The organism is Rouxiella aceris (assembly GCF_012933545.1).
Lineage (GTDB): Bacteria > Pseudomonadota > Gammaproteobacteria > Enterobacterales > Enterobacteriaceae > Rouxiella > Rouxiella aceris.
Window position 1 is genome coordinate 172,864 of the sequence record NZ_JAADJU010000006.1, and the last position, 181,654, is coordinate 354,517.

General features: G+C 52.3%; 151 protein-coding genes, 4 tRNA genes, 1 rRNA gene, 2 pseudogenes and 1 other annotated feature (1 of these 159 cut by a window edge). Of the genes and pseudogenes, 107 read left to right on the plus strand and 51 right to left on the minus strand.

The window, feature by feature from the left end; all coding sequences use genetic code 11:
• From ftsW to lpxC, 8 genes are all read left to right on the plus strand, one after another.
• A protein-coding gene (ftsW, locus tag GW590_RS12920) for a cell division protein FtsW (protein ID WP_169403460.1) crosses the window boundary here: on the plus strand, nucleotides 1-775 show its 3' portion. It extends 440 nt beyond the left edge of the window; 775 of the gene's 1,215 nt are visible here — the last part of the coding sequence; the start codon falls outside the window, past its left edge; it ends in the stop codon at nucleotides 773-775.
• Nucleotides 772-1,839 (plus strand): undecaprenyldiphospho-muramoylpentapeptide beta-N-acetylglucosaminyltransferase, encoded by a 1,068-nt coding sequence (murG, locus tag GW590_RS12925; RefSeq protein ID WP_169403461.1) that lies wholly within the window; start codon nucleotides 772-774, stop codon nucleotides 1,837-1,839. The genes ftsW and murG overlap by 4 nt, the downstream gene beginning before the upstream one ends.
• Before the next feature lie 70 nt (nucleotides 1,840-1,909).
• Nucleotides 1,910-3,385 (plus strand): UDP-N-acetylmuramate--L-alanine ligase, encoded by a 1,476-nt coding sequence (gene murC, locus GW590_RS12930; protein WP_169403462.1) that lies wholly within the window; start codon nucleotides 1,910-1,912, stop codon nucleotides 3,383-3,385.
• Complete coding sequence (locus tag GW590_RS12935; protein WP_169403463.1) at nucleotides 3,378-4,316, plus strand: D-alanine--D-alanine ligase; 939 nt, start codon at nucleotides 3,378-3,380, stop codon at nucleotides 4,314-4,316. Before murC ends, GW590_RS12935 begins: the two co-directional genes overlap by 8 nt.
• 1 nt (nucleotide 4,317) lies before the next feature.
• Nucleotides 4,318-5,178 (plus strand): cell division protein FtsQ, encoded by an 861-nt coding sequence (gene ftsQ, locus GW590_RS12940; protein WP_169403464.1) that lies wholly within the window; start codon nucleotides 4,318-4,320, stop codon nucleotides 5,176-5,178.
• Nucleotides 5,175-6,431: a cell division protein FtsA gene (gene ftsA, locus GW590_RS12945; protein WP_169403465.1), complete on the plus strand. Its 1,257-nt coding sequence runs from the start codon at nucleotides 5,175-5,177 to the stop codon at nucleotides 6,429-6,431. The genes ftsQ and ftsA overlap by 4 nt, the downstream gene beginning before the upstream one ends.
• Nucleotides 6,432-6,515: 84 nt before the next feature.
• Nucleotides 6,516-7,670, plus strand: a complete 1,155-nt coding sequence (ftsZ, locus tag GW590_RS12950; RefSeq protein ID WP_169403466.1) for a cell division protein FtsZ — start codon at nucleotides 6,516-6,518, stop codon at nucleotides 7,668-7,670.
• Between the two features lie 110 nt (nucleotides 7,671-7,780).
• Nucleotides 7,781-8,698 carry a UDP-3-O-acyl-N-acetylglucosamine deacetylase gene (gene lpxC / locus GW590_RS12955; protein WP_169403467.1) on the plus strand — a complete coding sequence of 306 codons (918 nt, stop codon included), beginning with the start codon at nucleotides 7,781-7,783 and terminating at the stop codon, nucleotides 8,696-8,698.
• Between the two features lie 12 nt (nucleotides 8,699-8,710).
• On the opposite strand, the gene GW590_RS12960 is transcribed toward lpxC, so the two are convergent.
• Nucleotides 8,711-9,235, minus strand: coding sequence for a DUF721 domain-containing protein (locus GW590_RS12960; RefSeq protein ID WP_169403609.1), 525 nt, complete (start codon nucleotides 9,233-9,235; stop codon nucleotides 8,711-8,713).
• Between the two features lie 28 nt (nucleotides 9,236-9,263).
• Here GW590_RS12960 and secM point away from each other — a divergent pair, with 28 nt between their 5' ends.
• From secM to mutT, 3 genes are all read left to right on the plus strand, one after another.
• Nucleotides 9,264-9,791 carry a secA translation cis-regulator SecM gene (secM, locus tag GW590_RS12965; protein ID WP_169403468.1) on the plus strand — a complete coding sequence of 176 codons (528 nt, stop codon included), beginning with the start codon at nucleotides 9,264-9,266 and terminating at the stop codon, nucleotides 9,789-9,791.
• 127 nt (nucleotides 9,792-9,918) lie between these two features.
• Nucleotides 9,919-12,630 carry a preprotein translocase subunit SecA gene (gene secA / locus GW590_RS12970; protein ID WP_169403469.1) on the plus strand — a complete coding sequence of 904 codons (2,712 nt, stop codon included), beginning with the start codon at nucleotides 9,919-9,921 and terminating at the stop codon, nucleotides 12,628-12,630.
• A gap of 109 nt (nucleotides 12,631-12,739) precedes the next feature.
• Complete coding sequence (gene mutT, locus GW590_RS12975) at nucleotides 12,740-13,135, plus strand: 8-oxo-dGTP diphosphatase MutT (RefSeq protein WP_169403610.1); 396 nt, start codon at nucleotides 12,740-12,742, stop codon at nucleotides 13,133-13,135.
• A gap of 150 nt (nucleotides 13,136-13,285) precedes the next feature.
• Here the strand turns inward: mutT and yacG are convergent, their stop codons facing one another.
• Genes yacG through coaE form a run of 3 tightly spaced genes read right to left on the minus strand, consistent with a single transcriptional unit; the run spans nucleotide 13,286 to nucleotide 14,870 of the window.
• Nucleotides 13,286-13,486, minus strand: a complete 201-nt coding sequence (yacG, locus tag GW590_RS12980) for a DNA gyrase inhibitor YacG (protein ID WP_169403470.1) — start codon at nucleotides 13,484-13,486, stop codon at nucleotides 13,286-13,288.
• A 9-nt stretch (nucleotides 13,487-13,495) separates the two neighbouring features.
• Nucleotides 13,496-14,248, minus strand: a complete 753-nt coding sequence (gene zapD / locus GW590_RS12985) for a cell division protein ZapD (protein WP_169403471.1) — start codon at nucleotides 14,246-14,248, stop codon at nucleotides 13,496-13,498.
• Nucleotides 14,241-14,870, minus strand: a complete 630-nt coding sequence (gene coaE / locus GW590_RS12990; RefSeq protein ID WP_169403472.1) for a dephospho-CoA kinase — start codon at nucleotides 14,868-14,870, stop codon at nucleotides 14,241-14,243. Before coaE ends, zapD begins: the two co-directional genes overlap by 8 nt.
• Before the next feature lie 231 nt (nucleotides 14,871-15,101).
• Between coaE and GW590_RS12995 the strand changes: the two genes are divergently transcribed.
• The gene (locus GW590_RS12995; protein WP_169403473.1) at nucleotides 15,102-16,142 is read left to right on the plus strand and encodes a GMP reductase; all 1,041 of its coding nucleotides are present in this window, start codon (nucleotides 15,102-15,104) and stop codon (nucleotides 16,140-16,142) included.
• 183 nt (nucleotides 16,143-16,325) lie between these two features.
• On the opposite strand, the gene hofC is transcribed toward GW590_RS12995, so the two are convergent.
• The 4 genes from hofC to nadC all read right to left on the minus strand — a co-directional run bounded on the left by hofC (nucleotide 16,326) and on the right by nadC (nucleotide 20,612).
• Nucleotides 16,326-17,531: a protein transport protein HofC gene (gene hofC / locus GW590_RS13000; protein ID WP_169403474.1), complete on the minus strand. Its 1,206-nt coding sequence runs from the start codon at nucleotides 17,529-17,531 to the stop codon at nucleotides 16,326-16,328.
• Nucleotides 17,518-19,020 (minus strand): type II secretion system protein GspE, encoded by a 1,503-nt coding sequence (gene gspE, locus GW590_RS13005; RefSeq protein ID WP_169403475.1) that lies wholly within the window; start codon nucleotides 19,018-19,020, stop codon nucleotides 17,518-17,520. The genes hofC and gspE overlap by 14 nt, the downstream gene beginning before the upstream one ends.
• Entirely contained in the window at nucleotides 19,017-19,517 is a 501-nt protein-coding gene (ppdD, locus tag GW590_RS13010) for a prepilin peptidase-dependent pilin (RefSeq protein ID WP_169403476.1), read from the minus strand. The genes gspE and ppdD overlap by 4 nt, the downstream gene beginning before the upstream one ends.
• A gap of 201 nt (nucleotides 19,518-19,718) precedes the next feature.
• Entirely contained in the window at nucleotides 19,719-20,612 is an 894-nt protein-coding gene (gene nadC / locus GW590_RS13015) for a carboxylating nicotinate-nucleotide diphosphorylase (RefSeq protein ID WP_169403477.1), read from the minus strand.
• Nucleotides 20,613-20,818: 206 nt separating this feature from the next.
• On the opposite strand from nadC, the gene ampD reads away from it, so the two are divergent.
• Nucleotides 20,819-21,400, plus strand: a complete 582-nt coding sequence (gene ampD / locus GW590_RS13020; protein WP_169403478.1) for a 1,6-anhydro-N-acetylmuramyl-L-alanine amidase AmpD — start codon at nucleotides 20,819-20,821, stop codon at nucleotides 21,398-21,400.
• Nucleotides 21,397-22,251, plus strand: coding sequence for a beta-lactamase regulator AmpE (ampE, locus tag GW590_RS13025; RefSeq protein ID WP_169403479.1), 855 nt, complete (start codon nucleotides 21,397-21,399; stop codon nucleotides 22,249-22,251). Before ampD ends, ampE begins: the two co-directional genes overlap by 4 nt.
• Here the strand turns inward: ampE and GW590_RS13030 are convergent.
• From GW590_RS13030 to GW590_RS13040, 3 genes are all read right to left on the minus strand, one after another.
• Nucleotides 22,248-23,204 (minus strand): glycoside hydrolase family 43 protein, encoded by a 957-nt coding sequence (locus GW590_RS13030; RefSeq protein WP_169403480.1) that lies wholly within the window; start codon nucleotides 23,202-23,204, stop codon nucleotides 22,248-22,250. The two genes, ampE and GW590_RS13030, sit on opposite strands and share 4 nt — an antisense overlap.
• Nucleotides 23,197-24,630: a glycoside-pentoside-hexuronide (GPH):cation symporter gene (locus tag GW590_RS13035; protein WP_169403481.1), complete on the minus strand. Its 1,434-nt coding sequence runs from the start codon at nucleotides 24,628-24,630 to the stop codon at nucleotides 23,197-23,199. The genes GW590_RS13030 and GW590_RS13035 overlap by 8 nt, the downstream gene beginning before the upstream one ends.
• Nucleotides 24,631-24,825: 195 nt before the next feature.
• Nucleotides 24,826-26,202 (minus strand): amino acid permease, encoded by a 1,377-nt coding sequence (locus tag GW590_RS13040; RefSeq protein WP_169403482.1) that lies wholly within the window; start codon nucleotides 26,200-26,202, stop codon nucleotides 24,826-24,828.
• Between the two features lie 503 nt (nucleotides 26,203-26,705).
• Here GW590_RS13040 and pdhR point away from each other — a divergent pair.
• From pdhR to yacL, 6 genes are all read left to right on the plus strand, one after another.
• Nucleotides 26,706-27,476, plus strand: a complete 771-nt coding sequence (pdhR, locus tag GW590_RS13045) for a pyruvate dehydrogenase complex transcriptional repressor PdhR (RefSeq protein ID WP_169403483.1) — start codon at nucleotides 26,706-26,708, stop codon at nucleotides 27,474-27,476.
• A gap of 201 nt (nucleotides 27,477-27,677) precedes the next feature.
• Entirely contained in the window at nucleotides 27,678-30,341 is a 2,664-nt protein-coding gene (gene aceE, locus GW590_RS13050; protein WP_169403484.1) for a pyruvate dehydrogenase (acetyl-transferring), homodimeric type, read from the plus strand.
• 15 nt (nucleotides 30,342-30,356) lie between these two features.
• On the plus strand, nucleotides 30,357-32,258 hold the full coding sequence (aceF, locus tag GW590_RS13055) for a pyruvate dehydrogenase complex dihydrolipoyllysine-residue acetyltransferase (RefSeq protein ID WP_169403485.1): 1,902 nt from the start codon (nucleotides 30,357-30,359) through the stop codon (nucleotides 32,256-32,258).
• Nucleotides 32,259-32,571: 313 nt separating this feature from the next.
• Complete coding sequence (lpdA, locus tag GW590_RS13060) at nucleotides 32,572-33,996, plus strand: dihydrolipoyl dehydrogenase (protein WP_169403611.1); 1,425 nt, start codon at nucleotides 32,572-32,574, stop codon at nucleotides 33,994-33,996.
• Nucleotides 33,997-34,566: 570 nt separating this feature from the next.
• On the plus strand, nucleotides 34,567-37,164 hold the full coding sequence (gene acnB, locus GW590_RS13065; protein WP_169403486.1) for a bifunctional aconitate hydratase 2/2-methylisocitrate dehydratase: 2,598 nt from the start codon (nucleotides 34,567-34,569) through the stop codon (nucleotides 37,162-37,164).
• Between the two features lie 252 nt (nucleotides 37,165-37,416).
• Nucleotides 37,417-37,782, plus strand: coding sequence for a protein YacL (gene yacL, locus GW590_RS13070; RefSeq protein ID WP_169403487.1), 366 nt, complete (start codon nucleotides 37,417-37,419; stop codon nucleotides 37,780-37,782).
• A 16-nt stretch (nucleotides 37,783-37,798) separates the two neighbouring features.
• On the opposite strand, the gene yddG is transcribed toward yacL, so the two are convergent.
• The 4 genes from yddG to GW590_RS13090 form a co-directional block, all read right to left on the minus strand.
• Nucleotides 37,799-38,674: an aromatic amino acid DMT transporter YddG gene (gene yddG, locus GW590_RS13075; protein ID WP_169403488.1), complete on the minus strand. Its 876-nt coding sequence runs from the start codon at nucleotides 38,672-38,674 to the stop codon at nucleotides 37,799-37,801.
• 243 nt (nucleotides 38,675-38,917) lie between these two features.
• Nucleotides 38,918-39,712: an adenosylmethionine decarboxylase gene (speD, locus tag GW590_RS13080; RefSeq protein ID WP_169403489.1), complete on the minus strand. Its 795-nt coding sequence runs from the start codon at nucleotides 39,710-39,712 to the stop codon at nucleotides 38,918-38,920.
• A gap of 29 nt (nucleotides 39,713-39,741) precedes the next feature.
• A complete protein-coding gene (speE, locus tag GW590_RS13085) occupies nucleotides 39,742-40,617 on the minus strand; it encodes a polyamine aminopropyltransferase (protein ID WP_169403490.1) in 876 nt (291 codons plus the stop codon).
• 188 nt (nucleotides 40,618-40,805) lie between these two features.
• The gene (locus GW590_RS13090) at nucleotides 40,806-41,153 is read right to left on the minus strand and encodes a YacC family pilotin-like protein (protein WP_169403612.1); all 348 of its coding nucleotides are present in this window, start codon (nucleotides 41,151-41,153) and stop codon (nucleotides 40,806-40,808) included.
• Nucleotides 41,154-41,544: 391 nt separating this feature from the next.
• Here GW590_RS13090 and cueO point away from each other — a divergent pair, with 391 nt between their 5' ends.
• A complete protein-coding gene (gene cueO / locus GW590_RS13095) occupies nucleotides 41,545-43,161 on the plus strand; it encodes a multicopper oxidase CueO (RefSeq protein WP_169403491.1) in 1,617 nt (538 codons plus the stop codon).
• Nucleotides 43,162-43,304: 143 nt separating this feature from the next.
• Nucleotides 43,305-43,841, plus strand: a complete 537-nt coding sequence (gene hpt / locus GW590_RS13100) for a hypoxanthine phosphoribosyltransferase (protein WP_169403492.1) — start codon at nucleotides 43,305-43,307, stop codon at nucleotides 43,839-43,841.
• 97 nt (nucleotides 43,842-43,938) lie between these two features.
• On the opposite strand, the gene can is transcribed toward hpt, so the two are convergent.
• Entirely contained in the window at nucleotides 43,939-44,598 is a 660-nt protein-coding gene (gene can, locus GW590_RS13105; protein ID WP_169403493.1) for a carbonate dehydratase, read from the minus strand.
• Between the two features lie 136 nt (nucleotides 44,599-44,734).
• Here can and GW590_RS13110 point away from each other — a divergent pair, with 136 nt between their 5' ends.
• The 6 genes from GW590_RS13110 (at nucleotide 44,735) to GW590_RS13135 (ending at nucleotide 51,468) form a co-directional block, all read left to right on the plus strand.
• Nucleotides 44,735-45,658 (plus strand): ABC transporter ATP-binding protein, encoded by a 924-nt coding sequence (locus GW590_RS13110; RefSeq protein WP_169403494.1) that lies wholly within the window; start codon nucleotides 44,735-44,737, stop codon nucleotides 45,656-45,658.
• On the plus strand, nucleotides 45,658-46,428 hold the full coding sequence (locus tag GW590_RS13115) for an ABC transporter permease (protein ID WP_169403495.1): 771 nt from the start codon (nucleotides 45,658-45,660) through the stop codon (nucleotides 46,426-46,428). The genes GW590_RS13110 and GW590_RS13115 overlap by 1 nt, the downstream gene beginning before the upstream one ends.
• Before the next feature lie 535 nt (nucleotides 46,429-46,963).
• Entirely contained in the window at nucleotides 46,964-47,659 is a 696-nt protein-coding gene (locus GW590_RS13120) for a DUF1120 domain-containing protein (RefSeq protein WP_169403496.1), read from the plus strand.
• A gap of 127 nt (nucleotides 47,660-47,786) precedes the next feature.
• A complete protein-coding gene (locus tag GW590_RS13125) occupies nucleotides 47,787-48,494 on the plus strand; it encodes a fimbria/pilus chaperone family protein (RefSeq protein WP_169403497.1) in 708 nt (235 codons plus the stop codon).
• Between the two features lie 29 nt (nucleotides 48,495-48,523).
• Nucleotides 48,524-50,905 (plus strand): fimbria/pilus outer membrane usher protein, encoded by a 2,382-nt coding sequence (locus GW590_RS13130; RefSeq protein WP_169403498.1) that lies wholly within the window; start codon nucleotides 48,524-48,526, stop codon nucleotides 50,903-50,905.
• Nucleotides 50,896-51,468: a DUF1120 domain-containing protein gene (locus tag GW590_RS13135; protein WP_169403499.1), complete on the plus strand. Its 573-nt coding sequence runs from the start codon at nucleotides 50,896-50,898 to the stop codon at nucleotides 51,466-51,468. The genes GW590_RS13130 and GW590_RS13135 overlap by 10 nt, the downstream gene beginning before the upstream one ends.
• A gap of 38 nt (nucleotides 51,469-51,506) precedes the next feature.
• Here the strand turns inward: GW590_RS13135 and panD are convergent, their stop codons facing one another.
• The 9 genes from panD to thpR form a co-directional block, all read right to left on the minus strand.
• Entirely contained in the window at nucleotides 51,507-51,887 is a 381-nt protein-coding gene (gene panD / locus GW590_RS13140) for an aspartate 1-decarboxylase (protein WP_169403500.1), read from the minus strand.
• Nucleotides 51,888-51,985: 98 nt separating this feature from the next.
• A complete protein-coding gene (gene panC / locus GW590_RS13145; protein ID WP_169403501.1) occupies nucleotides 51,986-52,840 on the minus strand; it encodes a pantoate--beta-alanine ligase in 855 nt (284 codons plus the stop codon).
• A 61-nt stretch (nucleotides 52,841-52,901) separates the two neighbouring features.
• Nucleotides 52,902-53,696 (minus strand): 3-methyl-2-oxobutanoate hydroxymethyltransferase, encoded by a 795-nt coding sequence (gene panB, locus GW590_RS13150; RefSeq protein ID WP_169403502.1) that lies wholly within the window; start codon nucleotides 53,694-53,696, stop codon nucleotides 52,902-52,904.
• A gap of 260 nt (nucleotides 53,697-53,956) precedes the next feature.
• A complete protein-coding gene (gene folK / locus GW590_RS13155) occupies nucleotides 53,957-54,436 on the minus strand; it encodes a 2-amino-4-hydroxy-6-hydroxymethyldihydropteridine diphosphokinase (RefSeq protein WP_169403503.1) in 480 nt (159 codons plus the stop codon).
• Nucleotides 54,433-56,001: a polynucleotide adenylyltransferase PcnB gene (gene pcnB, locus GW590_RS13160; RefSeq protein WP_408014937.1), complete on the minus strand. Its 1,569-nt coding sequence runs from the start codon at nucleotides 55,999-56,001 to the stop codon at nucleotides 54,433-54,435. The genes folK and pcnB overlap by 4 nt, the downstream gene beginning before the upstream one ends.
• 144 nt (nucleotides 56,002-56,145) lie before the next feature.
• On the minus strand, nucleotides 56,146-57,021 hold the full coding sequence (gluQRS, locus tag GW590_RS13165) for a tRNA glutamyl-Q(34) synthetase GluQRS (protein WP_169403505.1): 876 nt from the start codon (nucleotides 57,019-57,021) through the stop codon (nucleotides 56,146-56,148).
• 176 nt (nucleotides 57,022-57,197) lie between these two features.
• Complete coding sequence (dksA, locus tag GW590_RS13170) at nucleotides 57,198-57,653, minus strand: RNA polymerase-binding protein DksA (RefSeq protein WP_169403506.1); 456 nt, start codon at nucleotides 57,651-57,653, stop codon at nucleotides 57,198-57,200.
• A 336-nt stretch (nucleotides 57,654-57,989) separates the two neighbouring features.
• Complete coding sequence (gene sfsA, locus GW590_RS13175) at nucleotides 57,990-58,697, minus strand: DNA/RNA nuclease SfsA (protein ID WP_169403507.1); 708 nt, start codon at nucleotides 58,695-58,697, stop codon at nucleotides 57,990-57,992.
• Nucleotides 58,698-58,713: 16 nt separating this feature from the next.
• A complete protein-coding gene (gene thpR, locus GW590_RS13180) occupies nucleotides 58,714-59,262 on the minus strand; it encodes an RNA 2',3'-cyclic phosphodiesterase (protein WP_169403508.1) in 549 nt (182 codons plus the stop codon).
• A 193-nt stretch (nucleotides 59,263-59,455) separates the two neighbouring features.
• On the opposite strand from thpR, the gene hrpB reads away from it, so the two are divergent.
• The 6 genes from hrpB to fhuB all read left to right on the plus strand — a co-directional run bounded on the left by hrpB (nucleotide 59,456) and on the right by fhuB (nucleotide 71,247).
• Nucleotides 59,456-61,894, plus strand: coding sequence for an ATP-dependent helicase HrpB (hrpB, locus tag GW590_RS13185; RefSeq protein ID WP_169403509.1), 2,439 nt, complete (start codon nucleotides 59,456-59,458; stop codon nucleotides 61,892-61,894).
• Between the two features lie 293 nt (nucleotides 61,895-62,187).
• Nucleotides 62,188-64,815: a bifunctional glycosyl transferase/transpeptidase gene (gene mrcB, locus GW590_RS13190; RefSeq protein ID WP_169403510.1), complete on the plus strand. Its 2,628-nt coding sequence runs from the start codon at nucleotides 62,188-62,190 to the stop codon at nucleotides 64,813-64,815.
• 434 nt (nucleotides 64,816-65,249) lie between these two features.
• Nucleotides 65,250-67,472 (plus strand): ferrichrome porin FhuA, encoded by a 2,223-nt coding sequence (fhuA, locus tag GW590_RS13195; protein WP_169403511.1) that lies wholly within the window; start codon nucleotides 65,250-65,252, stop codon nucleotides 67,470-67,472.
• Between the two features lie 73 nt (nucleotides 67,473-67,545).
• Nucleotides 67,546-68,358, plus strand: a complete 813-nt coding sequence (fhuC, locus tag GW590_RS13200; RefSeq protein WP_169403512.1) for a Fe3+-hydroxamate ABC transporter ATP-binding protein FhuC — start codon at nucleotides 67,546-67,548, stop codon at nucleotides 68,356-68,358.
• Between the two features lies 1 nt (nucleotide 68,359).
• Entirely contained in the window at nucleotides 68,360-69,262 is a 903-nt protein-coding gene (gene fhuD / locus GW590_RS13205; RefSeq protein ID WP_169403613.1) for a Fe(3+)-hydroxamate ABC transporter substrate-binding protein FhuD, read from the plus strand.
• Complete coding sequence (gene fhuB / locus GW590_RS13210; protein WP_169403513.1) at nucleotides 69,259-71,247, plus strand: Fe(3+)-hydroxamate ABC transporter permease FhuB; 1,989 nt, start codon at nucleotides 69,259-69,261, stop codon at nucleotides 71,245-71,247. Before fhuD ends, fhuB begins: the two co-directional genes overlap by 4 nt.
• Nucleotides 71,248-71,323: 76 nt before the next feature.
• Here fhuB and hemL read toward each other — a convergent pair whose 3' ends face one another.
• Entirely contained in the window at nucleotides 71,324-72,604 is a 1,281-nt protein-coding gene (gene hemL / locus GW590_RS13215; RefSeq protein WP_169403514.1) for a glutamate-1-semialdehyde 2,1-aminomutase, read from the minus strand.
• 326 nt (nucleotides 72,605-72,930) lie between these two features.
• Here hemL and clcA point away from each other — a divergent pair, with 326 nt between their 5' ends.
• Together clcA and erpA are read left to right on the plus strand one after the other, a co-directional pair.
• On the plus strand, nucleotides 72,931-74,370 hold the full coding sequence (gene clcA / locus GW590_RS13220; RefSeq protein ID WP_169403515.1) for a H(+)/Cl(-) exchange transporter ClcA: 1,440 nt from the start codon (nucleotides 72,931-72,933) through the stop codon (nucleotides 74,368-74,370).
• Between the two features lie 120 nt (nucleotides 74,371-74,490).
• The gene (gene erpA, locus GW590_RS13225; protein WP_211186759.1) at nucleotides 74,491-74,865 is read left to right on the plus strand and encodes an iron-sulfur cluster insertion protein ErpA; all 375 of its coding nucleotides are present in this window, start codon (nucleotides 74,491-74,493) and stop codon (nucleotides 74,863-74,865) included.
• An 81-nt stretch (nucleotides 74,866-74,946) separates the two neighbouring features.
• Here erpA and GW590_RS13230 read toward each other — a convergent pair whose 3' ends face one another.
• From GW590_RS13230 to mtnN, 3 genes are all read right to left on the minus strand, one after another.
• A complete protein-coding gene (locus GW590_RS13230; protein WP_169403516.1) occupies nucleotides 74,947-75,174 on the minus strand; it encodes a hypothetical protein in 228 nt (75 codons plus the stop codon).
• A 186-nt stretch (nucleotides 75,175-75,360) separates the two neighbouring features.
• Nucleotides 75,361-76,173, minus strand: a complete 813-nt coding sequence (btuF, locus tag GW590_RS13235; protein ID WP_169403517.1) for a vitamin B12 ABC transporter substrate-binding protein BtuF — start codon at nucleotides 76,171-76,173, stop codon at nucleotides 75,361-75,363.
• A gap of 6 nt (nucleotides 76,174-76,179) precedes the next feature.
• Nucleotides 76,180-76,881 carry a 5'-methylthioadenosine/S-adenosylhomocysteine nucleosidase gene (gene mtnN / locus GW590_RS13240; protein ID WP_169403518.1) on the minus strand — a complete coding sequence of 234 codons (702 nt, stop codon included), beginning with the start codon at nucleotides 76,879-76,881 and terminating at the stop codon, nucleotides 76,180-76,182.
• Nucleotides 76,882-77,049: 168 nt separating this feature from the next.
• On the opposite strand from mtnN, the gene dgt reads away from it, so the two are divergent.
• The 6 genes from dgt (at nucleotide 77,050) to gudD (ending at nucleotide 86,286) form a co-directional block, all read left to right on the plus strand.
• The gene (gene dgt, locus GW590_RS13245) at nucleotides 77,050-78,567 is read left to right on the plus strand and encodes a dGTPase (protein WP_169403519.1); all 1,518 of its coding nucleotides are present in this window, start codon (nucleotides 77,050-77,052) and stop codon (nucleotides 78,565-78,567) included.
• A gap of 209 nt (nucleotides 78,568-78,776) precedes the next feature.
• Nucleotides 78,777-80,225 carry a serine endoprotease DegP gene (gene degP / locus GW590_RS13250; RefSeq protein ID WP_169403520.1) on the plus strand — a complete coding sequence of 483 codons (1,449 nt, stop codon included), beginning with the start codon at nucleotides 78,777-78,779 and terminating at the stop codon, nucleotides 80,223-80,225.
• A gap of 303 nt (nucleotides 80,226-80,528) precedes the next feature.
• Nucleotides 80,529-81,686, plus strand: a complete 1,158-nt coding sequence (locus tag GW590_RS13255) for a CdaR family transcriptional regulator (RefSeq protein WP_169403521.1) — start codon at nucleotides 80,529-80,531, stop codon at nucleotides 81,684-81,686.
• A gap of 534 nt (nucleotides 81,687-82,220) precedes the next feature.
• Entirely contained in the window at nucleotides 82,221-83,570 is a 1,350-nt protein-coding gene (locus tag GW590_RS13260; RefSeq protein WP_169403522.1) for an MFS transporter, read from the plus strand.
• Between the two features lie 26 nt (nucleotides 83,571-83,596).
• Complete coding sequence (locus tag GW590_RS13265) at nucleotides 83,597-84,937, plus strand: enolase C-terminal domain-like protein (RefSeq protein WP_169403615.1); 1,341 nt, start codon at nucleotides 83,597-83,599, stop codon at nucleotides 84,935-84,937.
• Between the two features lie 8 nt (nucleotides 84,938-84,945).
• Nucleotides 84,946-86,286 carry a glucarate dehydratase gene (gene gudD / locus GW590_RS13270; RefSeq protein WP_169403523.1) on the plus strand — a complete coding sequence of 447 codons (1,341 nt, stop codon included), beginning with the start codon at nucleotides 84,946-84,948 and terminating at the stop codon, nucleotides 86,284-86,286.
• A gap of 10 nt (nucleotides 86,287-86,296) precedes the next feature.
• On the opposite strand, the gene GW590_RS13275 is transcribed toward gudD, so the two are convergent.
• Nucleotides 86,297-86,449, minus strand: coding sequence for a hypothetical protein (locus GW590_RS13275; protein ID WP_169403524.1), 153 nt, complete (start codon nucleotides 86,447-86,449; stop codon nucleotides 86,297-86,299).
• A gap of 1,461 nt (nucleotides 86,450-87,910) precedes the next feature.
• A complete protein-coding gene (garD, locus tag GW590_RS13280; RefSeq protein ID WP_169403525.1) occupies nucleotides 87,911-89,476 on the minus strand; it encodes a galactarate dehydratase in 1,566 nt (521 codons plus the stop codon).
• A gap of 555 nt (nucleotides 89,477-90,031) precedes the next feature.
• Between garD and GW590_RS13285 the strand changes: the two genes are divergently transcribed.
• The 4 genes from GW590_RS13285 (at nucleotide 90,032) to GW590_RS13300 (ending at nucleotide 94,344) form a co-directional block, all read left to right on the plus strand.
• On the plus strand, nucleotides 90,032-91,366 hold the full coding sequence (locus GW590_RS13285) for an MFS transporter (protein WP_169403526.1): 1,335 nt from the start codon (nucleotides 90,032-90,034) through the stop codon (nucleotides 91,364-91,366).
• A 54-nt stretch (nucleotides 91,367-91,420) separates the two neighbouring features.
• On the plus strand, nucleotides 91,421-92,191 hold the full coding sequence (gene garL, locus GW590_RS13290) for a 2-dehydro-3-deoxyglucarate aldolase (protein ID WP_169403527.1): 771 nt from the start codon (nucleotides 91,421-91,423) through the stop codon (nucleotides 92,189-92,191).
• The gene (garR, locus tag GW590_RS13295; RefSeq protein WP_328803072.1) at nucleotides 92,188-93,093 is read left to right on the plus strand and encodes a 2-hydroxy-3-oxopropionate reductase; all 906 of its coding nucleotides are present in this window, start codon (nucleotides 92,188-92,190) and stop codon (nucleotides 93,091-93,093) included. Before garL ends, garR begins: the two co-directional genes overlap by 4 nt.
• A gap of 111 nt (nucleotides 93,094-93,204) precedes the next feature.
• Nucleotides 93,205-94,344, plus strand: coding sequence for a glycerate kinase (locus GW590_RS13300; protein WP_169403529.1), 1,140 nt, complete (start codon nucleotides 93,205-93,207; stop codon nucleotides 94,342-94,344).
• An 81-nt stretch (nucleotides 94,345-94,425) separates the two neighbouring features.
• Here the strand turns inward: GW590_RS13300 and barA are convergent, their stop codons facing one another.
• Nucleotides 94,426-97,185, minus strand: a complete 2,760-nt coding sequence (gene barA, locus GW590_RS13305; RefSeq protein WP_169403530.1) for a two-component sensor histidine kinase BarA — start codon at nucleotides 97,183-97,185, stop codon at nucleotides 94,426-94,428.
• Nucleotides 97,186-97,431: 246 nt separating this feature from the next.
• Between barA and rlmD the strand changes: the two genes are divergently transcribed.
• From rlmD to eno, 5 genes are all read left to right on the plus strand, one after another.
• The gene (gene rlmD / locus GW590_RS13310) at nucleotides 97,432-98,817 is read left to right on the plus strand and encodes a 23S rRNA (uracil(1939)-C(5))-methyltransferase RlmD (RefSeq protein ID WP_169403531.1); all 1,386 of its coding nucleotides are present in this window, start codon (nucleotides 97,432-97,434) and stop codon (nucleotides 98,815-98,817) included.
• Nucleotides 98,818-98,936: 119 nt separating this feature from the next.
• Complete coding sequence (gene relA, locus GW590_RS13315) at nucleotides 98,937-101,183, plus strand: GTP diphosphokinase (RefSeq protein ID WP_169403532.1); 2,247 nt, start codon at nucleotides 98,937-98,939, stop codon at nucleotides 101,181-101,183.
• Between the two features lie 128 nt (nucleotides 101,184-101,311).
• Complete coding sequence (gene mazG, locus GW590_RS13320; RefSeq protein ID WP_169403533.1) at nucleotides 101,312-102,130, plus strand: nucleoside triphosphate pyrophosphohydrolase; 819 nt, start codon at nucleotides 101,312-101,314, stop codon at nucleotides 102,128-102,130.
• A gap of 339 nt (nucleotides 102,131-102,469) precedes the next feature.
• Complete coding sequence (pyrG, locus tag GW590_RS13325) at nucleotides 102,470-104,107, plus strand: glutamine hydrolyzing CTP synthase (RefSeq protein WP_169403534.1); 1,638 nt, start codon at nucleotides 102,470-102,472, stop codon at nucleotides 104,105-104,107.
• 83 nt (nucleotides 104,108-104,190) lie between these two features.
• Nucleotides 104,191-105,486, plus strand: a complete 1,296-nt coding sequence (eno, locus tag GW590_RS13330; RefSeq protein ID WP_169403535.1) for a phosphopyruvate hydratase — start codon at nucleotides 104,191-104,193, stop codon at nucleotides 105,484-105,486.
• 262 nt (nucleotides 105,487-105,748) lie between these two features.
• Here the strand turns inward: eno and tatA are convergent, their stop codons facing one another.
• Complete coding sequence (gene tatA, locus GW590_RS13335; RefSeq protein ID WP_169403536.1) at nucleotides 105,749-106,000, minus strand: twin-arginine translocase TatA/TatE family subunit; 252 nt, start codon at nucleotides 105,998-106,000, stop codon at nucleotides 105,749-105,751.
• Between the two features lie 196 nt (nucleotides 106,001-106,196).
• A complete protein-coding gene (locus tag GW590_RS13340) occupies nucleotides 106,197-107,819 on the minus strand; it encodes a hypothetical protein (RefSeq protein WP_169403537.1) in 1,623 nt (540 codons plus the stop codon).
• 354 nt (nucleotides 107,820-108,173) lie between these two features.
• Between GW590_RS13340 and queE the strand changes: the two genes are divergently transcribed.
• On the plus strand, nucleotides 108,174-108,845 hold the full coding sequence (gene queE, locus GW590_RS13345; RefSeq protein WP_169403616.1) for a 7-carboxy-7-deazaguanine synthase QueE: 672 nt from the start codon (nucleotides 108,174-108,176) through the stop codon (nucleotides 108,843-108,845).
• A gap of 82 nt (nucleotides 108,846-108,927) precedes the next feature.
• Here the strand turns inward: queE and queD are convergent, their stop codons facing one another.
• A complete protein-coding gene (gene queD / locus GW590_RS13350; protein WP_169403538.1) occupies nucleotides 108,928-109,287 on the minus strand; it encodes a 6-carboxytetrahydropterin synthase QueD in 360 nt (119 codons plus the stop codon).
• A gap of 171 nt (nucleotides 109,288-109,458) precedes the next feature.
• On the opposite strand from queD, the gene GW590_RS13355 reads away from it, so the two are divergent.
• The 4 genes from GW590_RS13355 (at nucleotide 109,459) to GW590_RS13370 (ending at nucleotide 115,113) form a co-directional block, all read left to right on the plus strand.
• Nucleotides 109,459-110,508: a hypothetical protein gene (locus GW590_RS13355; RefSeq protein WP_169403539.1), complete on the plus strand. Its 1,050-nt coding sequence runs from the start codon at nucleotides 109,459-109,461 to the stop codon at nucleotides 110,506-110,508.
• A gap of 326 nt (nucleotides 110,509-110,834) precedes the next feature.
• Entirely contained in the window at nucleotides 110,835-112,637 is a 1,803-nt protein-coding gene (cysJ, locus tag GW590_RS13360) for an NADPH-dependent assimilatory sulfite reductase flavoprotein subunit (protein ID WP_169403540.1), read from the plus strand.
• Between the two features lie 14 nt (nucleotides 112,638-112,651).
• Nucleotides 112,652-114,367 carry an assimilatory sulfite reductase (NADPH) hemoprotein subunit gene (gene cysI / locus GW590_RS13365; protein WP_328803073.1) on the plus strand — a complete coding sequence of 572 codons (1,716 nt, stop codon included), beginning with the start codon at nucleotides 112,652-112,654 and terminating at the stop codon, nucleotides 114,365-114,367.
• Nucleotides 114,368-114,378: 11 nt separating this feature from the next.
• Nucleotides 114,379-115,113 (plus strand): phosphoadenylyl-sulfate reductase, encoded by a 735-nt coding sequence (locus tag GW590_RS13370; protein WP_169403542.1) that lies wholly within the window; start codon nucleotides 114,379-114,381, stop codon nucleotides 115,111-115,113.
• Between the two features lie 204 nt (nucleotides 115,114-115,317).
• Here GW590_RS13370 and GW590_RS13375 read toward each other — a convergent pair whose 3' ends face one another.
• From GW590_RS13375 to GW590_RS13390, 4 genes are all read right to left on the minus strand, one after another.
• Complete coding sequence (locus tag GW590_RS13375; protein ID WP_169403543.1) at nucleotides 115,318-116,358, minus strand: aminopeptidase; 1,041 nt, start codon at nucleotides 116,356-116,358, stop codon at nucleotides 115,318-115,320.
• 641 nt (nucleotides 116,359-116,999) lie between these two features.
• The gene (locus GW590_RS13380; RefSeq protein WP_169403544.1) at nucleotides 117,000-117,212 is read right to left on the minus strand and encodes a Hok/Gef family protein; all 213 of its coding nucleotides are present in this window, start codon (nucleotides 117,210-117,212) and stop codon (nucleotides 117,000-117,002) included.
• Between the two features lie 348 nt (nucleotides 117,213-117,560).
• Nucleotides 117,561-117,713 (minus strand): type I toxin-antitoxin system Hok family toxin, encoded by a 153-nt coding sequence (locus GW590_RS13385; RefSeq protein WP_169403545.1) that lies wholly within the window; start codon nucleotides 117,711-117,713, stop codon nucleotides 117,561-117,563.
• Between the two features lie 409 nt (nucleotides 117,714-118,122).
• A complete protein-coding gene (locus tag GW590_RS13390) occupies nucleotides 118,123-118,275 on the minus strand; it encodes a type I toxin-antitoxin system Hok family toxin (protein ID WP_169403545.1) in 153 nt (50 codons plus the stop codon).
• Nucleotides 118,276-118,858: 583 nt separating this feature from the next.
• On the opposite strand from GW590_RS13390, the gene cysG reads away from it, so the two are divergent.
• The 14 genes from cysG (at nucleotide 118,859) to rpoS (ending at nucleotide 135,477) form a co-directional block, all read left to right on the plus strand.
• On the plus strand, nucleotides 118,859-120,283 hold the full coding sequence (gene cysG / locus GW590_RS13395) for a siroheme synthase CysG (RefSeq protein ID WP_169403547.1): 1,425 nt from the start codon (nucleotides 118,859-118,861) through the stop codon (nucleotides 120,281-120,283).
• A 9-nt stretch (nucleotides 120,284-120,292) separates the two neighbouring features.
• Nucleotides 120,293-121,201, plus strand: coding sequence for a sulfate adenylyltransferase subunit CysD (gene cysD, locus GW590_RS13400; RefSeq protein WP_140472965.1), 909 nt, complete (start codon nucleotides 120,293-120,295; stop codon nucleotides 121,199-121,201).
• Between the two features lie 12 nt (nucleotides 121,202-121,213).
• The gene (gene cysN / locus GW590_RS13405; RefSeq protein ID WP_169403548.1) at nucleotides 121,214-122,641 is read left to right on the plus strand and encodes a sulfate adenylyltransferase subunit CysN; all 1,428 of its coding nucleotides are present in this window, start codon (nucleotides 121,214-121,216) and stop codon (nucleotides 122,639-122,641) included.
• Entirely contained in the window at nucleotides 122,580-123,248 is a 669-nt protein-coding gene (gene cysC, locus GW590_RS13410; protein ID WP_211186761.1) for an adenylyl-sulfate kinase, read from the plus strand. Before cysN ends, cysC begins: the two co-directional genes overlap by 62 nt.
• 61 nt (nucleotides 123,249-123,309) lie before the next feature.
• Nucleotides 123,310-123,654: a DUF3561 family protein gene (locus GW590_RS13415; protein ID WP_169403550.1), complete on the plus strand. Its 345-nt coding sequence runs from the start codon at nucleotides 123,310-123,312 to the stop codon at nucleotides 123,652-123,654.
• A gap of 193 nt (nucleotides 123,655-123,847) precedes the next feature.
• On the plus strand, nucleotides 123,848-124,177 hold the full coding sequence (gene ftsB, locus GW590_RS13420) for a cell division protein FtsB (RefSeq protein ID WP_169403551.1): 330 nt from the start codon (nucleotides 123,848-123,850) through the stop codon (nucleotides 124,175-124,177).
• On the plus strand, nucleotides 124,174-124,893 hold the full coding sequence (gene ispD / locus GW590_RS13425; RefSeq protein WP_169403552.1) for a 2-C-methyl-D-erythritol 4-phosphate cytidylyltransferase: 720 nt from the start codon (nucleotides 124,174-124,176) through the stop codon (nucleotides 124,891-124,893). Before ftsB ends, ispD begins: the two co-directional genes overlap by 4 nt.
• Complete coding sequence (ispF, locus tag GW590_RS13430; RefSeq protein ID WP_169403553.1) at nucleotides 124,893-125,366, plus strand: 2-C-methyl-D-erythritol 2,4-cyclodiphosphate synthase; 474 nt, start codon at nucleotides 124,893-124,895, stop codon at nucleotides 125,364-125,366. Before ispD ends, ispF begins: the two co-directional genes overlap by 1 nt.
• 4 nt (nucleotides 125,367-125,370) lie before the next feature.
• Nucleotides 125,371-126,417: a tRNA pseudouridine(13) synthase TruD gene (gene truD, locus GW590_RS13435; RefSeq protein WP_169403554.1), complete on the plus strand. Its 1,047-nt coding sequence runs from the start codon at nucleotides 125,371-125,373 to the stop codon at nucleotides 126,415-126,417.
• 360 nt (nucleotides 126,418-126,777) lie between these two features.
• Complete coding sequence (locus GW590_RS13440; RefSeq protein ID WP_169403555.1) at nucleotides 126,778-130,761, plus strand: hypothetical protein; 3,984 nt, start codon at nucleotides 126,778-126,780, stop codon at nucleotides 130,759-130,761.
• 833 nt (nucleotides 130,762-131,594) lie between these two features.
• Nucleotides 131,595-132,362, plus strand: a complete 768-nt coding sequence (surE, locus tag GW590_RS13445) for a 5'/3'-nucleotidase SurE (RefSeq protein WP_211186774.1) — start codon at nucleotides 131,595-131,597, stop codon at nucleotides 132,360-132,362.
• Entirely contained in the window at nucleotides 132,352-132,978 is a 627-nt protein-coding gene (locus tag GW590_RS13450; protein ID WP_169403556.1) for a protein-L-isoaspartate(D-aspartate) O-methyltransferase, read from the plus strand. The genes surE and GW590_RS13450 overlap by 11 nt, the downstream gene beginning before the upstream one ends.
• Before the next feature lie 261 nt (nucleotides 132,979-133,239).
• Nucleotides 133,240-134,424, plus strand: a complete 1,185-nt coding sequence (gene nlpD / locus GW590_RS13455) for a murein hydrolase activator NlpD (RefSeq protein WP_169403557.1) — start codon at nucleotides 133,240-133,242, stop codon at nucleotides 134,422-134,424.
• Nucleotides 134,425-134,475: 51 nt separating this feature from the next.
• Complete coding sequence (rpoS, locus tag GW590_RS13460) at nucleotides 134,476-135,477, plus strand: RNA polymerase sigma factor RpoS (RefSeq protein WP_169403558.1); 1,002 nt, start codon at nucleotides 134,476-134,478, stop codon at nucleotides 135,475-135,477.
• Nucleotides 135,478-135,756: 279 nt separating this feature from the next.
• Here the strand turns inward: rpoS and mutS are convergent, their stop codons facing one another.
• Nucleotides 135,757-138,312: a DNA mismatch repair protein MutS gene (gene mutS / locus GW590_RS13465; protein ID WP_169403559.1), complete on the minus strand. Its 2,556-nt coding sequence runs from the start codon at nucleotides 138,310-138,312 to the stop codon at nucleotides 135,757-135,759.
• A gap of 247 nt (nucleotides 138,313-138,559) precedes the next feature.
• Here mutS and GW590_RS13470 point away from each other — a divergent pair.
• Nucleotides 138,560-139,144: pseudogene (locus GW590_RS13470) on the plus strand (type IV toxin-antitoxin system AbiEi family antitoxin domain-containing protein); the annotation flags it as partial.
• A gap of 127 nt (nucleotides 139,145-139,271) precedes the next feature.
• Nucleotides 139,272-139,504, plus strand: a pseudogene (locus GW590_RS24545) (integrase); the annotation flags it as partial.
• A gap of 180 nt (nucleotides 139,505-139,684) precedes the next feature.
• Here the strand turns inward: GW590_RS24545 and GW590_RS13480 are convergent.
• The 5 genes from GW590_RS13480 to GW590_RS13500 form a co-directional block, all read right to left on the minus strand.
• A complete protein-coding gene (locus GW590_RS13480) occupies nucleotides 139,685-140,032 on the minus strand; it encodes a DUF1493 family protein (protein ID WP_169403560.1) in 348 nt (115 codons plus the stop codon).
• Nucleotides 140,017-140,466 (minus strand): STM2901 family protein, encoded by a 450-nt coding sequence (locus GW590_RS13485; protein WP_169403561.1) that lies wholly within the window; start codon nucleotides 140,464-140,466, stop codon nucleotides 140,017-140,019. The genes GW590_RS13480 and GW590_RS13485 overlap by 16 nt, the downstream gene beginning before the upstream one ends.
• Before the next feature lie 11 nt (nucleotides 140,467-140,477).
• Complete coding sequence (locus GW590_RS13490) at nucleotides 140,478-140,960, minus strand: Hcp family type VI secretion system effector (protein ID WP_169403562.1); 483 nt, start codon at nucleotides 140,958-140,960, stop codon at nucleotides 140,478-140,480.
• 276 nt (nucleotides 140,961-141,236) lie between these two features.
• Complete coding sequence (locus GW590_RS13495) at nucleotides 141,237-141,929, minus strand: response regulator (RefSeq protein WP_169403563.1); 693 nt, start codon at nucleotides 141,927-141,929, stop codon at nucleotides 141,237-141,239.
• Complete coding sequence (locus GW590_RS13500) at nucleotides 141,919-143,574, minus strand: ATP-binding protein (protein WP_169403564.1); 1,656 nt, start codon at nucleotides 143,572-143,574, stop codon at nucleotides 141,919-141,921. Before GW590_RS13500 ends, GW590_RS13495 begins: the two co-directional genes overlap by 11 nt.
• A 370-nt stretch (nucleotides 143,575-143,944) precedes the next feature.
• Between GW590_RS13500 and GW590_RS13505 the strand changes: the two genes are divergently transcribed.
• The 24 genes from GW590_RS13505 (at nucleotide 143,945) to luxS (ending at nucleotide 164,708) form a co-directional block, all read left to right on the plus strand.
• Entirely contained in the window at nucleotides 143,945-145,315 is a 1,371-nt protein-coding gene (locus GW590_RS13505) for a 2-hydroxycarboxylate transporter family protein (protein ID WP_169403565.1), read from the plus strand.
• A gap of 38 nt (nucleotides 145,316-145,353) precedes the next feature.
• Complete coding sequence (locus GW590_RS13510) at nucleotides 145,354-146,241, plus strand: fumarylacetoacetate hydrolase family protein (RefSeq protein WP_169403566.1); 888 nt, start codon at nucleotides 145,354-145,356, stop codon at nucleotides 146,239-146,241.
• A 47-nt stretch (nucleotides 146,242-146,288) separates the two neighbouring features.
• Nucleotides 146,289-147,359: a [citrate (pro-3S)-lyase] ligase gene (gene citC / locus GW590_RS13515; protein ID WP_169403567.1), complete on the plus strand. Its 1,071-nt coding sequence runs from the start codon at nucleotides 146,289-146,291 to the stop codon at nucleotides 147,357-147,359.
• Between the two features lie 3 nt (nucleotides 147,360-147,362).
• Complete coding sequence (gene citD, locus GW590_RS13520; protein WP_169403568.1) at nucleotides 147,363-147,656, plus strand: citrate lyase acyl carrier protein; 294 nt, start codon at nucleotides 147,363-147,365, stop codon at nucleotides 147,654-147,656.
• On the plus strand, nucleotides 147,653-148,528 hold the full coding sequence (gene citE, locus GW590_RS13525; RefSeq protein WP_169403569.1) for a citrate (pro-3S)-lyase subunit beta: 876 nt from the start codon (nucleotides 147,653-147,655) through the stop codon (nucleotides 148,526-148,528). Before citD ends, citE begins: the two co-directional genes overlap by 4 nt.
• Before the next feature lie 27 nt (nucleotides 148,529-148,555).
• Complete coding sequence (citF, locus tag GW590_RS13530; RefSeq protein WP_169403570.1) at nucleotides 148,556-150,079, plus strand: citrate lyase subunit alpha; 1,524 nt, start codon at nucleotides 148,556-148,558, stop codon at nucleotides 150,077-150,079.
• Between the two features lie 5 nt (nucleotides 150,080-150,084).
• Entirely contained in the window at nucleotides 150,085-150,624 is a 540-nt protein-coding gene (gene citX / locus GW590_RS13535) for a citrate lyase holo-[acyl-carrier protein] synthase (protein ID WP_169403571.1), read from the plus strand.
• Nucleotides 150,602-151,468: a triphosphoribosyl-dephospho-CoA synthase CitG gene (gene citG / locus GW590_RS13540; protein ID WP_169403572.1), complete on the plus strand. Its 867-nt coding sequence runs from the start codon at nucleotides 150,602-150,604 to the stop codon at nucleotides 151,466-151,468. Before citX ends, citG begins: the two co-directional genes overlap by 23 nt.
• Nucleotides 151,465-152,022 carry an RBBP9/YdeN family alpha/beta hydrolase gene (locus GW590_RS13545; RefSeq protein WP_169403573.1) on the plus strand — a complete coding sequence of 186 codons (558 nt, stop codon included), beginning with the start codon at nucleotides 151,465-151,467 and terminating at the stop codon, nucleotides 152,020-152,022. Before citG ends, GW590_RS13545 begins: the two co-directional genes overlap by 4 nt.
• A gap of 270 nt (nucleotides 152,023-152,292) precedes the next feature.
• Nucleotides 152,293-152,631, plus strand: coding sequence for a zinc ribbon domain-containing protein YjdM (locus GW590_RS13550; RefSeq protein ID WP_169403574.1), 339 nt, complete (start codon nucleotides 152,293-152,295; stop codon nucleotides 152,629-152,631).
• 280 nt (nucleotides 152,632-152,911) lie between these two features.
• Entirely contained in the window at nucleotides 152,912-153,988 is a 1,077-nt protein-coding gene (gene mltB, locus GW590_RS13555; protein ID WP_169403575.1) for a lytic murein transglycosylase B, read from the plus strand.
• A gap of 288 nt (nucleotides 153,989-154,276) precedes the next feature.
• Nucleotides 154,277-154,771, plus strand: a complete 495-nt coding sequence (pncC, locus tag GW590_RS13560) for a nicotinamide-nucleotide amidase (protein ID WP_169403576.1) — start codon at nucleotides 154,277-154,279, stop codon at nucleotides 154,769-154,771.
• A gap of 192 nt (nucleotides 154,772-154,963) precedes the next feature.
• Nucleotides 154,964-156,028, plus strand: a complete 1,065-nt coding sequence (recA, locus tag GW590_RS13565) for a recombinase RecA (protein WP_169403577.1) — start codon at nucleotides 154,964-154,966, stop codon at nucleotides 156,026-156,028.
• A 285-nt stretch (nucleotides 156,029-156,313) separates the two neighbouring features.
• Nucleotides 156,314-156,814, plus strand: a complete 501-nt coding sequence (gene recX / locus GW590_RS13570; RefSeq protein WP_235955949.1) for a recombination regulator RecX — start codon at nucleotides 156,314-156,316, stop codon at nucleotides 156,812-156,814.
• Between the two features lie 139 nt (nucleotides 156,815-156,953).
• The gene (gene alaS, locus GW590_RS13575; protein ID WP_169403579.1) at nucleotides 156,954-159,581 is read left to right on the plus strand and encodes an alanine--tRNA ligase; all 2,628 of its coding nucleotides are present in this window, start codon (nucleotides 156,954-156,956) and stop codon (nucleotides 159,579-159,581) included.
• A gap of 256 nt (nucleotides 159,582-159,837) precedes the next feature.
• Nucleotides 159,838-160,023 carry a carbon storage regulator CsrA gene (gene csrA / locus GW590_RS13580; RefSeq protein ID WP_013574027.1) on the plus strand — a complete coding sequence of 62 codons (186 nt, stop codon included), beginning with the start codon at nucleotides 159,838-159,840 and terminating at the stop codon, nucleotides 160,021-160,023.
• Nucleotides 160,024-160,348: 325 nt separating this feature from the next.
• A tRNA-Ser gene (locus GW590_RS13585) sits at nucleotides 160,349-160,441 on the plus strand.
• 6 nt (nucleotides 160,442-160,447) lie between these two features.
• Nucleotides 160,448-160,524: transfer RNA gene (locus GW590_RS13590), tRNA-Arg, on the plus strand.
• Between the two features lie 116 nt (nucleotides 160,525-160,640).
• Nucleotides 160,641-160,717: transfer RNA gene (locus GW590_RS13595), tRNA-Arg, on the plus strand.
• 39 nt (nucleotides 160,718-160,756) lie between these two features.
• Nucleotides 160,757-160,833: transfer RNA gene (locus GW590_RS13600), tRNA-Arg, on the plus strand.
• A gap of 457 nt (nucleotides 160,834-161,290) precedes the next feature.
• Nucleotides 161,291-161,869: a fructose-1-phosphate/6-phosphogluconate phosphatase gene (gene yqaB, locus GW590_RS13605; RefSeq protein WP_169403580.1), complete on the plus strand. Its 579-nt coding sequence runs from the start codon at nucleotides 161,291-161,293 to the stop codon at nucleotides 161,867-161,869.
• Complete coding sequence (locus GW590_RS13610) at nucleotides 161,866-162,294, plus strand: YqaA family protein (protein ID WP_169403581.1); 429 nt, start codon at nucleotides 161,866-161,868, stop codon at nucleotides 162,292-162,294. The genes yqaB and GW590_RS13610 overlap by 4 nt, the downstream gene beginning before the upstream one ends.
• Nucleotides 162,295-162,379: 85 nt before the next feature.
• Complete coding sequence (gshA, locus tag GW590_RS13615; RefSeq protein WP_169403582.1) at nucleotides 162,380-163,942, plus strand: glutamate--cysteine ligase; 1,563 nt, start codon at nucleotides 162,380-162,382, stop codon at nucleotides 163,940-163,942.
• A gap of 250 nt (nucleotides 163,943-164,192) precedes the next feature.
• Nucleotides 164,193-164,708, plus strand: a complete 516-nt coding sequence (gene luxS / locus GW590_RS13620; RefSeq protein ID WP_169403583.1) for an S-ribosylhomocysteine lyase — start codon at nucleotides 164,193-164,195, stop codon at nucleotides 164,706-164,708.
• Between the two features lie 239 nt (nucleotides 164,709-164,947).
• On the opposite strand, the gene GW590_RS13625 is transcribed toward luxS, so the two are convergent.
• The gene (locus GW590_RS13625) at nucleotides 164,948-166,231 is read right to left on the minus strand and encodes an HlyC/CorC family transporter (protein ID WP_169403584.1); all 1,284 of its coding nucleotides are present in this window, start codon (nucleotides 166,229-166,231) and stop codon (nucleotides 164,948-164,950) included.
• Between the two features lie 18 nt (nucleotides 166,232-166,249).
• Nucleotides 166,250-167,041: a cytochrome C assembly family protein gene (locus GW590_RS13630; RefSeq protein ID WP_169403585.1), complete on the minus strand. Its 792-nt coding sequence runs from the start codon at nucleotides 167,039-167,041 to the stop codon at nucleotides 166,250-166,252.
• Between the two features lie 260 nt (nucleotides 167,042-167,301).
• On the opposite strand from GW590_RS13630, the gene ffh reads away from it, so the two are divergent.
• The 7 genes from ffh to tyrA all read left to right on the plus strand — a co-directional run bounded on the left by ffh (nucleotide 167,302) and on the right by tyrA (nucleotide 173,457).
• The gene (ffh, locus tag GW590_RS13635; RefSeq protein WP_169403586.1) at nucleotides 167,302-168,663 is read left to right on the plus strand and encodes a signal recognition particle protein; all 1,362 of its coding nucleotides are present in this window, start codon (nucleotides 167,302-167,304) and stop codon (nucleotides 168,661-168,663) included.
• Nucleotides 168,664-168,842: 179 nt separating this feature from the next.
• Nucleotides 168,843-169,091, plus strand: a complete 249-nt coding sequence (gene rpsP / locus GW590_RS13640) for a 30S ribosomal protein S16 (RefSeq protein WP_169403587.1) — start codon at nucleotides 168,843-168,845, stop codon at nucleotides 169,089-169,091.
• Nucleotides 169,092-169,109: 18 nt separating this feature from the next.
• Nucleotides 169,110-169,658, plus strand: coding sequence for a ribosome maturation factor RimM (rimM, locus tag GW590_RS13645; RefSeq protein WP_169403588.1), 549 nt, complete (start codon nucleotides 169,110-169,112; stop codon nucleotides 169,656-169,658).
• Nucleotides 169,659-169,724: 66 nt separating this feature from the next.
• Nucleotides 169,725-170,492 carry a tRNA (guanosine(37)-N1)-methyltransferase TrmD gene (gene trmD, locus GW590_RS13650; protein WP_169403589.1) on the plus strand — a complete coding sequence of 256 codons (768 nt, stop codon included), beginning with the start codon at nucleotides 169,725-169,727 and terminating at the stop codon, nucleotides 170,490-170,492.
• Between the two features lie 54 nt (nucleotides 170,493-170,546).
• Complete coding sequence (gene rplS, locus GW590_RS13655) at nucleotides 170,547-170,909, plus strand: 50S ribosomal protein L19 (protein ID WP_169403590.1); 363 nt, start codon at nucleotides 170,547-170,549, stop codon at nucleotides 170,907-170,909.
• 342 nt (nucleotides 170,910-171,251) lie between these two features.
• On the plus strand, nucleotides 171,252-172,328 hold the full coding sequence (locus GW590_RS13660) for a 3-deoxy-7-phosphoheptulonate synthase (RefSeq protein WP_169403591.1): 1,077 nt from the start codon (nucleotides 171,252-171,254) through the stop codon (nucleotides 172,326-172,328).
• Between the two features lie 7 nt (nucleotides 172,329-172,335).
• The gene (gene tyrA, locus GW590_RS13665; RefSeq protein ID WP_169403592.1) at nucleotides 172,336-173,457 is read left to right on the plus strand and encodes a bifunctional chorismate mutase/prephenate dehydrogenase; all 1,122 of its coding nucleotides are present in this window, start codon (nucleotides 172,336-172,338) and stop codon (nucleotides 173,455-173,457) included.
• Between the two features lie 67 nt (nucleotides 173,458-173,524).
• On the opposite strand, the gene pheA is transcribed toward tyrA, so the two are convergent.
• The 4 genes from pheA to bamD all read right to left on the minus strand — a co-directional run bounded on the left by pheA (nucleotide 173,525) and on the right by bamD (nucleotide 176,393).
• Complete coding sequence (gene pheA / locus GW590_RS13670; RefSeq protein WP_169403593.1) at nucleotides 173,525-174,682, minus strand: bifunctional chorismate mutase/prephenate dehydratase; 1,158 nt, start codon at nucleotides 174,680-174,682, stop codon at nucleotides 173,525-173,527.
• Between the two features lie 73 nt (nucleotides 174,683-174,755).
• Nucleotides 174,756-174,881, minus strand: a sequence feature (Phe leader region).
• Nucleotides 174,833-174,880: a pheA operon leader peptide PheL gene (gene pheL / locus GW590_RS24200; RefSeq protein WP_211186776.1), complete on the minus strand. Its 48-nt coding sequence runs from the start codon at nucleotides 174,878-174,880 to the stop codon at nucleotides 174,833-174,835. (Overlaps the previous feature by 48 nt.)
• Nucleotides 174,882-175,040: 159 nt before the next feature.
• Nucleotides 175,041-175,385: a ribosome-associated translation inhibitor RaiA gene (gene raiA / locus GW590_RS13675; protein ID WP_169403594.1), complete on the minus strand. Its 345-nt coding sequence runs from the start codon at nucleotides 175,383-175,385 to the stop codon at nucleotides 175,041-175,043.
• Between the two features lie 276 nt (nucleotides 175,386-175,661).
• Nucleotides 175,662-176,393, minus strand: a complete 732-nt coding sequence (gene bamD, locus GW590_RS13680) for an outer membrane protein assembly factor BamD (protein ID WP_169403595.1) — start codon at nucleotides 176,391-176,393, stop codon at nucleotides 175,662-175,664.
• 129 nt (nucleotides 176,394-176,522) lie between these two features.
• Between bamD and rluD the strand changes: the two genes are divergently transcribed.
• The 4 genes from rluD to GW590_RS13700 form a co-directional block, all read left to right on the plus strand.
• Entirely contained in the window at nucleotides 176,523-177,500 is a 978-nt protein-coding gene (rluD, locus tag GW590_RS13685) for a 23S rRNA pseudouridine(1911/1915/1917) synthase RluD (protein WP_169403596.1), read from the plus strand.
• Entirely contained in the window at nucleotides 177,500-178,237 is a 738-nt protein-coding gene (yfiH, locus tag GW590_RS13690; protein ID WP_169403597.1) for a purine nucleoside phosphorylase YfiH, read from the plus strand. The genes rluD and yfiH overlap by 1 nt, the downstream gene beginning before the upstream one ends.
• 131 nt (nucleotides 178,238-178,368) lie before the next feature.
• Complete coding sequence (clpB, locus tag GW590_RS13695) at nucleotides 178,369-180,942, plus strand: ATP-dependent chaperone ClpB (protein ID WP_169403598.1); 2,574 nt, start codon at nucleotides 178,369-178,371, stop codon at nucleotides 180,940-180,942.
• Nucleotides 180,943-181,455: 513 nt separating this feature from the next.
• Nucleotides 181,456-181,654, plus strand: a 16S ribosomal RNA gene (locus GW590_RS13700); the annotation flags it as partial.

Below are 181,654 nucleotides of genomic sequence, written 5' to 3' on the forward strand. Positions count from 1 at the left end.
CTGTTATCTCGCCAGCTACCTGGTGCGCAAGGTCGATGAAGTACGCAGCAATTTCTGGGGTTTCTGCAAACCCATGGGCGTGATGGTGATCCTTGCCGTGTTGCTGTTGGCACAGCCGGACCTCGGCACCGTGGTGGTGCTGTTTATTACTACGCTGGCGATGCTGTTTTTGGCCGGCGCGAAAATGTGGCAGTTCCTGGCGATTATCGGCTCGGGAGGTTTTGCGGTTTGTCTGCTGATTGTCGCCGAACCTTACCGTATGCGACGGGTAACTTCGTTCTGGAATCCCTGGGCCGATCCGTTCGGCAGTGGCTACCAGTTAACCCAGTCGCTGATGGCCTTTGGCCGCGGTGAGTTTTGGGGGCAAGGCCTCGGCAATTCGGTGCAAAAACTGGAATATTTGCCTGAAGCACATACCGACTTTATCTTCTCGATCCTCGGCGAGGAGCTTGGCTATTTCGGTGTGGTTTTAGCATTGTTAATGGTATTCTTCGTCGCTTTTCGTGCCATGTCGATTGGCCGCCGTGCTCTGGAACTTGACCAGCGGTTCTCGGGTTTTTTGGCCTGCTCAATCGGCGTGTGGATCAGCTTTCAGGCGCTGGTCAACGTCGGCGCTGCGGCGGGGATGTTACCGACCAAAGGTCTGACGCTGCCACTGATCAGTTACGGTGGTTCCAGCTTATTGATTATGTCCACGGCCATTACGCTGCTGCTGCGGATAGATTTTGAAACGCGTCTGGCAAAAGCCCAGGCGTTTGTAAGGAGTGCCCGATGAGTGGCAAGAGCAAGCGTTTAATGGTGATGGCTGGCGGCACCGGAGGCCACGTTTTTCCCGGGCTGGCTGTGGCCCATCACCTGATGGCGCAAGGCTGGGAAGTTCGTTGGCTGGGGACGGCCGATCGTATGGAAGCGGACCTGGTGCCGAAGAATGGCATCGAGATTGATTTTATCCAGATCTCCGGATTACGTGGGAAAGGTCTGAAAGCGCAACTGACTGCCCCGATTCGCATATATCATGCGTGGCGGCAAGCGAAAGCGATTATGCGTCGCTTCCAGCCAGATGTGGTGTTGGGCATGGGCGGTTATGTTTCCGGGCCTGGCGGTTTGGCCGCCTGGTCCTGCGGTATTCCGGTGGTGTTGCATGAACAAAACGGTATTGCCGGGCTGACCAACCGTTGGTTGTCGCGCATTGCCAAAACGGTATTGCAGGCATTTCCCGGCGCTTTTCCTCATGCTGCCGTGGTGGGTAATCCGGTACGTACCGATGTGCTGGCGCTGCCGCTGCCTGATGTGCGTTTTGCCGGACGAGAAGGCCCGATCCGCATTCTGGTGATCGGTGGCAGTCAGGGCGCCAGAGTCTTGAATCAGACCATGCCGGAGGTTGCGGCATTGCTGGGGGATCGTATCACCCTGTGGCATCAGGTGGGCAAAGGTGCACTTGAGACGGTCAATCAGGCTTATCAACAGGTCGGTCAGACGCAACACAAGGTCACCGAGTTTATTGATGATATGGCGCAAGCCTATGCCTGGGCCGACGTCGTGGTTTGCCGCTCCGGCGCGCTGACGGTCAGTGAAATTGCCGCCGCAGGATTACCGGCCATTTTTGTGCCTTTCCAGCACAAGGATCGCCAGCAGTATTGGAATGCGTTGCCGCTGGAAAAAGCCGCTGCCGCGCGAATTATTGAACAAAAGGATTTTAACGCTGGCGCAGTGGCCGACATATTGGCGGGCTGGGATCGGCAGAGTCTGCTGGAGATGGCCCGTAATGCGCGTGCAGCGGCTATCCCTGATGCGACCGAACGCGTTGCTGCCGAAGTCGTGGCGGCAAGCAACAAATGAAAATGAACGGCGGGTGCGCGAGCAAGCGGCATCGGCGCGTAGATAATCAATGAATATAGTGAAGAGAAACGTGAATACACAACAATTGGCGAAACTGCGTACCTTCGTGCCCGAGATGCACCGCGTCCGGCACATACACTTTGTTGGCATTGGTGGTGCCGGCATGGGTGGTATCGCCGAAGTGTTGGCCAATGAAGGCTATCAGATCAGCGGTTCCGACCTGGCTCCGAATGCGGTAACGCAACAGCTGACCGAACTTGGCGCGCAGATTTACTTTAATCATCGCCCCGAGAATGTGCTCGATGCCAGCGTGGTGGTGGTTTCAACGGCGATTTCAGCGGATAACCCGGAGCTGATCGCCGCAAGAGAAGCGCGTATTCCGGTGATCCGCCGTGCCGAAATGCTGGCCGAGCTGATGCGTTTTCGTCACGGTATTGCCGTGGCAGGTACGCACGGTAAAACCACCACGACGGCGATGGTCACCAGTATTTATGCGGAAGCCGGTCTGGATCCGACCTTTGTTAACGGCGGCCTGGTTAAAGCGGCTGGCACCCATGCCCGTTTAGGCTCCAGTCGTTTCCTGATTGCCGAAGCCGACGAAAGTGACGCCTCATTCCTGCATTTGCAGCCGATGGTGGCGATTGTCACCAATATCGAAGAGGATCATATGGACACCTATCATGGTGACTTTGAGATCCTGAAACAGACATTTATCAATTTCTTGCACAACCTGCCGTTCTACGGTCGCGCCGTGATGTGTATTGATGATCCGGTGATCCGCGAGCTGTTACCGCGCGTCGGACGTCATGTGACCACTTACGGCTTTAGCGAAGATGCCGATGTCTTTATCGAAGACTATCGCCAGATTGGCGCGCAGGGGCACTTTACCGTGCGTCGCGAAGACAAAACGCCAATCGAAGTGATGCTTAATGCCCCGGGCCGTCATAACGCGCTTAATGCGGCAGCGGCTATTGCCGTGGCGACCGACGAAGATATCAGTGACGATGCCATTTTGACCGCGCTGGCTGGTTTCCAGGGCACCGGACGTCGTTTCGATTTCCTCGGCGAGTTCCCGCTGCAAAACGTCAATGGCAAAGCCGGCACCGCGATGCTGGTGGACGATTATGGTCACCATCCAACCGAAGTGGATGCCACCATCAAAGCGGCCCGCGCCGGCTGGCAGGACAAGCGTTTGGTGATGGTATTCCAGCCACACCGCTATACCCGTACCCGTGACCTGTACGACGATTTTGCCAATGTATTATCGCAGGTCGACCTGCTGGTGATGCTCGACGTCTATCCGGCGGGAGAAACGGCCATTCCAGGGGCGGACAGCCGCTCGTTGTGTCGCACCATTCGTGCGCGCGGCAAGCTGGATCCGATCCTGATTTCTGATATTGATGCGGTGCCGGAAATTCTGGCACCGATCCTCGAAGCCAATGATCTGATCCTGGTCCAGGGTGCAGGCAATATTGGCAAGGTGGCCCGCAAGCTGGCTGAGCAGAAGTTGCAACCGGTGAAAAAGGGAGAGGAAAACCATGTCTAAACAAGCTATCGGGGCGGAGAAAGTCGCCGTGCTGCTGGGCGGAACCTCTGCCGAGCGTGAAGTGTCTTTGCAGTCGGGTGCCGCAGTGCTCGCCGGGCTGCGTGAGTCTGGTATCGATGCCCATGGGATAGATACCCGCTCATTTGCTGTCACTCGCCTGAAAGAAGAAGGCTATAGCAAAGTTTTTATCGCCCTGCATGGTCGCGGTGGCGAAGACGGCACCCTGCAAGGGGTACTCGAGCATCTCGGTCTGCCTTATACCGGCAGCGGCGTGATGGCCTCGGCGCTGACCATGGACAAGTTCCGCAGCAAGCTGGTGTGGCAAGCGCTGGGACTGCCGGTAGCGCCCTTTGTTGCGCTTAACCGCAAGCAGCTTGCCGAAGCAGGGCAGGGCGCTTTGGCGCAGAAGATCGCCGCGCTGGGCTTGCCGTTAATCGTCAAACCCAGTCGTGAAGGTTCCAGCGTTGGCATGAGCAAGGTGACATCACAGCAAGAGCTGCTGCCTGCGCTGGAAGAAGCATTCCGCCACGATGACGATTTGCTGATTGAAAGCTGGTTAAGCGGGGCAGAGTACACCGTCGCTATCGTTGGCGATCGCGTGATGCCCTCTATCCGCATTCAGCCAGCGGGTATTTTTTACGATTATCAGGCGAAATATCTCTCTGACGAGACCCAGTACTTTTGTCCGAGCGGTCTCGACGCAGAGCAGGAGCAGCAGTTGTCCGATCTGGCGTTACAGGCTTACCGGGCTCTCGATTGCAGCGGTTGGGGACGTGTTGACGTGATGCAAGACAGCGCCGGCAACTTCAATTTGCTTGAGGTGAATACCTCACCGGGCATGACCAGCCACAGTTTGGTGCCAATGGCCGCCAAACAGGCGGGACTCAGTTTCCCACAACTGGTTGCCCGCATTCTGGAGCTGGCGGACTGATATGTCTCAAGCTGCCCTGAATGCACGAGAGCGAGAGACGATAGAGAGCAATGGCCGCCGCAGTAATGGCGGTCAGTTGGCAGGCATGCTGTTTCTGCTGATGGTGTTGGCAACTATTGGCTGGAGTGCCTGGGCGGTACTGAGTTGGATGGACGATGCCCGGCGATTGCCGCTGTCTGAACTGGTGGTGACCGGAGACCGGCATTACACCACCAATGACGATATTCGTCAGGCCATATTGTCGCTGGGTGCGCCTGGTACCTTTATGACGCAGGACGTTAACGTTATTCAGCAGCAGATCGAACGTCTGCCCTGGATAAAACAGGTAAGCGTGCGCAAGCAGTGGCCGAACGAGTTGAAAATACATCTGGTTGAGTATGTGCCGGTCGCACACTGGAATGACCTGCATATGATGGATGCCGATGGCAAGCCGTTTAGTATCCCGGCAGAGCGCGTCGCCAAACAGAAGATGCCGTTGCTTTATGGTCCGGAAGGCAGTGAGCAGGATGTATTACAAGGTTATCAGGCGATGAGCCAACAGCTGGCCTACGGGAAGTTTACGGTCAAGTCGGTATCGATGACCGCGCGTCACTCCTGGCAGTTAACGCTCGATGATGACACGCGCATTGATTTGGGCAGAGACGATCGTACCGGGCGTTTGCAGCGCTTTATCGAATTGCATCCGCGACTGCAGCAGCAGGCGGATGCCGATAAAAGACGTATCAGTTATGTAGATTTACGTTATGAAACCAGTGCGGCGGTCGGTTGGACCCCAGCGTTTATCGACCCAAATAGCAGTGATGGACAGAAAGTCGGTCAGCAAAACAGTAATCAGAATCAGGCACAGGCTAAACAACAATGATCAAGTCGACGGACAGAAAACTGGTAGTAGGGCTGGAGATCGGCACAGCAAAAGTCGCTGCGTTGGTAGGGGAAGTTCTGCCCGATGGCATGGTCAATATTATCGGTGTGGGAAGTTGTCCTTCGCGGGGCATGGACAAGGGCGGCGTCAACGATCTTGAATCAGTAGTGAAATGCGTGCAGCGCGCTATTGATCAGGCAGAATTGATGGCTGACTGCCAAATTTCCTCTGTTTACCTCGCATTGTCTGGTAAACATATCAGTTGTCAGAATGAAATAGGGATGGTTCCTATTTCCGAGGAAGAAGTAACTCAGGAAGATGTAGAGAACGTGGTACATACCGCCAAATCGGTACGTGTCCGCGATGAGCATCGGGTGTTACACGTTATTCCTCAGGAATATGCCATCGATTATCAGGAAGGCATCAAGAATCCGGTCGGGCTGTCCGGCGTGCGTATGCAGGCCAAAGTGCACCTGATCACTTGCCACAATGATATGGCAAAAAACATCGTCAAGGCGGTAGAACGCTGTGGCCTCAAAGTTGACCAGCTGATTTTTGCCGGTCTGGCCTCAAGTTATGCCGTATTGACCGAAGATGAGCGCGAACTGGGCGTTTGTGTGGTAGATATCGGCGGCGGTACAATGGATATAGCCGTTTATACCGGTGGCGCGCTGCGTCATACTAAAGTTATCCCTTATGCGGGTAATGTGGTCACCAGTGATATCGCCTATGCGTTCGGCACGCCGCCTACCGATGCGGAAGCCATCAAGGTCCGCCATGGTTGCGCCTTGGGATCCATTGTTGGCAAAGACGAAAATGTCGAAGTGCCAAGCGTAGGGGGTCGACCGCCGCGCAGCCTGCAGCGTCAGACGCTGGCAGAAGTAATAGAACCACGTTACACCGAATTGCTGAATCTGGTGAACGACGAGATTCTGCAGTTGCAGGAACAGCTGCGCCAACAGGGTGTTAAACACCATCTGGCCGCCGGTATCGTCCTGACCGGCGGTGCAGCACAAATTGATGGTCTGGCAGCTTGTGCACAGCGGGTATTTCATACCCAGGTGCGGATTGGTCAACCGTTGAACATTACCGGGCTGACAGATTATGCGCAGGAACCTTACTACTCAACCGCTGTAGGGCTGCTGCACTATGGTAAAGAGTCCCACCTCAATGGTGAGGCTGATGTGGAAAAACGCGCCTCAGTGGGCAATTGGTTCAAGAAAATCAATAGCTGGCTGAGAAAAGAGTTTTAATGTTTCAACAACGGGATCATGCTGTAGGTCATCCCTAAAGTATTTGATGTTCCCGAAGCGACAGGCACAAAACGGAGAGAAACTATGTTTGAACCTATGGAACTAACCAATGACGCGGTGATTAAAGTCATCGGCGTCGGCGGTGGCGGTGGCAACGCCGTCGAACATATGGTGCGCGAGCGCATCGAAGGTGTTGAATTCTTTGCCGTGAATACCGATGCCCAGGCATTGCGTAAAACGGCGGTAGGCCAGACAATCCAGATTGGTAGCGGTATTACCAAAGGTCTGGGTGCGGGTGCAAACCCTGAAGTAGGACGCAATTCTGCTGAAGAAGACCGTGAAGCCCTACGCGTTGCGCTTGAAGGTGCCGATATGGTGTTTATCGCAGCAGGAATGGGTGGCGGTACCGGTACCGGTGCAGCACCTGTAGTCGCTGAAGTTGCCAAAGATTTAGGTATCCTGACCGTTGCCGTTGTGACCAAGCCTTTCAATTTTGAAGGCAAAAAGCGTATGGCATTCGCGGAGCAGGGTATCGCCGAGTTGTCCAAACACGTAGATTCACTGATCACTATCCCGAACGACAAGCTGCTTAAAGTTCTGGGTCGCGGTATCTCTCTGCTTGACGCCTTTGGTGCGGCTAACGACGTACTGAAAGGCGCTGTTCAGGGTATTGCCGAACTGATCACCCGTCCTGGCCTGATGAACGTCGACTTTGCCGACGTGCGCACCGTGATGTCCGAAATGGGCTACGCGATGATGGGTTCTGGCGTGGCTTCAGGCGAAGATCGTGCCGAAGAAGCCGCAGAAATGGCGATTTCCAGCCCACTGCTGGAAGATATCGACCTTTCTGGCGCGCGTGGTGTGCTGGTTAACATCACCGCTGGCTTTGACCTGCGTCTGGACGAGTTCGAAACCGTGGGTAACACTATCCGTGCTTTCGCCTCTGATAACGCCACCGTGGTTATCGGGACTTCCCTTGACCCGGAAATGAACGACGAACTGCGTGTCACCGTGGTTGCCACCGGTATTGGCATGGACAAACGTCCTGAAATCACCCTGGTGACCAATAAAGCTGCCAGCCAACCCGTAATGGATCACCGTTACCAGCAGCATGGCATGTCGCCATTGCCGCAGGAAAGCAAGCCGGCTGCCAAAGTGGTTAACGATCCCAACACGCAATCAAACAAAGAGCCTGACTATCTCGATATCCCGGCCTTCCTGCGTAAACAGGCAGACTGATTTAGCGAATCGTCCGAATTTTGGGTTCTCCGCTCTTTGTGCTAAACTGTCCCACCGATCTTAGGTTATCCTTAGGTCGGTAGGATGGATAACATTGCGAGATAAAAACGATGATCAAACAACGTACATTAAAACGTATCGTTCAGGCGACGGGTGTCGGTTTACATACCGGTAAAAAAGTCACCTTGACCTTGCGACCTGCACCGGCCAATACCGGGGTCATCTATCGTCGCACTGACTTGAATCCACCGGTTGATTTCCCGGCAGATGCAAAATCCGTGCGTGATACCATGCTCTGTACTTGCCTGGTCAATGAGCATGACGTGCGAATTTCTACGGTTGAACACCTTAATGCCGCGCTGGCAGGTCTGGGCATCGATAACATCGTTATCGAAGTCGATGCGCCTGAAGTGCCCATTATGGACGGCAGTGCTGCGCCTTTCATCTATCTGTTGATGGATGCAGGCATTGAAGAACTGAATTGCGCCAAGAAATTCCTGCGCATCAAACAGACGGTCCGCGTTGAAGACGGCGATAAATGGGCTGAATTGCGACCTTACAACGGTTTCAATTTAGACTTTACCATTGACTTTAACCATCCGGCGATTGATGCAGGTTCTCAGCGTTTCAATTTGGAATTCTCAGCCGAGTCTTTTGTTCGCCAGCTTAGCCGAGCCCGAACTTTCGGATTTATGCGTGATATCGAGTATCTGCAGTCACGCGGATTGTGCCTGGGTGGCAGCTTTGATTGCGCCATTGTTGTAGATGACTACCGAGTGCTTAACGAAGATGGTCTGCGTTTTGAAGACGAATTCGTTCGCCACAAAATGCTTGATGCTATCGGTGACCTGTTTATGTGTGGTCACAATATTATTGGTGCCATGACCGCCTATAAATCGGGTCACGCATTGAATAACAAGTTATTGCAAGCGGTATTGGCTAAGCAGGAAGCCTGGGAATATGTCACCTTCCAGGATGAAGCTGAAGTGCCTCTGGCATTTAAAGCCCCGTCTACAGTATTAGCTTAATCGGTACTGATATTACTTATTACGACTGGTTGTTTTGGCACCCTCTCCGGCCATCTCAGCCAGTCGTTCTAATGCCTTTCTGAGTTTCTCCGGGCTACGGCTCGCCAGCAATCGCAATTCATCCGCACTTTGTTTGCTTATCTGCCTGACCGGCGGTAGCGGACCCTTTGATCCGCCTGTTTTTTCATTATCCTGTGACAAGTTTTCCGTTTTCACCATCAGTGATGGATTAATCCTGATGTCGATTGAAGACAATGATGGTAATATTTGCGCTCGAAGTGCAGAGAGCAGCGCCGGTTGTTCATAGCGTAAGCGCATCATCCAACTGGCATTTGCAATCTCGAGCACCAAAACACCCTGGCGATAATTCCCAACCCGGCACCATGGCTGCATGGGGGGGGGTAACAGACCTTTAACCGCGCGATTAAGCTTGAGTAATGCGGCCGCGCGTTGTTGAACTACCCGCAGCGGGCTTTGCCCGGCGGCTGTAGCGTCATCGAACAGGATATCTAATAATTGTGGGCGGCTGTTACGCATTGACGGGCTCCGGCGGATTGTAAAACTTGTGATTGGCATTCTAAATCGTTGGCGACAATTTGGCAGAAGGTATTTTTGGCCGCATCTCCTTTTGGGGATGGTCGCGGCTGGCCTTGGCGTGTCAACAAGCCTTTCACAAACTGAGCTGGCAAGTGTATCTAATACTTCCTCAAGTCTAAACCGTTTAAATATCGGTCCTCGCGGGCTGACCAACCTTGTCTGGCTGCAGGCCCATCGCCGCGCCTCGGTAAGTGTTGACTACTGGCAGCAGCATGCCCTGCGCACGGTGATCCGTCACCTCTCTTTTGCACTGGCACCCCAGGTTACCACCAATAACGTTATCGCCGATACGCTGTCAGCCGAGGCCGAACCTCTGCATGTGCAGCGTCTTGCGCTGCTGGTAACGTTAAACTCACTGCTTACCCATGAAGCAAAACCGCCGGTTATTATCCGTAATACCCGACAACTGATATTGACCGCTTACGATAATCATCAGCCTGGACTGTGGTTAGCGCAAGTACAGGGTATCCGCGCCGGACCTTCCTCTCTCGCTTGATCGTCATTTCTGATTTGGTGGTGGCCGTTAATCATGGCATAAGCTTTTTTGCCTTGGCTGCACCAAAATATAGTATCAACAAAAAATTGTGGCCGCGTTGCGTGGCCTCCAAGAGATATTAAGAATCATGTTAAGCAAATTATTGACCAAAGTTTTTGGTAGCCGTAACGATCGTACCCTGCGCCGTATGCGCAAAGTGGTGGAACAAGTTAACCAGCTGGAACCCCAGATTCAGGCGCTTTCCGACGATGAACTGAAAGCCAAAACCGAAGAGTTCCGCGCACGTCTGGCCAAAGGTGAAGCGCTGGAAAGCCTGATCCCGGAAGCTTTTGCCGTAGTCCGTGAGTCAAGCCAACGTGTGTTTGGTATGCGTCACTTTGATGTGCAGCTGCTGGGCGGTATGGTTCTGAACGAACGCTGCATCGCAGAAATGCGTACCGGTGAAGGTAAAACCCTGACCGCGACGCTGCCGGCCTACCTCAATGCGCTGTCCGGTAAGGGCGTGCACGTGGTGACCGTCAATGACTACCTGGCCCAGCGTGACGCCGAAAATAACCGTCCGCTGTTTGAATTCCTTGGTTTGAGCGTAGGGATCAACCTGCCCAATATGCCAGCGCCGGCAAAACGTGCGGCCTATGCAGCAGATATCACTTACGGTACCAATAACGAATACGGCTTTGACTACCTGCGTGACAATATGGCGTTCAGCATCGAAGAACGCGTACAGCGTAACCTGCACTACGCGCTGGTGGATGAGGTTGACTCCATCCTGATCGATGAAGCCCGTACGCCGCTGATTATTTCCGGTCCGGCTGAAGACAGCTCCGAGATGTATATTCGCGTTGATAAGCTGATCCCGAAACTGATCCGTCAGGAAAAAGAAGACTCAGAAACTTTCCAGGGCGAAGGTCACTTCTCGGTTGATGAGAAAGCGCGTCAGGTACACCTGACTGAACGCGGTCTGATCCTGATCGAAGAGATGCTGGTTGACGCGAAAATTATGGATGAAGGTGAGTCGCTGTATTCACCGGCCAACATTATGCTGATGCACCACGTCACCGCGGCGCTGCGTGCCCATGTCCTCTTCACCCGCGACGTTGATTACATCGTAAAAGATGGCGAAGTGATCATCGTTGATGAGCATACCGGTCGTACCATGCAGGGTCGTCGCTGGTCAGACGGTTTGCATCAGGCGGTAGAAGCCAAAGAACATGTTGATATTCAAAACGAAAACCAGACGCTGGCCTCCATTACCTTCCAGAACTACTTCCGTTTGTACGAAAAACTGGCGGGGATGACCGGTACCGCAGATACCGAAGCCTTTGAATTCAGCACCATCTACAAACTCGACACTATTGTGGTGCCAACCAACCGTCCAATGCTGCGTAAAGATTTACCGGATCTGGTCTATATGACCGAAATGGAAAAAATTGGCGCCATCATTGAAGATATCAAAGAGCGCAGCGCCAACGGCCAGCCAATTCTGGTGGGTACCGCATCGATTGAAAAATCGGAAGTGGTCTCTAACGAACTGACCAAAGCCGGTATTGCCCACAGCGTACTGAACGCCAAGTTCCACGCCAAAGAAGCGGAAATCGTCGCCCAGGCGGGTCAGCCAAGCCGCGTGACCATTGCAACCAACATGGCCGGTCGCGGTACCGATATCGTGTTGGGCGGCAGCTGGCAGGCAGAGATCGAAAACCTCGGTGAAGAAGTGACCGAAGAACAGATCGCCAGCATTAAAGCTGCGTGGAATGTGCGTCACGAAGCCGTGCTGGCGTCAGGCGGTCTGCATATTATTGGTACCGAACGTCATGAATCGCGTCGTATCGATAACCAGCTGCGTGGCCGTGCCGGTCGCCAGGGTGATGCCGGTTCATCGCGCTTCTACCTGTCAATGGAAGATCCATTGATGCGTATTTTTGCGTCAGACCGTGTATCAGGCATGATGCGTAAACTGGGTATGAAACCGGGCGAGGCCATTGAGCATCCTTGGGTAACCAAAGCCATTGCCAACGCCCAGCGTAAAGTCGAAAGCCGTAACTACGATATTCGTAAGCAACTGCTGGAATATGATGATGTGGCCAACGATCAGCGTCGCGCTATTTACAGCCAGCGTAACGAATTGCTGGATGTTACCGATGTCAGCGAAACCATTGCCAGCATTCGCGAAGACGTATTCAAGAGCACCATCGACAGCTGCATTCCGCCACAGTCTCTGGAAGAAATGTGGGATATCGAGGGTCTGGAACAGCGTCTGAAAAACGACTTCGAGCTGGAAATGCCAATCAAAGAGTGGTTGGATAAAGAGCCAGAGCTGCATGAAGAAACGCTGCGCGAACGTATTCTGCAAATGGCAAAAGACTCTTACGCCCGTAAAGAAGAAGTGGTCGGCGTTGAAATGATGCGCAACTTCGAAAAAGGCGTGATGCTGCAAACGCTGGACTCACTGTGGAAAGAACATCTGGCGGCAATGGACTATCTGCGTCAAGGGATCCATCTGCGCGGTTACGCACAGAAAGATCCTAAGCAAGAATACAAGCGTGAATCCTTTGCCATGTTTGCTTCTATGCTTGAATCACTGAAATATGAAGTGGTTAGCGTATTGAGCAAAGTGCAGGTGCGCATGCCGGAAGAAGTTGAAGCAATGGAAGAACAGCGTCGCGAAGAAGCTGAGCGTCTGGCGCAGCAGCAACGACTGAGCCATGTCTCTTCATTGGAAGAGCAACTGGCACCGTCTGCCGGCGCAGTGGCCGATCGCAAAGTCGGGCGCAACGATCCTTGCCCATGCGGTTCGGGTAAAAAATACAAGCAGTGCCATGGACGACTGCAAAGCTGATCCGCTGGTAGCGGATCAGTTATAGCGTGATATAACCCATTGAGGGGAAAAATGGGTTATAGCAAGGGCGGTGGATCACCGCCCTTATTTTGAGGTGAATATTGTGTCTCTGAACCAACGGCATATTTCGGTCGGTATTATTCGTAACAGCCAACGCGAAATATTTATTACCCAGCGTGATGCGTCGTCGCATATGGCCGGCTTTTGGGAATTTCCGGGAGGAAAGATCGAGGCGGGTGAAACGGCGGTAGATGCATTAATTCGTGAACTACAGGAAGAGGTGGGCATTGAAGCCGACGAGCCTGAGCTGATCCGCACGCTACAGCATCATTTTCCCGATCGCGTTATCCATCTGCATTTCTTTTTAGTGCAGAGCTGGGCAGGCGAGCCTTACGGTAAAGAAGGGCAGCCCAAGCGTTGGGTTGCACAGACTGAATTAAAAGAAGACGATTTCCCGCCGGCAAATGCCGAAATTGTCGCCGCCCTGAAACTGGGGCAGATCTAGCGTTTCAGGTGAAATAGTAAGGGCCTTGCGGCCCTTGAGTTTGATGACAAAGTGGTTTTGAAGATCGAGATACCCGGGCATAGCGCCCCAACGGTGTACTCTCCCTAAAAATGAGCTTTGTCAGCAGTCTGAGGGCCTTGCGGCCCCGTTTTATTTGATATCGTCTTCGCTCCAGGCGTCGAGTTCGTTGATATCGCCTTTGCTGGGGATGCGTTTCTCTTCATCGGCCCATTCCCCCAGGTCAATCAACTGGCAGCGCTTGCAGCAGAAAGGACGATACGGACTGCTTTCACCCCAAATCACTGATTTTCCACAGGTGGGGCAATTTACTCTGGTGATATTGTCTTCCATATTCCGCTCCTAGCAGCAGGCAAGTTCAAAATTCAATCTGGCCGGAACCTGACCTTTCTCACTATCCAAAGGTAAGAAGCGGATAGCATAACGGGTTTTATGACCAGATATCTGCGGATAAAGCTGATTATCCAGACTGATACGTAACCTGAGCAAGTCGGCACCTTCGGCATTATCCTGAAAGAACCCATTAAGGCTGGTCTGATTACGGAAAGTCCCTGACTGGCGAATAAGATCCAGAATGCTGGTCAGTGCGTGGTGCAGTGGCATCAGCGTCTCCAGCCAGGCCTGTACGTCACGGTCACGCTGCGCTTGTGGCAGATGCAGCCAGATATGCAACGTTGGCAAATCAAAGCTACAGCAGCCGCCGGGGATACCCAGACGCTGCTTGACCAGACTGACCAGCCGATCCTCTCTCAGTGCCTGACCGGTGCGCGGTGCGCTCATCAGTAAGGTCACTGTGTGTTTCAGATCGGCACGCACGTCTTGAATTCGCGACATATCCACACCAGGAACGTCGGTCCACAGCAACAACTTCTGCTGCTGGCGCTCCAGTTCTTTCATCAGTTCTGTTTTGACTTCGCCACGCTCCAACACATCGAGCAGGTCGGACGCCGCGCGGAAAAAATTCAGCGCTGAAGAGATCGAACTGATTTCGCTATTCGCGTGTAACTGTTGTAAAAGAAATTCTATACGCAGCCAGCTGCGCATTTTTTCGTTTAAAGGATGTTCAAAGAGAACGGTAGAAACCACATCACTCATTCTTGTCAATATCCTGTCGGGTCGCTGAAGCCGATAATTGCAGATAACGGCTATGTAATGAAGCAACACGCGGCTCGATCGTCTCGGGACCACCGTTGTTATCAATAATATCATCGGCGCAGGCTAGCCTTTGTTGGCGAGAAACCTGTGCGGCGATGATATTTTCCGCTTGCTGACGGCTGACGCCATCACGACTGATCGTCCTTGAAAGCTGTACGTCTTCGCTAACATCAACCACAAGTACCCGATTCGCCCGGGCTTGTAATCCATTTTCAATCAATAAAGGAACGACCCAAAGCACATATGGCGTTGAGGCAGTCTGCATCAAACGTTGTGTTTCAGCCTGTATTAACGGATGGAGAAGCTGGTTAACCCACTGTTTCTCTGTGGTATTGCTAAAAATGATCTCACGTAAATGCCGACGACTCAATGAACCGTCATTCTCAATTATTTGTTTACCAAATCTTTCAACCAGCGCCGCCAGGGCCGGAGTTCCAGGTTCGACAACTTGTCGAGCAATAATATCAGCATCGATAAGGGGTACGCCAAGACGACCAAAGGCGTTAGCGACGGTACTCTTGCCGCTGCCTATTCCTCCGGTGAGGGCAACAATATAACTCATGCTTTTGCTCTGAAATAATCGATAGGTAAATGATAAAGAGATCGTCAATAAGTGCAAGCCAAGTACGTCGCGCTTTTTATCCTAAAGTTAAATTTTAAACTGTGAAGCGCCACGCAAAACCACCTCTTGCTGTTGGGCTATTCCTGCGTATGATAAAACCACTGGAAATGGTGCCAACTGTTCCGCTTGCTGATTGCCTCAGCAGGCTTCTAGCCCAAACCAGGACATATCATGCGTATTGAAGAAGATATAAAGTTAGGTTTCAAAGACGTCCTTATTCGTCCCAAACGTTCTACCCTCAAAAGCCGTTCAGAAGTTGAACTCGAACGCACCCTCACCTTTAAGCACTCAGGCCAATGCTGGTCGGGTACTCCTGTTATTGCCGCCAATATGGATACTGTCGGTACTTTCCGTATGGCTGAAGCTTTGGCGTCATTTGATTTACTTACCGCAGTGCATAAGCACTACACCGTGGAACAGTGGCAGATTTTCGTGACCAACAGTTCTGAGTCGGTCTTGCGCCATGTAATGGTTTCCACCGGGACGTCCGAAGCGGATTTTACCAAGACCCTGAAAATTCTTGCCCTCTCGCCACTATTGAAATTCGTCTGTCTCGACGTGGCGAACGGCTATTCCGAACACTTTGTTTCCTTCCTGCAGCGGGTGCGTGAAGCCTGCCCGGATAAAACCATTTGTGCCGGCAATGTGGTGACCGGTGAAATGGTCGAAGAACTGATCCTGTCAGGGGCCGATATCGTGAAAGTGGGTATCGGACCGGGTTCGGTATGCACCACTCGCGTCAAGACCGGTGTCGGCTATCCACAGCTTTCCGCAGTGATTGAATGCGCCGATGCGGCGCACGGTCTGGGCGGTCAGATTGTCAGTGATGGCGGCTGTGCCGTGCCTGGTGACGTCGCCAAAGCCTTTGGCGGCGGGGCTGACTTTGTGATGCTGGGCGGTATGCTGGCAGCCCATGAAGAGTGCGAAGGAACCATTGTGGAAGAGAACGGCGACAAATTTATGCTGTTCTACGGTATGAGTTCAGAATCGGCCATGAAGCGCCATGTTGGCGGTGTCGCTGACTACCGTGCGGCTGAAGGTAAAACCGTTAAACTGCCGTTGCGTGGGCCGGTTGAACATACGGTACGCGATATACTTGGCGGCCTGCGTTCAGCTTGTACCTACGTTGGTGCCGAACGACTGAAAGAGTTGACTAAACGCACCACCTTTATTCGCGTAGCCGAGCAGGAAAACCGCTTATTTGGCAATTAACCGCTGACGAGATACCCGGGTGATCTTTTATTGTCGGCTTTTTAAAAGCTCATTTTTAGGCAGTGCGCCCCTGGGTGCATTATGCCCGTGTATCTCGATCGTGAAGGCGGCTGGTTATCAAGCACAGAGATCACATCCAGTGGATATCTGGTGGTGAAAATGGGGAGGGCGTCATATCTCCCCTTAATTCATTGCAGCACCCAGATTAAAAATGGGTAGATACATGGCGATCACCAGACCGCCGACGATAACCCCCATAAACAGCATCATTAAGGGTTCGATTTTTTGCGCCAGGCTCTCGGCCAGCTCATGGGCTTGTTCAGAATGCCATTGCGCCAGCTTTTGCAGCAGACTATCCAGTGACCCCGATTCTTCGCCAATACGCACCAGTTGTTGGCATAACGAGGAGAACAGCGGCGACTCATCCAGGGCCTTATGTAATGGCCGCCCCTCGGCAAGACGTAGCGCCAACTGACCAACGGCACGTTTATAGGGCAAATGGCTCATGGCGGCCTCTGCGGCCTGCAGACCGGCACTGAGGGTCATTCCGGCATGCTGGGTCAGCACCAGGGTTTGAAACAGCTGGCACAGGCACCCATAGCGGATCAGCTTGTTAATAATCGGCAGTTTTAACTGGCACTGTTGCTCTCGCCAGCGCCATTTCTCCTGCGGATGCCAATAGTGAATATAGGCTGCGCAGCCACCGGCAGTTAGCAGCATACCGACGATGCCATAGCTCACTACCCATTGCGAAGCGGCGATTAACAGTTGCGTAAACCAGGGGAGCTCAGCGTCAAACGAGGCATAGATTTTGGCGAACTCAGGTAACACCAGCGTCAGCATCAGCAGCGTAATCAGCAAAGCCAGGGTCATAACAATCAGCGGGTAGCGCAGCGCCTTTTTCACCCGTTTTTGCAGCGATTGCACCTGTTCTTGCTGCATGGCCAGCTGTAGACAGCAGTTTTCCAACTGCCCGGTCAGTTCACCAATGGCAATCACCTGCGGGTAGATGGCAGGAAAAACCTGCTGATATTGCAACATCACACCAGACAGCGGTTGCCCCTCGTTGACCTGCTTGACCATATCACCCAACACGCAGCGCCAGGCGGGCAGCGAATGATCGCTGGCCAGCAGTTTCAGGCTGGGCAACAGCGGTAAGCCAGTTTTCAGCAAGGTGGCCAGTTGTCTGATAAACGCGATGCGTTCTCTGTTTTTCCACTGGCCGCTGCGCAGCTTATGTATCTTTTTAATAGTAACTGGTTGCAGGCCCGATTGTATTAGCTCCGTGAGCAACTCTTGCGGCTGTGAACACAGGCTTTCACCGTATTGCAGCGAGCCGGGTGGGTCTACCGCCTGCCAGCGATAAAGCGTCAGGTTATCTTTGCTCACTTTGCTCTCCTTCGCCCAGTACGCGATAAAGTTCAGCCAGTGAGGTAATACCTTCTTCAACTAAACGCATGCCCGCCTGCAACAGCGTTTGCTGGTTTTGCATACTCGCTATATTGCGCAATGCCACCGAGTCGGCATGGGAAACCAGCGCTTGCTGGAGCTGAGGGTTATTTTCCAGCAGTTCGTAGATCCCCACCCGGCCGTAGTAGCCGGAAAAACAGTGCTTACAGCCTTGCGCCTGCCATGTCGCTACCGGCTGCGTATCGGCATCGGATTGTGCGGGTAAAAGCTGCGGGGCGCGGGTTTTACAGTGTGGGCAAAGTTTTCTTACCAGACGTTGGGCTATCACCAGCCGAAGGCTGGCGGCAATCTGATAGCCCTCGACGCCCATCTGCGCCAGCCGGGTCAGGGTTTCGGTTGTTGAGTTGGTATGTAGCGTGGATAACACCAAATGGCCGGTTTGCGAGGCTTTAATCGCAATTTCTGCCGTTTCGGCATCACGAATTTCGCCAATCATGATCACATCCGGATCCTGTCGTAACAGTGCGCGCAGTACCCGGGCAAAACTCAGTGCGGTTTTGGCATTGATCTGTGTTTGATTGATCCCGGTTACCGGTATTTCCACCAGATCTTCCACGCTGCAAATATTGCGCCCGACGGTATTGAGATGACGCAGGCCACTGTAGAGGGTCAGAGTCTTACCGCTGCCGGTGGGACCAGTGACCAGAATCAGGCCTTGCGGTTTGTTTAGCGCCTGCAGGTAGCAGCGTTGTTCCTCTTCGGAAAGTCCCAGTTGCGGCATTGATAGCTGTTGCCGGCCGGTGTCGAGGATGCGCAAAACAATCTTTTCGCCGTATAGCACCGGCAGGGAGGAGATGCGCATTGAGTAGCGTTGATTGTCACAGGTGACCGACATTTGGCCGTCCTGCGGCAAACGATGCTCGGCAACATTCAGTTGTCCGATAATTTTCAGGCGAGCAATTACGCTGGCGGACCAGGAAAAACCTGGACCGGGGACTTCCTGCAACACACCGTCTACGCGCAAACGAACCCGTAGCTGATGTTCAAACGGCTCAAAATGGATATCGGAAGCTCGCCGCTGCAGGGCGAGCTTAAGAGTTTGATTAATAAACTGTACCCCGGGAATTTGGCTCACCTTATCCAGATCGCCATCCTGATTAGTCTGTGCCGGTGCGCTGTCAGCCTGCGCGGCGTGATCCACCAGGCTAAGCGCGCGTTCAATCTGCGTTTTGGGCCAGAACTCAATATTGATCTTTAATGCACAGGTAAAGCGCAGGGCATTAATCAGCGCCGTGGTATCGGTGCTCTGCTGATCGCAGGCAACGCGCAGGTTGCCGTTTTCGATACCGATAAATACCGCCCCAAAATGTTGGCACTGCTGCAAGATGGCGTCTCGCTCGGTGGTTAACTCGCTGGTGGGAGTGACCGCAGGTTCCACATTGGTGGTGTCAGAGGCGGTGGTATTCATGGCTGGGTCTCCGCATCCCTGAAGTGGAAGATCTGCTGGCAGGCCTCCACCAGGCTTTCGTTGCCAGCGTGGGTGCACTGTCTGCTCCAGTCGATACTGCCATCGGTGGTATTGATCGCTGGTGTCATCACCACGGTTAAGCCGTTAAGGGTTTGTTGTCCACTCAGGGTAATAACACCAGCATTGACCGTTACGCCGCTGACGTAGCGCGAGGTTTTACTTTGTGGAATGGTCGACACGCCGTTATTGCAGGGGGTGAGCTCGCCCTGATCGATACTGCAAAGTTCGGTGGCAGTTTTATAGGGCAGCATGGTTTGCAGCATATCGGTGAGCGCCGCTTTTTGCGTATACGCCTGGTAAGCGGGAATACCAATACCGCTAAGAATGCCGATAATGCCAATAACCACCATCAATTCGATCAGCGAAAAGCCTTGCTGCCGGTCTGGTTTGCTGCTGCGTGAGGGGGTCGGGATGGGCAAGATAGTCAGTAATTGCATAAGGTTCTCCGTTCCTTGAAGTTAGTGATGTCGTCATATAACCGGACCAAAGGTAGCGGGCCTGGATCTTTGGCGCTACAGGCAGATCATCACCATGGAAAATGTCGCGCAAAATGAAATGGCAGGGCGGGAGAGAAAGCAAAAGGGTGGAACAGGGATCGCAAAATCCCCCTGCGCTGCGGCAGGGGGAAGGGATAAAACTTATTTAAAGCGCATGGAGAGATCCAGCGCGCGCACGTGTTTGGTCAGTGCGCCAACGGAGATATAATCGACGCCGGTTTCGGCAAAGGCGCGCAGGCTGGTGTCGGTAACATTGCCGGAGACTTCAAGCTGCGCACGTCCGGCGGTCATTGCCACTCCTTCGCGCATCATCTCGACGGTAAAATTATCCAGCATAATGATATCGGCCCCGGCAGCCAGGGCTGACTCCAGCTCGGCGAGGGATTCCACTTCGACTTCAACCGGTACATCGGCGTGGATCCACAGGGCGCGCTCGACGGCGGCTTTAATCGAGCCGCAGGCAATAATATGGTTTTCTTTAATCAGAAAGGCATCTGCCAGCCCCAGGCGATGGTTGCTGCCGCCGCCGCACAGCACGGCATATTTCAGCGCCGTGCGCAGGCCTGGTATCGTTTTGCGGGTATCGAGCAAGCGGGTCTTGGTGCCTTCGAGCAGTTTGACGTAGTGGTTGACGGCGCTGGCGACGCCTGACAGCGTCTGCACAAAGTTTAATGCCGTTCTTTCGCCGGTTAGCAGCAGCCGCGCCGGACCGACGAGGTCAAAGAGGGGTTGATTCTCGACCAGCAGATCACCATCTTTCACCCGCCAGGTGATTTGCACCTGGTCTGCGCCCAGTTGCGCAAAAACTTCGTCGACCCAACCGCTACCGCAAAAAACACCGGCTTCACGGGTGATCACCGTGGCCGTTGCCTGTTTATCGGCGGGCAGAAGTTGGGCAGTCAAATCGCGATTGGCATCCACTTCTCCGCCGAGATCTTCGCGCAGAGCCTGAGCGACACTCAGGGGGATATCATTCTGGATACGGTCGAGTAATTCCGCGCGGCGACTTTCAATACTGTAGCTGCGAGTGGGCATAAAAACTCCGAAATGGCGGGTAGGATAGTCAAAAAAACATGCTACCCTGTTGTGGTGATAAGTACCATGCAAAGTGCGTATCCCGGTGATACCTGATGCCACTTTTCCATGGTCTGCGCTAGCGCAACCCGGTGAACTGGTTGAGTTAGTTGCCGATTATTATCGTGGTGCAACTTGAATTATCCCGGGTATCGACGAGGTTATCAATGCAGTTAAAACAAGGCTGGATCACTGAGGCTCGCCACGTTATTTCTCCTCATTGCGATCTTCGTCCTGAAGATGAAGTCCCCTCGTTATTGGTGATCCACAATATCAGTCTGCCGCCAGGCAAATTTGGTGGACCCTACATTGATCAATTATTTACCGGCACGCTTAACCCTGACGATCATCCTTTTTTTGCCCAGATCCAGGGCCTGCGCGTGGCGGCTCATTGTTTAATTCGCCGTGACGGCGAGATTGTGCAATATGTGCCTTTTGATCGACGCGCCTGGCATGCCGGTGTCTCCAGTTGGCAAGGGCGTGAGCGTTGCAATGACTTCTCTATCGGCATTGAACTGGAAGGCACCGATGACCTGCCCTTTACCGATGAGCAATATCAGCGTTTACTTGAAGTTACGGGTTTATTAATCCAGCACTATCCAATCGATTTGCAACATATCACCGGCCACAGTGATATTGCGCCAGGACGAAAAACCGATCCCGGCCCGCACTTTGACTGGTCGCGTTATCTTGCCGCCATTAGCGAGGACGCGCTGTCGGAAACACCAAAAGAGAGCCATAGTTCATGACGTTAATTACTTTGTTGCTGGTTTTGGCCTGGGAACGTTTATTTAAACTGGGCGAACATTGGCAGCTTGACCATCGTTTCGAGATTGTCTTCCGTCGCGGCCGTGCCGCTTCCCTGCCCAAGACGCTGGCTATTCTGGTGCTGTGGATGGCGGTGATCTGGGGCATTCTGCGCCTGGTGCATGGCGCATTTTTTGGCATTCCGTCACTGCTGCTGTGGGTGGTGATCTGCCTGTTGTGTATTGGTGCGGGTATCACGCGCAAACACTACCGTGCCTACCTGAAATCGGCTCGACAGGGAGATATGCATGCCTGCTCGGCCATGGCGGAAGAGTTGACGCTGATCCATGGCTTGCCGGTGGATTGCTCGGAAGGGATGCGCTTAAGAGAGCTGCAAAATGCGCTGATCTGGATAAATTTTCGTTTCTATCTGGCACCATTATTCTGGTTTGTGGTCTGCGGTCCTTACGGGCCGGTGGCTTTGGCGGGATATGCGGTGATGCGGGGGTATCAGACCTGGCTGGCGCGTCATGCTACGCCGCTTAAACGCAGTCAATCCAATGTCGATGATATTCTGCATCTTCTTGACTGGATCCCGGTACGCCTGGCTGGCGTGGCCTACGCCTTGATAGGCCACGGTGAAAAGGCATTACCAGCGTGGTTTGCTTCACTGGGTGATATCCACACCTCGCAATATCAGGTGCTGACACGTCTGGCACAATTCTCGCTGGCGCGCGATCCGCATCTTGATCAGGTGCAGACACCGCGCGCCGCCGTTACCATGGCGCGTAAAGTCACCATCATTATTTTGATTGTGGTTGCCCTGTTAACGATTTACGGCACCCTGGTTTAAGCATCATCTGCCGGAGGTTCTCCGAACACCGGCATCCCTTCCTTATCCCAGGTGAAGGTTTTCAGGCGCGTATGGCGATTAGGGTCATACAGCGGGTCGCCGTGGATCTCGGTATAATTGCGCGCATGGTAAACCAGAATGTCTTCACCATTTTCATTCTGCGTAAAGCTGCTGTGTCCCGGACCAAACTGCCGGTTATCGGCCTGAGTGGTAAATACCGGTGTCTGGGATTTATGCCACTGTGTCGGGTCGGTAATATCCGCGAAGAGATCGGCCCACAGCAGGCCGATACAGTAGTTTTCATCGGTTGCGCTGGCTGAGTAGGTAATAAAGAGTTTATCGTCGTGGCAGATAAATGCCGGCCCTTCATTAACCGAAAATCCTCGTGTTTCCCACTCCAGTTCTGGCTTGCTCAACATCACCGGGGCGGTTTTCAGCGTCCAGGGATTGCTCATTTCAGCCAGGTAAAGATTGGAATTTCCCTCAATAGCCGGATCTTTTTGCGCCCAGAGATAATAGCTTTTGCCGTCATGGCTGAAATGGGTGGCATCGAGAGAGAAGCTGTCTATCGGCGTTTTGACGCGCCCTTTTTCCTGCCATTTACCGCTCAGCGGATCGGCATCCGAGCATTCCAGCACAAACATACGGTGCTGGAATAACCCTTTGATAATTTTATCTGACGGGGCGGCGGCAAAGTAGATATACCAATTGCCGTTGATAAAATGCAGTTCAGGTGCCCAAATCAGTGCACTCATCGGTCCGCTGGCATGCTTGCGCCAGATAACGCGGGGTCTGGCCGTGGCCAGTCCCTCCAGCGTTGGCGAACGGCGGATTTCCAGACGGTCATATTCTGGTACTGAGGCGATAAAATAGTAGTGGCCGTCAGTATGCTGCCAGATATGCGGATCGGCGCGCTGGGTGATAAAAGGATTAGGGTAGTGGCTATTACTCATGCTTTGGTTCCTTGCTAACAAAGACCGGTGAGTTCATTTCACCCTGTGCTACTTCATGAATTTCATTAAGTTCTCGGTAGTTACGGCGACGGATTTCGAGATCGGTCTGGATCTGTTGCATCAGTTCGCGGTCAACTTTGAGTAACTTGATGACACCGGCGGTGATCAAATATCCAATGCCGGGGATCACGGTAAACAGTAGCAGGATACCGTTAAGTGCGTGAGGAGTCTGTGACGCTGCCCCTGCCTGGTAGCCATAAGCGGAAAGCAGAAAACCGACCATGGCACCGGCAACGGCCAGGCCACACTTCAAAAAGAACAGATTGCCGGAGAAACTGATACCTGTGCTGCGTTTGCCGGTTTTCCATTCGCCGTAGTCATCGACATCGGCCATCAGCGACCAGTGCAGCGGAGAAGGCAACTGGTGCAGGATATTGAGCACGAAGTAGGCCACCAGGATCAGCGGGGTCATATGCGGATCAAGGAAGTAGAAACCGCAGGAGAACAGGGTGAGAACAATATTGGTCCAGAAAAATACCTTCAGTTTGCAGAAACGGTCGGTCAGCGGTTTGGCCAGTGCGCTGCCGATCATCATGCCGATCACCCCCAGGCTGATAAACAGGCTGGCAAAGGTGTTGGATTTTTCCATGACCCAGGTCACGTAGTACATGGTGGCCGCCATGCGGATAAAACCGGGGCAGACGTTGCAGAAGGTCAGCAGCAGAATGCGCACCCATTGGTCATTTTTCCATACGTCTTTTAAATCACTTTTCAGCGCATGCTTGGTTGGCACTGCCGGCTGAATACGTTCTTTGACCGAGCTAAAACAGAACAGAAACATCACCAGGGCAATCACGGCCATCACCGCAATCGACATTTGATAGCCCTTGGCTTTGTTGGCCCCACCGAACCATTCCGCCATAGGCAGCAACGACGATGACAGGATCAGCGTGGCGATACCGACCATAAAAAAGCGATAGGACTGGCAGGAGACACGCTCTTTGGGATCGGCGGTGATCACCCCGCCTAATGAACAGTAGGGAATATTGATCGCGGTGTAGGTTAACGACATCAGGAAATAGGTGACGAAGGCGTAGATCACCTTATTGGAATAACTCCAGTCTGGTGTAGAAAACATCAGGATACTAAACAGCGCAAAAGGCACGGAAATCCATAGCAAATAAGGACGGAAGCGGCCCCAGCGGCTTTGCGTGCGGTCGGCAATTGCGCCCATAATCGGGTCGCTGACGGCATCCACGACGCGGATCGACAGCAGCATAATGCCCACCAGCGCCGGAGCCAGACCAAAAATATCGGTATAAAAGTAACTGAGAAACAGGGTGATGGTGCCCCAAATCATGTTGCAGCCCGCATCTCCCATGCCATATGCCACTTTTTCTTTAAAAGATAGTGCGCCTTGTCTCATGGATTTCCTCTCCAATAGGGGACTAACAGTAAGTGTTGGAAGTATTGACCCGGCAAATGAGATGGGGTCAGGAGATAAGGCGTGTAGAGATGGACAAATTGGTCAAGAAAATAAAAGTGTGAGCCAGTTTGCATTTAGTGATGGCATAAAAAAACCCGGCTGGGTGCCGGGTTTCAGGAGTATCACCAGGATATATTATTTACCGATCGCGTTGGCGACCTCGCCGTTCTTGCCTTTCAGCTTGTAGCCGATAGCCAGCAGGATCAGCCATACCGGGATCAAGATAACTGAAATCTGGATACCCGGCGTCATATACATAATCACCAGAATGCCACACAAAAACAGCAGGCAAATGTAGTTGCCCAGCGGATAAAGCAGGGCCTTGAACTTGGTGGTAACGCCTTCACGCTGTTTTGCCTGACGGAATTTCAAGTGGGCAAGGCTAATCATTGCCCAGTTAATCACCAATGCAGACACCACTAACGCCATCAACAGTTCAAAGGCTTTACCCGGCATCAGATAGTTGATCAGTACGCAAAGTGCTGTTGCCAGCGCAGAAATTCCAATAGCCACTACCGGGACACCGCGACGGTCAACCTTCAGCAGGGCTTTCGGGCCGTTGCCCTGTTTCGCCAGACCGAACAACATACGGCTATTGCAATAGACGCAGCTGTTGTACACCGACAGTGCAGCGGTCAACACCACCACGTTAAGCAGGGTCGCCACCAGATTGCTGTCCAGCGCGTGGAAGATCAACACAAACGGACTGCCGCCCTCAACCACTTTGCCCCACGGGTAAAGTGACAGCAGAATGGCCAGTGAGCCGATATAGAAAATCAGAATACGGTAGATAACCTGATTGGTGGCTTTCGGGATGCTTTTCTCCGGATCATCGGCTTCAGCGGCGGTAATGCCCACCAGCTCGAGGCCACCAAAGGAGAACATAATCACCGCCATCGCCATTACCAGACCGCGAATGCCGTTAGGGAAGAAGCCGCCCTGTGCCCACAGGTTGGTCACGGTTGCTTCCGGACCACCGTGGCCGCTGGCCAGCAGCCAGGCACCAAACACAATCATTCCGACAATGGCCACGACTTTAATGATCGAGAACCAGAACTCCATTTCCCCATAGACTTTTACATTGGTCAGGTTAATGGCGTTAATCAGCACAAAGAACACCAGCGCCGAGACCCAGGTCGGGATTTCAGGCCACCAGTATTGGACATAGATCCCCACCGCCGTCAGTTCAGCCATAGCCACCAGGACGTACAGCACCCAGTAGTTCCAGCCTGAAGCGAAGCCGGCGAAGTTGCCCCAATATTTGTACGCGAAGTGGCTAAAGGAGCCGGCAACAGGCTCTTCAACTACCATTTCACCTAATTGGCGCATGATCAAAAAAGCAATCAATCCACCAATGGCATAGCCGAGCAGAACGGAAGGTCCCGCCATTTTTATGGTTTGTGCAATGCCGAGGAAAAGCCCGGTACCAATTGCGCCACCTAAGGCAATTAACTGAATATGGCGGTTTTTTAAGCCGCGGTGCAGTTCATCGCCGTGCTGCTGATCATCCATTTCCCGATCCTCTGTCGTTGGGGAAAAAAGCTACAAATCTGCTAAAAACGCTTTCTGTAAGGCGAAAGTTACACATTTTGTATCTAATTATTTACGGCTGCAATGCAGAGAAAAATCAGCATGAACTACCGTTTGGCCAAGAATAGTGGTATGCGAAAAAGTTTGCACCTGGTTTGTTGAATAAGCGTCTAACAATTGAGCAAACGATGTCAAAAGTTGTCCCGGCAAGGAAATTTGTGATCAAACGCACATCGAAATCTATAAATGATAAATCTTTGTTAAAAAGTGCGCGGGTTGGGGATTTAACTCCGTACTGATATGGACACCACGTCAATACTTTGTTACTTTACGGCCACGTTTTTTAAATTGGTATTACCAATTTACTCCTAAGTGGTTACATACCTCATTAATTTCAAGATGCGGGAAGGCAGCCCAGGCCGCCATATCATCTGCACCTTGAAGGGCGAGGGGTATTTCCCCCTAAAAGGCAGACAAAAGTTCTCATGGCATATAGCAAAATAAAACAGCCAAAGTTATCTGATGTGATCGAGAAGCAATTAGAGTCTCTGATCCTCGAAGGTACGCTACGCCCGGGTGAAAAACTTTTGCCTGAGCGAGAACTGGCGAAGCAGTTTGATGTTTCGCGGCCTTCCCTGAGGGAAGCAATCCAACGCCTTGAAGGTAAAGGACTGCTGTTACGTCGCCAGGGTGGCGGCACCTTCGTGCAGAGCAATTTATGGCAAAGCTTTAGCGATCCCCTTGCTGAATTACTCTCTGAGCATCCCGAATCACAGTTCGATCTCCTGGAAACCCGTCATGCCCTTGAAGGGATAGGTGCCTATTATGCTGCACTGCGCGGCACCGATGAGGACCTGCAACGCATCCGTGATTGCCATGTGGTGATCCAGACCGCACAAAAAAGCGGCGATCTCGATGCTGAAGCCGATGCCGTTATGCAGTACCAGGTGGCGGTTACTGAAGCCACGCATAATGTGGTGTTGCTGCACTTGTTGCGCTGCATGGGGCCGATGCTCGAGAAGAACGTTCGACAGAATTTTGAATTGCTTTACTCCCGCCGCGAAATGCTGGCGATGGTGAGCAACCACCGCGCCGTGATTTATGAGGCGATTGTTGCACGCGAGCCACAAAAAGCGCGCGAAGCATCACACCGTCACTTGGCGTTTATTGAGGAAGTTTTGCTGGATCTGAGCAGGGAGCACAGTCGTCGTGACCGTTCACTACGTCGACTCCAGCAACGTAAGGAAGAAAATTAAGCTCGGGGGGAATCTGACATTTTTCTACCCAAAGCCTGCAGTTGCAGGGCGCCGAGAATAATTTAAAAAACTTTTATGTCCTCATCTGAGGGCGGAAACTAAACTGACGGGCCTGTCTTCGTGTGTTGTTGTCCAGCAACAGCAGGAGTGAAAACACAGGAAGACAGGCTCCAGATAAACAGACAGATAAGGAAAAGTACCATGTCAGAACGTGTAAATAATGACGTGGATCCGATCGAAACTCGCGACTGGCTCCATGCGATCGAATCGGTCATCCGTGAAGAAGGTGTTGAGCGTGCACAGTTCCTGATTGATCAGGTATTGAATGAAGCACGTAAAGGCGGCGTCAGTGTTGCTGCAGGTGCAGCTAACCGTAACTACGTCAACACCATCGCTGTTGAAGATGAACCTGAGTATCCGGGTAACCTGGAGCTGGAACGCAACATTCGTACGGCAATTCGCTGGAATGCGATTATGACCGTGCTGCGTGCCTCTAAGAAAGACCTGGAACTGGGTGGCCATATGTCATCATTCCAGTCTTCCGCCGCTATTTACGAAGTGTGCTTCAACCACTTCTTCCGTGCTCGCAACGAGAAAGACGGTGGCGATCTGGTTTACTTCCAGGGCCATATCTCTCCAGGCGTGTACGCGCGTGCTTTCCTTGAAGGCCGTCTGACCGAAGACCAGATGAACAATTTCCGTCAGGAAGTTCACGGTAAAGGTCTCTCTTCTTATCCGCACCCTAAACTGATGCCTGAGTTCTGGCAGTTCCCGACCGTATCTATGGGTCTGGGTCCAATTGGCGCCATTTATCAGGCCAAATTCCTGAAATATCTCGACCACCGTGGCCTGAAAGACACCACTGACCAGCGCGTGTATGCGTTCCTGGGCGATGGCGAGATGGATGAACCGGAATCCAAAGGGGCGATCACTATCGCTACCCGCGAGAAACTGGACAACCTGTGCTTTATCATTAACTGTAACCTGCAGCGCCTTGATGGCCCGGTTACCGGTAATGGCAAGATCATCAACGAACTGGAAGGCATTTTCGCCGGTGCCGGCTGGAATGTGATCAAAGTGATCTGGGGTAACCGTTGGGATCAACTGCTGCGTAAAGATACCAGCGGCAAACTGATCCAACTGATGAACGAAACCGTTGACGGTGACTATCAGACCTTTAAATCACGCGATGGCAAATATGTGCGTGAACACTTCTTCGGCCGCTATCCGGAAACCGCTGAGCTGGTTAAAGATATGACCGACGATGAGATCTGGGCACTGAACCGCGGTGGTCACGATCCGAAGAAAGTCTTTGCTGCCCTGAAAAAAGCGCAGGATACCAAAGGCCAGCCAACAGTGATCCTGGCTCATACCATCAAAGGTTATGGCATGGGTGAAACCGCAGAAGGCAAAAACATCGCCCACCAGGTCAAGAAAATGAACATGGATGGCGTCCGTTACATCCGCGATCGTTTCAGCGTACCGGTCAGCGATGAAAACCTGGAAAAACTGCCATTTATCCAACTGGAAAAAGATTCTGCAGAGTACAAATATCTGCACGAACGTCGTCAGGCGCTGAAAGGCTATGTGCCAACGCGTCTGAAGAACTTTACCCAGAAACTGGAAATCCCTGCGCTGGAAGACTTCTCTCAGTTGCTGGAAGAACAGAAGAAAGAGATCTCCACCACTATCGCCTTTGTGCGTGCGCTGAACGTGATGCTGAAAAACGATTCGATCAAAGATCGCCTCGTGCCAATCATTGCCGACGAAGCCCGTACCTTTGGTATGGAAGGTCTGTTCCGTCAGATTGGTATCTACAGCCCTAACGGTCAGCAATATACCCCGCAAGACCGTGAGCAGGTTGCTTACTACAAAGAAGACGAAAAAGGTCAGATCCTGCAGGAAGGGATTAACGAACTGGGTGCCGCCTCTTCCTGGCTGGCCGCGGCAACGTCGTACAGCACCAACGACCTGCCAATGATCCCGTTCTATATCTACTACTCAATGTTTGGTTTCCAACGTATCGGCGATCTCTGCTGGGCAGCGGGCGACCAACAGGCGCGTGGCTTCCTGGTAGGCGGTACTTCAGGCCGTACTACGCTTAACGGCGAAGGCTTGCAGCACGAAGATGGCCACAGCCATATTCAGTCGCTGACTATTCCTAACTGTATCTCTTATGATCCGGCTTATGCCTATGAAGTGGCAGTGATCATGCAGGACGGTCTGCGTCGCATGTACGGCGAAGCGCAGGAAAATATCTATTACTACATCACCACGCTGAACGAAAACTACCATATGCCAGCCATGCCAGAAGGCGCGGAAGAAGGCATTCGCAAAGGGATCTACAAGCTGGAAACCGTTGCCGGTAGCAAAGGTAAAGTGCAGTTGATGAGCTCAGGTTCTATTCTGCGTCACGTACGTGAAGCGGCACAGATCCTGGCAGCAGACTACGGCGTCGGTTCAGACGTTTACAGCGTGACTTCCTTTACCGAACTGGCGCGTGATGGCCAGGACTGTGAACGTTGGAACATGCTGCATCCTTCAGAAACCCCACGCGTTCCTTACGTGGCTCAGGTGATGAATGACGCGCCAGTGGTGGCATCAACCGACTATATGAAATTGTTCGCCGAACAGGTTCGCAACTTTATCCCTGCCAGCGATTTCCGCGTGTTGGGTACCGACGGTTTTGGTCGTTCAGACAGCCGTGAAAACCTGCGTCACCACTTCGAAATCGATGCTTCCTACGTGGTCGTTGCAGCGCTGGGCGAACTGGCCAAGCGTGGCGAGATCGATGTGAAGGTGGTGGCAGAAGCTATTACCAAGTTCGGCATCGACGCTGATAAAGTTAACCCGCGTCTGGCATAAGAGGTAGATAAACAGATGGCTATCGAAATTAACGTACCAGACATTGGTGCAGATGCAGTGGAAGTTACCGAAGTGCTGGTAAAAGTCGGTGATACCGTTTCCGCTGAACAATCGCTGATTGTGGTTGAAGGTGACAAAGCCTCGATGGAAGTCCCTTCGCCGCAGGCCGGTGTGGTTAAAGAGATCAAGGTTGCGGTCGGCGATACCGTCGAAACCGGTAAGCTGATTATGGTATTTGATTCTGCCGAGGGTGCTGCGGCACCGGCTAAAGCAGAAGAGAAACCTGCCGCCAAAGCAGAAGAAAAACCTGCGGCTGCGCCAGCCGCCTCCGGCAGCAAAGAAGTTAATGTGCCGGATATTGGTAGCGATGAAGTTGAAGTGACTGAGATTATGGTCAAAGTCGGCGACACCGTGACCGCTGAGCAGTCGCTGATCACCGTTGAAGGCGATAAAGCCTCAATGGAAGTGCCGGCACCTTTCGCTGGTAAAGTAAAAGAGATCAAGATTGCTGCCGGCGACAAAGTCAGCACCGGTTCTCTGATTATGGTGTTTGAAGTGGCGGGTGCCGCCGATGCTGCGCCAGCCGCAGCGGAAAGCAAGGCAGAAGAAAAACCTGCCGCTGCACCAGCAGCTTCCGGCAGCAAAGAAGTCAACGTACCGGATATCGGCGGTGACGAAGTCGAAGTGACCGAAATCATGGTCAAAGTTGGCGATAAAGTCGCGGCGGAACAATCGCTGATCACCGTTGAGGGCGATAAAGCCTCCATGGAAGTGCCGGCACCTTTCGCCGGTACGGTTAAAGCGATCAAAATTGCCGCTGGCGATAAAGTCAGCACCGGCTCACTGATCATGGTCTTTGAAGTGGAAGGCGCTGCCCCTGCCGCAGCACCGGCCAAACAACAACAGTCAGCCGAGCCGGCCAAGCAGGAGCAAAAAGCAGCAGCACCTGCGGCCAGCGAAAGCAAAGGCGAGTTTGCCGAGAATGATGCCTATGTGCATGCCACGCCGGTAATCCGTCGTCTGGCGCGCGAATTTGGCGTCAATCTGTCGAAAGTGAAAGGTACCGGCCGTAAGGGTCGTATCCTGCGCGAAGACGTTCAGGCTTATGTTAAAGACGCGGTCAAACGTGCCGAAGCAGCACCTGCTGCCGCGGCGGCGACTGGCGGTGGCTTGCCGGGTATGTTGCCATGGCCGAAAGTGGACTTCAGCAAGTTTGGTGAAATCGAAGAAGTTGAACTGGGCCGCATCCAGAAAATCTCTGGTGCCAACCTGAGCCGTAACTGGGTGATGATCCCGCACGTTACCCAGTTCGACGAAACGGATATCACTGAAGTTGAAGCCTTCCGTAAGCAGCAGAACATCGAAGCCGAGAAGAAAAAGCTCGACGTGAAAATCACGCCACTGGTATTCCTGATGAAAGCGGCTGCCAAAGCGCTGGAAGAGTACCCACGCTTTAACAGCTCGATTTCTGCCGACGGCCAAAAACTGACGCTGAAAAAATACATCAACATCGGGGTAGCAGTTGATACACCTAATGGTTTGGTGGTTCCGGTGTTCCGTGACGTCAACAAAAAAGGTATTGTTGAGTTGTCTCGTGAACTGGCGGTGATTTCCAAGAAAGCGCGTGACGGTAAACTGACGGCGTCTGACATGCAGGGCGGCTGTTTCACCATCTCCAGCCTGGGCGGTATCGGCGGTACGGCGTTTACGCCAATCGTCAATGCGCCTGAAGTGGCGATCCTTGGCGTATCCAAATCGTCAATGAAGCCAGTTTGGAACGGTAAAGAGTTTGAAGCGCGTATGATGCTGCCACTGTCTCTGTCCTTCGACCACCGGGTGATTGACGGTGCTGCCGGCGCACGTTTCGCGGCCTACATCGGTACCGTAATGTCAGATATTCGTCGTCTGGTTATGTAATCGTTATAAGGCCGGCCCTGGTTGCCGGCCTTGTTTTTGACACGGATCTTGTGACAAGGCATTGTTCCTGTCGCCGGCAAGTTGCCGTCAGCCAAAGCAGTGGCAGCTTGAGCGATAAGATAATGATTTGTCGGCAAGGTTGTTGAGACACAGGCCATCCGAACTTTGTTTGCAGACTGTTAACAATTCTGTAAACTTCTCGCGGTGTATGCGTCCCGGTGGATGAAGAGCGTTGCGTATGGCATTCGCGACATTGACGAATGCGCTTCATTTAAGACGTCTGACCCGCCGGACAAACAATTAAGAGGTCATGATGAGTACAGAAATTAAAACTCAGGTCGTGGTACTTGGGGCGGGTCCTGCAGGTTATTCTGCCGCTTTCCGTTGCGCTGATTTAGGTCTTGAAACCGTTTTGGTTGAACGCTATTCCACCCTGGGTGGCGTTTGTCTGAACGTAGGTTGTATCCCTTCCAAAGCCCTGCTGCACGTGGCTAAAGTGATTTCTGAAGCTAAAGCCCTGGCAGAACACGGTATTGTTTTTGGTGAACCCAAAACCGATATCGACAAAGTGCGTGTCTGGAAAGAAAAAGTTATCAATCAGCTGACCGGCGGTCTGGCGGGTATGGCGAAAGGCCGTAAAGTCAAAGTCGTTAACGGCTTCGGCAAATTTACCGGTGCCAACACGCTGGTGGTTGAAGGTGAGAATGGTACCACCACCATCAACTTCGACAATGCCATTATTGCTGCGGGTTCTCGTCCTATCACCCTGCCATTTATTCCTCATGATGACTCACGCGTCTGGGACTCAACGGATGCGCTGGCGCTGACCACTGTGCCTGAACGTCTGCTGGTGATGGGCGGCGGTATCATCGGTCTGGAAATGGGCACCGTGTATCATGCGCTGGGTTCAAAAATCGACGTCGTCGAAATGTTTGACCAGGTGATCCCGGCTGCCGATAAAGACGTAGTTAAAGTCTTTACCAAGAAAATCAGCAAGCAGTTCAACCTGATGCTGGAAACCAAAGTCACCGCCGTAGAAGCCAAAGAAGACGGTATCTACGTGTCGATGGAAGGTAAAAAAGCGCCAGCTGAAGCGCAGCGTTATGACGCCGTGCTGGTGGCTATCGGTCGTGTACCTAACGGTAAACTGCTGGATGCGGGCCTGGCTGGGGTTGAAGTTGACGATCGCGGCTTTATCCACGTTGATAAGCAAATGCGTACCAATGTGCCGCATATTTTCGCCATCGGCGATATTGTCGGTCAGCCAATGCTGGCGCACAAAGGCGTGCATGAAGGCCACGTCGCTGCGGAAGTGATCTCCGGTAAGAAACATTACTTCGATCCTAAGGTGATCCCTTCCATTGCCTACACCGAGCCAGAAGTTGCCTGGGTGGGTGTCACCGAGAAAGAAGCCAAAGAGAAAGGCATCAGCTATGAAACGGCGACCTTCCCATGGGCGGCTTCCGGTCGTGCTATTGCTTCCGACTGCGCTGACGGTATGACCAAACTGATTTTCGACAAAGAAACGCACCGGGTGATTGGTGGCGCGATTGTCGGTACCAACGGTGGCGAGCTGCTGGGTGAAATCGGTCTGGCTATCGAAATGGGCTGCGACGCAGAAGATCTGGCGCTGACTATCCATGCGCACCCAACCTTGCATGAGTCCGTCGGCCTGGCTGCCGAGATTTATGAAGGTAGCATCACCGATCTGCCAAATCCAAAAGCCAAGAAGAAGTAATTTTTCTGCTGGTTTGATTTGCTGATATGACGGCTTCCATCTGGAAGCCGTCATTGTTTGTGGCCCTGACAACCCTCTCCCCACCAGGCCTGGTATCGCTATTTTTCATAAAGTTGCCGTCTCTGCTGTGGAGTGCGGGCGGGATAGCAAATATCACGGAAAACAGTGTCGCTAAATCCATTAATAAATTATGGTTAATAGATTGCGGTGGACGAACAGGTAAAAGCAGCGGATCGCACTGTGCCTAACGATTCAGCAAATATTTAATGTTGCTTTTATGTGAACGAATTAACAAGCACGGCAAACCCTGCTATGCTGCCACAGCGCAACCGGGGACTGTCGTCGCTAAGCGTTCAGGATGTTTCGCTTTGCCTCATAAAAAGACGTACCCGCCGTGATCCGGCTATCAACCACATCAATACCGCTTTGCAGGGTGTTTGTGACCTCTGGGCATTATGGCTGATTGATAACGGAAACCAGGCTGTATTCCGCCATTGACTGCAAGTACCACCTCTACACGCGGGATAGGGTCTGGACATAATAAATGACAATGAGAGCGAGGAGAGAGTCGTGCTAGAAGAATACCGTAAGCACGTAGCCGAGCGTGCTGCAGAGGGCATTGTCCCTAAGCCACTCGATGCTTCACAAATGGCCGCACTGGTTGAAAACCTGAAGAACCCGTCTAAAGGTGAAGAAGAAACCCTGCTGGACCTGCTGATTAACCGCGTACCCCCAGGCGTTGACGAAGCCGCTTATGTAAAAGCCGGCTTCCTTGCCGCCGTTGCCAAAGGCGACACCACCTCTCCGTTGGTAACTCCCGAAAAAGCCGTTGAACTGTTGGGCACCATGCAAGGTGGCTACAATATTCATCCGCTGATCGATGCACTGGAAAACGAAACGCTGGCACCGATTGCCGCCAAGGCGTTGTCTCATACGCTCTTGATGTTCGATAACTTCTACGACGTTGAAGAGAAAGCGCGCGCCGGAAACCGCCACGCGATTAAAATCCTCCAGTCCTGGGCCGATGCCGAATGGTATCTGGCGCGGCCGAAACTGGCAGAGAAAATCACCGTGACGGTGTTTAAAGTCACCGGCGAAACCAATACCGACGATCTCTCTCCTGCGCCTGATGCCTGGTCGCGCCCGGATATCCCGTTGCACGCGCTGGCGATGTTGAAAAACGAACGTGAAGGCATTGTGCCCGATCAGCCTGGCAATGTAGGGCCAATCAAACAGATCGAAGAACTGAATAAAAAAGGTTTTCCGCTGGCCTACGTCGGTGACGTGGTCGGTACCGGGTCTTCCCGCAAGTCGGCGACCAACTCGGTGCTGTGGTATATGGGCGACGATATCCCTTACGTGCCGAACAAGCGCGCAGGCGGTGTGGTACTTGGCAGCAAAATTGCCCCTATTTTCTTTAATACCATGGAAGATGCCGGTGCTCTGCCAATCGAAGTTGACGTTGCCAATCTGAATATGGGCGATGTTATCGACATTTACCCGTATAAAGGCGAAGTGCGCAATCACGAAACCGACGCCGTGCTGGCCACTTTTGAGCTGAAAACCGATGTCCTGCTCGATGAAGTGCGCGCCGGTGGCCGTATTCCATTGATCATTGGTCGTGGCTTGACCACTAAAGCCCGTGAGTCGCTAAAACTGCCACAAAGTGATGTGTTCCGTATTGCCAAACCGGTCGCCAGCAGCAGCAAAGGCTTCTCCCTGGCGCAAAAAATGGTCGGCCGCGCCTGTGGCGTGGAAGGTGTCCGCCCTGGCGAATATTGCGAACCGAAAATGACCTCGGTGGGTTCTCAGGATACCACCGGTCCAATGACCCGTGATGAACTGAAAGATCTCGCTTGTCTCGGCTTCTCGGCCGATCTGGTGATGCAGTCATTCTGTCATACCGCGGCTTATCCGAAGCCGGTTGACGTCACCACGCACCATACGCTGCCCGATTTTATTATGAATCGCGGCGGGGTTTCCCTGCGTCCTGGCGACGGTATCATTCACTCCTGGCTCAACCGCATGCTGCTGCCGGATACGGTCGGTACCGGCGGTGACTCCCATACCCGTTTCCCAATCGGCATCTCCTTCCCGGCAGGTTCGGGGCTGGTGGCTTTTGCTGCCGCCACCGGCGTTATGCCGCTGGATATGCCGGAATCGGTGCTGGTGCGCTTTAAAGGCAAAATGCAGCCGGGTATTACCCTGCGCGATTTGGTGCACGCCATCCCTTACTATGCTATCCAGCAAGGGCTGTTGACCGTTGAGAAGAAAGGTAAGAAAAACATCTTCTCTGGTCGCATCCTGGAAATCGAAGGTCTGCCTGAGCTGAAAGTCGAGCAGGCGTTTGAACTGGCCGATGCCTCGGCAGAACGTTCTGCTGCAGGTTGCACCATCAAACTGGATCAGGCTCCGATCACCGAATACCTCAGCTCCAATATTGTGTTGCTGAAGTGGATGATCTCCGAAGGTTACGGCGATCGTCGCACCATTGAGCGTCGTATCAAGGGCATGGAAAGCTGGCTGGCTGATCCGAAACTGCTGGCAGGCGACGCTGACGCGGAATACGCGGCAGTGATCGAGATCGATCTGGCCGAGATCAAAGAGCCTATTCTTTGCGCGCCTAACGATCCGGATGATGCCCGTCTGTTGTCGAGCGTGGCCAATAGCAAAATCGATGAGGTCTTTATCGGTTCCTGCATGACCAACATCGGCCACTTCCGCGCGGCTGGTAAACTGCTCGACAGCTATAAAGGTCAGTTGCCGACCCGTTTATGGGTGGCACCGCCGACCAAAATGGATGCTGCACAGCTGACCGAAGAGGGCTATTACAGCGTCTTTGGCAAGAGCGGGGCGCGTATTGAGATCCCGGGCTGCTCATTGTGCATGGGTAACCAGGCGCGCGTGGCGGACGGTTCGACGGTGGTCTCCACCTCAACCCGTAACTTCCCGAACCGTCTCGGCACCGGTGCCAATGTCTATCTGGCGTCCGCTGAGCTGGCGGCTATTGCTGCGTTGTTGGGGCGTTTACCGACGCCGGAAGAGTATCTGGGCTATATGGCGCAGGTCGACAAGACGGCGGTGGATACCTATCGCTATCTGAACTTCGACAAGCTGTCGCAGTACACTGAAAAAGCTGACAGCGTGATCTTCCAAACCGCGTTGTAACTCGCTATATTGCGCCACAGAACATCAAGGAGGCTTCGGCCTCCTTTGAATTTGATGACAAAGTCGTCTTGATGATCGAGATACCCGGGCATAGCACACCTAGGGGCGCTCCGGCGGGCAAGCCCGCTACGACCCCAACGGTGCACTCTCCCTAATAACAGACTTTGTCAGCAGTCTGAAGGAGGCTTCGGCCTCCTTTTTTTATTGCTGATTTTAATGGTGGATGGTTATCGCCAATCGGAGGACAGGACCATGGATTATGACTTCCTGCGTGATATCACCGGGCAAGTGCAGGCCCGTTTCTCAATGGGCCACGAAGTGATCGGCCACTGGCTGAACGAAGAGATCAAAGGCGATCTCGGCCTGCTGGACAAAATCGAGGCCGCTGCCGTTGAGCTTAAAGGCAGCGAACGCTCCTGGCAACTTGACGGGCATGAGTACACATTGTGGCTCGATGCGGAAGAGGTAATGGTTCGGGCCAACCAGCTGGATCTGGAAAGTGATAATATGGAAGAAGGCATGAACTATTACGACGAAGAGAGCCTGTCGTTGTGCGGCATTGAGGATTTCCTGCAAGTGCTGCAAAAGTATCGTGCCTTTATCGTGACTTATCGTTAACCGGCTCCCGCGGCCTTTATTTACGGCTGGCGCTCCAGCACAGTAAGGATCCGGCGACCACCATGCCGACACCCGGCCAGAAGCTGCTGCCGGGTAAAGTATTTAGCCATACCCCGGCGATAAAAATCGATGACAGCGGCGTAAAGTAAGACAGCGCCGCCACCAGCGTGGCATTGCCTTTTTTCATCGCCAGATCCCAGCACTGATAAGAGATGGCGGTGATGGCTCCCATCAGCAGCAGCTCGCCGACCGCTGGCCAGTCAAGGTGCAAGCGGGTGGATGAAAAACTGAAATAGAGCCCCCACAGCACGCCCCCCGTCGCCAGCAGAAATAGCGGCAATACCCCTTTGCCTTTACTAAATAATCGCACCAGATTGGAGTACAGCGCCCAGGATACGGCAGCCCCGGCCGCCAGGGCGTAGGCCAACGGGTTACTGTGCACATTTTCAAGTAACTGATGCACACTGAGTCCGCGCCCGCCGCTGATTGCCCACAACACGCCGACAAAGGCCAGCACCAGGCCGGGCCACATCCACCAGCGGGCGCGAATTTTCAGTAGCGGTACGGCAAACAGTAAGGTCAGACTTGGCCATAAATAGTTCACCAGCCCCAGCTCCAGGGTTTGCTGGCGGCTGTTTGCCAGACCGATGGCCAGAGAAAAGGCCACCATATAAAACACAAACAGCAGACCGCAGAGGATCAAATAGGCCGGAGACTGTCCGCGCAGCGTCGGCTTGCCCGCTACCATCCAGACCATAATACCGCTGACGGTATAGATTGAGGCGGCGGCACCGAAAGGGCCAAGGGCTTCTGCCAGGCTGCGCGTCAGGGCGACGCTCATACTCCACAGCAGGATGGCGAAAATGCCAAACAGGGTTGCAAAACGGTCCATCGGGGAATGTCTTCGAAAGAGAAAAGTACCCCTAAGATAAGCGATTGTAACGCTTAAATAAACGGCCTATATGCTGATAATTTACGTTACCGGCATGACAATTCCCCGATCAGTTTGACCCAACAAAAGATAAAAAAAGCGGCAGAACGGGGAGGATTTTTGGCAATGCGCTATGCGGAGAATAAAATGGCCAAATAACATCCTGATTACCTGGCCATTCTAAATGGTGACTTGGCTACTTGGTTAAAGCTGAGGAATATTTCTGCCGTAGTAGATTTCCTGCATCTCTTTGTATAACAGATCGGTAATCTCTTTACGGGCCGCCGCACTGAGTTCATCGGGATCGGCGTTGAAAAGATAGTGTTGCAGATCGAAATCCTTTAACAGCATCTTGGTATGAAAGATATTTTCCTGATAAACGTTCACATCCATCATGTGATACAGCGATTTCATATCGGCAGACATAAAGTTTTGGATCGAGTTAATGGAATGGTCAATATAGTGTTTTACGCCATTGATATCGCGGGTAAAGCCGCGTACGCGATAGTCAATGGTAACAATATCCGACTCCAACTGGTGGATCAGATAGTTTAACGCTTTTAGCGGCGAAATTACGCCACAGGTCGAGACTTCGATATCGGCGCGGAAGGTACAAAGTCCCCCTTCCGGATGACTTTCCGGATAGGTATGCACGCAGATATGACTTTTATCGAGATGGGCTACCACCGAGTTGGGCAAGGGACCAGGATGTTCCGAGTTATCCACGTCCTTCGGATCCACCGGTTCCTCGCTGACCAAAATGGTTACGCTGGCCCCCTGTGGTTCATAATCCTGCCGGGCAACGTTAAGGATATTGGCACCAATAATCGAGCAGGTTTTGGTGAGGATCTCGGTCAAACGGTTGGCGCTATACTCTTTATCAATGTAGGCGATATAAGCATCACGGTCGGCTGCGGTTTTGGTATAGCAAATATCGTAGATACAAAAACTCAGGCTTTTTGTCAGGTTATTGAAACCATGCAGTTTCAGCTTTTGCAATTTCGTTCACCCCCCTTGTGGATGCGGTATCAGCCTTGGGCTGACAGGGCATTCAGTAGATATTGCGGCAGGGCAAAGCTGCCTTGATGGATTGCCGGATTGTAATAACGGCTGGTGATGCCAGAGGCGGCAAAGCGGGCCTGCAGGGTGGCATTATCGAGCTGACGGTAGGCGCTATTATTAGTGGCCCAGGCAAAGGTCATAATACCGCCATAGTAGGTCGGAATGGCTGCCTGATAGAAACTGACGTCCTGGAAATAGTGGCTGAGTTTCTGATGGCTATTGACCGCTTCATCCTGTTGCAGGAAACAGACCCCATTTTGGGCAACAAAAATCCCCTCGGGTTGCAGACAACGCGCGCAGCCGGCGTAAAAGTCAGAAGTGAACAGACTTTCTCCGGGACCGATAGGATCGGTACAGTCGGAGATGATCACATCATAGATTTCGTCGGTTTGATTGACGAAGTTGACGCCATCGTCAATCACCAGCTTAAAGCGGCTGTCGTCATAAGATCCGGCATTATGATTTGGCAGATACTGACGACAAAACTCGACCACCCCGGCATCTATCTCCACCATGGTGATCTGTTCCACGGTTTTATGCCGACAGACTTCACGCAGCATGCCGCCGTCACCGCCGCCGATAATCAGCACGCGCCTGGCATTGCCGTGCGCCAGCAGCGGCACATGGGTCATCATTTCGTGGTAGATAAATTCATCGCGTTCCGTGGTCTGCACCACACCGTCGAGAGCCATAACCCGGCCCAGCGCGGCATTTTCGAATATCACTAAATCCTGGTGGGCCGTCTTTTCACGATAGAGTTCTTGATCAACAGTAAAATACTGGCCAAAGCTGCTATGCAGCGTTTCATACCAGATTTCTTTGCGGGATACTTTTTGCGACATAATCTCGCTCTTCTCCTGAGGACGTATAGCCATGAAAATTGGCGCAATATAATAGCCAACCCGGGCGAGGGTTGCACGATCCGGTTGTTGGCGGCAGATCGACATCCTCGCCGCGAGCAAGTGACTAACGGGCGGGATCTGACAAAGACAGTTTAGCTCACCCCAGAGGAAGTGGGGTGACAGGGGGATCAGTTGGCGTAGGTCAATAGTCCAAGAGAGTCGCGTGCCAGTGATTTGCACTTGGTCGGCGTGGCGATTTGAATACCGCTAAGATCGCGATAACTGTCTTCGCCCATCGACTGCATATTAAAAGCACCGTAGTTGCCGAGATCCCAATGATTTTGCTGAGCAAAATAGACAATGGCCCGTTTGATTTGCGTATTGGGAAGCTGGTCGTAGCCACAGTTATTTTTCAGATAGACAAAAACGGCGGTCAGATCGGCCAGGTCTTCCGCTTCCGGTTCGCTAAGCGCCTGGCTGGCAGAGGAGAAGCCAAGTAATGTCAGCACTAGCAGACTCAGGGTGATTTTTTTCATGCTGTGCCTTGTTTCTGCGGGGGAAGGTGCTTTTGCCAGTAAACCCACCCCGGCAAGTAAAATGTTCTTAACTACAATAACAGTATTAGTCATATAAATGATCATGCTCGTAAATAATCAAAATGACGTTACCATATTTGCCGCAGCGCTCATAAATTTCTTTTTGTTTATACCCGTCCTGCTTCAAGCGGCATCTTTGCTGGCGGCCTTTACTCACCCCGGTCGCAGAGTCATCTATGCTGCCGGAGAAGCCTTCAGTTGCCGCCGCGATGCGGCTCGAATTATTTAGGGTAAACTGCCTTTCTCCGGTTTAATCGTCTTGACCTTTACCCAGGGGCAGGGTTTAGGCTGAAGTCATCTGACTCTTTTCCGATCTCAACAAGGACCGACCATGTATCGTCGTGATTTTATCAAACTCGCTGCGTTATTCGGCGGTATCGCCGCCATTCCCGCCTGGAGCAAACAGGCTTTTGCTGCCAGTCGTCCGGCGCTGCCGGTCCCTGATATCCTCCAGCCTGACGTCAGAGGCATTTACCACCTCAGCTTGCAGCAGGGACAAAGCCAGTTTTTGCCAGGGGTCAATACCACCACCTGGGGCATCAACGGTAATCTGTTGGGACCGGTACTGCGCCTGCGTCGCGGCAAGAAGGTCGGTGTGATGGTTAAAAATAATCTGCCCAGCGTCAGTACGGTGCACTGGCACGGTCTGGAGATCCCCGGCGACGTGGATGGCGGTCCACAGGCGATGATCGCCCCCGGTGCCAGCCGGGAAGTGCAGTTCACTATTGATCAACCGGCGGCCACCTGTTGGTTCCATCCCCATCCGCATCAGACCAGCGGCTATCAGGTGGCGATGGGCCTGGCGGGGTTGGTGCTGATCGAAGATGAAGAGAGTGACAAAATCCCGCTGCCTTCGCGCTGGGGCGTTGATGATATTCCGGTGATTTTGCAGGACAAACGGCTTAATACGGCCGGGCAGATCGATTATCAGCTTGATGTAATGACCGCCGCGGTAGGTTGGTTTGGTCAGCATATGTTGACCAACGGGGTGATCTACCCGCAGCATGGCGTGTCTCGCGGCTGGCTACGGTTGCGCCTGCTGAATGGCTGTAATGCCCGCTCACTGCGCTTGGTGGCCAGCGATGGCCGTCCGCTCTATGTGATTGGCAGTGACGGCGGCTTGCTGGCCGAACCGGTCAAGGTAACGGAATTGCCGATGCTGATGGGCGAACGCTTTGAAGTGATGGTGGATTGTTCCGACGGCAAGGCCTTTGATCTGCAAACCTTGCCGGTGCAGCAGATGGGCATGACGCTGGCACCTTTTGATCAACCGCTGCCGGTATTGAAAATCCAGCCGACCACTACCCAGTCGGGCGGCACCTTGCCCGATAAGCTGATCGCGCTGCCGCCGTTGGTGGCTACCGACAACCTGCCCGCACGCTGGTTACAGTTAATGATGGATCCGCGCCTCGACCAGTTGGGCATGCAGGCGCTGATGACGCGCTATGGTCATGGCGCAATGGCAGGAATGAAGATGGGCGATCACAGCCAGATGGCCGCCATGCCGGGTATGTCGGCTGCAGATCATGGCAAGATGACATCAACAGACAGTGGCGCGATGGCTATGCCGGGAATGTCACCGCAAGCTGGGCAGTGGGATCTGCTGTCAGCCAATAAGATCAACGGCAAAGCCTATGATATGGCGACGCCGGCTTTTGATGTCAAACTGGGACAATATGAGAAATGGACCCTGTCCGGGGAGGGCGACATGATGCTGCATCCTTTCCATATCCATGGCACCCAGTTTCGCATCCTCAGTGAGAATGGTCAGCCAGTGGCAGCCCATCGCCAGGGATGGAAAGATATTGTGCATGTCGAAGGCGGGCGCAGCGAAGTGCTGGTGAAGTTTACTCATCCCGCCGACAAGGCGCATGCCTATATGGCCCACTGCCATTTACTTGAGCATGAAGACAGCGGCATGATGCTGGGCTTTACCGTTTCTGCTTGAGTCAGAGCCCGGAGATTTTGTGCGTCATGACCCGCATCTTACTCAGCGCCACTTTTGTTTGATATAATCTTTGCGCAACAAAGGCTGCCTTCGACCATACTGATGGCAGCACTCACTCATTTTTCAGGTGGTTAAGTTTTTATATGAAACACAGCGTCGAAGTCATGATCTCCGAGCAGGAAGTAAAAACCCGTATAGCCGAGTTGGGCCGCGAGATCACTGAGCATTACCGCGATAGCGGCAGTGAAATGGTTTTGGTGGGACTATTACGCGGCTCATTTATGTTTATGGCCGATCTGTGTCGTACCATTGAGGTGCCGCATGAGGTCGACTTTATGACTGCTTCCAGCTACGGCAACGGCATGTCTTCCACGCGCGATGTGAAAATTCTCAAGGATCTTGATGAAGATATTCGCGGCAAAGATGTGCTGATTGTCGAAGATATCATTGACTCGGGCAACACCCTGAGCAAAGTGCGCGAGATCCTCAATCTGCGTGGACCTAAATCCCTGGCCATCTGTACGCTGCTCGATAAACCCGAGCGTCGCGAAGTAAATGTTACCGTCGAATATGTCGGTTTTACTATTCCCGATGAATTTGTTGTTGGCTATGGCATTGATTATGCCCAAAGATATCGCCATCTGCCGTACGTCGGCAAAGTGGTGATGTTCGACGAGTAACGGACAAGGCCATTTGCAGCGTCATTATCCGCTGCGGCAGGGCACATAAGGGAAAGGAATAGCGCCCCGGACGTTGTATAGTCCGGGGCGTTGATATTTACTTGTGGTGGTGCGGTTGCAGCAGTGAGGCAATGCCCTGACGATAACGCTGTTCAAGAATTTCGCGGCTGGTGGAGGTAATATCCAGATCGCGCAAACGCCCGTCCTGAATACCGTAAACCCAGCCATGCAGCGTGATCTTTTGCCCGCGTTTCCACGCGCTGCGCATCACGGTTGAGTGTCCCAGGTTATATACCTGTTCCACGACGTTCAGTTCACAAAGTTTGTTCAGACGCTCGTCAGGTGACAGCTCACCCAGCGAGGAACTATGTTTGAACCAGATATCACGAATGTGCAGCAGCCAGTTATCAATCAAACCCAACTCCGGGTTTTCTACGGCGGCCTGAACACCACCGCAGCCGTAGTGACCACAGATAATGACGTGCTCGACTTCCAGTACGTCTACGGCGTACTGCACCACGGAAAGGCAGTTAAGGTCGGTGTGGATCACCAGATTGGCAACATTACGGTGAACAAAAAGTTCGCCAGGTTCAAGTCCGGTCAGACGTTCGGCAGGTACGCGACTGTCGGAACAACCAATCCACAGAAAGCGGGGTTTTTGAGCAAGAGAGAGGCGTTCAAAGAAGCCAGGATCTTCCTCTTCTATAAGTTTTGACCAGGTTGCGTTGTTACTGATCAGTGTCTCTATATCTTTCATGAAAGTTAATAGCCTGTAAGGAAACAACTGCGATGAGGTAATATAAGACAACATTCAGCAATTTAAAACTGGTTCTGCAAAACCCTGATTGTAACGAAAGATCACCAAACATCGAAAACAAGGTAAGACTTCACTTATGACATACGCATTAGAACTGGAGAAGTTAACCAAAACTTACGCAGGTGGTGTGCAAGCTTTACGCGGTATTGATCTGCGGGTCGAGGCTGGCGACTTCTATGCGTTGCTCGGGCCTAACGGTGCCGGCAAATCCACGACGATAGGCATAATCAGTTCGCTGGTTAACAAGTCTGCCGGCAAGGTTCAGGTTTTTGGTTATGATATTGATAAGGATATTGTTAATGCCAAGCGCCAGTTGGGACTGGTACCGCAGGAGTTTAACTTTAACCCCTTTGAAACTGTGATGCAGGTGGTGGTCAATCAGGCCGGTTACTACGGCGTCAAGCGCTCAGAGGCCATCTCGCGCGCAGAAAAGTATCTGACGCAGCTCGATCTCTGGGGCAAGCGCAATGAGCGTTCAAGAATGCTTTCCGGTGGGATGAAGCGCCGGTTGATGATTGCCCGTGCGCTGATGCATGAACCAAAATTGTTAATTCTCGATGAGCCAACCGCCGGTGTAGATATTGAACTGCGCCGCTCCATGTGGGGCTTTTTGAAAGAGCTGAACGTACAAGGTACCACCATTATTTTGACCACCCACTACCTGGAAGAAGCCGAGATGCTGTGCCGCAATATCGGCATTATCCAGTATGGCCGTCTGGTGGAAAATACCTCGATGAAAGCGCTGCTATCCAAGGTGAAATCAGAAACCTTTGTGCTTGATTTGGCACCAAAAAGTGCGCTGCCGCAGCTTGATGGCTATAAGAACAGCCTGATCGACACCTCGACGCTGGAAGTGGAAGTGATGCGTGAGCAGGGGCTGAACTCGTTGTTTAGTCAATTAAGCAAGCAGGGTGTGCAGGTATTGAGTATGCGCAATAAAGCCAACCGTCTGGAAGAGCTGTTTGTCACCCTGGTAAATGGCAGTGAGGATAAAAAATAATGTCGCAACTGTATTGGGTGGCCCTGAAAAGTATCTGGATGAAAGAGATTAACCGCTTCGGACGTATCTGGGTGCAAACCCTGGTGCCACCGGTGATCACCATGTCATTGTATTTTGTGATCTTCGGTAATCTGATCGGTTCGCGGATTGGTGATATGCATGGCTTTAGCTATATGCAGTTTATCGTGCCTGGCTTGATCATGATGGCGGTTATCACCAACTCCTATGCTAACGTTGCCGCCTCGTTTTTCAGCGCCAAATTTCAGCGCAATATAGAAGAACTGCTGGTGGCCCCGGTGCCGACCCATGTGGTGATTGCCGGTTATGTCGGCGGTGGTGTGGCGCGCGGCATTTGCGTCGGCATCCTGGTGACCATTATTTCACTGTTCTTTGTGCCTCTGCAGATCCATTCCTGGTGGGTGATTGCCTGTACGCTGATATTGACCGCGATCCTTTTTTCGTTGGGCGGCTTATTAAATGCGGTGTTTGCCACCACCTTTGATGATATCAGTCTGATCCCGACCTTTGTGCTGACGCCATTGACCTATCTGGGCGGGGTCTTTTATTCCCTGACGTTGTTGCCACCGATCTGGCAGGCGATCTCCAAGCTTAACCCTATCGTTTATATGATTAGCGGTTTCCGCTACGGGTTTCTGGGCATTTCGGATGTGCCGCTGGTCTTTACCATGGCGGTGCTGGTGGCCTTTATTGTCGCTTTCTATCTGCTTGCCTGGTATCTGATTGAACGTGGCCGTGGATTAAGAAGTTAATCTGCCAATGGCGCTCGGCCAATGTCGATCGAGCGCCATGTTTTCTCTGTCAGGTCATTTTTACTCCCTCGCTATCCCTTATTGTTCTGCTGCCATGTTTTATTAAATCTATAATCCGCAAGAGCAATTAATTACTTTCTTGGCTAAAAATCTCAGTTGTAATTAATATCCAGATTTAAATGTTGCACGTCAAATAACCTGTGGGCTTTTTATTTTCATGTCCAGCCTGAAGAAACCCTGAGTCAAATATGATTATTAACATTTATTTAATAGAATGAGTTTTATTTAATACATTGTTTTTATTATGTTTTCATCTGAATCATGTTGCATGATTGGGTAGGTTTTGCTTTTCGGTTTTGTTTCAATATTGTCTAGGTGTCAGCTACTATGCTCGCGTAAATGCAGCACGCTCGGAGGCAGATAATTGTTTTTCCGAGCTGCTCATTGGTTATTACCGATAGCACATCTAACCTGCCCGGTATTTTAATTGGTCGGGGTGATATTACTGTGTCTCAAGGATATAGAGGAAATTTACGTGATAAAGCATGTTAAAAGCGCTGCGAGCGCGGCAATTGTGTTAATGGCTTCATCGACGCCCCTTTGGGCAGTAGACAGCGTGGATCTGAAAGTCACCGGTACCATTATGCCGACGGCCTGTACGCCCACACTTTCCCGCAACGGCTCGGTCGATTTTGGTCAAATCAAAAGCCTAAGCTCGACGAATTACACGTTATTACCCGAAATTACCACTGCCATCACCATTAACTGTGATGCTCCGGCCAAAGTTGCCATCAAACCCACCAATGGTCGTCCGGGCACGCTGGTGGGGACTGAAGGTGTCACCGGCTATGGCGAGACACCGAGCGAAATCAAGCTATTTGGTGTCGGGGCATTTGCCGGTGGTCTCGGTACCGCCTCGGAAAAACTGATTGGTGGCTATTCCATGAGAATTCAACAGGCGAGCCTGTTGGTGGATGGCGCACCAGCGTCCGTTATTACCAGCCGGGATAAAGGCACCACCTGGATGGCGGACAGTTTGGGGCTGATGCTCTACCACTCCGCTGATCTCTATACCTCCTGGGCCAGCGTCGGCAACCAACTGCCCGTGGCTTTCAGAACCATGAGCGCCACTCTGGGGGTAGAGGCATACGTCAACAAAAGCAGTGAGCTGGATATGACGCAGCCGATTAGTCTTGATGGCCTCAGTACCCTGGAAATGGTCTACCTCTAATCTCCGTATTATTGAAAAGCAGAGTATCTGGCGGAGCTGGCCAGGTACTTTTATTTATTTTTATGCCGTTTGCCCATCAAGCAGCCGTGGCCATCACGGCAGGTAACAGATTCAATGGATTGAAGAGATGATCTACGCATTAATTCGAATAAAAAATAAGCGCTTGGGATGGTGGTTATTCTTGTTGTTGAGCGGCTTGTGCCGGGCAAGCGGCGTGGTGCCCGAAACCTCGGTGGTAATTGTGGAAGAATCCAGCGGGGAAGGGGCCATTAACCTGGTCAATACCGATGCCTGGCCGGTGCTAATGCTGACCCGCCTGCAGGATGTTGTCGGTGATCAGGAAAAATTGCTGATGGTCACCCCGGCTGCCACGCGGGTAGAGCCGGGAAAAACGCAGCGTATACGTTTTATGCTGACCAGTGAAACACCGCTGAAAACCGAGCGACTCAAGCGGGTCATTTTTGAAGGGATCCCGCCGCAAACACGCGGCAAAAATGAAGTGCGGATGACGGTGCGCCAGAATCTGCCACTGATTATTCGCCCCGCAGGTTTGCAGAAAGATCCTGCTCCCTGGAAACATTTGCGCTGGCAGGCCAGTGATGCGGGGTTGGTGGTCAGTAATCCTTCGCCCTATGTTGTGCGCCTGTCGCAGTCGGTGCTGGCACTTCCCTGCCAGCAAATTTGGGCACTGCCGCAGGCCTATGTATTACCTGGCCAAAAATTGACGCTGACCCCCGGCAGCGTCAGGGATCACTGTAGTATGCGCGCAGTGCGGCTTTCTCCTGCCACCACCTGGGGCTTTTCCGTAGACAACTATGATGCGCCCTTGTCGTGACCGGTCGTGCACTCTGGCGGCGTATCTATATGGCACTGAGTCTGTTGACCATGCCCGGCTTTAGCCCACTGTTACAGGCCGAGGATCGCCTGGCGGAAAACGAGGTTGAATTTGACGCGGCCATGTTGAGCGCTCGCGGGGTGGATGGCAAAACCGCCGAGTGGTTTCGCGCGCCAGCGCGTTTTATGTCGGGTCCCTCCCGCGTCAAGCTGTGGGTCAACGGTATTGACCGTGGTAACCGGCTGCTGAATTTCGATCATGCGGGCATGCCCTGTCTTAATGCCGGGGCGTTGCGTCAGGCGCAGATTGCTGTGCCCTGGCGGGCGCAGAATGAGGCGGATTTTTGTGTTGATCTCCGGCAACAGTTTCCGTCAGCCACCGTCACACCGCTGCCGGGAGAGGCCCGTATCGAGCTGGTGGTGCCTACGGATGCGCTGATCGACGACGCGACAGAACAGCGTGATTGGCAGCAGCAGGGAACGGCAGCGATGCTCAATTACGATCTCAATCATCTGACCTCATCGAGTCACAACAGCGATCTCTCTTTTAGCCAGTTTGCCAGTGTATTAGGGGCCAATCATCAGGGCTGGATTATGCGTAGTCGGCAAACGCTGACCGCGTTTCAGGGAGAAAATCGTTGGCAGCATCAGGCTGCCTATCTGCAGCGCAGCTTCCAGCGGCAAAAAACGATCTTTCAGGCCGGGCAGGTGAACCTGGTCAATTCGCTGTTTGGTTCTGGCCAGGTGTTCGGAATGCAAATATTTCCGGAAACCGCCTTGCAGCGCCAGGGGGAAAGTGCCGCGCTGATTGAAGGTATCGCCGATACGCAATCGGTGGTTGAGGTGCGTCAATCGGGGGCTCTGCTTTACAGCACTACCGTGCCTGCCGGTCCTTTTACATTGAGCGGGTTTTCCCTGCTCAATAGTCAGAGCGATCTGCTGGTCAAGGTGATCGGCAGTCACGGTGAGGTCCGTCAATTCAGTGTCTCTGCCAGCGAGTTTCTGGTGGCCGCCGCGCCGGGTGTGCAGGGGTTGTCCCTGGGGATAGGCCGTCTACAGCAACCAAGGAGAGGAACCTCGCCCTGGTTAACCACTGCCGGGCTGGGCTGGGGCTTGACCCGCCGTATTGATACCTCGGTGGGCGCGCTTGCCAGCGCCGACTACCAGGCTGCGGCGGCCAGTATCAATATCACCCCGCGGCAGAACACGCGGGTGAGCGCGGTACTACGGGGGGCGGACGAGCGGCAATACCACCATCGTGGGCTGTCGATGACCACCTTTGCCAGCCATGCGCTGACGCCACGTATCGGACTAATGCTTAACTTCAGTCGGCAAACGGCTGGTTATCGTGAGCTTAGCGAAGTGCAGATTGCTGATGTTCACCAGCAGTATCGTGGGGCACGCCAGCAACTGGGTGCCGGGGTGAACTGGTCGCATACGGCAACCGGTAGCCTGGCGTTGTCGTGGAGTCGAAGCCAGGCTAGCGGTCGTCGCGATATCAATACCGTCCGTCTGGGCTGGAGTCGGCGCATGGGGCGGGCTGTGTTGGGGGCGAACCTTGAACGTCATCATGGCGGTAGCCACGGCAACGACAACCGTTTTTATCTCTCACTAAGTCTGCCATTAAATGCTGGCCAGCTTAATGCCTGGCATAGCGACAGTGGTCGCGGCGCGCGCAGCGGCGTTCGCTATAGCCAGAGTCAAAATCAGGAACGCAGCTGGAATATTGCCAGCGAACGCAACAGCCGTTTGGGACGCACTGAGTTTGCCGCCGGATTTGATAGCTTCAATCCCCGTATGCGGGTTGCGGGTAATATGACACTGGGCAGCCAGCATGATCGCAGTGCGGCGATCCACCTGCAAGGCTCCGGGCTCTGGTATCAGGGACAGTGGCTGTTATCTCCTTCGGCCATCGGCGACACCCTGGGCATTGCTCGCGTCGGCCAGGAGCCGGGGGTGCGGCTGGATACCCCGTACGGTCCCGCCTGGACCAACGGTCAGGGAGTGGCGGTATTGCCCGCCCTGGGTGCCTATCGGCGCAGCCTGATCCAGGTCGATACTCGCAAGCTTAAACGCAGCCGGGATATTGATAATGCCCTGCAATACACCGATGCTGGCCGGGGGGCGGTCAATGAGGTTAATTTTAACGTGATGAAAACCAGACGGGTGTGGATCAAGGCGACGACTCCTGCCGGGCAGCCTTTGCCTGAAGGTGCCAGCGTATTTGATCAACAGGAGCAGTTTATGGCCATGACCGCGGACGACGGCAGTTTCTTTATTATGAACGCGCAGCCCGGCATGAGCCTGGTTGTCGACTCGCCGGATGGCGGCAGCTGCCGGTTGTTGCTCGATTTGCCCGCGATCCCGCCAGAGGGAAAATTGTTTGAAACCGGGAGCCCCGTATGTCAGTAACATCTGCGTTGAAGCAAGGGATGCTGATGCTGCTGGCAGTTAGCGCTCCCCTTGGCGCCAGGCCGTTATTGCCGCCTCTTCCTGTCGTTGACGATTGTGTGTTAGCCACCAGTGCTACCACTCTCGACTATGGCGTCCGCTCGCTGGCGCAGCTGCATGGCAGCTCACGGGGTGATTATCTCACGCCAGGACGCCGCCGTATTCAGGTGCGCATTAGCTGCCCTCGCCCTCGGTCGATGGCGTTGCATATTACGTCCGCGGATCGAGGCCGTACTACTATTGCCTACGGTGAGCAGGGGCGTTTACAGGTCGAGGTACAGGAGGCGATGCTGGATGGTTCGCCGGTGGCGCTGTCTTTGTTTAATGCGCAGGGTGGCAGCCGGGAAACGGCAAATCAGCTACTGGCGGGAGATGAGATCAGGCTGCCGGAAAAGGTCAGCGGTCGATTACTGGTGTTATGGCTGGAGTTTGAGCCGCAGCTCTTGCCGTTGGCCGCGAGCGGTTTGCAATCAAGTGAAGCCCACCTGCGGCTATCGCTTGTTGCTCCGGGATCGTGGCGGTAAACGGCTTTCCGCCAGCCAGAAGCTGGCGGAAAGGTGGCTCAGGCGACCTGAACCGGTACCGCTTTAGCGGTGCGTCTTAGCTGGTTTGCGCCTTCAAAATAGGCAACATTGGGATGATGCTGGCGGGCAGAGGCATCTGACATTTGCACAAACGAGCAGATGATCAGCAGATCGTCGACGCTGGCGCAGTGAGCGGCCGCCCCGTTGACCGAAATAATGCGTGAACCGCGTTCGGCGGCAATGGCATAGGTGGAGAAACGTTTACCGTTTGTCACGTTGTAAATATCAATTGCTTCATATTCCAGGATCCCCGAAGCGTCGAGGAAATCCTGATCGATGGCGCAAGAACCTTCATAGTGTAAATCAGCGTGTGTCACATGGACTCGATGCAATTTACCTTGCAGCATTGTGCGTACCATAGCGATATACCTTTACGAGTAAATTTTTACTGCGTTATCCCGGCTTAGTCGCCTGACTGTCGGCAGTCAGGGGATAACATCTTGGGTTTTGTTTAACCCTAGAGGGTTAAATCGACTTCCTGGTTGTCTATCAATCGGGCTTTGCCTAACCAGGCAGCCATCAGGATCACTGCCGACGTACTGTCGACCGATAAATCACGCAGGTTTTTGGCATCGCGGATAAAAAGCTCATCCGGCTGCAAACCTGCTTCACGTAACATCTGTGCGCATTCTGCCAGCAACTCTTCAATATGTCGCTCACCCTGAGTCAGGCGCATAGCCACGTGGTTCATGATTTTATAAAGCTGAGGTGCCAGTTTACGCTCTTCGGCGGTCAGATAGCCGTTGCGTGAACTGAGCGCCAGACCGTCTTTTGCCCGCACGATAGGCACACCGACGATCTCCAGATCGTACCCCATATCTTCTACCAGCGCGCGGATCAGCGCCAGCTGTTGATAGTCTTTTTGGCCAAAACAGGCAACGTCAGGCTGCACCAGATTAAACAGCTTACTGACAATGGTCGACACACCGCGGAAATGCCCTGGGCGGCTGGCCCCTTCGAGCATGGTGGACAGACCAGGGACATCAACTTGGGTTTGGGTTGCCAGACCTTTGGGATAAATCTCTGCGGGGGTCGGGGCAAACACCAGGTCCACGCCGCGACTGATCAGTTTTTCACAGTCTTCCTGCAAGGTGCGCGGGTAACGTTCCAGATCGTCGGCCCGTTCAAATTGCATCGGGTTAACAAAAATGCTGACGACGACAATATCGGCGCGCGCCTTGGCTTCGTCAACCAGCGTCAGGTGTCCTTGATGCAAATTGCCCATGGTGGGCACCAGCGCAATACGCTGGTTATGCTGTTTGTAAAAGCGAATTTCCCGACGTAACAGCGGGATAGTTTCAATAATCAACATGATATTACCTCGTAGTTATCCCCATCAGCGGTGACACCAATGACTGCGGGATAGCGATGCGTTACATAAAACTGTGTTCAATGCCCGGGTACAAACCCTGCGCCACTTCATCAACATACAGACGAACGGCATCGCGGATATCGCCGGCTTCGGCCAGAAAATCCTTGGCAAATTTTGGCGTATGGCCACCGGTAATGCCGAAGGCGTCGTGCATCACCAGTATTTGACCGTCGGTTACGTTGCCTGCGCCGATACCGATCACCGGAATACTCAGCTCTTCGGTGACACGACGCGCCAGGTCAACCGGCACACATTCGAGGACCAGCAACTGCGCCCCGGCCTGTTCCAGCGCCAGCGCATCCTGCAACAGTTGGTTAGCCGCCGCTTCTCCGCGGCCCTGCACCTTGTAGCCGCCAAAGATATTCACCGACTGCGGCGTCAGCCCCAGATGTCCGCAAACCGGTACGGCACGCTCGGTGAGCATCCTCACGGTGTCACACAGCCAACTGCCACCCTCCAGCTTGACCATATTGGCTCCGGCGCGCATCAGTTGCGCCGCGCTGTCAAAGGTTTGCTCCGGCGTGGCATAGCTCATAAAGGGCAGGTCAGAAAGCAGCAGGGCTTTCGGTGCGCCACGGCGAACGCAGCGGGTATGGTAAACAATGTCCTCAAGGGTTACCGGCAGCGTGGAGTCATGGCCTTGCACTACCATACCCAGCGAGTCGCCAATCAGCATTACAGGGATCCCCTGTTCTGCAAAGAGTTGGGCAAAACTGGCATCGTAGGCGGTAATGGTCGCAAATTTGTGTTTTTCCTGCTTCCATTGGCGCAATTGACTCATGGTTGTCGCTTTCATCTTAATCTCTCAGCCTTGTCAACGATCAAAATACCAGGCGGGTATTCTACGGGAAGGTCAATAAACCAAGTAGCCCGTTGAGGCAAGTTGCGAGTTATCGCACACCTCAAGAACCACTTAATCAGGCTTGGGTATACTCATTTAAGGAAGCGGCTGCAAGTGTTAAAAAGGAGAAAGGGCAAGAGATGCAAATTCTATTGATCGAGGCCGATAAAATCACGAGCAATGGCCACCGGGCAGCGACCAGGCAGAAATAACGCTTACCAGCGGGTCAGGCCATTTAGCGGCACGCGCTGCAGCAGTTGTTGCAGGCTTTCACCATCGGGGAACACCAGGTCTGGCGCGATTTCCGCCAGCGGATAGAGCATAAACTCGCGGTTTTTCATATCGTAATGGGGAACAATCAGACGATCGCTGGCGATCACGCTATTGCCGTACAGCAACATATCAAGATCCAGCGTACGAGGTCCCCAGCGTTCGGCTTTGCGCACGCGCCCCTGATTCTGTTCAATCGCCTGGGTACAGTCGAGCAGCTCATCGGCGGGTAGCTGGGTGTCGAGTGCTACGACCGCATTAAGATAGTCCGGCTGGTTCTGTGGTCCCAGCGGCTTGCTGCGGTAAAACGAGGAGGTTTGCACCAGACGAGTACGGGGAAGGTGCGCCAGAGCTTCCAGCGCACAATTTACCTGGTCTACAGGCTTGGCAAGGTTGCTGCCTAGCGCAATGTAGACCCGAATCATTGACCGCTACCGGCGCGTGGTGCGCGTTTGCGCGGACGGCGCGTACGGTTGCGACGTGGTGCAACATCATCACCCAGGGTGCCGAGCATACTTTTTTGCGATACCGGCGTGGCTTCCTGGAATTCGCTCCACCATTGGGTCAGGCTTTGCAGTTCGCGATGCTGTTCCACTTCGGCACGCAAGGCCAGCAGATCGAAAGCGGCACGGAATTTAGGATGTTCCATCAGTTTGTGCGCACGTTTGCCCTGACGGCGAGACAGGCGCAGCTGCAACGACCAGATATCGCGAACCAGCGTGGTAATACGTTTCGGAATGGCCAGCGAGCGACACTGCTCATCAAGCACATCGTTCATGGCCAGCGAGAAGGCGTCGTAATAGGTCAGGCCTCCCTCTTGTGCCAGCTTCTGGGCGTGCTCAATCACCGGGTACCACAACATGGCGGCAAACAGGAAGGCCGGATTGACCCGCATATCGTTTTGCAGGCGGTGATCGGTATTCTTCAGTACCTGATCGAGAATGCGCTCCATCGGGCTGTCGCCGTGTTCGGTAAAATGGCGAGCAATCAGCGGGAACAGCGGCTGGAACAGTTGATACTCACGCAGCAGTTGCGCGGTTCTAAAGCCATAGCCAGCCTGCAACATTTTCAGTGACTCTTCAAACAGCCGCGCCGGGGGAATTTCCAGCAACAGGCTGGCCAGACGAGGAATAGGCTCGCCGGTTTCCGGGCTGAGGGTCATATCCAGTTTGGCAGCAAAGCGTACGGCGCGCAGCATACGTACCGGGTCTTCACGGTAACGGGTTTCCGGATCGCCAATCAGACGGATAATGCCGTCCTGCAAGTCTTTCATCCCGCCGGTATAATCGCGCAGGGTAAAGTCGGCAATGCTGTAATACAGGCTGTTAATGGTGAAGTCGCGGCGCTGGGCATCTTCTTCGATCGAACCGAAGATATTGTCGCGCAGCAACATACCGTTCTGTGCCTGCTGCGAAAGGTTTTTGTCTTCCGATTCCTCAAGCTGCTCATGATGGCCGCGGAAGGTGGCGACTTCGATAATTTCAGGGCCAAACATCACATGAGCCAGACGAAAACGGCGACCTACCAGGCGACAGTTGCGGAACAGTTTACGGACCTGTTCTGGCGTCGCATTGGTGGTGATATCAAAGTCTTTTGGCTTTTTGTGCAGCAATAAATCGCGAACGCCGCCGCCGACCAGATAGGCTTCGTAGCCGGACTTATTCAGGCGATAGAGGACCTTCAGCGCATTGTCGCTGATATCTCGGCGCGAAATACTATGGCTATCGCGCGGGACTACGGTCATGGTGTCAGTTGACGTTGCACTGTGTTTGCTCACAGATTTGTGCGGCGCTTGCTGTGCGCGTGGCGATTGGCGATGCGTGCTGCGTCTTTCACGATGCTCGTACGCTTTAGCCTTCACGGGTTCAGCTTCTGGCGAAGTGATGGGATCGCGGTGTCCTTTATCATCGTGAACAGGCTTCTCTTCACGAATGATTTTATCTTCACGAACTAGCACCTTACGGCAAAAATTGGCTACTCGGGTAAAAATGGTACACCTCGATAGTGTCGGATAAAAATGGCGCAACCTAAAACAGCGGCTAATCATAGCTCACAAGGGCTACTTTGAGAATGGCGAATGCCGTTCATATTTCAAGTTAGCGCGCTATTGGCTGTGGTTGCTGCACTTTGCACGCTATTGGCCGGTCGGGCGATGACGTGGGACGTTATCTAACGACCAGTGCGCGACTGCCCAGCGTAATAATAAAGGTAAAGTCAAATCCTGCCAGCTTTCTGGCAAGGTTTGTCCTAAAAATATCAGTGCCTGTACCATCACCGGCCGCGGATCGCCCGCTGGCAGCGGCGGCGCATGATTTTGCTTGGACAATTTGTCGCCATGCTCATTACAGGCCACCGGCAGATGCGCATACTGCGGCGGTGGCAGTTGCAGGTGGCGATACATCGATAGCTGACGCAGGGTAGGGGCAATCAGGTCGGCACCGCGCACAATATGATTCACGCCCTGAAAATGATCGTCAATCACCACCGCCAGATTATAGGCAAACAGGCCGTCTCGACGGCGAATAATAAAATCTTCCATGGCGAGGCGGTCATCGGCGACACATTCTCCCTGTAACTGATCGTGAAAATGGGTGACCGGCAGGGTCTGGTACATGCGAATGGCGGCATGTTGCGGGCCATGGCCGGCATTGCGACAGTGACCGTCATAGATGCCCCCCAACTCCGCAATGCGTTGTCGGCTACAGGTGCAGTAATAGCTTTTACCCTGTTGATGCAGCCAGGCCAGCGCCTCGCGATAGGCATCGTGGCGCTGTGATTGCCATACCACCTCATCGTCCCACTCCAGACCATAGCGTTCCAGCGTCATCAGTATACGTTGGGCACTGCCGGGGACTTCTCGTGGCGGATCGATATCGTCAATACGCAGACGCCATTGTCCACCCTGCGAACGGGCGTGCAAATAGCTGCCAAGTGCGGCAATCAGTGAACCAAAATGGAGATCGCCTGAGGGGGAAGGAGCAAAACGGCCAATATAGGAGGATGTGAGCATAACAGGAAGATTCATTGGTGGAGCGAGGTGTGCAGAGCACACCACAATATACCCCTCGTTGTTGACCTTGCCTCTGTGCTGGCTCACCCGAATCACTTACGCAGGTAAGTTCATCGGGATTCGCTCGCTTGCAGGCATGCTGCAACGCCAATAACTTAGGGTACAGACCCCGTAACTTAGCCAGCCATCTGCTTTTCGCGGATTTCTGCCAGCGTTTTACAGTCAATACACAAGTCAGCGGTAGGACGTGCTTCAAGACGGCGAATACCGATCTCTACGCCACAGGATTCACAAAAACCAAAATCCTCGTCTTCCACTTTTTTCAACGTCTTCTCGATCTTCTTAATGAGCTTACGTTCACGATCGCGGTTACGCAGTTCCAGGCTGAATTCTTCTTCCTGAGTGGCACGGTCTGCCGGATCAGGGAAGTTGGCTGCTTCTTCCTGCATATGCGTAACGGTACGATCGACTTCATCCCTGAGCTGATTGCGCCATGCTTCAAGAATCTTTTTGAAGTGGGTCAGCTGGGCGTCGTTCATGTACTCTTCGCCTGGCTTCTCTTGATACGGCTCCACACCAGCGATGGCGAGAATGCTCAAGGACGAGGTTTTACGGGTTTGCCCTTCTTGCATGATGCTTCTCCTACATAACGCACTATCGATCCCCAACGGGGGAAAAAATCAGGCCGCTATAAATACCAGAAGGAAGCGAGATTGGCAATTATTCCTCACAACCCCTTGACAAGGGTGTGAAGGAAAGCGTATCCGCACCAAACCGTTTTAGCTGCTGACAACTTCAATTCCGAGTACTACGAGTCCATCACTTACAACAAGTTCATGACGAGCTGTTAATTTTTCATAGTGCAGGGTTACGGCTGCAGGACCTTTTTTTGCCAACTTAGCTGAGTAAGCGCCTGCCAGGCTTATCAACTGCCTCTTTTATGTTATCTGAACGCTATCCGCAATCGTTTAGCGAGGGAGCAGTGGTAATGATTTGGTCAGCCAGATCCCCTCGGCAGAAAGCCTGGCACCGTAACATATCACTTCAACACCCTGTTGCTGCACTTGCGTCAATAATTCAGCATAACGGGGATCAATATGGTGTGCAGAAGTCACAGTTTCAATGCCTGAATGCAATACAGCGAAAAAAAGTACTGTTCGCTGCCCCTGTGCTGCCATTGCCTGTAATTCGCGTAAATGCTTCTGTCCGCGCAGTGTAACTGCATCAGGAAAATAACCACGTCCCTGTTGCAGCAGCGTGACAGATTTCACTTCAATATAGCAGTCAGGACGATTATCTGCCTGCAATAACAAGTCTATACGGCTATTTTCCGAGCCATAGCGCACTTCGCCGCTGAGTTTACTGTAACCGGATAATTCGGCGATGGCCTGCTGCTCAATGGCTTCCCGCACCAGCTGATTGGCGCGTAAGGTATTCACGCAGATCCAATCCCCCGTTTGCGTTTCAGACAATTCCCAACTGTGGGCATACTTCCTTTTCACATTCGCCGAGGTGGAATACCAGACGGTATCACCGGGTGTGGCACAGCCAGTCATGGCACCGGTATTGGCGCAGTGTAACGTTAATTGTTGCCCGTCGGACGTGACCACGTCGGCAAGAAAACGTTTGTAACGTTTAATCAACGTGGCAGATTGCAGTGGCGGCGAAAATTGCATCAAATCAGCTCTCTGCTTAACAAGATGAAGGGGCGGAGCTGACCAATGGCCAGCTGTGCAGACATTGATAGCGAGTGCGGCCCTGATGGAAACGCGATTCATACAGCCCGAAATCGGCGGCGGTCAGCGTCCATTGCGGCGTTGATGCCGGCAGCGCCAGCGGCTGCGTGGCACCGCGTAGCAACGAAATATGCGGATGAAACGGCAAGGTCGATTGATGGCACCCGTTGCGCGCTGCATGGGAGCGTAATAACGAGGCCAGTTGCAACAGCGCCGTCGGTGCCCGCCGGGTGCCAAGCCACACCACGCCAGGGCGCGGCCAGTGTCCCAGGTCGTCGAGCTGCATACTGAAAGCGGGTGACTGTATCCGCGAGGCGATATCAGTCAATACGCTGGCCTTCTGCTCGCTGATTTCACCTAAAAACGCCAGCGTCATATGCAGATTGGCAGCCGCCACCGGTCGTCCGGCATCCGCAGCAAAACTCTCGGCGCGCCAGGTGATGACTTGCTGCTGCAGTGGCTTCGGCAGGGCCAGGGCAAAAAACAGACGACGTGCTTCAGGCATGATTTTTCCTTGAGTGTATTATCGCTCGTCGTAACGAGACCCCGGAATGCTACAATTCCTGCCGCCCGGCGACAATTTTTTCTCTGCCCGGCCAAGGGTGGACGCAATGGCCTGGCGAAAGGTTTGTCTCTCGTATCCCGCGGACGCTAGGCTACAATAGCCGCCGTTGATAATGAATCATCATGGAGAATCTGTGTCCTCACTGCCCATCGCCGCCGTACTGGATCAAGTTATTGCTGCCCTGCAACAGGCGCCGCAGGTGTTACTGCATGCGCCCACCGGCGCCGGGAAATCTACCTGGTTACCTTTGCAGATCCTCGACGCGGGGATTGTTACCGGCAAGATCCTGCTGCTTGAACCCCGCCGTCTGGCGGCAAAAAGCGTGGCCTGGCGGCTGGCGCAGCAGCGGGGAGAGTCTGTCGGGCAGACCGTGGGTTACCGCATGCGCGCCGAATCAAAAATTGGCGCAGAGACCCGGCTGGAGGTGGTGACCGAAGGGATCCTCACCCGAATGCTGCAACAGGATCCCGAACTTGGCGGTTACGGTCTGGTGATCCTCGATGAATTTCATGAACGCAGTCTGCAGGCGGATCTGGCGCTGGCCTTGTTACTGGATGTGCAACAGGGGTTACGCGACGATCTGCGCCTGCTGATTATGTCGGCCACCCTGGATAATGCCCGTTTATCGCCTCTGTTACCCGCCGCACCTGTGATTATTTCCGAGGGACGCAGCTTTGCCGTCAGCCGTGACTATCTGCCGCTGGCTAGCCATGAGCGCCTGGAAGAGGGCGTGGCGCGCATTGTTGGCCGCTTGCTGGCCGAGAACAGCGGTTCGATGCTGCTGTTTCTGCCGGGCGTAGCCGAAATTACTCGCACCCAGCAACAGTTGAGCGAACGGCTGAGTGATGATGTCGACCTCTGTCCGCTATATGGCGCCTTGTCGCTTGAGCAACAGCAAAAGGCCATTCAGCCCGCCCCGGCCGGCCGGCGCAAAGTGGTGTTGGCGACCAATATTGCCGAAACCAGCCTGACCATTGAGGGCATTCGCCTGGTGGTGGATAGCGGGCTGGAACGCAGCGCCCAGTTTGACCCGCGCAGCGGTCTGACCCGGCTGGTGACCCAGCGTGTCAGCCAGGCGGCGATGACACAACGCGCCGGACGCGCCGGTCGTCTCGAAGCGGGCCAGTGCTGGCACCTGTTTAGTAAAGAGCAGGCGGAGCGCGCCAGTGCGCAAAGCGAAGCCGAAATATTACATAGCGATCTCAGTGGCCTGTGGCTGGATCTTTTGCAATGGGGCTGCCACGACGTCTCACAGCTGACCTGGCTGGATACGCCGCCCGCAGTGGCATTACGCGTGGCGCAGCAGTTGCTGGCCTCGCTCGGCGCGGTGGATGCGCAGGGCAAGCTGAATGCCCTCGGGCGTAATATGGCGCGTCTGGGGTGCGACCCACGGCTGGCAGCCATGCTGGTGCAGGCCCAGCGTCAGGGAGACGATGCGCTGGCCACGGCGGCCCTGCTGGTCGCCCTGCTGGAAGAACCGCCGCGCGGCGGTCAGCCGGATATCGATTATTGGCTCAGTCGTCCGCAGCCGCACTGGCAGCGCCGCGCCCGGCAGTTAAGTCAGCGACTGTCGCGCAGTAACGGCCAGGTGGATAGCGCGCTGGCCCCCTGGTTATTGGCCGAAGCCTTTAGCGACAGGATCGCCGAACGCCGGGGTGTGGAGGGGCGCTACTTGCTGGCCAATGGCCTCGGTGCTTCGCTGCCGCAGGACGATGCCTTAAGTCGTGCGTCCTGGCTGGTAGTCCCGCAGTTGTTGCAGGGTAATAACAGCCCGGATGCGCGGATTCTGCTGGCGATGACGCTTGACGCCAGCCAGCTTGCCGCCCGCTTGCCGCAGAAGGTCAAAGAACAGACTGCCGTGGAGTGGGATGAAGAAAAAGGCACGCTGCGCGCCTGGCGACGTTGGCAGATCGGGCGTCTGGTATTAAAGGCGCAACCGCTGGCCAAACCGGCCGATGCCGATCTTCAGCAGGCATTGCTGGAATGGGTACGTGCCCAGGGATTACAGGTTCTCACCTGGTCAACCGAGGCTGAACAATGGCGAACGCGGATGATTTGCGCCAGCAAATGGCTGGCGGAAGGTGAGTGGCCAGCGATGGACGATCAAAGCCTGCTCGATTCACTGGAACAGTGGCTGCTGCCTTCCCTCAGTGGTGTCCGCACCCTGCGGGCATTGCAGCAAGTGGAGTTGGCGCCGGCACTGCTGCGCCTGCTGAGCTGGAGTCAGCGCCAGCGTCTGGAGACAACTTTACCTGCTTATTATAGCGTGCCGACTGGCAGCAAATTGCCAATCCGCTATCATAGCGACCAGCCGCCGGTACTCTCGGTCCGTTTGCAGGAAATGTTTGGTGAAGCCGCCAGCCCGATGCTGGCCGAGGGGCGCGTTGCCGTGGTGCTGGAGTTGCTTTCACCGGCGCATCGTCCGTTACAGATCACCAGCGATCTGGCGACCTTTTGGCAAGGGGCTTATCGAGAGGTTCAAAAAGAGATGAAAGGCCGTTACCCTAAGCACCCCTGGCCGGATAATCCCGCCGAGGCGGTGCCGACGCGCAGAACGAAAAAATATCAATAATGTTCTGAACGACTGCGGTACAGAATCGAAAAAACAGCAGAATTTTCAGACCTTTCTTCTATGCCAGAAGAAAGGCGGAGCACAGAGTAAGCGCCAGTTTATTGACACAGCCCTTATTTTGACCAAAGGCGCAGGGTAAACCGTCGGATAACGACGTTACCCCAGGTAATGGAGGTTGCCGCTCAGGCAGCAGCTTCAGTTACGCTGGGACATTGACCCATGGCCATTATCTAAATAGCAAGAAATAGCATCCGGTATGTTTTTTATAAAGCCGGGTCTGACGGAGATTAAGTATGTCTGGCGATGATCGCGAGCCGATTGGCCGTAAAGGCAAACCTTCACCCCCCAAGCCCAAACGCGGGCGTTTTGTGCGTCGTCAGGACGATGACGAAAAAGAGCCGCGTTATGACTATCAGGGCGATGATGAGCAAGATGAAGATGATGTTAGAGAAAATGCAGCACGCGAGGAGTCGCGTATGACCCGTAAGGCCAAGCCGGCCAAGGCAGCCAAAAGCAAAAAGCCTCGTAAAAAGCGCGGCTGGTTGCGACTGTTAATTAAGCTGTTTATCATTTTTGTCATCATAATGGCGGCCTATGGTGTCTATCTTGACTCCGAGATCCGCAGTCGTATTGACGGCAAAGTCTGGCAACTGCCCGCGGCGGTATATGGCCGTATGGTGACGCTGGAGCCGGGATCCTCTTATACCACCAAAGAGATGGTCAACCTGCTTGAGGGTACCCAGTACCGTCAGGTAACGCGCATCACTCGTCCGGGTGAATTTAGCGTCAAAGGCGGTAATATCGACCTGTTGCGTCGTCCTTTTGATTTCCCGGACGGCAAAGAGGGGCAGATTAACGCCAGACTGGTGTTTAAAGGCAATCAGCTGTCTGAAATCAAAAACCTCGATAACCAACGAGATTTCGGTATTTTCCGCCTCGATCCGCGCCTGATCACCATGTTGCAGTCCCCCAATGGCGAGCAGCGGCTGTTTGTGCCGCGCGCCGGTTTCCCGGATCTGCTGGTGCAAACGCTGATCGCCACCGAAGACCGTCATTTCTACGAGCATGATGGCATCAGCCCGTACTCCATTGGACGTGCTTTTGTCGCCAATGTCACCGCCGGTCACGCGGTGCAGGGCGGCAGTACGCTGACGCAGCAACTGGTGAAAAACCTGTTCCTGACCAATCAGCGCACCCTGTGGCGTAAAGCCCGCGAAGCCTATATGGCGGTGCTGATGGACGGTCGCTACAGCAAAGATCGCATTCTCGAGCTGTATCTGAACGAAGTCTATCTCGGACAAAGTGGATCGGATCAGATCCGCGGTTTCCCGCTGGCCAGCCTTTATTACTTTGGTCGACCGGTCAATGAACTCAGTCTCGATCAGCAGGCGCTGTTAGTCGGCATGGTAAAAGGCGCCTCGCTGTATAACCCATGGCGTAACCCGCAGGTGGCGCTGGAACGACGCAATCTGGTGCTGCGCTTGCTACAAAGCCAGGGCATTATCGATCAGGAACTGTATGACATGCTGAGTGCGCGTCCATTAGGCGTACAGCCGAAGGGCGGGGTGATCGCTCCTCAGCCGGCGTTTATGCAGATGGTGCGTCAGGAGCTACAGCAGAAACTGGGCGACAAGATCGCCGGGTTGTCGGGGGTGAAAATCTTCACCACGCTGGATCCTATTGCTCAGGACGGGGCTGAAAAAGCGGTAGAAGAAGGTGTCCCTTTACTGCGCAAGAAAAGCGGTTTTCCCGATATTGAAACGGCAATGGTCATTGTGGACCGTTATACCGGCGAAATTCGCGCTATGGTTGGCGGTGCCGAAACGCAGTTTGCCGGCTTTAACCGCGCCATGCAGGCTCGTCGACAGGTTGGGTCACTGGCCAAGCCTGCCACCTATCTGACCGCGCTCAGCGATCCGAATAAGTACCGCCTCAATACAGTGCTGGCCGACCAACCACTGGCGCTCAAGTTATCCAACGGTCAGACCTGGTCGCCACACAACGATGATAATCAGTATCGGGGTCAGGTGTTGCTGGTTGATGCGCTGGCGCGGTCAATGAACGTGCCAACGGTCAACCTCGGTATGGCCGTCGGGCTGGACAATATTACCAAGACCTTGATTAGCCTTGGTATCCCGAAAGAGTCGCTGAACCAGACACCGTCCATGCTGCTGGGGGCTATTGCCCTGACGCCGATGGAAGTGGCGCAGGAGTACCAGACTATCGCCAGTGGCGGTAATAAGGCACCGCTGTCGTCGGTACGTTCGGTGATTGCCGAAGACGGTTCGGTGCTGTATCAGAGCTATCCGCAGGCAGAACGGGTGATCCCGGCTGAAGCGTCGTATTTGACCATGTATGCCATGCAGCAGGTAGTGGCCGAAGGTACGTCGCGGGCGTTGGCGGTGAAATATCCCAACCTGCATCTGGCGGCGAAAACCGGTACCTCGAACGAACTGCGCGATAGCTGGTTTGCCGGTATCGATGGCAACCAGGTGGCGATCACCTGGGTCGGCCGTGACAACAACGGACCGTCGAAACTGTGGGGGTCCACCGGGGCATTGGCGCTTTATAGCCGCTATCTGAGCAATATCACCCCAATGCCACTGAATCTGCAGGTTCCCGACGATGTCAGCATGATGAACATCGACTATAGCGGAAACTTTATCTGTAACGGTGGCGGTGGATTACTCAATGGCGGTGGCTTGCGCACTATTCCGGTGTGGACTGACGATGCGCAGCAATTGTGTCAGGCGTCGCAGGCGGCGGCTTATCAACAGGCGCAGCAGCAACAGTTGCAGCAACAACAACAGCAGCCAATGCAGCAGCAACCGCAACAACAGCAACAACAACAGCCGCAGCAACAGCAGCAACAAGACAGTAACGGTGTTGCTGGCTGGATAAAAGACATGTTCGGCCAATAATCGTGGCAAGACCGCTGTTTTCAGCGGTCTGAGTTTGATGACAAAGTCGTCTTGATGATCGAGATACCCGGGCATAGCACACCTAGGGGCGCTCCGGCGGGCAAGCCCGCTACGACCCCAACGGTGCACTCTCCCTAATAACGGACTTTGTCAGCAGTCTGAGACCGCTGTTTTTAGCGGTCTTCTGCGTGATTCAAAGCGATTTTCCGCAGCGCGATGGCTATCGCGCTGTTTTTTTATCCACTCACCGCCCTTTTATTCTCCGCTTTCTGCACTTCTTTTGACCACAAACAAGGTATGGAAACATTTTCCCCTCGCTGTCGCCGCTTAAGGTAAATGCTCTTGCAGTTTCCTTACAGTTGCGACTATTATGCGGCCTTTATAATAACTATTATCGTTTACATTCTCATTACACTTTATCCAGAGACTAAAAAATGGCTTTTAAGCGCACGCTTTCTGTGAAAAACGGCCCGGTGAATTTTAAATTTCATCAACTGGCATTAACGGTTGCTGCGGCGATCGGCAGTCTGGTATTTCAGGCTTCGGCAGCAACGACCTCTGCCAGCGCGCCTAAAAACGACACCATCACCGTTGTCGGCGACAGCACCACCAATGTTGCTCCAGAGTCGGCATGGGGCCCTGCGCCGACCATTGCCGCCAAACAGAGTGCTACTGGCACCAAGACCGATACGCCGATTGTTAAAACACCGCAGTCGATTTCGGTGGTGACGCGTGAAGAGATGGATACTCGCCAGCCAACCACGGTCAAAGAAGCGCTAAACTACGCCCCCGGCGTTTTCGCCAGTCGCGGCAGTTCCACCACTATTGATGCCGTTGCCATCCGTGGCTTTACCTCGGTCAATACCAATCAGTATCTCGACGGTATCAAGCTGCAAGGGGACAACTATTCAGAAGTCGCCATGGACCCCTATCTCCTGGAACGTGTTGAATTGCTGCGTGGCCCCGCTTCGGTGCTGTATGGTAAAAGCAATCCGGGTGGCGTGATCACCATGGTTAGCAAGCGCCCAACCACTGAGCCGTTGCATGAAGTGCAGTTTAAAATGGGTACCGATAACCTCTATCAGACCGGCTTTGACTTCAGTGATGCTATTGATGATGCGGGTGTCTATTCCTACCGTTTGACCGGGGTGGCGCATAGCCAGGATACGCAGCAGGTGATGAGCAAAGAAAAACGCTATGCCATTGCCCCTTCTTTTAGCTGGCATCCTGATGATAAGACCACCTTTACCTTCCTGAGCAACTTCCAGAATGAGCCGGACGCCGGTTTCTATGGCTGGTTGCCGCGTCAGGGCACAGTGGTGCCGTACTACGATGCCGCAGGTAATGCCCATAAACTGTCGACGGATTTTAACGACGGTGAGGCAGTGAACAAAATGTCGCGCAATCAGAAAATGGTTGGCTACAGCTTTGAACACGGCTTTAACGATACCTGGACCGTGCGTCAGAACCTGCGCTATACCAAGCTGCAAACCCAATATATTGGGTTCTACGGCAATGGCTATACCGCTCCGGCGACCCTGAATCGCGCCTACGTGCAGTCCAACGAGAACCTGAGCAACTTTGATGTCGATACCCAGGCGCAGGCGAAATTTGCTACCGCCAGCGTGGATCACACCCTGCTGATGGGCGTGGATTATATGCGCATGCGTAATGACATCGACGCCGACTACGGTACGGCTGCCGATCTGAATATGCTTAATCCGCAGTATGGCAGCGATAAGAGCAATCTCTATTACGCCTACAATATTCTTAACCGTCAGGAGCAAACCGGCCTGTATATGCAGGATCAGGCGGAGTGGCAACACTGGATCCTGACCGCCGGTGGCCGTTATGACATAGCGAAAACCTCGACCCTGACGCGTTCTTCCGGTGATACCGCTGAGAACAAAGACCATCAGTTTACCTGGCGTGGCGGCTTGAACTACCTGTTTGATAACGGTATTTCACCTTATTTCAGCTACAGTGAGTCCTTTGAACCGGTAACGGGTTCTACCAAGGCTGGCCAGCCTTTTGCGCCATCACACGGCAAGCAATATGAAACCGGTGTGAAATATATTCCGCATGATCAACCGATCAGTCTGACCGCCGCGGTATTCCAGTTAACCAAAGATAACAACATCACCGTCGATCCTTCTGATGCGTCCTTTAGCGTACAGTCCGGGGTGATCCGCTCCCGTGGGCTGGAGCTGGAAGCAAAAGCTGCGGTTAATGCCAATGTGAATGTTATCGCCTCTTATACCTTTACCAATGCGAAATACACCCACGATACCAATTATCAGGGGCAACGTCCGGTAGAAGTGCCGCGGAATATGGCGTCGCTGTGGGCCGATTATACCTTCCACGAAACAGCACTGAGTGGTCTGACTATGGGCTCCGGTGTGCGTTATGTCGGTGCGACCTCCAGCTTCTACACCAGCGGTGACGATACCAACAAGCCGTTTAATGTGGCGAGCTATGCCATTGTTGATGCCATGGTCAAATACGATCTGGGACGCTTTGGCTTGCCGGGATCTTCGGTGGGCGTCAATGTCAACAACCTGCTTAACCGTGAATATGTTGCCAGCTGCTATCGCGATTATGCCTGCTACTGGGGCAGCGATCGTCAGGTAGTCGCCACGGCAACCTTCCGCTTCTGATAGAGCCAACACCTCGCACTATCTGGCCGGGGCAGCATAACGCTGTACCCGGCTTACTGACTGACAGGCCATTATGCAAAGCATCCATGCACCACATCCGCCGTTGCTGACCGACAGTGTCTATCGTCTCGACCAGGCAAGTTTTCGCGTCGCCGGGCGCACGCTGCTGGCACCGCTTTCACTGACCTTTCCCGAGGGGAAAGTCTGTGGCCTGATTGGCCACAACGGCTCCGGTAAATCGACGCTGCTAAAAATGCTGGGCCGCCATCAGCCCGCCTCTTCAGGGCAGGTTTTGCTCAATGAAAAACCGCTGGCCGAATGGCAAAGCAAGGCCTTTGCACGCCAGGTTGCCTATTTGCCGCAGCAACTTCCGGCGGCAGAAGGCATGACGGTCAATGAGCTGGTGGCGATGGGGCGCTATCCCTGGCACGGTGCGCTGGGACGTTTTCGCCTGCAGGATCGCCAGAAAGTCGAAGAAGCCATTGCGCTGGTGGGGCTAACGCCTTTTGCCCATCGGCTGGTCGACAGTCTGTCCGGCGGCGAACGGCAACGGGCGTGGCTGGCCATGATGGTGGCGCAAGACAGTCGTTGCCTGTTGCTGGATGAGCCGACCTCGGCGCTGGATATTGCCCATCAGGTCGAGGTGCTGGCGCTGATCCAACGCTTAAGTCATCAAAAAGGTTTAACGGTGATTGCTGTGCTGCACGATATCAATATGGCCGCGCGTTATTGCGATCGACTGGTGGCCTTGCGTGGCGGCGAGATGATTGCCGAGGGCGACCCGCAGCAGATTATGCAAAGCGCGGTACTGGAAAAAATCTACGGTATTGCCATGGGCATTTTGCCTCATCCCGGCGGCGGTGCCCCGGTAAGCTTTGTCTATTAATATGCAGGCAATAAACACTTTTCCCGGTCTTACCCGCCGTCGCCTGTTGCAGGGGCTGGCGTTGTCACCGCTGCTGGCCGCCATGCCCGCCTTCAGTACTGCCCGTCCCGATCTCGGCCGTATTATTGCCCTGGAATGGCTGCCCGTAGAATTGCTGATTGCCCTTGGCGTGATGCCGATGGCGGTGGCCGATATCCGCAATTATAACCTGTGGGTCAAAGAACCGGCGTTGGTGCCTTCAGTGATTGAGGTAGGACAACGTACTGCTCCCAATATGGAACTGATGCAGCAACTGGCCCCGTCGCTGCTGGTCATTTCTCAGGGATATGGCCCAAAGGCCAGTCAATTGGCGCCCATTGGCCCGGTGCTTGCCGTGACCGCCAACGATGGCTCGGGACATCCTTTGCAGCAGGGCATTCGTTCGCTGCATACCCTGGCGGATTATCTCGGTTTGCAACAGCAGGCGGTGCGCCATTTGCAGATCTACCAGGATGTGTTGGCACAAACCCGGCAAAGCCTGAAGTCAGCAACCGATCTGCCGGTGCTGCTGTTCTCTTTTCTCGATAAACGCCATGTGCTGATTTTTGGTGAGGGCAGCCTGTTACATGAAGTGATGGGCGAGGTTGGACTTAGCAATGCCTGGACGGGCGAGAAGAACTATTGGGGCAGCGTCACCATCGGCATTGAACGGCTGGCGGCGATACGCAATGTCCGTGCGTTGTGCTTTGATCACGATAACCAGCAGATGCTGACTGAGGTAGCACAAACGCCGTTGTGGCAGTCACTGCCCTTTGTGCGTGAAAAGCAGCTTAGCGTAGTGCCCGCAGTCTGGTTTTATGGTGCCACGCTGTGCGCTATGCGTTTTTGTCATATTCTGTCGGCAACGCTGGGGAAGCCTGTATGAATCGCCGTTCCGTCAGCCAAACGCTGGCGCTGTTACTTTTGCTGACCCTGGCCTGCGTGCTGCTCACCGTGGATAACCTGCATCAGCAACTGCCTTTCTCTCTGTGGTCACAGGCGCTGTGGCAACCCAATATCGACGATGTGCGCCAGATGCTGTTCCACTACAGCCTGTTGCCCCGTTCGGCGGTGGCGCTGCTGGCCGGTGCCGGTCTTGGTCTGGTGGGACTATTGTTTCAGCAGGTGTTGCGTAACCCGCTGGCCGAGCCTGCGACCCTGGGGGTTTCCGCCGGAGCCCAGCTTGGGCTGACGGTGGCTACGTTGTACAGCCTGCCGGGAGGGGCGATCGGCCAGCAATTTGCTGCGATGATCGGCGCTCTCGTCGTCGGCGGGCTGGTATTTGGCGTCGCCTGGGGCAAGAGATTGTCGCCGGTGACGTTGATCCTCGCCGGTCTGGTGCTGGGTCTGTACTGCGGTGCGGTCAGCAGTTTGCTGGGATTGTTTAACTATCAACAATTGCAGAGTCTGTATCTGTGGAGCAGTGGCTCACTCAATCAGCAGGACTGGCACACGGCAGGCTTTTTGCTGCCGCGAGTATTGATTGTCTGGTTGCTGGCCTTTGTGCTACAGCGCCCGATGACGCTGCTGGGGCTGGATGACGGGGTGGCAAAAAACCTCGGCCTGGGGCTGTCGCTGGCTCGGCTGTCGGTGTTGGCGCTGGCAATTGTGATGAGCGCCCAGTTGGTTAATGCCGTCGGGATTATCGGTTTTATCGGCCTGTTTGCGCCGCTGCTGGCCAAGGTGCTGGGGGCACGACGTCTGAAGATGCGCCTGTTGCTGGCACCGCTGTTAGGCGCTTTGCTGCTGTGGTTGACCGATCAAATTGTATTGTGGTTAAGCGCTGTCTGGCAGGAGGTGTCTACCGGGGCCGCCACCGCTCTGGTGGGCACGCCAATCCTGCTGTGGCTGCTGCCGCGCCTGCGCAGTAGTGGTATGCCGCCGCCGATGGATCAGCGCGATAATATTCCCGCTGAGCGCCACAATCTGTTGCTGTGGATCAGTCTGGCGGCGCTGCTGTTGTTGGCCGGGCTGACGGTGGCATTCTGCTTTGGTCGCAATGCCCAGGGTTGGCAATGGGTCGCGGGCGTTCAGCTTGATCTGCTGCTGCCCTGGCGCGCGCCGCGAGTTTTCGCCGCTCTGGCCGCCGGGGTGATGCTGGCTTCTTCGGGGGTGATCATCCAGAAACTGACCGGCAATGCCATGGCCAGTCCCGAGGTGCTGGGCATCAGTTCCGGTGCCGCTTTTGGGGTGGTCATAATGCTGTTTCTGGTGCCCGGTGATGCCTTTGCCTGGCTTTTGCCCGCCGGCAGTCTCGGCGCTGCCGTCACGCTGCTGATTATTATGCTGGTCTCCGGTTTTCGCCATTTCTCGCCGGAGCGTATGCTGTTAACCGGTGTCGCCCTGAGCACCGCGTTTAATACTCTGCTGGTGCTGCTGCTGGCCAGCGGTGACCCGCGAATGGGTGACTTGCTGTCGTGGATCTCCGGCTCGACCTATGCGGTGACCGCCGAACAGGCGTGGCGCACCAGTATTATTGCCGGTCTGTTGCTGCTGCTGGTGCCTTGCTGTCGTCGTTGGCTGGCTATCTTGCCGCTGGGCAGCGTCACCGGGCGTGCACTGGGATTGGCCCTGGTGCCCAGCCGATTGGCACTGCTGACCCTGGCGGCCATTATGACGGCGTTAGCCACGCTATCTGTCGGTCCGATGAGTTTTATTGGCCTGATGGCCCCGCATATGGCCAGAATGCTGGGATTTCGTCGTCCTCTGGCGCAGTGGATGGTGGCCAGTATGATCGGTGGGTTGTTGATGGTCTTGGCTGACTGGTGCGGGCGTATGCTGTTGTTTCCGGATCAGATCCCGGCCGGGTTACTGGCGACTTTTATCGGCGCGCCTTACTTTATCTATCTGCTGCGTAAGCAGTCGGCATAAAATTGGGGCCGTGATAGGCCCCGAAGGTCGTCTGAGGGACCGCGATTGGCCCCTCAGCCTGTGTGCAGACTGTCAGTTAAAGCCTGGCAAAGCTGCGACGTGCAGCATCAATGGTGTGCTGAATATTGTCCGGGCTATGGGCCAGCGACATAAATCCGGCCTCAAAGGCCGAGGGCGCCAGATAAACCCCTTCTGCCAGCATCAGATGGAAGAAACGCTTAAAGCGCTCAACGTTACACTGCATCACGTCCTGGTAGCAGGTGACGGTTGCCGACTCGGTAAAGAACAGACCAAACATACCGCCGACGTGGTTGACCACCAACGGAATATTTTCTGCTTTCGCCGCAGCCAGCAGACCTTCTGCCAGCTGGCTGGTCAACTCAGTCAGCTTCTGGTGCACGCCCGGTTCGGCGACCTGAGTCAGACAGGCAATGCCCGCCGCCATGGCAATCGGATTCCCTGAAAGGGTGCCCGCCTGATAAACCGGTCCGGTGGGTGCCAGCGCCAGCATGACATCACGACGGCCACCAAAGGCCCCGACCGGCATGCCGCCACCAATGATTTTGCCCAGACAGGTGAGATCGGGCACCACGCCATAGTGCTCTTGTGCGCCACCGAGCGCGACGCGGAAACCGGTCATCACTTCATCAATAATCAGCAGTGCGCCAAACTCGTCGCACAGGGCGCGCAGTCCTGGCAGGAATTCTGGCAGTGGCGGCACACAGTTCATATTCCCAGCGACAGGTTCGACGATAATGCACGCCACCTCTTCGGGATACTGTTCAAATACGGCGCGCACGGAAGCGAGATCGTTATAGGTGCAGGTCAACGTATGTTTGGCAAAGTCGGCCGGCACCCCCGGCGAGTTGGGCTGGCCGAGGGTCAGCGCGCCGGAACCGGCTTTGACCAGCAGACAGTCGGCATGGCCGTGATAACAGCCTTCAAATTTGATGATCTTGTCACGCTGGGTGAAGCCGCGCGCCAGACGAATGGCGCTCATGGTGGCCTCGGTGCCGGAGTTAACCATGCGCACCATATCCATACTTGGCACCAGATGGGTGACCAGGTCGGCCATTTTGACTTCCATCTCCGTGGGTGCACCAAAGCTCAGACCGCGTTGCGCTGCTTCAATCACCGCATTGCGGATCGCGGCATTATTGTGGCCCAGCACCATGGGACCCCATGAACCGACGTAGTCGATATAGGCATTGTCATCGGCGTCATATAAAAATGCCCCGTCGGCACGCTCAATGAATAGCGGCACACCACCGACGCCGGAAAACGCCCGCACCGGGGAATTGACGCCACCGGGAATTAGCGTTTGCGCCTGGGTGTATAAACTTTCTGACTTACTCATTGAACGGCTCCTGGTTTTTATTTGTGCAGATGGTGTCATTCACACTTGGAAAATAGTTATATCTAGCCTTCGCCTGACCCGCTGCGACTGTGCCGGCTGCCGAAGGTCTTATTCTAAAGAACGGTGGGCGGTTAAGAAATCATTGGCCGCCAGACCCGCACACAAGGGCAATATTAGCCGCTATAAAATACGCTATTACAAGGGGGATAATAAGGGTTGTTTCAGCCCTGGCTTAAGATTTCGAAACGTAATAAACGTGTCGCAATGCCAGGTTATATGCTTAAATTTCTCCCCTGATTTTACTCCCCAGCGAAGAAAATACAAATATGACGGCCCCTTTGGTTCATCGGCCTGCCGACGCGCCTCACTTTCCGTTGCGCAGACGGCGGAGCGAAATTCTAAAACAGTTTTTACGCCGCGATAAAACGCCGGTTGCCATTCTGGTCGCAGCTGCGCTGGTCGGGGTGCTGGCCGGACTGCTGGGTGTGGCTTTTGAAAAAGCGGTAGATTGGGTACAGCATAACCGACTGTCGGCATTGTCCAGCCTGAATGAGCATGCGTTGCTGTTATGGCCGGCAAGCTTTCTGGCTTCCGCGGTGTTGGCGATGGTCGGTTACTATCTGGTTCGCCGCTTTGCCCCTGAAGCCAGCGGATCGGGTATCCCGGAAATTGAAGGGGCGCTGGAAGAGCTGCGCCCGGTGCGCTGGTGGCGGGTGCTGCCGGTTAAATTTTTTGGCGGCATGGGCACGCTGGGTGCCGGTATGGTGCTGGGGCGTGAAGGCCCGACGGTACAGATGGGGGCCAACGTCGGTAAAATGATTGCCGATATGCTGCGTATGCGCAGTGCCGAAGCGCGGCATACGTTGTTGGCCACCGGCGCAGCGGCGGGGCTGTCTGCTGCCTTCAATGCCCCTTTGGCCGGGATCCTGTTTATTATCGAAGAGATGCGTCTGCAGTTTCGCTACAGCCTGATCTCGGTAAAAGCAGTATTTATTGGCGTGATTATGTCGAGCATTGTCTATCGCCTGTTTAACGGTGAGCACGCAGTGATTGACGTCGGCACGTTGGCAAATGTCTCCCTGCAAACTTTTTGGCTCTATCTGCTGCTGGGTATGGTCTTTGGCGTGGTGGGCGTCGCCTTTAATGCGCTGATTTTCCGTTGCCAGGATATGTTCGCCCGTTTGCATGGCGGTAAGCTGCGTTCTGTATTGATCATCGGCGGTTTACTTGGCGGCCTGTGCGGGTTATTGGGCCTGATACAACCGGAAGCGGCTGGCGGCGGCTTTGCGCTGATCCCGCTGGCGGCACTGGGGAAATACTCCCTGGGCATGCTGCTGTTTATCTTTATTGCCCGGGTGATCACCACATTGTTATGCTTTTCCTCGGGGGCACCTGGCGGTATTTTTGCCCCGATGCTGGCGTTGGGAACCTTGTTGGGCACGGCTTTTGGCATGGCCGTGGCGGTGATGTTCCCTCAATATCATATCCAACCCGGCACTTTTGCCATTGCCGGTATGGGCGCTCTCTTTGCCGCCACCGTGCGTGCCCCCCTGACCGGCATTGTGCTGGTGCTGGAAATGACCGAAAACTACCAGCTGATCCTGCCCATGATTATTACCTGCCTGGGGGCAACGCTGCTGGCGCAGTTTCTTGGCGGTAAGCCGCTGTATTCGGCCTTGTTGACCCGCACCTTACAAAAGCAGGAACAGCAACAAGCCGCGTCCGTCGATTCAGCCCCCGGACCACAGGAAAATCACCACCCTTAAGCAGACGGTGTGGTGAAAAAGGCTCATACTTGAATATTAGATGCATGTAATAGATAATCAGTTCATTATTCAGACAGTCAATACGGCAGCTGAACAGAATACGCATTGGGAGTAAAGAAGATGAGTGAACCCATGATAAGTGAACCAACCCTGGAAGAGCCCAGCGCTCTGCCGTTGCAATTTACCGAAGCAGCGGCGCGTAAAGTCAAAAACCTGATCTCGGACGAAGAAAATCCCGATCTGAAACTGCGTGTCTATATTACCGGTGGCGGTTGCAGTGGCTTCCAGTACGGTTTTACCTTCGATGATAAAATCAACGACGGCGATATGACCATTGAGAAGTCGGGTGTGGCGCTGGTGGTTGATCCCATGAGCCTGCAATATCTGGTAGGCGGTTCGGTGGATTATACCGAAGGGCTGGAAGGTTCGCGCTTTGTGGTCACTAACCCGAACGCAAAAACCACCTGCGGTTGTGGTTCTTCCTTCAGTATCTAACCGGTTTTTGCTCGCACCTTTGCCAAACCCCTGTACCTCGGTACGGGGGTTTTTGTTTTCTGCCTGCCGTTGGCTACAGGCTTACCATTCGATAGTCACTAATTTTGTGCTGCCCGCCAGCAGGCTTTCGCTGATATGCGGCTGACTTAATGCGCCATTGGCGCAGTTGATCTGTGGGTGATTTGCTAACACCACTATTTTGCAACCGGGCAGAATGGTCAGACTGACGCTAATCTGCCCACTGACCGAGTCGGCCAGCGCAGACAGCGGACTGAGCAGCAGCAACGCGATTAGCATTGCGTATCGCATAAATTTTTCCTGGTTTAAGTAAAAAAAAAGACAAAGTTTCACTAAGGATTATCGGTACAGCCCGGCAGGACTTTAATTTCTGAGAGCATAGAGTGAACTGGCCGCAAGGGGCAGTCTTGAGAATGGCCGCGTTGGTTTTAAATTTGTTTAGTACATAAGGTGTTGCTGTCAGCAGTGTGTGCCGGCTCAGGGCTGGGCATTGAGCTGATCAATTTGCTGGCAAAGCTGCTGTGCCGCCAGCATAATCCGTGGCCCCGCGCGGTTAAACCAGTCGGCATTGACCGCCACTAGCGGTACATTGAGCTGCCCCTGCCAAAAGGCTTTGATCTCGTCCTGCTGCTGGGGGGTGCCAGGAAAAATAATCAGCCGCGGTTGTCGACTGATCACTTGTTCGCGGCTGATTTGCGGCCAGGGGGCGGGACTGTCGGCAAAGATATTGGCGGCGCCACATAGCGTCACTATCTGGTTTTGCAGGGTTTGCCCGGAGGCGGTAAATAGCGGTTGGGTAGAAAATTGCAGAAAAACCGGCAGCGGAGGTTTGCTGTTATGGCGAGCGGTCAGCGTTTGCAACTGCTGACGCATCTGCGCGGCAACCTGATGCCCTGGTGCAGGATCCTGGCTAAACTCGGCCAGTTGATCGAGCGCGCTGGCGACCTGTTCAATGCTTTGCGGATCCAGATAGATAATCTTGATCCCCAGTGACGCCAACTGCTCCAGCGGGCGCTGCGGATTACCCCCACGCCACGCCAGCACCAAATCCGGTTTCAGGGACAGAATACGTTCAACGTTAAGACCTTGCCAACTGGCAACCTGCTCGATTTTTGCCGCCGCTGGCGGGTAGTCAGAGTAGGCGCTCACCCCTATCAGTTTATCGCCGAGGCCAGCGGCAAACGCCAGCTCGGTCAGATTGGGGGCCAGGCTTATCACCCGTTGTGCCACCTGCGCGATTGCCATTAACGGCAGCCACAGCGCCAGCAGCAGACAAAGTCTTAACGCCATATTGGATTATTCAGCCTCGGCCAGCGCTTTTAACATGGCATCGACCATCAGCGTCGACTGTTCGGCGGCAACCACCAGGAACTCTTCAAAGCTCTGATGGGATTCGCTGTCGGCGACGTCAGAAATGGCGCGTACCACCACAAAAGGTGTACCGAACAGATGGCATACATGACCCACGGCGGCAGCTTCCATCTCAACGGCGGCGACGGTCGGGAAGGTCTGGCGAATACGTGCCAGCGGTGCGGCACCGTTAATAAAGGCATCGCCACTGCAAATCAGCCCGCGTACCGCATTGAGATCCAGTCCGGTAATGCAGCGTTCAGCCAGTGCGATCAGGTCAGCGTCGGCGACAAAGGCCGCAGGACAACCCGCCATCTGTCCCGGCTCGTAGCCAAAAGCGGTAACATCAACGTCGTGATAACGCACTTCTTGTGAAACCACAATATCGCCGACTTTCAATGTTTTGGCCAGGCCACCGGCGGAACCGGTATTAATCACCACATCAGGTTGGCAGTGCTCCAGCAACAGCGTGGTGCCCATTGCCGCCGAGACTTTACCAATGCCCGATTTTAACAGCGCAACTTCAACGCCGTGCAGTTGACCTGTATAGATTTCACAACCCGCACGTTGCAGGGTCTGAAGACCTTCGATTTTGTCGCGCAGCAGGGTAACTTCTTGCTCCATTGCGCCAATGATGCCTACTTTCATATGAATACCCGCAGATGATGATAAATATACCCTGAATACAGGGCGGATTGGACATAGCCTTGACGAATGCGGCATAGTCTAGCATGGCTCAAGCCAAGAGATAATGCGTTTGCTGTCGGCAAGAGGATGCAAAACCAACGGATGAAGTGACTGATAAGGTAGGGGATCATGGCAGGGATCGATTTTAAACTGAAATTCAATTTTCAACGCCCGTTTAGCTCACCGATTGAAGCCAGGGATGAATATGACGTGATACGCCAGTTTGAAAGCGATCGCGGACGTATTATCAATTCTGCTGCCATCCGTCGCCTGCAACAGAAAACCCAGGTTTTTCCGCTGGAAAAAAATGCCGCAGTACGCAGCCGTTTGACCCACTCGATGGAAGTGCAGCAGGTCGGCCGACATATTGCCAAGGAGATCCTCTATCGCCTGCGCAAAAGCGGTCAGCTTGAGCAACTTGGCCTGCTGGAGTCCATGGACCCTTTTGAAAGTGTGGTGGAGATGGCCTGCCTGATGCACGATATCGGCAATCCGCCTTTTGGTCATTTTGGTGAGTCGGCGATTAATAACTGGTTTGCCAAACGCATGGATATTGCCAGCCTGGCTGCGGACAGCTTATCGCTCCAGGGGAGCAACCCGGCGTTTCTCAACCTTGATCAACAAGATGCCGCCCTGGATCAGTTACGCCATAAAGTGCGTTACGATCTTTGCCACTTTGACGGCAATGCTCAGGCCATCCGCCTGGTATTTACTCTGTTAAAGCTTAATCTGACCTTTAGCCAGACCGCCTGCATTCTGAAATATACCCGTCCGGCCTATTGGTCACAGCCGTTGCCTGCAGACTTTGATTACCTGATGAAAAAACCGGGCTTTTATCTTGCCGAAGAGCCTTTTATCCGCCGGATGCGCGGTGAGCTGGGGTTGGGAGAATTTCATCGCTATCCGCTGACCTATATTATGGAAGCGGCAGATGATATCTCCTACTGCATTGCCGATCTGGAAGATGCGGTAGAAAAAAATATTTTCACTGTCGATCAGCTGTATGAGCATCTGTATCGGGAGTGGGGGGAGAGCGTTAAAGGCGACTGGTTTGAAAAAGTGGTACGTACCGCCTACCAGAAAATGAATCAGGCCAAAACCTTCCGCAATCCGGTGGATTACTTCTTTATGGAACTGCGGGTACAAACCGTTAAACAGCTGGTGCCCCATGCCGCGATACGCTTTATCAGTAATTTATCGTCAATATATGTCGGTAATTTTAATCAGGCTTTACTTGAGGATGTCAGTCAGGCCAACCGTTTGTTGAAAATATATAAAAGTGTCGCCTTCAAACATGTGTTCAATCATCACGAAGTCGAAGAGCTGGAATTGCAGGGCTATCGTGTCATTAGCGGACTACTGGATATTTACAGCCCACTGCTGGATATGCCGCAGCACGAATTCAGCCAACTGGTCGAACAGGACACCCATCGCCGCTATCCTATTGAAACTCGGCTGTTTCATAAGCTGTCTTCCAAGCATCGATTGGCGTACAGTGAAGCGGTATCAAAGCTCAGCGACGGCAACGAAAAGCAAAAGCAGGTACTTGAATATTATTTTCGTGCCCGCATGATCCAGGATTATATCAGTGGCATGACCGATCTCTATGCCTATGATGAATATCGCCGACTGATGGCGGCGGAATAAGCGCAGAAATAACCTGAAGTTTTAAGGCCAATCAGCCAGAGTTAGCGGTTGGTTAAAAAATGATCTTTTGTAAATATCGACAATATTTTTTTACTATTGTCAGATCGACGAAGATGAACTTCAGGTTATTAAATAAATCTCAGTACTTGACTACCCGGCAAGGTGGCAATGATTTGTCGCCACTAAATAATTTAAAGAGATTTCAACTGATGAAAAAAACTACTCTATTCTTGAGCGCATTGGCGTTAAGTGTCGGTTTGGCTGTAGCGCCTGTTTCATCGGCATTGGCTGCAGAGACGGCTTCTTCCAGTACCACTCAGGTGCCAAGCCTGGCTCCGATGCTGGAAAAAGTGATGCCCTCCGTTGTCAGCATCAACGTGGATGGCAGCGCCCCGGTAAAAACCCCGCGTATGGGGCAGCAGTTCCAGCAGTTCTTTGGTGAAAACTCACCGCTTTGCCAGGATGGATCGCCTTTCCAGGGCTCGCCAGTTTGTCAGCAAGGCGGCGCGGGCGGAGACGATGGCAGCCAACAGGCACCGGCCAAACAGGCATTCCAGGCGCTGGGTTCCGGCGTAATTATTGATGCCACCAAAGGCTATGTGGTCACCAATAACCATGTAGTGGAGAACGCCAACAAGATCACCGTCCAGCTAAACGACGGTCGCCGTTTTGACGCCAAAGTGATCGGCAAGGATCCGCGTTCCGATATTGCGGTGATCCAGCTGGTGGATGCCAAGAATCTGACGGCAATTAAAATGGCCGACTCCGAACAGTTACGCGTCGGTGACTACACCGTGGCCATCGGTAACCCTTATGGTCTGGGTGAAACTGCCACCTCGGGGATCGTCTCGGCGCTCGGTCGTACCGGGCTGAACATTGAAAATTACGAAAACTTTATTCAGACCGATGCGGCAATTAACCGTGGTAACTCAGGCGGTGCGCTGGTTAACCTTAACGGTGAACTGATTGGTCTTAATACCGCGATCCTGGCACCAGACGGTGGCAATATCGGTATTGGTTTTGCTATCCCGAGCAATATGGTCCAGAACCTGTCGAAACAGATGATTGAATTCGGCCAGGTTAAACGCGGCGAGCTGGGCATTATGGGCACCGAGCTGAATTCCGAACTGGCGAAAGCCATGAAGGTTGATGCGCAACGCGGTGCCTTTATCAGCCAGGTTCTGCCGAAGTCGGCGGCGGAAAAAGCCGGTATTAAAGCGGGCGATGTGATTGTCAGCATGAACGGCAAACCGATCAGCAGCTTTGCCGCCTTCCGTGCCGATGTGGGTACCATGCCGATTGGCAGCAAAATCAGCGTCGGCCTGCTGCGTGATGGCAAACCGGTGAACGTTGAGGTTACCCTGCAGCAAAGTACGCAGCAATCTCAGGTCGATTCCGGCAATATCTTTACCGGTATTGAAGGGGCCGAGTTAAGCAACAGCGACGTTAACGGCCAGAAAGGCGTGAAAGTCGATAACGTTAAACCGGGCACCGCTGCGGCACGGGTTGGGCTGAAGAAAGGTGATATTATCCTCGGCGTTAACCAGCAGAAGATCAACAACCTCGGCGAGCTGCGTAAAATTCTCGACAGCAAACCGGCAGTACTGGCGCTGGATATCCAGCGTGGCGACAGCTCAATCTATTTGCTGGCGCAGTAATTTGTTTGCTGATGGCGGTGAGCCTTCAGACGGCTGACAAAGTCCGTTATTAGTGAGAGCGCCCCTGGGTGTGCTATGCCCGGGTATCTCGATCATCAAGACGACTTGGTCATCAAACTCAGGCAGGCTTCGGCCTGCCTTTTTGTTGTCTAAAGGGCAAATGCCCAATTCCCCGCTGTCAAACTGTGACCTCACCCGCAACTCCAATCTGATTTTCTGCACTTTATGCATTTGCACAATGTATGCGGCGGCCTGCCTGCGTATTCTGATCGTTATCACGAATTAAGCAGGAGCAGTCGAGTTATGGCGGTGTATCACCTTGATGCCAAGCTGGCGCAGCAGATCGTCGCCCGCACGATGCAAATTATTGATAGCAATGTCAATGTTATGGATGCCCGCGGCAGGATCATTGGCAGTGGTGACGATCAGCGGCTGGGAGAATTGCACGAAGGCGCGCTGCTGTGTATTTCGCAGGAACGAGTGGTGGATATTGACGAGGGCGTCGCCCGCCATCTGCACGGCGTGCGGCCCGGGATCAATCTGCCGTTGCGCATTGATGGCGAGATTGTCGGCGTAATAGGTTTGACCGGCAATCCGTCGCAGTTGCGACAATATGGCGAACTGGTGTGCATGACCGCTGAAATGATGCTGGAGCAGGCGCGTTTGCTGCATATGCTGGCCCAGGATAGCCGTCTGCGTGAAGAACTGGTGCTTAACCTGATCCGCATGGATGAACTGTCACCGGCGCTGATGGAATGGGCACAGCGTCTGGGCATTGATATCAATAAGCCGCGAGTTGTGGCGGTAGTCGAAGTCGACAGTGGCCAGTTGGGCGTTGACAGCGCCATGGCGGAGTTGCAGCAACTGCAACAGCTGTTGACCACCCCTGAGCGCGACAACCTGATCGCCATTGTTTCACTGACAGAAATGGTGGTGTTGAAACCGGCGCTCAATCATTACGATCGCTGGGATCCCGAGTCACATCGCCAGCGCATCGATCATCTGCTGTCGCGCATGACCGAAAGCGGTCGCTTGCGGGTGCGTATTTCACTGGGTAATTTTTTTGTCGGGCCGGGCAGCATTGCCCGTTCTTATCGTACCGCGCGCACCACCATGGCGGTGGGCAAACAGCGCATGCCGGAGCAACGCTGCTATTTTTATCAGGATCTGATCTTACCGGTGTTGCTGGACAGTTTACGCGGCGGTTGGCAGGCCGATGAGCTGGTGCGCCCGCTGGCGCGTTTAAAAGCGACAGACAGTAATGGCCTGTTAAGACGCACCCTGGCGGCCTGGTTTACCCATAACGTGCAGCCTACGGCAACCTCGAAAGCGCTTTATATCCATCGCAATACCCTTGAGTACCGGCTTAATCGTATTTCCGAACTGACCGGGCTGGATTTGGGCAATTTTGACGATCGCTTATTATTGTATGTGGCACTGCAATTGGATGATGAGCATTAATGGCAGCGTTATTACGCTAATTCTTTTACCGTCAACTGCAATTAACGCAGCTGACGGTATTAATTAATTTGCCACTTTTATGACGATAAAGTTATTTTTTCAAGATAAGTTGCATGTAAAAATAAAATATACGCCTTCTTGGGGGAAGTATTAAAATAATGTGACTTGTTTCACAAATAATCGGTCAATACCCTTCTCTTGTTTATCTATCGTTAAACTTTCCTGGCGAGACTATCGCGATAGTAAAAGGAATTTTTCGTGACAGGATTCGCACTGCGCTGTGCATTTGCCATAATATAATTAAATTATCGCTTTTAAGCTTGTCGCTTTGCCTAGTGAGGCAAAGGGGTGTTCTCCCTATACTGTTATCGTCGTGACATGGCGTTATATTTATTCCATACAATGGAAAATATTATAACAGTAACGCTGTTGTTCTCGGCATGACTGCTTGTTTTGTATGCGTTTTATTCTGATACCCTACATCTCTCCCCCTTCAGAATGCGCGTGACGTCAATACTCTCTTTGGAGAACATCATGGATTCATTCAGCTCGGCGGTGAGCATCACAAAAAAGAGAACCAATGCTCGCTACTGGATAGTGGTTATGTTGTTTATCGTAACCTCATTCAATTACGGCGATCGGGCCACGCTGTCTATTGCCGGTACTGCCATGGCCAAAGATATTGGTCTGGATTCTGTTGGTATGGGATATATCTTTTCGGCATTTTCCTGGGCCTATGTGATAGGACAAATACCCGGCGGCTGGTTGCTGGATAAATTTGGGTCTAAAAAGGTTTATTTCTACAGTATTTTTATCTGGTCGTTATTTACCCTGCTGCAAGGCTTTGTCAATATTTTCCACGGTTTTAGCATTGTTATCGCGCTTTTTGCCTTACGTTTCCTGGTGGGGCTTGCCGAAGCGCCTTCTTTCCCGGGCAACAGCCGTATTGTTGCCGCCTGGTTTCCGGCTCAGGAACGCGGCACTGCGGTCTCTATTTTTAACTCCGCACAGTATTTTGCCACGGTGATTTTTGCCCCCATCATGGGTTGGCTGACCTCAGAAGTTGGCTGGTCACATGTCTTCTTCTTTATGGGCGGCCTGGGTCTGTTGCTTAGCTTTATCTGGCTGAAGGTGATTTACGATCCTAAAGATCATCCGAGTGCCAATCAGGCAGAACTGGACTATATCGAAGCCGGCGGTGCGCTGATCAATATGGATCAGAAAAGCAATAAAGGCGGCAAGGTCGTTGGCAAAGGCTCTAAATTCCAGCAAATAAAACAGCTGCTTTCCACGCGCATGATGGTGGGCATCTATCTGGGACAATACTGCATTAACGCGCTGACCTATTTCTTTATCACCTGGTTCCCGATTTATCTGGTGCAGGAAAAAGGCATGTCGATCCTTAAAGCCGGCATGGTGGCCTCTATTCCCGCAGTTTCAGGTTTTCTCGGCGGTATTTTGGGCGGCGTGATTTCAGACTACCTGATGCGCCGCACCAACTCGCTAACCTTTGCGCGTAAATTTCCTATCGTGCTCGGTATGCTGCTCTCCATGTCGATGGTGATTTGCAACTATGTCACCACGGAATGGGTGGTGATTGCAGTGATGGCCATGGCCTTCTTTGGTAAAGGTCTGGGAGCGCTGGGCTGGGCAGTGTTGGCCGATACGGCACCGAAAGAAATCAGCGGACTTAGCGGCGGCTTGTTCAATATGTGCGGCAATGCCTCAGGCATCGTCACGCCAATCGCTATCGGCTATATCATTGCTGCCACGGGTTCATTTAATGGCGCATTGTTGTATGTCGCCATCCACGCCATGGTGGCCGTTGTTAGCTTCTTGTTTATTGTGCAGAAAATCGAACGTATTGAATTACGCGCTTACTAGCCGACTCAAGGTAGAAGGAAACAATGATGAGTACTCAAAGTTCGCCAGTGATCACCGATATGCAGGTTATTCCGGTGGCCGGACATGACAGTATGTTGCTGAACATTGGCGGTGCGCACGGTGCCTATTTCACTCGTAATATCGTCATTCTTAAAGACAGCGCCGGTAATACCGGCGTTGGTGAAGCCCCCGGCGGCGAAGTCATTTACCAAACCCTGGTGGATGCCATCCCGCAGGTCAAAGGCCGGGAAGTGGCGCGCATGAACACCCTGGTTCATGAGATCCACGTGGGGAATCAGTCCTCGGACTTTGACTCTTTTGGTAAAGGCGCCTGGACGTTTGAACTCCGCGTCAATGCGGTAGCGGCACTGGAAGCGGCCTTGCTCGATTTAATGGGCAAGTTCCTCGGCGTGCCGGTGGTTGAATTACTGGGGCCGGGTAAGCAGCGCGATGAAGTGACCGTGCTTGGTTACCTGTTTTATATTGGCGATCGTGAAAAAACCGATCTGCCTTATCAGGCCGGGGAAGGCCCAGGTGATGACTGGTATCATCTGCGTCATCAAAAAGCCATGGACAGTGCCGCCATAGTGCGCCTTGGCGAGGCAGCACAGGAGCGCTACGGCTTTAAGGATTTTAAACTCAAAGGCGGCGTATTGCCCGGTGAGCAGGAAATTGAAACTGTTACCGCGCTGCATAAACGTTTTCCGGATGCACGCATTACCGTCGATCCCAATGGTGCCTGGCTGTTGGATGAAGCCATTGGCCTGTGCAAAAACATGCAGGGGATCCTGACCTACGCCGAAGATCCCTGCGGTGCTGAACAGGGTTTCTCCGGCCGTGAAGTGATGGCCGAATTCCGCCGCGCTACCGGGTTGCCGGTGGCCACCAATATGATCGCCACCAACTGGCGTGAAATGCAGCATGCAGTAATGTTGCAGTCGATCGATATTCCGCTGGCCGATCCGCATTTCTGGACGATGCAGGGGGCGGTGCGCGTGGCGCAGCTGTGCAACGACTGGGGTTTAACCTGGGGTTGTCATTCAAATAATCACTTTGATATCTCCCTGGCGATGTTTACCCATGTGGGCGCGGCAGCGCCGGGTAAGCCGACGGCCATCGACACCCATTGGATCTGGCAGGAAGGCAACCAACGTCTGACCAAAGAGCCGCTGCAAATTAAAAACGGCAAAATCAAAGTGCCGGAAAAACCGGGACTTGGCATTGAAGTGGATATGGACCGCATCCATCAGGCCCATGAATTACATAAAAAACTGCCGAGCGGCGCCCGTAACGATGCGGCGGCTATGCAGTATTTAATCCCAGACTGGAAGTTCGATCGTAAGCGTCCGGCATTTGGTCGCAAATAGGAGCCGTTATGACAGCTGTATCTTCTACCCCGAAAATTGTTTCTATGCAGGTTGTACCCGTTGCCGGGCACGACAGCATGTTGTTGAATTTAAGCGGCGCGCATGCGCCGTTTTTTACCCGTAATATCCTGATCCTGAAAGATAACGACGGGCATACCGGTGTCGGGGAAGTCCCCGGTGGCGAAAAAATTCGTCAAACGCTGGCGGATGCCGAGCCATTGGTGGTCGGCAAAACCCTGGGTGAATATAAAAATGTGATGAGTGCCGTGCGTCAGCAATTTGCCGATCGCGATGCCGCCGGACGCGGGCTGCAAACCTTCGATCTGCGCACCACTATCCATGTCGTGACGGCGATTGAAGCGGCGATGCTGGATTTGCTTGGACAATATCTCAATGTCAGCGTCGCCTCATTATTGGGCGACGGCCAGCAGCGTGATGCTGTCGAGATGCTGGGTTATCTGTTCTATATCGGCGATGCCGACAAAACCAATTTGCCGTATCAGCATCAACGCGATGAGCGTTGTGACTGGTACCGTTTACGTCATGAAGAAGCTTTGACACCAGAGTCGGTGGTGCGTCTGGCAGAAGCGGCCTATGACCGCTATGGTTTCAACGATTTTAAACTCAAAGGCGGGGTGCTGCGCGGCAGCGAAGAGGCAGAAGCGGTCACCGCGTTGTCTCAGCGTTTTCCGCAGGCACGTATTACCCTCGATCCCAACGGTGCCTGGTCATTAAATGAAGCCATTGGTCTGGGTAAACAACTGCGTAATGTCTTGGCCTATGCGGAAGATCCGTGCGGTGCTGAGCAGGGCTTCTCCGGTCGCGAGATCATGGCCGAATTCCGTCAGGCCACCGGTTTGCCGACGGCGACTAATATGATTGCCACCGACTGGCGACAAATGGGTCATACCATTCAGTTAAAATCGGTGGATATCCCGCTGGCGGATCCGCATTTTTGGACGATGCAGGGTTCGGTACGTGTCGCGCAGATGTGCCATGAGTGGGGCTTGACCTGGGGTTCGCACTCCAACAATCACTTTGATATTTCTTTGGCGATGTTTACCCATGTTGCTGCTGCCGCGCCGGGCAAAATCACCGCCATTGATACCCATTGGATCTGGCAGGAAGGCAATCAGCGTCTGACCAAGGAACCATTGCAAATCAAAGGCGGGATGGTAAAAGTGCCTGAACGTCCTGGTTTGGGTATCGAGCTGGATAACGATCAACTGATGAAGGCGCACGAGCTGTATAAAAATATGGGATTGGGTGCCCGTGATGATGGTATTGGTATGCAGTTTTTGGTGCCAGACTGGAAGTTTGATCCCAAGAAGCCTTGTTTAGTGCGGTAGGTAGGGGGGCTTAAAAGTCAATTTTTTTACTTAAAAGGCAATTGGCTTTAGGGAAATTGTTTTTGGTTTTGGTTTGGGTTTTAATTGCAGATTTGCTTTTAAATTCAAGGTCAACTTCAACTTCAACTTCAACTTCAAGGTCAAGGGCATTCGCTGCGCTCACTGGGCGGCGGCCCAGACCGCCTCTCTCGCTTAAAAGTCAATTTACTCCGAGCAAAGGGTTTCGGTTTTATAATAGCGGTGGCAGCTTAACCCGCAGTGCCGAACCGACAAGGGGACTCGCAGTCGCTCGAGTCCCCTTGACCCCTGAGCTTTTTGGTGTTGTTGATATGTGTCGTGCCCTCGGTTGTAGTTCTTTCCAGTAACCCCGGCGCGTGGCCTAAACCACGCCGCTTCGCGGTCCCTTCACTCGGTCGCGAGCCAAAAGCGTCTCGCTCCACGTCGCTCAGCGTAGGGTTTGAATCGGCCAAGCGGCATTTACTGAAAAACCGGCAACATCGAAGGTCAACGGCGAACGACAAAAAGATAAAAAGATAAAAAGATAAAAAGTTTGCTGCTGAAACGGCACGGCGTATATAGCTTACTGGCACATTCAGAGACGGCGCCGCGCGAAGCGGAGGGAGACGTTTTTGGCTCCCGACCGAGCAAGGGGACTGCGCAGCAGCGCGGCTCGTGCCACGCAGGGGGTAACTGAAACATAGCCGGTAATAGGCAGCAGACGCATCAAAGACACCAAAAGGCCAAGGATTGTTAAGGAGCGGGCCAGCGCTCCTTAACTCGGTTCGGCACAGCGGGTTAAGTGGCCACCGCAATAATAAAACCGAAACAGCTCCTCGGAGTTAATTGACTTTAAGCCAAACCGGCACTGTTTACATAGCTAGTTGGCACATTCAGAGACGGCGCCGCGCGAAGCGGAGGGAGACGTTTTTGGCTCCCGACCGAGCAAGGGGACTGCGCAGCAGCGCGGCTCGTGCCACGCTGGGAGTGACTGAAACATAGCCGGTAATAGGCAGCAGACGCATTAACAACACCAAAAGGCCCAGGATTGTTAAGGAGCGGGCCAGCGCTCCTTAACTCGGTTCGGCACAGCGGGTTAAGTAGCCACCGCAATTATAAAACCGAAACAACTCCTCATAGCCCATTGATTTTAAAATCAGAAATTGCCATTTAAGCCCAACCGAAACAGCTCCTCTAAAGCCAATTGCCTTTTAAGCCAAAAAATTGCCATTTAAGCCAAACCGGCACTGTTTACATAGCTAGTTGGCACATTCAGAGGCGGCGCCGCGCGAAGCGGAGGGAGACGCTTTTGGCTCCCGACCGAGCAAGGGGACTGCGCAGCAGCGCGGCTCGTGCCACGCTCGGAGTCGCTGGAACATAGCCGGTAATAGGCAGCAGACGAATCAAAGACACCAAAAGGCCCAGGATTGTTAAGGAGCGGGCCAGCGCTCCTTAACTCGGTTCGGCACAGCGGGTTAAGTAGCCACCGCTATTATAAAACCGAAACAACTCCTCATAGCCCATTGACTTTTAAGTAGTAAATTGACATTTAAGCCCAAACCGAAACAATTCCTCTAAAGCCAATAGCCCTTTAAACCAAGAAATTGCCATTTAAGCCCTAAGCCTATCAAGTCACTGGCGCAGGATTAAACACTGCCAAGGCATTATGAATACCCCATTGATCTGACCAGGTTTTCTTGCGGCCACTGGCAATATCCAGAATAAAATGGAACAACTCCCAGCCAACATCCTCAATGGTGGCATCGCCAGTGGCAATAGTACCGGCATTGAGATCCATCAGATCAAACCAGCGGTCTGCCAGTGTGGTGCGGGTCGCCATCTTGATCACCGGTACGGCCAGCAAACCGTATGGCGTGCCGCGCCCGGTGGTAAATACCTGCACGGTAATACCCGAGGCCAACTGCTGGGTTCCGCAGACAAAGTCACTGGCTGGCGTTGCCGCATAAATCAGCCCGCGCTTGGTAGGACGTTGACCCGGAGACAGCACCTCAACAATGGCGCTGGTACCCGATTTGGCAATAGAACCGAGCGCCTTTTCCACCACGTTGGCCAGACCGCCTTTTTTATTGCCGGGAGACGGGTTAGCGCTGCGGTCAGTCAGACCATTGGCCAGATAATTGTCATACCAGGCCATTTCTTCCAGCAGACGTTTACCTACGCTTTCATCGGCAGCACGCGGCGTCAGCAAATGAATGGCATCGCGTACTTCGGTCACTTCCGAGAACATCACAGTCGCGCCACAGCGTACCAGCAAGTCCGAGGCAAAACCGACCGCAGGATTGGCGGTGACACCGGAGAAGGCATCGCTGCCGCCACACTGCGTACCTACCACCAGATCGGACACCGGACAGGTTTCACGCTGACGTTTGTTCAAACGCTGCAGATGGAAATGCGCCACAGTGAGGATATCGTCCACCATCGACTGAAAGCCGACATGCTTTTCATCTTGCAAACGCACAATTTTAGCGTCATCAAGAGAAATAGCCTGCACGTCAGAGGTTCCCTCCAGCAGTTTTTCCGGTTGCAGTTTTTCACAACCCAGACCGACAACCATCACCTCGCCACCAAAATTGGGGTTAAGCGCCAGGTTATGGATAGTGCGAATTGGCACCACCGCAGCAGGGGCATTGATTGCTACGCCACAGCCATAGAGATGATTAAGGCCCACCACACCATCGACGTTCGGATATTGCGGCAGTAGGTCGCGTTCGATGATTTTAACTACATAATCGACGACACCGGCCACGCAATGCACGCTAGTGGTAATACCGAGCAGATTTTTGGTACCCACACTGCCGTCTTTATTGCGATAACCCTCAAAAGTATACCCCTCAAGCGGTGGCAGCGCTGCCGGAACTCGCGTCGCCAGCGGCAGTGTCTCCAGTGCCGGAGCCAACGGCAGTTCAACCAGCGACTCATCAATCCAGCCGCCTTGCGGGATATTTCGTACGGCATAGCCAATAACTTCGCCATAACGAATTATATCTTCACCTTTGGCGATGGCTTGCAAAGCCACTTTATGGCCTTGAGGTATATGCTCAACCAATTCCAGGCCGTCGGCAAACCGCGTTCCGGCAGTGAGCCCGTTGTCATTAACAATAATGGCAACATTGTCACTCTCATGAACTTTTATATATAAGGCTTTGGCGGCCTGTTCCAATGTACGTGACATAAAAGTCTCCGCTTAAAAACGCTTTCTGTAATTAAAATCCTGGTTCTCGATTAAAAGAGTGGGTTTTAACGTTGTTCTCTGAAACTGAATGTTTACTTAGTCATGCAATACGGGTTAATGGCAACGATTATAAAGCAAACCCTTAGATTGCTCATTGTGCAATTGACTAGCTTTCAACGACTATAGCGCAATTTTCTCTGGCATATGATGGATAAAGTGTGACTCTTATCACTATTTTTTGTGAGGTTTATTTAGCTGCCAAAAGAATGTGATTTCTATCCCATCGGAATGTGACTTTGCCATGAAAAATGCGTTTATCAAGGCTGTATTATTGGGCGCTTGCACAGTGTTATTTCTGCTTTATCTTTTTATACTGGCTATACCCTCTGAAGGTAGCCTTAGCAAACAATACGGGTGAGTTATGGGCGTTAATCTTCCTAAAGGATCTTTATTGTTACAGGGATGAATAACCGCGAGTCCAGTACATTTAAAAACATTGGTGGAATTAAAAATGATGTCTATGACTGGCCGCAACGTGTTATTGAGAGGGAAAAAATGAGTGTTCAATCTATTACTACGGAGAATAAGCAGACCCACGTCCGTTATATTATTTTGCTTATTATCTTTATTATTACCGCTGTTAACTACGCAGACCGTGTCACCCTGTCAATAGCAGGCACCGAAGTATCGAAAAGTCTGGGGCTGGACGTTGTCGATTTGGGCAAAATATTTTCCGCTTTTGGTATTTCGTATCTATTAATGCAGCTACCTGGCGGCTGGTTACTTGACCGCTTTGGTACTATTAAAGTTTATACCTATAGTCTGGTTTTCTGGTCGTTCTTTACTCTGTTACAGGGTTTCGTTGGCTGGTTTCCGGTTGCCTATGCAGTAATGTCACTGTTTTTACTTCAGTTTCTATTGGGCTTTGCCGAGGCGCCGGCATTTCCTGCCAATGCCAGAATGGTGGCAGCCTGGTTTCCGGCCAAAGAGCGCGCCACCGCTTCATCTATTTTTAATGCGGCGCAGTATTTCTCGCTGGCGATCTTCTCGCCCTTTCTCGGCTGGCTGACCTATGCCTGGGGATGGCAAAACGTCTTTGTCGTGATGGGTGTTATTGGCTTTGTGCTGACTATTTTCTGGGTGAAGTTTGTACGTAACCCTCTCGATCATCCCGGGGTTTCGGCCAGTGAGCTGAAATATATCGAGCAGGGCGGTGCCGTGGTCAATATGGACCAGGACAGAAGTAAAACGGGCAAAAAAGGACCGAAATGGGACTATGTTCGTCAATTGCTGAGTAGCCGCATGATGCTGGGTATTTTCTTTGGCCAATATTTCCTTAATACCATCACCTGGTTTTTCCTCACCTGGTTTCCCATTTATCTGGTGCAGGAAAAAGGCATGTCGATTCTGAAAGTCGGCCTGATTGCCTCTATTCCGGCTATGTGTGGATTTTGTGGCGGTATCCTCGGTGGCGTGGTGTCTGACCATTTGCTTAAACGCGGCTTCTCACTGACTGCGGCACGTAAAATTCCTATCGTCTGCGGCATGATCCTCGCCTCTGGCATCATTCTTTGTAATTACACCAATAACAATGTGTTAGTGGTGGCCTTAATGGCACTGGCCTTTTTTGGCAAAGGGTTTGGTGCCCTGGGTTGGCCGGTGATTGCCGATACCGCCCCTAAAGAGATGGTGGGTATGTGCGGGGCTATCTTCAATATTTTCGGTAATGTCGCTTCAATTGTTACCCCTTTGCTGATTGGCTATCTGGTTAAAGGTTTACATTCATTTAATAGCGCACTGATCTTTGTTGGCTGTTCTGCGCTGATGTCGATGCTCTGTTATTTGCTGGTTGTGGGTGAAATCAAGCGCCTGGAATTCAAGAAAAACTAATCTGAGATGGAGCCGGACGATGCTGACTGTCCGCTCCCATAATTGAGGTTTCGTATGAGTAATCAAGTGATCACAAACCGTTTTCGTCAGGATTTGCTGGCAGGGAAAACCGTAATCGGTTGCTGGTGTGCACTGAGTAATCCGATTTCGACAGAAGTTCTCGGACTGGCGGGCTTTGACTGGTTGTTGCTCGATGGTGAACATGCGCCAAATGATATCACCAGCTTTGTGCCACAGCTGATGGCGCTTAAAGGCAGCAAAAGTGCCCCAGTGGTTCGGCCACCAACCAATGAGCCGGTGGTGATCAAACGCCTGCTGGATATCGGCTTTGCCAACTTTTTGGTGCCTTTTGTCGAAACTCGTGAGCAGGCGGAACGTGCCGTGGCTTCTACCCGTTACCCGCCAGCCGGTATCCGCGGCGTGTCAGTTTCTCATCGCGGCAATATGTTCGGCACTGTGGCCGACTACTTCGCCAACAGTAACGACAACATCAGTGTGATGGTGCAGATCGAAAGCCAGCAAGGGGTCGACAATATTGATGCCATCGCCGCAGTTGACGGTATTGACGGGATTTTTGTCGGGCCAAGCGATTTGGCTGCGGCTCTCGGCCATTTGGGTAATGCCGGCCATGCCGATGTGCAGGCAGCAATCAAACATATCTTTGACCGTGCCAAAGCGCAGGGCAAACCAAGCGGCATTCTGGCACCGGTTGAAGCCGATGCCCGCCGCTATATGGAATGGGGCGCAACCTTTGTTGCCGTGGGCAGCGATTTGGGTGTTTTTCGCGCCGGGACTCAGGCGTTGTGCGACCGTTTCACTAAATAACTAATGAGGTAGTAAGTATGAAAATCGGATTTATTGGCCTGGGTATCATGGGCAAACCCATGAGTAAAAATCTGCTGAAAGCGGGCTATTCACTGGTCGTACTGGATAATAACCCGGTCGCGGTCGCGGAACTGGTTGCCGCGGGCGCTGAAAAAGCAGACTCACCCAAGGCGATTGCGGCACAAAGCGATATAATTATCACTATGCTGCCTAACTCCCCACAGGTAAAAGAAGTGGCGCTGGGCCAAAACGGCATTCTCGAAGGTGCGCGTGAAGGCACTATCCTGATTGATATGAGCTCGATTGCCCCTTTGGCCAGTCGTGAAGTCAGTGAAGCGCTGGCGGCGAAAAAAGTCATTATGCTCGATGCGCCGGTCAGCGGCGGTGAACCAAAAGCCATTGACGGTACCTTGTCAGTAATGGTCGGCGGCGACAAAGCGGTCTTTGATCAATGCTACGAAGTGATGAAATGTATGGCCGGTTCTGTGGTGCATACCGGTGATATCGGTGCCGGTAATGTCACCAAACTGGCTAACCAGGTGATCGTCGCGCTGAATATTGCCGCCATGTCAGAAGCCCTGGTGCTGGCGACCAAAGCCGGGGTGGATCCGGATCTGGTATTCCAGGCAATTCGTGGTGGCCTGGCGGGCAGCACGGTGTTGGAAGCCAAAGCACCGATGGTGATGGATCGCAATTTCAAACCCGGTTTCCGTATCGATCTGCATATCAAAGATTTGGCCAATGCCCTGGATACCTCTCATAGCGTTGGCGCGCAACTGCCGCTGACCGCCATGGTGATGGAAATGATGCAAGCGCTGAAAGCCGACGGTCACGGACAATCTGACCATAGCGCTTTGGCACGCTATTATGAAAATCTGGCGAAAGTTGAAGTGACCCGGTAGTCGCTCGGGAGTCGCACCGTCGTTTGGCGGTGAACTCCCGGCTGATTAGGTGTAAATCTGACAGGACGCATTTTCACAGCCGTGCGGATTGTTTATGAAAGTGGATTATTTATGAAAATAGTAATCGCACCGGATTCATTCAAAGAAAGTTTGTCTGCCTTGGATGTGGCAACGGCCATTGAAAGTGGCTTCCGTGAAATTTTTCCCCAGGCAGAGTATATCAAGCTGCCTGTGGCTGACGGAGGCGAGGGCACAGTGGAAGCCATGGTGGCAGCAACCGGGGGACGAGTGGTGGCGGTTAAGGTCACCGGCCCACTCGGTCAGCCGATCGACGCTTTCTTCGGACTTTCTGGCGATGAAAAAATAGCTTTTATCGAAATGGCGGCGGCTAGCGGTTTGGAATGCGTACCGCCCGCCAAACGGAATCCATTAAAAACCACCTCCTTTGGCACCGGAGAGTTGATTAAAAATGCCCTGGATCACGGTGTGGAACATTGCATCATCGGTATCGGCGGTAGTGCTACCAACGACGGCGGAGCCGGTATGGTCCAGGCGTTGGGTGTCAGATTGTTGAGCAAAGAGGGGAAAGAGATTGGTTTAGGCGGCGGTGAGCTGATTAATCTGGCAAAAATCGACGTCAGTGGTCTCGATGAGAGAGTAAAAAAATGCCGCTTTGAAGTCGCCTGTGATGTCACTAATCCGCTCACTGGCGCGAAAGGGGCAACGGCAGTGTTTGGCCCACAAAAAGGGGCGACGCCAGAGATGATCACTCAGCTTGACGGCTATCTGCAACACTATGCCCAGGTTATTCACCAGCAGTTGGGGATTGACGTTGAGCACGTTCCAGGAGCCGGGGCAGCCGGGGGAATGGGGGCGGCGCTGTATGGTTTCTGTCATGCCGAGCTGCGTCAGGGAATTGAGATTGTCACCGAAGCCCTGGGGCTGGACGCGCTGGTGAAAGATGCCACCCTGGTGATCACCGGGGAAGGTCGCATCGACAGCCAGAGTATCAATGGCAAGGTGCCGATCGGCGTGGCGCGCATAGCCAAGCGCTATAATAAACCCGTTATTGCCATTGGTGGCAGTCTGACCAAAGACGTGGATGTGGTTTATGAGCACGGTCTGGATGCGGTATTCAGCGTGCTGTATAGCATTTGCACGCTGGAAGATGCACTGGACAATGCGGCTGATAATTTGCGCAAAGCGGCGCGTAATATTGCAGCGACTATCCGTCTGGCGCAAAAAATGTAACCTCATTGCCGAGGTGTGTCTTAAAAGCCGATATCTTGCAGTCAGGGTATCGGCTTTTTATTGCCTGCTTGCCTGACACCGTTAATGCTGTTGCAAATGGGTTTTTGCATCGCGGATAACATTGTCAATTTCATCGATAAGCTCAAACCACTCCGGCTCCAGTTCTTCGAGGGGCACGTTTTTGCGCAGCTGTTGTTCAATGTAAAAACACAGTTGTTTTAAACGGGGCACGCCGCTGTAGCTGCAACTGCCATGCAGTTTATGGATTAACGCTAAAATATCGTCGTCCTGTTTGCCCTGGCTAATGGCGGTAACGCGCTCACTGACCTGCGGCAAAAAGTCGACCAGCATCTGTAGCAAATCTTTGGCCAGCGTCTCTTTATTGGCCGACTGGCGCAGTGCCAGCGCCCAGTCCAGTGTCCTGGGTACGGAGGTTTCTATCGGTTTATCTTCGTAAGCGAGAGTCAACGCCGATGCCTGCAAGGCACTGGCATGATAGCGAGACAGCACGGTTTTCAGCATGCCTTCGTCAATGGGTTTTGAAAGATAATCCTCCATACCCGCTTTGATAAATTGCTCTCTTTCACCGCTCAATGCATGGGCAGTTACTGCCACAATCGGTGTATTGCTGTGATGAGGCAAAAGATGAATCAGCTCACTGGTGCGAATACCGTCAATATTGGGCATTTGGATATCCATTAAAATTACATCCATATTGACGTTTTTTGCCAGCTCAATCGCCTCTTCTCCGCTGTTGCACAGCAACGTGGTTTCTACCAGTTCCTCAAGCAGGGCGCCGATAAGCTTTAGATTTGCCGGATTATCATCGACCGCCATCACCGTCATTGGCAGCCGTTGGCTACTGCCCTGATCCTGGTCGTTGTCTGCTGCCTGCGAGTTTTCCAGCAAAAAGGGCAGCAGGCGAACGCTGGAGACGGGCTTGCTGACACAGGCGTATACCCCTTTGCTTTTCAGTTGCTCAGCCGATATCTGGAACTGGCTGGGTAGCGCCAGGATCAGACGATCGCTGACATCCAGCAGCTTCTGCAGGTGTTCGTCATAGTCGGTAAGATGATGGTTAAGACGGATCGGCAGACCATAGAGGATAAAATCGTAATGTTTGTCCGGCAACTGGCTGAGGCTGGTGCGATAGATCACTTCCACCGGCGTGGCGGCCATCACTTCTTTGACTGCTTTGGCGGCCGTTGGATTGGCCTCGATATAGGCTAATTTTTTACCTTGCAGGCAAGCCATGGAGAGTGGGGTGTGATGATGGTTTTCGTTGAGCTCAAGGGTGATATGAAACCAGAAGGTTGAACCGCGACCTGGCTGGCTGTAAAAACTGATATCGCCGCCCATTTCCTTGACCAGCCGCTGGGTGATCACCAGCCCCAGTCCGGTGCCACCATGACGGCGGGTTATACTGGCATCCGCCTGGCGGAAAGCCTGGAACAACTGTGACTGCTGGCGCTCTGAGATACCGATGCCGGTATCATGGATTTGTACCTCCAACTCCACTTGCAAATTGTTTTGCGAGCGTAATTCCACATTGATATCAATATTGCCATTTTCGGTGAATTTAATGGCATTACCCAGTAAGTTGGTGACAACTTGCTGTAGACGCATCGGATCGCCAAGCACATCTTCCGGCACATTGTTATGCACGTTGATGGTCAGCTCCAGCCCTTTGTCATGGGCACTGTGGGCCAGCAAAATGACCACCTCGTCGAGCATTTCGCGCAGGGAGAACGGAATATGCTCCAGCACCAGCTTGCCCGCTTCCAGCTTGGAAAAGTCGAGCACGTCATTAATGATGGTCAGCAGGTTATTGGCCGATCGTTCGATGGTTTGCAGATAGTCGGTTTGCGTCGGGGACAGCTGGGTTTTTAGCGTCTGTCGGGTAAATCCAATCACGCCATTAAGCGGCGTACGCAGTTCGTGCGACATATTGGCCAAAAACTCGGACTTGATCCTCGCTGCTTCCTGGGCGCGTTTTTTGGCCAGATCCAGCTCAACGTTCTGGATCTCCATTTGTTCCAGGGTCTCCCGCAGATCCGAGGTGGCCTGATCGATATTCTGCTGCACTTCTTCGTGATAGGCGGTCAATGACATGGCCATCGAGTTAATGCCGTTTTTCAGCATATTGAGTTCGCCAAGCATATTGCCCTCAACCCGGCTGTCGAGCTGACCGCGGCGAATGCGGTCCACGGTATTGACCATATTGCGGATGGGACCGGTAACATCGCGCATCAGGCGATAGGCAAACAGCGTGGCGATGCCCAGGCAAGAGAGCAGCAACAAGGCGGAGACAAAGGCTTCCTGATACTGCTGCAGGCGCACCGAACTGAGATCCAGCTCAATGGCGATATAGCCCAGATTGTGATCGGCCGACTCGCGAAAGGCGTCATCATCGGCAAGGGTATTATTTTCCGCCAGAATGGGCGTTCGCAGGATAATCGAGTCGCCGGTGTGCTCCTGCGACAGTTCCTGAGGCAGCGGGGTGCCGGGTTTCACCTGTAATAGCGTGCCGTCGCGCAGTGAATTGGAGGTGGAAAACAGTTTGTTGTCGCCATCATAGACGCTGATGGCGCGCACAATCTCAGAGTGGGTGCGGTGCAGACGATCAATCACGCGGGTAATGGGAGCTCGCTCGCGTAATGTCATGCCGTACTCACTGGCTACCGCCAGGGGTTCTATAATACTGGCACCTGCGTCGATTAACTGGTTCTGCAACTCATTGTAACGATGCACCACAAAAAAGGTGCTGAGCAGCAAACCGATCATCAATGTCGGTGCCAGAATCAGAATCATCATCCGTGCCCGAAGGCTATATTTGGTCATGGGGTTCCAATGTGGGAGAATTGGTAACTGAACTGAAGTATACCCAAAGTCCTTGCCGACAAGCGAACGCTGTCACGCCTAAGACAATAGTGACAGAAGCAACGGCTGTCTATGTGCTGGATGCGGCAAGTGTACACCTCACCGGACGCCGACTTCGGTGAGTAACAGGGACAAGAGACGCCAATACATCTGCAACATACAAGATGAAGGGTATAAGTTTAATAAACCAGTGTGCAAACAACAATCATGGCCCAATTTTACTCCCCCAACCGGCGCGTAACGACCCGGCAAACGATAACGGTAACGGCAACTGACCTGGATGTCTTTGGACAAGGGGTAGCTCACCATAACGGTAAAGCAATTTTTGTCAGCGGGCTGCTGCCGGGTGAACAGGCAGAAGTGACACTGAGCGAGGATAAACGCCACTACGCCAAAGGGCGGGTCAAGCGTTTACTGACCACCAGCGAGCAACGGATTACCCCCGCCTGCCCACATTTTTCGGTGTGTGGTGGCTGCCAACAGCAACATGCCAGCGTGGCCTTGCAGCAAAGCAGCAAGGCTGAGGCGCTACTGCATTTGATGGCCCGCGAGACCGGCATCAATGTTGAACCGGCAGCGGTCATTGCCGATCAACCCTACGGTTATCGCCGTCGGGCAAAACTTGGCTTGCAGATTGCTTGCGCCAAGGCGGGAGCAAAGAATATGCCGACGCTGGGGAAAATCCCCAAAAAGACGGCGCAGACCTCGGCAACACTGGTTATGGGGTTTCGCCAGGAAGGGTCAAACTCGCTGGTGAATGTCACCCGGTGTCCGGTGTTACGCCCGGAACTGGAGCAACTGTTGGTGCCACTGCACCACTGTTTGTCCAGGCTTAACGCAGTTAACCGTCTGGGACACGTGGAATTGGTGTTGGCGGATAACGGTCCGGTGGTGGTGCTGCGCCATCTTGATCCGCTGGATGACGCCGATCGTCAACATCTGCTGGACTTTGCCCGGCAGCATCAGTTGGCGTTGTTTTTGGCTGCCGACAGCGATGAACTGGAAAAGCTGTGCGGTGAGGCTCCCTTTTACCAGATTGACGGCGTAGACCTCTATTTCAGTCCGCGAGATTTTATTCAGGTTAATGCAGCGGTAAACCAAAAAATGGTCGCCCAGGCGTTAACCTGGCTGGATATTCAGCCGCAGGACCGCGTTTTGGATCTGTTTTGCGGTATGGGCAACTTTACCTTGCCGATGGCAAAACGGGCAAAGCAGGTTGTCGGCATAGAAGGAGTTGCCACGCTGGTGGCGAATGGGCAAGATAACGCTAAGCGTAATCATTTATCCCATGTCTCTTTTTTCCATGAGAATCTTGAGGACGACGTGAGCCGGCAACCCTGGGCGGTGCAAGGATTCGATAAAGTGTTATTGGATCCTGCGCGTGCCGGTGCGGCCGGTGTCATGGCGCATATTATAAAGTTGGATCCCCGGCGGGTGGTGTATGTCTCTTGCAATCCCACGACGCTGGCGCGCGACAGCAAGATTTTGTTGGCGGCGGGCTATCGACTGGCCGAGGTGCGGATGCTGGATATGTTCCCGCATACCGGTCATCTTGAATCGATGGCTTTGTTTATCAACCAGTCTGGTGCTTAAATTATATACCCAGAGTGATGGGCGTTGCCGCAGGGCAGCAAACGGGCACTCCAGCGCGTTCATTGGAACGACGCGGGTGTTCAAGTACGACGGGTATACCAGAAACGTAGGGAGAGGTTATGGTTGCGGTAAGAAGTGCACATTTGAATACGGCTGGCGAATTTGCGCTTGACGAGTGGATCACAACTTTAGGCATCTCCAGCCCGCAATCATGTGAGCGTTTAGCCGAAACCTGGCGTTACTGCGAAAAACAGACGCAAGGACATCCTGATGCCTCGCTGCTGCTGTGGCGCGGGCTGGAAATGGTCGAAATCCTTTCCACCCTGAGTATGGATATCGACAGTATGCGCGCGGCGCTGCTGTTCCCGCTGGTTGATGATGGCATTATCGATGAAAACACGCTGACCGAGCAGTTTGGCAAGGGGATTACCGACCTGGTGCAGGGTGTGCGTGATATGGATGCCATTCGTCAGCTTAAAGCGACGCAAAATGACGACTCCATGGGCGCCGAGCAGGTGGATAACGTCCGCCGCATGCTGCTGGCCATGGTGGAAGATTTCCGCTGCGTGGTGTTAAAGCTTGCCGAACGTATTGCCCATCTGCGCGAAGTCAAAGACGCGCCGGAAGAGGAGCGCGTGCTGGCGGCCAAGGAGTGTAGCAATATCTACGCCCCACTGGCCAACCGCCTGGGTATTGGCCAGTTAAAATGGGAGCTGGAGGATTTTTGCTTCCGTTATCTGCACCCGGACGAATATAAGCGCATCGCCAAACTGCTGCACGAACGCCGCATCGACCGCGAACAATATATTGATGACTTTGTCTCCACCGTGCGCAGCGCCATGGCAGAAGAGGGCATCAAAGTCGACGTCTATGGTCGGCCAAAACATATCTACAGCATCTGGCGCAAGATGCAGAAAAAATCCCTCTCCTTTGACGAACTGTTCGACGTGCGTGCGGTGCGCGTGGTGGTAGAACGTTTGCAGGACTGCTACGCCGCTTTAGGTATTGTCCACACCCATTTCCGTCATCTGCCCGATGAGTTTGATGACTATGTCGCCAACCCCAAGCCGAACGGTTATCAGTCGATACATACCGTGGTGCTGGGACCGCGTGGCAAAACTCTCGAGGTACAGATCCGTACCCGACAAATGCATGAAGATGCCGAACTGGGTGTCGCTGCCCACTGGAAATACAAAGAAGGTACTGCCGTGGTCGGTGGCCGCAGCGGGGGCTATGAAGGGCGTATCGCCTGGCTGCGCAAGCTGATTGCCTGGCAGGAAGAGATGGCCGATTCCGGCGAAATGCTCGACGAAGTACGCAGTCAGGTATTCGACGATCGGGTGTATGTCTTTACGCCGAAGGGGGATGTGGTCGATCTGCCGATGGGTTCGACGCCGCTGGACTTTGCCTATCATATCCACAGCGATGTCGGTCACCGCTGCATCGGTGCCAAGATTGGCGGGCGTATTGTGCCCTTTACCTATCAGTTACAGATGGGCGACCAGGTGGAGGTGATTACCCAGAAGCACCCGAACCCAAGCCGCGACTGGCTGAATCCAAGCCTCGGTTATATTACTACCAGCCGTGGCCGCTCAAAAATTCACAACTGGTTCCGCAAGCAGGATCGCGACAAAAACATTTTGGCGGGCAGACAGATCCTCGACGAGGAGCTCGATCGTCTGGATATCAGTCTGAAAGATGCCGAAAAACTGCTGTTGCCGCGTTATAACGTGCATTCGCTCGACGAGATCCTGGCGGCGATTGGCAATGGTGATATTCGCCTGAACCAGATGGCCAACTATCTGCAGTCACAGTTGAAGAAACCGAGCGCCGAGCAGCTAGACAGCGAAGCGTTACGTCAGCTGACGCAGAAAAGCACCCGGCCGCCGGTGCGTAACGGTGCCAAGGACAATGGCCGCGTGGTGGTAGAAGGCGTCGGCAATCTGATGCACCACATTGCCCGCTGCTGCCAACCGATCCCGGGCGACGAAATCGTCGGCTTTATCACCCAGGGGCGCGGTATTTCCATTCACCGTGCCGACTGCGATCAGCTTGAAGATCTTCGCTCCCATGCGCCGGAACGTATCGTTGACGCCGTCTGGGGCGAAAGCTACTCCAGTGGTTATTCGCTGGTGCTGCGCGTGGTGGCCAACGACAGGAGTGGCCTGCTGCGTGATATCACCACCATTCTGGCCAACGAAAAAGTTAACGTGCTTGGCGTGGCCAGCAGGAGTGATACCAAAAAACAGTTGGCAACCATCGATATGGATATCGAGATCTACAACCCGCAGGTGTTGAGTCGGGTGATTGCCAAACTCAATCAGCTTCCCGATGTGATCGACGCCAAACGATTGCACGGCAGTTGAGACGCGCTATGCCCGCTGTTGCAGGGTACTGTCAGGCATCAGACGCCGCGGTATCCTGCAACAGCGGGACCTCTCTCAAGGTCCGATATCCGGGCCTGTTTTACCGGTAACGAAAACGGACGATCACTATGACCACTTTGCCCCCTCTGCAACGCCTGCTGTCTATCATGAAAACACTGCGCGACCCGGTTGCCGGTTGCCCGTGGGATAAAGAGCAGACTTTCGCCACTATCGCCCCTTATACCCTGGAAGAGACTTACGAAGTGCTCGACGCCATTGAACGCCAGGATTTTGCCGATCTGCGCGATGAGCTGGGTGATCTGCTGTTCCAGGTGGTGTTTTACGCCCAGATGGGCAGCGAGCAGGGATTATTTGACTTTGATGATATCTGTACCGCCATTTCAGACAAACTCGAGCGGCGCCATGAGCATATTTTCAACGTTGAAAACACCACGCCAGCGGCGTTAACCAGTCGTGATGTGTTGGTGAACTGGGAGAAAGGCAAGACGCAGGAGCGCGCGGATAAAGCTCTGTTCTCGGCGCTGGACGATATTCCTGGCAACCTGCCGGCCTTGATGAAGGCGCACAAGATCCAGAAACGTTGCGCCAACGTCGGCTTTGACTGGACGACGCTGGGACCGGTGCTGGACAAGGTCTATGAAGAGATCGACGAAGTGATGTTTGAAGCCAAACAGGCAGTGGTCGACGAAGAGAAACTGGGCGAGGAAATTGGCGATATGCTGTTTGCGACCGTCAATCTGTCACGGCACCTGGGTCATAAGGCCGAGGGCGCGCTTCAGGCGGCCAATCGCAAATTTGAACGTCGTTTTCGTCAGGTTGAGCAAATAATTCACCATGCCGGTCTGAAAATGGAAGAGGCCAGCCTGGAACAGATGGAAGAGGCCTGGCAACAGGTCAAACAGCTGGAAAAATCAGGGGCTAATTAAAATTTACGTTGCTGTGATCAATATCAAGATCCCGTAACACGCCGCTGCTAACATAGCTTTCGTCAATAAAGTGGCGGCAAAGGCCATAAAAGTTAATAAATTGAATTATAAAGCGTTTTTTTGTCGTCTACGCCTTATTATTTTAAATATTTCACATTAGTTGTCTGTTTTATAAGGGTTTTACGATGTTCAGACCCAAAGTGTCAAGGCGAGGGGTTGCCGGAGGGTCGGCAGGTGAAGAGAGTAAAACGATTGTTTGTGGCGCACTCAAGGTTCGGGTATACTGCTTTCCCGTCTTGGTTATTCCATCGTCTTTAAACCTAACCTCTCAGGTTCAGCATGACAACTAATTATATTTTTGTGACCGGCGGGGTCGTATCCTCTCTGGGTAAAGGCATTGCCGCAGCCTCTTTGGCGGCTATTCTCGAAGCCCGTGGCCTGAACGTTACCATCATGAAACTCGATCCCTACATCAACGTGGATCCGGGTACCATGAGCCCAACCCAGCATGGGGAAGTCTTCGTTACCGAAGATGGCGCGGAAACCGATCTCGATCTGGGTCACTACGAACGTTTTATTCGTACCAAAATGACCCGTCGCAATAACTTCACCACCGGTCGTATTTATTCCGATGTCCTGCGCAAAGAGCGTCGGGGTGATTATCTCGGTGCGACTATCCAGGTTATCCCGCATATCACCAACGCCATCAAAGAACGCATCATTGAAGGCGGTGAAGGGCATGACGTGGTATTGGTCGAAATCGGCGGCACCGTAGGTGACATCGAGTCTTTGCCTTTCCTTGAAGCTATTCGCCAGATGGCGGTAGATGTCGGCCGTGAACATACGCTGTATATGCACCTGACCCTGGTGCCTTATATGGCTGCCGCCGGTGAAGTGAAAACCAAACCGACGCAACACTCCGTAAAAGAACTGCTATCCATCGGTATTCAGCCAGACGTGCTGATCTGTCGTTCCGATCGCTCGGTTCCTGCCAACGAAAGAGCAAAAATCGCCCTGTTCTGCAACGTGCCAGAGAAAGCGGTTATCTCATTAAAAGACGTTGATTCCATTTATAAAATCCCGGCGCTATTGAAATCACAGGGCCTGGACGATTATATTTGTAAACGATTCAGCTTAAGCTGCAAAGAAGCCGACTTGGCCGAATGGGAACAGGTTGTCTACGAAGAAGCCAACCCGGGCGGCGAAGTATCTATCGGTATGGTCGGTAAATATACCGAACTGCCAGATGCCTACAAGTCAGTGATCGAAGCGTTGAAACACGCTGGCCTGAAAAACCGTCTGACGGTCAATATCAAGCTGATCGATTCCCAGGATGTAGAAACCCGCGGCGTGGAAATGCTCAAGGGGCTGGATGCGATTTTGATCCCTGGTGGCTTCGGCTATCGCGGCGTAGAAGGCAAGGTAATGACTGCCCGCTATGCCCGTGAAAACAATATTCCTTATCTGGGCATTTGCCTGGGTATGCAGGTCGCGCTGATGGAGTTTGCCCGTAATGTCGTGGGCATGGAAAACGCCAACTCTACCGAATTTGTGCCAGACTGTAAGTACCCTGTCGTGGCACTGATTACCGAATGGCGCGATGAAAACGGTAACGTCGAAGTGCGTTCCGAAAACAGTGATTTAGGCGGCACTATGCGTGTCGGTGGACAACAATGCCACCTGACCGAAGGTAGCCTGGTTCGCCAGATGTACGGTGAGCCGACTATAGTTGAACGTCATCGTCACCGCTATGAAGTAAACAATATGCTGTTGAAACCTATCGAAGCAGCGGGTTTACGCGTAGCAGGTCGCTCTGGCGATAAGCAACTGGTGGAAATTATCGAGTTGCCAAACCACCCATGGTTTGTTGCTTGCCAGTTCCATCCGGAATTTACGTCTACGCCGCGTGATGGTCACCCGTTGTTTGCAGGCTTTGTGAAGGCTGCCGGTGAGTATCAGAAGCGTCAGGTAAAATAAAATACAAGGGAAGCGATGTGCCGCCCGAGTGCGGTGCATCACTTGTCTGAAGCTTTAGTTTAACTTGTACTGAGGAAATCCTAATGTCCAAAATCGTTAAAGTGCTCGGTCGTGAAATCATCGACTCCCGTGGTAACCCGACCGTAGAAGCTGAAGTTCATCTGGAAGGCGGTTTCGTAGGTCTGGCTGCTGCGCCATCAGGTGCATCAACAGGTTCTCGCGAAGCGCTGGAATTACGTGACGGCGACAAATCCCGTTTCCTGGGCAAAGGCGTAACCAAAGCAGTTGCAGCGGTTAACGGTCCTATCGCTCAGGCAGTAATGGGTAAAGACGCGAAAGACCAGGCTAACATCGACAAGATCATGATCGACCTCGATGGTACCGAAAACAAATCTCAATTCGGTGCTAACGCGATTCTGGCTGTTTCCCTGGCTGCTGCTAAAGCGGCTGCTGCTTCAAAAGGCATGCCTCTGTATGAGCACATCGCTGAACTGAATGGCACCCCAGGCGTATTCTCTATGCCACTGCCTATGATGAACATCATCAACGGCGGCGAACATGCCGACAACAACGTCGACATCCAGGAATTCATGATCCAGCCTGTTGGCGCTAAAACTCTGAAAGAAGCTGTGCGTATGGGTTCTGAAGTGTTCCACACCCTGGCTAAAGTTCTGAAATCCAAAGGTATGGGTACTGCTGTTGGTGACGAAGGTGGCTATGCGCCAAACCTGGGTTCTAACGCAGAAGCACTGGCTGTTATCGCTGAAGCAGTAAAAGCTGCCGGTTATGTGCTGGGCAAAGACATCACTCTGGCAATGGACTGTGCGGCTTCCGAGTTCTACAAAGACGGCAAATATGTGCTGGCTGGCGAGAACAACAAAGCGTTCACTTCTGAAGAGTTCACCCACTTCCTGGAAGACCTGACCAAAGATTACCCAATCGTTTCTATCGAAGACGGTTTGGACGAATCTGACTGGGATGGTTTTGCTTACCAGACCAAAGTCCTGGGCGACAAAATCCAGCTGGTTGGTGACGATCTGTTCGTAACCAACACCAAGATCCTGAAAGAAGGTATCGATAAAGGCATCGCTAACTCCATCCTGATCAAATTCAACCAGATCGGTTCACTGTCCGAAACTCTGGCTGCGATCAAAATGGCGAAAGACGCTGGCTACACTGCCATCATCTCTCACCGTTCAGGCGAAACCGAAGATGCAACTATCGCTGACCTGGCGGTAGGTACTGCAGCTGGCCAAATCAAAACTGGTTCTATGAGCCGTTCTGACCGTGTTGCCAAGTACAACCAACTGATCCGTATCGAAGAAGCGCTGGGTTCACGCGCTCCTTTCAACGGTCTGAAAGAAGTTAAAGGTCAGTAATTACTGGCCCTGGCTTTGCAGCAACCCGCTGCGGCGCTGAGAGATATCTAATCACTCAGCGCTACTAAACCAACCCGATAGTACGGAAGGTTTTGGCGAGGTGTCTGAAAACAGTATTCAGTTCTGTTGTTCTAAAAATTAGCGGAGAGTATCGCAAGATATTCTCCGCTAATATTATCTACACCCTCCCTGGTCATAGCCTCCCATGCCGTAAGTTTGACAAAACGAGCAGCCGTTCACTCCAACCTGTATCATATCCAGATCACACTTGTTCTTTATGTTGGCGTTTTGTGTGCCCTTCGTCAGCCTCAGGCTGTTTTTGAGCTCGTAGTTCCTGCGGCAAATCGGCATTTTCCAGCGATGCATATTTGTTGTCTTCATCACTCATGGCATTTTTAAAACCTTTGATTGACGTCCCCAGGTCGGCCCCCAGTGAGCTCAGCTTTTTGGTGCCAAAAAGCAGAACCACAATAATGACGATAATTAATAACTGCCAGATACTTATGCCCGCCATATATATTCCTTATTGCCAAATAATAATTAAAGGCGTGCGGGATATACGCCTTGGTATAAACGATGAAACAGGAATTATCGTATCCAGATCGGATAGATTTCCGTCAGCTATTGCCTGGCGATAGCGCAAGACATTCAAAGTAAGCCAGGTTAGGATAAATGATAGCCTTGCTCTGTGCGTGCATCAGTGGTTTCTGCTACGGTTTCGCTGCTATTATGATGTCAGGTATCTGATTATTAAGTACATCATCACTGCTTCTGCCCAGTTTGGGTAAACGGCCAATGGTTTTTTCTTTAATGTCTCCAAACCAAAATTCCGGTTCAATTCGAATTTTCATACTTTTCACTTTAAAGCTGGGCGTGTAATTACCCAGTTCAGAGAAGTCCGTCACCCTCGGGGTGGCAAAAACGTTGCCTTTATAATTGGCTTCGGGGAACAGGAATACTCTAAATCCTCGCCTGACATGAATGTATTTCATATTAAGGCCCGGTGATTGATCATTCTGGTTAATAATATTTGGATAATCACCTGGGCCATAATCTACCAAGCCATTACCATCGTCACCATAGATAGTGCAAAAGCCATCATTGAGTTTAAAATTATAATTTCCGGATTCATAGTATGTCTGGTAGGCAGGTAGGGTAAGCCCTGAGTAACCCCCGCCGTCCGAGTAAGGAGTTAATTGCTGCAGTCGATTCATCTCTTTACAATAAGTATTACTGATAAAATTGGTTAGCATTTTGCTCGCATTAAAACTCAAAATGGTTCCATCGAATTTTTTAAAACCATTCATCATCACCGTTTGAGCTTCACACATGTTCATAATCTGTGTATTCATAAGAAGATAGAGTCGAATACGTTCTCTGATCATATCATGTGTCCAGCGAATGCTATCCCATTGGTCATATCCGGATAATGACGTGGAGGTGTTGCCAGGATTGGTATAAGGATAAATATTAACTGTGCGCCATTGCCCAAAACCTGTTGTACCAATATCAGTCAACCCGATATCCTTTTCGCCATGAATATCGAAATAGGCTGTATTGGCTAACTTTCCAAGGTAGTCATATTGTCCGGTAATAAATTCTCGCATTAGTGCAAGAGTACCACCAATATTATCTCCTGGCTCAAAGCATTGCAGTCTGGAGTTGAGTGACAGAAAGTAAATAAAATTAAAATCACTAACCAGTTGCGCAGCCTCATAGTGCCTTGTGAATTTGTTATTGTTATAGAAGTAATTTTTTATCTCAAGGCACATATTAATAAGCGGTTCCCATTCGGCCGGGGAACCAAGATCCCATGCGGATTTATCGGCAATATTGGAATTATTGGCCTCAACTGACTCCATTCGCAGTGAATAAGCATCAAGCACGGCGTGAATTTTTTTCTGAATTTGTTCAAACTCATATTGTTCCAGCGCTTCTTTTATCCGCTTATCAATCTCTGCTTTTATGCCATCCCATGTTGGGGCATTACCCGGAAAGATTAAGTCGAAAATTATTACAAACCCCGGGGAGATTGTCCCCAATAGTGTTTTTCCTAAGACTTTACCGATAACTTCGCTATAGCTTTTTTCTATACGATTTTTTAAAAAATCGGTAGCAAATTGCCTGAGGACGGTTTTCCCTTCGTTTGGCATGGATGAAAAAGGTGCGGCACTATCTATTTTGGCGATATTGCTCATTCTGGAATAGGTGTTTTTTTCCACTGGAAGAGCAAGTGCATATTGCGAGAGTAAGCCGCCAGGAAGCACGCTGCCTACAGTTAATGCACCAGTGCCGATCAGAAATTTCCTTCTCGAATTGTTAATATCCTTCATAAAACCCTCGTCCATTTGTTGATGTTTATTTATAGTGGTTAGATCTTATTAAGACGGAATTTATACTTAGCTATTTTAAGAAACTATTGGAAAAGGCTTTTTATTAATCAGAGGATTCTATAGCGCGGGAGTTATTGCTGAACAGAGCGGGCGAATTATCTGTAACCCGTCAGGTCGGTCCGTTTAACGATGTCAAAATAGTTGTCAGGGGGATCGCTGCTGAACGACTCCGGTTACCACTGTCTTTCTCTGCGCTTCGGCATTGAAGACACCATAATCTCCGATTGTATAGGTTTGGCGCAGCTCGCAGGATCTGCGATAATGCCCGCTGACTCCTTTAACGTTGAGATATACATGCAGTACCCGATTAACGAGATGTTCCAAACCCTGCAAGGGGAAGGCTATTTTACCGGCGTGCCGGCTATTTTTATTCGTTTGCAGGGCTGCCCGGTAGGCTGCAGCTGGTGCGACACCAAGCACACCTGGGATAAAATTGCCGAGCGTGAAGTGGATATGCAACGCATCCTGGTGAAAACGCAGGAGAGCGACGCCTGGGGCAACGCCAGCGCCGAACAGTTACATCAGATTATGGTTAATCAGGGCTATAGTGCACGACATATAGTGATCACCGGTGGTGAACCCTGTATTTATGATTTGCGGCCGTTGACCGAGTTGCTGGAGTCTGCCGGTTACCGCTGCCAGATTGAAACCAGTGGCACGCATGAAGTGCGTTGTTCGGCAAAGACCTGGGTGACGGTCTCGCCTAAGGTCAATATGCGCGGTGGTTATGATATTTTGCCGCAGGCACTGGCAAGAGCCAACGAAATCAAACATCCGGTGGCGCGTCAGCGAGATATTGATGCACTTGAGCAGTTATTGGCTACGCTTAACGATCGCCAGGAGAGGATTATTGCGCTGCAGCCAATCAGCCAGAAAGAAGACGCCACCCGACTGTGTATTGCGACCTGCATTGCAAAAAATTGGCGACTCTCAATGCAAACTCATAAATATCTCAATATTGCCTGATAAAACACTATGAGTGGTGCAAGGGCCATCATCAAGTTGCAGAGGCATAAGCTGCCTGGCTGCATCTTGACGGCGAGTGGCTTTAGCCGCGATAAACGCAACCCGCGGTGCAGGTCTCTTTAACCCGAACGGCAGTTAACAGCGGAAGCTGAACTTTCATACGGTTCCAGATCCACTGTGCCAAAACTTCGCTGGTGGGATTCTCTAGACCGGGGATCTCATTAAGATAGTAATGATCCAGGCTATCGAGGGTGGGTTTGAATGCGGCTTTTAGCTCAGCAAAATCCATAACCCAGCCGGTGTAAGCATCGACTTCGCCGGTTATTTCTAAACGTACGGTAAAAGAGTGCCCATGCAGACGACCACATTTGTGCCCGGCGGGAACATGCGGAAGGTGATGAGCGGCTTCGAACTGAAAATCTTTAAATAATGTTGTGGTCATGAACACTGTCTCGTTGACTGCAAAAAACGCGGCATATTAACGGAAACGGCTCTGTTGCGCCATGAGTTATCTACTGTTTACGTATACAGATATCGCGCTTAGGTGTATTTATTCGGGTTGACCCCATTACTTGCATTGGGGGCGTTGGATCTTAACTTATTGAGATAGTGAATGATTAGAGTGCTGCGTTGCGTTGTTCTACTACTGATGTTTTCTGCGACGGCCAAAGCCGATAATTTGCCTGCTGCCGATGGCAGTGCGTCTGCTGCGGTACCTGCGCCGACGACGGCCCCCGCTGTCTCTGCGCCTGCAACAACAGAGGTTACCAAAACACCCCCGGCGGAGGCAACGACTCCCCCTAAGCCGTCGGCTATTGTGTTCAAAACTCAGGCCGATGGTAGCGGCAGTTTTCACTTTCCCCTGACCGGCAGTAAGAAGTTCCTGGAGGTTTTTACCTATCAACCCGCCGGTAGTGATGCCACTACTCCGGTGATCATGGTGATGACCGGGGTAGATCGCAACGCGTCCACCTACCGCAATGACTGGATCAAGGTCGCTGACCAATATCATTTTCGCATTATTGTGCCGCGCTTTGACGAGCAGGATTTTCCCGGTAGCTATGGCTATAACCTCGGTAATATTCAGGATGCCAAAACGCATCGCCGGTTACCTAAGTCGCAGTGGAGTTTTGCACTGGTCAACGATATTTTTGATGCCCTGCGCCAGCAAGGTGTTACCAGCCAGTCACAGTATTATCTGTTTGGAAATAGTGCCGGTTGCCAGTTTGTCCATCGTATGTTGACCCTGTTGCCGCAGCCTGAAGTCAAAGCGGCAATTTGTGCCGCAGCCGGATGGTGGACCTTGCCTGATACCGACCAACGCTGGCCCTATGGGTTGCGCGAATCGCCGGTGAAAGTGACGCAAAGCCAACTGGGGGATTATTTCTCCAAACCTATTCTGTTTACCGTGGGCGCTAATGACGACGATCCTGAAAACCGCTTGTTACGTCATTCCAAACAGGCGATGGCGCAAGGGGCCAACCGTCTGGAACGCGCCGAAAACTATTTCACCATTTCGCAGCAGCAGGCGGAGTTAAACAATCTGCCGTTTAACTGGCACTTTGTGGTCTTGCCTGACATTGGACACAGCGGCAGCAAAATGTCGGCGTATGCCGCCGGCCAGTTTTCCCATTTTGAGCAGCAGCATGAATTCAATCCCTGAGGGGAACTGCCTGTAAGCTGGTGAACTGAAAGAAATTTTTAACCCCGCAAATGCGGGGTTTTCTCATTTGGCAACGATGATCTGCCATTGTCGAAAAGAGTGCCTATTTTTTGTCAGTGATTTCAGTAGCCTATAATGCGTGACTTAACACTTTTATCGATAAATCCTACCTGAAAAACCACTTAGTCATTTTGGTTATTTATTATTTCTATCGCTTATTTAATTGTTATGATCCTGCTGGTTAACCTTACAAACTATCTGATTGTTTTTAATGTCCACAGACCCCGGCTGACACTGGCTTTGGCAACAAGGGAATTCGTACCGCGATGACGACTCAGGCACCTCCTACATCTTTGCTCCCGTTGACCGCGGAGCAAATGGCACGGCTGCAAACGGCGATTGGTGACTATTCACCAACCCAGTTAGCCTGGCTATCTGGTTATTTTTGGGGAATGATCAACCCGCAGTTGGGCGTGGTAGCGACCCCGGCCCCGGCGTTAGCCGCAGCATCCGTTACCCTGATTTCCGCCTCGCAAACCGGTAATGCCCGCCGTTTGGCCGAGCAGTTGCGTGATGCACTGCAAGCCGCCGAGCTTAACGTTAACCTGGTGAATGCCGGCGATTACAAGTTTAAGCAGATCGCACAGGAAAAACTGCTGGTGATCGTCGCCTCGACACAAGGGGAAGGCGAACCTGCCGAAGAAGCCGTGGCGCTGCATAAGTTTCTGTCTTCTAAAAAAGCACCAAAAATGGCGGATACCGCCTTTGCTGTGTTTGGCCTTGGCGATACCTCTTACGAGCATTTCTGTCAGGCGGGCAAGGATTTTGATACCCGCCTTGGCGAACTGGGGGCTGAGCGTTTGCTGGATCGCGTTGACGCTGACGTGGAATACCAGCAGCAGGCGGCACAGTGGTGCCAGCAAGTGGTCGAGGTGCTTAAAAAACGTCTGCCGACAACCGGCCCGGTAGCTCAGTCAACTGCCATTAGTGGCAGCGTTAATCAGCTCGACAGCAGCCCTTATAGTAAAGAAGCTCCGCTGACGGCGACCTTGTCGGTAAATCAAAAAATTACCGGCCGTAATTCAGATAAAGACGTACGTCATATTGAGATCGATTTGGGCGATTCCGGGCTGCGTTACCAGCCTGGTGACGCACTGGGTGTCTGGTTTGAAAATGACCCGGCGCTGGTTAACGAGTTGATAGCACTGCTGTGGTTAAAAGGCGATGAACCCGTTACCGTCCATGGCAAAACCCTGCCTCTGAGCGAGGCGTTGCAACGCCATATCGAACTTACCCAGAACACTACGGTGATTGTCGATAACTATGCCGCCCTGTGCCGCGACAGCGAGCTGCTGGCACTGCTGAGTGACAAGAGCGCAATGCAACAGTATGCCCAGAGTACGCCTTTTGTGGATATGGTCAGACGCGCGCCAACCGAACTGGAGCCGCAGCAACTGATTGATTTGTTGCGTCCATTGACGCCTCGTCTCTATTCCATTGCTTCCTCGCAGGCGGAATCAGAAACTGAAGTGCATATTACCGTCGGTACGGTGCGTTATGAAATTGATGGTCGCGCGCGCAGCGGTGGGGCTTCGGGCTATCTGGCCGATCGTCTGGCCGAAGACGGCGAGGTGCGGGTATTTATCGAGCATAACGATAATTTCCGTTTGCCTGCCGACCCGGACGCACCGGTTATCATGATTGGACCTGGCACCGGCATTGCCCCCTTCCGCGCCTTTATGCAACAGCGTGAAGCCGAAGGCGCCAGCGGTAAAAACTGGCTATTCTTTGGTAATCCGCACTTCACCGAAGATTTCCTTTACCAGGTGGAATGGCAGCGCTATGTCAAAGATGGCCTGCTGACTCGCATCGACCTGGCCTGGTCACGGGATCAGGCGCAAAAAGTGTATGTGCAGGACAAGCTGCGTGCCAATGGCGCAGAAGTCTGGCAATGGTTGCAACAGGGTGCCCATATTTATGTCTGCGGCGATGCCAACCGTATGGCCAAGGACGTGGAACAGACCCTGCTCGAACTGATTGCCGAGCATGGCAATCTGGATCTGGAAGCCGCCGACGAATTTTTAAGCGACCTGCGCTTTGAGCGTCGTTATCAGCGAGATGTCTATTAATGAGCAATGAAATGATAAATGAAAAACATCCCGGTCCGCTGGTGGTGGAAGGAAAGTTGACCGATGCAGAACGTCTTAAAAAAGAGAGTAATTTTCTGCGTGGCACCATTGCTGAAGATCTCAACGATGGCCTGACCGGCGGCTTTAACGGCGATAACTTTTTGCTGATCCGTTTCCACGGCATGTATCAGCAGGATGACCGTGATATCCGCGCTGAGCGTGCCGAACAGAAACTGGAACCGCGCCATGCCATGATGCTGCGCTGCCGCTTGCCCGGTGGCGTGATGACCCCTGAACAGTGGCTGGGCATTGACAAGTTTGCCGCAGACAGCACGCTGTATGGCAGCATCCGTATTACCAACCGTCAGACTTTCCAGTTTCACGGCATTCTTAAGCCCAACGTTAAGCCGGTTCATCAACTATTGAACAAACTGGGACTGGATGCCCTGGCCACGGCTAACGACGTTAACCGTAACGTGCTTTGTACCTCTAACCCGGTCGAGTCCGAATTGCATTTGGAAGCCTGGCAGTGGGCGAAGAAAATTTCCGAGCATTTGCTACCACGCACACGGGCATATGCCGAAGTGTGGCTGGACCAGGAAAAAGTCGAGACTACCGACGAAGAGCCGATCCTTGGGCCAACCTATCTGCCACGCAAATTTAAAACTACGGTGGTGATTCCTCCGCAGAACGATGTTGATTTGCATGCCAACGATCTGAATTTTGTTGCCATTGCCGATAACGGCAAACTGATCGGGTTTAACGTGCTGGTCGGTGGTGGCTTATCCATTGCCCATGGCGATAAGGCGACCTATGCCCGTACCGCCAGTGAACTGGGTTTTATTGCCGTTGAGCATACGCTGGCCGTAGCCGAAGCGGTGGTGACCACCCAACGCGACTGGGGCAATCGTACCAACCGTAAAAATGCCAAGACCAAATATACCCTTGAGCGCGTTGGCGTTGACACCTTTAAAGCCGAAGTGGAAAAACGTGCCGGCATCAGTTTTGCTGCCATTCGCCCGTATGAATTTACCGGTCGTGGCGATCGCATTGGTTGGGTAAAAGGCATCGATAAACAGTGGCATTTGACGCTGTTTATTGAAAACGGCCGCATACTCGACTATCCAGGACGTCCGCTGAAAACCGGGCTGGCAAAGATTGCCCGCATCCACAAAGGCGATTTCCGCCTGACCGCCAATCAGAATCTGATTGTGGCTGGCGTGGATGAGCAAGATAAGGACCGCATCGAGACCCTGGCGCGTAACCATGGTCTGATTGATGATAGCGTCAGCGAGCAGCGCAAAAACTCCATGGCCTGCGTCTCTTACCCTACCTGTCCGCTGGCGATGGCCGAAGCCGAACGCTTCTTGCCGGAGTTTGTCAGCAAAGTTGAAGCCATAATGCATCAACACGGCGTGGGCAAAGAACATATCGTTCTGCGTGTCACCGGCTGTCCTAACGGCTGTGGCCGCGCGCTGTTGGCGGAAATTGGCCTGGTGGGCAAGGCGTTGAATCGCTATAACCTGCATTTGGGAGGCAACCGCGCTGGCACACGTATCCCACGGATGTACCGTGAAAACATTACCGATACTGAGATCCTGGCGATTATCGATGAACTGGTCGGTCGTTGGGCGCAAGAGCGGCAAGCAGATGAAGGCTTTGGCGATTACGTGATCCGCGCCGGTATTATCAGGCCGGTGCTCGATCCCGCCCGCGACTTTTACGACTAACTGGAGGCGATATGCCGGTACTCTCCCTTACAGAATTAAATGCCTTGCCCAAGTCCGGGCAGGCATTGGCCCTGGCTGAGATCAATGGCCAGCTGGAAAAGCTTTCGGCGCAAGAACGTGTCAGTTGGGCGCTGGAAAATCTGCCGGGCGAGTTTACCTTATCGTCCAGCTTTGGTATTCAGGCTGCGGTTTGCCTGCATTTGGTTACCCGCCAGAAAGCCGATATTCCGGTGATCCTCACCGATACCGGCTACCTGTTCCCGGAAACCTATCAGTTTATTGATAGCTTAACGGAAAAACTCAACCTGAATTTACAGGTTTACCGCGCGGAGCACTCCGCCGCATGGCAGGAAGCGCGCTACGGTAAACTGTGGGAACAGGGCGTTGAAGGGATTGAACGCTATAACCAGATCAATAAAGTTGAGCCAATGAACCGGGCTTTGCAGGCGTTGGGTGCACAAACCTGGTTTGCCGGGCTGCGGCGCGACCAGTCTGGCAGCCGGGCAAATCTGCCGGTGTTGGCAGTACAGCGTGGGGTATTCAAAATCCTGCCGATTATTGACTGGGATAACCGCCAGATCTTCCAGTACCTGAAACAGCATGAGCTTAGCTATCACCCGCTGTGGGAACAGGGTTATCTGTCGGTCGGGGATACTCATACCACCAAAAAATGGGAAGAGGGCATGACTGAAGAGGAAACCCGTTTCTTTGGGCTTAAGCGCGAGTGTGGTCTGCACGAGGGTTAAGTCGGTTGATGTTTTCATAATCCGTCAAAGGGGAAACTGTTGTTTCCCCTGAGTTTGATGACAAAGTCGTCTTGATGATCGAGATACCCGGGCATAGCACACCTAGGGGCGCTCTCCCTAATAATGGACTTTGTCAGCAGTCTGAGGGGAAACTGTTGTTTCCCCCTTGCTGTTTTTGGGCTGCGTTGTTGCTAAAGCATCGCCTTAGTTTTTGTCTTGCGGATTAGCCAATTCTTTCAACAACGGCAGCAGGATACGCACGCTGTCTTTTTCACGACTGGCAATACGCCCTGGCAGATAACGGTCGAGATATTGCAGATTATCAATCTGTCCCTGGTGGCGGCTGCTGCCGGTGGGGAAGTGCTCACTGATCGCCCGCTGTTGTTGCCCGTCGTTGTTGCCTACTTGCCAGTCGCTGGCCGTTACCAGCAGCAGCGGAATATGCGCACTGTCCAGGGTTTTCAAGCCTTCACAACAGCTAACCCCGGTAGGGCTGCTGGTGGCGGTGATCCCCAGACGGCGAGCAATACTTAGCGCTTTATCGCGAGACAGCTTACTGACCGCCGCCGAGGTATTGACGCCGCTATTGAAATAGAGTCGTTCACCGACGATTAGCGAACTGAGGTTGATCACCAATAAGGTGTGTTTTTTCTCTTCGGCACCGAGATTATCAACATAGTCTTTTGCCCCCTGCTCGCCGGCTTCCTGCGCACTCAGGGCAACAAAACGCAGGCTGTAGTGGGTCGGGATCTCACTCATCCGCTGTGCCAGTTCCAGCATCACACCAACGCCGGAGGCATTATCATCGACGCCTTGCAGGGTCAGACCGCCCAGATTATGGTTGCTGTCACTGTCACTTTGCGGCAGATAAGTATCAAAGTTGGCCATTACCACGATCTGTTGGCGCACCTCGCCCTGACGATCGGCAATCACCGAGGTGGCATGAACACTGTGCATATTTTGGTGACCATCTTGGCTGCTATAAAGATAGCGTGCATCAAAGGCATGCAGCCGGCTTTGATAGCCCATTTTACTCAGTGTTTGCTGGATATAATCAGCGGCAATCAACTCTGCCGGACTCCCTGCCATTCTCCCAGGGTAATAGGTGGCGATATGGCGCGTTTGCTGGTCTGCTATTTTGCCCAGTGCGGGAGCCTTGACGGGTTGAGCTGCGGCGTAAGTGGTGTAGATCCCACTGAGCATCACTAACAGGGCCGGGCACGCAACATGGCGAAGAGAAAACATTCTGAAAATCCTTAATCAGGCATCCTGGGCATAGTAGGCCAGTAGTATGCGATTGTGTGACGCAATTAACAATTTGCAGTTATCTCAAAAGCACGATTTTTTTGCTGATATTGCGATACAGGATCAAGCATCTCTTGATTGATGCTCCCGTCGGGTGGATTGCCTGCTGCGAAAGGGCATTTATCGAGCCAGTGAGGGTTGCGGCAGATACAATTCTCCGTTACCGCATAACAGCCCCCAGGTTTGCCAAGGCTACCCACATAAGGAGAGCAAGCGTTATATCGTACTTGCTACTTAAGCTGGCACGTCTTGGGTTACCGGCTATCATTTTTTTGCGTTATCCCCTGTTGGTAAACAGAGATATATTATATTTATCATAATTATGGTTTACTTGTTTTTGATAAAATAAAAATATTAAATATAGTGGCAAGTGATAATGTTATTTTTATCCTGGTGTGATAAATGGCTAAAATACCCTTGTAATTATATTTTTTTAATTTATTTAAATTTGAGGGTGAGCTTTGTCAGTAAGGCAGTCGGTAATTAAAAAAGCCAGCCCGCAAGCTGGCTAAGAAATTAAGCGGGTGCTCAGGAACTCTGCCTGTCCGACAGGCGGGGGCGAACCCCCTCCTTGGATTGCTTTACCTTAAAGAGTCACAGGCCATAATGGCCGCTACCTCCGTGCTGCCTTGTCTGATCCGTAACTCGCAAAGCGTATTACGAGTTATCCAGGTAAACATAACAATAGTTACGCAGATAACAACCAGACTGAGTACAACTATTTTTTGCGGCATGATGGCCTCCTCGTCCTTGCCTTTCGGCGGGTAAGAGGCTAACCTGATGTTGTCTGACATACAGAGTGGCCTCGGGTTGATAAATATCAATTCGGGGCCTTTCTCTTTTTGTCCATTGCATTATGCTCAGGACCAAAAGATCCAGAGCACCCGCCCAAAGAGTATCAGTAATCAATTTATTCGACGAGAGTAAAATCAATATTGATAGTGTTTTTGTCCGGCATTGAAAAGTGGCTATGAGACACCTCTCATTATGTTGATTTAATTTATTTAAATATTAAATGAGTTTTATCGGCAATACAGCCGGTAATTAAAAAAGCCAGCCCGCAGGCTGGCCAAGAAATTAAGCGGGTGCTCAGGAATTCTGCCTGTCCAACAGGCGGGGGCGAACCCCCGCCTTGGGTTGCTTTACCTTAAAGAGTCACAGGCCATAATGGCCGCTACCTCCGTGCTGCCTTGTCTGATCCGTAACTCGCAAAGCGTATTACGGGTTATCCAGGTAAACATAACAATAGTTACGCAGATAACAACCAGACTGAGTACGACTATTTTTTGCGGCATGATGGCCTCCTTGTCCTTGCCTTTCGGCGGGTAAGAGGCTAACCTGATGTTGTTTGGACATGCAGAGTGGCCTCGGGTTGATAAATATCAATTCGGGGCCTTTCTCTTTTTGTCCATTGCATTATGCTCAGGACCAAAAGATCCAGAGCACCCGCCCAAAGAGTATCAGTAATCAATTTATTCGATGAGAGTAAAATCAATATTGATAGTGTTTTTGTTCGGCGTTGAAAAATGGCTGTGAGACGCTTCTCATTATGTTGATTTAATTTATTTAAATATTAAATGAGTTTTATCGGCAATACAGCCGGTAATTAAAAAAGCCAGCCCGCAGGCTGGCTAAGAAATTAAGCGGGTGCTCAGGAACTCTGCCTGTCCAACAGGCGGGGGGGAACCCCCGCCTTGGGTTGCTTTACCTTAAAGAGTCACAGGCCATAATGGCCGCTACCTCCGTGCTGCCTTGTCTGATCCGTAACTCGCAAAGCGTATTACGGGTTATCCAGGTAAACATAACAATAGTTACGCAGATAACAACCAGACTGAGTACGACTATTTTTTGCGGCATGATGGCCTCCTTGTCCTTGCCTTTCGGCGGGTAAGAGGCTAACCTGATGTTGCTGAACATGCAGACTGGCCTCGGGTTGATAAATATCAATTCGGGGCCTTTCTCTTTTCGTCCATTGCATTATGCTCAGGACCAAAAGATCCAGAGCACCCACCCAAAGAGTATCAATAATTCATTATCTTGACGATAGTAAAATGACTAACTTTTAATTTTAAAGGTTCTCAATAATATATTTTTATTGAATGATTATCACTATTTGGATAATTATTTTAAATATCATTGTTATTATATGGACACTTGATTGCGTACCTTATCTCGAGCATCAAGACCACTATGTCATCCAAAAAGGTGCCGGCATCGTTTGCAGAGCCGTTTCCTTCAGCCATGCTGCCAAAGGCTTGCATGATTGCCGTGTGAGTAGACCGCTGCGACCTACCTTTTGCAGCCAGGAAAACTCTTGTTCGTCATAGTATCGTTGCCTATATTCCATTCTGGAACTAATCATTCCATTTCGTCATTTCATCTGGATAAGGGCCACACCGTATAGTTATGTTATCTAATTTTGATATAACTAAAGGCTGTCGTGGACTATCTCCCTCTATTTGCCGACCTGAAACAACGTCCGGTGCTGGTCGTTGGCGGTGGCGAAGTGGCTGCACGCAAAATTGATCTTCTTCTGCGTGCAGGAGCGGAGGTCAGGGTGGTGGCGCAAACACTCTCTGCAGAAGTCGAACATCTGCGACAGCAGTCGGCCATCCACTGGCTTGCCCAGTCTTTTATGCCTGAGCAGCTTGATGATGTCTTTCTGGTGATTGCCGCTACTGATAATGCGCAACTTAACGCGCGTGTCTATCAGGAAGCCAATCAGCGTCGGTTACTGGCCAACGTGGTCGACGATCAGCCGATGTGTTCCTTTATCTTTCCCTCCATTGTCGATCGTTCACCGATTGTGGTGGCGATTTCCTCAAGCGGGCAGGCGCCGGTATTGGCCAGACTGTTGCGTGAGAAGCTGGAAGCTCTGTTGCCTGCCAGCCTTGGCAAAATGGCCACTATCGCCGGTAGCTGGCGCGAGCGGGTCAAACAGCGCTTTACGACGATCTCTGCCCGCCGTCGCTTTTGGGAGCGGGCTTTTGACGGACGTTTTTCCTTGTTAAGTGCCGCCGGACAGTGGCATGAAGCGGAAAAAGTACTGCAACAGGAGATTGCCGCTGAGGCTGACACTACCCATCAGGGGATGGTGACGCTGGTGGGTGCCGGTCCCGGCGATCCGGGATTGTTGACGCTGCGTGGTCTGCAGGTTATGCAGCAGGCCGACGTAGTGCTGTATGACTACCTGGTCAGTGAGGAAGTCTTGGATCTGGTCAGACGGGATGCGGAAAAAATTTGTGTCGGCAAGCGTGCAGGTAACCACTCGGTGATGCAGGAGGAAACCAATCGTTTGCTGGTAACGCTGGCGCAGCAGGGAAAGAAAGTGGTCAGGCTGAAAGGCGGCGATCCCTTTATCTTTGGCCGTGGCGGCGAAGAGCTGCAAGCGGTCGCTGCAGCGGGTATTGCTTTTCAGGTTGTGCCGGGGATCACCGCTGCCGCTGGTGCCACGGCCTATGCCGGCATACCACTGACCCATCGTGACCATGCGCAAAGCGTGATGTTTATCACCGGGCAGATCCGCCCCGATGGCGAAGGCCTGCAATGGTCGGAATTGGCCAAGGGGCGACAAACGCTGGCGATTTATATGGGGGCAATGAAAGCCGCCGACATCAGTCATCAATTAATTGCCCACGGCCGCGCTGCGGATACGCCGGTGGCGGTGATTGGCCGCGGTACCCGTGTCGATCAGCAGGTATTGATTGGTACGCTGAACAATCTTGAACAATTGGCCCAACAGGCACCTTCACCGGCCCTGTTGGTGATCGGTGAGGTGGTGGCACTTCATCACCAACTCGCCTGGTTTGGGCATCATCCAGAGACCCTCGGCGCCCAACGCCCGACGGTCGTGAATTTGGCTTAAGGATCTGATATGGACGAAAAACGACTCACCCATTTACGGCAACTGGAGGCGGAAAGCATCCATATCATCCGCGAAGTGGCGGCTGAATTCGCCAACCCGGTAATGATGTATTCCATTGGTAAAGACTCCTCGGTGATGCTGCATCTGGCGCGCAAGGCCTTTTTCCCGGGTACCTTGCCGTTCCCGCTACTGCATGTTGATACTGGCTGGAAATTCCGCGAGATGTACGAATTCCGCGATCGCACTGCCAAAAATTATGGCTTTGAGTTGCTGGTGCATAAAAATCCGGAAGGCGTGGCGATGGGTATTAATCCCTTTGTCCACGGCAGTGCCAAGCATACCGATATTATGAAAACCGAAGGGTTAAAGCAGGCGCTGAACAAATACGGTTTTGATGCTGCCTTTGGTGGCGCGCGTCGCGACGAAGAAAAATCTCGCGCCAAAGAGCGTATTTACTCTTTCCGCGATCGCTTTCACCGCTGGGATCCGAAAAACCAGCGTCCCGAGCTGTGGCACAACTACAACGGCCAGATTAACAAAGGCGAAAGTATCCGCGTTTTCCCGCTGTCCAACTGGACGGAGTTGGATATCTGGCAGTACATCTATCTGGAAAATATAGAGATTGTACCGCTGTATCTCGCCGCCCCGCGTCCGGTTCTGGAACGCGACGGCATGCTGCTGATGGTCGATGACGATCGCATCGATTTGCAGCCGGGTGAAGTGGTGGAACAGAAAATGGTTCGGTTCCGTACCCTGGGCTGTTGGCCGCTGACCGGCGCGGTGGAGTCCGAAGCGCAAACGCTGCCGGAAATCATCGAAGAGATGCTGGTGTCGACGACAAGTGAACGTCAGGGGCGTGCCATCGACCGCGATCAGGCGGGTTCGATGGAGCTTAAAAAGCGTCAAGGGTATTTCTAAGGAGCACAGACTATGAATAACGCAATTGCACAACAAATCGCAGAGCAGGGTGGCGTCGAAGCCTATCTGTATGCCCAACAGCACAAAAGTCTGCTGCGCTTTTTAACCTGCGGCAGCGTCGATGACGGTAAAAGTACCTTGATTGGGCGTTTGTTGCACGATACCCGTCAGATTTATGAAGATCAGCTCTCTTCGCTGCATAATGACAGCAAACGTCACGGCACCCAGGGCGAAAAAATTGATTTGGCGCTGCTGGTGGACGGCCTGCAGGCTGAGCGCGAACAGGGCATTACCATTGATGTCGCTTACCGCTATTTCTCCACCGAAAAACGCAAGTTTATTATTGCCGATACCCCGGGACATGAACAGTACACTCGCAATATGGCCACCGGTGCTTCTACCTGTGATTTGGCTATTCTGCTGATTGATGCCCGTAAAGGCGTGCTGGATCAAACCCGTCGTCACAGCTTTATTGCCACCCTGCTGGGGATCCGCCATCTGGTGGTTGCGGTCAATAAAATGGATTTGGTCGACTATAGCGAAGCGGTGTTTGAGCAGTTTAAACAGGATTACCTGACCTTTGCCCAACAATTGCCGACGGATCTGGATATCAAGTTTGTGCCGCTATCGGCTCTGGAAGGGGATAATGTCGCCAGCGAAAGCCAGAAAATGCCTTGGTACAGTGGTCCGACATTGCTGGACGTGCTGGAAACCGTACAGATAATTAATGTACGTGAGCAGCAGCCGATGCGTTTCCCGGTGCAGTATGTCAACCGTCCTAACCTCGATTTTCGCGGCTATGCCGGAACCCTGGCTTCCGGCTCGGTGCGCGTAGGGCAAAAAATCAAAGTATTGCCTTCTGGCGTTGAATCTACCATTGCGCGCATTGTGACCTTTGATGGCGACCTGCAGCAAGCCTGGGCCGGAGACGCCATCACTTTGGTGTTGGACAGCGAAGTGGATATCAGCCGCGGTGACCTGCTGGTTGATGTTAATGAGACCGTTAAACCGGTGCAGAACGCCAAGGTAGACGTGGTATGGATGGCGGAACAGCCGCTGAGCGTCGGTCAAAGCTATGATATCAAGGTCGGTGGCAAGAAGACGCGCGCGCGGGTGGAAAACATCGGCTATCAGGTGGAAATCAACTCCCTGACTCAGCGTGTGGTCGATAGCCTGCCGTTAAACGGTATTGGTCTGGTGGAGCTGGCCTTCGATGAACCGCTGGTGCTGGATAATTATCAACAAAACGCGGTGACCGGCGGCCTAATCTTTATCGATCGGCTGACCAATGTCACCGTCGGTGCCGGGCTGGTACGCGAAACCATCGAGCAGGTTTATCAGGAAAAAGACGCCTTCAGTGCCTTTGAACTGGAACTCAATGCCCTGGTTCGTCGTCACTTCCCACACTGGGGAGCCCGCGATCTGTTGGGTGGCAAATAAGATGGCGATACAGGACGAAAATATCGTCTGGCATCCACACGCGGTAACCCGTGCGGATCGCGAAGCTCAGCATGGGCATCAAGGCGCGGTACTGTGGTTCACCGGGCTGTCCGGATCCGGAAAATCCACGGTGGCCGGGGCACTGGAGCAAGCATTGTTCAGTCTGGGGATCAGTACCTATCTGCTTGACGGTGATAACGTCAGACATGGACTCTGCCGTGACCTGGGTTTTTCGGATGATCATCGCCGTGAAAATATTCGTCGTGTCGGTGAGGTGGCAAAACTGATGGTCGATGCGGGCCAGTTGGTGCTGACGGCCTTTATTTCTCCGCACCGTGCCGAACGTGACATGGTGCGTCAGCTTCTCGACGAGGGGCAGTTTATCGAGGTGTTTGTCGATACGCCGTTGGCGGTCTGTGAGGCCCGCGATCCGAAAGGGTTATACAAGAAAGCCCGCGCCGGAGAATTGAAAAATTTTACCGGCATTGACTCGGTTTATGAATCGCCCGAAGCTGCAGATATCCACCTTGATGGTGAACAATTGGTAACACATTTGGTGCCGCAATTATTAGCCGAACTGCGTCGTCGCGGTATTATCAATCCCTGAATGTTGCCGGCAAAACGCCAGAGAGCGTGCCGGTCTACAGTGAAATAACAGGGGTCAGGCTATGCAAACGTTAAGTCGGTTTCTTATCGACATTACCCGTAAGAAACCACCGCTGACGCAAGCAGAAGAAAAGGAAGAACCTTCCTATTCGCTGCTGGGCGGGTGCACCGGTTTTGTCTTTTTCTGGCTGGCGTTTGCGATCCCTTTTCTGGTTTACGGATCCAATACCCTGTTTTTTCTGCTTTATACCTGGCCGTTCTTTATTACCCTGATGCCGATCTCGGTGTTGATAGGTATTGCCTTCAGTATGCTGTTTGGCGGCAGTTTGTGGAAAACCCTGGTGTTGACCGGTTTACTGGTGATGGGCATGTTCTGGACAGTATTTTCCTTTCTAAGTGGTTGGTAGTCGCCCTCAGTCGCCAGAAAAAACGGGCGCTTTTTACCGGTTTTCTGCTGTTTTCCTCTGCGTGTATGTAAATCAATGTGTCATTCTCGTCGTTATTCCGGCTTTAACTACGGATCAGCGGGCCAATTTTCCCTTCACTGTGGAGTCAAAGTGAAAGTTGTGGGATGATTGAGCGGCTTTTTCAGGGGGCGGAATGGGCAAATTAACGCTGCTATTATTGATTATACTTGGCTGGCTACAGTATTCGCTGTGGCTGGGTAAGAATGGTATTCACGATTACGTGCGAGTTAATGACGATGTGCAGGGGCAACAGACCAGCAACGGCAAACTCAAATCACGTAACGATCAACTCTTCGCCGAGATTGACGACCTTAACGGGGGTCAGGAAGCGATCGAAGAGCGCGCACGCAATGAACTGGGCATGATCAAGCCCGGTGAGAGTTTCTATCGCCTGGTGCCAGACCAAAGTAAGCACAATCAGGCTTCTACCTCAACGCAAGTAAGAACCAACAATAATCCATGAGTCACACAGCCGTCTCCTTGGCCGATATCGTTGCGGTGTTGCCCGCCGCGGGTATTGGCAGCCGCATGCACAGCGAACTTCCCAAACAATACCTGACTATCGACGGCAAAACCCTGCTCGAGCATGCGGTGTGTGCGCTGCTGCGTAGCCCGAGGGTGAAAAAGGTGATTATTGCCATTGGTGCCCAGGATCCCTTTTTTGCCGCATTACCCTTGGCACGGGATCCGCGTATTGAAGTGGTGATCGGCGGCGCGCAGCGTGCCGATTCGGTGATGGCCGGTTTACAACGGGCCGGAGATAGCGAGTGGGTGTTGGTGCATGATGCCGCACGCCCTTGTCTGCATATCGATGATTTACAACGACTGCTGGCGATTGCCGAAACCAGCAAAGTCGGCGGTATCCTCGCCGCGCCGGTACGCGACACCATGAAACGCGGCGAACCGGGTATCGAACAGATCGCCCACACGGTGGATCGCCAGGATTTATGGCACGCCCTGACGCCGCAGTTTTTCCCACTGGCGCTGTTAAAAGCCTGCCTCGGCCGCGCGCTGGCCGAAGGGGCGACCATTACCGATGAAGCTTCCGCGCTGGAGTATTGTGGTTTTCATCCCGAATTGGTCAGCGGCAGATCGGACAATATCAAAGTCACCAGGCCAGAAGATTTGGCACTGGCGGCATTCTATTTAACTCAGTTGCAGCAACAGGAGAGCGCATAATGCGTATCGGTCACGGTTTTGATGTTCATAAATTCGGCGGCGAAGGTCCGCTGGTGATCGGTGGTGTACGCATCCCTTACTCGCAGGGGCTGCTGGCGCATTCTGACGGTGATGTGGCGCTGCATGCAGCGACCGATGCTTTGCTGGGTGCCGCTGCGCTTGGGGATATCGGCAAGCTTTTCCCGGATACCGATCCGGCCTACAAAGGCGCGGATAGCCGCGAGCTGCTGCGTGAAGCCTATCGCCGAATTTGCGCCAAGGGCTATCGTCTTGGCAATCTGGATATCACCATTATTGCCCAGGCCCCAAAAATGGCGCCGCATATTCCGCAAATGCGCGTGTTCCTTGCTGAAGATCTCGGTTGTCATATGGACGACGTTAATGTGAAAGCCACCACTACCGAAAATCTCGGCTTTACCGGCCGCGGTGAGGGGATCGCCTGCGAGGCCGTTGCCCTGTTGATTAAGGCCTGATGCCATGGATATGAACACGCTAACCTGGCTGTACGGCAAGCCGTTATGCAACGGTAAACTCAAGGCCAATCCCGAAGATTTTATCGTTGAAGAAGATCTCGGCTTTGAACCCGACGGCGAGGGTGAACATCTGCTGGTGCGCATCCGTAAAAACGGCTGTAACACCCAGTTTGTTGCCGAACAGCTGGCCCGCTTCGCCGGTATCCCGGCCCGTTTCGTCAGCTATGCAGGACTGAAAGATCGTCACGCCGTGACCGAACAGTGGTTCTGCCTGCATCTGCCTGGCAAGGAAAATCCGGATCTCAGCCGTTTTGAGCTGGAAGGTTGCGAGGTGGTGCGCTTTGCCCGCCATCTTAAAAAAATGCGTATTGGTACCCTGAAAGGCAATGCCTTCACCCTGGTTCTGCGCCAGTTGAGCGATTTGGCCGATATCGAGCAACGCCTGCAAAAGATCGTCTCACAGGGCGTGCCTAACTATTTTGGTGTGCAGCGTTTTGGCCGCGGCGGCAATAACCTGGTGCAGGCGACTCGCTGGGCCAAAAATGAGATCCACGTAAAAGAGCGCCCGAAGCGCAGCTTTTATCTTTCCGCCAGCCGCAGTGCGTTGTTTAATATTATTGCCAGTCAACGTCTTGCTCAGGGGTTGATGAATGAAGCCATGCTGGGTGATGCCTTGCAGTTAAGCGGGCGCGGTAGCTGGTTTGTCGCCAAGGCCGAAGAGCTGGAGTCGGTGCAGTCTCGTGTTGCCAGCGGTGAGTTGTTAATTACCGCGCCGCTGCCGGGAGACGGTCCGCTGGGATCGCAGCTTGATGCCGAGGCGTTTGAGCAATCCTGCATTGCCGAGCAGACTGCGTTACTGTCGTTGCTGAAACGCGAACGCGTCGAACCGGCCCGTCGTGCCATTATGCTGCACCCGCAAAACCTGAGCTGGAAAGCCTGGGATGAGGCGACACTGGAACTGAAATTCTGGCTACCGGCGGGCAGTTTTGCCACCAGTCTGGTCAGAGAAATCATGGGCCAGGACGCCGGTGAAATGGATATCGGCGAATAATAAACCTCCTTATCTTGATGAGGCCGCCTGTTGTAGCAAGTCTATTTTAGGGTGAGCACATCCTGGGGTCGTAGCGGGCTTGCCCGCTGGAGCGGCCATGGGATGTGCCATGCCCGTGTATCTCGATGCTGATAATAACGGGATCAAATACCTGAATTATCTCTGATGCTCCTGCTTTCCTCCCGACCGCTGCCTTTCCCTTACTGATTTCACCGCGATTGCCGATGGCCAGCCTCTGCCGTTACCTGGGATAAAGTGACAGGAACTCTTGCCCTCTGCCCGACACTTATTGCTTATATCGACATATTCCCCGCCGGTGTTCGCAGTAGGGTTACCCTGAATTCAGCAGAGGAGCGCATCATGTCACTATTGCCTGTTAACGCAAGTTTATCCCCCCCTTCGCCATCAACCGCCAACTTGGAAAAACTGCCCGCCACCCTGCGTGCCGCCAGGCAGTATGCAACGTCTGCAGCAATCAATCGTCCTGCCGGGCGAGGTCGCGGACGGCGCGATTCGCCTCGGCAGCCGCATAATATTACTCGCCAGAGCGATGGCAGCTTGCGCGTTGACTATGAGAGTCAGATTGTTCTGCCAGCTTATGCACTTAAAAAGGGAGCAACCAAAGACCCGGTTGCCCAGGACCATGCGCTGAGTCAGGACCAGCAAGCCGGTATCTTTAGCATCAGTCATCCACACACCGCAACCACCGGCAACCCGCCGGATGCGTTAGCAACGCGTTTTCAGGTGCGCTGGCATGATTTTTCGGTGCAGGAAACCTGGAACAAGGCGCTGACGCAGCAAGGCTATCCGCCGATGAAGGTGGTTTTTGACAGTAAAACCCGCAGTTGGCAGGTTGAGCCTAATGTGTTGCTTAATGCCATGGCGGAGAGTTTCTACCGTTATCAGGGGGGACCGGTGACCGATGCCGAGCTGCCTGATAACACGCTGCTCAAGCGAGGGCAGAATATCTGGGTGAGGATTAATGGTCGGGTGTTTCCCATTGCCGAGCAAAAGAAAGACGTCGTCATTATGCATCCCATCACGCGCAACAGTATGGGCACCCCCAGCGGCGGGCAACTCCCGCCAGCTATCAGGCAAGAGAGCGAATATTTTATCAAGACCCCGGTCGGCAAAGATATGGCCGACTGGCCGCCGCTGAAGATTGTCAAGCAAACCGGCAAATGGATCCTCATGCTTGATCCGTCATTGGTCAATACCCTGCTGACGGTACTGGGCAAAGCCCGGCTCTACGGCATTGACCCAGGCCCTCCCCCCCGACAACAGGTGGGAGCGGATAACCTGCTGCAAAGCGGGCAAAACTTTCTGCACGTCACCCATGACGTTAGCGTTAAGATCGGCAGTACCAGACTGCCTGCGGCCATCGATCCCGAGGGCAAGCTCCCGCCGCTGCCGCTGCAATGGAACAGTGCCGACAAGGGCTATGACGTCCTTACTGAGCTGCGCAACCGGGGGCAGCGGACGCTGACGGAACGCGAGAGCTGGGGAATGCGTTTGCTGATCCTCGGCATGATGATCAGAAACCCACTGTACGGTACGGTTGAACTGGTTAGCTCTTCTTTGGGCAATACTGCTGCCCAGCAAAGGCTGGGACATTTTATTGATACCGGGGAATATCCCGATGATAGCAGCCTCGGCGGACGGATCGCCAAGGGGCTCGATACCTGCCTCTACTTTATCTTCTTTTCGCAATCATCAGGGGCTGCTACCGGTCTGGAGATCGGCAGTTGGCTGGTGACCGGGCTGGGTAAAGCCTTGCTCAATTTACCGATGACCGAAGATGAAGCCGCCGGGGCGCTACAGTCTTTGCTTAATTTGCCCACGCAAATGCCGACGCAGAGCAAACATGAGGCTGCCCCGGCATTACGCTGGCTGGAGTCAAAAGTGGTGGATGAACCCAGGCTGGTGGCGGATACACGCTATGCCAATCTTTGGCGGCATCAGGAGAGTGGCAAACAGTATGTGCAACAGCAAGGTGACCCCCTGAGATATCGACCGGTGAGCGAGGAGAGTAGCGGGCACTTCCGTGAACTGTTTCCGGCGGATCGTCAGCCAGGGCGGCATTTTACCACGGGAAGTGATGGCGAACTGCGGCTGATGACCGCGCAAGAGCTGGCAATCTGGCAACAACCAACGGAGGCCGAGCTGGTGGCGCGCAATTTTACCCCCGTCGAGGTGATCAACCGTGATGGCTCAGTCAGCGAGGAGTATGCACCGATTTCCCCGGCGGGGATCAAGGCGACCTATCACTTTGACTCGGCAATGCGCAGCTTTCGGGCGACCGGCAAATCTATTGATGCCGAGGATCAGGTGGTTGGATTACCCGGTGGGGCACATCCGACGGAGGAGGAGCTTGGCGCGTCGGAACTATCGCTGGCGCAGCTAAGTCAGCCGCGCAGGGTCGAAGTGGCCCGCTGGGTCGAGAGTCATTGGTATGCAGCCATGACGGCGGGACCTTCTGCCTCCGCCAAGCTTGAAGCACTGCTGTCCCGTCCGGACAGACCAAATTTTACCGCCGCGGAATTGCACGATGCGCTGCGAACACTCCCTATCAATATCCGCCCTGAAGTGAGTTTCAGGACCGTCCAGGCGGCGCTTACCCAGGCTTCGGTGAGCGTCAGCCCCGAGTTGAGCACCTGGGTGGAAAATCATTGGCTGCGCAATACAGAAATCTCGGTGAAAGACCGACTCGATATGCTGTTTGCCGTTGAGAATAAACCAGCATGTTCAGCCTTGCAGTTACATGCTGCCTTGCGGCGGCTACCGGAGACTATCCGCCCGGATATCAGTCTGCGAGCCGTCCAGGAAGCCATTACGCAGTCGGTGCTTAACGTTAGAGAAGGTGTCACCACCTGGGTGGCAGATAACTGGCAGGCAACGTCGGTCGCCGGGGCTGCGGTTAACGCCAGGCTCAACGCGTTATTGGCTCGTGAAGATATCCCCGAAGGGTTGACGTCAGGAGTGCTATACCGGGCATTAAGGCGATTGCCCGAAAATATCAGACCTGAAATGAGTCTGGGGACAATAAAAAATGCCTTCACTTTGAACAACGCCCAAGTTAGGCCAGAAGTGATGAGTTGGGTGCAGAGCCACTGGGGAGCCGCCTCCGGCATGCTGCATGGTCAACTCATGGCGCTGCTGGCTTGCGAAGGGCGGCCAGACGCGATAACCGGCCTGGAGTTACATAATGCCCTGCGTAATCTGCCCGCAGAGCAAAGACCAGTTATTGGTCTTAAAACTGTCCAGCGGGCACTTTCTCAGGCTAGCGCCAATGCCAGACCGGAGGTGGTGGCCTGGGTGCGTAATAACTGGGCCGCGACTTTGACGCATGGCCCGTCGATGAATACCCGGCTGGAAGCCTTGTTGGCCATGGATAACCGACCACCAGGCATCTTGGGCGGGGAGCTGCATAATGCCATTATGCAATTGCCGGCAGAGGTCAAACCGAATGTAATGCTGGGGACAGTACAGAATGCCCTCACTCTGGCCACCAGCAGGGCGAGAGTCGAGGTGGTCAACTGGGTGCGTGATAACTGGGGGCGACTCACGGCAACCCCGGAGCTTAGTAGAATTGATGCCCTGCTGGCCTGCTCGGGGCGACCGGCGGGTGTTTCCGCCGCCGAGCTACACTATGCCTTGCGGCAGTTGCCGGAAAGTGAAAGACCGGATTTGAGTATCAGGATTGTGCGCAACGCGCTTGCTCAGGCGACGGTCAAGGTCAGACCTGAGGTGGTGACTTGGGTGCGCAATCAATGGCAGAGATTTGAGGGCGAGGGGGTAGCCGTCAATAGCAGACTCACTGCGTTGCTTGCCGCAGAAGGTCGGCCGGTCGGGCTGTTATCCCCGGAGCTGTACCATGCCTTGCGGCAATTACCGCCGGCAATCCGACCGCAGATCGATTTGCCCATGGTGCAAAGAGCTTTTTCGCACCGAACCGATCGCGATGGTTTTACTCTGCCTTATCCGGTTTCCCAACCCTCTGCTGGTGTTGATTTTACCGGAGTGGAGTACCGGGACCGCACCCCGCTACCCTCGCCAGGTCCGCTGGATTTTAGCGGCATCGAGTACCGCGATCGGACACCGATCCAGTCGCCGGCACCTGGCCCGTTAGATTTTACCGGCATTGAGTATCGGGATCGCACCCCGACACCCTCGCCAGCACCTGTGCCGTTGGATTTTACCGGCGTTGAATATCGGGATCGCACACCTGCAGCCTCGCCAGCACCTGGCATAATAGATTTAGATGCTGCCAACACTCATTTAACCCATACCTCATCAGCAAATGGACAGCGGCAGCAGGTGCCGGCAAAACGGCAACGTACTTAACGTTAAACCGCCACTTGCCAGCAACTTCAACCTGGTTTCTGCCAGCGTTGAGGTTGCCAAGATGCCGCGTTATTTTCCACCTTGTGCCATCGTAAGGAATAAAAGTAGACCTACTTTTGCTGTCGCTGGATTTCATAAAGGAAACCATCATCAGGTTATATTCTTTGGGGATATCCTTGAGATCCATTTTTAATGGATAGCTTTGGGCATAATCTCCGGAGGACGCTTGGTCAGGATTATGTCAATAACCGATCATTAATTTTTACCTGCAATCGATGGCATAGTATCGTTGTTGTTCGTGAGCACAAAAAACTGACCTGATAGTCCCGGCAGATCATATCAAGCCAGCCAGGTGGCTACTTTCCCAAGTGTATAGGTTTTTTTCACCGATATGTCCTTATCAGTTTTACTTTTACTAAATAACAGCGCAGATGAAATTTTCGCGGTTAGGTATATATACATTACATTTTGTCTTAATTCATTTCCGTCATGATGGCACAAGAGTTATCTGTTATTTAAGACGGTTTTAGAGTGTAAATAAAGAGTGTTCTTTTCAGTTAATTGTTATCGATGGCCAAAGAAATAAGGGCTATTTTTTATTTCCCAACGATTGGTAAATTATTCTTAATAAGCCGGATTTTTCTCTGTAGCAACGCCGGGGACAAGGGTTATAATCATTTCCGGTTCAGACCGCGCTCGACTACACTTTGCCCTGACAGATGCGGCTGGAAAGCCAAAACCTTCAGCAGGGTCGCGGGGGGAGTAAAGGGGAATAGACGGATGACAATCAGAGGATTTTTTTTGCACTCTAACGAGAACAAGGCATGACATCTTTGATACGGATATTGTTGAGTAATGATGATGGCGTGTCAGCCCCCGGTATTCAAACGCTGGCCGCTGCACTGCGGGAATTTGCCGATGTCAGGTTGGTGGCTCCCGATCGCAATCGCAGCGGTGCCTCAAACGCGCTGACGCTTGACTCCCCTTTGCGTATTCAAACTTATCCCAACGGTGACTGTGCGGTAATTAATGGCACACCGACGGATTGCGTCTATCTCGGGGTTAATACCCTGATGCGACCACGTCCGGATATTGTCGTGTCCGGAATTAACGCTGGCCCCAATCTGGGTGATGATGTCATCTACTCCGGCACTGTGGCTGCCGCTATGGAGGGGCGCCATCTGGGTTATCCTGCGCTTGCCGTCTCCCTGGATGGCCATCGCCATTATGCCACTGCCGCCGCCATTACTTGCCGTCTGGTGCAGATGCTGGCCAAAGAACCGCTGCGTACCGGGCGTATTCTTAATGTCAATGTTCCCGATCTGCCACTGGATGAAATTAAAGGGCTGCGCGTTACACGCTGTGGTAGCCGTCATCCTGCGGAACAGGTATTTTGTCAGCAGGACCCCCGCGGTCAGGACTTGTACTGGATAGGCCCGCCGGGTGAGAAGTTTGACGTGGCGGCAGACACCGACTTTGCTGCCGTTGCCGAGGGCTACGTTTCCATAACCCCTTTGCATGTAGATTTGACGGCCTATGCAGCGCAAGACATTGTCAGAACGTGGTTAGCCAAAGCCGAGGTGAGCGGGAATGGTGACTAAGCCAATGTACAATTTGCTTGAGCAGCTACGAAAGCAGGGCATCAGCGATGAGCAGTTGCTGCATGCGATCGAATCTGTCCCCCGTGAGCGCTTTGTTGATGAAGCTTTTCAGCATAAGGCTTATGAGAATACAGCATTGCCCATTGGGCTTGGGCAAACCATTTCCCAGCCTTATACCGTGGCGCGCATGACCGAACTCTTGTGTCTGCAACCTCAGTCGCGAGTGTTGGAAATCGGCACCGGTTCCGGCTACCAGACCGCTATTCTGGCGCATTTGGTTGAGCACGTTTTTTCTGTAGAAAGGATCAAGGGTCTGCAGTGGCAGGCCAAGCGCCGTCTGAAACAGCTGGACCTGCATAATGTTTCCACCCGCCACGGCGACGGCTGGGAAGGTTGGCCATCGCGTGGTCCCTTTAATGCCATTATTGTTACCGCCGCACCGCCGGAGATCCCTCAGGATTTGATGACTCAGCTCGATGACGGCGGGATCATGGTGCTGCCGGTCGGCGAACAAAATCAGACGTTGCAGCGTATTGTGCGACGTGCAAACGACTTTACTATCGAAACGATTGAAGCTGTTCGTTTTGTGCCCTTAGTCAAAGGCGAGTTGGCCTGATGACCCATTTTTATCGCTGTCAGCCGCTAACCCCTTAAAATTTATATACAACTGTTTTATGGTGCAAAAGTTGCGTTGTTGATAGCATTCACTAACATTTTTTATTCTCACAGTTTTTTTAACTATCGCCATCGGGGTGTCGGTTATCTGCCACCTTGAGGTCAACGGGCTGCTCTTCGTTGTTATTACGTTCTTCACAAGAGCCGGACATCGTTGAGTGCTGCACCGAGATAGATTCTGATTTGCTGTTATGGGGGAGTTATGAGCACGGGAAGCCCAATTAAAACCTTAGGCCGCATTGCGGTATGTACATTTGTTGGCGCCTGGCTCGCGGGGTGTAGCAATAATAATAATGCCACAACCTCCGCGCCGATTAGCAGCGTTAACGGGGGTGGGGGCATGCTGCAAGGCAACGGTGGCGGCGGTATGCTTCAGGGCAACAGTAGCGGCGGTATGCTGCAGAGTAATAGTGGCGGCGGCATGCTGCATGGCCCTAAGGTTACTCAGGCTGTTCCGGTCAGCCAGGGCAATATTGGGGGTCGGAATACTCCGAATTCCAGCGCCAATGCGCCAATGATTAATGCCCAGGGACATATCGTTTATAACCGCAGTTATAACAGTATTCCGAAGGGCAGCTACAGCGGTAGCACCTATCAGGTCAAGCGTGGTGATACCCTGTTTTACATCGCCTGGATCACCGGTAATGACTTCCGCGATCTCGCTGCACGCAACAATATTCCTGAACCTTACGGTCTTGAGGTAGGACAGACCATCCAGATCAATAATGTCTCTTCCACGGCAAGTAACGGTGGCATGCTGGCAACTTCACCGGCAACAAATGGCGGGATGTTGGCAACCTCTGATGCCACTCACGGGGGGGTAACAAAAGCGCCTTCAGGTGGCATGTTGCAGGGTCCAGTGGTTGCATCTCAACCAACTACCACGTATTCTGATTCTTCTAGTAAACAGAATGTAGGTAAGATGTTGCCTACAGCAGGGGTTGTGGCGACAACAACAGCACCTGTTACCGCACCGAGCACTCCCGTCGTCAGTACAACGAGCAATGGCGGTCCTGTTTCCTCTTGGAAATGGCCGACTGACGGGAAAATTATCGATAATTTCTCAGCTTCTGAAGGGGGAAATAAGGGGATCGATATTGCCGGTTCACGTGGTCAATCTGTGTTTGCCACTGCCAGTGGGCGTGTGGTGTATGCAGGTAATGCGCTGCGTGGTTATGGTAATCTGATCATCATCAAACACAATGATGATTACTTGAGCGCCTATGCACATAACGATTCAATGCTGGTCCGGGAACAACAAGAAGTGCAGGCGGGACAAAAAATAGCGACTATGGGTAGCACCGGAACCAGCTCAGTAAGATTACATTTTGAAATTCGTTACAAGGGGAAATCCGTAAACCCGCTGCGTTATCTTCCGCAGCGATAAGCCGGGCAGATTCTTAATTTCTGCTCTTGGGACCACGGGTAGGAGCAGCTTATGAGTCAGAATACGCTGAAAGTTAACGAGTTACACGATGATGTAGATTTCGACGAGAACAGCGTTGAGGCCTTCGACGAAAAAGCTTCGATCGAGGAGTCTGTAGATAACGATGTTTCTGACGCTGATGCCGAAGAAGAGCTGTTATCACAGGCTGTAAGCCAAAGAGTGCTGGATGCAACTCAACTGTACCTTGGTGAAATTGGTTACTCTCCTTTGCTTACCGCAGAAGAGGAAGTTTATTTCGCACGGCGTGCGTTGCGTGGTGATGTGCCATCTCGCCGCCGCATGATAGAAAGTAACCTGCGTTTGGTGGTTAAGATTGCCCGCCGCTACAGTAATCGCGGCCTGGCACTGCTTGATCTGATCGAGGAAGGTAACCTGGGTCTGATCCGTGCGGTTGAAAAATTTGACCCTGAACGTGGTTTTAGATTTTCTACCTATGCGACCTGGTGGATCCGACAGACCATTGAACGGGCGATCATGAACCAAACCCGTACTATTCGTTTGCCGATCCACATTGTTAAAGAGCTTAACGTTTATCTGCGTACCGCGCGCGAACTGGCGCACAAGCTCGATCACGAGCCAAGCGCCGAAGAGATCGCCGAACAGCTTGATAAACCAGTGCATGACGTCAGCCGTATGTTGCGCCTGAATGAGCGTATTACTTCTGTCGATACCCCATTGGGTGGCGACTCGGAGAAAGCGCTGTTAGATATTCTGGCCGACGAGAAAGAAAACGGTCCGGAAGACACCACCCAAGACGATGATATGAAACACAGCATCGTGAAGTGGTTGTTTGAGCTAAATGCCAAACAGCGTGAAGTGCTGGCGCGTCGTTTCGGTCTGCTGGGTTATGAAGCGGCTACTCTTGAAGATGTTGGCCGGGAAATCGGCCTTACGCGCGAACGCGTACGTCAGATTCAGGTTGAAGGCTTGCGTCGCCTGCGGGAAATTCTGCAGGGTCAGGGTCTGAGCATTGAAGCATTGTTTCGTGAATAATGCGTAATGACAGACTACGCGGTTTTTAATTTTCGAAGCTAAAACCGCGACAAGATATAAAAAGGTGGAGTGTAAAAACTCCACCTGAGTTTGATGACAAAGTCGTCTTGATGATCGAGATACCCGGGCATAGCACACCCAGGGGCGCTCCGGCGGGCAAGCCCGCTACGACCCCAACGGTGCACTCTCCCTAATAACGAACTTTGTCAGCAGTCTGAAGGTGGAGTGTAAAAACTCCACCTTTTTTTTATATCTGCTTATGGCAAGTAATGCGAGCCGCTAGATCATCGTCTTAAGGCGATAAATCCATTCCAGCGCCTGTCTTGGCGACAATGAGTCGGCATCCAGTGCTTCCAGCGCTTCGACGGCCGGTGACACCTCTTCACTCAATAATGGCAACTGCGGTCCATCAACCTTGCTGGCAGCGGCATTATTTGACAGCGTCTCCAGCTCTTTGAGTTTTTGTCGTGCCCGTTTAATGACATCACGCGGCACACCGGCCAGTGCAGCAACGGCCAGGCCATAACTCTTGCTGGCGGCACCTTCCTGAACACTGTGCATAAAGGCGATGGTATCACCGTGCTCGATAGCATCAAGGTGGACGTTGACGGCGCCTTCCATTTTCTCGGGCAGGGTGGTTAGCTCAAAATAGTGGGTGGCAAACAAGGTCATGGCCTTGATACGGCTGGTCAGGTTCTCCGCGCAGGCCCAGGCTAATGACAGACCGTCATAAGTCGAGGTACCACGGCCAATCTCGTCCATCAGTACCAGGCTATTTTCCGTGGCGTTATGCAGGATATTGGCGGTTTCGGTCATTTCCACCATAAAGGTCGAGCGACCCGAAGCCAAATCATCCGCCGCACCGACGCGAGTGAAAATACGGTCAATCGGCCCCAGCGTTGCCTGCTCGGCCGGGACATAGCTGCCAATATGCGCCATCAGCGCGATTAACGCCGCCTGACGCATATAGGTGCTCTTACCACCCATATTTGGACCGGTAATAATCAGCATACGGCGTTGCGGGGACATCACCAGCGGGTTGGAGATAAAGGGTTCACTCAATACCTGCTCAACCACCGGATGGCGACCACCGACAATGGAGATACCCGGTTTTTCACTGAGTGTTGGACAGCAATAGTTCAGGGTATAGGCGCGTTCGGCCAGGGTATTTAACACATCCAGCTCAGCAAGAGCGCTGGCGCTTTGTTGCAGTGCCGGAAGATGCGGCATGAGTAAATCAAACAGCTCTTCATACAGCGCTTTTTCCAGCGACAAGGCTTTTCCTTTTGAGGTCAGCACCTTGTCTTCGTACTCTTTCAGCTCGGGAATGATATAGCGTTCTGCGTTTTTAAGCGTCTGACGGCGAACATAATGAATCGGTGCCAGATGGCTTTGCCCGCGGCTAATCTGAATATAATAGCCATGCACACCGTTAAAGCCGACTTTCAGCGTATCCAGACCCAGCTTTTCTCGCTCGCGTATTTCCAACTGGTCAAGATAGTCGGTAGCACCGTCGGCCAGGGCTCGCCATTCGTCGAGTTCAGCGTTATAGCCTGGGGCAATCACCCCACCATCGCGCACCAGCACCGGCGGCGATTCAATCACTGCCCGTTCGAGCAGGGCGATCAGTTCGTCAAACTCGCCAGCCTGGCTGACCAGTGACTGAATATGCGTGACTTCAATCGGTTGTAGCAATGCCCGCAGTTCCGGCAGTTGCTGCAGCGCATGGCGCATGCGTGCCAGATCGCGCGGCCGCGCAGTGCGCAGTGCCAGACGAGCAAGAATACGTTCGAGATCCCCCACCTGGCGCAGCACCGGTTGAATATCCTGGCTGATCTCCTGCAATGACCCCACCGCCTGCTGGCGATGATTAAGCATGGCAAAATCGCGGGTCGGCATATGGATCCAGCGTTTGAGCATACGGCTGCCCATAGGCGTGACGCATTGATCGAGGATCGCCGCCAGCGTATTTTCGACGCCGCCGGACAGGTTTTGTGTCAGCTCGAGATTGCGACGGGTGGCGGCATCCATAATGATGCCGTCCTGCTGGCGTTCCATGGTCAGGCCGCGAATATGCGGCAGTGCCGTGCGCTGGGTATCTTTGACATATTGCAGCAGACAGCCAGCGGCGCGCAGCGCCTGGGTTGCCTGCTCAACGCCAAAACCGCTGAGATCGCGGGTACCAAATTGCAGATTGAGCTGCTGGCGGGCTGTTTCCAGCTCAAATTCCCACATTGGTCGACGACGTAAACCGCGACGGTTATCGATCAGCGCCATAGAGGCAAAGCTTTCAGGGTAGAGCAGCTCGGCGGGATTGGTGCGTTGGATCTCCGCCGCCATGGTTTCAAGATCTGTCGGCTGCGCTACGCGAAAACGTCCGGAACTGATATCTAGAGTGGCATAACCAAAGCCCTGGCCGTCCTGCCAGATCGCGGCCAGCAGGTTGTCCTGCCTTTCGCTGAGCAGCGCTTCGTCGCTGACGGTTCCGGGGGTGACAATGCGCACCACTTTACGTTCCACCGGGCCTTTGCTTAGCGCTGGATCGCCGATTTGTTCGCAGATGGCCACCGATTCACCCAGATGGACCAGCTTGGCCAGATAGCCTTCGACAGCATGGTAGGGCACCCCGGCCATGGGAATAGGTTCACCGGCAGATGCCCCCCGTTTGGTGAGCGAGATATCCAGCAGCTGCGAGGCTTTCCTGGCATCGTCGTAGAACAACTCATAAAAGTCGCCCATACGATAGAACATCAGGATTTCAGGATTCTGCGCTTTAAGACGCAGATACTGCTGCATCATTGGGGTATGGGCATCGAAATTTTCGGTGCTAGTCATAAAGTTACCGTTTCCAATCCATTGAATTTAAAATGTATTGTGATTTTCATTGTCATCATCTGGTGTCACGTTGTCTCACTAAAAATCACCAACAAACAGGAAGAAAACAGAGGCTTGGGAGGTAAAATGTCACACAATGGGCCAAGGCTTGTTTCTGCCCCTATACTAGCCCAGTGAGCAATAAGCTGTCACAGGTAAAAATTGGAGGTATCTCGGAAAAAGGAATTTCGTCGTACCTTAGGAGAGAATGAGTTTGCAAAATCAGCTGGGGGTTTCTGTGCATCTGGCGGGGCTTACTAGCTTGACCTGGCAGGGACGCTCTCATTATCTTCACTTAACGGGCCAGGCAATTTGGCTTTGCGTGGAAGACAAAGCTTCATTACCAAAGTGGTTCAAAGAATTTCCCAATGCCGAGTGGTTTTTACTTTCTAATCAGAAGCTCAATATGCATGACGAAAAGTATCTGACAGAGGTAGAAATTAAGGGTGAACGGTTGAAAGCGGGTGTACCGGAATTAGCTGCTTACGAGATTGCTAACTCGGTGCCTGGTTCGCTTTCATTTGAGCACGCTGCGGAGCTGTTTCAGGGGCTGGTAAACCTGAGTCCACGTAAAGTCGAAGTGTTGATGCAATCCAGTCGCGCAGTGAAAACTAACCGCCTTTACCTGTTTCTGGCCGATCACTATGCTCATGCATGGGTTAAGCGAATAAATAAAGCCAGCATTGATTTAGGGGCCGGGAAACGACAGATCGTATCGGGTGGCAAGCTGGATCAAAAATATCAGATCACTGTTCCAGAGAGTTTTGTTAGCAGAGGGACCTCACATGGATAAGCAATCACCTTATTATCGTCAAAATACTGCAACAACAGGCTGGCATTTCGGCGGTACTACAAACGGTGGTAACCCATTAAAAATAACACTCAGTCAGTCATTTATTATCAACAAGTTAAGTGTTGATATGAAGCCTATTCTTAATGGTTCAGCAAAGTCGTTTTTGAAGCATATCCAGATCAAAAACCATACATTGTTTTCGATGACCACAGAGCTTATCTCGTAGGCTTCGGGGTGAAAGTCAGTGTGACGAAAAAAACGTATGTGACCCAGCGAAGAGTATCTTCCGGTGATCGTAATGTTACGGAAGGGAAAAAACCAAGCTCAGTTATCAAATCAAAAGTCGGAAATGTGTCCGAAAAAAAGTTTTCATTGAAATTCAATGTTAAATTCTAAATCCCTTTGCACTTAGATAGTTAAATTAGCCATTATTTGTTATTTATCTTTATTTAGTAAAATATATGAGATTTACTGTGTTTAACTCTAACTTATTAACAAATTTCATAATAATTTACCTCTTAATAATTCGATATATTTGTATTAGTCATAAAGCCATTTTCCCGCTTTCGCTGATTCTGCAAACATCTTAACGGTTAAAATCTTTCGATTTTTTTCTACATCTTCTCGCTTTACTTTGAACCATCTTGTTAGTAATGGTGTATTTTCCCACGGAAAGTAACAAGACCAAGCGACATTTGACAAATCAATACCAAACTCTTTTTGATATTCCTCAATAGCATCAGAAAGATCATCACTTGGCGAATCAAACAGGTCTGAGTCTAGTTCAAGAGGGATCTCTTTCCAATGCTTATCTAAATATCCTGGGATCTGTTCTCTGAATAGTTTTAAGACTTTGTCTTGAATGGTGTTCATTAAAAAGAGGTCCATTGTATTCGATCTTGTGGACGAGCTATTAAATTATATTTATTTTGTGTTTTCCTTGACACTTGATAAATTGAATTTACAAGACCTATCCAACCTAACCACGGAACATAGCGAGCTATAACAGCAGCAAGTTTATTGGTTGGTTGTATTCTGACTCCAACAGGAGTAGGAATCCTTATACCAAAAGGAACTCGCGCATTTCTCAAAAGGATTCTAGCATATTTGGAAATGACACTTGTTCCCGCTTGTGCATCTCTTGGTTTTTGACGAGTTTTTAGCCAAGGTTGCCCGGCGAGGATAGCGGCACCTGATTCAATACCTATGCCAAGCTCGTCACAAAATTGTTCAAGGAAAATGACATCAAAAAGTTCACCAGCCGAAAGGTTGGATTGTCCGTGATAAAAGTAAGTTCCGTTTAGTTCTTCTGTCGTATCCATTCGATCACCTATTATGCTGTTTGTCGCTCATTCCAGGCATCGGTAAAAATTATATTCCCGTCACAATGTTTCCAGGTGATCTTCTCATACCTTAGCTCAACAGATTCAAGGTGGTTGTTGTTATTGTCTTCTGGGGAAGCCATTGTTGGGGATATTGATACAATCCGAACACTTTCAAGCAGCATGTTGAAGTATTCTACTTCCTGACCTGCATCGTTGATTTTGTACCACTTGATCTCAGCAGATTTCAGGTTCTGACCAGTAGCAACTGCTTTGTATAGATATGGGCTGGAATAGTCGAATTCTTTAACGATAATCATTGGTGAGTGCTGACGAGTGCCGGTAGGCTTGCCAGTAGCGTTATCAGTGGGAATGGAAAGATTATGGTGAAACCCTTTAAACTCTATACTGAATTCCCTGTCTTCAACATCACAGCCGCCTTTAATGAGTGCACCACCATCATCGTAAATCCACATATTACCTGGAATTGCCATTTTCTCATTTCCTTATGTTGTGATCAAACTCCATAAGGCGAGTGTAGCTATTCTGCTCTGGCGAGTAAATAATCGAATCACTAAAAATGGATATAATAAACGATACTTAAAATTTAATTAATAAAGCGAACTATCCATTGCCCTCGGTATAGTCAATATGACTACTCTCTGTCGGCATTTAATGGGCGGGAGGCCAGTGGCATATTTACATAAATGGCTAAAATATATTTAACCTTACTCTGCGCCTGGCTGTGAGCTCCAATGATATTCCCGTTATTATCTCTCTGTGCGGCGATACAGGCGGCGAGGATGACCAATTTTTCCGTAACGCATTTCAACACTGAGCGTGCCAATATCCAGTAAATGTTCCAGATAACGGCGAATAGTGGTTTTACTTAGTCCGGTGTGTTGCACCACCTCGTCGACGGAAAAGTATTGCTGTTGCTCGCTGGCAAAAATCTCCCGTATCAGGCTCAGGGTATTTTCTTCAATACCTTTATTGCCGCCTTCATCATTGAAATTTTTCGACTGCAATTGATAAAGAATATCCACGTTTTGCTGATCAACCACTTTAAAGGTGCGCTGAGTGTTGGCAAATTGGACAAATCTCTCCAGCGACTGGCGCAGGCGCTTCCATGAAACCGGTTTGAGAATATAGTCAAAGGCGCCACAGCGAATAGCCTGACTACAGGTATCCATATCACTGGCGGCAGTAATAAAAATCACCGAGCAATCCAGCCCCTTTAATAGCTCGCTTTCAATCAGTGAAATGCCTTTGCCATCGGGCAGATAATTGTCCAGCAGCACAAGCTTGGGCGGACATTGGCGTAAAAACGCCTTGGCTTCACTCAAGGTGGTGGCACTGGCAAACAGCCGCAGTTGCGGATGCTGATGGATTAAATCGGCATAAAGACGCGCCAACTGGCTTTCATCTTCAACAATGAGTACGTCAAAAATTTCAGGTTGCATGGTCAGCGTGTTCCAGGTTGGCTAAAAGGGAGGATGTAGTAATACAATCTGTTGGCGGACAGGGAATAAAAACACTAAAAACAGTACCATACGGCTGATTTATCGAAATTTCAATCGTCCCGCCGGCACGGGTCACGTAGGTTTCCACCAAATGTAAACCCAAACCGTGGTCGCCGCTGGTTTTTGAGGTAACGCCCTGTTCAAACAGGTTATCGCGTAATTTATCATTAATACCGATCCCCAGGTCAGCCACCTCAATGACTAACTCCCGTTGGTTGGCGACCACATAGAGGCTCACGGGATGATGCACTCCCGCGCGTTGCAATGTGGCTTCCACAGCATTGTCCAGCAAGTTGCCGATCACCGACATTAATTCGGTTTCCGGCATCTGCGCGGGAATTTGTTGCAGTTGGCAGGCGGGGTCAAACTGCAGCTGTACGCCTTTTTCGCGCGCGCTGGCATATTTGCCCAACAACAGGCCGCAAAGGGGGCCGGAACAAAAACGGGCCGAAATAAAATCCAGTGTTTCCTGGGTATGTTCTGATTGTGCCTCAATATAATGAATCGCCTCATCAAAACGTTTCAGATACAGCAGCCCGGCAAGGGTGGCGGTCCAGTTCAATTGTTCATGGCGCAGAATGCGTAAATTATCGGCGTAGCGCTTCACCTGGGTTAACTGTGCGGTCAGCTCGGTAATGTCGTTGCGATCGCGAAAACTGATCACCCAACCTTGTAATTCCCCTTCGAGAAAAATACGCACCCGGCTGGCGATCACGGTCAGATGATTGAATTGGCAAATTTCATCATGAGTATCCGTAGCGTGCATTTTTTGGTGATTAAAAAAGGTGACTGTCTGGATAACCTTATTTAAAGGTTGCCCACGTAATTCCCGCGAAGATTGCGTCAGGGCCAGTAGATTCTTTGCCGCTTGATTGATCACCACAATCCGACACTGTTGATCAATAGCAATAACGCCTTCATAAATGGATTCCAGCAGGGCTTTTTGCTGACGAACCAGTAAGCCGATTTCTCTTGGCTCCAGCGAAAACATCTGTTTTTTGATATGACGGGCAAACCACCAGGAAAAGACAAACAAGGCGCTCATCAGTAACAGCGCAGCCAAGGCAATCTTGAGTAATTTGCTGCTGCTGATATGGTCTAGGTGGCTTTTAAGGTAGCCGACAGACACAATACCGATAACGTTATTATGTTGGTCAAGGATCGGTGCTTTACCTCGTAACGAGATACCGGTGGCACCTGTACGTACGGTAATAATGGTTTTACCTGCCAGCACCTCCTGGTTGTCACCGCCGACCATCTGTTCCCCGACTTTTTCCGGGCTGAGCGAATGGTAAAGATGCATACCTTGCGGATTGCCCACCACCAGGTAACTGGCATCACTGTTTTGCGCCAGGGGAGCCATGATTTCGGCAATGGCCTGATTGTCCTGCTGTTCAACGGCGTTGATCAATGAAGGAAACATGGCAATGTCCTTCGCTTGTATTTTGGCGTGCAGGCCAATCTCGCTATACAGCTGATTATTCAGCTCATAATAGTAATAGTACCCGATGAGTGTCAGCAGCAGCGAGGAGAAAAAAATCAGAAAAATAAAGAGTTTAAAGTGGAACGTTATTCTATTTAACATGATTGAATCATAAGAAACGGCTATCAATGATTGACGTTATCATAAGTAGGGAAATATGTGCGTCCGGCAGATAAAATTTTTGACATGCAGCACAAAGAGATTTTTTGCTGATTAGGATTATTGGTAAATTAATTGCTTGTAAGCTCGGTATGACTCTGTCTGAAGAGCGGGTTAATAGAAACCATAATCACCTTAAAAACCATAAAAACCGCGAATTGTTAATTAATTGCTTTGGTGTTGTTTAGGATTTAATGAATAAACCATAAACACCTTAATCTCCTTTAAATTAGGAGTTTTAATTTGTGTGTCGTCACATTACGCATTAAGTCTTTCCTCCTATTATTTCTACTCAAATGACAGGAGGATTATTATGAGTACAACAGATGATTCACAGATCCCCGCCAGTGTTCGTTTTAATCAGCAAGAGATTCCGCTGAAAGAACGTTGGTGGCATGTTTTAGATAATTGGAAAGTGGGGATAATACCGCTACCTTTATTTATTCTTGCCGGTGTATTAATCGCAATTGATTGCCTCAACGGTAAGTTGCCCAATGATATAGTGGTAATGGTTGCCACCCTGGCGTTTTTTGGTTTTGCCTGCGGTGAGTTTGGTAAACGCCTGCCAATTATCGGTAAAATGGGGGCGGCGGCTATTTGCGCAACCTTTATCCCTTCGGCGTTGGTACATTATGGCCTGTTACCGACAGTGGTAGTAACTTCGACAACGCAATTTTTTAAATCGACCAATATTCTTTATCTTTATATTTGCTGCATTATCGTCGGCAGCATTATGAGTATGAATCGCCAAACGCTTATTCAAGGTTTCTTACGGATATTTTTCCCGATGTTATGTGGCGAAGTCGTGGGAATGTTGGTGGGAATGGGCGTGGGCCTGGCATTGGGGATGGAACCCTTTCAGATTTTCTTTTTCCTGATCCTGCCGATTATGGCCGGCGGTGTCGGCGAAGGCGCCATTCCATTATCCCTGGGTTATGCCGCGTTATTGCATATGGAGCAGGGCGTGGTATTGGGGCGTATTTTACCTATCGTGATGCTCGGCGGATTAACCGCTATCGTGATTTCTGGCTGTTTAAATCGTTTGGGCAAGCGTTATCCCCATCTTACCGGTGAAGGCAATCTTATCCGGCAAAAAGCAGGAGAGGTCACTCCGCAAGACAGCGGTCTTACACAAGCGTTCAGCGGTAAAACGGATGTTACCACCATTGCCACTGGCGCATTGCTGGCAGTGTTGCTGTACATGGTCGGCATGTTGGGATATCGGCTGATTGGTTTGCCTGCACCGGTTGGCATGTTGTTTGTTGCCGTGTTGCTCAAGCTGGTTAATGCGGTTTCTCCTCGCATGCTGGAAGGGTCGCAAGTGGTTTACAAATTCTTCCAGACGGCAGTCACTTTCCCAATCCTTTTTGCAGTGGGCGTGGCCATCACCCCATGGCAGGAGTTGGTTAATGCTTTTACCCTTTCCAATCTGTTAGTGATCATCAGTTCAGTCGGTTCCCTGGTGTTGACGGGATTCTTTGTGGGCAAAAAAATCGGCATGAACCCCATTGATGTGGCGATTGTTTCCTGTTGCCAGAGCGGGCAGGGCGGTACCGGAGATGTGGCCATTCTTACTGCCGGCAATCGCATGATGCTGATGCCGTTTGCGCAAATTGCCACCCGTATTGGCGGGGCGATCAATGTTTCTGCCGGGTTGTTGTTTTTGGGTAATTTCCTGCTGTAACCCATTGCTGTAAAAGAATTAATTAGGATTAAATCACCATGAAACTTGCAAGTTACCTTTATAACAACCGTAAAAGTTACGGCATCGTTACCCCTACTGGGGTTATTGATCTCGGCACACGACTGGGCGCCCGTTATCCCGATCTCAAGGCGCTATTAGCCGGTAATGCGTTACCTCAGGCTGAAGCCTTATGCCATCTGACCCCTGATGTCTCTCCGGCCGATGTTATCTGGCTGCCGGTGATTGAGCATCCGGAAAAGATCCTCTGTGTCGGTATGAACTATGCAGAAAAACGCCGTGAGTTTGAGCAGACCGACCCGGCACCTACGCTGTTTGTTCGCTTTCCCGACTCGCAAACCGGGCATGAAACAGCAGTCATTAAACCCGGGCCTTCATCGCAGTTCGATTATGAGGGCGAGTTGGCGGTAATTATCGGTAAAGGCGGGCAGGATATCGCTGCGGCGACGGCGTTGTCCCATGTTGCCGGTTATAGCTGCTATATGGATGGATCTGCCCGCGACTGGCAACACAGCTGGTTTACTGCCGGGAAAAACTGGCAGTGTACCGGTGCCTTTGGCCCCTATCTCACCACCACTGATGAGGTGCCCGATCCTCATGCGCTAAGTATTCGTACCTGGCTCAATGGCCGTATGGTCCAGGAGGATAATACCGCCAGCATGATCCACAAGGTGGCCGAGCTGATTGAATATATTTCCACCTTTACCTGTTTACATGCGGGTGATGTGATTATTACCGGTTCTCCGGGTGGCGTCGGCAAAAAACGTAATCCGCCACTTTTTATGAAAGACGGCGATTGCATTGAAGTGGAAATTGAGCGCATCGGTCATTTGCGTAATCAAATTGTGGAAATGCCGTTGTCGGGAAATCGCGCTATTTCCGCGATTGCTCATGCAACTGCCTGCTAGCACTGTCAGTTGATATGTGTGTCAGTAATTGGTCCAGGAAACCCTTTATGTACAGCCAGGAATCCGCAGAATTTGCTGTTATTGATGTCGCTGAAAACCCGGATATGGTGCCGGCTTTACGGCACTTGCTACAAAGCGCCGGGCTGGGCATCGATCCGGATATCACACATTTTGTGGTTGCTCAGCAAGGTGGGGAATGGCTGGGGTGTGCGGGCCTGGCTGGTAATACCATCAAATGCGTCACTGTTGTGGCGCAACATCGTGGTGACAACCTCAGTGCCCGTTTAGTGGGGGAAGTGGAACAGTTAGCCATGCAATTAGGGCATTTCCACCTCTTTCTCTATACGCGCCCGTATAACATTGCCTGTTTTAAAGGCTGTGGTTTTTACCCGTTGGCACAGTGGGACGATGTGGCGGTGCTGATGGAAAATACCCCGGTGGGCATTCAGCGTTATTGCCGCAGCCTGCAGCCCTATTACCGGCCCGGCAGCAAAATTGGCGGTGTAGTGATGAATGCCAATCCCTTTACGCTGGGGCATCTTTATCTGGCGGAACAAGCCGCGGCAGCCTGTGACTGGCTGCATCTTTTTGTGGTGCGCGAGGATGTGTCGTTATTTCCGTTTACTGAGCGATTGGCGATGGTTCGCCAGGGTGTCGCGCATTTATCCAATGTCACGGTGCACTCAGGATCAGAATATCTGATATCCCATGCCACCTTCCCGGCCTATTTCCTTAAAGATAGCAAACTGGTTAATCAAACCTGGGGTGCTATCGATCTGCTTATTTTTCGTAATTACATCGCACCGGCGCTGGGCATCACCCATCGCTTTGTCGGTAGCGAGCCTTTTTGCCCGTTAACCCACCAGTACAACCAGGATATGTACACCTGGTTGGCGACAGCTGACAGCGCCTCTTCACCACGGATTGAGGTGGTGGAGATCCCGCGAAAATGTCACGCCAATGGTCGGGCCATTTCGGCTTCCGAGGTGCGAGCGCTCTTAACCAACCCATGCCTGGCAGCGCTGGCACAGCGCGTTCCCGGCAGTACGTTGATGCATCTGAAAATGCATATGCCGGCGGTATCGGCAGACAAATTTCTTATTCAATCAGGACAGTAAACGATGAAAATTGTACAGGAAGCCTTGGCGGGTACTTTTGAGTCCAGTGACTTATTGGTCAAGGTTCTCCCCGCGGAGGCGGAACTTAACGTGGTACTAAATAGCGAAGTTATGCAGCAATTTGGCGCGCAAATCCGCCGAGTGATTGATGAAACACTGGCGGCAATGCATATCACCGAAGGGCTGATCATTGTCGATGACAAAGGGGCGTTGGATTGTGTGATCCGCGCCAGAGTACAAAGTGCGGTGCTGCGTGCCGCCGGGGTTGAAAATGTCGCCTGGGAGCAACTGTCATGAGCAAATTACGTCGCAGTATGTTATTTCTGCCAGGCGCTAATGCCGCAATGCTTTCTACCGCGTTTATCTACCGCCCTGACTCCATTATGTTTGACCTGGAAGATGCCGTCTCACTGCGTGAAAAAGACAGTGCCCGCGTGCTGGTCTTCCACGCTTTACAACACCCTATGTACCGCGATATCGAAAAAGTCGTGCGTATCAACCCGCTGAATACCCCTTTTGGTTTACAGGATCTGGAAGCGGTAGTCCGTGCCGGTGCCGATGTGGTGCGTTTGCCAAAAACCGATACTCCGGAAGATATTTATGAGCTGGAAGCGCATATCGAGCGCATTGAGAAAGCCTGTGGTCGTGAAGTGGGATCCACTCGCACCATGGCCGCCATCGAATCGGCGATTGGCGTGATCAATGCCGTGGCTATTGCCCGCTGTTCACCTCGTTTGATTGGTATTGCCCTGGCGGCCTTCGACTATGTGATGGATATGCAAACCGAACGCGGTGACGGCACTGAACTTTTTTATGCTCGCTGCGCCGTGTTGCATGCTGCCCGCGCTGCCGGTATTGATGCTTTTGATGTGGTATGGCCAGACATTAACGATGAGGCCGGTTTCCTGAAAGAGGTCGATTTGGTCCGCAAACTGGGCTTTAACGGCAAATCGTTAATTAACCCTCGGCAGATTGAGCTGTTGCACAATGCTTATGCGCCAACCCAGGAGGAGGTGGACTATGCCCACCGCGTGATCCGTGCTGCGCAAGAAGGTGAGCGCAAAGGGCTGGGCGTTATTTCACTGAACGGCAAGATGATTGATGGACCGATCATCAACCATGCGCAAGTGGTGATTAATCGTGCTCAGGCTTCCGGCGTTCGCCGTTAATATTTTCCATGATGACAGGATCCTATGATGAATAACAAAACAGAAAGTCTGCATGGTCAATATCACCATCTCCAGCACTTGATCCCTTTTACCGCCGCCAATACCCAGACGCCGTGGCTGGCAGATGTGCAGGCAAAGCACCAGCGTAAACTGTGTGACAACATTGAACAGGCCATTGAACGCAGCGGCCTGCGCGACGGCATGACCATCTCGTTTCACCACGCGTTTCGTGAAGGGGATGTGATCATTAATGAAGTCGTGCATACCTTGATGCGTCTGGGATTTAAAAATCTTACGCTGGCATCCAGCTCATTAATGACCTGTAACGACCAGTTGATCGAGCCGATCCGCGCCGGGGTGATCACCCGTATTTATACTTCGGGGATGCGTGGCAAACTGGCCGAAGAGATTTCTCACGGCCTGATGGAAGAGCCGATCCAGATCCATTCACATGGTGGTCGGGTTAAATTGTTGCAGGATGGCGAACTGAAGATTGATGTCGCCTTTCTCGGCGTTCCGGTCAGTGATGAATTTGGCAACGCCAATGGGCAACAAGGGAAATCCTGCTGCGGATCGCTAGGTTATGCCATGGTCGACGCGCACTTTGCCCATAAAGTGGTGTTGCTGACCGAAGAACTGGTGCCGTTCCCCAATATGCCAGCCAGTCTGGTGCAGGATCAGGTGGACTATATCGTCAAGGTGGATCGCGTCGGCGATCCGGCCAAAATCAGCGTTGGCGCGGCGCGGGTTACCAGTAATCCCCGTGAACTACTGATCGCCCGGAATGCGGCCGAGGTGATTGAACATTCAGGCTATTTTGTTAATGGCTTCTCGATACAAACCGGATCCGGTGCCTCGGCGACGGCCTGTACTCGTTTCCTTGAAGAAAAAATGCAACGACGCAATATCGTCGCCCGTTTCGCTCTGGGTGGGATCACCGGCAGCATGGTCGATCTGCATGAAAAAGGTCTGATCGAAAAACTGCTGGATACCCAGTGTTTTGATGGACAGGCCGCGGCATCCCTGGCGCGTAACCCCAATCATATTGAAATTTCCACTAACGTCTATGCCAACCCCGGGGCCAAGGCGGCATGCTGTGACCAGTTGGATGTGGTTATCCTCAGCGCGCTGGAAGTGGACGTCAATTTCAATGTCAACGTCATCACCGGTTCGGATGGCGTAATACGTGGTGCTTCGGGCGGACATTGTGATGTCGCCGCCGCAGCCAACCTGACTATTGTAGTGGCACCGTTACTGCGCAGCCGCATTCCTACTGTGGTACACCAGGTCACCACCCTGGTTACCCCCGGCAGCAGCGTGGATGTGGTGGTGACTGACCAGGGGATCGCGGTAAATCCGGCACGTCCTGAGGTTCGCGAACGTTTGCTTAACGCCGGATTGCCGGTGGTAGATATTGAACAACTCTACCAGCGGGCCGTGGACATTGCCGGTAAGCCAAGCCCGATTGAGTTTGCCGAACGCATTATTGCCGTGATCCGCTACCGTGATGGCAGTGTTATCGATGTCGTACGTCAGATCAAAGAGGCATAACCAGAGTGAGTATGACGTTGCCTGAACAGGCTACGGTAGGGCTGGAACAGCTGTTAGCGGCGAAGGAGCGCCGCGCAGCCCGGCAAAACCGTTGGCTGAATAGTTATCAAGGGGCATTGGTTTCGCTGACATTGGTGACGCCTGGCGAGGTGAAGGATTCACCGCGTTATCGATTGTCGATGCAAGAGGCTATTGCGTCCTGCCACCAACTGTTACAGCAACGCCACTGGCCGGTGCTGGCGCATGAGGTGTTCTGGCTGGCCACCGGGCCGGAAGCCTTCTGGGCAGTGGCGCATGGCGCGGCGGAGCTTAAAGCGGCCACCGTGGCATTGGAACAGGCCCATGCGCTCGGGCGTTTGTGGGACATTGATGTATTGAGCCAGCAAGAGGGCATTATTGGCCGCCGTTCGCTGGATCAGGCCGCGCGTCACTGCTTGCTGTGCGAACAGCCTGCGCACGCCTGCGCACGTTCCCGGCAGCACCCTTTGCCGCAGATTATCGAGAAAATAGAGGATCTGATCGATGGCTACTTTATCCCCCGTTAAGTCTTATGCCGATGAACTTTCTCCACCGTCGCTTATGGCCTCGCTGGTGGTTCAGGCATTAGTGGAGGAAGTGCAATTGACCCCCAAACCGGGGTTGGTTGACGGACAGAACAACGGCGCGCATCGTGATATGGATTTGCCGCTGTTTCTGCGCAGCATCCAGGCGCTAACCCCCTGGTTTAGCCGCTTTGAGTCGTTGGGTATGCGCGATTGCGATGTGCCTGCCAGCGATATGCTGCCACGCATCCGCCCAACCGGCATGGCTTGCGAACAGGCCATGTATGCAGCCACCGCTGGCGTCAACACCCATAAAGGCGGGATTTTTTCGCTGGGGTTGCTGTGCTGTGCCTTGGGGCGATTGCGCGGTCGCGGTGCGGCAGTCGGCCGCCGTGCACTGTGTGATGAGGTGGCGGCGATGTGCGCGCGCCTGGTTGAACGTGAATTGCAAGATTGTCGCGAGCCGAGCACGGTGGGAGAGCGGTTATTTGTTCGCTATGGTCTGACAGGCGCGCGAGGTGAAGCGGCCAGCGGTTTTCGTACCGTATATGATTATGCGTTGCCAGCCTGGGAGCAATTAACCGCCGCCGGGGTGGCACCACGCCGACGGTTATTGCATTGTCTGCTGGTGCTTATGGCTCATAATCCTGACACCAATGTAGTTTCTCGCGGTGGGATCGCGGGATTACAGTTTGTGCAGACCCAGGCTCGGCAATTATTGGCCGGGGAGTGGCGGGATGCGGATCTGGTACAACTGGATAATGCCTGTATTGCCCGCAATCTCAGTCCGGGGGGCAGCGCAGATTTACTGGCTATCACCTGTGTGCTGGCGAATTTCCCGGCATGAGCAACCATGATTTCTCGCTGCTGGAACACTACCCAGTCGTGCTGGTCCCCGGCATTCAGGACAGCGTCGCCGAGCATTGGCAAAGCTGCTGGCAACGGCGCTTCCCCCATTGGCTGCGTATTAGCCAGCGGGATTGGCAACAGCCAGATCTGGAAGGCTGGATGTTGGCAATTTGCCGTGAGCTGGAAGGGCAAACGCCCCCGGTGTTGCTGATTGGCCATAGTTTTGGTGCACTTTCTTCGTGGGCTTTTGCGCAACGTTATCCGCAGCGCGTGGCTGGTGTTGTGCTGGTGGCCCCTGCCGAACCGCAACGCTTCGAGCTGGAAGATGAGATCCTGCCAGAACCCTTGTCTGTTCCCGGGCTGATGTTTGCCAGCCGCAGTGACCCTTTACTGAACTTCTCGCGGGCAAAATATTGGTCTGCTGCCTGGAATTGTCCTTTGATTGATGTCGGTGATGCCGGGCATATCAATGCCCAGTCGGGGTTTGGCGAGTGGTTGCATGCCCTGGATTGTATTGCCGAATTTGTTCAGCACCTGCCAGCAAGAAAATAAAGGGTGAGATGTCTGCCGATCCCTGATATCGCACCTCGCCTGTTTAACCATCCCGCCATTTTTATCGCCAGATTATTACTCTTACGCTAACCCAATACCGCCAGCGGGTGACGCTGTTTGTGCACCATCCCGGGTACCTTTTGTGCATCACTCACTGGCTTTGGGCTGTTTTTAAAGCGCATAAAAAGCTAAAATGTACACTGACTCTTGGTGTGGTCTTATATTTCTAGCGGTTTTCAATTTTTTTATTAATATTTTTATGAGGTTAGCGTGCAATCATTACCACATTGCCCAAAATGCAGTTCTGAATTTACCTGGCAGGAAGGGGAGCAGTTTAACTGCCCTGAATGCGGACATGAATGGGCGGCCAATGCTACTGCCGCCGAGGACGAAGGCCTGGTGGTCCGTGATGCCAATGGCAACCTGCTGGCTGACGGCGACGCCGTGACCGTGATTAAAGACCTTAAGGTTAAAGGCAGCTCTTCAACACTCAAGATCGGTACCAAAGTGAAAAGTATTCGTCTGGTTGAAGGCGATCACAATATCGATTGTAAAATTGACGGTTTTGGCCCTATGAAGCTGAAATCAGAGTTTGTGAAGAAAAACTGATAGCTGCTACCCGGCGGACGGGCTTATTACTGTCCGCGGATAAACCCGTTTTATTCAGCTTTCCTTTACGGGTTGCCTTCCTGTCGCGCGCGTTATTCGTTGTCGCGCGTCGGGTAGGGTAGGTCACAGATGTTAGCCTTATGGTTGGCATTTTGCTGTCCGCCGGGCCAGGCTAATTCTCTCGCTTGTTTAATTTCCTTTAAAATTTCCTGTTTGTTCGTATCTGACAATGCTTTACCATGGGGGCCATTCTTTTCTTGTATCGCCCTACGGACATCTGATGCGTTACCTGGCAACCCTTCTTCCCATCGTCGTTCTGCTCTGTTCCTGTAGCAGTCAACCCAAAAACACCACCCCCCCTGAGCAAAGTGCTGCACCGAGCGGTGGCTTTCTGCTTCCTTCTCCGCAGAGTGATTTTCTGCCCAGTGGTGATTTTGCTTCCAATCCGGCCGCCAATCTTTTTATCGACAAGATGGTGCGCGAGCATGGTTTCGATCGTCAGCAGTTACATGACCTGCTGGGGCAAACCAAACGACTGGACTGGGTGTTGCGATTAATGGATCGCCAGGCGCCGGTTGGTCAGCCACCTGCAGGTCCTTACGGTGCCTGGATCCGTTACCGCAGCAAATTTATTACCCCGGATAATGTGCAAAATGGCGTGGCATTCTGGAATCAATATCAGGACGCCCTGCAGCGTGCCTGGCAGCAGTACGGTGTGCCGCCGGAAATTATCGTCGGCATCATCGGGGTGGAAACCCGTTGGGGCAGGGTGATGGGTAAAACGCGTATCATTGATGCCCTGGCGACGCTGGCCTTTGACTATCCTCGCCGTGGGGAATACTTTGCCGGTGAACTGGAAACCTTCCTGCTGATGTCACGCAGCGAAGGGGACGATCCCTTGTCGCTGCGCGGTTCTTTTGCCGGTGCCATGGGTTATGGTCAGTTTATGCCGTCTGCCTTTAAGCAGTTTGCCGTCGACTTTGATGGTGATGGTCATGTCAATTTGTGGGATCCGATCGATGCCATCGGTAGCGTGGCCAACTACTTTAAAGCCAATGGCTGGGTCGCTGGCCAACCGGTTGCCGTTGTGGCCAGCGGTCAGGCACCGGGACTGGAGAACGGCTACGATACCCACTATTCGCTATCCACGCTGGCTGCGGCCGGATTAACGCCACAAGGCTCACTGGGCGGTTATCAACAGGCCAGCCTGCTGCGCCTGGATATGGGCACCAGCTATCAGTATTGGTATGGTTTGCCGAACTTTTATGCCATTACCCGCTACAACCACAGCACGCAGTATGCGATGGCTGTGTGGCAGTTGGGTCTGGCGGTAAGTCAGGCGCGCACCGGCAACTAAAAGCCGGTAGTCAGCAGCGGACAGGTGCTCCGCTGCTGACATATTGTTTTACCTTCTCTGCGCCAACCCTTCTTTTCGTTATCTGTCAGGGCCTTCTCAAGTATTTTCAGGTCGGTATAGGTATTTGACCCAAGCGGTTTCTGTGACAGCTATCGAGAAACAATTGCCTGTTCTCTGCCCGTGCCAATTCCGTTTTAGCGACCGCGCGCATTTCGTCCTCGCGGGAAGATTTTGTATTGGCAGAAGTGCTAACATCGTGGCTATTGATTGGCTTATTCAGGACAACCTATGACCGAGACTAATTTGCACCAGCTCAGTGTAGCGGTGGGGGCGGCGTTAAAAGCAGCAGGGCAGTGGGTCACCTGTGCCGAATCCTGCACCGGCGGTTGGGTGGCGAAAGCGATCACCGATATTGCCGGCAGTTCAGCCTGGTTTGATCGCGGTTTTGTGACCTATAGTAATGCGGCCAAACATGATTTACTGGGGGTTGCCGAATCCACGCTCCAGGAGTACGGTGCGGTCAGTGAGCAAGTGGTGCGAGAAATGGCCGAGGGGGCTTTGCACGCCGCGGGCGCGGATGTTGCGGTTTCGATCAGCGGCATTGCCGGGCCGGATGGGGGCACTGCAGCCAAACCGGTGGGGACCGTGTGGTTTGGTTTTGCCGATAACACCGGGCGTACTCATGCCTGTAAACAGCTTTTTGCCGGGGACCGCGAATCGGTGCGTCTGCAAGCTGCTGTTTTTTCACTACAAACTCTGCTTGACGACTTTTTGAAAAAATAGGCTTGATACTGTATGAGCATACAGTATAATTGCTGGTAATTACCTGCATGTGTATTTTGCATCCAACCCAACCGCTTTTAAGGTTCAGGCAGGCAGTCTTGCACCTGGCTTGAAAGATGACGGGGATAAACAACAACATTCAGTGACGGCGGCGTTTAATATTACGCTGCTGTACCACGCGAAGGAGTGAAAATGGCTATTGATGAGAACAAGCAAAAGGCGTTAGCTGCGGCACTGGGCCAGATTGAAAAACAATTCGGTAAAGGCTCCATCATGCGCCTTGGTGAAGATCGTTCAATGGATGTTGAAACGATCTCTACCGGCTCTCTGTCGCTGGATATCGCTCTGGGCGCGGGCGGCTTGCCAATGGGCCGTATCGTTGAGATCTATGGTCCGGAATCTTCAGGTAAAACGACCCTGACGTTACAGGTCATTGCCTCTGCACAACGTGAAGGTAAAACTTGTGCCTTTATCGATGCCGAGCACGCCCTTGACCCAATTTACGCCAAAAAATTGGGTGTCGATATTGATAACCTGCTCTGTTCCCAGCCGGATACCGGTGAGCAGGCGCTGGAAATTTGTGACGCATTAACCCGCTCTGGCGCGGTTGACGTCATTATTGTCGACTCCGTTGCTGCACTGACGCCAAAAGCCGAAATCGAAGGCGAGATCGGCGACTCCCATATGGGCCTTGCAGCACGTATGATGAGCCAGGCCATGCGTAAGCTGGCGGGTAACCTGAAAAACGCCAATACCCTGCTGATCTTTATCAACCAGATCCGTATGAAAATCGGCGTCATGTTCGGTAACCCGGAAACCACTACCGGGGGTAATGCCCTGAAGTTTTACGCCTCAGTGCGTCTTGATATCCGCCGTATTGGCGCAATCAAAGATGGCGATGTGGTGATCGGCAGCGAAACCCGCGTTAAAGTGGTAAAAAACAAGATTGCTGCGCCGTTTAAACAGGCCGAATTCCAGATCCTCTACGGTGAAGGTATTAACATCAACGGTGAATTGGTCGATTTGGGCGTTAAGCACAAACTGATCGAGAAAGCCGGTGCCTGGTATAGCTACAACGGTGAGAAAATCGGCCAGGGTAAGGCGAACTCTTGCAACTACCTGAAAGAAAATCCTAAAGTTGCTGCAGAGATCGACAAAAAACTCAGAGATATGCTGCTGAGCGGTAGCGGCGAACTCAGCGCTGCGGCAACGGTTGAAGACCTCGACGACAATGTTGAAACCAGCGAAGAGTTTTAATCCTCTGCGCTGATCCCGCTGGCGAGCCCCTCGGAGGTGTGCCCGGGTATCTCGATCATCAAGACAACTTTGTCATCAAAATCAAACAGCCTGCAGATGGGCTGTTTTTTTTTGCTTAATGCGTTTTGCTATTGCCCACCAAAGTGATGTTGGGCTACGGCAGCCGCAAGTCTTAAGGAGTGAATCATGAGTCAGGATGCCGAAGAACCGGCAGCGGGATCATCGCTATTTTCTACTGCACAAGATGATCAGGCAAAAAAGCTCAATACCCTGATTGCCCGCGCCATGCGTTTACTCGGTCAGCGAGACCACGGTGAAGCCGAGCTGCGGCGCAAACTGCTGACGCCGCCACAACCCTTTAGCCGTCCCTCGGCCTATAATGCCAAATCCACTGGTGAAGCGCGCAGCAAAGTTGTGCCGCAGGTAGTCGAAGAGATCTGCCCGCAGCTGGTGGATCAGGTTATTGCCTACTGCTATCAACATAGCTGGCTGGATGATGAGAAGTTTGCCGGGCACTATATTTCCGGACGCAGTAACAAGGGACTGGGGGCGCAGCGTATCCGCTCCGAGTTGATACAAAAAGGTGTCGATAAAGAGATTATTACGCAAGCGCTGGAAAATTGTGAGATCGACTGGTGCACTAAGGCGTATGATCTTGCCACGCGCAAATTTGGCCAGCCTTTGCCAACCGACTGGAAAGAGAAATCCAAAGTTTTACGTTATTTACTCTACCGCGGCTTTTTTCAGGAAGAAATTCAGGCTATTTATCGCGATTTTGAAGATTGAGCGCATACGGGATTTTACTTCCCCGCGAAGAAATTTTATCTTATCCCCACTTTTGTTCGTGAGCGACAAGGTTAGTGGCCTTTTATCGCGCTTAATCTTGCTCACGGGCCGACCTTTTTAGCCTTATTCCGGGACATTTATGAGCAAGAGCACCGCTGAGATCCGTCAAGCGTTTCTCGATTTCTTCCATAGTAAGGGACACACCGTTGTCGACAGCAGTTCGCTGATCCCTACTAATGATCCGACATTGATGTTTACCAATGCCGGTATGAACCAATTCAAAGACGTGTTTCTGGGCCTGGACAATCGCGATTATCATCGTGCGACCACGTCTCAGCGTTGCGTTCGCGCCGGCGGCAAACACAACGATTTAGAAAACGTTGGTTACACCGCGCGTCACCATACCTTCTTTGAAATGTTGGGTAACTTCAGTTTTGGCGATTACTTTAAACGTGACGCCATCAACTTTGCCTGGGAACTGCTGACCGGCGAAAACTGGTTTAACCTGCCAAAAGAAAAACTCTGGGTGACGGTATACGCCACCGATGATGAAGCTTACGGTATCTGGGAAAAAGAAATTGGTGTGCCGCCGGAACGTATCATCCGCATTGGTGATAACAAAGGTGCCCAGTACGCATCGGATAACTTCTGGCAAATGGGTGATACCGGTCCTTGTGGTCCTTGCTCGGAAATTTTCTACGATCATGGCGATCACATCTGGGGTGGCCCTCCTGGCAGCGCCGAAGAAGACGGTGACCGTTATATCGAGATCTGGAACCTGGTCTTTATGCAGTTCAACCGTCAGTCTGACGGTACTATGCTGCCTTTGCCTAAGCCTTCGGTTGATACCGGTATGGGGCTGGAACGTATTTCAGCGGTGCTGCAACACGTTAACTCCAACTATGATATCGATCTGTTCCAGACCCTGATTGCTGCCGTTGCAAAAGTGACTGCCGCTACCGATCTGAACAACAAATCGCTGCGCGTTATTGCTGACCATATTCGTTCTTGCGCCTTCCTGATTTCCGATGGCGTTATCCCTTCCAACGAAGGTCGCGGCTATGTGTTACGTCGTATTATTCGTCGCGCGGTGCGCCATGGCAATATGCTGGGTGCCAGGGAAACCTTCTTCTATAAACTGGTCGCGCCACTGATTGCAGTGATGGGCTCAGCAGCACATGAGCTTAAAAACCAGCAGTCAATGGTTGAGCAATTGCTGAAAACAGAAGAAGAGCAATTTGCCCGCACGCTGGAACGCGGTCTGGCACTGTTGGACGAAGAGCTGGCTACGCTGCAGGGCGATACTCTGCCTGGCGATATTGTTTTCCGCCTGTATGACACCTTTGGTTTCCCGGTCGACTTAACGGCGGACGTATGCCGTGAACGCAATCTGAAAGTTGATGAAGAAGGCTTTGAAAAAGCAATGGAAATTCAGCGCAATCGCGCGCGTGAATCCAGCGGTTTCAGTGCCGATTACAACAGCATGGTGCGTGTTGAAGGCGTAACCCAGTTCTCGGGCTATGAACACGTGCAGCGTCAGTCCAAGGTCGTGGCCCTGTTTGTTGAAGGTAAACCGGTTGAAGAGATCCAGGCCGGCGACAGCGCGATTGTGGTGCTCGACGATACGCCGTTCTACGCCGAATCTGGTGGTCAGGTTGGCGACAAGGGCGTGCTGAAAACGGCGGCCGGTGAGTTCGCGGTAAGCGATACCCAGAAGTACGGCAAGGCCTTTGGCCATCAGGGTGTCTTGAATGCAGGTAAACTGCGGATCAACGATAGCGTCGAAGCCGACGTTGACGTCGCCCGCCGTGACCGTATCCGCCTCAATCACTCTGCCACCCACCTGTTGCATGCCGCATTACGTCAGGTACTCGGCAAGCATGTGGCGCAGAAAGGCTCGCTGGTTAATGATCTTTACCTGCGTTTTGACTTCTCGCATTTTGAAGCGATGAAGCCAGAGGAGATCCGTCAGGTTGAGGATCTGGTTAACGCACAGATCCGTCGTAATCTGCCGATTGAAACCAATATCATGGCCCTTGATGATGCGAAAGATCAGGGCGCGATGGCGTTGTTTGGTGAGAAATATGACGACCACGTTCGCGTATTGTCGATGGGCGATTTCTCCACTGAACTGTGTGGCGGGACTCATGCCCGTCGTACTGGCGATATTGGCCTGTTCCGCATTCAAAGCGAGTCGGGTACTGCCGCCGGGGTTCGCCGTATTGAAGCGATCACCGGTGAAAATGCCATTAGCGCATTGCATCAGCAAAGTGATTTGCTGCAAGACGTTGCCCATCTGGTAAAAGGCGATATAAACAGCCTGGCGGATAAGGTGCGTACCTTGATTGAGCGCTCTCGCGGACTGGAAAAAGAACTTCAGCAAGCGAAAGACCAGCAGGCAGCGCAGGAAAGTGCTTCTTTGTCTGGTCAAACCAAAGAAGTCAAAGGCGTTAAATTGTTGGTAAGCCAACTGGACAACGTTGAGCCGAAAATGTTACGTACTATGGTTGATGATCTTAAAAACCAACTCGGTTCTGCCATTATCGTGTTGGCAACCGTGGTTGATGATAAGGTGAGCCTAATCGTTGGGGTAACAAAAGACCTGACCGATCGTGTTAAAGCAGGTGAACTCATTGCTACGATAGCCTCGCAGGTTGGGGGCAAAGGTGGTGGTCGTCCTGATATGGCTCAGGCGGGCGGTACTGATGCGCAGGCTCTACCGGCAGCGCTTGCTGGCGTAGAGGCATGGGTAGCTCTCAAATTGTAGTCATAAATATCATTAACAATCGAAACGCCATAATCTCTTGTCTGTTATGGCGTTTTTACTCTTTATGACCGGTTAGCTCTCACTAATAACGTCACGACTTTGCTGATTTCGGCTAAACTTAAAATCACTCACAACTAATGTATAAGGCTGACATACATTTAATGTGGAGGTCATGGCTTACGTTTTAACAGCATATGATAGATAATGGCTGTGAAACTGAGAGACCCGACTCTTTTACTTTTTCAAGGAGCAAAGAATGCTTATTCTGACTCGCCGAGTTGGTGAAACCCTCATGATTGGCGATGAGGTGACGGTTACCGTTTTAGGTGTTAAAGGTAATCAAGTGCGTATTGGTGTGAATGCGCCAAAAGAGGTCTCTGTGCATCGCGAAGAGATCTATCAGCGTATTCAGGCTGAAAAATCTCAACAGACGAGTTATTGAGTTATCTGGCGTCTCGTCAACGGCGAGGCGCTAATGATTTTTTAGGGCAAATTTTTGCCTTCTCCCCCCGTTTTACCGCTCTCCTGCGAAAATAGTTTCTCGGTTTACCTTTCTCCCTCCCGGAATTTTTACTGATTTAACATTGGTTTTTACCTGCCAACGCCATTATTTTGCCGCTAAACTGCGCAGGTTGGACGTGAATTGTGCAAACAAGCGATTCTTGGGAAAAAAGGGTTTGACTTATAAGTGCGGGAAAGTAATATGTGCGCCACGCAGTGCCGATGAGCTTAAACAAAGCAAGTCGCACAATTCGCAAGAAGCGTATGGTGAGGTGGCCGAGAGGCTGAAGGCGCTCCCCTGCTAAGGGAGTATGCGGTCAAAAGCTGCATCCGGGGTTCGAATCCCCGCCTCACCGCCATTTAATGCACCCATAGCTCAGCTGGATAGAGTACTCGGCTACGAACCGAGCGGTCGGAAGTTCGAATCTTCCTGGGTGCACCATTCTTTCTGTTACGTATATTGATTTGCAATCAAGTGAGCGAACAGGCCTGCAAGGGTAGAATGGCGAAGTGGTGGTAGTAACTCTGCTGTAAAGAACTGCATTAAAGAATTGTTATGCACCCATAGCTCAGCTGGATAGAGTACTCGGCTACGAACCGAGCGGTCGGAAGTTCGAATCTTCCTGGGTGCACCATTCTTAATCCTTCGCTTTATCGTCAGTAAAAAAACCAATGCACCCATAGCTCAGCTGGATAGAGTACTCGGCTACGAACCGAGCGGTCGGAAGTTCGAATCTTCCTGGGTGCACCATCTTTCTCCGATTTGCAAACCACACACTCTGTTGCTGGCAAGTTGGCCAAAATAAAGCATCACCATCATCGCGTTATGACCGACGCCGCCCTCAGGGCCAGATTATTTTATCGATGCCTGCAGATTGAAACAAAAAAACCGTTTCGGCGGTTTGAGTTTGATGACCAAGTCGTCTTGATGATCGAGATACCCGGGCATAGCACACCTAGGGGCGCTCCGGCGGGCAAGCCCGCTACGACCCCAACGGTGCACTCTCCCTAATAACGGACTTTGTCAGCAGTCTGAAACCGCTTCGGCGGTTTTTTTGTTTTCAGCTTTTGGTCATATCCCCCCGTTATTGCCGTTGCTCAATGGTTGACCATTGTTCCTGTGTGCTCTCCAATCTGACAAAAAGCGACAATGAGAACGCTTTACGTTAAAGTGGATTTCCCATATTTGTTGATCGCAGGCGGTGGTTATGGAGTACAAGGCGTACGAAGGCTTCGAAGGATTGATATTTGATATGGATGGCACCATATTGGACACAGAGCCGACACATCGTAAAGCCTGGCATCAGGTATTATCCAAATATAATCTACAGTTTGATGTTGCCGCCATGGTGGCACTTAACGGTTCACCTACCTGGCGCATTGCCAAATTTATTATTGATAGTAACCAGGTCGAAATGGATCCTCACCTTCTGGCGGCGGAAAAGACCCAGGCTGTGCAGGCGATGTTACTTGATACGGTAAAGCCATTGCCGCTTATTGACGTCGTCAAGGCGTTTCACGGCCGTCGCCCTATGGCGGTGGGTACGGGCAGCGAACACAGCATGGCGGACGCTCTGCTGCGTCATTTAGGGCTGCGGGACTGCTTTGACGTCATTGTCGGTGCCAACGATGTCGAGAATCACAAGCCGGCACCTGACACCTTTTTACGCTGCGCTGAACTGCTTGGCGTACCTCCCGAGAAGTGCGTGGTATTTGAAGACGCCGATTTCGGTATTGAGGCAGCACAGCGGGCTAATATGGCCTTTGTGGATGTACGTACGCTGTGAGTTCAGTGGTTGCCTTGGCTTCATTATTTGGCAGCAGTTTTCTTAGCGCCACCTTGTTGCCGGGAAATTCGGAAGTTGTATTGGTTGCTTTGTTATCTGCGGGTAGCGCGACGCCTGCGGCATTGGTTATTACTGCAGCATTGGGCAATACTCTGGGCGGCATGACAAATGTTATTCTCGGACGCTTTCTACCTGAGTTAAAGCCGCAGCGCGGGCTGAATATGGCCCTGGGCTGGTTAAAACGCTTTGGACCCGCTGCGCTGTTGCTCAGTTGGTTGCCGGTAGTGGGTGATTTGTTATGCGTTTTGGCAGGTTGGCTACGCATGCCCTGGACCCTGGTTGTGTTATTCCTGTGCGTCGGGAAAACGCTGCGTTATATAGCGCTGGCCATTATCACAGTAAAGGTGGGTTCATGGTGGGGTTAGATTGTTATCGGTTATCTATGATGGTCACATCTATGCAGATTCAGAATACTTATAAGTTAACTATTTTTAATAGCGGGAGGTCAATTTGATCCCGGATGTATCACAGGCGCTTTCCTGGTTGGAAGCCCATCCCCAGTCATTGAAGGGCATTCGTCGCGGTATTGAGCGCGAGACGCTGCGCGTTAAGCCTAATGGTGCACTGGCAACGACGGCTCACCCGGAACCTTTAGGCGCAGCATTGACGCATCATTGGATCACTACCGATTTTGCCGAGTCGCTTTTAGAATTTATTACCCCGGTTGATGACAATATCGATCATTTACTGACTTTTTTGCGCGATATTCATCGTCACGTCGCCAAATCGTTGGGTGATGAGAGAATGTGGCCATTAAGCATGCCATGTCGCATTGATGCCGAAGATGATATCGAGCTGGCGCAGTATGGCAGCTCCAACATTGGCAAATTAAAAACCCTGTATCGCCAGGGGCTGAAGAATCGCTACGGCGCATTAATGCAGGTGATTTCCGGCATTCACTATAATTTCTCTCTGCCCCTCGAGTTTTGGCAGGCGCGTCTGGGCATCACCGATGCACAGAGCGGCAAAGAAGAGATTTCAGCCGGTTATTTTAAGCTGATCCGCAACTATTACCGCTTTGGCTGGGTCATCCCCTACCTGTTTGGCGCGTCGCCGGCGATCTGCTCTTCCTTCCTCAAAGGGCGCGAAACCGACTTGCCGTTTGAATATAGCGAGAACGGCTTGTGCTATCTGCCTTATGCCACCTCATTGCGTCTGAGCGATTTGGGTTATACCAATAAATCGCAGAGTAATTTGGGTATCACCTTTAACGATCTGGAAAGCTACGTTGCCGGCGTTAAACGGGCCATTCGTACCCCATCGCCGGAATATGCCGCCATGGGCGTTAAAAAAGATGGCAAGTACCAGCAGCTAAACAGCAATGTGTTACAGATTGAAAACGAACTTTATGCGCCGATCCGTCCCAAGCGCGTGACCAAAGCGGGGGAAACCCCTTCAGATGCCTTGCTGCGTAGTGGTATCGAATATATTGAAGTTCGTTCTCTCGACGTCAATCCCTTTACACCGATTGGCGTGGATGCAAATCAGGCACGTTTCCTCGATCTGTTTTTGATATGGTGTGCATTGGCCGATGCGCCGGAAATGAATAGCGACGAGATCCTCTGTACCCGTAAAAACTGGAACCGAGTGATCCTTGAAGGGCGCAAACCTGACCAAACTATCGGTATGGGCTGCCATGACGCCAGAAAACCACTCAAGGAAGTGGGCAAGGCGCTGTTTGCCGATCTGCGTCGCGTGGCTGAAGTACTGGATAGCCAGAACGGCAATCAGCAGTATCAGCAAGTGTGCAGCGAACTGGTAGCGGCTTTTGACGATCCTGAGCTGACCTATTCCGCACGTATTCTCAAGGCGATGAAAGCCGAAGGTTCAGGCAATCTTGGTCTGGCATTGGCAGAAAAGTATCGCCAGATGTTGTCAGAAGAGCCGCTGGAAGTGTTGACCGAACAGCAGCTGGCAACGGAGTATCATGAATCCTGGCAGCGTCAGCGCAGCCTGGAAGCAAATGATAAGCTAAGCTTTGAAGAGTACCTGGCGCAGCTTGCTGCAAAGTGAAGCAGCGCTATGCTTTGAGTGAGGGGAGTTGCAATAAGGCAGCAAGGGTTGCTAACGCTGCTGTAGCTTCCATCGTGGCAGGGAGTGCCAGAAAAGAAAATGGCCACAATTAATGTGGCCAAAACAAACATCTCTGTTTACAGGGATGATGATAACAAATGCGCGTCTTTCATATATTCAGACTCGCATTATGGGAAAAGGTTTCCTGAGTTTGATAAAAAAATAATTTTTTTTTAGGAGAGGTGACGATATGCCACTGTTGGATAGCTTTACCGTAGATCATACCCGTATGGCAGCGCCTGCTGTTCGCGTTGCCAAGACCATGAAAACCCCGCATGGGGACGCCATCACCGTATTCGATCTGCGCTTCTGCCGCCCGAATATCGAAGTGATGCCTGAACGCGGTATTCACACGCTGGAGCATCTGTTCGCCGGTTTTATGCGTAACCACCTGAATGGTAATGGTGTCGAAATCATCGATATCTCTCCAATGGGGTGCCGCACAGGGTTCTATATGAGCCTGATCGGTGTACCGGAAGAGCAACGTGTTGCTGATGCGTGGAAAGCCGCCATGGAAGACGTGCTGAAAGTGACTGACCAACGCAAAATTCCTGAACTGAATGAATATCAATGCGGCACTTACGAGATGCACTCATTGCCAGAAGCGCAGGAAATTGCTCAGCACATTGTTGACCATAATATCGTGGTCAATCACAACGAAGAGTTGGCGCTGCCAGAAGAAAAACTGACCGAACTGCATATCTAGTCTGCTGCTGGATGGCATAAAAAAAGACGCGATTTTCGCGTCTCAGACGGCTGACAAAGCCCGTTATTAGGGAGAGTGCACCGTTGGGGTCGTAGCGGGCTTGCCCGCCGGAGCGCCCTTAGGTGTGCTATGCCCGGGTATCTCGATCATCAAGACGACTTTGTCATCAAACTCAAGACGCGATTTTCGCGTCTTTTTTATGGGCTGCATTTCAGCGGCAACCGCCAGCAGTGAACGAGTTAGTCGGTGTTGGGGCGTAGTGACTTCAGCGGGCGGACTTTGACCTGCTTGATCATATTGTCCTGTACATCGAGAATTTCCACTTCATAGTTTTCAATTCTCAGATGGGTACCGATCTTGGGAATATCTTCCAGGATTTCCAGCAGCATACCGTTGATGGTGCGGGGCCCTTCAATGGGTAAATTCCAGTTAAAAGCCTTGTTCAACTCACGCACGTTGGCGCTGCCTTCAATCAATACGGTGCCATCGCTCTGCGGTGTGACCTCTTCGGCCAACGTAGGCGACATTGAGGTGGTAAAGTCCCCGACGATCTCTTCGAGAATATCTTCTACCGTCACCAGCCCCTGGATATCGCCATACTCGTCGACCACGATGCCCACTTTCTTTTTATTGCGCTGAAATTTGATCAACTGAATATTCAGCGGTGTGCCTTCGGGAACAAAGTAAATCTCGTCAGAGGCGCGTAGCAGGTTCTCTTTGGTGAATTCTCTTTTCTCGGTCATCAGACGATAGGCTTCACGCAGTCGCAGCATACCGATAGCGTCATCGAGGGTGTCACGGTAGAGCACAATGCGCCCATGAGGCGAATGCGTCAGCTGGCGAATGATAGATTTCCAATCGTCGTTGATATCGATACCGACGATCTCATTACGCGGCACCATGATATCGTCAACGGTGACCTTTTCCAGATCCAGCACCGACAGCAGCATGTCCTGATTGCGGCGAGAAATCTGCGAGCGTGATTCATTCACAATGGTGCGCAGCTCCTCTTTGCTCATGGCATCGCTGATACTGACATTGGTTTTAATGCCAATCATGCGCATCAGGATGCGTGACAGGCTATTAAGGATCCACACCAGCGGCAGCATGATTTTTTGCAATGGACGCAATAGCAGACTGCTGGGAAAGGCGATACGTTCTGGATAGAGGGCGGCGTAAGTCTTGGGCAACACTTCGGCAAACAGCAAAACCACAAAGGTCAGGATACCGGTAGCAATGGCCACGCCAGCGTCGCCGTAGAGACGAATACCGACAATGGTCGCCAACGCCGAAGCGAGGATATTGACCAGGTTGTTGCCAATCAGCACCAGGCTGATTAACTGGTCGGGATGTTTAAGTAGTTTTTCAACACGTCGTGCGGCGCGATTTCCCTGCTTGGCCATATGACGTAACCGATAACGATTAAGCGTCATCATTCCCGTTTCCGACGCTGAAAAATAGCCGGAAACTACCACCATGATAACCAGGATGATAATAAGGGTAGTGGTAGAGACGTGCTCCAACGGGTAATTCCTTATTGATTAGTGAACCATGACTTGCTGAATAAAGCGACTGCCAAAATAGGCCAGTGTCAGCAAGATTGTTCCCGCAATGCTAAACCACACCACGCGGCGACCACGCCAACCTTCGTGATAGTGTCCCCAAAGCAGAACGATATAAACCACCCACGCCAGAATAGACAGCAGCGCTTTGTCGATGTTCTCCGGGCTGAACATGTTTTCCATGTAGAACAGGCCGGTACAGAGGGTCAGGGTTAACAAAATGACCCCACCCTGGGTGATATGGAACAGCTTACGTTCAATACTCATTAACGGTGGCATATCGGCAGAGAATGTCAGTTTTTTGTTTTTTAACTGATAATCGAGCCATGCCAGTTGCAACGCATACAAAGTGGCAATAATCAGCGTGGCGTAGGAAAAGAGTGCCAACCCGATATGCACCAGCAACCCTTTGCTGGCTTCAAGGTGGGTAATAAATTCGCCGGGCAAAAACGCCACCAGTGCCAGGTTAATCAGGGCAAAACAGTAAACGACAGGCAAAATAAACCAGCCGCGGCTGCGCGAGGCGACCAGGGTCATTACCGTACAAATGATCAGACTGACAATTGAGCCAATGTTCACCAGGCTCAGGTTTTGGCCGGTGCTGACATCAAAAATGCGCTGCTCAAGGGTAATGGCATGGCAGATAAGGGCAACAACAGCCGAGAGCAATGCGATGCGCCGATAGGCCCCATTCTTGCGGATCAAACTGGGAATGATCAGAGAAAGGCTTAACAGATAGGCGATCATGGCGACAAGAGCGAGAGCTGGCATATTGTGTCATTTGCGTCGAAAAATGAATGAGAGAGGCAGTATAACGTTACCGGCCTCGTGCTCCAACTACTCTAGGGTTTTTCGCTGTATATCCCCGCGGTTTATCCCATCTCAGGTGCAACAGGGGGGCCATTTTACCGCCGTGTAGCTACTACTGTAAGCCCGGATAGCGATATCGGGCAGAGATTGTGCATACTTTCGTGTTATAATCCCGCAATTGTGTCGCCAAGGCGGCCTGTCATTACGTTGAGCCAGAGACGATGTTTGATAATTTAACCGATCGATTGTCGCGCACACTGCGCAATATCAGCGGCCGTGGGCGGCTGACCGAAGAAAATATTAAAGAAACGCTGCGTGAAGTGCGCATGGCATTGCTGGAGGCCGACGTGGCCTTGCCGGTGGTGCGCGACTTTATCAGCCGGGTGAAAGAGGCGGCGGTTGGCCAGGAGGTCAACAAGAGTCTGACCCCGGGGCAAGAGTTTGTCAAAATCGTGCAAAAAGAGCTGGTCACAGCGATGGGCGAGGCGAACTCTGAGCTGAACCTTGCCGCGCAGCCACCAGCCGTGGTGCTTATGGCCGGTTTGCAAGGGGCGGGTAAAACCACCAGCGTTGCCAAACTTGCCAAGTTCCTGAAAGAAAAACGCAAGAAAAAAGTATTGGTTGTGTCTGCCGACGTTTATCGTCCGGCGGCGATCAGGCAGCTTGAAACACTGGCCGAACAGGTCGGAGTGGATTTCTTTGCTTCCGATACCAGCCAGAAACCGATCGATATCGTTAATGCGGCATTACAGCATGCCAAGCTGAAATTCTTTGATGTGCTGCTGGTGGATACCGCCGGTCGTTTGCACGTTGATGAAGCGATGATGGACGAAATCAAACAGGTTCACGCGGCCATCAAGCCGGTTGAAACGCTGTTTGTGGTCGATGCCATGACCGGTCAGGATGCGGCGAATACCGCCAAGGCCTTTAACGAAGCGCTGCCATTGACCGGGGTGATCCTCACCAAGGTGGATGGTGATGCCCGCGGTGGTGCGGCGCTGTCAATTCGCCATATTACCGGCAAGCCAATCAAATTCCTGGGTATGGGTGAAAAAACCGATGCCCTTGAGCCTTTCCATCCCGATCGCGTCGCATCGCGTATTCTGGGAATGGGCGATGTGCTGTCGCTGATCGAAGATATCGAAAGCAAAGTCGATCGCGCTCAGGCCGAGAAATTGGCCAACAAGATGAAAAAGGGCGGCGGCTTTGACCTCACCGATTTCCTCGATCAGCTCAAGCAAATGCGCAACATGGGTGGCATGGCCAGCATGATGAGCAAACTGCCTGGCGTGGGTCAGTTGCCTGACAACGTCAAGTCACAGATGGATGACAAGGTGCTGGTGCGTATGGAAGCGATCATCAACTCCATGACGCTCAAAGAGCGCGCCAAGCCAGAAATTATCAAGGGTTCCCGCAAGCGCCGTATTGCGCTGGGGGCCGGCATGCAAGTGCAAGACGTCAATAAGCTGCTTAAACAGTTTGATGATATGCAGCGTATGATGAAGAAAATGAAGAACGGCGGTATGGCTAAAATGATGCGTGGCATGAAAGGTATGATGCCACCGGGTTTTCCAGGCCGTTAATCGTCGTTCAACATGATAATAAGTACCGTAAATTTATCGGCACAAAAAGTAGTTTGAGCTAATAGACGCTTTCGATTGCTTTTTGCGCCAAAATGAGTAAAATTTTCGGGCTTTTTATATTGCAACCAGACCCCGTTCCCCGATGGGGTCTGGTTGTTTTATTAACTAAAGAGGATGTTATGGTAACAATTCGTTTGGCACGTGGCGGCGCTAAAAAGCGTCCGTTTTATCAAGTAGTAGTGACCGACAGCCGCAACGCTCGTGATGGTCGCTTTATCGAACGCGTAGGTTTCTTCAACCCATTGGCTTCTGGCCAGGCTGAAGCACTGCGTCTGGACCTGGATCGTATTGCCCACTGGCAAGAACTGGGTGCAACCGTTTCTGATCGCGTATCTTCGCTGATCAAAGACGCTAAGAAAGCAGCTTAATCTGTCGCGGTGGTGGCAATGAGCAAGCAACTCAATCCAGTGACGCCCGAAGAACCTATTGTTCTTGGTAAAATGGGCTCAACATACGGTATTCGCGGTTGGCTCAGAGTGTTTTCATCCACCGAAGACGCCGAAAGCATTTTCGAATACCAGCCTTGGTTCATCCAACAGGCCGGTAAGTGGCAAGCTGTAGAGCTGGAAGGCTGGAAGCGCCACAATCAGGACCTGATCATCAAAGTCAAAGGCGTTGACGATCGGGAGGCGGCCAATCTGCTCACTAATCGCGAGATTGTGGTGGATTCACGCCAACTGCCAGACCTGAGCGAGGGTGATTACTACTGGAAAGACCTTTTTGGTTGCCAGGTAGTAACAACCACCGGTTATGAACTGGGTAAAGTCATTGATATGATGGAAACCGGTTCTAACGATGTGATGGTAGTGAAAGCAGGCCTGAAAGATGCATTCGGAATCAAGGAACGGTTGATTCCGTTCCTCGATGGGCAGGTTATCAAGAAAGTCGATCTCACTGCTCAATTAATTGAAGTAGATTGGGATCCTGGTTTTTGACCTCCGTAATGTCTACTTGTGTAGACACCCGAAGGCTGAGTGGAACGCTGTTATGAGGATTAGGCTATGTGGATCGGTATAGTTAGCCTTTTTCCTGAGATGTTCCGCGCAATCACCGATTACGGGGTAACTGGCCGGGCAGTAAAGAATGGCCTGCTGAGCGTAGAATGCTGGAGTCCTCGTGACTTCGCCTACGATCGGCATCGTACCGTGGACGAACGCCCTTACGGCGGCGGCCCGGGAATGCTGATGATGGTGCAACCTTTACGGGATGCTATTCATACAGCTAAAGCAGCGGCAGGCGAAGGCGTGAAAGTGATTTATCTTTCACCTCAAGGGCGCAAACTTGACCAACAAGGCGTTTGCGAACTGGCGACTTACCAGAAAATTGTTCTGGTTTGCGGTCGCTATGAAGGGATCGACGAGCGCTTAATCAAAACCGAAATTGACGAAGAATGGTCAATTGGCGATTACGTGCTTAGCGGTGGTGAGTTACCAGCTATGACATTGATTGATTCAGTCTCCCGCTTTATACCGGGCGTTCTGGGTCATCATGCTTCGGCAGAAGAAGATTCTTTCGCCGATGGATTACTGGATTGTCCCCATTATACCCGCCCTGAAGTGTTGGAAGGCATGGAGGTCCCGTCAGTGTTATTGTCGGGCAATCATGCAGAAATACGTCGCTGGCGTTTGAAGCAGTCGCTGGGTCGTACCTGGCTTAGAAGACCTGAACTTCTGGAAAACCTAGCTCTGACTGACGAGCAACAGGTGTTGCTGAAAGAGTTCCAACGGGAACATCGAATCAGACAACAAGACTATGAAGGGAATGTTTGAGCATTATGCCAAGCGTTTCCGAACTATCAGTTTACCTAGGGTAAGAGATATATTATGAGCAATATCATTAAGCAAATCGAACAAGAGCAGATGAAACAAGACGTACCTTCATTCCGTCCGGGTGACTCGGTCGAAGTGAAAGTATGGGTCGTTGAAGGTAGCAAAAAACGTCTGCAGGCATTCGAGGGCGTGGTTATCGCTATCCGTAACCGCGGTCTGCACTCTGCATTCACTGTTCGTAAAATTTCTAACGGCGAAGGTGTTGAGCGTGTATTCCAGACTCACTCACCAGTAATTGACAGCATCGCTGTTAAACGTCGTGGTGCCGTTCGTAAAGCCAAACTGTACTACCTGCGTGAACGTACCGGTAAATCAGCTCGTATCACCGAGCGTCTTAACCGCGTTAACGCACGATAACATTCTCATGTTATATAACGGCCCGCTTGCGGGCCGTTTTTTTTTGCCTGGAGAAAAGCCCAGCGGGACGAAACTTGACCATGATACCCATGAGTGTAATGTAATGTGTACACCTCTCTTTGCGACTTATAGATTATCTGCCATCTAATTATCATTTATTTCTTATGTAATACGCTGTTTTTAGTGGTTTAATTTTTTAACCTCTTCTTTTTCGCCACTCTTTGTGGATTTGGTACTGTAAAGTTTACACTCTTCGATTGAAAAGTTTACAGCCTATGGTATGGTGGTCCCCAGATGCTGATACAGCAGCAGACCAATTCAAATTTATTGTGGATAGCCATCATGCAAAAAGACGCGTTGAACAATGTGCACATTAGTGCCGAACAAATACTGATCACTCCTGAAGAGCTGAAAAACAAATTCCCGTTAAGCGAAAACAATGAGCAGAGCATTGCGCAGTCGCGCCAGGCGATCGCTGATATCGTGCAGGGGCGTGACCCGCGTTTGCTGGTGGTTTGTGGTCCTTGCTCGATCCACGATCTCGACGCGGCACTGGATTATGCTCGTCGTTTAAAAACCCTTTCAGCAGAGCTCAGCGACAGTCTGTATATTGTGATGCGCGTCTACTTCGAAAAACCACGTACCACCGTGGGCTGGAAAGGGCTGATCAACGACCCGCATATGGATGGTACCTTTGACGTAGAAGCCGGTTTGCATATTGCCCGTAACCTGCTGCTGCAATTGGTCAGCATGGGGATGCCGCTGGCTACCGAAGCGCTGGATCCCAACAGTCCGCAATACCTCGGCGATCTGTTTAGCTGGTCGGCGATTGGTGCCCGTACTACCGAGTCGCAAACTCACCGTGAAATGGCCTCAGGTTTGTCGATGCCGGTAGGTTTCAAGAACGGTACCGACGGCAGCCTGGGCACAGCCATTAACGCCATGCGCGCGGCGGCGATGCCACACCGTTTTGTGGGGATTAATCAGGCTGGACAGGTTTGTCTGCTGCAGACGCAGGGCAATCCGGATGGTCACGTTATCCTGCGCGGTGGCAAGACACCAAATTACAGTGCAGAAGATGTTCAGGCCTGTGAAAAACAGATGCAGGATGCGGGACTCCGTCCTTCCTTGATGATAGATTGCAGCCATGGCAACTCAAATAAAGACTATCGCCGCCAGCCGCTGGTTGCCGAATCGGCTGTCAGCCAGATCAAAGCCGGTAACCGTTCAATCACCGGTCTGATGCTGGAGAGCAATATCGAGGAAGGCAGTCAATCTTCCGAGCAACCGCGCGCGGCAATGCGCTACGGTGTCTCGGTGACCGATGCCTGCATCGATTGGCAGACCACGGAAACCTTGCTGCGTAACATGCATCAGGAATTGGGCAGCGTACTGGCGGCACGAATTTCAGGAGAATAAAGCGTTTATGGTGGCTGAACTTAATACATTACGTGACCAGATTGATGAGGTCGACAAAGCGTTGTTGGATCTTTTAGCCAGGCGTTTGCATCTGGTTGCGGAAGTGGGCGAAGTGAAGAGCCGCTATGGCTTGCCAATTTATGTGCCTGAGCGTGAAGCTGCCATGTTGGCTTCACGCCGACATGAGGCGGAAAACCTCGGTGTACCCGCTGACTTGATTGAAGATGTCTTGCGGCGGGTAATGCGCGAATCCTATTCCAGCGAAAACGATAAAGGATTTAAAACCCTGCATCCGGCGTTGCGCCCGGTGGTAATTGTCGGTGGCAATGGCCAAATGGGCCGTCTGTTCACCCGCATGTTGCAGCTGTCCGGCTATCAGGTCAAGTCGCTGGAGACCGATGATTGGCCGCAGGCAGAAACCCTGCTGGCCGATGCCGGTATGGTGATTGTCAGCGTACCTATCCATCTGACTGAAGAAGTGATTGCGCGCCTGCCCACGTTGCCGCAGGACTGCATTCTGGTGGATCTCGCCTCGGTGAAAAACAAACCGTTACAGGCGATGCTGGCCGCCCACGAAGGCCCGGTATTGGGGTTGCACCCGATGTTTGGTCCTGATGTTGGCAGTCTGGCCAAGCAGGTAGTGGTGTACTGTGACGGACGGGAACCCGAAGCCTATCAGTGGTTGCTGGAGCAATTACAGGTTTGGGGGGCGCGTTTGCATAAAAGCAGCGCCGTCGAGCACGATCAGAATATGGCCTTTATTCAGGCACTGCGCCATTTTGCGACCTTTGCTTACGGTATGCATCTTTGCGAAGAAAACGTCGAGATTGAGCAGTTGCTGGCGCTATCTTCACCGATCTACCGGCTGGAGTTGGCGATGGTGGGGCGTCTGTTTGCCCAGGATCCGCAGCTTTATGCCGACATTATTATGTCGTCAGAGAATAATTTGGCGCTAATCAAACGTTACTATCAACGATTTGGCGATGCGCTGGCCCTGCTGGAAACAGGCAACAAGCAGGCATTTATCGACAAGTTTACCCAGGTTGAGCACTGGTTTGGCGATTATGCGCCACGCTTCCTCAAAGAGAGTGGGGCGCTGCTGCGTCAGGCGAACGATAATCGTCGTTAGTCCACCCAACAGTGAGAGCAATGAACAAGGCCAGACGTTAATCAAACGTCATGGCCTTTTTTATTATTTATTCCGGGTTAACGGCAACGACGTTTTCGCTGGGATAGCAGCCCAACACTTTCAGTGAACGGGTGATTGGGCTGAGGTTACGCAAGGCGTTTTGCATCTCGACTGAGCGCAGATTGGCCTGCACATCGACATAAAACATCTCTTCCCACGGATTACCGTTAATTGGGCGTGATTCCAGCTTGCTCATAATGATCCCCTGCTCACGGAACACCATCAGCGCATCAACCAGCGCACCGGCCTGCTGACCGGTAGCCATAATCAGCGTGGTTTTTGCCGGTACCTGCTCGGTGACTTCAATGGCTTTTCTGGCCAGCACAATAAAGCGGGTGATATTTTGTTTCTGATTGGCCAGATCGTGTTCCAGCACCTGCAGGTTATACAGCGCACCACCGGCTTCGCTGCCGAGGGCGGCAACTTTCGGCGATTTTGCCGCGGCGACTTTTTCCATGGCGGCGGCGGTGCTTTCACAATATTCAATTTTCCAGTGGGGAAAACGATTGATAAATTGGCTGCACTGCTGGAAAGGCTGCGGATGGCTGTATACCGTCTCAATTTGCGCCAGGTCGCTATCGGTGGCCACTAACACGCAGTGATTGATGGTATTGGTCAACTCGCCCACGATGGAGAGACTGGTGTGTTGCAACAGGTCATAGACGTCGTTAATCGAACCGGAGCTGGTGTTCTCGATAGGCAATACGGCGTAATCGGCCTGGCCGGTTTCCACCTGAGTAAAGATATCCTGAAACTTCAGGCAGCCACACTCAATAAATTGCTCAAAATGGCGGGCGGCATACTGACGGGCAGCCAGGTGCGAGTAAGAGCCTTTCGGGCCAAGAAACGCAATGCGCGCTGAACTGGATGCGGTGTTATTCAAATGCTGTTGCAGCAACGCCTGTTGGGTCAGCACCGAGTCTTCAATAATCAGCTGATAGATGCGGGTGATATAGCTACCGTCAAGATGGTGTTTTTTGCCTTCAATAATCAACCTGTTGAGAAGTTCGCGTTCACGATCGATATCACGGATCGGCCGATGGCTATGCATTTTGGTCTGGGCGACTTCCACCGCCAGGCCACGTCTTTCAGCCAGCAGGGCCAGTAGTTTTATATCCAGGGTACTAATGCGCTCACGCAGGTCCAGTAAAGGGTTGTCACTCATCGGGTATGCCTTTTAATTGTCGGTTCCGAAGGCGGTAAGCGCTTCAGATGGGCTGTCTAACAATATTGCAGATATAAAAAAAGCCTCCTGATTCAGGAGGCTTGGTTGTTCGTCTTCGCATTCTTTCTTATACGACGAAACGCCTCCCAGTCAGGGGAAGGTAAAAAAGAATGCGAAGAAAAACGGTTTCAGGTTCATATCAGTTTATCGCTTATAAAAACGTAGGCCTTTAAAGTAACCTCTGGCTTTTCCCTCTGTCAATCAAATTTGCCAGCCAGCAAAAAACAAACGCGCCCGAATGAGCGCGTTTGTCTGGGTTACTGCCGTTGATAACCATGTTGTTTGCGGGAACGAGGGATTACTCCTCCTCTTCTTCCTGCGGCTCGAGATTGATATCCTTGACGCCGCTTTCAGCTCTTCGCGCTTCGCCTTTATGCTGAACCTTGTTCAGTTGGCGCTCCAGTTTGGCAATCAGTTCGTTGATTGCTGCGTACATATCATCATGTGATGCGCTGGCAACCAGCGGACCATTGGCGGTACCGATTGTCGCATCGGCGACGAATCCCTGAGGTTCTTTAGAGAGAACAATATGTGGATTAATTAACTGAGTTTGCCATTTTTCCAGTTTTTTTAGACGGTCTTCGACGTGTTCCCGAATCGCGGTGGTGATGTCCATTTGTTTACTGGTAATGTTTACGATCATATTAACTTACCTCTCTGTCTTTCCGTCTAGGATAGATTCAGCATACCTCCCTTTGCGGCAAAATGCGTGAGGGAAATCACGATTTTTTGTCACTTTTTGTCAAGTCACCGGGAATTGTGACCTGGGGTGATTATGTGGCGAAATCCGCTTGAGTGTTTCACTCGAATACTGCATTATCAAAGAGATAAATTGTCTCGATTTCCGTTGTTTTCCGGCATACAGACAAAAAAAACGGCGGCCGCGGCCACCGTTTTTAACAGACAAAACCTGAAGTTATCAGGCCGGGTTTTGCGCAATGACCTTGGCAACCTTGTCCGCCTGACTGTTCATCTGCAGTTCTTTGTAAGCATTTTCCATCATCGGCAGCGCATCACGCGTTGCTTTCGTATCCGGATAATCCTTCATCATTTGCTCAACACGATTAACAACGGCGACGTAAGCCCCGCGTTTAGTGTAGTATTGCACCACTGACAGTTCATATTTAGACAAACGATCTTTCAGGAAGACCAGACGCTTGTTGGCATCGGTCGCATACTGACTGTTTGGATAAGAATGAATCAGTTGGCTAAAATCGCGAAACGCAGCGCGTGCATGCTGTGGATCACGGTCTGAGCGATCGATACCAAAGAATCCTTGTAGTGCACTATCATCCAACGCCATATCGGTCAGACCACGCATATACATCACGTAGTCGATGTTCGGATGAGTTGGATTCAAACGCATGAAGCGATCGATAGATGCTTGGGCAAGTGGCAAATCTGCAGACTTGTAGTAAGCATAAATCAGATCCAACTGCACTTGCTGTGAGTACGGCCCAAATGGATAGCGGTTATCCAACGCTTCTAATTGCGCAATCGCACCTTTAAAGTTACCGTCCTGCAGTTTTTGCTGAGCGGTAGCGTAAAGTACGGATGGCGGGTTATCGGGGACCGTTTCTTTGGAACTGGAGCAACCTACCAGCGCCAGACTCAACGTGGCTGCTGCCACCAGATATTTCACACGCGTCATGACGTTTTGATTATCCTCAGGTGTTATTCTGGGAGACTGTCCGTTAAGCTCCCGACAAAGACCAGCTACAATAGCACATTATTTTAAACGGCATCGCCGTGAAAACCCAAGGTTACCCAAGAGCAGCATATGGCACAACAAGTACAACTCACGGCGACCGTTGCCGAAACACAACTCGGACAACGATTAGATCAGGCTTTGGCCGAAATGTTCCCTGATTATTCAAGATCCCGTATAAAAGAATGGATCCTGGATGAGCGGGTCACAGTTAATGGCAAAAAAGTCTCCAAGCCAAAAGAAAAAGTATTGGGTGGCGAAGCTATCGAAATCATCGCACAAATCGAAGAGGACGCCCGTTGGCTGCCTCAAGATATTGCGCTGAATATTGTTTATGAAGATAGCGACATTTTAGTCATCAATAAACCCCGCGATCTCGTGGTGCATCCCGGTGCCGGTAACCCAGATGGTACCGTGCTTAATGCCTTACTGCACTACTATCCTGAGATAATTGATGTTCCGCGTTGCGGGATTGTTCACCGTTTGGACAAAGACACCACCGGCCTGATGGTCGTGGCGAAAACTGTCCCTGCGCAGACGCATTTGGTTGAAACTCTGCAGGCGCGTGAAATCACCCGTGAATACGAGGCGGTCGCCATTGGCAATATGACGGCGGGCGGCACGGTAAATGAACCTATTTCGCGCCATAGTACCAAGCGTACTCATATGGCGGTTCACCCAATGGGGAAACCAGCCACCACCCATTACCGCATCATGGAACACTTCCGCGCCCATACCCGTTTGCGTTTGCGTCTGGAAACCGGTCGTACTCACCAGATCCGTGTCCATATGGCGCACATCAACCATCCATTGGTTGGCGATCAGCTCTACGGTGGCCGTCCGCGTCCACCTAAAGGCGCGTCGGAAGAGTTTATCAATCAGCTACGCACCTTTGACCGCCAGGCGCTGCATGCCACCATGCTGCGTTTGTTCCATCCGGTCACCGGTATCCAAATGGAATGGCACGCACCATTGCCGCAGGATATGGTCGATTTGATCAATGCGCTGAAAGCCGATACCGAAGAGTTCAAGGACCAGATGCATTGGTGATGTCTGCCTTACTTTTCCCCCAGTGGCCACAGCCTGACTCTGTCGGCTGCTGTGCCACTACCCGTCAGGGCGGTATCAGTTTACCGCCCTACGGCTCGTTGAACCTGGGTTCACACGTTTCTGACGCTCCTGAACATGTCGCCACTAACCGGCAACGCCTGATTGAATTGGCGTCGCTGCCTGCTGCCCCCCATTGGCTGGATCAGGTGCACGGCACCGACGTGGTGCGCCTCTCCCCACAAACGCCATCAGATCCGCCATTACGCGCCGATGCTGCCTATGCCGATTGCCGTGGAGTGGTTTGTGCGGCAATGAGCGCCGATTGTCTGCCGGTGTTGTTTTGCAGTACTGCCGGGGATGAAGTGGCCGCTGCTCACGCTGGTTGGCGTGGGCTGAATGCCGGTGTGCTGGAAAGTACGCTATCAGAGTTTCGGGCTGATCCGGCGGAGATTATGGCATGGCTTGGCCCGGCCATTGGCCCGCAGCAGTTTGAGGTCGGCGGTGAAGTTCGCGAGGCCTTTATCGTTTCCCAGCCGCAGGCCGTGGCAGCGTTCACCCCTTATGGCAATAAATTCCTCGCCAATATTTATTTGCTGGCGCGTTTGCGGCTCGAAGCCGCAGGCATCATGCAAATCTATGGCGGCGAGTATTGCACTGTCAGCGATCCCTCACATTTTTTCTCCTATCGACGCGATGGTGTCACCGGACGACTGGCAACTTTGATTTGGCTGAGATAACCTACCAAATCAAGACGATCCAGCAACGCATCACGTTGTACCTTTAATATACTGACAAGATAACCTTGAAAACGTGAGGGTTGACCTCATCTAATCTCCAGTAGCAATTTTGTTCAGTCATTGGAGGAGTTATGCGTCTGGATCGTCTTACCAGTAAATTCCAGCTTGCCCTCGCCGACGCCCAGTCTCTTGCGCTCGGGCGCGACAACCAGTTTATCGAACCTGTTCACCTGATGAGCGCCTTGCTCAAGCAGGAAGGGGGAACCGTGAGTCCGTTATTGACCGCTGCCGGGATTGATACCCAGCGGGTGCGCACGGACGTCGAACAGGCATTGGCGCGTTTGCCGCAAGTTGAAGGAACCGGTGGTGATGTTCAACCATCAAGCGAACTGGTTCGAGTTTTAAATCTGTGTGACAAAATATCCCAGCAGCGGGCTGATAAATTTATCTCGTCAGAACTCTTTATTCTGGCGGTATTAAAAGATCGCGGCACCCTGACCGACTTGTTGAAAGCCAGCGGGGCCACGGTTGATAAAATCAGCGCGGCTATCGATAAAATGCGAGGTGGTGACAAAGTGGATGATCAGGGAGCCGAAGACCAACGTCAGGCTTTAAAGAAATACACTATTGATCTGACTGAGCGTGCCGAACAGGGCAAGCTGGATCCGGTTATCGGTCGTGATGAAGAAATTCGTCGCACCATCCAGGTATTGCAACGTCGTACCAAAAACAACCCGGTATTAATCGGTGAACCTGGTGTCGGTAAAACCGCCATCGCCGAAGGCCTTGCTCAGCGCATTATTAATGGTGAAGTGCCCGAAGGGCTGAAAAACAAGCGTGTGCTGTCGCTGGATATGGGGTCGCTGGTGGCCGGGGCCAAATACCGTGGGGAATTTGAAGAACGGCTGAAAGGGGTGCTAAGCGATCTCGCCAAACAGGAAGGCAACGTCATTCTGTTTATTGATGAACTGCATACCATGGTGGGTGCGGGTAAAGCCGACGGCGCCATGGATGCCGGTAATATGCTTAAGCCGGCACTGGCTCGCGGTGAGCTGCACTGCGTGGGCGCTACCACGCTCAATGAGTATCGTCAGTTTATTGAAAAGGATGCGGCACTGGAACGTCGTTTCCAGAAAGTCTTTGTTGCCGAACCTTCTGTCGAAGACACCATCGCCATCCTGCGTGGCCTGAAAGAACGTTATGAACTGCATCACCATGTGCAGATCACCGACCCGGCGATTGTGGCGGCCGCGACGCTGTCTCATCGCTATATTTCCGATCGTCAGTTACCGGATAAGGCGATTGACCTGATAGATGAAGCGGCATCGAGCATTCGTATGCAAATGGACTCCAAACCTGAGCCATTGGATCGCCTCGACAGACGTATCATTCAGTTAAAGCTCGAACAGCAGGCATTAAAGAAAGAGTCTGATGACGCCAGTATCAAGCGTCTGGAAATGCTCAATACCGAACTTGAGCAAAAAGAGCGCGAATACTCCGGGCTTGATGAAGAGTGGAAAGCAGAAAAAGCCTCGCTGACCGGCACGCAGAATATCAAGGCGGAACTGGAGCAGGCGAAAATCACCCTTGAGCAGGCACGTCGCGTGGGCGATTTGGCGCGGATGTCCGAATTGCAGTATGGCAAGATCCCCGAACTGGAAAAACAGCTTGCCGCAGCCACTCAGGCTGAAGGCAAAACCATGAAGCTATTGCGCAATCGGGTAACCGATGTGGAAATTGCCGATGTGCTGGCGCGTTGGACCGGGATACCTGTGGCGCGCATGTTGGAAAGCGAACGTGAAAAGCTGCTGCGTATGGAAGATGAGCTGCATCGTCGCGTGATTGGTCAGAACGAAGCGGTAGAAGCGGTCTCTAATGCGATCCGTCGTAGCCGTGCCGGTTTGTCCGATCCAAATCGACCTATTGGCTCCTTCCTGTTCCTTGGGCCGACCGGGGTCGGGAAAACCGAACTGTGCAAGGCCTTGGCGACTTTCCTGTTTAACAGTGATGAAGCTATGGTGCGTATCGATATGTCGGAATTTATGGAGAAACACTCCGTATCCCGGCTGGTGGGCGCACCTCCAGGCTATGTTGGTTATGAAGAAGGCGGTTATTTAACGGAAGCCGTACGTCGCCGTCCTTATTCTGTCATTTTGCTTGATGAAGTAGAAAAGGCACATCCCGATGTGTTTAACATCCTTCTGCAGGTGCTGGATGACGGACGCTTGACCGATGGCCAGGGCCGTACCGTGGATTTCCGTAATACTGTGGTGATCATGACCTCCAACCTGGGGTCAGATATTATCCAGCAGCATTTCGGTGAAGCCACCTATGCGCAGATGAAAGCCTCGGTGATGGAAGTGGTGACCCATAGTTTCCGTCCTGAGTTCATTAACCGTATAGATGAAGTTGTGGTCTTCCATCCATTGGGACATGCGCATATCAAGAATATTGCGCAAATCCAGCTGACCCGTTTGTACAAACGTTTGGAAGAACGGGGTTACAGCGCGCATCTGACCGATGCCGCCCTTGAGTTCCTGGGCAACAGCGGGTTTGACCCGGTGTATGGTGCACGGCCATTGAAACGCGCTATCCAGCAGGAAATTGAAAACCCACTGGCGCAGCAAATGCTCTCTGGCAAGTTGATCCCGGGTATACCTGTGACTATAGATGTAGAAAACGACCATATTGTTGCCAGACAATAATTGCCTGTCGCGGTTAAATAGCCGCAACCAGGTATAAAGAAAGGCGCTCTGAGGTGACTCAGAGCGCCTTTTGGTTTGTTTATTGACCTAAAAGGGGCTAATTGTTTTATTTGTGAGCACTTGATTATAAATTTCAAATAAACACTTGCGGCCTTCTGAGAACTCCCTATAATGCGCCTCCACTGACCGGGAGCAACGACTCCTCTAACGAGAACCAAGTCGCCAGGCAGTGAAGAGTTAGTCCGGTGAAAACACCGCGTCTCGCAAGAGAAAAAGACTTGACTCTTCAGTGGGAAAGCGTATTATCTGCCTCCCACGTTACCGGATAAATAGTCCCGTAACGAACGCTCTTTAACAATTTATCAGACAATCTGTGTGGGCACTCACAAGACGATATCAGCCACTTCGGTGGCAAAAAATATCAAGTCTTAGAGTGACCAAGCAGTAATTCATTATGAATGATGTGAAGTTAACTTTGAGCATCGCTTCGCTTGTCGAAGCAAATCGAACTTTTAATTGAAGAGTTTGATCATGGCTCAGATTGAACGCTGGCGGCAGGCCTAACACATGCAAGTCGAGCGGCAGCGGGAAGTAGCTTGCTACTTTGCCGGCGAGCGGCGGACGGGTGAGTAATGTCTGGGAAACTGCCTGATGGAGGGGGATAACTACTGGAAACGGTAGCTAATACCGCATGACCTCGCAAGAGCAAAGT

Coding starts and splice junctions, on each gene's coding strand:
- gspE (WP_169403475.1), bottom strand. CDS start 19,020: ATGAATACCACCGCCTCTGACACCACCAATGTGGAACCTGCGGTCACT.
- gluQRS (WP_169403505.1), bottom strand. CDS start 57,021: ATGCTCACATCCTCCTATATTGGCCGTTTTGCTCCTTCCCCCTCAGGC.
- GW590_RS13090 (WP_169403612.1), bottom strand. CDS start 41,153: ATGAAAAAAATCACCCTGAGTCTGCTAGTGCTGACATTACTTGGCTTC.
- GW590_RS13390 (WP_169403545.1), bottom strand. CDS start 118,275: ATGCCGCAAAAAATAGTCGTACTCAGTCTGGTTGTTATCTGCGTAACT.
- speE (WP_169403490.1), bottom strand. CDS start 40,617: ATGTCGCAAAAAGTATCCCGCAAAGAAATCTGGTATGAAACGCTGCAT.
- garL (WP_169403527.1), top strand. CDS start 91,421: ATGAGTAATCAAGTGATCACAAACCGTTTTCGTCAGGATTTGCTGGCA.
- GW590_RS13370 (WP_169403542.1), top strand. CDS start 114,379: ATGCCGGTACTCTCCCTTACAGAATTAAATGCCTTGCCCAAGTCCGGG.
- recX (WP_235955949.1), top strand. CDS start 156,314: ATGCGTTTACTCGGTCAGCGAGACCACGGTGAAGCCGAGCTGCGGCGC.
- panB (WP_169403502.1), bottom strand. CDS start 53,696: ATGAAAGCGACAACCATGAGTCAATTGCGCCAATGGAAGCAGGAAAAA.
- truD (WP_169403554.1), top strand. CDS start 125,371: ATGGATATGAACACGCTAACCTGGCTGTACGGCAAGCCGTTATGCAAC.
- citG (WP_169403572.1), top strand. CDS start 150,602: ATGGCTACTTTATCCCCCGTTAAGTCTTATGCCGATGAACTTTCTCCA.
- GW590_RS12935 (WP_169403463.1), top strand. CDS start 3,378: ATGTCTAAACAAGCTATCGGGGCGGAGAAAGTCGCCGTGCTGCTGGGC.
- GW590_RS13130 (WP_169403498.1), top strand. CDS start 48,524: ATGGCACTGAGTCTGTTGACCATGCCCGGCTTTAGCCCACTGTTACAG.
- ispD (WP_169403552.1), top strand. CDS start 124,174: ATGAGTCACACAGCCGTCTCCTTGGCCGATATCGTTGCGGTGTTGCCC.
- yacL (WP_169403487.1), top strand. CDS start 37,417: ATGGATTATGACTTCCTGCGTGATATCACCGGGCAAGTGCAGGCCCGT.
- panD (WP_169403500.1), bottom strand. CDS start 51,887: ATGGTACGCACAATGCTGCAAGGTAAATTGCATCGAGTCCATGTGACA.
- GW590_RS13030 (WP_169403480.1), bottom strand. CDS start 23,204: ATGAGTAATAGCCACTACCCTAATCCTTTTATCACCCAGCGCGCCGAT.
- ffh (WP_169403586.1), top strand. CDS start 167,302: ATGTTTGATAATTTAACCGATCGATTGTCGCGCACACTGCGCAATATC.
- panC (WP_169403501.1), bottom strand. CDS start 52,840: ATGTTGATTATTGAAACTATCCCGCTGTTACGTCGGGAAATTCGCTTT.
- GW590_RS13110 (WP_169403494.1), top strand. CDS start 44,735: ATGACATACGCATTAGAACTGGAGAAGTTAACCAAAACTTACGCAGGT.
- GW590_RS13385 (WP_169403545.1), bottom strand. CDS start 117,713: ATGCCGCAAAAAATAGTCGTACTCAGTCTGGTTGTTATCTGCGTAACT.
- GW590_RS12995 (WP_169403473.1), top strand. CDS start 15,102: ATGCGTATTGAAGAAGATATAAAGTTAGGTTTCAAAGACGTCCTTATT.
- GW590_RS13505 (WP_169403565.1), top strand. CDS start 143,945: ATGAGTACAACAGATGATTCACAGATCCCCGCCAGTGTTCGTTTTAAT.
- GW590_RS13415 (WP_169403550.1), top strand. CDS start 123,310: ATGCAAACGTTAAGTCGGTTTCTTATCGACATTACCCGTAAGAAACCA.
- GW590_RS13285 (WP_169403526.1), top strand. CDS start 90,032: ATGAGTGTTCAATCTATTACTACGGAGAATAAGCAGACCCACGTCCGT.
- citD (WP_169403568.1), top strand. CDS start 147,363: ATGAAAATTGTACAGGAAGCCTTGGCGGGTACTTTTGAGTCCAGTGAC.
- csrA (WP_013574027.1), top strand. CDS start 159,838: ATGCTTATTCTGACTCGCCGAGTTGGTGAAACCCTCATGATTGGCGAT.
- GW590_RS13480 (WP_169403560.1), bottom strand. CDS start 140,032: ATGGACCTCTTTTTAATGAACACCATTCAAGACAAAGTCTTAAAACTA.
- GW590_RS13340 (WP_169403537.1), bottom strand. CDS start 107,819: ATGAAGGATATTAACAATTCGAGAAGGAAATTTCTGATCGGCACTGGT.
- coaE (WP_169403472.1), bottom strand. CDS start 14,870: ATGAGTTATATTGTTGCCCTCACCGGAGGAATAGGCAGCGGCAAGAGT.
- ispF (WP_169403553.1), top strand. CDS start 124,893: ATGCGTATCGGTCACGGTTTTGATGTTCATAAATTCGGCGGCGAAGGT.
- erpA (WP_211186759.1), top strand. CDS start 74,491: ATGAGTGAACCCATGATAAGTGAACCAACCCTGGAAGAGCCCAGCGCT.
- GW590_RS13035 (WP_169403481.1), bottom strand. CDS start 24,630: ATGAGACAAGGCGCACTATCTTTTAAAGAAAAAGTGGCATATGGCATG.
- GW590_RS13380 (WP_169403544.1), bottom strand. CDS start 117,212: ATGTCAGACAACATCAGGTTAGCCTCTTACCCGCCGAAAGGCAAGGAC.
- rlmD (WP_169403531.1), top strand. CDS start 97,432: ATGGCCCAATTTTACTCCCCCAACCGGCGCGTAACGACCCGGCAAACG.
- mutS (WP_169403559.1), bottom strand. CDS start 138,312: ATGACTAGCACCGAAAATTTCGATGCCCATACCCCAATGATGCAGCAG.
- GW590_RS13495 (WP_169403563.1), bottom strand. CDS start 141,929: ATGCAACCTGAAATTTTTGACGTACTCATTGTTGAAGATGAAAGCCAG.
- GW590_RS13265 (WP_169403615.1), top strand. CDS start 83,597: ATGAGTACTCAAAGTTCGCCAGTGATCACCGATATGCAGGTTATTCCG.
- GW590_RS13135 (WP_169403499.1), top strand. CDS start 50,896: ATGTCAGTAACATCTGCGTTGAAGCAAGGGATGCTGATGCTGCTGGCA.
- ftsB (WP_169403551.1), top strand. CDS start 123,848: ATGGGCAAATTAACGCTGCTATTATTGATTATACTTGGCTGGCTACAG.
- rpsP (WP_169403587.1), top strand. CDS start 168,843: ATGGTAACAATTCGTTTGGCACGTGGCGGCGCTAAAAAGCGTCCGTTT.
- rluD (WP_169403596.1), top strand. CDS start 176,523: ATGGCACAACAAGTACAACTCACGGCGACCGTTGCCGAAACACAACTC.
- can (WP_169403493.1), bottom strand. CDS start 44,598: ATGAAAGATATAGAGACACTGATCAGTAACAACGCAACCTGGTCAAAA.
- yacG (WP_169403470.1), bottom strand. CDS start 13,486: ATGGAAGACAATATCACCAGAGTAAATTGCCCCACCTGTGGAAAATCA.
- GW590_RS13260 (WP_169403522.1), top strand. CDS start 82,221: ATGGATTCATTCAGCTCGGCGGTGAGCATCACAAAAAAGAGAACCAAT.
- GW590_RS13450 (WP_169403556.1), top strand. CDS start 132,352: ATGGTGACTAAGCCAATGTACAATTTGCTTGAGCAGCTACGAAAGCAG.
- queE (WP_169403616.1), top strand. CDS start 108,174: ATGCAGTACCCGATTAACGAGATGTTCCAAACCCTGCAAGGGGAAGGC.
- recA (WP_169403577.1), top strand. CDS start 154,964: ATGGCTATTGATGAGAACAAGCAAAAGGCGTTAGCTGCGGCACTGGGC.
- GW590_RS13115 (WP_169403495.1), top strand. CDS start 45,658: ATGTCGCAACTGTATTGGGTGGCCCTGAAAAGTATCTGGATGAAAGAG.
- aceE (WP_169403484.1), top strand. CDS start 27,678: ATGTCAGAACGTGTAAATAATGACGTGGATCCGATCGAAACTCGCGAC.
- mazG (WP_169403533.1), top strand. CDS start 101,312: ATGACCACTTTGCCCCCTCTGCAACGCCTGCTGTCTATCATGAAAACA.
- pdhR (WP_169403483.1), top strand. CDS start 26,706: ATGGCATATAGCAAAATAAAACAGCCAAAGTTATCTGATGTGATCGAG.
- GW590_RS13300 (WP_169403529.1), top strand. CDS start 93,205: ATGAAAATAGTAATCGCACCGGATTCATTCAAAGAAAGTTTGTCTGCC.
- GW590_RS13375 (WP_169403543.1), bottom strand. CDS start 116,358: ATGTTTTCTCTTCGCCATGTTGCGTGCCCGGCCCTGTTAGTGATGCTC.
- aceF (WP_169403485.1), top strand. CDS start 30,357: ATGGCTATCGAAATTAACGTACCAGACATTGGTGCAGATGCAGTGGAA.
- ampE (WP_169403479.1), top strand. CDS start 21,397: ATGACGTTAATTACTTTGTTGCTGGTTTTGGCCTGGGAACGTTTATTT.
- eno (WP_169403535.1), top strand. CDS start 104,191: ATGTCCAAAATCGTTAAAGTGCTCGGTCGTGAAATCATCGACTCCCGT.
- hemL (WP_169403514.1), bottom strand. CDS start 72,604: ATGAGTAAGTCAGAAAGTTTATACACCCAGGCGCAAACGCTAATTCCC.
- rplS (WP_169403590.1), top strand. CDS start 170,547: ATGAGCAATATCATTAAGCAAATCGAACAAGAGCAGATGAAACAAGAC.
- ppdD (WP_169403476.1), bottom strand. CDS start 19,517: ATGCAATTACTGACTATCTTGCCCATCCCGACCCCCTCACGCAGCAGC.
- tatA (WP_169403536.1), bottom strand. CDS start 106,000: ATGGCGGGCATAAGTATCTGGCAGTTATTAATTATCGTCATTATTGTG.
- GW590_RS13230 (WP_169403516.1), bottom strand. CDS start 75,174: ATGCGATACGCAATGCTAATCGCGTTGCTGCTGCTCAGTCCGCTGTCT.
- gudD (WP_169403523.1), top strand. CDS start 84,946: ATGACAGCTGTATCTTCTACCCCGAAAATTGTTTCTATGCAGGTTGTA.
- cueO (WP_169403491.1), top strand. CDS start 41,545: ATGTATCGTCGTGATTTTATCAAACTCGCTGCGTTATTCGGCGGTATC.
- mrcB (WP_169403510.1), top strand. CDS start 62,188: ATGTCTGGCGATGATCGCGAGCCGATTGGCCGTAAAGGCAAACCTTCA.
- GW590_RS13255 (WP_169403521.1), top strand. CDS start 80,529: ATGGCGGTGTATCACCTTGATGCCAAGCTGGCGCAGCAGATCGTCGCC.
- rpoS (WP_169403558.1), top strand. CDS start 134,476: ATGAGTCAGAATACGCTGAAAGTTAACGAGTTACACGATGATGTAGAT.
- yfiH (WP_169403597.1), top strand. CDS start 177,500: ATGTCTGCCTTACTTTTCCCCCAGTGGCCACAGCCTGACTCTGTCGGC.
- ftsA (WP_169403465.1), top strand. CDS start 5,175: ATGATCAAGTCGACGGACAGAAAACTGGTAGTAGGGCTGGAGATCGGC.
- raiA (WP_169403594.1), bottom strand. CDS start 175,385: ATGATCGTAAACATTACCAGTAAACAAATGGACATCACCACCGCGATT.
- fhuA (WP_169403511.1), top strand. CDS start 65,250: ATGGCTTTTAAGCGCACGCTTTCTGTGAAAAACGGCCCGGTGAATTTT.
- citE (WP_169403569.1), top strand. CDS start 147,653: ATGAGCAAATTACGTCGCAGTATGTTATTTCTGCCAGGCGCTAATGCC.
- queD (WP_169403538.1), bottom strand. CDS start 109,287: ATGACCACAACATTATTTAAAGATTTTCAGTTCGAAGCCGCTCATCAC.
- mtnN (WP_169403518.1), bottom strand. CDS start 76,881: ATGAAAGTAGGCATCATTGGCGCAATGGAGCAAGAAGTTACCCTGCTG.
- cysJ (WP_169403540.1), top strand. CDS start 110,835: ATGACGACTCAGGCACCTCCTACATCTTTGCTCCCGTTGACCGCGGAG.
- GW590_RS13040 (WP_169403482.1), bottom strand. CDS start 26,202: ATGGATGATCAGCAGCACGGCGATGAACTGCACCGCGGCTTAAAAAAC.
- GW590_RS13630 (WP_169403585.1), bottom strand. CDS start 167,041: ATGCCAGCTCTCGCTCTTGTCGCCATGATCGCCTATCTGTTAAGCCTT.
- ftsZ (WP_169403466.1), top strand. CDS start 6,516: ATGTTTGAACCTATGGAACTAACCAATGACGCGGTGATTAAAGTCATC.
- nlpD (WP_169403557.1), top strand. CDS start 133,240: ATGAGCACGGGAAGCCCAATTAAAACCTTAGGCCGCATTGCGGTATGT.
- citC (WP_169403567.1), top strand. CDS start 146,289: ATGTACAGCCAGGAATCCGCAGAATTTGCTGTTATTGATGTCGCTGAA.
- GW590_RS13660 (WP_169403591.1), top strand. CDS start 171,252: ATGCAAAAAGACGCGTTGAACAATGTGCACATTAGTGCCGAACAAATA.
- bamD (WP_169403595.1), bottom strand. CDS start 176,393: ATGACGCGTGTGAAATATCTGGTGGCAGCAGCCACGTTGAGTCTGGCG.
- GW590_RS13440 (WP_169403555.1), top strand. CDS start 126,778: ATGTCACTATTGCCTGTTAACGCAAGTTTATCCCCCCCTTCGCCATCA.
- cysN (WP_169403548.1), top strand. CDS start 121,214: ATGAATAACGCAATTGCACAACAAATCGCAGAGCAGGGTGGCGTCGAA.
- cysD (WP_140472965.1), top strand. CDS start 120,293: ATGGACGAAAAACGACTCACCCATTTACGGCAACTGGAGGCGGAAAGC.
- fhuB (WP_169403513.1), top strand. CDS start 69,259: ATGAATCGCCGTTCCGTCAGCCAAACGCTGGCGCTGTTACTTTTGCTG.
- garD (WP_169403525.1), bottom strand. CDS start 89,476: ATGTCACGTACATTGGAACAGGCCGCCAAAGCCTTATATATAAAAGTT.
- GW590_RS13125 (WP_169403497.1), top strand. CDS start 47,787: ATGATCTACGCATTAATTCGAATAAAAAATAAGCGCTTGGGATGGTGG.
- citF (WP_169403570.1), top strand. CDS start 148,556: ATGAATAACAAAACAGAAAGTCTGCATGGTCAATATCACCATCTCCAG.
- pyrG (WP_169403534.1), top strand. CDS start 102,470: ATGACAACTAATTATATTTTTGTGACCGGCGGGGTCGTATCCTCTCTG.
- ampD (WP_169403478.1), top strand. CDS start 20,819: ATGCAGTTAAAACAAGGCTGGATCACTGAGGCTCGCCACGTTATTTCT.
- GW590_RS12960 (WP_169403609.1), bottom strand. CDS start 9,235: ATGCGTAACAGCCGCCCACAATTATTAGATATCCTGTTCGATGACGCT.
- clpB (WP_169403598.1), top strand. CDS start 178,369: ATGCGTCTGGATCGTCTTACCAGTAAATTCCAGCTTGCCCTCGCCGAC.
- alaS (WP_169403579.1), top strand. CDS start 156,954: ATGAGCAAGAGCACCGCTGAGATCCGTCAAGCGTTTCTCGATTTCTTC.
- yddG (WP_169403488.1), bottom strand. CDS start 38,674: ATGGACCGTTTTGCAACCCTGTTTGGCATTTTCGCCATCCTGCTGTGG.
- dksA (WP_169403506.1), bottom strand. CDS start 57,653: ATGCAAGAAGGGCAAACCCGTAAAACCTCGTCCTTGAGCATTCTCGCC.
- nadC (WP_169403477.1), bottom strand. CDS start 20,612: ATGCCCACTCGCAGCTACAGTATTGAAAGTCGCCGCGCGGAATTACTC.
- dgt (WP_169403519.1), top strand. CDS start 77,050: ATGGCAGGGATCGATTTTAAACTGAAATTCAATTTTCAACGCCCGTTT.
- fhuC (WP_169403512.1), top strand. CDS start 67,546: ATGCAAAGCATCCATGCACCACATCCGCCGTTGCTGACCGACAGTGTC.
- relA (WP_169403532.1), top strand. CDS start 98,937: ATGGTTGCGGTAAGAAGTGCACATTTGAATACGGCTGGCGAATTTGCG.
- barA (WP_169403530.1), bottom strand. CDS start 97,185: ATGACCAAATATAGCCTTCGGGCACGGATGATGATTCTGATTCTGGCA.
- pheA (WP_169403593.1), bottom strand. CDS start 174,682: ATGAGTGACAACCCTTTACTGGACCTGCGTGAGCGCATTAGTACCCTG.
- yqaB (WP_169403580.1), top strand. CDS start 161,291: ATGGAGTACAAGGCGTACGAAGGCTTCGAAGGATTGATATTTGATATG.
- lpxC (WP_169403467.1), top strand. CDS start 7,781: ATGATCAAACAACGTACATTAAAACGTATCGTTCAGGCGACGGGTGTC.
- cysC (WP_211186761.1), top strand. CDS start 122,580: ATGCCCTGGTTCGTCGTCACTTCCCACACTGGGGAGCCCGCGATCTGT.
- zapD (WP_169403471.1), bottom strand. CDS start 14,248: ATGAGTGATGTGGTTTCTACCGTTCTCTTTGAACATCCTTTAAACGAA.
- secA (WP_169403469.1), top strand. CDS start 9,919: ATGTTAAGCAAATTATTGACCAAAGTTTTTGGTAGCCGTAACGATCGT.
- GW590_RS13500 (WP_169403564.1), bottom strand. CDS start 143,574: ATGTTAAATAGAATAACGTTCCACTTTAAACTCTTTATTTTTCTGATT.
- GW590_RS13545 (WP_169403573.1), top strand. CDS start 151,465: ATGAGCAACCATGATTTCTCGCTGCTGGAACACTACCCAGTCGTGCTG.
- sfsA (WP_169403507.1), bottom strand. CDS start 58,697: ATGCAATTTTCGCCGCCACTGCAATCTGCCACGTTGATTAAACGTTAC.
- GW590_RS13490 (WP_169403562.1), bottom strand. CDS start 140,960: ATGGCAATTCCAGGTAATATGTGGATTTACGATGATGGTGGTGCACTC.
- GW590_RS13355 (WP_169403539.1), top strand. CDS start 109,459: ATGATTAGAGTGCTGCGTTGCGTTGTTCTACTACTGATGTTTTCTGCG.
- btuF (WP_169403517.1), bottom strand. CDS start 76,173: ATGGCGTTAAGACTTTGTCTGCTGCTGGCGCTGTGGCTGCCGTTAATG.
- trmD (WP_169403589.1), top strand. CDS start 169,725: ATGTGGATCGGTATAGTTAGCCTTTTTCCTGAGATGTTCCGCGCAATC.
- hpt (WP_169403492.1), top strand. CDS start 43,305: ATGAAACACAGCGTCGAAGTCATGATCTCCGAGCAGGAAGTAAAAACC.
- murG (WP_169403461.1), top strand. CDS start 772: ATGAGTGGCAAGAGCAAGCGTTTAATGGTGATGGCTGGCGGCACCGGA.
- fhuD (WP_169403613.1), top strand. CDS start 68,360: ATGCAGGCAATAAACACTTTTCCCGGTCTTACCCGCCGTCGCCTGTTG.
- tyrA (WP_169403592.1), top strand. CDS start 172,336: ATGGTGGCTGAACTTAATACATTACGTGACCAGATTGATGAGGTCGAC.
- lpdA (WP_169403611.1), top strand. CDS start 32,572: ATGAGTACAGAAATTAAAACTCAGGTCGTGGTACTTGGGGCGGGTCCT.
- mltB (WP_169403575.1), top strand. CDS start 152,912: ATGCGTTACCTGGCAACCCTTCTTCCCATCGTCGTTCTGCTCTGTTCC.
- GW590_RS13510 (WP_169403566.1), top strand. CDS start 145,354: ATGAAACTTGCAAGTTACCTTTATAACAACCGTAAAAGTTACGGCATC.
- GW590_RS13485 (WP_169403561.1), bottom strand. CDS start 140,466: ATGGATACGACAGAAGAACTAAACGGAACTTACTTTTATCACGGACAA.
- pncC (WP_169403576.1), top strand. CDS start 154,277: ATGACCGAGACTAATTTGCACCAGCTCAGTGTAGCGGTGGGGGCGGCG.
- luxS (WP_169403583.1), top strand. CDS start 164,193: ATGCCACTGTTGGATAGCTTTACCGTAGATCATACCCGTATGGCAGCG.
- clcA (WP_169403515.1), top strand. CDS start 72,931: ATGACGGCCCCTTTGGTTCATCGGCCTGCCGACGCGCCTCACTTTCCG.
- ftsQ (WP_169403464.1), top strand. CDS start 4,318: ATGTCTCAAGCTGCCCTGAATGCACGAGAGCGAGAGACGATAGAGAGC.
- thpR (WP_169403508.1), bottom strand. CDS start 59,262: ATGCCTGAAGCACGTCGTCTGTTTTTTGCCCTGGCCCTGCCGAAGCCA.
- degP (WP_169403520.1), top strand. CDS start 78,777: ATGAAAAAAACTACTCTATTCTTGAGCGCATTGGCGTTAAGTGTCGGT.
- folK (WP_169403503.1), bottom strand. CDS start 54,436: ATGATTCGGGTCTACATTGCGCTAGGCAGCAACCTTGCCAAGCCTGTA.
- rimM (WP_169403588.1), top strand. CDS start 169,110: ATGAGCAAGCAACTCAATCCAGTGACGCCCGAAGAACCTATTGTTCTT.